Below are 230,686 nucleotides of genomic sequence, written 5' to 3'. Positions count from 1 at the left end.
GATATATTCTTGGGGGAAGAAATACATACAATTATTTCCTGGGTGATTTTCCGGGACATAAGAACTATGACAGAGACGTGTTAGTGGTTTGCGATGAACCTGAGAAAGAAAATTCAGTTAACCAGTTGTCAGAGTATTTTGAAACCATATGGAATCAGGAAGACAGTGGTTATTTTCATAACAATAAAAAACTGGCAAATAGAAAATCTGTAAAGAACGCAGTTTTAGAGCTGCAGAACAGCTATCAGAAATATTTTGAAGAGAATAAGGAAAGAATCTGCGAGACCGATTACACGAACGAAACTTTTGAGACAGAAAAGATTGCATTAGTGTCAAATCCTATCCACACAGGTCCCAAGGAACCAGTAGTCTGGTATTATCTGGGAGAACTAATGAAAAATGCAAAAGAGCGCGTGAAAATTCATACACCATATATTATCTGCAATGATATGATGTATAATACATGGAAAGAGATTGCGGAGAGAGTTCCGGATTTTTCTATCATGACCAATTCGGTTGCCAACAATGGAAATCCGTTTGGTTCTGCTGATTATGCGAGAAACAGAAACAGAATTTTAAATACAGGAATTGATATCTGGGAGTATGAAGGCGGTTATTCTTACCACGGAAAAAGCATCCTGATTGATGATGATCTATCCGTAATCGGTTCCTTTAACATGGATATGAGAAGCACGTATTTGGATACGGAACTGATGCTTGTAATACGTAGCAAAGAGATTAATAAACAGTTGGAAGAGGGCATGATGGAATATGAAAAAGTGTCCCGCCAGATATTAGAAGGCGGAACTTATAATGATCCATATCATGTAGAGCCAATCGAATTAACAAAGAAACGTCAGAGAAAAATATTTTTGGTACAGCATCTGCTTGGATGGGCAAGGTATTTGTTTTAATAAGGAGGAAGGAAAACGTGTTTCAAATATTGATTGTAGAAGATGATAAAGAATTAAGCCAGCTATTCCAAAAAGTGCTTGAGAAGAATGGATATCAAGTCAAAAGTGCATCGGATGGAGCACAGGCATTAGAAGTATTGGATAAGGAATATATTGATCTGATCATTTCCGATATTATGATGCCGGTTATGGATGGTTATGAACTGGTGTCGGAACTCCGTTCAGCAGGATATCAGATACCGGTACTTATGATTACTGCGAAAGGTTCCTTTGATGATATGCGCCAGGGATTTCTTTCGGGAAGTGACGATTATATGGTAAAACCGGTAAATGTGAATGAAATGGTTTTAAGAGTCGGAGCACTGCTTCGCCGTGCACAGATACTGAATGAACACAAAATTGTGATCGGTTCAACAGAGTTTGATTATGATGCAATGACGGTTACAACTGATAAGGAAAGTCTTGTTTTGCCTAAAAAAGAATTCCTGCTTTTATATAAGCTTGCAGCTTCGCCAGGCAGAACATTTACAAAACAACAGTTGATGGATGAAGTATGGGGATACGAGACGGAGGCAGACCCACATACGATAGAGGTACATATAGGAAGAATCAGAGAGCGTTTTAAAGATAACCCTGATTTTGAAATCGTAACAATGCGTGGAATTGGATACAAGGTGGTGAAAAAATAATGGAACAAAAGAAAGAAAAAGGATTGCGGATCCGATCCTGTCTGACTGGTGCAATCTGTCTGGCACTTGTATTTTCAACAGTCATATCTGCTTTATTATTTGCTTTTTTGAATCATTTTTTTAATCTGCCGGGCAGCATACCTGTGCTTGGCTGGCTTTTGATTTTCAATACATTGATTGCAGGGCTGATCACTTCCTTTATTAATGCAAAGTTACTGGAACCAATCACCAGACTTAGTAAAGCAATGAAGGAAGTTTCTCAGGGAGATTTTGAACAGCATTTGGAAACGAACAGCCGTATAGCAGAAGTTGGAGAATCTTATCAAAGTTTTAACGTTATGACAAAAGAACTTCGTGCAACAGAGGTGCTGCAGATGGATTTTGTATCTGATGTTTCTCATGAGTTTAAGACCCCGATTAATGCCATTGAAGGATATACAATGCTGCTTCAGGGAGAAGAACTGTCTCCGGATCAAGAGGAATATGTAGAAAAAATCTTATTTAACACCCAAAGACTTTCTGGATTGGTTGGTAATATTTTGCTTTTATCCAAGTTAGAGAATCAGAATATACCAATGAAAAAAACAGAATATCGTCTGGATGAACAGATCCGCCAGGCATTTCTTTCATTGGAAACAAAATGGACAGAAAAAGAAATTGGTTTTCAGGTAGAATTGGAGGAAGTTAAATATACTGGGAATGAAGGACTTTTTATGCATATCTGGATAAATCTTTTGGATAATGCGATTAAGTTCAGCCCTTCAAAGGGGACAATTACGATGTTTCTGAAACAAGAACAGGATTCTGTTAAGTTCATTCTGGAAGATGAAGGACCAGGAATAGAGGATGATGTAAAATCCAGAATATTTGACAAGTTCTATCAGGTAGATGGATCTCATAAAGCAGAAGGAAATGGCCTAGGTCTTGCACTTGTAAAACGGATTGTAGATAGTGCCGGAGGAACAATCAAAGCAGAAAACCGTGAATATGGTGGATGCAGATTTGTTATAGAGCTGCCAAAGCAGAAAGATGAGATTATATAGTTTTAAGATAAATTAGAAGATGGGAGGATTTATATGACATTTTATCAGGAGTTGCAGTTAAATCAGGCAGGTTCTAAAAACCTGTTGAAAAAGAGTGAAACACTAAAAGAAAAATTATATCATATGTGGGTATATCTGGTGAAGATAGCTGCTACAATGGCATTTTGTTTTTTCTTTGTTAGTATTTTCAGCATTCTATTTGGAAATGAGAACAGCATTGTAGGTGTAGTAGTCTTATTATGTCTCATGGTGTTTAGAAATGCGGATCTGGGGATCCACACCGGACAATCTACGATGCTTTTGACTTTGTTCTTTGTAATTATGACTGTATGTCCGCATTTAGCAAATCAGTTTTCACCGGTATTGGGAATGCTGTTAAATATTGCGGCACTGGCTGTGTTGATTCTGTTTGGATGCCATAATCCATTCATGTTTAATCAATCTACATTGGTTCTTGGGTATCTGCTGCTATATGGTTATGATGTTACGGGAAAAAGCTATCAGATGCGATTAGTCGGAATGGCTTTAGGTGCAGCACTTACCTGCTTCGTATTTTATCGAAATCATAAAAACAGAACTTATAAAAGAAATCTGAAAGATCTGATGCAAGAATTTGATATCACTTCTTCCAGAACAAAATGGCAGATATGTCAGATTTTATGCGTACCGATTGTCCTTTGCATTGCAGAACTTTGTAATATGCCACGTGCAATGTGGGCTGGTATTGCGGCCATGTCCGCGATTTTGCCGTTTATGGAAGATATGCACTACAGAGTCCGTAAAAGGATTGTCGGAAATATTGCAGGTGTTATATGTTTTACAGTATTATATTTTCTGCTTCCTTCGTCAATCTATGCATATATAGGAATTCTTGGTGGAATCGGTGTAGGATTTTCAGCACAATATGGCTGGCAGGCAGTATTTAACACATTTGGTGCTTTAGCCATTGCTGCAGAGACTTATGGACTACAAGGAGCGGTTAGCCTTAGAGTGATTCAAAATGTTTTTGGTGTTGTGTTTGCTTTAGCATTTTGTGTTATATTTTATTGGTTTATGTCTAAAAAAAGGAAAGTGAGGTGACCGTACATGCAGAGTGAAGTGAATCAGGAAGAAAATTTGAATAGAATTATTACGGTTCCTAATCTTCTTTCTTTTTTTCGGCTTTGTCTGATTCCGGTAATTATATGGAGTTATTGTGTAAAGAATAATCCTCTGTTAGCTGGTGAAATCTTATTGCTGTCTGGTCTTACGGATCTTGCTGATGGATATATCGCAAGAAGATTCCATAGGATTAGTAATTTAGGAAAAATACTTGATCCGGTGGCTGATAAGCTGACACAGGCAGCGATGTTAATCTGTCTGTTTACTCGTTTTCCGCATGTGCTTCTTTTAATCGTAATAATGGCAGGTAAGGAGCTGTATATGGTAGTCAGTGGATGTCTTGTGATACGAAAGACAGGAAAAGTACATGGTGCAGACTGGCATGGAAAGATAGTAACCTTTTTATTATATGGAACTGCAGCGGTGCATATTATATGGTTCCACATTACACCGATGGTATCAGATCTGTTGATTGGTTTGTGCGCTATAATGATGGTCATATCGGTCGCTCTGTATATTATCCAGAATACCAGGACTCTTAAGGGAGAGACTGTATAAGCAATTTTATATTGCAATGACTAGAAAAAAATTTAGGAGAAGATAGATATAAACAGTAAGTCAAACACACAAACTATGGAGTCTTTAGTCGGTTTAATAAAATTTTAGATAGAAAATAAATCATTCAATGCCATTTAGATAAGGTTTTTTATGATGAAAACAGTATATCATATGCGTTCATGCATTGAAAATACTGTTCAGTTAAGAAATGCTGTATTTTTTAGGTGCACTAATGCGTAGAAAGCAGGTGTATGATGAGTTCAAATCATTTTAGGTTTAAGAAAATAATTTATGATCGTGTAGATGATGCTGATGTAAAAGTGACATCAACAAGTGCGATTGCGCAGATGTATATACGTAAGCAGAATATTTTCACAGAGAAGAAGATATTTCCTTATGCAAAAATGGAAGACTTGAGATTAGACTTGTTGCCTAAAATCAGGGTTATGGCTCAAAATCATGCTGGTGGACAACATCCATGGACCGCAATGGATGATCAGGAACTATTGAAAAGTGCAGGGCTGTAAGGAACAATAAGAGGAAATTTAGAGAGAATTGGAAAGCGGCCTCCTTTCCATGGTTGTTTTGTTATTAAAAATTAGTAATCAGTAGTAATCAGCAAACGAATGCCGTATAGCCCCATAAATCGGGGATTACAGCACCCTGGGGAAAGAGTTCGATTCTCTTATCCCCTGTTGACTGAAGAGTCAGAAACCTTGAATTTTCAAGGCTTCTGGCTCTTTTCATTTTCTGGATAATTCCAATGTAGTCAAACAGGAATCGTTCTTAAAATGAAAAATCAATTAATATTTATATAGAAGAATGACAACGGTCTACAAGAACAGGCAAATCAGTTTGCAAGACAAGCCTATTTTCTTAAAATCTCATGTGGTGCTTCTATTTCATTTGCCAGGGTATGCTCTGTTAATTCTGACATCAATTTCAACTTTTTATTGATCAGCGGCCGCATACAGTTAGGAACATGTTCCTGATGCGCTCTGTGGATTGCTACACATTCCTTACAATTTCCATGGTAGCGACAGGCTTTCAAGCAAGGACAGTGATCTTTATCTTTGTATTCCTTGCGAAATTCTGCTGCAAATTCTTCTTGCAGTCTCAGCCCTTCGGCACGGTTTCCTTTATGAAATTCTGCCATTGCATCCAGTTCTTTTTGGTTTTCTTCAATCTTCATATTACTAAAATTCCTTTCCTTTTTCATGATTAATTTCTGTAATCATTTTTATCTGGAAGCATATTTTCCATTTCCAATTTTTTTACCATGAATGTCTATTTCAGGCATTTGATATTTTACCTTACGCTGCGTCCGTTTCGGATTTCTTTTGGTATCTTTTACAACAGCTTTAACAGCAGGACTGAATTTCAAACTGAAGAGCAAAAACTCTGTCAATATATTGTACCAAATCGCTGGCGCGATGGCTAGCGTTACGTACAATAAGGTCGCCACTTTTTCTCAAAAATAAAAGTAGCAGTTTTTTTGTATATGTTATATTGTTAAGTTACCACACTCAAACAATTANATCTGTGATATATTGTACCAAATCGCTGGCGCGATGGCTAGCGTTACGTACAATAAGGTCGCCACTTTTTCTCAAAAATAAAAGTAGCAGTTTTTTTGTATATGTTATATTGTTAAGTTACCACACTCAAACAATTACACACAAAAGAACTGCTATGCTTATGTTATCATGTTTTTTTATTCTTAACAATTACATATCTGATTTTTTTATTCGTCCGCCTCCCTTTAGGTGTTTGTTTTTACTTTTTTATTACAAACATCATTTATTTTAGGAGGTTCATTATGGACAAATATTTTAATTCTTACAGAGAGATGATTTCTCTCCGTGGTCTTACCGACCATACAATCAAAAGTTACTCTACATATATCAAGGCTTACTTTGATTTTTTGACTGACGTGATTCACAAATCCCCGGAAGATGTTTCTTGGGATGAGATGCGTCAGTTTATCGGCTGGGTTCAAAATACCCGCTCCCTGTCAGACCGTACCATCAATGCGGTTATCTCTCAGTTACGTTTCTTTACCATTTACGTACTTCATAAACCTTGGGATGATACGCAACTCCCATTCCGAAAATTCGATAAATACCTGCCTTATGTGCCTTCCCAGCAGGAAGTAAAAACCTTCATCTCCACCATTCCGGATTTAAAGCAAAAAGCCATGATTGCTCTCATGTATTCTTCAGGTCTTAGAATTGGCGAAGTCTGTCATCTGAAATATCAAGATATAGAACGTTCTAACATGAGAATACATATTAATCATAACAAGAAGCGCTCGAACCGCTATGCTGTACTTTCAAAAACAGCATTGGAAAGCCTTAACCAAAAATAGTTTTCTTATCATAAACCTGTGGACTGGCTTTACCCAAAACAACATAATAAATCGAAACCAAGTGACACGTTTTATCTATCTAGACATATCCATGAACACGAGCAGCGACTCGGATGGCCTAAACGCATTACCTGCCATTCTTTTCGCCATGCTTTTGGTACCCACCTTTATGAAAACGGGGCAGACCTTCTGACTATTCAGGCATATCTCGGACATAGGTCTTTGGAATCAACAACCATCTATGTTCATCTTGCCACCAGCAGTATGCGTAAAGCCATTAGTCCTTTTGACATGATGGGAGGTGATTTCCTTGCATAAGCCTCCCAAAATCCAGCAGATTTTTCTAAACTCCTATGAGGATTTTCGTTCTTCGGTTTCTCATATGTCAGGAGTACAGGAAAAAGCAGCAACGGCCATACTGAACTGTAAATCAGGCAGTCTCGGTTGTAACATCAGCCAGTGTACCGACTGCGGCCACATGGAGTTTCACAACAATTCCTGCCGTAACCGAAACTGTCCCAACTGTCAGGCAATCCTGAAAGAAATCTGGATTGACAAGCGACGTGCGGAAGTCATTGATTCACCGTATTTTCATGTAGTGTTTACCGTTCCTCATGAACTGAATCCTTTGATTTATGGTAATCAGGAACTTCTGTATTCTCTGTTACACAGATGCTCCTCTGAAACACTTCTTGAACTTTCAAGAGATAAGAAGTATCTCGGAGCAACACCCGGCATCATTCAGGTTCTGCACACTTGGGGACAGACACTAAATTTTCATCCGCACATCCATTGTATTGTTTCCGGCGGTGGTCTGTCTGCCGACCAAAAACTTCGCAAGTGTGGTGAAAAGTTTTTTATTCCGGTTCACGTGATGGCAAAAGTATTCCGTGGAAAGTTTCTTTTCTATCTGCAAAAGCACTATGCCTTTGGAAAACTTGTTTTCTTATCTTCCTGTGCAGAACTTCGGAATTCTTACTCTTGGAATGAGTTCCGTGATTCTCTTTACAAGATGGATTGGTGCCCGTACATCAAAGAGACCTTTAACGGTTTCGGTAATGCCATTGAATATCTCGGTCGTTATACTCATCGGATTGCCATTACGAACACACGCATTCAATCTGTAACAGAAACGCAAGTTTCTTTTTCGGCTCGTGATTACAAATCCGGCGAGGCCAAAACGGTTATACTTGAAAATAAGGAATTCATCCGTCGCTTCCTTATGCATGTGTTACCATCAGGTTTTCAGAAAATCCGCTACTATGGTTTTCTGAATAACCGTACCAAAACGAAGAATCTGAAAATCATCTTCAAACTGCAGGGGTATCAGAAATTCAAACAGCGTTATGCCGGACTTTCGATTGCAGAACTTCTGAAAGAAGTCTGGAACTATGATATCCATGTTTGCCCGGCTTGTGGCTGCAGTAGTATGACACACCTTGGAAAGTCGTATGCTTATCGTAGTTAACCTTGTTTTTGTTCCATATGTTTCATCAGGCCTCCCTATGGAAGGTCTTGTCGGCATGCCTTGAAACAAAAAGTGTTTATTTAACACACTTGTTTTCAATTACAAAACACTTGTTTTCATTGCTTTTTGAGAAGATTTGAAAGATACAATTCCCATATACTTCTCAGAAAAACGTCCGCGAATTGGTACAATTATGAAGAATCACATTTAGAGCAGTTCCACATTTTTGAAAACTGCTCTTTTTATGTCTGCTAAAAATGTGATACTTCGCTTAAGAATTATAGCACAAAATGAAAGTGGCATGAAGAACTGATTGAAATGTTTCTGGTTTTTCTAACTTTATAAAAATAGTTGACAAATAATAAATATCACTCCATAATTGTTCTAAAAAGAACGATAAGGAGGAGGGAATGTATTTTTGGGATAAGCATAAAACAATAATAAGTTATTACGAGTTGCTTTCAGGTGCGGTATGTGACCGGTATGAGTTAACACAGATGGAATATGACATACTTATGTTTTTGCATAATAATCCGCAGAATAATACTGCAGCAGAAATTGTAAAGATTAGAAAATCAACAAAATCGCATGTGTCCACTTCGTTGAAAACATTGGAAAACAAAGGGCTTGTTGAAAGGAAACAAAGGAAAGAGAATAAAAAGCATATTGAGATTTTTTTGCTGGATAAGGCAGAGCTAATTGTGGAAGCAGGATTAAATGCACAAAAAGAGTTTGCGAAAAATGTTTTAAGTGGAATGACAGATGAAGAGAAGCATATGTGTATGAAGGTATTTGATAAAATCTGTAATAATGCAGAAAAATGTTTAAGGGAGCATAAGGAGAAGGCAAATGAAAACTAAGTTTTGTGTAAAGAAAAAACAATTACTGTTGATTGCCGGTCATTTTGGCATTTCTTTGATTGGAAAGCATATTTAATTATGGCATGTATGATGAGTGGCGGGATCGGATTCCGGGCAGCTGGTATATTTATCGCATTTTTTTATTCCGGTCTGGGCTTAGCTTTGGCACTGGCAGGAGTTATTTTTACAAAAAAATTATATGTTTTACAATCAATTAATTGAAAAGGAGCAGGATTTATAATGAAAGAGAACGGTTGCAAACCACAGATGCCAGATGTGATGGAAGCAATATTTGATGCAGCGTATTTGCTTTTTGATCTGGTTGCAGCTATCATTATTTCTTTTGGCTGTTATCTTCCGGTAACTTTATTTTGTAAAACAAAACCAAAGGTTGGATTATTAATGATTCCAAAGACTTGTGCATATATGTGGATTATTGCAATGGGACTTCAGCTTTTATTTTAACAAAATATAGCAAGAATGCCTCTTCCTCTACAGGTGGGAGCAAGTTACTTGATTGTGGATTTAGGAGAGCCGGGAAACCGACTCTCTTTTTGGGAGTATAGTTGCACTGGTGTGGAAAAAAATGTATACTTGTAACAGAAGCGGGAAAGCAATAATTGAGATAATATGGAAGGACAACAATTTTATGAATGACGATAGATATCTGGAATTATTAGCGGAGAAATATCCGACAGAACAGGCTGTCAGCAGGGAAATTATCAACCTGACGGCAATATTAAGCCTGCCAAAAGGAACAGAACATTTTATGAGCGATCTTCATGGCGAATATGAAGCGTTCTGCCATATTTTAAATAACTGTTCCGGTGTTATCCGAGAAAAAGTAGACCTGCTGTTCGGTGAGACACTTTCTGATTTTGACCGCGAGGAAATCTGTACATTGATCTATTATCCGGTGGAGAAGCTGGAACTTGTGCGCAAAGAAGAAAAGAATAATGAGGAGTGGTATCGTGCAACACTTGGAAAACTGATTGATATCGCGCGGCTTCTTTCTTCAAAATACACACGTTCTAAAGTTCGTAAGGCAATGCCGAAAGAGTATGCATATATTTTAGATGAGCTGATTCATGTACAGAAAGATGAAGATGATAATCAGGTAGTTTATCACAGAAATATTCTAGATACGCTTCTGGAACTTGACAATGCAGATGAATTTATTGAAGTGCTGGCAGGACTGATCAAACGTCTTGCAGTGGATCATTTACATATTGTGGGAGATATATTTGATCGTGGTGCATGCGCAGACCGGATCATGGATCTTTTGATGCAATATCACTCCCTGGATATTGAGTGGGGGAACCATGATATTCTCTGGATGGGAGCGGCAGCGGGAAGCAAGGCATGCATTGCAACGGTTGTCCGAAATAACCTGAAATATAATAATACGAAGATTCTTGAGAATAGTTATGGAATCAGTCTGCGGAATCTGGCTCTTTTTGCAGAAAAGATATATCCGAGCGAGGAACCAATGAAAGCTGCACTAAAAGCGATTTCTGTCATGCTTTTTAAGTTGGAAGGACAGGTAATCTTAAGAAATCCGGATTACAATATGACAGACAAACTGCTTCTTCACAAAGTAAATGTGGAAAAGCAGACAGTAGAAATTGATGGAACTGAACATGCAATTAAAGAAGAGGCATTTCCGACAGTGAATTTTGATTCGGGCGATATAGAAGATGTTTATCAGTTGTCTGAGGAAGAAGAACAGGTGATGGAAGGGCTTCGTATGGCATTTGTGAACAGTATACGTCTCAGACAGCATATTGAATTTCTGTATCAGAGGGGAAGTATGTATCGCATTTTTAATGGGAATCTGCTCTATCATGGCTGTGTGCCATTAGATGAAAGTGGTAATCTGGAAGGCGTTGCATTTGGCAAGAAGAGATATCATGGAAGAGAGTATCTGGATTACGCGGAGAGAATTGCCAGACGGGCGTGGTCAAAAGATGCCAGACAAAAAGACCGTGATTTTATGTGGTATCTCTGGTGTGGAAGAAAATCCCCTCTTTCCGGAAGAAATATTAAGACATTTGAGCGGACTTATGTACTGGATGAAAATACGTGGGTTGAACAATCAAATCCATATTATAAATTCTATCATGAGGAGAAAGTCTGTAATATGATTCTTCATGAATTTGGATTGTATTCCGAGAGCTCTCATATTATCAATGGACATACGCCAGTCAGAACATCAAAGGGAGAACATCCGGTACGGGCCAATGGGAAACTGCTTGTCATTGATGGAGGTTTCTGTAAGAGTTATCATAAGACGACTGGAATAGCAGGGTATACATTGATATTTAATTCTCATGGAATCCGAATCAAATCACATCAGCCATTTCAGAGTGTCTATGCGGCTTTGACAGAGAATAAGGATATCGAATCCAAATCAGAATTGGTGGAGACAGAGAGTGAACGACTGATGGTGCGCAATACGGACAATGGTAAGAAAATCAAAGAAGATATTGAAGGATTAAAGATGTTACTGCGTGCTTACCGAAGTGGAGATTTTGATGTATAGAAAGTTGAAACACAGATTGGAAATATAGATTAAAAATATAGAGGACAGTATCTTATTGTAAGTCATGATTTGACAAAAGTAGTTGGCGTGAGATAGAATAAGAAACAGAATGTAGAGGTATTCTTGAATTCGCCAGAACGGTGAAATATAACAGCAGAGTCCCATGAAGATTTGAGAATGGAGGCGGAGTGGAGTAATGAAAGAAAAGATTATACAGGGCGGTATTGTGAACGGCGTTAAGATGCTGGTATGTCCGACTTGGGAAGAGGATTTTCAGACTGAGATCCATAAGACCGGAGGCTGTCTTAGAATCAGCATGAATTATTCGGCTGTAGATGTTTCTTATTGGAAAGAATTGGAAGAGATAGCTGAGAGATACGGATATGATCTGGATGAGGAAGCCAAAGAGATTATAAATGAATATGTAAAAAAATATGAACAGTTCGATGATATGATCTGGATGAGTGGAGAGACTGAAATTGGGTTCGAGACTTTTTGCCGGACACTTGCAAAAAAAGCAGGGATATCACCGCGTCAGGCAAAAGAATATGTTGTGTCAAATCTGCATAATCTGGAGCATGAAGAAGCAGTAGATGCATTGCTTCTGGCTTTGCAGATCATAAAATCAGAAAATGGACTGGAAGGAACACAGTGGAACAAACCGACCTGTGATTTTCTGAAGAAGGAATTTGAAAAGATGCTCGGACTAAACGACGGGCAGGCAAACGCATGATACATCAGATAGCAGCAACGCTGCTACTTATGATAGTATTTGGAACTTTATATGGTGCCCTTCGGGATCGCTGCCCGAAGGGTTCTTTAGGATTTAAAGCGTCAGCAACCTGTATGGCGGTCTGGAATTGTGGAAGCGGTCTGGCAGCGGGAAAACAGGGATTTTCAGACTGGATGATATTTGTCGGCCTTTTGTTCTGCGTGCTTGCAGATGTGCTTTTAGAATTGGAATTTTTATGGGGAGTCGTTACATTTGGTATTGCACATTTTTGTTTTATTGCAGGAATTTACAGGATAGAAGGGATTCAAATTGGCAGTATTCTGGGAATACTTGGAATCTACGGCGTGTTTCTTATGATTTTTCATAAAGGATTGCCGAAACTTGGGAAATTAAAGATTCCTGTACTTCTCTATGCAGCGGTCTTAAGTTCTATGGTATCTATGGCAGTTAGTGCAGCGGTTATTGTACCAGGAAGAAGCAGATATTTTCTGGCAGCAGGCGCCTGTGCATTTCTTATATCAGATAGCCTGATTGCAGTAAGAACTATTGAGAAAAAGCAGAGTCTTCTGATGGGTGCTGTGTTACTCACATTGTATTATGGTGCAGTTTATATGATGGGGATGTCAGTCTATATGCACTAATCCTTGCAGTAACAATGTTGGAGAATTTTTGAATAATTAGGATGATATAAATTATTAAGAGCGCTTCATCAATTTTTTTGTTTTGATGAAGCGCTCTTAATTTATCTCTTCTGAGTACATTGGACTATACCTTTCGGTTGATAACCTGTCCTTTCTTTTTATTATGGGGTGTTTCTTTTATGTTCCTGGTGGTTTATCCTCCTTTCGGATTTCTAGTTTTTTTATTTTTAATTTCTTCTTTTGTTTGACTATAATATATCACTCAATAATGAAAATGTCAATATAAAAATTGAAAATAATAAAAATAAAATCACAATGTCAGATAATAGGAAAATTCAGATTGAAAAAATAGATTTTATCTCAGTCGAAAAGACTTCCACCTCTTCAGGTGGTGAGTAATAGCAAATTTGTCTCAGTGGGAGTTAGGTCTCCGACTGAGATAAACGCTCCGCGAGGATGCGCAGTGATTCTGATAGGAATATGTCAGCTTCTCTGACCAGAATCACGCGCCAAGTCTCACGGACGTTCGACTTGAATAATGGGAATAAGACATTGAAACAAGAATGTCGAGGTTATTATTGAAGAGATAAATAAAATACGAAAAGGTCAATAGAAGAATTTATGCAATATTTATAGAAAATATGCTATAATAATTTGAATTGCGCAAGGAGGAAGAGAGATGAAACCAAAGAATGCAGTTATGTTGTTACTGACTTCTCTGATTTGGGGAACCGCATTTGTTGCACAAAGCGTAGGAATGGACTTTCTTGAACCATTTACATTTAACGGAGTGCGAAGCTTTATTGGAGGAGTGACGCTTTTGCCGTGTATCTGGTTGTTGGAAAAGATGAATGGGAAGCCGGAAGTGGACGGAACAAGAAAAGATCTGATTCAGGGAGGAATTGCCTGTGGTCTGCTTTTATTTGCAGCAAGCAGCCTCCAACAGATGGGGATTCAGTACACAACAGCAGGAAAGGCGGGATTTATTACCGCATTTTATATTGTGTTTGTTCCGGTTCTTGGGATATTTCTAAAGAAAGCAGCAGGTTGGAAAGTGTGGATGTCAGTATTTCTGGCACTGATAGGGCTGTATTTCTTATGTATTAAAGAAGGATTTTCAATTGGCAAGGGCGACATTATGATTTTTGCCTGTGCATTGGTTTTTGCAGTACATATTCTGGTGATTGATTATTATTCACCAAAAGTAGATGGTGTGAAAATGTCATGTATCCAGTTCTTTGTGTGTGGAATTGCATCACTGCCGTTTATGTTCCTGACAGAAACGCCGCAAATTGGAAATATATTAGATGCCCGGATGCCGATTTTATATGCGGGAGTCATGTCCTGTGGGGTGGCATATACATTACAAATCCTCGGACAGAAGCATGCGAATCCGGCAATCGCATCGCTGCTTTTAAGTATGGAATCTTGTTTTTCTGTACTTTCCGGCTGGATAATATTAGGAGAAACACTGTCAGCGAGAGAAGGAATAGGCTGTGTGTTGATGTTTGTGGCAATTATACTTGCACAGCTTCCGGACAAGAGAGAAAAATTAAAAAATGGGCAGGCATAAAAGGATTATGTAAATACAAAAGACAGGAGAGAAAAAATGAGATTTGTAATTCAGAGAGTGTTAGAAAGTGAAGTAAAGGTAGATGGAGAGAGCCTTGGGAAAATCGGGAAAGGATTTATGGTTTTGATCGGAGTCAGCAATGATGATACAAAAGAAGTGGCTGACAAGATGGTAAAGAAGATGTTAGGACTTCGTATTTTTGAAGATGAACAGGGAAAAACCAATCTGTCACTGGATGCAGTAGGAGGAGAACTTCTTCTCATCTCTCAGTTTACATTATATGCAAACTGCAAGAGAGGAAACCGGCCAAGCTTCATCGAAGCCGGAGCACCGGATATGGCCTCGGAAATGTATGAATACATTATTGAAAAATGCAAGGAACAGGTAGAGGTTGTAGAAAGAGGAAGATTCGGAGCGGATATGAAAGTCAGTCTTATTAATGACGGACCATTTACAATCGTGTTAGATTCTGAAACTTTATAAGATTTAATCCTTGAATGGCAACAGGGCCGGGACGCAGTACATTTGTAATTATGTATTGTGTTCCGGTCCTGTTATTGCATATATAGATGAATCCTGGATAAGATTCCATCATGGATAATTATAAAAAAATAATAAACCCTATTGACATTTACATTCAAAGTGATTATTCTAACCGTTAGGCATTTAATAATTAGCCGTCTAATTATTAAATGATGAATTGATTTTACAAAATAAGTTCAAAACAATTCAAGTCGAACGTCCGTGAGACTTGGTGCGTGATTCTGGTCAGAGATAAAAAGAACTTTGAATTGGGAGGTGAGAAAACTGTGAATGATAAATGGATGGAAGCTGGATTTATGCTGATTCAGCAGGTGGCGCATCTTGCTAAATATCAGACTTTGAAAGAGATGGAATCCTGCGGATTAAAACCAAATCAGGCAGGAATATTGGTTGTGTTGCGAAGTGAAGGCGGATTATCCCAAAAAGAGCTTGCTAAGCGCATGGGAGTGACGCCACCGTCTATGACAGCGGCGCTGAAAAAAATGGAAAAACAAGGGTATGTTCTGCGAGAGCAGGATGAGAAAGACCAGCGGATTACGAGGATTCGAATATCTGATCAGGGAATTGAGTGTCTGAATGGACTTCAGCATATGATGCGAAATCTGGAGAAAAGGCTGTATGAAGGTATTTCTGCAGAAGAACGGCAGGAAATGAAGGAGACGCTTTTAAAAATGAGAGAAAATGTGCTCAGGTACAAAGAGTTTCAAGGAATGGATATGTGTGAGATCATGGAGAAGACCAGACCGCCGAAAATGCCGGAAAAATCGATTTAATAGAAAAGAAAAATTTCATTTATTATAGTAATAACGAGAAAGGATAAGACAGCTTATGAGAAAATTATTTCAGTTTTTAAAGCCATATGCACCACGGGTACTTCTGATATTATGTGTCCTTGTCGTGCAGGCTTACTGTGATCTGTCTCTGCCGACCTATACTTCGAATATTGTAAATGTAGGAATTCAGCAGAGCGGTATCGATGAGGAAATTCCGGAGAATATTTCTGAAGAAGAAATGAACCGGCTGCTATTGTTTGTGTCGGAGGACGACAGGCAGGATATTCAGGATGCATATGAAAAAAGTAGTGAAAGCTTTGATTACGATGGAGAAGTGCTGACACTGAAAGATTCAGTGAAATCAGATAATGAAAAGCTTGATGCACTTACAGAAGAGATGAAACTTCCGATGATGCTGACTGCCGGATTTGAGAATGGCAGTGATACAACAAAGCAGATGGAAGGGCAGTTAAAAGAGCAGATGAGCCAGGTGCCGGGAATCGAGAAGATGTCTGTGTTTGACATATTTGGCATGATGGATGATACGCAGAGAGCAGCAATTGTTGATAAGATTACGGAGCAGATGGATAAGATGCCGGATTCGATTCTGGATCAGGCAGCAATTTCTTATGTGAAATCCACGTACGAACAGATTGGTCTGGATACCGGACATATGAGTACGGTGTATATTTTAAAAACAGGTGCAAAGATGCTGGGACTTGCAGCACTTGGCATGGCAGCAAGTATTCTGGCCTGTCTTATGGCGTCAAGAGTTGGAGCTAAGGTCGGACGTGGACTCAGACGTGATACCTTCCGCAAAGTCATTGGATTTTCTAACGCAGAGTTTGACAAATTCTCGACCGCATCATTAATTACAAGAAGTACCAATGATATTCAGCAGATTCAGCTACTGACAGTCATGATTCTTCGTATGGTGCTGTATGCGCCGATCATGGCAATCGGAGGAATTTTGAAAGTATCTAAGACAAATGTGAATATGTTCTGGATCATAGGCCTGGCAGTGCTGCTTATTGTTATGGTTGTGGCAGTGCTTTTCATTGTAGTTATGCCGAAATTCAAAATCGTACAGAACATGGTAGATAAACTGAATCTGGTCAGCCGAGAGATTCTGACCGGACTTCCGGTTATCCGTGCGTTCCATACAGAGAAACATGAGGAAGAACGTTTTGACAAGGCAAATAAAGATCTGACAAAACTGAACTTATTTGTCAACCGTGCCATGACATTTATGATGCCGACTATGATGCTTGTGATGAATGGGATTACCGTTCTGATTGTGTGGGCCGGTGGACACAGTATTAATGACGGAGCAATGCAGGTCGGAGATATGATGGCATTTATCCAGTATGCAATGCAAATTATTATGTCATTCCTTATGATTTGTATGATTTCGGTTATGCTTCCAAGAGCAGCAGTTTCAGCAGAGCGTGTGGATAAAGTCTTGAAGAGCGAGACAAAAATCCATGATCCAAAGGAGCCAAAGACACTTCCTAAAAACGGCAAAGGAGAAGTTGCATTTGAACATGTATCCTTCCACTATCCGGGAGCAGAAGAAGATGTACTGCATGACATTACATTTACCGCAAAACCGGGAGAAACGACAGCATTTATCGGAAGTACCGGATGTGGTAAATCTACACTGGTCAACCTGATTCCGCGATTCTATGATGTGACAGAAGGAAGGATTACGATTGACGGACAGGATGTAAGAGATCTGACACAGCATGAACTTCGTGATAAACTGGGATATGTTCCACAGAAAGGAGTGCTGTTCTCAGGAAATATTGCTTCTAATATTATGTTCGGTAATCCGGCTGGAAGTGAGCAGGAGATGACAGAGGCGGCTCAGATTGCACAGGCTGTCGAATTTATCGACACGAAGCCGGAACGCTACAAGAGCCCGATCTCACAGGGAGGTGCCAATGTTTCCGGTGGACAAAAGCAGAGACTTTCCATCGCGAGAGCCATAGCAAAACACCCGGATGTATACATTTTTGATGACAGCTTTTCTGCACTGGATTACAAGACAGATACCGTTCTAAGAAGCGCATTAAAAGAAAAGACAACAGACAGTGTCGTTCTGATCGTGGCCCAAAGAATCAGTACAATTCTTCATGCAGAGCAGATCATTGTTTTGGATGACGGTAAGATCGTTGGAAAAGGAACGCATGAAGAGCTTCTGAAAACTTGTGATGCCTACTATCAGATTGCAGCGTCCCAGTTGTCGGAGAGTGAATTAAAAGAAGCAATGAAGGAGGAAGACTAATATGCCAAGAGGACGTATGGGTGGCAGACACGGTATGAGCACCGAAAAAGCCAAAGATTTTAAAGGTACCATGAAGAAGCTTATGGGATATCTTACACAGTATAAGATAGGTCTTCTCCTTGTAGTGATATTTGCAATAGGAAGTACTATATTTAATATTGCAGGACCGAAGATCCTTGGAAAAGCAACAACAGAACTATTTCATGGACTGATAAGTAAAGTTTCCGGTGGAAGTGGAATTGATTTTGATAAGATCGAAAAGATTCTCATCGGACTGATGTGCCTGTATGTGTGCAGTGCATTGTTCTCATTTATCCAGGGATACATTATGACAGGAGTTTCCCAGAAACTGACTTACAGAATGAGAAAAGAGATTTCGGAAAAGATTGACAGACTTCCGATGGGATATTTTGACAAGATGACACATGGTGAGATTCTTTCACGGATTACAAATGATGTGGATACTTTAAGTCAGAGTCTGAACCAAAGTGCGACACAGGTCATTACTTCTGTTGCGACAATCATTGGAGTACTGGTCATGATGCTCAGCATCAGTCCGCTTATGACAGTGATCGCAATTTTAATCCTTCCACTTTCCATGGAGCTGATCGGAATGATTGTGAAGCGTTCCCAGAGATATTTCAAGGAACAGCAGGAGTATCTTGGATATGTTAATGGACAGGTAGAAGAGGTCTATGGCGGACATAATATTGTAAAGGCATTTAATAAAGAAGACGATGTCATAGATGAATTTGACAGAGATAATGACAGACTGTATCGTTCTGCATGGAAATCACAGTTCTTATCCGGAATGATGATGCCGATCATGCAGTTCGTTGGAAACCTGGGCTATGTTGCAGTTGTAATTCTTGGTGGTTATCTGGCAATTAAGAAGACGATTGAAGTCGGAGATATCCAGTCATTTATCCAGTATGTGAGAAATTTTACACAGCCGATCCAGCAGGTGGCACAGGTGGCAAATATGCTCCAGTCTACAGCAGCCGCTTCTGAGAGAGTGTTTGAGTTCTTAGAAGAGCCGGAAGAAGAGGCAGCACCAGAAAATCCGGTTGTATTAAAGAATCCAGAAGGAGCTGTAGAATTTGAGCATGTTCATTTTGGCTACAATCCGGAGCATACAATTATTCATGATTTCAGTGTAAAAGTAGAACCTGGACAGAAAATTGCAATTGTAGGACCGACCGGAGCCGGCAAGACAACGATGGTAAAATTACTGATGCGTTTTTATGATGTGTCAGGTGGTTCCATCAAGGTAGATGGACATGATATCCGCGAGTTTGACAGAGGAGAACTGCGTCGTATGTTTGGTATGGTACTTCAGGATACATGGCTGTTCAAAGGAAGTATTGAAGACAATATCCGTTATGGCAAACTGGATGCTACACATGAAGATGTGGTGAAAGCAGCGGATGCAGCTTATGCACACCGGTTTATCCAGACTCTGCCAGGTGGATATGGTATGGAACTGAATGAAGAGGCAAGCAACGTATCCCAGGGACAGAAACAGCTTCTGACGATTGCAAGAGCGATTCTTGCAGATCCGAAGATTTTGATCTTAGATGAGGCTACAAGTTCGGTCGATACACGTACTGAGGTGCGTATTCAGAAAGCAATGGATAACCTGATGAAAGGGCGCACAAGCTTTATTATCGCGCACCGTCTGTCTACGATTCGTGACGCAGATCTGATCCTGGTCATGAAAGAGGGAGATATCGTGGAGATGGGCAGACATGAAGAACTACTTGCGAAAAATGGATTCTATGCGGATCTGTATAATTCACAGTTTGAACAGACTGCTTAAAAAGGAATTTTGAAACATGAATGTGGAGCCGGGAAGGCTGTCAGATTAAGGGCAGTTTCCTGGCTTCATTTAAAGATGTTGGGGTCAAAAGCCCCCAACTATGATACCTACGGATTGTTCCGTGCTTTGCACTCCCACAATCCTCCCAATTATTCGCATATCGTGGGATTGTCATCCCACTTTTAGGCTCATATTGGGACGGATCCCAAGGTCTTTCATCCACTTATGAGCAAGCTCATGTGGATGAAAGACCTTTTGACCCTGGCATCATTTAAATTAAGTATTTTATAAGATTTCTATGGTTGTGCGAAGGACGGATTCTATAGTATAATGTAAATTCGTAAGGAGCTAAAGAGAAATGTTAGAAGAAAAACCAGAATATAAAAAACGAAAAAAATATACGAAAAGACGTCAGCAAGTTATCAGACAGTTATTCTTTACAGGAGTGGCAGTCGTTGTTGTTATCATCGGTTGTGCAACATGGACATTAAAGTCTGATAATATGGCAAGAAAGGCTGATATACAGGCAAAGACGTCTCAGACCGGCAGAAAAGCGGATGCAGCAAAGACATCGGTTGAGAATGGGGTACAGGCGAACAGTGAAGCTGTGAAAGAGAAGACAGATGATAAGGATACATCAGATACGACTAAGAAGACAGAGACGACAGAGGAGCGAATTGCAAGGGTAAGACAGGAAGCAGTTACGGCAGGATATCCGGAGAAGGTCATTGAACTTCTGGATAAGAATCCGGAGACGGTACAGTTTGTGGAAGATTATGGAAAGAAGAAAGATCAGGCACCGGCTGCAACTGTGGAAGCAGAAGATGGCTATTCCGGTATGTTTCCGGAGATCCTCCAATGGGATGAAAGATGGGGATATTCTCCATACGGAACGAGTATTATTGCAGTAAGCGGCTGCGGTCCAACTTGTGTTTCTATGCTGGTCGTAGGGCTTACCGGAGATAAGACAGTGACTCCTTCAGTAGTTGCTGATTACGCAACACAGAACCATTATGTAGATGAGAATAATGATACGACCTGGGCATTTATGACATCAGGCGTGGAACATTGGGGACTGACGTGCCGTGAGAGTAATGGGAATGAGAGCGAGATTGCAAAAGAACTGGAGGCAGGGCACCCGGTCATCTGCAGTATGCGTCCGGGAGACTTTACAGATATCGGACATTTTATCATATTGACATCTTATAATAATGGAAATGTCACGATTTGTGATCCATTCAGCCTTGAAAATTCCAAGAAAAGCTGGAATTATTCCCAGATCAGTTCTCAGATCAAAGCAGTTTGGGTATATTCAAAATAATTCATAAAAATTCATAAAAATACAGCCTCTAAATAAAAGTAGAGGTTGTATTTTTTTAGAAAATGGGTTACAATTGTTTAAATGTATACAATAACACAATATAAAAAGACATCCCAAAGATACGGGAGGGCGCAAGGAGGGACCCTGGAATGAGTAATAATGAGGTCATGAAATTAGAAGAAGATAAAGATTTAAAAGGAGAATTTAAGGAGCTTTGCAAAGCCCTTCGTAATAACCATAGAATTGATCCCAATCTTTATGTAGAATATGATGTAAAGCGTGGACTGCGTGATTCAGCTGGAAAAGGAGTCCTGACAGGACTGACTGAAGTTTCAGATGTAACAGGATATAATCTGATCAACGGACGTAATATTCCGGCAGAGGGACGTCTTTATTATCAGGGAATTAATGTTAATGATATTGTAGACAGTCTGAAAGACAGAAAATTTGGATTTGAGGAGACTGTATATCTGTTGATGTTCGGACATTTACCAAATAAGACAGAACTGGAACATTTCCTGGATGTAATGTTTGAATTACAGGAGTTGTCCGGACGATTTGTCCGTGATGTTGTCATGAAAGCTTCTAATGAGAATATTATGAATGCGATGCAGCGTTGTGTATTGACACTGTATTCTTATGATGAGAATCCGGACGATATTTCTCCGGAAAATGTACTTCGTCAGGCACTTGAGCTGATTGCAAAAATGCCACTTATTGCCGTATATTCTTATCATTCATATAGACATTTTCGTAAAGATGAGATGCTCTTTATCCGTAACCCGGAGAAGGGATTATCACTGGCAGAGAATATCCTTCTGATGCTCAGACCAAAGGGAGAATATACAGAACTTGAGGCAAAGGTACTGGATATTGCGCTTGTACTTCACGCAGAGCATGGCGGTGGTAACAATTCCACGTTTACAACGCATGTAGTAACATCTTCAGGAACAGATACTTACTCTTCAGTAGCAGCTTCTATCGGTTCTCTGAAAGGACCTAGACATGGTGGTGCGAATCTGAAAGTTCAGAATATGTTTGATGATATTAAAGCTCATGTGAAAAACTGGGGAAATGAAGAAGAAGTGGGTGCTTATTTACACAAGATTTTGAATAAAGAAGCATTTGACCATTCTGGATTGATCTATGGTATGGGACATGCGGTTTATACATTGTCTGATCCAAGAGAGGTAATCTTGAAGAGATTTGCCAAAGCTCTTGCAGAAGAAAAAGGACGGATGAAAGAGTTTGCTCTCTATGAGCTGGTAGAGAGTCTTGCAGGTAAGATGATCAAAGAGCAGAGAAATCTTCAGAAAAATGTCTGTGCAAATGTAGACTTTTACAGTGGATTTGTGTATTCTATGCTTGGTATTCCACAAGAACTCTTTACGCCAATCTTTGCAATTGCCAGAATGCCGGGATGGAGCGCACACCGACTGGAAGAGTTGACAAATGCGAACAAAATTATCCGTCCGGCTTACAAATATGTGGGACATCATACAGAATTTGAGACAATGGAAGAGCGCAGCGCAGAGAAGATTACAGATGAAGATGTAAAAGAAGAGCCGGAAAAGTGTAAGAAAGAAGAAAAAGGGAAAAAATAAAAAACATATAGATACAGGAGCATGGAATATGGAAGAGAAGCAGGAAAAGAGCAGAATAGACAGACAGTTTGATTTTATCCGGGAGATTGATAAGGAAAAGTTTATTACAAGACAGACTTTTTTATCAGATGCAAAGCGGCGTGAAAACGATGCGGAGCATGCATGGCATATGGCGATCATGACGCTGCTTTTAAGTGAGTATGCCAATGAGGAGATTGATGTTCTTCGGGTTCTCAGTATGCTTCTTATCCATGATCTTGTAGAGATTGATGCCGGAGATACTTATGCATATGATGAGGAAGGAAAGCAAACACAGAGAGTACGGGAAGTAAAGGCAGCAGACCGGATCTACGGAATCCTGCCGGAAGATCAGGGGGAAAAGCTTCGTGAACTTTGGGAAGAATTCGAGGAGGCTCAAACGCCGGAAGCTAAGTTCGCGCACGTGATGGATAATGTTCAGCCGGCGATGCTGAATGATTATACAGAAGGAAAAGACTGGATTGCCAAGGGTGTGCGGTTAAGCCAGATACTGGAACGCAATGCACATACAGCAGAAGGTTCACAAAAACTGTGGGATTATGCATATACAAACTTTATTGAGCCAAATGTAAAAACCGGTAAGATTAAAGATGATACAAAGTAGATAGATTAGAATATAAACAATCATAAATGCCATACAGACTGACAGATATCCGAAATCAGGATATTTATAGTCTATATGGCATTCTTGTTTATCATTTTGAAAGCCGCTGATAGAACTGCTCATAAAAATCCACATCTTCTATGTAGGGGAGAAGATAAAAAGTCTGAAGTATCTGAATACTGAGTGCCTTTATCTTTTCACTGTCTTCGGATGTCATAGCATAGTTCTGTAACGGTTTGAGATAGTAGTGCCAATCAGATACGAATTTTTCGTGCCTTGAAAAATCCGGCTCATCAATCCATTTACGGACTTTGATCTTTGCCTTTCCGGGTTTTGGACATTCGTGAGTCTGGAGAAAATATGAAAAAGAATCATTTTCATAGTAACGCCCCAGTGGAAAGAGCCGGCAGAATCCCGGACGGAAAGGGTGTATGCTGCAGCGGCTATCTTTATTCAAATACATGCAGGAATCGGTATTTCCATTCATTTTAAGGTGAGGCAGGATCAGTCCGTCTACGACACCAAGTTCCAGGGAAGAAGCAAGAAGAGCCACAGGCGTGGTCTTAAGCCCCATGCATAACCGATACATATCATACGGGTCCAGAACAATGGAATCTCCCATGCCCTGACAGCAGGAAGCACACCCCTGACAGCCCATACAATCAGCTTTTACCATATCGTTGGCAGTATATAGTCTACCGTCTGAAATTTCATTTAAATCAATATCTCTTAACATATTTAAGTCCTCGTTATTTTATTATCACAGGCATTCATGAAATTAAAACTGCCTGGATTTATTATAATAAAAATATTGAGATAATGTAAAGGAAAAACAGTGTTTTTGTACCTTTCGAAAGGAAATGTATGGACTTTAAAAATTTACTGTGTTAAAATGTAACAGTGATGAGATATGAAAACAAAGGAGTGTAAATATATATGAGTAAGAAGATCAGAACGGAGGCGGTTGACTATCTTTTTAGCGCCATCTTAAGTCTGGAGAATAAGGAAGAATGTTATACATTTTTTGAAGATATCTGTACGATTAATGAGCTGTTATCGTTGTCTCAGAGATTTGAAGTTGCAAAGATGTTAAGAGAGCACAAGACTTATCTGGAGATTGCAGATAAGACAGGAGCTTCCACAGCAACGATCAGCCGTGTGAACCGTTCATTAAACTATGGCAATGATGGATATGATATGGTATTCGAACGAATTGGCATGGGAAGTGAAGAAGAAAATAAATAAGAAGAAAAAATTCAGATAGAATAATGAGAATGATATCAGGGACTGTTTCAGAAAAGAAACAGTCCCTTTGTTTAAGTGAGAATTATTTCTCTACATATTTTCTGGAAAGAGCGTAGGATCCGATCCATCCAACTAATGTTACGATAGTCAGGATAAACAGAAGAATCCAGGCACTTGTGTATGCTCCTGTTCCGTCATAAATCGCAGCAACCATAAGAGAACCGCATGTCAGACCAACCTGAGTAAAGCTGTTTGCAATACCATAAGCCTGTCCATATTTCTTTGTACCAAATACAGCAGCTGTTACAAGTGGTGGAGTTACAGTTCCTATGGCATCTCCAAGTCCGAAGAGGACTGCCATAATATAAAGCATTGTTACGTTGCTTCCCATTAACATGAAGATGAAAGATACTGCGAATGCAACACATCCACATACAGTACTGACAACAACACCGAAACGGTCATTTAACCATCCAAGTACGATCTTGCCAAAGATACCAACCATTGAGTAGATGGAAATAATTGCAGCCTGAATTGCCGGTCCGTGCATTTCTTCAATTGCCGGTGGGAATTGTCCCAGAGAACCGGAGTTAATAAGACCGTTGCAAAGCATACCAATCAGCATTAACCAGAAGAAGAATTTTGGCCAGCACTGCTGAACTTCTAAAGAAAGATCGGACTCTTTTTTATCAGAAGATTTATCAGCAGTTTTTGTATCGACTTCGTCACTTCCGTATGGTTTCAGTCCCATATCCTCAGGACGTTTACGAAGGATGAAGAAGGCAGCTGGAAGAGCGATTACAAGTACGATCAGAGCCATGATCTGGTATGTATGTCTCCAGCCATATTTTCCAAGTAACATAGTTACGATTGGACTGAAGATTGTACCGCCAACTCCGATACCAGCCATTGCAATACTCATTGCAAGACCACGTTTTTTAGCAAACCAGTTTGTGATCATCATACTTACTGGAATCAGTGCAGAATTTAACCAGAATACTCCAATGAATACAGAGGAGATATACAGGTGAATTGCATTCTGAGCCAATGAGTAAGAAGCGTAAGAGAGTGCGAATCCGATAATGCTGACGCACTGGATTTTACGCATATCGCCTTTTGCAAGTCTGGAAGAAACCATAGGGGAAATAAAAATTCCCAGTCCTTGAAGGATTGTATTTGCAAGAGTAAATCCGCTTCTTGAAAGACCAAGTTCTTCTGTTACCTGAATGAGGAATTTGTTACTAAGTGCCATGATCGGAGGTACCATTGTACATGTGATGAGAAGACATCCGATTACAATATACCAGCCATAGTGTATTTTTTTCTTTTCCATAGTCTTATTCTCCTTGTTTGTTTAACCAGTTGAATGCACAGGTTGCGTGTACAGCAGCTCCGTACGGAAGAGCATCTTCATTGAAGAGGACTCCTGGGTTGTGATGCTGTACCGGACATCCGTCTACCTTTGCTTCTATCATGAAGTAAGTTGTTGGCACATGCTCAGAAATAAAAGCAAAGTCATCGGAAGGTGTTACCATATAATTAGTTTTTCCGATGATTCCCGGTTCAATTTCAGAAGCATAACCGGCTAATTCCTTTGTCATCTCAGGATCGGAGTATGTAGAAGGAACATCGGAAAGTACTTCATAGTCAACGGTTGCTCCGAAAGATTTTCCTTCATATTCGCAGATTTCATGCATTCTCCTTACAAGTTTTTTACGAAGTTCTTTATTGTATGTACGAAGAGTTCCCATCAGAACAGCCTCGCCTGGGACAATATTCGGTGTTGCTCCCGCATTAAATGCGCCAAATGTCAGAATCGCACGCTCAGCAGATGGTGTCTCACGTGCGATCAGGTTCTGAAATGCACTGTAAATGTGAAGACCAACGTTAATTGGATCGATACCAAGTTCCGGCATTGCTCCATGACAGCCATTTCCATGAACGGTAATCTTGAATCCGTCACAGGAAGAGGTCATATAACCAAGTCCGTAATTCAGGGCTGGTTTGGAAGAATCCAGCATAACATGCATGCCGACAGCAGCATCAACTTTTGGATTTTCCAGGATTCCGGCAGCAATCAGCTTTTTGGATCCTGTAAATGTCTCCTCAGCCGGCTGGAACATGAGTTTTACACTTCCGCACAATTCATTGCGGTGTTCATACAGCATCTGAGCTGCACATAACAGCATTGCTGTATGAAAATCATGTCCACAGTTGTGAGCTGCATCAGTTTCAGTTTTAAATGGAAGATCGTTGTTCTCCGGCATAGGAAGAGCATCCATATCTGCACGAAGCAGAAGAACCTTTCCTGGCTTTGCGCCTTCAATCAGAGCAGTCACACCGGAAGGACAGATCTCAGTTGGAGTCAGTCCGATTTCACGGAGACGCTCCATGACGTATTTAGTTGTGTTTGGCAGATCCTCGCCAGCTTCTGCGTGCTGATGAAGATAACGTCTGTCTGCCTGCAATTGAGACTCAAGCTCTTTTGCACGCTTTAAAAATTGATTCATAGTAATTCCTCCTTATAGAAATAAAGACAATATAAAGACCTGTCTTTATTATAGGCAGATGTTATATTAAAGTCAATAAATATAGATGAAATATATGTATTGCACAAAATACAATTGCCTATATTGCACAAAAAGCAGTGATTTTAATTAGGAATAATTAATAAGAAATGTACGAATATAAGAAGTGTGAAAAGGGCAGTTAGCCATATCAGAAAAAGTGTGGTATCATATTATGGAACAAAGCAGAAGGGGGTCGGAATGTGGGGAAAAAGATAGCAATTATCGCGACCGATTTTTTGGAACAATTCATAAAGGATATGATTACTGAGTTGGGTATGGGGTTTCAGTATCACATCTTTACATATGAAAAATTCGAAGATATTAAGGATATTTATAAAAAAATCGGACCGGAATATGATGGGATTTTAGCAAGCGGAAGTTTTCCGGCACATATGATTCATCTTTACTATCCGGAAGAGAAGCGTCCGATTGGATGTTTTAACACCGATGACACAGCCATGTATCGTCTGCTGCTGAAGCTTTTGCAGCAGAATCGAAAGCTTGATTTTAGAAGAGTATATGCAGATATCATGGAATTGTTTGGTGGTAATCTGACGGCATTTGTAGAAGGACGGGAAGCCATGCCGGATCTTACCATTCTTTCTAATGAGACATTTACATTGGAAAGGATGCAGAAACTGGAAGAAGAACAGTATGAGAAACATCTGAATCTGTGGAAGGAAGGAAAGACAGATCTTTCAATTACACGTTTTTCAAGCATTGTAAAGAGATTAAAAGAGCAAGGAGTCAATGTATATTTTCCTTATCCGGGACAACAGTATGTACAAAATGTCTGTGAGAGACTGCTCAGTGATATTGAAAAACGGGAACTGGAAGAACGCCAGCCATGTGTCATTGTAGTTCGTCTGTTAGGACAGGAGAATTCAGTTAGTTATTTGCGAGAGCTGGATTCTAATTACATTCGGTTGGAAAGCATGATGATGGAAATGTTTGGAAATGGTATCACAGAATTTTCACTTCACAGATATCATTATGGAATGGAGATTCTTGCAACCAAAAAAGATGTTCTTAAAATAACGGAGGATCTGTCAAGAGATGGATTGTTCGCAGAACTTAAGAAACGAAAGACCGGCTGGAACTTTTGTATTGGCTATGGTTTTGGAGCAGGAATCGCCCAGGCAAGATTGAATGCGTTGAATGCATGCCATGAGGCAGAACTAAAAAAGAATACGAGCTATGTAGTAACAGAAAAGGAAGAACTGATCGGCCCTCTTGGAGTGGAGGCAACTGAGACATTTATGGTTGATAATCAGTCTTACCGGGATATTAAGTCAAAACTATCACCGATCACGGTCAGCAAAGTTATGTCTGCCTTGGAGGCATCTGCAGAAAAAGAGATTACAGCACAGGAACTTGCGTTCAGGCTAGGAGTTACAAAAAGAAGTGCGAACCGTTTTCTGTCAACATTAGAGCGTGAAGAAATATTGAAAGTTGCATACAAAAAGAGAACTACTTCCAGAGGAAGACCGGAGAGTGTATTTGTGCGAAAAGAAAAGTAGCCGATGAAGGCTACTTTTTTTTGTGTACTGGTTCTGGTAATTCATCAATAATCCTTTCAATCAGAGCCTTCTTTGCATATACATCAAAGCTAAGAGAAGAAATTAGAGAAAATAACTGCAGATATTCCCGGTCACTGTCAGAGAGACCTTCCATATCTTTGAAAGTATTCTGAGAAGTCTCGTATGCTTCGCGGACTTCATCTTTTAAGTTCTGAATCTGGCTCTTTGCCGTGTCGCAGACTTCTTCGTAGATAGATGCAACATCGACAGCACTGTCTGTATCAAAATACTTTTCCGTAATTGGAGTAAGAATCGTCTCAATATCCTTGATGGACAGGATCGTTTTAAAATAATAGATAAAAATCATGACAACCACATGTTCTTTGGAATACTTCTTCTTAACCGGTGGTGGGAGAAGGTTGTTCTTTGCATAATTATTGATCATTGTCTTTGTCAGAATCTTATCCTTATCGTACCGCTTACTGGAGCTTAACTGTTCGTCCATAAAGCTAGTCACCTGATCCATATATAATTCAATATTCGGTATATCCTCAGAGCGTACATAATCCATATTGGAAATACCTTCTAACATGCTGTTCAGTAGTTCATCCATATTAATCTTCATAATTGCCACCTCAATATAGATATTATATAGTAATAAAAACTATATGACAAGCAAAAAATAAAATGTTCACATATTGTTAAGAAAATAACATAACGAGCTAATGAGCAGTTAAAAATAGGTTAGATTAGTGGAGAAGAGTACGTGTGTGTGGTAAGGTGAATGCAAGAAAATTACGAGGAGGCAACGAAGATGATCAATGCAATTTTAGTAGTCTTGTTAGTTTTGATTGGAGGAGTACCATCGATACTTTTGACATTAAGTGTACCGGTGATGTTGGTATGGAAGATTTACCGGAAAGTCAGATATGGGTATAGCTTATATCAGTAAGTGAAGATATAAAAAATCAAAAGGGACAGCATCTGAAAAAGGTGCTGTCCTTTTGATTTTAGCAAAATCTTAACATATGTATGTGATATAATAGGAGCACCTAAAGAGATGTATTGTGCGATCAATTTGGCGGTGGAATGGAGAACATCTATATGAAAATTTTGAAAAATATAATTATTACGGCTGCAATGCTGGCAGCAGCGACAGCTATATGTTTTATTTTGAGGCCGCTTGTTCCGACAGACACGCATGTGCCGCTTATTTATGTGTTGTCAGTACTTTGTGTATCCAGACTTACAGAAGGATATTTTTATGGGGTGCTGGCATCTATGGTGGCAGTTGTGGGAGTCAATTATATATTTACCTATCCATATTTCCAAGTGGATTTTACTGTGACCGGCTATCCGCTTACATTTATTGTAATGTTGACAGTATCTATTTCAGTAAGTGCATTGATGACTCAGATCAAGATGCAGGAGCATGTGCGGTTAAAGGCAGAAAAAGAGAGAATGAGAGCCAATCTTCTAAGAGCAGTGTCTCACGATATCCGGACGCCTCTTACTTCTATAGAAGGAGCAGCGGCTGGAATTATAGATAATAAAGATGTTTTGACAGAGGAGCAGAAAGAAGAGCTGCTTTTGAATATCAAAGAAGAGGCACAGTGGATGGTACGGATGGTGGAGAACCTGTTATCCATTACCCGGATGAATGATGAAGGAACAAGACTTACGACACACGAAGAACTGGCAGAAGAGATTGTCAGCAGTGCAGTTGTAAAGTTTTCAAAGCGTTTTCCGGACATAAAAGTCGAGGTGGATATTCCAGAAGAAGTTGTTATTGTTCCGATGGATCCAATCCTGATCCGGCAAGTCATTGTGAATATTATGGAAAATGCTGTGATACATGGAGGATCGACGACGCAGGTGAAGGTAACCGTATCTGCGAATGAAACAGAAGCTATATTTTCTATTGAAGATAATGGGAAAGGAATTGATGGAAAGATTTTGCCCATGTTATTTACAGGTCAGATCAGTCACCGGGAAGGTGAGACGTACGATAATAAACGGAGTATGGGAATCGGACTTTCGGTATGTAAAAGTATTATAGATGCGCACAGGGGAAAAGTCTGGGCAGAGAATAAGATAGATGGCGGAGCAAAGATTTCATTTACATTACCGCTTGAGGAGGAAGAACAGAATGGAGATTAAAGACCGTGTATTAATAGTAGAAGATGATAAAAATATTCGAAAGTTTATACAGACGATCCTGGAGGCCAATGATTATGATGTAATCGCGACTGAGACAGGAAAGGAAGCATATAGTCTAATCACTTCCAGATGTCCAGATGTGGTGATCTTGGATCTGGGACTTCCAGATATGGACGGAATGAAGATTTTAAAAGAAGTCCGTGCGTGGTCCAATATGCCGATTATTGTAGTTTCTGCCAGAGATCATGAAAAAGATAAGGTAGAAGCGCTCGATATGGGAGCTGATGATTACATAACAAAACCATTTGGGACATCAGAACTTCTTGCAAGGATTCGGGCTGCAATCCGACATTTCCGGGGAACAAGCAAGAATCAAGGAGAGAGGCAGAAAGTCACATTTTTAAATGGAAAATTGGTGATAGATTATGATAAACACCGAGTCTATGTGGAGGAACAAGACGCAGGACTGACCCAGAATGAGTTCCGGTTATTAAGTCTCCTTGGAAAATATGCAGGCAAGGTTCTGACATATGATTACATGATGAAAGAAATCTGGGGACCAAACATGAAGGGGGATAACCGTATCCTGCGTGTGAATATGGCGAATATCCGTAGAAAAATCGAAAAAAATCCCGGTCAGCCACAGTTTATATTTACAGAAGTCGGAGTGGGATACCGTATTATAGAAACAGATTCTTAATCAGTGATAGCGCTTGTTTAACACAGGAACAATAGCTTTTCAGCTTCATAGGTCATTGCGCTTCTTTTTTATCTTTGTTATAATATGAAAATATGCTTTGGAATATTCTTGGTTATTGGAAGACAGGAGGATTAAGGTGCGGGCAACAGTACTTTGTTATAATTTAAAAGGGACGACCAAAGGTCGGAAGATTGGATTGATTTTTGGATTTTTAGGCTACAGAGTCCGTCATGTGGAGGAAGAAGAATACTTGCTTCCGGTTGGTGAAGTTGCAGAAGGCAGAACAACGGAATCAATAAATGAAGAAGCTGGGGTTAAAAAGAAAGAAATAGAAGCTGTATTTCAAGAGGAGATGCTCTTAATGTGTCCGGAAAATGAGCATATGCTGGATCAGGCACTTTTTCGTATGCGAAAAGAAAAAGTTCAGGTCCCGTTAAAAGCCGTTTTGACAGAGATGAATAAGAACTGGACATCGGTGGCACTTCATGATGAGATCATGCGAGAGCATGAGAAGATGACAGGTGGAAAATAATAGAAAGGAAACGAAAAGAACTTGAATATATATGATACGTTAAATGATAAACAGAAGGAAGCAGTCTTTCACACGGAAGGACCGCTTCTTATTTTAGCAGGAGCGGGATCAGGTAAGACAAGAGTCCTGACCCACAGGATTGCGTACCTGATTGAAGAAAAAGGTGTCAATCCATGGAATATTTTGGCAATTACATTCACGAACAAAGCGGCAGCAGAGATGCGGGAACGTGTGGATAATCTGGTTGGGTTCGGCTCAGAAAGTATTTGGGTGAGTACATTCCATTCTATGTGTGTGCGGATACTAAGACGCCACATTGCATTGCTTGGATATGACACGAATTTTACAATTTATGATACAGATGATCAGAAGACACTGATGAGGGATGTGTGCAAGTTGTTGCAGATTGACACAAAAATCTACAAAGAGCGTATGCTGATCGGAACCATTTCTCATGCAAAAAATGAGATGTTGACTCCGGAAGAATTTCGGCTTCAGTCGGGCGGAGATTTTCATCAGAAAAAGATTGCGGATGTGTATGAAGAGTATGAAAAGCAGCTCCGGGCTAACAATGCACTGGATTTTGATGATCTGCTTTTAAAGACAGTTCAGCTATTCCAGACACAGCACGATGTGTTGGAATATTATCAGGAGAGATTCCGCTATATTATGGTAGATGAGTACCAGGATACGAATGGGGTGCAGTTTGAGTTGGTACGTCTGCTTGCTTCCAGGTATCAGAATCTGTGTGTAGTCGGAGATGATGATCAGTCTATTTATAAATTCCGTGGGGCAGATATCCGTAATATTCTGGATTTTGAGAAAGTATTTACAAAGGCAGCAGTCATTAAATTGGAGCAGAATTATCGCTCCACAGCAAATATCCTGAATGCAGCAAATGCTGTGATCAGCCACAATCACGGAAGAAAGGACAAGACGCTGTGGACAGACAATGAAGATGGTGATAAGATTGCATTTCGTCAGTTTGATACTGCATTCGATGAGGCAGAATATATAGTATCCGATATAAAAGAACACGTGGAAAAAGGCGAGTGCGACTATCAGGACAACGCCATTTTATATCGTACGAATGCACAGTCCCGTATGTTTGAGGAAAAATTCGTAACAGCAAATATTCCATATAAGATTATTGGCGGCATTAATTTCTATGCAAGACGGGAAATTAAAGATATTCTTGCATATTTAAAAACCGTAGATAATGGTCAGGATGACCTGGCGGTGCGAAGAATTATCAATGTACCAAAAAGAGGAATCGGTCTTACCAGCATTAATCGTGTGCAGGAGTATGCTGCGATGCATGAAAAAGGATTTTATGAATGTCTTAAGGGAGCTGACCTTATCCCGGATATCGGAAGAGGCGTGTCAAAGCTTGAGTCATTTGTAGCATTGATCGAGCACTTTAAAGTAGATGCAAAGGAATTGACACTTCATGAACTGATGCAGGAAATTATTGACGAAACCGGATATATCGAGAACATTCAGGCAGAGAGTGAGATAGAGGCTCAGGCGAGAATTGAAAATATCGATGAGCTTTTAAATAAAGTCGTTGCTTATGAAGAAGTATGCGAAGAGCATGATGAACCGGTAACACTGAGTGGATTTCTTGAGGAAGTCGCTCTGGTGGCAGATATTGACAATCTGGATGAGAACAGTGATTATGTGGTGCTCATGACTTTACACAGTGCGAAAGGACTGGAATTTCCACGCGTTTATCTTGCCGGAATGGAAGACGGACTGTTTCCAAGCTATATGACCGTGACGGCCGATGATCCGGACGAATTGGAGGAAGAGCGAAGACTTTGTTATGTAGGTATCACAAGAGCCCAGAATGAACTGACTATGACTTGTGCAAGAAAACGTATGGTCCGCGGTGAGACGCAGTATAATAAAATGTCACGTTTCTTAAAGGAAGTTCCGCTGGAACTGATATCTACGGGAAATAAATTTTCAGGAAATGGAAAAAGTCTTACAGACCACGCGGATTATGAAGAACCGGAAAGAAAAACGGACTATCAGATGGCGAGACAGGCATTTAAGACGAAAGCATTTGCAGCAGTACAGCAGGGAAAATCCTTTGGAAAGCCTGCAGGGGGAAAGCTGGAGTATGGAGCCGGTGACCGTGTACGCCATATAAAATTCGGTGAAGGTACAGTTTTGTCGATAGTCGAAGGTGGACGTGACTACGAAGTGACGGTGAATTTTGACGGGCCTGGGACGAAGAAGATGTTTGCAGCATTCGCAAAATTACAGAAGATATAAGAAATATGCAGAAGCAGAGAATTTTGAAAAGGTAATTTTACACTGACAAACTTTGCAACTTTCAAATTATACTTTAAAATTTTATAAAATAAATGTGTAGTAATATTTTAAGACCAGTGTTATAATAATATACAATAATGTAACTTGCAAAGGGCAAGGGAAAGGACGAGGGATATGAGTAAAATTGATGAGCTTATTGCAACAACAAAGCTGAACGATCTGATTAACAAAAAGGAAGAAGAGAAAGCTTCCAAGACAGTTCTTTGGATACTGGCAGTGATCGGTGCTGTGGCAGCAGTTGCAGCAATCGCATATGCAGTATATTGCTTCTTTACCTCGGATTATCTGGAAGACTTTGAGGATGATTTTGACGATGATTTCGATGATGACTTCTTCAATGACGAAGATCAGATATAGGTTCAGAACAACAAAACAAGTAAGTAAAAAGCAGGCTGAGATGCCTGCTTTTTTACAGGACGAGGTGGATGATGGATGGACAGTGCTTTGCTCTGTTGATTGATGCAGATAATGTATCTGCAAGGTATATAAAGCCGATTTTAACAGAGCTTTCAAAATATGGAAATATCACGTACAAAAGAATTTATGGAGACTGGACGAATACGCAACATTCAAGCTGGAAGGATGAGCTGCTTAAGAACTCGATCACACCAATCCAGCAGTTCTCTTATACGCAGGGAAAGAATTCCACAGATTCTGCGATGATTATAGATGCGATGGATATTCTTTACGCAAAGGATGTGGATGGATTCTGCATTGTATCCAGTGACAGTGATTTTACGAGACTGGTGAGCCGATTAAGAGAGAGTGGTAAGATGGTTATTGGAATGGGCGAAAATAAGACGCCGGAGCCATTTCGAAAAGCATGCGACAAATTCACAATTCTGGAAAATCTTCTGTCAGAGAAAGGCTTGGAAGATGGAGAGGAAGAATCTCATGAAGTGCTGGGGCGTGAGAAGGTCGAAGATGCAGTTATTAAGATGATCATGGAGAATCAGGATAATAATAAGCAGACCGGACTTGGCGAAGTAGGAAGCCGACTGGTCAGCCTTTATCCGGATTTTGACGTGCGAAGTTACGGATATAGCAGCCTTTCCAAGTTTTTTGAGGAATTTGACAGAATACAGCTTGTGAAACATGGTCATGTAGCTTGGGTTACATTAAAAGAGAACCGTGCGAGAAAAGAAGACGTAGACCAGTTTGTGCGTAATTTGGTGAAAGGTGCCGGAGAAGCAGGTATGGATCTTGGTGCCATCGGAAATCGTGTGTATGATAAATACAAAGATTTCAAACTAAATGATTATGGATATTCCCAGTTCAAAAAATATGTTAAGAGCATTTCTCATATGAAGCTGGAACAGGATGGTAAACGCTGGAAAGCTCATTATAAAAAATAGATAGTCTGTAAAGGAGGACGAGAACGCTATGAAGAAGGGACAGGTATACGAAGGAGTCATCGAATCCGTAGAGTTCCCGAATAAAGGAATTGTAAATGTACCACAGGAGGACAGACGCGTTATTGTAAAAAATGGTGTGCCTGGTCAGAAGGTACGTTTTTCAGTAAATAAAGTGAAAAAAGGAAAAGCAGAAGGAAAACTCCTGGAGGTAATCGAGAAAGCGTCTCAGGAGATAGAACCTGCCTGTCCGCATTTCGGACAGTGCGGTGGTTGCACTTATCAGAATCTGCCGTATGAAGAACAGGTAAAATTAAAGGAGTCACAAGTCAAGGCAATGATGGATGAGGCAGTTGACGGAGACTATATCTGGGAAGGTGTACTGGAAAGTCCATTCAAAAGTGAGTACCGTAATAAGATGGAGTTCTCTTTTGGTGACGAATACAAAGACGGACCGCTGGCACTTGGTATGCACAAACGAGGCAGTTTCCACGATATAGTCAATGTATGTGATTGTCAGATTGTAGACAGTGATTACAGAAAGATATTGGCCTGTACACTGGAATGTGCGAGAAAATCAGGCCTGCCATATTATCACCGCATGAGACATGATGGGTATTTCAGGCATTTACTCGTGAGAAAAGCAGTGAAGACGGAAGAAATCCTCATTGATATTGTAACAGCATCAGAAGAAGGCTTTGACAGTAAACCAAAGGAATTTCTGGATAAATGGGCAGCAGCGCTTCAGGCACTTGAGCTCACCGGAAAGATTGTCGGAATTCTCCATACGAAGAATGACAGTCTCGCAGATATTGTAAAAGACGAAGGAACAGAAGTACTTTTTGGTCAGGATTATTTCTATGAGGAATTACTTGGACTGAAGTTCAAAATCACACCATTTTCTTTCTTCCAGACTAATTCGCTGGGAGCGGAAGTGCTTTATGAAAAAGCGAGAGAATATATCGGGGATACGAATGAAAAAGTAGTTTTTGACCTTTACAGTGGAACCGGAACAATTGCACAGATTCTGGCACCGGTAGCGAAGAAAGTAGTCGGTGTTGAAATTGTTGAAGAAGCAGTTGAGGCAGCTAAGGTCAATGCAAAATTAAATGGACTGGACAACTGTACTTTCTGGGCAGGAGATGTCTTAAAAGTCATCGATGAACTTGGAGAAGTACCAGATCTTATCATGCTGGATCCGCCGAGAGACGGTGTGAATCCGAAGGCACTTATGAAGATCTTGAATTTCGGAGTGGAGCGTCTGGTGTATATCGCATGCAAACCGACCAGTCTGGCAAGAGATCTGGAGATGATTCAGGGAAGAGGATATAAGGTAGAGAAGATTGCATGTGTGGATTTATTCCCGAACACGGTTCATATAGAGACTTGTGTGTTGCTACAAAGACGAACTATGTAGAAATCCTTAATTTTAGGCACTTTTTCAAGCATATCGTCTTTACAAGCGAGGGCGATAAAATCAGAAATAAAGAGATAAAAAACTATATCAATGTTTCGATAGTTGTTGATATAGAGTGTGGGAACACAATAAATTAAATGTTGAATTTGAGGGGTACTTGTAAAAAAGTATCCCTTTTCAATGTAAGACGTTCAGAAATGAGCGTCTATTTTATTACCCAAAATGAAAGGAGCATTAGATTTATGAAAAAGACATGGAAACGATTGTGTACGGGCTTCTTAGCTCTTGCGACTGTCGTTACTGCTTTACCGACGACACCCGTCCATGCAGAAAGCAAGCAATACTGGACGGAAAGTGCGGAGCGTGTCGGTATCATTGAAAAAGTAATGAATGACGGTTCTATCGGTTCGACATTCAATGAGGGCTATATGAAAGTCGAGGGCGAAACTGCCTATTGTATTGACATCAATACAGATTTTAAGAACGGCTACAAGATCAGAGCTGACGCAAGCTCACGCATGAGTGCTGACCAAATTTCAGATGTGGCGTTATCCTTAGAGTATGTCAAACAGTATGGTGAAGCTCACAAGGAACTGAACTACAAACAAGTCTATCTGTTGGAACAATGTGTAGTCTGGCAGAGATTGAGCGTACATCTTGGCTGGCAATGCAACAACGTGCGAGCTTCTTATGATGAAATTCCAAAGGCAACGCAGGACGAAGTTTTCACTGGTGCAAGAACTTTTGTCAAAGAGAATAAAGGACGCTATGAATGTGGCGGTTATATCTACTCTGGCGAGGGACAGGAATTAGGGCAATTCTGGGCGAAGCTGAATGTCGGAAATGCTACACTTCAAAAGACTTCCAGTAATACCGGCATTACAGACGGTAACGAAAATTACTCTATTGCTGGTGCAACATACGGTGTCTTTGCTGATAAGGACTGCACAAAACAGCTTGCCACCCTTACGACTGATAAAAACGGAAATACAGATGTTGTAGAGGTAAAAGCAGGCACAATCTATATCAAGGAATTATCCGCACCAGCAGGATATAAGGTAGATAAAACTGTATATTCCTTAAAGGTTGAAGCTGGAAAGACAGCGACTTTGAAAGTATCTGATACGCCAAAAGTAACGGACACTTTGATTGAGCTTTTCAAGATTGACATGGAAACACAGAAAAACAATCCGCAGGGAAACGCTTCTCTAGCAGGCGCGGAATTTACATGGAAGTATTATGCTGGCTTCTATAATAAAGACAATCTCCCTGCCGAAGCTACTCGTACATGGGTTACAAAGACAATCGCTGAAACAGACAGCGACGGGACAGCCCACTACATTACAAAATCAGCGGACGCATACAAGGTATCTGGCGACAGCTTCTATATGCAGGACAGCAAAGCGGTTCTTCCACTTGGGACGCTAACCGTAGAAGAAACAAAAGCTCCAAACGGCTACTTGTTAGAGGGTGCATATATGCAGGCTGGCGATAAGTCCGAACAGATAAAAGGCTTATATGTAACACAGATTACAGAGGACGGCGACCTTGCCGTATTAACTGGAAGTAACCAGTTTTCCGTATCAGACAAGGTTATCCGTGGCGGTGTCAAAATTCAGAAACGAGATTTAGAAACGGGCGATACCAAACCACAAGGAAGTGCCACTTTGAAAGATACTGCCTTTGACATCATTTCCTTAAATGATAATGCGGTATTGGTTGAGGGCAAGCTCTACAAGAAAAATGAAGTCGTAAAGACTATTCATACAAACCTTGAGGGTGTCGCTTCCACTTCTGCTGACCTTTTACCTTATGGAAATTTCAGTATCGCTGAAAGTGAAGCTCCAAACGGATATTTGACAGACGGTGCAAAACCGATTGATTTTGCAATCACAGAAAACGGAAAAATCGTGGACTTAATCGACGAAGCCCATTCTATCTATAATCAGATTAAGCGTGGCGATATTGAGGGCGTAAAAATCGGTGCAGGCACACACAAGCGTCTTGCTGATGTTCCCTTTAGGATCACAAGCAAGACGACGGGCGAAAATCATGTGGTGGTAACTGATGATAACGGGCAATTCTCCACTTCTGCTGAATGGGCTTCTCATAAGCACAATACAAACGCAGGAAAGACCAGTGAGGACGGTGTGTGGTTTGGGACTTCTGAACCAGACGACAGCAAGGGTGCATTACTTTATGATACCTACATCATTGAAGAAATGCGTTGCAACAGTAACAAAGGCTTTGAACTTATCCCACCTTTTGAAATCGTGGTATCAAGAAATAATCTTGTGATTGATTTAGGAACGCTGACTGATGAATACGAAAAAGAAATCTCTATCCATACCACAGCGACCAGCAAAGACGGCGAAAAAAATATCCTTGCAGGAAAAGACGTTACAATCATTGATACCGTAACCTTAGAGGGCTTAGAAGTCGGTACACAGTACAAACTTGTGGGCTGGCAGATGTTGAAAGAAGAAAATGCAGAGCTTCTTATCAATGGAAAGCGTGTGGAAAGTGATTATACGTTTACTGCTGACAGCGAAACTATGAAAGTGGAAGTTGCCTTTACCTTTGACGCTACTTCTCTTGACGGCAAACAGCTTGTAACTTTTGAGGAATTGTACGATTTGAGCAATCCAGACGAACCGAAGAAAGTTACCGAACATAAGGATATTGAGGATAAGGGACAGACAATTACCTTTAAGGAAAAGCCAGAAGAACCAGAGAAACCCGAAACACCACCGACACCAGAAAAGCCTAACAGACCTAGCGACAGTCCCAAAACGGGCGACAGTACAAATGTAATGGCATTTGTTGTGATGTTGCTTGCGTCTGCTGGTGGATTGGCTGGAACATATCTTTACAAACGCCGTAAAATGAAAAAATCATAAGGCGGTAACGGTATGATGAAAGAAAAATCACGTTCTCCGCCGAAGCGGTCAAACGGCAGACTTTTGCTTATTCTGGCTTGTCTGCCTACAATCTGCAAGAACACGGATAGTCAAGGGTGCGTAAGCATTGATTTTACCCTTTACTATCGGTGGGATTGCTGGTACTTCCCCAACCGCCAGAATAAGAAATCACAATCAATTAACTTATCAAAAATAGAAAGAAACGAGGTAAAACAATATGGAAATGAAATATGTCGTGCCAGATATGGCACAGTCTTTTGGAACTCTTGAATTTGCAGGCGAAAGCGAGCCAGTCTTTGAAAGAGATAAAAATAACCGCAGGGTCTTAGCCAGACGAAGCTATAACCTTTATTCCGACGTACAGAAAGGCGAAAATGTTGTGGTAGAAATTCCCGTGCAGGCTGGCGAAAAGAAGTTCAAGTATGAGCAGAAAGTAAAACTTGTCAATCCGAAGTTATACGGCAGAGGTTACGCAATCGGGGATATGGGACATACCGATTATGTGTTGCTTGCTGATGACATTGTAGCAGTTGAAGAAAAGTAAAGGAGTGAAGAACTTATGAGATTATCAAACGGTTTTGTTATTGACAAAGAGAAAACATTTGGAGAATTAAAATTTACAGCGGTGCGAGATGTATTCTTGCAGAATGAGGACGGGACACCGAGTACCCAGCTAAAAAAACGTATCTATGATTTGAAATGTAGTCTGCATGGTGGAATTATCCCCGTGTCTGTACCGCCAGAAGTACCGTTAAGGGAATTTCCGTACAATGCAGTCGTGGAGCTTGCCAATCCAGTAGCCGATACGGTATCACGAAAGACCTATACGGGTGCAGATGTGGACTGGTATGTAAAGGCAGAGGATATTGTGTTGAAGAATAAAGGCAATCAAAACGCAGGCAATCCACAGAACCATGTACCGCAAGGACAGATGAAAAAATAAATGTGAGCCCATATTTTTCTTGTAACTTATATATAGAACCGATATAATTAGTTGAAAAGTTCTGTTTTAAGCCATGTAAAACTATTTTGACAAGGGAAAATGGCAATGTCAAAGGCTTTTGACAGACAAAATAGCTATATTCATATACAATAAAGGAGAAGATTCAAGATGGATATTGGATTACAAATCAAAAAATTTAGGGAACAACAAAAAATTTCTCAAGAAGAACTGGCTCTTAAAATATTTGTTTCAAGACAAACAATTTCTAACTGGGAAACAAATAAAAGTTGTCCAGATGTTAAAAGTTTAATTACTTTATCTAATATCTTCAATGTGTCTTTAGATAATTTTATAAAAGAAGATATAAAGGAGATGAGGGAGATTGTAGAAAAAGCAACTATTAAAAAGTTTAATGTGATAAGTGTAGTTTTCCTAATTGAATTGATAGTCGTAGCCATAAGTGCCTATCCTTTATTTAGTATTAAGGGAAATATAGGAATTATTATTTGGTTATGCTTGTTTGCAATAACGCTCTATACGGCAAGTAAGATTGAAAAATTCAAAAAGAGCCATGACATTCAAACCTATAAAGAAATTTTGGCATTTATTGACGGAAAGCAATTAACGCATGATGAAACACAACAAGAAATAGGAAAAAGAAATTATCAAAAAATCATATTTGCATTCATTGCAGGTGTAATCGCACTTATTATATGTTTTGTTGTAATTTTAATTTGTCAGCACTTAATTTAAAAGGGAGGAAAAATCATGGAATTTTGGCTTATTATGATTGCCTTTATAGTTATGGGTGGAAGTTGCTCATTAGCAGGTACTTGGTGGGATAGAAAAAATAAAAAAGATAAAAAAGAAGAAAAGAAACAATAAAATTTACACTTTATTGTTGATTAAGCAGTTAGTCTTAGGATTGACTGCTTTTTTCATACCTAGAAAGGATTGATTTATGCGTATGATTTGGAACAAAGGACACCGTATCAGAGCCAGCGACAAGCACCTTGTCTACCACTTTTCCATAGGGACGCTTCTGTTTGTATTCATGGCGGTTCTTCTGCTACTGAACATCAAACAGCTCATGCGTACCGACTGGGAACATTTCAGCTTGTTAGAAAACGGCTTGACGCTTTCCCCTTACAACTTCATAACTGTGCTGATAGCGACTGGTGTTTGTGCATTGGTCGCTTTTCTGTATTACCGCTTCTGTTACGACAGTTTCAAGAAGCTATTGCACCGTCAAAAGCTGGCACGAATGATACTGGAAAATAAGTGGTATGAAGCCGATACCGTACAAGACAGCGGTTTTTTTACTGACCTGCAAAGCAGATCAAGGGAAAAAATCGTCTGGTTTCCAAAGATTTATTATCAAATGGAAAAGGGATTGCTCCATATCCGCTGTGAAATCACGTTAGGAAAATATCAAGACCAGCTTTTACGGTTAGAGGATAAATTGGAAAGTGGCTTGTATTGCGAGCTGACCGACAAGACCTTACATGACGGCTATATTGAATACACCCTGCTTTATGACATGATAGCAAACCGCATTACCATTGATGAAGTATGGGCAGAAAACGGCTGTCTTAGGCTGATGAAAAATCTTGTGTGGGAATATGACGCACTCCCTCACGCTTTGATTGCTGGTGGGACTGGTGGCGGTAAAACTTATTTTCTGCTGACGCTCATTGAAGCCTTACTGCATACCAACGCTGTCCTTTACATTTTAGACCCAAAGAACAGCGACCTTGCAGACTTGGGAACAGTCATGCCTAATGTCTATCACACCAAAGAAGAAATGATTGAATGCGTCAATGCCTTTTATGAGGGCATGGTACGGCGAAGTGAGGAAATGAAGCAACACCCGAACTATAAGACGGGCGAAAACTACGCCTATCTGGGACTTCCACCCTGCTTTCTTATCTTTGATGAATATGTGGCGTTTTTTGAAATGTTGGGGACAAAAGAAAGCGTGAGCTTACTTAGCCAGTTAAAGAAAATCGTTATGTTAGGGCGACAAGCAGGTTATTTCCTTATTGTTGCCTGCCAGCGTCCAGACGCAAAGTATTTTTCAGATGGTATCAGAGATAACTTCAATTTCCGTGTGGGACTTGGGCGTATCAGCGAATTAGGTTACGGTATGCTGTTTGGTTCAGATGTGAAAAAGCAGTTTTTCCAGAAGCGTATCAAGGGGCGTGGCTATTGTGATGTGGGAACAAGCGTCATAAGTGAGTTTTACACGCCTTTAGTCCCAAAAGGACATGATTTTTTACAGACTATCAGCTCTCTTGCACAAGCAAGGCAGGACGGGACGGCGACGTGCGAAGCGAAAGGCGACGGCACGGACTAGCCGTTGCTGGTGTGGCGTCAGCCACGCCAGCAGGTAAAACCCCTCGGTATCTAACAGAGGGGTACGTTTGCAAATAGACAATAGACAAAAAACATAGGAAACATAAGGCTTCTGGCATGGTTTTCTAGCAAAAATCGGCTGTGAAGTCGCCTTAAAAAACTTCACACTTTACAGATTGGGGGTATGGTTCTGAATGAAGAACAACGGATAAAAGAATTACGGGAGAAACGGATTGCTTACGGTATCTCACAAGGCAGGCTGGCGGTGGCTTCTGGTATCACAAGGGAATATTTCAACAAGATAGAAAGTGGAAAAATGAAGCCGTCAAAGGAACTTCTGGAAACTCTGCATAAGGAACTGGCAAGGTTCAATCCAGAAGTACCGATTACCATGCTGTTTGATTATGTGAAAATTCGTTTTCCCACGCTGGATATACAGCACATCATCAAAGATATATTAAAACTGAATATCAATTATATGCTCCATGAAGATTACGGACATTACAGTTATACGGAGCATTATTCTTTAGGGGACATCTTTATCTATACGTCGGCTGACGAAGAAAAAGGTGTCCTTTTAGAGTTAAAGGGGCGTGGTTGCAGGCAGTTTGAAAGTTACCTGCTGGCACAACAAAGAAGCTGGTATGACTTTCTCATGGACGCACTCATAGACGGTGGCGTGATGAAGCGTATCGACCTTGCTATCAACGACCATACGGGTATTTTGGATATTCCAGAGCTTGCGGAAAAATGCAGGAAACGGGAATATATCGGAAAGTCCAGAAGTTATAAGTTTTATCAGTCGGGCGAGCTTATCAAGCATAGAGAGGACGACAGAGAATATATGGGACGCACCCTTTATCTTGGTTCGCTAAAATCAGATGTGTATTTCTGTATCTATGAAAAGGACTATGAGCAGTACGTCAAGTTAGGGACACCGCTGGAAGAAGCCGACATTATCAACCGTTTTGAGATACGGCTTCGTAATGAACGTGCCTATTATGCAGTACGGGATTTGCTGACCTATTATGACGCAGAGCAGACTGCCTTTTCTATCATCAACCAGTATGTGCGGTTTGTTGATGAAGAAGCAGACAAGCGAAAAAATGACTGGAAACTCAATGACCGCTGGGCGTGGTTTATCGGCGATAATAGACAGAGCTTGAAGCTGACGACAAAGCCAGAGCCTTACACCTTAGACCGTACATTGCGGTGGGTACAACGGCAGGTAGCACCGACCTTGAAAATGCTGAAAAAGATTGATAAAGGAAACGGTACAGACTACATGGAAACAATCGAACAGCAGGCAAAACTCACAGAAAAGCATGAAATGATAATCAAACAGCAGACGACCCCTGCAAAAGATTTAGTAGAAAGTTAGGAGTGATAAAAAATGTGGGTATTATTAAAAGACTTCCTGCTGGTATCTATGGGAATGGGTATCGGCGTAGTTCTGATGTGCATTATGAGTGTCGGCAAAGAAGCTGACAGATACATGGAAGAAATCAAAGAAAGAGAGGACAAATAATATGAATTTCGGACAAAATTTATGTGCGACTCGTTCCTTAGTGAAAAGCTAAGGCACTAATAAAAGAACGAAAAAGTTTGGTTATTAGGAGAACTGATAATCTGACAGGTGGAATGATGAAGTAACGCTCTGAAACGCCTGCCCTGAGCCTCCGACAAGCATTGTATGAGGAAACTCAGAATGTTTGAAGCTCGGTAAAGGCGGCTGAAAGATACCGTAATAGTTGATGAACATATATCTTCTATCGAAAACTATCCAGAGGCGGGTAGCGTATCCAACAGGTCGGGGGTCTATAAAATATCTATGGTTAGAATGTTCTATAAGGAACTGACGAAACAGCGAATGTACGGGTCTAAATTTGAACTTTGTAGAAATGCAAAGGTACGAGAAATCGTAGCTGGTGTGGCAAAGTAAGAATATAGGTTATGAAATGCCATATAACGTTACAGGCGGTATCAAGCCAGCAGGCTTATAGCTAGTGACCTAAGGATATATATGTATAGATAAGATTATCGGAACGAGGAAAGGTATTGGGTTCTCATCAAGAGAATAAACTGACGAAGAACAATAAGCAGTTGAACTAATGCTGAAAAGCAGAGGGCGAACCTAAGAAATTCTTGTAATGAGAATGGAGGAATGCCCTCAAGTCGTGTATATATTAGAAAAGTATTATGTTGTTTCAATAAGGATTACGAGTAAGATAAAAAAGCTCACTCAATTTCAAGCAAAGGAGTGAAGCCTTATGCCTAAAAATAAAAATGAAACATTGTGTGTAGAAGATTTAAGACACGCCGAATATTACGAAATGCAAAACACCTTTGATGATTTATATGCCAAAAGTAAGAATGGAGATATTTTCACTCATCTTATGGATATTATCCTATCGAGAGAAAATATATTACTGGCATATCGAAATATCAAAGCAAATGCAGGCAGTAAAACAGCAGGAACAGACGGTACAATAATTAAAGATATTGGCAAATTGCCAGCAGAAACAGTTGTCAAAAAAGTAAGATACATTGTTGCAGGCAGTCCACATGGGTATCGATCTAAGCCAGTGAGGCGAAAAGAAATACCAAAACCAAATGGGAAAACCAGACCTCTAGGTATTCCTTGTATGTGGGACAGGCTTATACAACAATGTATAAAACAAGTATTAGAACCAATCTGCGAAGCTAAATTTAGTGAAAACAGCTATGGTTTCAGACCTAATAGGTCAGTTGAAAATGCAATAAAAGCAACCTATAACCGCCTACAAATCAGCCAGCTACATTATGTGATTGAATTTGATATTAAGGGTTTCTTTGACAACGTGAACCATTCCAAGCTGATAAAACAGATATGGGCTATGGGAATACGGGACAAGCACTTGATATTCATTTTAAAAAGGATATTAAAAGCTCCAATCAAAATGACTAACGGTACAATAACATATCCAGAGAAAGGAACTCCGCAAGGGGGAATAATATCCCCACTACTAGCAAACATTGTTCTTAATGAGTTAGACCATTGGGTAGAAAGCCAATGGCAGGAAAATCCTGTTACAAAAAACTATGTGGTTCATATCAATAAAAGCGGTAGCCCATGTAAAAGCAACGCTTACAAAGAAATGAAGAAAACAAAGTTAAAGGAAATGTATATGGTTCGTTATGCAGATGATTTTAGAGTTTTCTGCCGCTACAAGGAAAGTGCTGAAAAAGCCAAAATAGCAATCACTCAATGGATTGAACAACGATTAAAATTGGAAGTATCACAAGAAAAAACAAGAATTGTAAATGTTAGAAAAAGATACTCCGACTTTCTTGGTTTCAAGATTAAAATGATACCGAGAAGAAAGAAGTTAGTTGTTAAATCACATATAAGTGATAAACAATTCAAAAACCAAAAAGACAAGCTGGTATCACAGGCAAAGAAAATTGCTTCTCCCTCAAAAGGGAAAACGGAATTAGAAGAAACAAGACTTTATAATTCAATGGTATTAGGTATGCAAAATTATTATCAGATTGCAACGAATGTAAATCTGGATTGTATGAAACTGAATAGAGCTGTAATGGCTATCTTCACTAACAGATTAGGTACAAACAAAAGGGGCAGATTGAGAAAAACAGGCAGACAACTTACGACAAAGGAGGCAACAAGATATGGTAAATCTAAAATGCTCCGGTATGTTGCTGGCGAGGGCGAACCTATTTTCCCTGTTGGATATATCCAACACAGAAAACCAATGGCAAAGGTGTATTTAGCGAATTGCTACACTCTAGAGGGAAGAAAATTTATCCACACCAATCTAAGTGTTGATAAATTACTGATGTACCAGTTAATGAAATTATCTTTGGAAAATCGCACAATAGAATACGCAGACAATCGAATTTCGCTATTTTCTGCTCAACATGGAAAATGTGCTATAACTCTGGAAGAATTTCAACAAGCTAATGAAATACACTGTCATCATATTGTACCAACTGGAGCTGGTGGAAATGACGATTATAAAAATCTTATTTTGGTAAAAGAGGCGGTACACCGTCTAATACACGCTAAAACAGAAGAAACAATACAAAAATATATAGCTCTATTGAAGCTAAATAAAGTCCAGCTCATAAGACTAAATAAATATAGAGTATTAGCTGGCAATCAAGAATTAAACTTGATATAGGTCTACTACATAAATACTTTTCAATATAAACACGATGGAACGCGGAGTGCGGTGAAAGTCGCACGCTCCGTGTGAATGGGGGGAAAAGTTTGAGATATTTATAATATCAGGAACTTACCTATCCATATACACATGGTTTTTAAGCAACGCACAGAGCTTAGTGCTTATGGCGATTGTGGTTATCGGTATCTATTTAGGGTTCAAGCGTGAGTTTTCAAAGCTCATTGGCTTCTTGGTAGTTGCCCTTGTTGCTGTCGGCTTGGTGTTCAATGCTGGCGGTGTGAAAGATGTGTTGCTGGAACTGTTCAATAAGATTATCGGGGCATAATAATTTACATTGTGGTGCAGATATGCGAGTGATATAATATGGATATGAAGAAAGTGACAGATAAGAAGTTGTAGAGGTATAAAGCATTATGAAAAGTTTGATTATATATGGTAGTCAATATGGAACAGCAAAAGCATACGCCACAAAACTTTCAGAGATAACGGAAATTCCTTGCATAAGTTATGAAAACATAAAAGATATAAGGAACTATGAGCAGATAATATATTTGGGCGGTTTATATGCAGGTGGTGTAAAAGGATTAAAGAATACATTTAGACTATTGAAAAATAGCAATATCAAAACGATTGTGGTTACTGTAGGGCTTGCAGATGTAAAAAACCAAGAAAATACTAATAATATTAAAGCATCTGTTGCGAAACAAATTGAAAAAGATATTTTAGAAAACTCTTTGATTTTTCATTTAAGAGGTGGTATAGATTACAGTAAATTGAATTTCAAGCATAAGACTATGATGAAAATGTTATACCATTCTCTTAAAAATAAGCCAGTTGAAAGCCTTACACAAGAAGATAAGGCGCTGATAGAAACCTATAACAAAAAAGTGGATTTTGTTGATTATGATGCACTAAAACAAATTGTAGAGGTAATTCAATAAATTCCAGTTTTGATTTGACTTAATTCATAACATTTATTAACTGTTATATCTTATCCTCGTGAAGTCCGCAACCCCTTGAAAATGCTAAATTTGTAGCGAGTGAGTTTGCCCTTATGCTTTCCCTTGTGTTATATCCTTTTCCCTCATGTTACGAATGCTCACAAGGGCAAAATTAAGGGAAAGAAAATCCAGTAACAAATTATAACATGAAATGAAAATGGCAGGAAGAACGGATTGAAATGCTTTCAAAACTTTTAGAAAATTAAGGAAAGGACAGATAAGATATGAGATTGATTTATGCAAGATATAATCCGCAATGTAATAGCATAGATGTAACCACGTTTGAAAATGTAGTGCTTAGAATTGATTGCAATAAGGCAGAGGAAGGATTGAGAACTACTCCCGGCTCCCAGTGTTCGTTGAATGCTTTGGCTATTGATAATCCATTAGAATATGCAAGATTATACTTGGATGGAGAAATGCAAGTATGGGTTGATGCAGAGGATCGTTTAGATACGTGGTGATTTTGCTAATATAATATCATGATAGAGGTCTAGTACTAAAAATTCCAGAAAAATATATAGAACGTACGGTTATTCCATAATAAGAGGCAGGAATCTTAAGTTTCTAGATGTTTGAATTTTGCCTTAAGGTAAATAGAGAGGACACATTGATTTTTCAGTGTATCCCCTCTATTTAAAATTATTTTTAAATAGTTCTTGCACAAAAACAAATAGCATGCTAAAATCTATTTAAAGAAAGTTTTAAATAGGTAAAAGATATGGGAGAAACTAACATTTTTAAAGTATTGGCAGATAGCCAGCGAAGAGACATTCTTATTATGTTGAGAAATGAACGATTAAATGCCGGAGAGATTGCTGAAAAATTACAGATTACACCGGCTGCTCTTTCTTATCATTTAAAATTACTTAAAAACGCAGACTTGATATCTGAATATAAAGAGAAAAACTTTGTTTATTATGAAATCAACACTACGGTTTTCGATGAATTAATTATATGGGTTAACCAGTTTGGAGGAAAAAAAGTATGAAAAAAATAATGTGGATAGTAGCAATGATACCAGTTGTAGTTACAAGTGTTGTACTACAGTTTATGCCTGATATTATACCTATGCATCATGACTTGGAGGGAAACACTGACAGATGGGGAAGTAAAACAGAAAGCTTTATTTTTCCGGTAATTATTTTGTTTATTACACTGTTTTGGCACTTGCTAATCTATGTGTTTGAGAAAAAATCAAAAAATGCAAATACAGAAAAGGAACAGATGGAAACAAAATCTTCTGCAAAGGTATTATGTGTTGTAGGAATTTCGCAAGCAATCATGTTCGGGATTATGCATTATTTTATTCTTTATTCTTCTTGGATACAGGCAAATGCAGGTGGTGAACATGCGGTTATTGACATTGCAAAAGTTTCATGTATTTTGTGTGGTATTATATTTATTGTATTAGGAAATTTTATGACAAAGGCAAAACGAAATGCAGTAGTGGGAGTTCGAACCGTTTGGAGTATGCACAATGATAATACATGGAGAAAGAGTAACCGCTTTGGTGCAATATGTATTATTATTACGGGGTTATTGACTATCATTACAACCGTATTTACAAGTGGGATGACTGGCACAATCTTTATGTTGATTTATTTATTATTAGCAACAATTGTAACTGTGGTATACTCAAAAAAGATATATGATAAGGAAATAAAAAAATAATTTGTATCTTTATGCGAGAGGGTGAAATTCCAGTCTTTTACGGAGAGATAACAAACGAAGGGAGGCAATTGCCTCCCTTCGTTTGTTATCTACTCCTTCCACGGTTTGGTGGAGAATATGGTCTTGTTAACTCTCGCTCCTTTATGTCCTGTTTCTTAGATATAAGCCTATCGTGTAGAGACTGCGGCTTTTCTCCATACCGTTGTTTCCAATTCTTAAGGCTGTCCTGATAATCCCCATAAGCTGTCTCTGACTTATGAAATGCTTTGTAGAAGGCTTCCGCATTCTGATACCCGTATTCCTTTACGATATGGGATAATCGGGCTTTCATTCGGGAAATACGTTCCTCCAATCCGGCTATCTCTGTTGAAAGTTCGGAACGCCTTTTTGCTTTGAAGATACCTTTGCTGTCGGACAGTTCAATTTCAAGGTCACTTCGCTGTTTCTCGAGTGCAAAAATTGCTTTATTCTGTTCTTGCAGCTTTTGATAAATTTCGCATAAGTGCTTGTAAGAAACTGCTTCCGGTGATGGCTGTGGTCTTGGCGGTATGGCAGGCTTTGGTGTATCTGTCTGCTTTCTGCTTTCTTCTGGTACAGCTTTCTGCTCTTTGAAATCTGTGTTCTCCGGTCTTGCTTCAAGCTCTTTGGAAATTACTTTATCTGCAAGCTCCAGAGTTTTGAGAAATACTTTGGAGATTAACAGTTCTAATACTGCAATGGCAGTACCGATAATGGAAGATAACAGATTCGGTCTGTTTCCGTAAAGCCATACGGATTCCACAATCTTGTCCGTTATCCGTTCCTTTTTTATCTGCATGATTTCTGACTTGGAAACACCCGTTACAATCGCTCTGTCAACAGTCTGATTCCACAAGGTGCGTTTACTGTTGTCTGCCTCAATCTCGGTGGCTTTCGGATTGTTCTTACCAATCTTTTTGGTGGCAAGATACATACCGCCACGCTCAAAAACTTCTAACCGCTGGCTTTTATCCCACACATACTGATTGATAAGATTGGTATAATCCTGCTTGACGGTATCAAGGAAATTTTCAGCCTTGAAGTGTTTATCCTTAATGGAGAAAATCTGTCTTTCGTATACCTCACCTTTGTGAATCACCTTACATCTTTTACGGATATTTCCTTCTTCATCAAGTATCTCTTTCTTGGTGCGTACATGATTTCCCTTTTCGTCATAGAACATATTGCGGGTGGCAACCTTTTCTATGGGCTGTTCCAAGAGTGTACGCTCCGAAAAAATGAGATGGATGTGATAGTTGGTTTTCCGCTTATTGTGATGCAGGGCTGCGATACAGTCCGTTCCGTAAGTCTGTCTGAAATGGTCTGTAAATATCTGCAACAGTCTGTCTGGAGGATACTCCGTAAAAGATTCCGGCAGGGCTATGATCAATTCCCTTGCCTCAATACATTTCCCCTCCGTACCGCTTTTTTTAAATTCTGCCTGATTATATTTTGCAAGGTCAGTCCAAAAATTACGGTCTGTGGTTTCATATACCGCATACAGATTTTCCTGCTTCTTTGGGCTTGAAATATAATAAATTCTTCCCCGGACATTGTGGAGCTTCGTCATCTGAATAAATGAATTTCTTGGCATGTGCTTCCTCCTTTCCGTATCTGCCAAGTACGAAGCTGCAAGAAATGAGGATGGGAAACTTTCTAATGTGAAAGTGAGTAGGCTACATAGGTAGCCTGTCTACGAACATATCCGCCTGTCGGCGAAAGCTCCCAGCAGGGCGAAATACACAGAGTACAAATCGTAAGATTTGTGCGAGGGGTGTATTTCGCTCTCAAACGCTGAGGGCTTGTATAAAAAAGTTTCTTCCCCACTTCTTAAATTTCCGGTTGTATCTTAGAGGAAGCACATGGTATAATCTATTTGCGTGTAGGTATATCATGGCTTCGGTCAGATACATACCTTAGGGATGGTCTTAGGACTGTCCCTATTTAATTTGTCACATTTCTTGTGACAGCTCTGACATTTCCTTTGTCCCTTAAGTCCCTGCCTTCATTGGCGGTCATGAACTTTTCAAGCATATCCGTTTTGATAAGGACTTTCCGTCCTACCTTCAATACCGGAAGCTTTTTCCATTCTACCAGTTTCCGCAGGGTATTTCTGCCGATACCCGTATAGTCGGCAGCTTCCTCAATGGACAGTGCAATCTTCACTTCTGTCATTAAAACACCTCCTCTTGAATTGCATAATGCAATTTTGTGACTATGCCTACTATATAACTTTTACATCTTCTTGTCAAGCGTTACGAAATTTTAAAAGCAATTATTAACTTGCATATTGCAATGCTACTTTTACTGTGTTATACTTTAGCCATACCGAAAAAGGAGGCGTATCAGAATGAAAGATAAAGAATTACGCAAGTTAATCGGTAGCAGGGCAAAACAACGCAGACTGGAATTAGGTGTCAACCAGCCTTATATAGCAGAAAAGATGGGAGTTACCGCTTCCACCATACAGCGGTATGAGGCAGGAACGATTGACAACACCAAGAAGCTTGTTCTGGATGGTCTGTCGGAAGCACTTCATGTATCAGTGGAGTGGCTGAAGGGCGAGACGGAAGAAATGACAAGTGATGTTACGGATAAAAGGGAATTACAGATTCGTGATACCATGACTTCCATTCTCTCCAAACTGCCTTATGATATGAAGGCAGACGAAGCGGATTTTTCCAAAGATTTACTGCTGCTGATGTTGAAGGAATACGAATTATTCGTTGATTCCTTTCAATATGCCTGTAAGAATTTTAAAGGGAATACGGAAGATGCCACAATTGCAAAAGTAATGGGGTTTGAATCCAATCAGGAATATAATGAGATTATGTTCCTTAGGGAAATCACCCATACGGTAAACGCACTGAACGACATGGGCGACATTGTAAGGCTCTATTCCAAGAATCCCGAAACGGCAGCCGTAAGGCTTGCAAATCTTCTTTCAGAGAAAGACTCCGAACCGGTATAGATTAGACAACCGGAGTTATGATATACTTACACGCAGAAAGCATTTCATCAGTTCCGATTGTCGATATCGAAAGGAGTAACGATTATGGCAAAAGGTTCTGTAAGAAAGAAAGGCAAGAAATGGTACTACCGCTTCTATGTGGAAGATGCAAGCGGTAATCTGGTGCAGAAGGAATTTGCAGGTACGGAAAACAAAAGCGAAACGGAAAAGCTGTTGAGGCAGGCAATGGAGGATTATGAAGCCAAGCGGTTTGTTGCAAAGGCTGAAAACATCACACTCGGAGAGTTGCTTGACCTGTGGGCTGAGGAAGAATTAAAGACAGGCACATTGAGTAATGGAACGGTTGGCAATTATCTTCAGACAATTGGGAGAATCAAACAACACCCTATCAGCAAAAGGAAACTGAAAACGGTGACTTCGGTACACCTGCAGGAGTTTATGGATTTGCTCTCATTTGGAGGCACTGTGGGAGATTTTATATCAAAAGGATATTCCATTGATTATGTAAGGTCATTTTCAGCAGTATTGCAACAGTCATTCCGGTTTGCGGTATTTCCGAAACAGTTTATTACCTTCAATCCAATGCAGTATGTGGTGATGAGGCATAAAAAGGAAGAAACGGATTTGTTTGCGGATGAAACAGCCACAGACAGAGACAAGGTTAAACCGCTTTCCTTTGAAATGTACCGGAAACTGATTGAACAGCTTGGAAAACGAAGTGGGGATGCGATTCTTCCGGTTCAGACAGCATACTTTACAGGTCTCAGACTTGGAGAGGTAGCAGGTCTGACATGGCAGGATATCAACCTTGAAGAACAGTATCTCACTGTACGCAGGAGCATCCGCTACAATGGTGCTACCCATAAGCACGAAATCGGTCCGACAAAGTGGAAAAAGATCAGGGTTGTTGACTTTGGCGATACCCTCGCAGATATTTTGAGGAATGCAAAAAAGGAACAGCACAAAAACCGTTTTCAGTATGGGGAACTCTACCAGCGGAATTTTTACAGAGAAGTAATGGAAAAGAATCGGGTGCATTACGAGTATTATCATTTGGGAATGACAGAGAATGTGCCGGAAGATTACACCGAAATCTTCTTTGTATGCTTAAGGGAGGATGGTTGTCTGGAACTTCCGGCAACCATAGAAACAGCCTGCCGGACAGCAGGAAGAAAAGTACCGGAGCTTGAAGGTTTCCATTTCCACACACTGAGGCATACCTACACGACAAACCTCTTATCCAACGGGGCTCAGCCTAAGGATGTGCAGGAACTGTTAGGACACTCAGACGTGAGTACCACCATGAATGTCTACGCCCATGCTACAAGGGAAGCAAAGCGGACTTCCGCAAGACTTCTTGATAAAGTGGCAGGCAACGATTAAACAACTGAATAATGAATTTTCCCTTGTAATTATCCCATAAGGGCAAAAACAAGGGAAAAGGATACATATATAGAATTTTCAATGGCGGGAAGCCTTGAAAATAGGGGAAAGTTAAGAGAGTTAATAGATAAATCCCAGTTTGACAATTTCATATCCATACACACAAAGCAGTTGGTCTTAGGATTGACTGCTTTTTTCTTACCTAAAATCAGATTGGAGTGATGAAATGAACGATATTTTTAAGGACATGCAGGCAAAAGTCGGCTGTGAATATCTTTCCGACCTGCCCTTTTACAAGCGTGAAGTATGGCAGGAAATGAAACGGCTGAGCCCTGCCGATTATCCGAAAAAGCAACTGGAAGATTTTTCTGTCTATGTGTTTGGTATGTCCTACCAGATATTGCAGGCGATTATGAAACAACAGAGAGGAAGTGAAAAACAATGCAGGAATTAAGAGTACAGATTGAAGCCGTCCCAACTGCCGAGGGCAATATACTATCCGCATGGTTTACACTGCCGATTGACGAGGAAACATTTTCTGAAAGGCTGGGCGTGGACGCAGAAAGCAACGATTACCGTATCACAGAAAAGGAACTGCCCTTTGCCGAGGAAGTGGACGAAGATACCACAGTGGATAGGCTCAATGATTTTTACTACACTTATGAAAGTCTGCCAGCCGATTTGAAAGAGGACTATGAGGAGCTGATGTGCCACTTTACCAGCCTTGATGAACTACACCAGCACCGACACGACATTATCCATTATTCATGGTGTAAGAACATGGCTGATGTGGCGAAACATCTGCTAGACAACGACCCTGCCTTTGCAGAGATTGACGAACGCCTAGTCCGATACTTCAATTTTGAAGCCTACGGACAGTATCTTGACGACAATGGAAAATTCATAGAAACGGAACACGGTATCTACGAACTTCCATAGAAATGAGGTGGTCTAATGAGCGTTGATGATATGGCAGTCTATATCGCAAATTTAGGGGATTATGTTGAGGGCGGTGTCAAAGGGGCGTGGTTTCATTTTCCACTCGACGAGGAAGAAATCGCAGAGCGTATCGGGCTGAATGGACGTTATGAAGAATACGCTGTCCATGACAGCGAAAACTTCCCCTGCGAGCTGGAAGAATATACGTCCATAGAAGAACTGAACCGTATCTATGAGATGATACAAGACTTTCCAGAGGAAGTGTTAGATAATCTTGATGACTTTATTTCCTACTATGGCGACCTTGAAGAACTGGCAGACCATATCGGCGATATTATCTGCTATTCGGGGTGTGAAACAATGGAAGATGTAGCGTACCACAAGATTTATGAAGAAAATGTACTTGGGGAAATACCGCCTGCCTTTTTCCATTACATAGACTGTGAAGCCTACGGCAGAGATATTGAAATTCAAGACTATTTTGTAAAAACAAGGTACGGTATGTGTGAAATCAAACGATAAGCTGGAAGATCAGCAACAAGCATGGTTGCTACTGACAGCGATTTTATTTAGGGACAGTCTGAAAATGGCTGTCCTTTTTCATTTAGAAACTTACGAAAGGAGCTGAAAGAACTTGAAAAAGATTAAAAGCTACACGGGTATCTGGAACGTAGAAAAAGTCTTATATGCAATCAATGACTTTAACTTGCCCTTTCCCGTTACTTTTACACAGATTACATGGTTTGTGATTACGGAATTTATCATCATTCTGTTTGGGGATATTCCCCCACTTTCCATGATAGAGGGAGCGTTTCTCAAATACTTCGGTATTCCCGTTGCTCTCACTTGGTTTATGTCGCAGAAAACCTTTGACGGAAAGAAGCCGTACAGCTTTTTGAAATCACAGATAACCTATGCCCTGCGACCAAAAATCACTTATGCAGGAAAAGCCGTAAAACTGCATAAGCAGACCTTGAATGAAACAATCACGGCAGTAAGGAGTGTGAACTATGTTCCCGATAAAATATATTGACAATAACCTTGTCTGGAACAAGGACAATGAAGTGTTTGCCTATTATGAGCTGATACCGTACAACTATTCTTTTCTATCCGCAGAGCAGAAATTTATCGTGCATGACAGCTTTCGACAGCTCATTGCACAGTCCCGTGAGGGTAAAATTCATGCGTTGCAGATTGCCACAGAAAGCTCAATACGAAGTATGCAGGAGCAGTCAAAGAAACTGGTAACGGGAAAATTAAAGGAAGTTGCCTACCAGAAGATAGACGAACAGACCGAAGCGTTAGTATCTATGATTGGGGACAATCAAGTGGACTACCGCTTTTTTCTTGGCTTTAAGCTCATGGTTACGGAAGAACAGTTCAATCTGAAGAACATCAAAAAATCGGCGTGGCTGACGTTCACGGAATTTCTCCATGAAGTGAACCACACGCTGATGAATGACTTTGTTTCCATGCCAAATGATGAAATCAACCGTTACATGAAAATGGAAAAGTTACTGGAAAATAAAATCTCCCGTCGTTTCAAGGTGCGTCGCTTGGAAATCAATGATTTTGGCTATCTCATGGAACATCTTTACGGCAGGGACGGTATCGCCTATGAAGATTATGAGTACCAGCTACCAAAGAAAAAATTGAACAAAGAAACGCTGATAAAATACTACGACCTTATCCGTCTGACAAGGTGTGTGATTGAAGAAAGCCAGCGATATTTACGCTTGGAACATGAGGACAAGGAAAGTTATGTGTCCTATTTTACCGTCAATGCGATAGTCGGCGAGCTTGATTTTCCGTCGTCTGAAATTTTCTATTTCCAGCAACAGCAATTCACATTCCCCGTTGATACTTCTATGAATGTAGAAATCGTGGAAAATCGAAAAGCATTAACAACTGTCCGCAACAAGAAAAAGGAATTGAAAGACCTTGACAATCACGCCTATCAAGCAGGAAGTGAAACCAGCTCAAATGTGGTGGACGCATTAGACAGCGTGGACGAGCTGGAAACAGACTTAGACCAGACTAAAGAAAGTATGTATAAGCTCTCTTATGTGGTGCGTGTCTGTGCTGATGATTTGGACGAATTAAAACGCCGTTGTGATGAAGTCAAGGACTTTTACGACGACCTCAATGTAAAACTGGTGCGTCCTGCTGGCGATATGCTGGGGCTTCATTCTGAATTTTTACCAGCCAGCAAGCGATATATCAATGATTATGTGCAGTATGTAAAATCAGATTTTCTAGCAGGGCTTGGTTTTGGTGCTACACAGCAGTTAGGGGAAAACACGGGTATCTATATGGGATATTCCGTTGATACGGGAAGAAATGTGTACCTGCAACCGTCCCTTGCCAGTCAAGGCGTGAAAGGCACAGTTACCAACGCTTTAGCTTCTGCTTTTGTCGGTTCGCTTGGCGGTGGGAAGTCGTTCTGCAACAATCTACTTGTATATTATGCGGTGCTGTTTGGCGGTCAAGCACTTCTGTTAGACCCTAAAAGTGAGCGTGGCAACTGGAAAGAAACACTTCCAGAAATCGCCCATGAAATCAATATCGTAAACTTAACAAGCGATAAAGGCAATGCAGGACTTCTTGACCCGTTTGTGATTATGAAGAATGTAAAAGACGCTGAAAGTCTGGCAATCGACATCTTGACATTCCTTACGGGTATTTCCTCTAGGGACGGCGAAAAATTTCCCGTGTTACGAAAAGCGGTTCGTTCCGTTACCCAGAGCGACAATCGGGGCTTACTCCATGTGATAGACGAGCTACGTCGTGAAGATACGCCCATAGCAAGAAATATCGCAGACCATATTGACAGCTTCACGGACTATGATTTTGCACACCTGCTGTTTTCAGACGGAACAGTGGAAAATGCTATCAGTCTGGATAACCAGCTCAATATCATTCAAGTAGCAGACCTTGTACTGCCAGATAAAGATACCACTTTTGAGGAATACACGACCATTGAATTATTGTCGGTGTCTATGCTGATTGTGATTAGTACCTTTGCCCTTGATTTTATCCATTCCGACAGAAGCATTTTTAAGATTGTCGATTTGGACGAAGCGTGGGCGTTCTTAAATGTGGCACAAGGAGAAACCTTATCAAATAAGCTGGTGCGTGCTGGACGAGCTATGCAGGCAGGCGTTTATTTCGTTACACAATCATCTGGCGACGTATCAAAAGAAAGTCTGAAAAACAATATCGGCTTGAAGTTTGCATTTCGTAGTACCGACATCAACGAGATAAAGCAGACCTTAGAGTTTTTCGGTATCGACAAGGACGACGAGAACAACCAGAAACGCTTGCGTGATTTAGAGAACGGACAATGTTTATTGCAGGACTTATACGGGCGTGTCGGTGTGGTGCAGATACACCCAGTCTTTGAAGAACTGCTACACGCTTTTGATACCAGACCGCCCGTACAGAGAAATGAGGTGGAGTGATGAAAGAAAGGATAAAAGGTGCGTTCACAAAAAAGAAGATTTTCAACTTTCTCAAAATGGCTCTGTTTGTCGTGGCACTTTCCCTTATCCTGCTTTCACTCTTGGGGACGGTGGCTCATGCGATGGGACTTGTGGACGATACCATAAACGCAGAAAATCTTTACTCAAAATATCCGCTTTCCAACTACCAGCTTGATTTTTATGTAGATAATAGCTGGTCGTGGTTGCCGTGGAACTGGCTGGACGGGATTGGAAAATCGGTGCAGTACGGGCTTTACTGCATTACCAACTTTGTCTGGACGATAAGCCTTTATTTAAGCAATGCCACGGGTTATGTGGTGCAGGAAGCCTATAAGCTGGACTTCATCAACGATATGGCAGACAGTATCGGGAAAAGCATACAGACCCTTGCAGGTGTTACCGAGAACGGCTTTTCTTCTACAGGCTTCTATGTTGGTTTCCTGCTTCTCATTATCTTAGTCGTGGGAATGTATGTTGCTTACACGGGACTGATAAAACGGGAAACCAGTAAGGCACTACACGCCGTTATCAACTTTGTTGTGGTGTTTATTCTGTCCGCTTCTTTTATTGCCTATGCTCCCGATTACATCAAGAAGATAAATGAATTTTCATCAGACATCAGTACCGCTTCTTTGGACTTGGGAACAAAAATCATGCTCCCCAACTCTGACAGCGAGGGCAAGGACAGCGTGGACTTGATACGGGACAGCTTATTTTCTATTCAAGTGGAACAGCCGTGGTTACTCTTACAATTCGGGAACAGCAACGCAGAAGAAATCGGGGCAGACCGTGTGGAAGCTCTGGTATCGGCAAGCCCAGAGGACGAGGACGGAAAGACCAGAGAGGAAGTCGTGAAAACAGAAATTGAGGACAACGACAACAACAATCTGACGATACCGCAGGTGGTAAATCGTTTGGGTATGGTGTTCTTCCTCTTGTTCTTCAACTTGGGTATCACGATATTTGTATTCTTACTTACGGGTATGATGTTGTTCAGCCAGATACTTTTTATCATCTTTGCAATGTTTCTGCCTATCAGTTTTCTACTTTCCATGATACCGAGCTATGAAAGCATGGCAAAGCAGGCAATCGTGAGGGTATTTAATACCATTATGACAAGGGCAGGAATTACGCTCATTGTAACGGTGGCATTTAGTATTTCCAGTATGTTTTACAACATTTCCACAGACTACCCATTCTTTATGGTGGCGTTCTTGCAGATAGTATGTTTCGCTGGTATCTATATGAAGTTAGGCGACTTGATGAGTATGTTCTCACTTAATGCTGGCGACAGTCAAAGCATGGGACGAAGAATTTTCCGCAGACCGTATCTGTTTATGCGACATCGGGCTAGGCGTATGGAACACCGTATTGCAAGGGCGGTAAGTGCTGGCGGTATTTCGGGCGGTGTCGCTGGTGCGGTAGCTGGAAGTGCCGTTGCTGGAAAGAGAGCCGAAAGAAAAAATACGGCTTCTAAAGAAAATCGGGGCAATACCACTTCCAGCATGGGACAGCGTGCAGGCTCAAAGGTGGGTGCTGTCTTAGATACGAAAAATAAAGTGAAAGACAAGGCAAATGCTGCCAAAGAGAATATCAAGGATATGCCGACACAGACCGCTTATGCGGTATATTCCGCAAAGGAAAAAGCAAAGTCCAGCGTGTCCGACTTCAAGCGTGGCATGGTGCAGGAACAGCAGTCCAGACAGACGGGACGCTTGGAAAAGCAGGCACGGCATAGACAGAATATCGCTGACAAACGTATGGAGCTTCAAAAGGCACAAGAAGCAAGGCAGACACAGCGAAAGGCTGACGGATCAGCGACAATGGGAGCTACCCGTCCCCATGAGCGACCAGCCACAGCTTCAAGCGTTTCAAAGACGGGTGCTGAAAAAATGCAGGAAGTCAAACGTCCTGCCACAGCGACCACTTCAAAGATAAGTGAGCCAGTCAAAGCAAATGTTATCAAAGAGCGTCCGCTATCTTATGGTGCTTCTGATAGAAAAGCGACCCAACCTGCACAGCCAGTACATAGGCAGAATGTAGAAAAAGTGGTATCGCAGGAAACACGCCAGAATGACACGAAAGACCGCAGGACAAAGGTTCAGCAGACGCAAACCGTCCAAAAGAACCAGCAGACCAAAGAGAAAAACCGAAGCCTTGTAACAAAGAAAGGACAGAAGAAAAAATGAAACTGAAACATATCGCTCTCATTGGCAGTCTGTTTCCTATCCTATTTTCTCTGGTGCTTTTCTTTGGGGTGTTGATTAGTGCGGACAGCGACGACGAGAACAGCAACTTTTCTTCTGGCATTACGGGTATGAATTTATCCGCAGAAGTTTTGAAACATCAGCCTATGGTGGAAAAGTACGCCAGAGAAAACGGTATCTCCGAGTATGTCAATGTGCTATTGGCTATCATTCAAGTAGAAAGTGGTGGTACAGCAGAAGATGTTATGCAGAGTTCAGAAAGTCTTGGCTTACCGCCCAATTCTTTAGATACGGAAAGCTCAATCAAGCAGGGGTGTAAATATTTTGCGTCCCTGCTTTCTTCCTGCCAAAATCAAGGTATCGACGATTTGAATGTAGCGATACAGTCTTATAACTATGGCGGTGGTTATGTGGGATATGTGGCAGGAAAAGGAAAGAAACACACTTTTAATCTTGCGGAAAATTTTGCCCGTGAGAAATCGGGTGGAAAGAAAGTAACCTATACCAACCCGATAGCTGTTGCGAAGAACGGGGGCTGGCGGTATGGCTATGGAAATATGTTCTATGTGGAATTAGTCAATCAGTATTTAACTGTTTCGCAGGTATCGGGAGAGCTGGCACAAAAGGTAATGAATGAAGCGTTGAAATATCAAGGCTGGAAGTATGTATATGGCGGTAGCAATCCCAACACTTCTTTTGACTGTTCGGGATTGACGCAATGGTGTTATGGAAAAGCTGGTATCTCCTTACCGAGAACCGCACAAGCACAGTATGACGCAACCCAACATCTTCCACTCTCGCAGGCAAAGGCTGGGGACTTGGTATTTTTCCATTCCACCTATAATGCTGGTTCGTATGTAACCCACGTTGGTATTCTCGTTTCGCCGACACAGATGTACCATGCAGGCAACCCGATAGGATATGCAGACCTAAGTAGTAGTTACTGGCAACAGCACTTAATCGGTGCAGGACGAGTAAAACAATAGAAAGGACTTGAAAATATGTTTAAGAAGAATAAGAAACAGACAGAAACTATCAAAGAACCAAAAGAAAAAAAGGTGCGTACTGTTAAGGTAGGCACACATAAGAAAGCCGTGATTGCGTTGTGGGTGGTACTTATTGCAAGCGTGAGCTTTGGGGTGTATAAGAATTTTACTGCTATCGACCAGCACACGACCCACGAAAAAGAAATCATTGAACTTCGCTTGCAGGACACCAACGGGATAGAAAATTTCGTGAAGAATTTTGCAAAGTCCTACTACACATGGAGTAACAGCAAAGAAGCGATTGAAGCAAGGACGCAGGCAATCAACGGCTATCTGACAAAAGAATTGCAGGACTTGAATATAGATACCATTAGAACGGATATACCGACCAGCTCCACGGTTATAGATGTGATTGTATGGAGTATCGAACAGTCGGGAATGGACACTTTTTCTGCTACCTACGAAGTAGATCAGCAGATAAAAGAGGGAGAACAGACAAGCAATGTGAAAGCAACCTATACCGTAAAAGTCCATGTGGACGCTGACGGGGATATGGTAATCGTTCAGAACCCTACCCTTGCACCAGCAATCGAAAAATCAGACTATGAGCCTAAGACACCAGAAGCAGACGCAAGCGTAGACGCTGATACTGTCAATGACGCTACCGCATTTCTGGAAACATTCTTTAAGCTCTACCCGACAGCGACAGAAAAAGAGCTTGCCTACTATGTATCGGGAAATGTGATTGAGCCTATCGGCAGGGACTACCTTTATTCTGAACTGGTAAACCCTATCTTTACAAAGGACGGGGACAATGTGAAAGTCAAAGTTGCTGTGAAATTCCTTGATAATCAAACAAAGGCAACGCAGGTATCACAGTATGAGCTTGTGCTACATAAGGATAGTAACTGGAAGATTGTAGGATAAATCAAAAAAAGTAGTTTGCAAATCATATTTCTATGACATGCAAACTACTTTTTCATCGAATTATGTTCACAAATAGTTCTGAATACACTAAAATAGTGATTCATGCAAAAACCGCAATATATATTAAAACTTGAAGAAAACAAGATATTATAATCTAAGCTGAAAGGAGGGTGCTGTAATGGTCAATAAGGTTGAAAACATTATAACGGTGATCAATTACATAGAAAACAATCTCACAGAAAAGTTGAACTTATCCTCTATTGCAATGGGTGTTGGTTATTCAAAATATCATTTGCATAGAATGTTTGTCGAAACTGTTGGATTGTCTATACATGACTATGTACAACGCAGACAATTAACAGAGTCTGCAAAACTTTTAGTGTTTTCTGATAAATCCATTCTTGAAATCTCGCTTATTGCTGGTTATGAAAGTCAGCAGGCATTTACAAATATTTTTAAGCAGATGTATAAGAAGACGCCTAACGAATATCGAATGAACGAAGAATTTTATCCGTTACAGCTTAGATTTGATTTGATACAGACAGTTAAACAAAAATTATCACAACAAGAAATGGAAGAAAATATCAGATTTGCTACAACAACAGATATACCTGCCTGTCTAGAACTAGCTTATTTAGTAATAGACGGTTTTCCAAATTTGAACGAGAATGAGTTCTTAACAGAATTAAAAAAAGGTATTTTAGAGCAAAGAGTTTTGATTTTAACTGATAATGATATTGCCATTGCTTTGATGTCTATTAACTATCATACGGGAAGCATTGATTTCTTTGGAGTACACCCGTTATATCGTAAATGTGGTATTGCAAATCTATTTTTGGATAAGGTTATGAATGAACTTTTAGTTGATAAAGACATTTCTGTAACAACATTCCGTGAGGGCGACAAAGCTGATACGGGGTATCGTAAGGCTTACAAAGAATTAGGCTTTGCAGAAGCAGAGTTATTAGTTGAATTTGGCTATCCTACACAAAAATTGGTATTATTCTCAAAAAATGGGGGTAGTACAAATGAATAGTAATCCTCTTGCAAAAGATTTTAATACTGGGTCTTTATTAAAATTTGCTTTCCCGACCATATCCATGATGTTATTTATGGGTCTTTACACAATTGTAGATACCATATTTGTATCACGATTTGTCAATACAAATGCTTTATCAGCAATCAATATTGTTTGTCCCGTTATCAATTTAATAGTAGGATTGGGAACAATGCTAGCTACGGGTGGTAGTGCCATAGTTGCAAGAAAAATGGGAGCAGGAGAACCCAAACGAGCAAAGCAAGATTTTACACTACTTATTTTATTTGGTTTTATTTTGGGAGTAGTAATTTTCGTTCTAGGAATTATCTTTATTGATGAAATTATATATGCTCTTGGAGCTGATAAGGTTTTATTTCCATATTGTAAAGACTATTTAACTATTATTTTACTTTTTACACCTGCAAGTATGTTGCAGGTACTATTTCAAAATTTATTTGTAACAGCAGGAAAACCAACTTTAGGACTGGTTCTTTCTGTATGTGCTGGTGCAATGAATATCGTATTTGATTATCTTTTTATGGTTATATTTGACATGGGGATTGCTGGTGCAGGATTTGGAACTGGAATTGGTTATTTGATACCAGCCATTACGGGAATAATTGTCTTTAGTAAAAAATCGGGAACATTGTCTTTTGTAAAACCTATTATAGATATTAAAGTACTTGGAGAAAGTTGTATAAATGGTTCATCAGAAATGGTTAGTCAGCTTTCAACGGCAATTACTACATTCTTTTTCAATCGTACAATGATGAATTTATTAGGTGTAAATGGTGTGGCTTCTATTACCATAATTATATATACACAATTTTTGCTTACAACATTATTTATTGGTTTTTCAATGGGTGTTGCCCCAGTTATTAGCTATAATTTTGGAGCAAACAATTATTACGGATTAAAGAAAATATATAAAATCTGTATTTCTTTCATTTTTGTAGGTTCATTATTTATTTTTGCGTTATCCTTTATAAATGGAAATAGTTTGGTACGTTTATTTACTGGGACAAATGAAGCGGTATATAAAATTGCAATAAACGGATTTATGATATTTGTATTTAGTTTTCTTTTTTCGGGTTTCAATATATTTTCATCAGCAATTTTTACTGCATTATCTAATGGTAAGCTATCTGCTTTGATTTCTTTTTTAAGAACATTCGGCTTTATAATGATAGGCTTGTTACTAATGCCTCAGTTCATTGAGATAACAGGTGTATGGTTGGCTGTTCCCGTTGCTGAAATATTAACACTATGTATTTCATTATATTTGAATTTTCGTCTTTGGCGTTCGTGGAACAATCAGAATAACAGTTATGAAAAAATACAGAACTGGAAGATTGTAGGGTAAATGATAATAGGCTTACATTTTACTTTTTGTAAAAGTGTAAGCCTTTTTCAAAAAAATCAAAAAAACTCTTGCTTATGACGTAACGTCGTGAATTATAATATAAGCAGGAGGAATGGAACATGAATAAAAAGAAAGCTATACCAGAAAATTTTATGACTGTTGGAGAACTTGCAAAGAAAATGGGGACAACAGTACGAACACTTCAATATTATGACAAAGAGGGCTTGCTTTCCCCTACTACTGAAAGTGAGGGGGGACGCAGATTATATACGCATAAGGATATGATAAAACTTCATCAAATCTTATCATTAAAGTCTTTGGGCTTTTCTCTTGCTGATATAAAAAACAAACTGATTTCTCTTGATACACCAGAAGAAGTAGCAACCGTTCTTAATGAGCAGTCGCTGGCTATTCAACAGAAAATAGAACAATTAACAGAAGCAGTAACAGCGATTGAAACATTAAAAAATGAAGTCTTGCAAATGCAAGTTGTAGATTTCAAAAAATATGCTGACATTATCGTTAATCTACAAATGAACAATGAGTATTACTGGTTAATAAAACATTTTGATGATACAACATTAGAACATATCCGTAACCGATTTGATAAAGAAAGCGGAATGGACTTTATGCACCGTTTCAATCAACTAAACGATAAAGTTATAAGGTTAAAAGAGAAGAATATAGCACCAGAGGATAAGCAGGCACAAGCATTAGCACAAGAATTTTGGAATATGGTTATGGAATTTACAAATGGGGATATGAGTATGCTTCCTACATTGATGAAATTTGATAATCTCATAGGCGATAATAACGAGTGGTTAGAAAAGCAAAAACAAGTAAATGAATATCTGCAACCTGCATTAGAGTTATATTTTCAAAATGCTGGTATAAATGCTTTCGAGGGGGTATAGGAATGTCTTATGCAATAGAAATTACCGATTTGAAGAAAAAGTATGGAAACCATGAAGTATTGAAAGGTATTAACTTTTGTGTTGAGCATGGAGAAGTATTCGGTATTTTGGGTATCAATGGAGCAGGTAAAACAACTATTCTTGAATGTATCGAAGGCTTTCGTAAATATCATTCTGGTAATATAAAAATATCGGGAAATATTGGTATTCAATTACAATCAGCTTCGTTACCTGCTTATATGAAAGTAAGTGAAGTAATTCAGTTGTTCTCGAAATGGAAACGTGCAGAGATTGATAATTCCTTACTAATGGCGTTGGGAGTAACAGATTTGCAAAAGAAGTTATACACAGAATTGTCGGCAGGACAAAAAAGAAGATTACATTTAGCTCTTGCTCTTATTGGAAAGCCAGACATCTTATTTCTCGACGAACCGACAACGGAACTTGATGTAGAGGGACGTATATCTCTGCATAATGAAATTCGGAAGTTAAATCAAAATGGTACAACAATAATTTTGTCTAGTCATGATATGGCAGAGGTTGAAGCTCTTTGTACCCGTATCGCTATTCTAAATAATGGGGTAATTAGTTTCATAGGTACAACTGACGAATTAGCGTCAAAAGTAGGCAAGAAATACAACATAAAAATAGTAAGTGAATTGGGCGAAAACGAATACTCTGCTGTCAATGTTGCAGATACCTTGTTAAGTATTTTAGAAGAATACAAGCAGAAAAATATTGATATTTTCGATATAAAGGTAAATCGAGGTACATTAGAACAGCACTTTATCAATCTTTCAAGGGGGTGTAAACAATGAAAGCTATGTTGTATGGAATAAAGGTACAATTAAAAATAGATATTCGCAGTAAAACACTATTAGTAACCTGCTATGTCGTCCCACTACTATTTTTTGCGATTATGGGCGGTATTTTTACTTCTTTAATGCCAGAAGCGAAGAATACATTGATACAATCTATGACAGTTATGGGGGTTTCAATGGGAGCTTTCATAGGTGTACCACCATCAATGGTTGAAGTATATGGTACGGACATAAAGAAAATGTATATAGCAAATGGGATACCTTTATGTTTTGGTGTAATTGCCTTAGTTGTATCTGCATTTATCCATTTAATGATAATGAGCATGATTATTTTTACACTTGCACCGATTGTATTTCACTCTACTATCCCGTCAAATATTCCGTTATATTTTATAACACTTGCCTTATTTGTTATTGTATCGCTTGCTATTTCATGTGTGCTGGGGTTAGCTGTTAAAAATCAAGCAAAACTGACAATGTATAGTCAAGTTGTCTTTTTACCCTCTATTATGTTGTCTGGTATCATGTTTTCGGCAGAATTACTTCCAAACTTTCTTGAAAGTATGGGAAAACTGTTTCCTGCAACATGGGGATATACTTTGTTGATACAAAAGAATATTGACGTAAGTACATTTATTCCTATAGTAATTATTTTGATTATTTCTGTTTTTATAAGTGTGCAATTATTGAAAAAGATACGTTCTGAATGATACGAAGAAAGAGATTGAATTATGATAGGGCTAAAAAAACGTGATATAAAAAAAGCATTGAAAGCTGGTGCAAAAGCTGGCAGTGTATCATTTGCTGATGTTCGGGCTGATATTGAAGCAACGATTGACGAAGCTATGAACAGTACCGATCCAGAAGTGCAGGCAAATTTCAAAAAGTATTTTGGAAATAAACGTCCTACGCCAGAAGAATATATTTATAAGCTTACCAAAAAGACAAAGGTTTAAATGTTTATCCCGCTTCCTGCGAAGCGGATTTGCAGTATAAACTATGTGATAGAACATTAAGTTTAAAAAATTACCCCACGTAACGTATTGCTTGTAACGCTACGTAATGACATAAAATGAAAACAGAAGGAGGAAAAAGCTATGTTAAAATATACGACAGGAGAAATAGCAAAGCTTTGTGGAGTATCTGTTAGAACAGTGCAGTATTATGATGAACGTGGTATCTTAATACCTAGTGAACTTTCTGAAGGTGGCAGACGACTTTATTCAGAAGATGATTATAAAAAACTGAAAATCATTTGCTTTCTCCGTGATGCAGGTATTTCAATTAAAAGCATAGGAGAATTGTTATCTGAAAGTAATCCTAGCAAGGTTATTTCTGTTTTGCTTGAAAAGCAAGAGCAACTTCTTCAAAATGAAGTAAAAGAAAGACAAGAACAACTTGCTATGCTAGAGGGTATAAAGAAAGCACTGAAAGGAATAGAAAATTTCTCTATTGAATCAATCGGAGATATAGCTTATGCAATGGAAAACAAAAAGAAAATGAAGCAGTTACACGCAGTTCTGTTGATAACAGGTATTCCCCTAAATATAATTCAGTGGGTTAGTATTATTTTATGGATTACTACTGGAATACAGTGGTTATTTTGGGGATATATCTTGGTAGCGATTCCATATGCAATTTTTATAATACGATTTTTATCAAAAAGGATAGTATATATCTGTCCACAGTGTCATGAGATATTTAAACCTCATCTGAAAGAGTTTATTTTTTCAAATCATTCCATGACGCTCAGAAAACTGACGTGTACCAGTTGTGGATATCATGGTTTTTGTGTTGAAACCTATCGAGAGGAGGAAAAAAATAATGAATAATGTTACTGAATTTTTACCGTTTTTAGTACCGTTAGTAATCTCAGAATTAGCCCTGCTGGCGTATACACTTTATCATATTCTAACTCATAAGAGCTATAAAAGAGGTAATCGTACTTTATGGCTTATTGTTGTGATTGTTGGTATGCAATTTATTGGACCTATCCTTTATTTCTTGCTTGGGAAGGAGGATTCTTAACGTGGATATGCTTCGTATCACAAACTTAAAGAAACATTTTGGGGATAAAGAAGTTTTGACAGGGTTAAATTTATCTGTACCCGAACATAGTGTTTTTGGTTTTGTAGGGGAAAATGGTGCTGGCAAGACAACAACAATGAAAATAATCTTAGGGCTTCTAAAGTCGGACAGGGGTGAAGTATTTGTATCTGGTGAAAGGGTAAAATACGGACAAACTGCAACTAATCGTTATATTGGGTATCTTCCTGATGTTCCAGAGTTTTACTCCTTTATGACAGCAAGAGAATATCTTAGATTATGTGGAGAAAGTTTGGAAATGGGAAAAAACGACATTGAAAAAAGAAGTGATGAACTTTTAACTCTTGTTGGTCTTTCCAAAGAAAATCATCGTATTAGAGGGTTTTCAAGGGGAATGAAGCAACGACTTGGGATTGCACAAGCACTTCTTGGACGCCCCAAAATTTTGATTTGTGATGAACCGACTTCTGCACTCGACCCGATTGGAAGAAAGGAGATACTTGATATTCTACTTTCTTCCAAAAAACAGACAACGGTATTGTTTTCAACACATATTTTATCTGATGTTGAACGAATCTGCACAGATGTTGCTTTTTTAAATAATGGAAAAATAGCTATGCAAGGAGCAGTTGCCGATTTAAAAAATGTGTGTTCTTCACACGAATTTATTGTGGAAACAATAAAAGCAGACGACGCTGAATATCTTTCTAGTGTATTCACAGACGCTCAATTAACCGCAAAAGATACTCTTTTATTCTTGGGCGAACAATTTAAAATGTTTGAAGTGCTTGAATTTATTACAGAACATAAAATATTAATTTCTAAAATCGAGCGTGTTGAACCCTCACTAGAATCTCTATTTATGGAGGTGGTGTCAAAGTGAAATCGTTTATTGCTTTTTTAAAAAAAGAAATTTTTGAATGTATCAGAAGTGGAGAACTTACATTTTTCTGTATTCTGTTTTTGATTTTTGGCATTATGAATCCAGCAATTGCAAAACTGACGCCGTGGATGTTAGAAACGCTTTCTGATTCTTTGGCAGAACAGGGAATGATGGTTACAGAAGTTACAGTGAATGCTCTTACGTCGTGGACACAGTTTTTCAAAAACATTCCTATTGCGTTAATTGTATTTGTGTTTCTGTATAGCGGAATATTTACAAAGGAATATGAAACAAATACTCTTATACTTATTTTAACTAAAGGACTATCTCGCTATAAAGTAGTATTTGCAAAATTTTTTGTGATGTTTACAATGTGGACGATTGGGTATTTGTTATGCTTTGCTGTAACTTATGGATATAACGCCTTTTTTTGGGATAACAGTATTGCTGTTGGACTACTGCCTGCTATGGTACATTGGTGGTTGTTTGGGATATGGATAATAGGTCTTATTGTTTTATTTTCCGTTCTTGTTAAAAGTTATACGGGAGTGCTTTTAGGGACTGGTGGCAGTGTTCTAGGTGTGTATCTTATTAGCTTTTTTCCTAAAGCTTGGAAATACACTCCGACTACTCTAATGGAAAGTGCTTCTTTGCTGATTGGTACTAAATCTATTGAAGATTATGGAATTGCAGTCCTTATAACTATTTTATTGGTCGTTATTTGTTTGATTGTAAGTATTACTGTAATGAATAGAAAACAGTTATAATGCTTAGACTTTCAAGTTATATTATTATATTACTTTTTGATGATTATTTATTTTAATTGGCATAGGTGGAAAAAATATGTGATTTGATTTTTATAACAGTTTCCTTTCAAAACTACACTAACATTTAGGCGTTTGCGAAACGCCACAAGCCGCATGAATACGGCATTTTTCTGTTATGAAAAACAAATAACCCCTCACTGGATATGGTATAATAGAGTTGACTAAAAACTAAAAACCATCACCCAAGAAAGNACACTAACAATTAGGCGTTTGCGAAACGCCACAAGCCGCATGAATACGGCATTTTTCTGTTATGAAAAACAAATAACCCCTCACTGGATATGGTATAATAGAGTTGACTAAAAACTAAAAACCATCACCCAAGAAAGGAGTTATTCTGATACCTATGATACCATATAAACAGCTTTCTTTGGCAGAAATTTTTACAGATTGCCAAGAAAAACTTGATAATGACAAACCTGCGTTTCTCTCTCTATTAGAAACTCATATCGACATTGATGAAATTATTCCGATTTCCTTTAGAAACCATTTTTATGCATCAACGGGCAGAACCCGTAAATACTCTTTGCAAGCCTTTTTATGGGCTTTGATTATTCAACGTATTTTTTCTATTCCTACTGACCAACTCTTGTTGGTCTTCCTTGCATACTCCAAACCGCTTCGTGATTTCTGCGGTTTTGATAAAGTTCCTGATGCCTCTAAAATCACTCGATTTAAACAGGATTTCTTAGATGATCTACAGTCCGTGTTCGAGCATCTTGTGGATCTTACGGAACCAATCTGTCAGGCTATTGATTCCGCCAAAGCTGATATGACCATTTTTGATTCTTCTGGAATTGAAGCTTTTGTCACTGAAAATAATCCGAAATACGCAAACCGGATTATCAAGCAGCTTAAGGCTTATGCCAAATCCAAGGGCTATGATAAATCATATGATCCTTATAAAGCTGCGTATGGTGCTATGCCTTCTCATGCTTCTGCTAATCCTGAAATCAAACAGCTTTACATCAATGGACATTTTTGTTATGTTTTCAAGTTTGGCATTGTCACCAACGGACTTGGAATTATTCGCCATATTTCCTTTTACAACAAGGATTTCATAGTATCGCATCCTGATATTGTCGTAGAAAAGAAAAAGGATTCTCCCGATGAAGATAAATCTGTCCATGACTCAAAACTTCTTGTTCCAACCTTGAAAGATTTTTTTGCAAAGCACCCACTGATCAATCCCAAAGTTTTTCTGGGCGATGCCGCTTTCGACTCTGTTCAGTTATACAAAGAATTACTTTCTGGTGATACCTTTGGTATTGATAAGTATTTTTCAAAAGCATATATCCCACTTAATTCACGCTCTCATTTAGAGAACATAGACTACACGATCAATGACAATGGCATCCCTTGCTGTCCACATGATCCCTCACTTCCAATGAAACCTGAAGGAAATACTTCTCATCTTCGCTGTGGACTTCCAACTTTCAAGTTTGTCTGCCCGAAAATGAAATATATAAAATGTGAAGATGGAAAATATCACCGCCGTTGCCAATGTGACAACCCTTGTACCACATCCCCTTGTGGAAGAATGATTTACATTTATCCAGAAAAGGATCTGCGTGCATTTCCTGGCACTATCCGTGGCACTAAAGAATGGGATAGCACCTATAAAATTCGAACTGTCGTAGAGCGGGACATCAATCATATCAAAGCAAACCTCTGCCTGGCAGGTCGTCGTACACAAAACGAAAACACGTTGCACGCCGATTTAATACTTGCAGGCATTACGCAACTGATAACCGTAGTGCTTGCAGATAAAATTAAACATCATGAATATATTCGCAGTCTGAAACCTCTTATTGCATAGGACTTACCAACTTCATAGCTAGATGAGGCTTATTTGTTGTGCCCAAAATCAAGTGTTTTTTATTTTCTGCATTAAAATATCTGTAAGATAGAACGTTTATCTCTTTTACGCAAGTTTTAGGAATGTGTTTCGCAATTACCTATTGATAAATAAAACTGAAAGGAGGTCAAAGATGCAGAAAACAAATTATTCAATGAAAGGAGGTCGTGAACAGTGTCAGATAACTGGGTCGTACAAAATTTGGAGAACGCCTTAAACACTTGGAATGAGAAATTAGCCGAGATATGGCAGCTCATTACCCAATCCCCAGAGAACTTTAAGGGCGGCACGATATGGAATGTCATCGTGGATATTCACGGTGCGGTGCAGGCTATCGGACTTGCCCTGCTCGTGCTGTTCTTTGTTGTGGGTGTGATGCGTACCTGCGGAAATTTTGCAGAAGTCAAGCGACCAGAGCAGGCTTTGAAGCTGTTTATCCGCTTTGCCATTGCCAAAGGTGCAGTGACCTACGGATTGGAACTGATGATGGCACTGTTTAAGATTGTGCAGGGTATGATTTCCACGATTATGAATGCCGCAGGATTTGGCTCGGCACAGCAGACGGTGTTGCCGCAGGAAATCGTGACAGCCGTTGAAGACTGCGGATTTTTTGAGAGTATCCCGCTATGGGCGGTCACGCTGATAGGCGGACTGTTTATTACGGTGCTGTCATTCATAATGATTATGTCGGTATACGGCAGGTTTTTCAAGCTGTATATCTATACTGCCATAGCACCCGTACCCCTTTCCGCTTTTGCGGGAGAGCCGAGCCAAAGCGTTGGCAAGAGTTTCATTAAGAGCTATGCCGCTGTATGCCTTGAAGGTGCGGTTATCGTGCTTGCCTGCATTATCTTTTCCCTGTTTGCTTCTTCTCCGCCCGTAGTCAATCCCGATGCGGCGGCGGTATCTATGGTGTGGAGCTATATCGGGGAGCTTGTGTTCAATATGCTCGTCCTTGTCGGTGCGGTCAAAATGGCAGACCGTGTTGTAAGAGAAATGATGGGCTTGTAAGGGAGGTGCTATGATTGGAAGTCAAGATAAATAAGGAAATCCGTAATTATACGGAGAGTATGTTTTTTGGACTGTCCCTCAGACAGTTCATTTTTTCTGTCCTTGCCTGCGGCGTGGCGGTGGGTTTGTATTTTCTTCTCCGTCCACGGTTTGGTACGGAAACCCTCAGTTGGGTTTGTATCTTAGGTGCGTTCCCCTTTGCGGCAATGGGATTTATTAAATATAACGGTATGACCGCAGAGCAGTTTGTCTGGGCGTGGATTAAATCGGAATTTCTGATGCCGAAAAAGCTGATGTTCCTGCCAGATAATCTCTATTACGAAACGATGAAGCCGACCATTGAAGCCCACGAAAAAGGGTTGCCGACAGTATGGAAAAAGCAGAAAGGCAGGACACCGAAATCAAAGAAAACTAAAAAGAAAAAAGCGAAACGCAGCAAGGAGGTAAACAATGCTGAGAACTCTTAAAAATCTGTTCAAGCAGGACAGGGAAAAGTTTGTTGTGCCGAAGTCGGTACAGAATGTTATCCCGATTAAGACAATCTGGGAGGACGGCATATTCCTTGTAGGCAGGAACAAGTACGCAAAGACCTTTAAATTTGAGGATATAAACTATGCCGTGGCAAGCCGTGAGGATAAGGAAGCAATGTTCCTTGAGTACTCGGAGCTTCTTAATTCCCTTGACAGCGGTGCGACCACGAAAATCACTATCAACAACCGTCGCTTGAACAAAGCTGATTTTGAACAGACCATTTTAATCCCAATGGCTGATGACGGTCTGGATAAGTACCGCAAGGAATACAACAAAATGCTTCTGGATAAGGCGACAGGGGCTAATTCCATCGTACAGGATAAGTATGTAACCGTATCTGTCTGCAAGAAGAATATCGAGGAAGCCCGAAACTACTTTGCCCGTGTGGGTGCTGACCTTATCGCCCACTTTAACCGTCTGGGGTCGAAGTGTGTGGAACTGGACGCAGGCGACAAGCTGCGTATCTTCCACGACTTCTACCGTACAGGAGAAGAAACAGTGTTCCACTTCGATATTACCCAGATGATGCGGAAAGGTCACGATTTCAAGGATTTTATCTGCCCTGATACCTTTGAATTTGAGAGCGACTGCTTCAGAATGGGTGACAGATATGGGCGTGTGATTTTTCTCAGAGAGTATGCGGCATATATCAAGGACAGTATGGTGGCGGAGCTTTGTGAGTTGAACAGGAATATGATGCTGTCCGTTGACATTATCCCCGTTCCCACAGATGAAGCCGTGCGGGAGGTGGAAAACCGTCTGCTTGGTGTGGAAACCAATATCACGAATTGGCAGAGGAAGCAGAACCAGAACAACAATTTTTCTGCCGTTATCCCCTATGATTTGGAACAGCAGCGAAAAGAAAGCAAGGAATTTCTGGACGATTTGACAACCCGTGACCAGAGAATGATGTTTGCCGTGCTTACGATGGTGCATACGGCAGATTCCAAAGAGCAGCTCGACAATGATACAGAAGCTCTCTTGACTACCGCAAGAAAGCATTTGTGCCAGTTTGCGGTGCTGAAATATCAGCAGATGGACGGATTGAATACAGCCCTGCCATTTGGTGTACGGAAGATAGATGCCCTGCGTACCCTCACAACAGAGAGCCTTGCAGTGTTTATCCCGTTCCGTGTGCAGGAAATCTACCACGAAAACGGTGTGTATTACGGTCAGAATGTCATCAGCAAAAATATGATTATCGCCAACCGTAGGCAGCTCCTTAACGGCAATTCCTTTATTCTCGGTGTGTCGGGTGCAGGAAAATCCTTTACCGCAAAGGAAGAAATGACAAATATCATTCTGACCGACCCCAACGCTGATATTATCATCATTGACCCAGAGCGTGAGTATTCCCCGCTTGTTAAGGCAATGCAGGGAGAAGTCATTCATATCTCTGCGACAAGTGAAAATCACATCAATGCTATGGATATGAACTCCGATTACGGTGACGGTGCAAACCCTGTCATTCTGAAATCGGAGTTTATTTTATCCCTTTGCGAACAGCTCATCGGCGGCACGAACTTGGGAGCAAAGCAGAAATCCATCATTGACCGCTGTACGGCAAGCGTGTACCGCTATTATCAGCAGGGCAACTATATGGGAACGCCGCCCACCTTGCAGGACTTCCGTGAGGAGCTGTTAAAACAGAATGAGCCAGAAGCACAGGAAATCGCCCTTGCGATTGAGCTGTTTACGGACGGATCGCTCAACACCTTTGCAAAGCACACGAATGTTGATACCCACAGCCGTCTTATCTGCTATGACATTCTGGATTTGGGCAAGCAGTTACAGCCTATCGGTATGCTTGTCGTGCTTGACAGTATCTTAAACCGTATCACTCAGAACAGAGCCAAAGGTAGAAATACCTTTATTTTCATTGATGAAATCTATCTGCTTTTTCAGCACGAATACTCGGCTAACTTCCTCTTTACCCTCTGGAAGCGTGTGCGTAAATATGGTGCGTACTGTACAGGTATTACGCAGAATGTGGACGACCTTTTGCAGAGCCATACCGCAAGGACGATGCTTGCCAACAGCGAATTTATCATTATGCTTAACCAAGCATCTACAGACAGACTTGAGCTTGCCAAGCTCCTTAATATCTCCGACCTTCAGATGAGTTATATCACGAATGTTGGTGCAGGACAGGGATTACTCAAAGTTGGCAGCTCTCTTGTACCATTTGTAAACAAATTCCCACGCAATACCGAGCTTTACAAGTTGATGACGACCAAGTTCGGTGAGGTCTAAGAAAGGAGGTCTTTTATGGCTGATATTAAATTCCGTGATACGGCTCATCGTGATTTCTTTCTGGAAAACATGATGAAATGCAGAGTGAACGACTGTTATCACAGGGCGTTTTTCTATGTGATGGGTATCGCTTCGGAAACGAGGGCGAATATCAACCAGATGTTCAATTTCAAGGAGGACTGCATCGAGCCAGAGGGTATGCACGGCGGCTGGCAGACAAGCGGAACAGTCAAGGTCTGCCATCTTGCTTTTAACCTTTGGAACGGGTATGCAGAGGAAGGGCGGGAATGGTATTTCACGCCAGAGGAGTTGTTCTGCTGTGAGTTTGCTCCCTACTTTATGGAGGGTATCAAGGTCAGATACCCCGAATATTGCAGGGAGCTTCCTGCTCCCAGAAAACAGACGGAAATTTCAAGATAAGAAAGGAAAAGCCTATGAAGAATTATAAATCTATTATTTGTGTTGCCGCTGCCGTGTGCCTGTTAGGTACGGCGGCTTTTTGCGGCTTCCGTATTTATCATCATTATGCACAGGTGGATGAACAGACGGAAGCCTTTGAGGAGATTGCCGAAATGGTAGAGCAGGCTCCCACGGAGGAAACCGTGCCAGACGATGCCCCTGTCAGCGAGGGAGAAGATGTGCTTGCCAAGTATCAGGAATTGTATTTACAGAATGAGGATATGGTGGGGTGGATTTCCATTGCCGGCACGACAATCAATTATCCTGTGATGCAGAGCAGGAACAATCCGAATTTTTATCTGAAGCACAATTTTGAAAAGGAGTACAGCGATTTAGGAACGCCTTATGTGCAGGAGAATTGTGATATTGCCGAAAGTGACAATCTGGTTATCTACGGTCATCACATCAAGGGTGGCAAGATGTTTGGAGCGTTGGAGGATTACAAGTCCAAGAGCTTTTATGAGGAACACAAGACTATTCAGTTTGATACCCTCACAGAGCAGACAGAGTATGAAATCGTCGCTGTATTTAAGACTGTGGCGTATAGCTCCGAGGGCTTCCGATACTACGACTTTGTTGATGCGGAGAATGAGGAAGAATTTAATTCCTATGTCGGGAAGTGCAAGGAGCTTGCTTTGTATGATACAGGTGTGACCGCTGAATACGGCGACAGGCTCATTACCCTTTCCACCTGCGAATACTCCGCACAGAACGGCAGACTCGTTGTAGTGGCAAAAAAGGTCGGCTGATTTGAACGCAAATCCTCTGGGAAAGGAGGTTTTCTATGGCTGATATTAAAACCAGAGATGCGGTCAAAGGCACGATAAAGACCATAGATAAAGCCGCCATAGCCAGTGAGCGTATGAAGTCTGCCTATGTGGGGATAAAGGAAAAAGCGGAACAGGGATATTACGCTGATGAAAACTCTGCCACAGAATATGCTGCGGATAGGATTTCTTATGCGGCAGACCGTGTAAAAGACGAAGGTATCCACCAGTTCAATAAGCAGGGGCAAAAGGCAGTCAAGACAACGCAGGAGAATATCAGTAAGGCAAAAGATAAAATAATCGATTTCAAGCAAAGTCGGGCTGTCAAAGCAGCAGAACAGAAAGCAGCACAGAATATGTCAGAACAACACGGCTTGCAGATCCGTTATGGGGCTGCAAGCCGTTCCGCTGCCCCCGATGTTTCCCAGACAGCAAAATCGCAGTTGATAAAGACCCGACAGCAGGGGCAAAAAATGATTAAGACCACAGCCCGAAATACAGAAAAAGCGGTGAAAGCAACTGCTAAGGGAACGGTCAAGACAACCGAAAAGGGAATTAAAACCGCACAGGCAACTTCTAAGGCGGCAATCAAAACGACGGAAACCTCAGTAAAAACAGCACAGGTAGCGGCAAAGGCTTCTGCGAAAACTGCCCAAAAGGCGGCACAGGCGGCAAAAGTCACCGCAAAGGCAACCGCCGAAGCAACGAAAGCGACGGTCAGAGCCACCATAGCTGCGGTCAAGGCGATTATTGCAGGAACAAAAGCTCTGATTTCCGCTTTAATTGCAGGTGGTTGGATTGCAGTTGTGATTATTCTCATTGTTGTCCTGCTCGGCTGTGCCGTTTCCCTGTTTGGCGGCGGAAGCGGAAGTAACGCCTATACCCCTGTCAGTGCGGAGGTGGAAGCCTATGAGCCTTTGATACAGAAATATGCCAAACAATACGGCATTCCCGAATATGTGGAGCTTATCAAGGCGGTTATGATGCAGGAGTCTGGCGGGCGTGGACTTGACCCGATGCAGGCGGCGGAAGGCAGCTTTAACACAAGGTATCCACACGAGCCGAATGGGATTAAAGACCCAGAATATTCGATTGAGTGCGGGGTACAGGAATTAAAGGCAGCCCTTATCTCTGCTGAGGTAGAAAACCCGATTGATATGGAGCATATCAAACTTGCCTTACAAGGTTACAATTTCGGTAATGGCTATATCTCGTGGGCTAAGACCAACTATGGCGGCTATTCCTATGCCAATGCGGTAGAGTTCTCCACCATGCAGGCGGCACGGTTAGGTTGGGACAGCTATGGAGACACGCAGTATCCCGCCCATGTGCTACGGTATTATCCATACGGAAGAGCGTTCACAAGCGGCGGTAACCAGGCGATTGTGGAGGTCGCTTCACAGCTCGGCAATGAGGGCGGTCAGCCTTATTGGAGTTGGTATGGCTTTGATGGGCGTGTGGAATGGTGTGCCTGCTTTGTGTCATGGTGTGCCGACCAATGCGGATATATTGAGAGCGGGATTATCCTGAAATTCGCAGGCTGCGTGGACGGCTCAAATTGGTTTAAGGGTAACGGGCAATGGCAAGACCGAAGCTATGAGCCGCAGGCAGGCGATATTATTTTCTTTGATTGGGAAGGCGACGGAGAAACCGACCATGTAGGCATTGTGGAGAAATGCGAAAACGGTGTTATTTACACCGTGGAGGGTAATTCTGGCGACGCCTGTAAACAGAATCAGTATTCTGTCGGCAGCAGTTCTATTTATGGTTATGGTGTATCTGCCTACTAAAAAAGAACAGCTCATTACGGGCTGTTCTATACATATCATTTTCGGAGTATGGATTTTGTTGATTTTACCATTTCAATAATGGCTTTTAATTCCTTATCGTTGCAATCGGAAAGAATATGATTAAGCTCTTTGTTGGAAATATGCTGTGTCTTTTTCAAGCTGTCGTACACCAAATCATCTAAGGAAACCTCTAAAGAATTTGCAATTTTGAACAGAGTCGGCAGGCTGACCTTTGTTGCTCCCCGTTCAATATGGGAGATATTAGACGGTTCAACACTCGATTTTTCAGCGAGCTGTGCCTGCGTTATATTTCTCTGATTTCGATAATATTTAATTCTGGCACCAATCGCCTTATAATCTATTTCTTTCATCCGTCATCACCGCCCTTTGTAGTATTGTATATCCCATTAGGATATGTTAAAATAACGCAAATATCCGAAAAGGATATATAAAACATATCTGAAAAATTGATGTACTTTCCAGATACCACAAAAGAAAGAGAGGTTTATATGATGGATAAGTTAAAGGTCATAAGGGCATTTGAGAAAATAGCAAAGAAAGAGGGCATATCCGTAGACGAGGTAAGGTGTGAAATCCAGAAAGCGATTGATGATGCCATGCAGTCGGACGACCCTGCGGTACAGGCGTATTGGAAGAAGATAAAATATAAAGGCGAAAAGCCGACCCCAGAGGAAGTTGTGCTGTATATAGCAAAGCAGGTCAAAGCATATTGAAACAGACAGAGAATGTCACTTCTCTGCCTGCTCTTTGGCTTTATAAAGGCTGTATGCAGTCGCTTCTATAATGGACAAGTCCTTATCATCTAATGTGTCAAGTAGCGAATCAAGTCGCCTGCGGGCGGAGATTTTCTCTGCTTCTTTGTCGGGGAATATGTATTGGTCAACAGATACGTCAAACATTGTAATGAGCTTGATAAACAGTTTGAAGCTCGGAAACTGACCCTCGTTTTCCACAGATTGAAGATGTCTGGTTGAGATGCCAAGATTTTCGACCAACTGTTCTCTGGTTATCTTCTTTACTTCACGGGCTTTCTTAATAGCCAAGCCTATCGGTGTGAAGTCAAAATCCAGTTCAATGTCAATATCGTTATCATCTATATTTTTGTTCATTTTCTCACCACCTGTACTTGCGATTTTTACGCTTATATTGTACAGAAATAGGAGTTCCAGTTAAACGATGTGTAATCTCTACATATAGGAGATATACTTTCTTGTTTATAGAAATTGAAATTCGTATTTTAAAAGGACGGTGCTGCTTGAACACTTGATTTGTGTATATTCCCATGCTATAATCACAGGCAGAAAACAGAAACATTGGTGGTGAGATTATGTGCCAGAACAAAAAACGGAGCAACGATGCACAGCTCCATGCAAAGCCAGTATAATGAGCGACATTTGCATGGAGTAATTATAAGTCGCTAAAAGAATATTGCTGGCTTTGCTACTTGACTTTATCAATCAAGGAGGAAGCCCGCATGAAATATATAAATGCAAGCGAAATTCTCCCTGATATGTTGGTCGAGGAACTGCAACAATACGTTCAAGCAGGCTATATCTATATCCCTGCTAAAGACGAACAGCATAAATCATGGGGCGAATTGTCTGGCTACCGAAAGGAACTCAACAAACGGAATGAAGCCATTATTGACAAATACCAGAATGGTGCTTCGATTGAAGAACTTGCTGACGAATACTATCTTTCGGTTTATGCCATAAGAAAAATAATATATCAAAAATGATTACGGAGGGCTGTCTGAAAGGCAGCTCTCTTTTTCTACTGATTGCATCTGTATTGTTTGGTGTATTGAGAATATTTCTTGAGCAGGTACAATTTGATATATAGCTTTAGATGGCAGGAGGAAGATAAAATATGGCAAATTCAAAGAGTATTTATCCAAGAACGGGAGATACGCAAACGGTTTATTTAAAAAATGTGATTACCCGACCAAATATCGAGGTTGGCGATTATACGATGTATAACGATTTTGTCAATGCCCCTAAGAAGTTTGAGCAAAATAATGTGTTATATCAATATCCTATCAACCATGACAGGCTCATTATAGGGAAGTTTTGTTCTATCGCCTGCGGTGCAAAATTTCTTTTTAATAGCGCAAATCATACGATGGCATCTCTATCTACTTATCCGTTTCCTTTGTTTTTTGAGGAATGGGAGCTTGAGAAAAAGAATGTTACCGAGGCATGGAATAATAAGGGAGATATTATTATCGGCAATGATGTCTGGATTGGTTATGAAGCGGTTATTTTGGCAGGTGTTACGATTGGAGATGGAGCAATTATCGGTACTCGTGCTGTTGTCACCAAAGATGTGCCGCCATATAGCATTGTGGGCGGTGTACCTGCAAAATCTATTAGAAAACGATTTGATGATGAAACAATCGTAGAGCTACTTAGATTAAAATGGTGGGATTGGTCAGAAGAAAAAATTGCTCAGAATATCCAAGCAATTAAATCTGGACAAGTAGAGCAATTAAGATATTGAGGTATCTGGAAATGACTATTACAGAGAAAGAAATCAAAATCAATAATATCCCTGCAATCATTTTGGGGAATCCATCTCGTAATGTGTATTTATATATTCATGGTCAAGGGGGAAATAAGGAGGAAGCGTATAATATTGCCGAGTTTGTTTGTGGACATGGTTATCAAATACTAAGCATTGATTTACCAGAACACGGAAATAGGAAAGGCGAAGTAAATTCTTTTGACCCGTGGCATATTGTACCAGAACTGACCGAGGTTATGAAATTTGCAAAGGAGCATTGGGAACGAATTTCTTTATTTGCAAACAGCATTGGGGCATGGTTCAGTATGTTAAGTTTCGGCAACGAAAGGTTGAGAAATTGTCTTTTTGTTTCGCCTGTCCTCGATATGAAGCGTCTCATATTAAAAATGATGAGTTGGGCAAATATTTCAGAGGAACAATTAAAGAAAGAGCTTATTATATCAACCACATTTGGTCAAACGCTCTCGTGGGAGTATTGGGAATATGCGTCATCACATCCCATTACAAAATGGGAAGCTCCTACTAAAATACTATATGGTGAGAATGACAATTTGATTGACCGTGATGAGGTGGAATATTTTTCTCAAAAAATTCACTGTGGCTTAGAAGTAATGGGAAATGGAGAGCATTGGTTTCATACAGGGAAACAGATAGAAGTTATGCAAAGATGGCTTAATAAAAATGTTAGTGGTAAAGAAATGGCGAGAGATGAAAGGTAAACCAGATGCACAGCCGATTATCGGCTCCAAAATATTTTATGGATTTAAGGTTGTTCGTAGTTGCTTTTTCGGTGTAAAGGTGAATATCGGTATTAAAGAATTAACTGCATAGAGGAAATTGAGAACTTTATGCACTCATTTTAAAAAAGTTCTAAGCTATTTTAAAAAATGTCTTGAAAATCATTTTAATTGCATTTACGATTTGTTTGTCAAGCTTGATAACAATAAAGATTGGAGGTCATAACTTGATTATTGAAGAATTTAGAAATATTAAAATAGCTTATGTGCGTAGAACAGGCGCATATGGTTCAGAGAATCAAAAATTGATGGAGAATTTTAAAGCATACCTAAAGGAAAATGGTTTGCTCAACGATGCTGCAATCATTTTAGGAATATCTTTAGATAATCCTATATATACACCCGCCGAAAAGCAAAGATATGATATTGGTCTTATTATTGACGAACACAAAGTTGTAGAGTTAGATACCCGTAAAATTGATGATGGGAAATATGCTATATTTGAAGTTCCCCATAGAAAAAACGATATAATAGCATTTTGGAACAACATTCCCAAATTAACCATTGGCTTATCAGTAGATAAGGAAAAGCCAATTATTGAACGGTACTCAACGAAAAAAATTGCTTTACATCTATGTGAATTTTGTATTCCATTGAAATAAGAGGTAGGTGAGTTTCTCTAATGGAAAAACAATTATGGGTAATATGTCCTGTTTGTAACAACAAAACAAGAACAAAAATTAGGAAAGACACCGAGTTGATAAATTTTCCATTATTTTGTCCGAAGTGCAAACATGAGAGTTTAATTAAAGTAAAGAATTTACAAGTAACTGATATTAAAGAGCCAGACGCACAGACGCAGAGCCGATGAACTTGTGAGAGATAAACTCACAGCTCATCGGCTCAAATATATTTACTCATCCTATTGACTTTTACGTTACGTCATAGTGTATGATGTAGAAAAAAGAAAGGATGAAGTAATATGAATGTAAATTTTATTCGTTCAGATGGTATTTATGCCAAGATTATGAAAGCACCATTAGATAAGAAAGAGGACATTTATCGTTATGAATTGATGATGCCTTTTGAGAAAAAATGGGCTTGCTATAGTGTGCCGATGAAAGCAGCTACACCAAATGGGTATGATGTGATAATGGCGAGTGGGATGCTTGGTCATATTGCGCCAACAAAAGTGGATGAAACTCAACGAGATAATATTGAACGTATATCTTCAGATAGGCTTTGGTCTGAATGTAAACAATCAGTCGAAAAATCGTTGAAGTGTTTTTCAGACGCAGGGATTGAGTTACCTGTTCAAGAATATTTGTTTACTATTCTGCTGGCAAATGCAGAAAGTCCCTATATTTCAATGAATGAGGGCTATTGTGGGGATGGAGGTATTCCGGGATATATTTTTTCTTGGCTTCTTCCTAATGATTACACATTAGAGCATCTTCCAGTTGCGCTTGCACATGAAACAAATCATAATGTGCGTTTCCAGTTTATTAAATGGAGAAATGATATTACGCTCGGAGAAATGATGGTCAGTGAGGGGCTGGCAGAAAATTTTGCCACATATTTGTATGGAGAAGATAAGGCGGGACCGTGGGTTAAGAAAACTGATATGAAAACGCTAAATGAATATATCAAGCCAATTATTTATGATGGACTGGACGTACAGGGACTTGAAAATCTTAATGCTTATTTGTATGGCGATGAAATGGCTGCTTTACAAAATTATCCCCCTGTTGGATTGCCATATTGTGCGGGATATGCTTGTGGCTATCATTTAGTAAAATATTATTTGCAAAAAACAGGAAAAAGTATAGTAGAAGCAACTTTGTTATCTGCAAATGAAATATTAAGTGCAGTGGAGGATTTTTGGAATGAATGAGAAACCATTGACGGTTCACGAGGTAGTAAATTTAACAGGTATAACAGCAAGGACGCTTCACTATTATGATGAGATTGGACTTTTGAAACCTTCGATTGTAACAGAAGCAAAGTATCGCTTATATACTGATACGGATTTGTGCCGGTTGCAGGAAGTTTTGTTTTTTCGTGAGGTTGGTTTTGCATTGAAAGAGATTAAAAAATTGATCAATGCCCCTCATTATAATCGGACAGAAGCATTAGAAAAGCATTTAAGTATTTTAGAAGCTCAGAGAGAACGCATAGACGGTCTAATATCTCTTGTAAAGGCTGAAATCAGTGGGGGGAAAACAATCTCCTTTTCAGAATTTTCTAACTCAAAAGTAATGGAACTGCAATCTCAATTCCAAAAAGAGGTTTTGGAAAAGTGGGGAGATACTGAAAGTTTTAAAGAGTATGAGGCAATCTTTTCCTCAAAAGCTCAAGAAATTCAAAATGAGCAAATGCAAGCATTTTTCTCTATGGCACAGAATATTTTTGAAAGGTTAGCGACATATGAAAACAAATCGCCAGACTGTCCAGAGGTTCAAAATATAGTACGGGAATGGCAGCTTTATATTACAGAACATTTTTATCAATGTGATAAACAAATACTTTCTTCTTTGGGGAAAATGTATGTTACGGATTTGAGATTTTCTGATTTTATAAATCAGTTTGGAAATGGAGATTTAGCTGCCTTTTTCAGTAAAGCTATCGAAATTTTTTGTTCCCGACAAAGAGAGGAAAGAAATGAACGCTAATTGGATAGTTTGTCCTGTTTGCGGTAATAAAACTCGTGACAGAATAAGAGAAGATACAATTTTGAAAAATTATCCTCTCTACTGCCCGAAATGTAAACAGCAGACATTGATTGAAGTACAAAATTTACAAGTAACAGTCATCAAAGAGCCAGACGCACAGACGCAGAGCCGATGAACTTGTGAGAGATAAACTCACAGCTCATCGGCTCTGCCTATTTAGAAAAGTATCTTATGGGGGACTGTAATTATTCATATTTTAGTTTTAATTCTTCAATCCATGTTTCAATGGATTGTGCAAGAACGAATTGTTGATGCAAAACGGATAAACCTGTTTGTGGGATTTCGGGTACATTTTCTTTCGCTTTTAAATTTTCTTCCAGATATGATTTTAGTGTTTTTACATTGGCTTCAATATCTGTTAGGCATTTCATTTGGTTTTCTGGCGAAAGGGCATCCAAGTTGACAATGACTGCATTAAAATCCAAGAAGATTTGAATGGGTTTTGCGGATATTTCAAACATAAGATTTTCAAGCTGTTTTTCACCCGCTTCTGTTAAGGAGTAGATTGCCTTTTCTGGCATTTTTCCCTCTTTGACTATGTTGCTTGAAATGTATCCCTTTTCCTCTAACTGGATAACTTTTTTATAGATTGACGGAGTGCTGATTTTTACCCATTTTGATATGTTGCGGTATTCAACCAATTTTTGGATGTCGTAAGCACTTAGGGCTTCCTTTTTCAGCATTCCTAATACGATTAAATCTATTGTTGCCATGATATTCTCCTTTCTCTATTGACAACTACTATAATTTATAGTAGTATATACAACACAGCTTTGATTACTGTAATTTATACTACTATATTTTATACTCAAAGTCAAGAAAAGGAGTGTTAATTATGAGTCAACAAAACAAGAAAATGCAGCTATTAGGTAACGCACCTATCCCTCAAGCCCTATTAGCAATGGGTATCCCGACAATGATTGGAATGTTGGTAAACGCATTATACAATCTGGTGGATGCCTATTTTGTTGGAGGATTGGGAGAGAGCCAGATGGGAGCAATTTCAGTTGTGTACCCATTAGGACAGGTTGTGGTTGGTTTAGGGTTGCTATTTGGAAATGGGGCAGCATCCTACATTTCCAGATTGTTAGGACGCAATGATAAGGAAAAGGCAAACCAAGTTGTCAGCACAGCCTTATACAGCAGCGTTTTTGTCGGGGCAGTTATGATTATCCTGTCTGTCATTTTTCTAAAGCCGATACTAAGTATTTTGGGAGCGACAGAGAGTATTTTGCCCTATGCGGTCACATATGGAAGTATTTATATTATTTCCTGCATCTTCAATGTCTTTAATGTCACAATGAATAATATCGTGACAAGCGAGGGAGCAGCAAAGACGACCATGTGCGCTCTGCTGATTGGAGCCGTACTGAATATTGCATTAGACCCTATATTTATTTATGTACTGGATTTGGGAGTGGCAGGAGCCGCCATTGCTACTGCAATTTCACAGGTAGTATCTACTCTGGTGTATCTATTTTATATTTTTGGAATGAAGAGTGTATTTGATTTTAAAATAAAGAATTACTGCCTTTCAAAAGAGGTTGCATCGGAAATTTTTAAGATTGGTATTCCAACGCTTGTGTTCCAGATATTAACAAGCCTTTCCATTTCTCTCATCAATAATGCGGCGGCTGATTATGGAGATGCTGCAATCGCAGGAATGGGAGTTGTGACACGCCTTGTTTCAATGGGAAGTCTAACAATATTTGGTTTTATTAAAGGCTTTCAGCCAATCGCAGGGTACAGCTATGGGGCGAAAAAATTCAACCGCCTGCATGAAGCTATTAAAACCTCTATTATCTGGTCAACCATATTTTGTGTTGTTTATGGATTGATACTGGCTTTATTTTCAACGTCCATCGTGTCACAATTCGCAAGTGGCAATCTGGAGATGATTAAAGTAGGGGCAAGCTCATTAAGGGTAAATGGAATTTCTCTCATGCTGTTTGGCTTCTATACCGTATATTCCTCATTATTCCTTGCTTTAGGAAAAGGGAAAGAAGGCTTTATTCTCGGAGCTTGCAGGCAGGGAATTTGCTTTGTGCCAGTTATTCTCGTTCTGCCTATGATATGGGGATTGAATGGTATTCTGTATGCTCAGCCAGTTGCAGATGTGCTTTCTGCTATTATTACGGTATTTATGGCTATCCATCTTCACAGAGAATTAAATGAAGCAGAAAAGCAAGCGGCTATTGCAGGAACTAATGAAGTACATTAAGTCCAGCTAATAAATGTCAATAGTTAAATGAGAAAAAAATTATTTTGTTTTCTGACTAAAAAAGGGCAAACTTTCCCCTTGGTGAAAATATCATTTTTTGAAAGATATTGAATCATTGGGTTCATAGTATTTTATGCAGCTATGTCGCATTTAGCAGCATTGTATTGTTTGATATGCTCCTGAGGAGCAATGATTTTAAATNGGCAAACTTCCCCCTTGGTGAAAATATCATTTTTTGAAAGATATTGAATCATTGGGTTCATAGTATTTTATGCAGCTATGTCGCATTTAGCAGCATTGTATTGTTTGATATGCTCCTGAGGAGCAATGATTTTAAATGGTTTGTTGTCTCTGAGTATTGCAAATATCATATTGCATACCTTATGTGAAACAGCTCCCATTGCTACGAGCTTTGGTTTTGAGTCACATTTCTTGAGGTAGTACTCACGAAGAACTGGATTTTTAGCTTCTCCATTACGGGAGATACTGATGCTTTGTAAGGTTAACGTGTGAATCACACGTCTAGCTATGGCAGAACCACGCTTAGACATTTGAACCTTGGTACCTTCAAATTTTCCGGATTGTTTTACTGCCGGATCAAGACCGAAATAAGCGAAAAGTTGTTTTGGTTTTGAAAATGCTGAAAAGTCACCAATCTCACCCATGATGGATACAGCAGACAAGAAACCGGCACCTTTAAATGTTTCAATCAAATGAATCTGCTTGACAAAGTCGGCATCTTCATTAGCATCAACAAGCTCATGGAGCGATTCAAGAATGTTGTTGATTTCTTCATCATATTTACGTATGAAGCTGATATAAAGGCGAATACGCTTGATGTTGCTGTCTATGATGTAACCAAACTGATTTGCATCAGTTGCCGCCTGAATTATGGCATTATACTTATTTTGAGCATATGTAAGTCCAAAGCGAGCTGTTGATTTGATGATATCAATAATCTCTTGCTTGTCTGCTTTAAGAAAAGCTGATGGAGAGGTATAAGTCTCCAATAATGTAAGAGAAGTGTTGATAGTAACCTTGGAAAAGATGTCAAGATACTGTGGAAACACCATGCGTAATTCACCCTGAAGCTTATTCACATAGGCACTGCGATTATCCATTAAATCGTAGTATTCACGGCATAGGTTACGGCAGTTTAGAGCAAGATCTGAAGGCATAAGTGAAACCTTTAAATCAGGTTTCAAACCAACCAAAGCAGCTTTTTTAGAATCAAAACGATCATTATGTACTTTTCGTATGTTGATGTTTGTGCTATTCTTAGTGATGATAGGATTAATAACCGAGCAGTTAAAACCCTTATCACGAAGATAGCAGAAGAGTGGGTAATGATAAATTCCCGTGGATTCGAGGAAAATGTGACTTTCCAAAGAATACAACTCTTCTGCTTCTTTTATTTTAGAAACAGCGGTTGTAAGGGAATCAATACTGTTATGTAGGATTTTGTAAGGTTTTCCTACGAATTGTTGGTTTGGAAGTGCTATAGACATCCATGAGAAATCAGCACCGATATCAATACCAACAGAGATGAATAAATCATCGAGATTAAAGAAAACTTTGTTTGACATGAGCAATAGCTCCTTTCTGATAGGAATCCATTTCCAATCTGGCAGGTACACAACCTAGCGCGTTATTCGGGTATGGCCTTCCGGCTCCCAACCAGCTAAAACATAAAACCCTGTCGAATGGACTAATTGACTTAATTACAGGTATCCACTGATAATCAGTGTCCCAAGGAGAAATACATTCTTTGTCCTATCCTAAGAGATGATACCTTATGTTTTATCTAGTGTCTATCAGGAACCGTCAGACATGATCATTATTATGGATAACATCTGATGAAGGAAGAATCCCTTCTTCTGTTATCTGATTTATAGAAACTTATTAACCAAGTAGTCTTGATTGACTACATCATTATTATACTAGGGAGATGTTTTATGCAAAATGAAAAATGGGTGCTTTGCCCCGTTTGTGGAAACAAAACACGGATAAAAATAAGAGAAAATACGGTACTTCTTAATTTTCCGCTTTTTTGTCCTAAGTGTAGGCAGGAACAGCTTATAAATGTTCAACAATTAAAAGTAACTATCATCAAAGAGCCAGACGCACAGACGCAGAGCCGATGAATTTGCGAGGTAACTTGCAGTTCATTGGCTTTTTCTTTATACAGAATAGGTTGGATAAGCCCACCGAATAAAAAAAAACGGTGCTTTTGGTGGGCGGATTTATCATGCCCTAATAAAAACTTATCTTCCCTCTAAACCCGTTTTGAGTTTGGAGGGATTTTTATGTGTTGGGCAAATCCAACCACGCTGCTTATCAGAAGCAGCAGCTATTTACATAGTGTCACGCACAAGTGAGGATAACTTGTTAAAAAAAGCCTTGCTTGCTCGTGGCACTTTTCTACTTTCCAAGTAGAAATCACATATCTATATTATAGAGATAATTATGCGTATTGCCGTAGAGGTCTTAGTACCTTTGCGGCTTTTTGTTTATCGCTTTTTATCAGAACGCAGGAGAAGCCTGCTTTTAGCGCTGGCTGTCGTAGCCCACCTCAATCTGAAATTTTTCAAAAAAATTCAGATTGGAGGTACACATTATGGCTTACAACAAAGCCAGAGAAGAAAAGAAATGGCGGCTCTGGAAAGAAGCCGAGGAAAAGCAGTTACGGAGCTTGGGGGTTAATGAGGACGATATAGAAAAGCTCCGTGTTCACGATTGGGCGATTTTTAATTCAGACAGACGGTATTATCAGCGAGTGCAGGAAACAGGTACATATCTTGACGAGCTTGCTGAAGATACTACACAACCCGAAGTCAAAACGGTTGAGGATTTTCTGGACAGTATCGAAAATCAGCACCTCTATCAAGTTTTGATTAAGGTGGACAGGCTTACATTGCAGATTGCTTTGATGAAGATACAAGGATATTCAACCCGTGAAATTGCGGTGTATCTGGATATTACTGAAAAAGCTATTTACAGAAGAATGGATAGGCTCAAAGAAAAATTAAAAAAGTTTTTTGAGTAGAGGGGAAAATTGAATATTCCCACGGGCTACAGGGTGAGAGGACAAAAAAACTCTTACCCTGTTTCCCTTTGTGTGGCGAAAACGGGATAGCTCCTTGACAACCGAATACCCATTCGCCAAATACTTTCTCTTTGTGATTGTGATGAGCATAAGCGTGTGCAGCGGTACGCCACGACCTGCCAAGCGGCAGCGAGCGATTGAAAGGTGGTGAGCCTATCTTTACCGACTCAAAATATCGGGCAGCTCTCGATTTCGCCATAACCCACAAAGAGGATAATGATACTCCCGTCCAGTCACAGTCCGAGCGTGAAAAAACCGTCGCAGGCAATGAGGGCGGCTCTGTCAGACCGACAGTTGGGGTGGAACTCCCGTGGCGTCAGTTCGCTGCTGACCGTTTGGCGACTTCCCATAGCATTTCGGGGCGTCGAGGACAAATTGAAATGCTTTTATCATAATGCCAGATGCAGGGCGGTCTATGGAAATAGAGATTTGTTTATGCTCTCCCGACCTTAATTACTTTCTTGTATCTGGCTGTTACATAGGCAGGATGTACTTGCCTAATTCCAGATGGGAGGTCAAACACAATGGAAAGAATAATTAAGCGTGGAGATATTTTTTACGCAGAACTTAATCCTGTTATCGGCTCGGAGCAGGGCGGCATAAGACCTGTTCTTATTATTTCAAATAATACAGGAAACAGGCACAGCCCGACAGTTATCATTGCTCCTATAACAAGCCGTACACACACGAAAGCAAAACTTCCAACACATACCGAGGTACAAGATTTTGATAAACTCGACAAAGATTCCATTATTCTGCTTGAGCAGATACGGACGATTGATAAACAGCGGTTAAAACAGTATATGGGAATGATACCCGATAACATAATGGCAAGAGTTGATAAAGCTCTTGCCATTAGTATTTCACTCAATAACAGACTCGACAGAAAATGTGCAAATTAGTGAAAAAGGAGAGATTTGCACATTGGTCAAATGGCGGCTGTATCTCTATAATCAAGAGCATATAGCTGCTTTGTTTTGCGGAGGTAGTCAGATGGAAAATGTTAAAGCGTCCATAAATGCAGAACAGCAGCACGAAAATATAGACAGCGAAGCGGAAAATTTTGATGTCTTTATTAAGGCTATGGTGCAGATAGTTGAAAAATACGGAAGATTTGTTTTGCAGGAATTGGATTGTGTTGCGTAGGTTTACGCAACCTTACATATCACATTTTCCCCAATTATCGGAGGTGGTAGAATGAACAGAGAAGGAAAAAAATGTGTGCTGTATCCCAGAGTAAGTACCGAGATGCAGGTTGACGGATACAGTCTTGAAGGACAGAAAAACAGTTTGAAGCGGTTTGCAGACCGTGAGGAAATGGAGGTTGTTGGCATTTATGAGGATGCAGGAAAGTCAGGCAAATCAATCGAGGGGCGACCTGCCTTTAAGAAGATGCTTTCCGACATAAAAAACGGATTGGAGATAGATTATATTCTGGTTTATAAACTGTCCCGTTTTGGCAGAAACGCAGCCGATATTCTAAATTCTTTAGAGTTTGTGCAGTCCTATGGGATAAATCTTATCTGTATTGAGGAAGGCATAGACTCATCCCAGACAAGCGGAAAGCTCTTAATATCCGTTCTCTCTGCGGTTGCGGAAATTGAGAGGGAAAACATCATTGAGCAGACCATGAATGGGCGCAGGGAAAAAGCAAGACAGGGAGGTTGGAATGGTGGATTTGCACCATACGGATATTATCTGAAAGACAATCAGCTCTTGATAGAAGAAACGGAAGCTGAAGCAATCAGAATTATATTTGATAAATTTGCTAATTCTGACATAGGACTTGGCGGAGTAGCAAAATATCTTAATCTTCAAGGTATAAAGAAGATACCACGTCAGAATGGCACATTGGAAACTTGGAGCAGTCATTTTATACGGTTGATATTAGACAATCCTGTTTATTGTGGAAAGATTGCTTATGGCAGAAGAACACGAGAAAAGGTAAAAGGTACAAAAAATGAATATAAGCAGGTTCATGCAGAGGATTACATTCTGGAAGATGGACAACATGAAGGAATTATCAGCGAGGAATTGTGGCAAAAGGTTCACGCAAAGCGTATGGCAACAGGAATTAAACAGCCATCCAAAATCGGTAAGGATAGGTCACACCTTTTGACGGGGATATTAAAGTGTCCCCTTTGTGGAAGTTCAATGTATACGAACAAACACGCTTGGACAAATAAAGACGGCACATACAAAGAGGTTTACTATTATATTTGTGGTAGAAATAAGCAGGAGCGAGGACATCATTGTGATTATAAAGCATCGCTAAGAAAAACAGATATTGAGCCACTTGTAATTGAAGCTGTTAAGGAATTGGTAAGCGATAAGTATTTTGCAAAAGAGATTGAAAAGCGTATTGGCGTACAGACCGATACAACAGCTATTGATAAGGAACTTGCCAATTACGAGAGTAAGCTGAAAGAAGTAGATTTGAATAAAGCCCGTCTGGAACGAGAGATTGATAATCTGCCTATTGATGCTCGTTTCAGAGAAAGGAAAATCCACGACATGACTTTAAGACTTGATGCCTTGTATGATACGATTGTAGAGTTGGAAGAACGGATTGAAGATGCAAAGCTGAGAAAAAGTTCTATCGAAATGGAAACAATCACTCTGGACAATATTTACAAGCTTATGCTGAATTTCGGAAAGCTCTATGATATAATAAGTGACGAGGAAAAGAAAAGCCTTATTACTTATCTTATAAAAGAAATTCAGATATATCCAAATGGGGAGTCAGAGCAGCCTTTGAAGTCGATAGAGTTTAATTTCCCAATATATCGGGATGGTCAAGAGGTAAGGCGGCTCTTGTGGGAAAAAGGTAATACCGTTGAGACGGTATGCCTTTTGTCCAAACTTCATGAAGCGAAGCATCATGTGAATGTGACACTTGATATGGACGAGATGGATTTAACGGCGGCTGAGAGGCGCTAAAGGTCCAGGGGACCTTTGCCCAGCGCGGACCGAAGCGGAGCGTAGACAGGCTACTTATGAGGAGATAAAGAAGTATGTGGCAAAGCATAATGATGGGATGAAGGTATCTAATCTGTATATTGCACAGATAAAGCAGAAGCATGGAATTATAGAAAGAGAGAACTATAATAAGCCAAAATCTGAGAAGGGCGGACAGCCGGAATGCACAAAAGAAAAAGAAATAGCGATTGAAGAGGCGTTGAAGTATTTTCAGATGATTCCAAGTGAATCATAGGCTAACTTGGCTTATCGGATGGAGAAAATTCAACTAATGTTATTGAGCCTTCGGACATTGGGAATAAAATCTGATGTTCGTAGGCTTTTTGTTCATGACAATAGAATGTTTGCGGAGCGTGCATTCTATTGTATACAGAAAAATTTTTCGCAGATATAATAAACATGACATATAGCTGTCGTGTTGAATCAGGTATAATATGTATGGAGTGTAAGAAACGATGAAAATAGATAGACTTATCGGTATATTGTCAATCTTACTGCAGGAAGAAAAGACAACGGCTCCTGAACTGGCAGAAAGATTTGAGGTATCTCGAAGGACAATAAATCGGGATATTGAAGACCTTTGTAAAGCAGGTATTCCTATAAAAACTGCACAGGGTACCGGTGGTGGTATCAGTATTATGGATGGATATCGTATGGACAGGACGATTTTGAGCTCCAAAGATATGCAGATGATTCTTGCGGGTTTGCGGAGTCTTGACAGTGTGAGCGGAAGCAGGTACTACAGTCAACTGATGGAGAAAATCCAGACCGGATCATCAGAGTTCATCAGTGGAAGAGACTCTATGCTGATTGACTTATCTTCATGGTATAAGGGTTCTCTTGCTCCAAAGATCGAGGTAATACAGAGTGCAATAGAAAACAGGCGCATCATGCGATTTAAGTATTATGCTCCGTCCGGAGAGAGCAACCGAAGGGTAGAACCATATTATCTGGTTTTCCGGTGGTCGAGCTGGTATGTATGGGGGTGGTGTTTAGAACGTAAAGATTACAGACTGTTCAAACTGAACCGTATGGATTGTGTTGTTGAAACAGACCGTGGATTCCTGCGTAGAGATGTACCAATGCCGGATTTGTCAAATGAGAAGATATTTTCGGGTGGGATAAAGGTAAAAGCTCTTTTCACACTGAATATGAAGTGGCGGCTGGTTGAAGAATTTGGACCGAACTGCTTTACAGAAACAGACGATGGAAGGCTGCTCTTTTCAGCAGACTATACGGATATGGAAAACCTTGTGACATGGCTTATGACATTTGGAGCAAAAGTAGAGGTGCTTGAGCCGGAAGAAGTGCGGGACATTATTTGCAGGAATGCAGAGGAAATAATAAAAATCTATGGAGGATTAGGAAAATGAGATTAGACGGTTTTGGGTTGTTTGTTGATGATATGGCAAAGATGATTCGTTTTTACAAGGATGTTCTCGGATTTGAAATTAAGGAAGAAGAGAATACTTCCAATGTTTATCTTGTGAAAGACGGAACACTTTTTTTACTGTATGGACGGAATGATTTTGAGAAAATGACAAACCGGCGATATGAGTATATCAAGGGTCTGAATGGTCATTCTGAAATAGCTCTATATGTTGATACTTTTGAAGAGGTGGACGAGGCATACAAGAAGGCTGTGGAAAATGGGGCAACATCTGTGCTTGAACCAGAACTTGAACCTTGGGGACAGAGAACCTGCTATATTGCTGATCCGGAAGGGAATCTGATAGAGATTGGTTCCTGGAATAAGCCTTATGAAGAGAAGGACTTAGAGGGGGTGTAAAGGATATGGCTTTTGACTACAAGAAGGAATATAAAGAATTTTATATGCCGAAAGGCACACCGTCTATCGTAACTGTTCCGAAAATGAACTATATAGCGGTAAGGGGAAGCGGCAATCCAAATGATGCAGACGGAGAATACAAGCAGGCTATCGGACTTCTGTATGGAATTGCATTTACGATTAAAATGAGCAAAAAGGAAGATCATCAGATTGATGGATATTTCGATTATGTCGTGCCGCCATTAGAGGGATTCTGGTGGCAGGATGGAGTATCCGGAATTGATTATGCTCGTAAGGAAGATTTTAAGTGGATCTCTGTTATTCGACTGCCGGATTTTGTTACTAGGGAAGATTTCGACTGGGCTGTCAGGAAAGCTACGGCAAAGAAAAAGCAGGATTTTTCTAAGGCTGAGTTTTTTTCCTATGAGGAAGGTCTTTGTGTACAGTGTATGCATATCGGAGCGTATGACGATGAGCCTGTTACGGTAGATGCAATGCACAGGTTTATGGAAGAACAGGGATATACACTTGATATAACGGATCAGAGGATGCACCACGAGATTTATCTGAGTGATGCGCGGAGAGTGGCACCTGAGAAATTGAAGACTGTGGTCAGGCATCCAATAAAGACTATGGGGGAATAAAAGGAAAAAGACATGGCATCTACAAAGGCATATTTGGATTTTGTTTTGGAACAATTATCAGGACTGGATGAAATCAGCAGTCGGGCAATGATGGGAGAATTCATTCTTTATTACCGTGGAAAGGTTTTTGGTGGAATATATGATGATAGACTTTTGGTGAAGCCGGTTCCGATGGCATTGAGGTTGATGCCGGATGCCGAGATGGAACAGCCGTATCATGGCGCTAAGGAAATGATTTTGGTTGATAATGTAGATGATCGGCAGTTTTTGTGTGAACTGGTTGAGAGTATGTGGGAAGAATTGCCGGAAAAGAAAAAGAAGAATATACATTAAGAACTAAGACTTGACAAAATCAAACCAATACTCTATATTTAGCAGTGGAGATTCTATACCCAAAAACAGAAAACGTGAATGTGCAAATGAAGCTCAAACCCTTGTGGTTTGGGCTTTTTCTAATTTTGATAGAAACTTGAGAACAATAATTTTCAAAAAGTCAATTATCAATTTGTAATGTTTTTTGAAGGAAAAAGTTCACAAAAGCATTTAGGCAATATTTACAAATTTTTTAAAAAAGGAATAGTTTCGCAAGAGTAACAGAGTGGCAATCGAGTAATATCGGTTGCTTTTTTGTTGCCCAGTTTTAGAAATTGTCGATTGCCCCCGAAAGAATGATTTCTAAAAATTACAAATTTGAAAAGAAATGGAGGAAAAGAAAAGTGAAAGAGTATTCAAAAGGAATTTATGTAAAATTCAAACCGGAAGAGGTGGAGATACTGCATAATCGAATGAAGGAAGCTGGAGTTCAAAACATGAGTGCATATATCAGAAAGATGGCATTGAACGGATATGTGATTATTCCTAAGTGGCCAGATCTGGATCAGGTAATATCCTTGCATTCAAGGATTAGTAATAATCTCAATCAGTATGCAAGGAAAGCAAATGAAACCGGAAAATTGTACGAAGAAGATATTACAGAAATAAAAAAGATGCATAATGAACAAACAAAGTTTATGAAAAAAATACTTGAGGCAGTAATGTATCTTTATGAGGAAGATTCAAAGAAGAAAAAGTGGTTTTATGGTAAAGCGTCAGCTTGGCTCTGCGGCTTATCCGCAGTTCAAGGGGATTGGGGCATTCCCCAACAAGCAAAAATGCGCCGGGTATATACCGGAGCACTGCCTGCCAATTTGTAAAAAGCGAAAAGAAAGGATTAAGTTTATGAGAGATTTAGAAAAGGTATGTATTCAACCGAAGTATAACTATTGCACCGGTGAGGAGCGTTTTACTTTCATCAAGCTGCCAAAATGTCTGGTAGAGGATGAAGGCTTTGTTGAACTGTCAATGGATGCAAAGCTTTTATACGCATTCTTTTTAGATCGAGTTTCATTGTCAATAAAAAATGGATGGATTGACAACCAAGGGAGGGTGTTTATCTATTATTCAATAAAAAATATTTGCGAGGATTTGAATTGTGGAACTCAAAAGGCATGCAAGTTATTGGATGAATTGGAAAAGGTGGGAGCACTTGAACGGAAGAGACAGGGATTGGGAAGACCTAACAAGCTGTACCTTAAGAAAATGTTTTGAGAAATAGCCATACCGTAAAAATCAAAATACAAAAGATGGAGAAATCACAATTAAGAATTTTGATTTTGACGCATACAGACTTTTGGTATTTACAGGTTTTGAACAGTAAAAATCAAAATCTAATAAGACTAATAATAACAATACTAATTTTAATAATATCTATCTTATCCTATCAGGAAGAGAAGAAACATCACTATGGATGGGATACGATGGATTTCAATGACAATGTCAGAAAGGATTTTAATTATGGTCAAGAATAAAGTGGTTTTAAAAGAAAGAGATGTATGGAGAAATTTAGCAAATTTTATTGGAGAAATGGTAGCAAAGTATGCGGAAGCAATGGACTTGGATAATTTGCCTGATCCGGATTTTTATCTTCGTAGGGAAAGAATAAGACAGTTGTACACGGAGCTATATAAAGAGAAGAATATAACAAAGTTCAGAAATACAAAAATCTCTATTGAAAGAAAAGTTGCAGCATGATACTATAACCGTATAGACGGATGAATAAATTTATAAATACGGATATTTACGGAATGTTGATGGAGGAAAAATCATGATTATCAGTGAAAGAATTTTTTGTGTGATGGAGCAGAAGAACATAACGCAGTTGGAACTCTCAAGAAGGACCGGGATTGCAACAAGTAACATCAGTGACTGGAAGAAGAAAAAGACGAATCCCAAAGCGGACTGTCTGTTGTCTATATGTGATGCATTGGAGATTACTCCCGAACAGCTTTTGACTGGAAAAGGAATTGATCCGGAATATAAAGATGCAGATATGGATTATGAAGTTACCAGGTCGGATATTAAGATTTTAAAGCAGATTCACAGTCTTGAAGATGCGCAGTATAAAAGATTGATGGCGTATATGAAAGCCTTGCAGAAGTTGGAACAGATGGAGAACATGGTGGAGGAATAGAGATGGCAAATAAAATAGTTAGAGAAATTATTCACGCAAAAGGAATTGATATTGGGATTTACACGAAAGATTTTGAAAATGAATATATTTCGTTGACAGATATTGCAAAATATAGAAATGATAATGATCCCAGATTTGTCATTCAGAACTGGATGCGAAACAGAAATACAGTTGAGTTTTTGGCTGTTTGGGAAGAACTTCATAATCCAGATTTTAACCGTGTGCAATTCGAGGCGGTTAGAAGTGAGGCAGGATTAAACAGGTTTGTTATGACGCCAACCAAATGGATTGAACAGACCAATGCTATAGGAATAGTGTCAAAAGCAGGCAGATATGGAGGAGGAACTTATGCACATAGCGATATTGCAATGGCATTTGCTACATGGATTTCTCCGGAATTTCAACTGTATATTATGAAAGATTACCGCAGGTTAAAACAAGATGAAAATAGTCGATTTTCATTGGACTGGAACTTGAACAGGGCTTTATCAAAGGTGAACTACCGTATTCACACAGATGCGGTGAAGGATAATTTGATTCCACCAGAGCTAACACCAGAACAGATTGTTTATACATATGCCAGTGAAGCAGATCTTTTAAATGTTGCTTTATTTGGTCAGACTGCAAAGCAATGGAAAAATAATAATCCGGGTAAAAAGGGGAATGTGCGTGATGATGCAAATTTAAATCAGTTGTTGGTGTTGGCAAATATGGAAAGTTATAATGCTATTTTAATTGAGCAGGGGAAATCTCAATCAGAAAGACTTATATTGCTTAGAAATTTGGCAATCAGGCAGATGGATACATTAGTCAGTATCAATCTGTCGGCAGTTTCGGCACTTCCTGGAGGTGATATGTAAATTGAAGAAAGAGAAAATCAAAGTATATTTATACACCCGTGTCTCGACAACCATGCAGATAGATGGCTATTCTCTGGATGCACAGAAAACAAAAATGAAAGCGTTCTGCGACTATAATGAATATGAAATTGCCGGTGAATATGAGGATGCAGGAAAATCCGGCAAATCAATAGAGGGAAGAGTTTCATTTAATCAGATGATGGAGGATATTAAGTCAGGAAAAGATGAAGTATCTTATGTTCTTGTATTTAAACTTTCCAGATTTGGAAGAAATGCGGCAGATGTACTTGCAACATTACAAGTAATGCAGGATTTTGGAGTGAATCTGATTTGTGTGGAGGACGGAATAGATTCATCCAAAGATGCCGGGAAGCTTATGATATCTGTTCTGTCAGCAGTGGCAGAGATTGAACGTGAGAACATTCGTGTTCAGACCATGGAAGGCAGGATGCAGAAAGCCAGGGAAGGCAAATGGAATGGCGGTTTTGCACCGTATGGGTATTCTCTCATTGATGGAAAATTGGAAGTAAATGAAGAAGAGGCAGTGGCTATCAGAATGATATTTGACCAATATGTAAATACGGATTTGGGTGCAAATGGAATTGCAAAGTATCTTGAAAATCATGGAACCCATAAGATAGCCAGACAGAATGGTAAAAATCCGTTATTTGATGCTGCTCTTATCAGAAGGATTATACAGAATCCGGTTTATAGTGGCAAAATCTCTTATGGAAGAAGACGGACAGAAAAGGTTCATGGTACAAGAAATGAGTATAGGCAGGTTAAGAAAGACGATTACCTGTTAGTAGATGGTCTGCACGAAGCTCTTGTATCAGAAGAAGTATGGGAGCAGGCGCAGGTCAAGGTGGCGGCACAGGCTAAAAAGTATGAAAAGGTCAATCGTGACAAGATTCATCTATTATCAGGAATTTTGAAATGTCCTGTCTGCGGTGCAGGAATGTATGGCAACAAGTCTATTAAGAAACGCAAGGATGGAAGTAACTATAAGGATTTTTATTATTATGGCTGTAAACACAGAAATATGACTAGAGGTCATAAGTGTGATTACAAAAAACAGGTGCATGAAGAAATGCTGGATGCTTCTGTTGCAGAGGTGATTAGTAAACTGGTTAGTAATCCTAAATTTTCGGATTTAATCCGCAACAAAATAAATATGGAAGTAGATACTAGTGCATTAGATTAGGAAATAGAAAATTATAAAATACAATTAAGAAAGCTATATCATAATAAAGATACTATTTTATCAGATATGGATTCTCTTGATTATGAGGATAAGCATTATCAGCGAAGAAAAACAGATTTAGAGAACCATTTGTACAAGACTTATGATAAAATAGATGATGCAGAGGAACTGCTGGTATCTGCAAAGGCTAAGAAACGCTCTCTGCTGGCAGATAAGATTACAGGTGATAACATTTACAAGGCACTCGTGTTCTTTGATAAATTGTATGCTCAAATGAACGAAGCAGAGAAACGGGAGTTCCTGTCGCAGTTAGTGGATAATGTGCAGATTTACGAAGAACGCAAAGAGAATGGTCAGTGGCTGAAATCTATAGAATTTAAGTTGCCAATTATAGAAAAAGAGTTTACACTAAGTTTGGACAATGATACACAAAATGAGACGGTCTGTCTCCTCTCTAAGAAATGCCTAGTTTAAGCGGGGTTGAGGGGTATATCTGCTAGAACATATTATGAAAATAAGCCTATAAAATATGTGCATGAAATGAAAAAATAGAATACGGGTGTAGTGAAAATCAACCTTTTGGCGTAGTTAGTATAGAGTACGCTGAAAGGTTATTTTTATGGGATTTTGTATGCGGAGAAGTAATAGACTGTACGCCGAAAGTTATGTAGGTTTAGATTGATTTTCGGCGTCTTGGCGCTTATAATAAAAATTAGGATAAAATGTCGCATTTTATAACTTTATTGAGGTAAGAAAATATGGAGTTTATGACTATTAAAGAAGCAGCAGAAAAGTGGAACCTATCAGTTAGAAGAGTGCAGACAATCTGCAATGAAGGAATGATAGAAGGGGCTATGAAGTTTGGTAATACTTGGGCCATTCCAAAGAATGCTGTAAAACCAGCGGATAAAAGAATTAAGTCCGGGAAGTATATCAAGTCCTGATTTTGGGACAACAGATATGGGAGAATGGATTAGAAAGGAAGAGTATGCCTATGTTACCGGAAGAAAAAGCTCGTGTAAAAATTGATAAGCAATTAAGAAATGCCGGCTGGGATATAGTGGCTCGAAATGAATATCTGCTTAATAGTATTGATGGAACTGCTATAAGAATTCAATTTAAGATAAGTGGCTTAAGTAAAATTAAAGATATATTAACAGAAATAAACGAAGAAGGAAAGCATGATAGAAATGATGGGTTCAAAACTGCATCAAAAGCATCTCAGTTTGATTTTTTAGATTAAGGCGACTTACTTATAGCTTAAAAAGTTTTTCTTGTTCAGGGCGGAAAAATATTTTTATTAAAGGAGATAAATTATGCCTAAATACACAGATGAAGATATTAGAAATATGAGTAAAATAACATGTAAGATAGCGGCAGATTACCTAGGCATATCCCCTATGGCGGTTAGTATCGGCATGAGAAATGATCTTTTACCGATCGGTTTTGCAATTCACAATGAAGAAAGAGATAGAACATATTCTGAGAGTTGGTCCTATCACATAATTGGTGAGAGATTGATTGCATATAAGTATGGGAAAACATCAGAAGTACAAGTTCAAAATATAGAAAAGAGTCTAAATACTATAATAGAACAGTTTGAAGAAATGAAAAAAGATTTGGTTTTTCTATTAAGCGAAAACGAGGATCAGCAGAATTAGAGCTTTATGAATATGCGTTTTCGCTGGGAAAATACAAAGATGTTAACAAAATCACAAAGTAATTTTTGATTATCTTTTCAAAAGTTCTTATATGCCGGTATAGCCTATTGTTACAGGCTTTTCCGGCATTTTTTGTTATGGAAGATACTCTCAAATCTTCTTATATCCCCGTATGTTTTGATGTTCAAAAGTAGTATGTGGAGTAGTAAATTCTCCGTTTACTACTTATGCAATTAGCCGCTTCATTTCTGTTATCGACGTTTCGGAAGTCGTATGCGCGTAATAGTTCAGCGTCATATTGATGTTGGAATGTCCCATGATGTACTGCAATGCTTTGGGGTTCATTCCCGCATTTGCTAACGTGGTGCAGAATGTGTGGCGTAAGGTGTGCGGTGTCATTACTTTTGGCAATGCTACCTTTTGCGTTTTGTTGTATTTCCTCACAAGTCCTCGGAACATACTTTCATAGTTGACCGCCACTTTTGGCAAGCCGTTCCGGTTAAGGAACAGAAATTTTGTGTAGCCCTCTAAAATAATAGGCTGTGCATATTTCCGTTTGTTCAGCACCCGCTGAAATGCTTCCAACACTTTTTCACTCATAGGAATAACCCGGTTGCCGCTTTTCGTCTTAGGTGTTTCCACATAGTAGCCCACGTCTGCAATTTTCAAAAGTTGGTGGTCTACATTGATAAGCTGTTTGTCTAAGTCAATGTCAGCTTCCGTCAGTCCGCAGAGTTCCGAAATGCGAAGCCCTGTCCCTAACAGTATGATAATCTCGTCGTAGTATTTCTGATAGACTTTATCATGCTGCACAAAGGACAGAAAAGCCGCTTCCTGCGTAGGGGATAGAGGTTCCTTTGGTTCCGTATCATCTTCAAGGACGGTGTTCAACTGGAAGTCAAATGGATTTTTACGAATACAATCGTCCTGTATGGCTGTGTAAAAGGCAGCCTTTAAGGAACGCTTGTGGTTGTTAATAGTCTTGAAGCCGTAACCTTTTTCTTTCATGCGTAACGCCCATTCCTTTGCGTCGGAGAGCTTCACATTTTCAATCCGACAGGCTCCAAGTTTATCCTCCTGCAAAATCCGCATGAGCTGTTTTCGCCCCTGCTTTGTACCATGCCGCACATTTGCCCGGTGGCGTATCTGCTTTGCGTAGAGTTGGCAGACCGTCATTTTCTTTCCGATATGGTCGATACCGTCGTCAAGGTCTTTTTGGATTTCTTTCTCTTTTTCCCTCAACGCTATATCGTCGCGCTTTCCTGCCGGGGTTTTGTCCGTAGGCACTAACTTCCAAGAATAAACAAACTGCGGTTTCCCAAAGGTATCTATATATTTGTAGGCATATCTTCCGTCTTTTCTCTGGCTCTCTCCGGTTCGGAGAATACGATTTTTATTATCCCGTCTTTTTTCCGACATCGTTATGCTCCTTTCCATAATGGAAAGAGCCTTGATATGCTTGACTACATTGTACCACATTCAAGGCTCGATTTCACTATCAGATTGCGTCCACCGTATCAATCATTTTTTCAAACTGCTTACGCTTAATCTGAATACGGTTTCCGTTCATCATTACCCAGTCCGGGACGGGATTTTCTTCTGCCAGTTTCCGCAGCTTGCTTTCTCCGATACGGAAATATTTTGCTGCTTCTTCTATGGTAAGCGTGTACTTTTCCCAAATCGGCACGTCGTTATTGTTCAATTTGTCGTCCCCCTTTCTTAACGGGTCAAAAATCAATCTGTGACATAGGCTTTAATCGGACGGCTATTAGCGTAACCTCATGGGAGTTGCACCCCTCCGGCGGTCTGCCGAAGCCCTACCCATTGCCTGCGACGCTTCTAACGCTCGGACTATGGCTGTAAGGAAGTATCATTATATATTCTGTGCGTTATCGCCCGCAGGGTGCTATCCCTACTTTACGGTGTGGTATTTCTCGCTCGCTTTTCGGTTAAGAAAAAGGTCATGGCGTACCCACCGCATGGCTCGGCACAAAAGGAACGTATCCGATTTGCCTTATGCTGCGTCGCCGTTCTCTTGCGTCGCTTTCTTTGTCAAGGTTCAAAATGGCTGTGCTGCCGCGTCAGCAGCGGAACGGAAAAGGGGGAGTAAAGACGTTCCACCGCCGATTGCGGTTATTTCTCTGTTCTAAAATTGAGGACAGCCATCATCAGTTTGGCTTGCAGCCGTTCCCGAATGTCGTTGTCTATACCAAAATAAACATTTCCACGCTCGTCATATAACTTTCGCATGGATAAACGGGCTATATAACCGCTGAAATGCTGCAAGACCATTTTCATAGCGTCCGGGTCGCCCTTTGTCGCTGCCACAATGACAGGATAAGGAACAAGGGCATTTTCAGGGTAGCCGGGTTGATTACCATTCGTCCCATTCATCAGCATTTTCCTCCAAATATTTTCTTAATTGTTCAAAAGAGCTTGTCCGTCTGTACTGTATTGTACTTCTCGGTGTATTGAGCAACTCTGCAATTTCTGTATCGCTCATTCCCTCGAAATAATACAGCAATATGGCTTTGCGCTTTTCTTCCGGCAAAGTACGGATTGCTTCAAGAAGCAACTTCGGCGTGATTTTCTTTCCGGCTTTTTCAAAGACGGTTTCAGCAGTTTCCCGTTTGAAATATTCATCAAAGGTATGTAGCTGTCGCGCTTCATCTAAGGTCATGTCGGAAAAGGTTACTTCCTTTGCCTTATGTGTACGAAGCTCTCTATGAGCGTCGCACGCTTCATTGTGCAATACCGCATTGCAATACTTCTGAAAAGAACATTGCTTATAAAACTCCCTGCTATTAGGTTCCACATTCTCACCTCCTTTCTCGTTGAAAGTTGGTGGTGCTTCCCCCTTTTCGCGGGGTAATACGGAGCTTTGAAAAAATGCCAAATATTTTCGGAAATTTTTTCAAAAATTTTTTTAAGCATACAAAATGCGCCCGTCCGCAAAAAAACGCGGACAGGCGCATAGGAATAATAAAAAGTATTTAGATGATTTAATAGTTCATATCTAAGGGTAGGAATATCCCCGGTGGCGGTCGGGCTTTTTTTGATAAATCAAAGAATGTAAGAATTTGTTGTTGTGGTTTATAACTCATGGCGGCTACCTCCTAAAGCCGCCATGTCTACATGGTTAAGGGTCGTCGTACAGACAAAAAGAAACGGCGGCTCTGAAAATCAAAGCCGCCGAAATAGAATAGGCGCGTGAAAATATGGCTGCTCTGCGACGGCTTTTTTTCTTTGCCGTCGTCCGGCAGATGTTGGTTGTATCATTACTTATTTTTGATTGTTTTTTTAGATATTAAAATCAAGACAGAAAACAATCCACAAAAGAACAAACTCATAAGGCTAATAATGATTTCTCCAAAGGTGGCAGAATAATAGCCGGAAATATTGAATGTAGCAGTAATAGGATAGCAAGCCGAAAGAACATCGGATATACTTGTGAATAATCCTGCAAAAGAATAAATTACTGTAAAAATCAAAGCAAGCCAATAGCCTTTCTTTATTCTTGATACAACCGCAATAACAGGTGCAATAGCAAAGAAAATCCCAATGCCGTCAAGTAAATAGATTTTGAAAAAACTTAAAATCATTTTGATAGACAAGCCCCTAAAATGTAAAATAACTTCAACTAAAAATGTAATGCCGAAAAGCAGCAAATAAAAGAGTACGCTAAATGCAAAAGTAATAAGTAATTTTGCAATCGTCATTTTAGCTTCACTTATAGGAATTAAACGTAATGATTTAATAGTATCTTCTTGTTCCTCACGACAAATCATATAGCTCCCCAAAAGTGCAATAACCGCAGGAAGAACAAAAAAAGTTGCTAAAGACTGTGCTGCGTTCATAAACCACCCTGCGTCATCTATATAGCGTTTTTCCCCAAAAGAAAACTGCCCTTGAGTAAAAACAATAATTGCAACCATAATAACTGCGAATATGGCGACCAACACAATTTTTGAACGTCGGAGTTTTTGATGTTCTGCCCAAATCAATTCTTTCATCATTCAATCACTCACTTTCTATGCTTTAAGGAAATGTACGCAAATACGATAGAAACAATAGTCCATATACCGATACAAAAAAGTGCAGCCGGAATATTGACTTCCTGTGCCAAAATAACACCGGGAATATCTCGCATGATAATTGCTGTTGCACTGGATAGAGGGTGTAGGTACATATTAACCATAAGCAAAATAAAGCTAAGAAAGGTGTAAACCAGTGTCACACATACAGGGAGTATATAGTTCTTCCCGGCAGCTGCAACCGCTAAAAGTGGTAATATGGAAAATGCGGTAAGTATGGCGATTTCAATACATTTCTTAAATAGATAACTGATACTATTCCATTCAAAGGTTATATAACCGGGAAGCATACCGAAAAATACAGACGCTATGGCTGTAAGCAACATAAAACAAACGGAATAAGACAGTACAACAATAAATTTGCTAAAAAAATATCCTGTCTTGCTAATCGGTATAATCCACAACTGTTTGAGCATATCGTTTTGATTTTCGTCATACATGAGCATAGTAGAAACCAAACCCAATACAACAGGAAGTATAATCCAAGCTGTATAGCTGAATGTAGTCCACTTATAAAATTGTAATGGTTCAATAACTGTTTTATCAGCACTTCTGAAATAAAAAACTGCAAGAAGTGGCATGAAAAGAGCGGATAACAGCATTAACACAATAAATTTTTTTCGACGCAGTTTAAGAAACTCTGCCTGTATCAGCCTAAGCAATTCCTTCTCCTCCTGTGATTTTTTTGAAATAGTCCTCTAATGTATCATTGCATAGCTGAGAACTGATAACAGCTATATCCTGTACCACAAGAGCTTTATTGACAGCAGCCATATCCAACGAAGTGTCATAAATCCGCAGGGTGTGTTCGTCCTGTACGGAATATTCGGTAACCCCAAACTGCCTTTCCAAAACAAGAGAAGTTTTCGGTATATCAGAAACTTGCAGAAGTATATACTTACTGTTTTTCTTTTGTAGCTCATTCATGCTGTTTTCTTCCAGTAGTACACCATGGTCAATAATGCCGATGTCATCAGCCAGTAGTGCAATTTCGGACAGAATATGACTGGAAATAAGAATTGTTTTTCCGCGCTCGATACTTAAAGTCTTAATAAAGTCCCTTACTTCTGCAATGCCTATCGGGTCAAGACCGTTTGTGGGTTCATCTAAGATTAGCAGTTCAGGGTCATGTAAAATAGCATTTGCTATTCCAAGACGCTGCTTCATTCCAAGAGAATACTTGCTAAACAATTTTTTGTCCCGATAAGGCAGACCGACAATCTCCAAGGCGTTTTTTACTGCATTTGGCGCAGCAGTACCGCGCAGTTTTGCAAATATCTCCAAGTTTTCCGTACCTGTTAAATTCGGATAAAAGCCGGGTGTTTCAATAATAGCACCAATCCGGGGATATACTCTTTTTTCCCTCCCTTTGATATTTTGACCGAATACGTCTACTTCGCCGGAAGTAATATCGGTCAACCCCAAAATCATTTTCATAATTGTGGTTTTACCCGCCCCATTACGCCCCAACAGCCCATATATCTGTCCTTGTTTCACATGGATATTAACAGAATTGACTACCGTTTGCTCTCCATAAGTTTTTGTCAGTTGTTTTGTTTCAATTACATATTTATTCATCATATATCCTCACTTTCAATAGGTCTGTTTCCGCAATGCAAGTACGGAAACAATGGCTGAAATACTTCCAATTACCAAAAGAGAAATTAAACAGATATTCGGAGATATAGTTATTTCTATTCCTCCCGCCCATTTCTTAACCATTTCTGCTGCGTCAGATGAAATATAGGGATAAATTCCCATAACACTCGCCAGTGGGTGCAGTCCCATAATCCCCGACGGAATAAGCACGACAGGCACAAGATAAAGTAATGCAGCCCCAATCGGTAGAACATATCCCTTTGCCAATGTTGCTAAAAAAATAACGGGGAGCATTGCAAGTGGAACTAACACGCCACCGGCTAAAAATAATAATCCCGCCTGTAAAATTGTTTCCGTATTCAAATCTGTAAAGCCGCCTGCAAGAAAGCCGCCAAGAATACAGATTGCAAAAGTAAGCAGACATAGTGCTAATGACATAAAAATTACCACTGCTATCTTTGAAAAATAAAGTTGCGTTTTGGAAATCGGAATAATCAGAAGTCCTTTTAAGGTATCATTTTTCTGTTCATCAAAGAACAATGTGGTTGCAAACATACTCAACACAATAGGCAGAAACAAACTTGTAAGGTTCTTAAATGCCAATGTGTATAAATCACTAAAACTATTCATTAGTGAGCTACTTCTTGATATACTGAAAGCACGTTCAACTGCGAATATTCCTAAAATTGCAGTTAGAATAAAGATACCTAAGACTGTCTTATTGCGTTTCCATTTCAGCATTTCAGTAGAAATGATAGTCATTGTCTTTTCCTCCTTTCTACCTCCCATTATATAGTATCAACCTTGCCATAACCTTGCCGAAACCTTGCTTTTTTCTTGTTTTATAGCAGGAAAGCCCCGCATTATTTACAGGGCTTTGGGAAGCAATATAGTAAATACAGTCCCTTTATCAGAGCTGTTTTCAGCGGTAATGGTTCCTTTGTGAACACTGATAAGCTCTTTAGCAATCGCCAGTCCTAAACCATTTCCCTTTGCAGACCGCGACTGGTCGCACTGGTACATTCTTTCAAAAATATGTGGCAGCTTATCGGGAGCTATTCCTTTTCCATTATCTGAAATTATAATTTTAGCTTGTTGTATATCTTCACAAATATGCAGTGCCATTTTATCTCCCGCACTATGGATAATAATATTTTGAAAAAGATTGTTAAGTACGCGGGTATATGCGTTTACATCTATGTGAATAAAATACTCTGTTTCGGGTATGACAAACTCATATTCAAAATGATTGCTTTCTAAGACGGGAATCCAATCCGCTATAATGTTGCGGGATAACTCGTTAAGGTCAAATTTTTCAAAATGAAAAATCTGCTCTCCGGAATCCAGTTTTACCCATTCAAACAAATTTTCCACAAAGGATTTCATATAGTGGGCTTTTTCATGTGCGACATGGATATATTCGTCCTTTTCCTCTCCAATAACAATTTTGTTTTCAACCGCTTCCAGATAACCTACAAGAGAAGCAAGCGGGGTCTTTACATCATGTGAAAGACTTGTCATCAGCCGTTTATATGCCTGTTCAGATTGTCTTTGCCGTATAAGCTGCGCCTGACTGTTTACTGCTATTTTGTTAATGTCATAGCAAATTGTTTTTGTCATATCGTTTTCGCCTGCTAAAATACGTCGGTTCAAATTCCCGCCCTTTATATCCTCTAAGGCGTCTTTTATCAGCGCAAGCTGTGTCCGCACACGCCGTAAGACAAAAAGGAGATACATAATAATAAGCAGCATAAGGGCTATCACTATGAAAAGATAAACATTTATATCCATGTTACGCCTCCTTGTTAAAACGGTAGCCGACACCCCGGACAGTTAAAATGTAAAAGGGGTGGTCGGGGTCTGGCTCAATCTTTTTCCTTAATTTGCTAATAAAAGACATAATATTGCTATCATCAAAAGCGTATTCTTCCTCCCATACCTGTGAATAAATTTGTTTTTTGGTAAATACTCGTCCTTTGTTGGAAGCAAGAAAGAGAAGTAAATCAAATTCTTTTCCTGTAAGCAAAACGGGAATATCTTTGACCGTAACTGTACGATTTAATTTGTCAATTACCATATCTTTCAACGATATGCTGTCTATGTCTGCCGTAAAGGGGTTTAAGGTGGTATATCGCCGGATAAGGGAATTGACACGCGCCAAAAGCTCGTTAATACCAAATGGCTTTGTCAAGTAGTCGTCTGCTCCCAGTCGCAGACCGAAAACCTTATCTTCTTCGCTGCTTTTTGCAGTAAGCATAAGCACCGGGATATTGCTTGTATCTCTAATTTTTTGGAGAATCTGAAACCCGTCTATATCCGGCAGCATTACGTCCAAAATAATAAGGGAATAGCTATCTTTATTTTCATCAATTAGACGAACCCCCTCAATACCGTTATATACAGTTACGGCTGATAATTTTTCCTGCTCTATGCACTTTTTCATAAGAGCGCAAAGCTCTTTATCATCATCTATAATCAAAACTTTATTCATGGTGCAGCTCCTTTCCTCGTTTTGTTCTCCCGTCAATCGGTTTTTCAGCGTCCTTTGGTATCAGCCACATATATCCAAGTTTTGAAACACCCGGTATGCGGTTTTCTCTGCAAAGTACCTGTACCCGCCTTTCAGAAATTCCCCATTTCTTCGCTGCTTCGGGGCAAGACATATATTCCATAACACCCAAGTCCTTTCTACAAATCATATCAGTATAATTATAGTCGGACATACGAATAATAGCAAGTATATAAATATGAATTATTATGGCTAATTAGTGGAACTGTATAGACATATCCAAGAAGAAAGGGGAACAGTAAAATGTAACTGGGTGAATAAATATGGCAAAAAGACCAGTAGAAAAATATGACTTCAAAGCCTTTGGAGAAGCGATAAAAGCTGCGCGGACAGGACGCAAGGAAAGCCGCAAACAGGTAAGTGATGAAATGTATATTTCCCCTCGCTACCTTGCGAATATTGAGAATAAAGGACAGCACCCCAGTCTGCAAATCTTTTTTGAGCTTATGCTCCGTTACAATATATCCGTAGACCAGTTTCTTTTAGATACGCCCGTCGGAAAAGATACAAAGCGGCGGCAGCTCGACGCTCTGCTTGATGATATGAGCGATAACGGCATACGGATTGTAACAGCAACCGCAAAGGAAATTTCAGAAGTCGAAAAAGAGGACAAATAGAAACGTCCGGCAAAATTGAATATGGATTTTCGGAAGCGTTGTAATCTTTTTTGAGATTGCAGCGTTTTTCTTTTGCATAAGTTCGGCAAAATGGTTTTTTCTCCGTAGAGGGAAATAAGGACATAAAAGATAAAAAACTTTCTTAGCAAGCATAGGAAAAGAGTACCCTTTTCCGTATTTTCGCCCTCCCGCCCTGCGGTGCGTCGGTTAAAAATTGCTTGTTGGGAAGTGTCCCAAACCCTCGGAATGGAAAGGAACGATTGCATGAACGGACGCAAAAGAAAAGTACAAATCAAATTCTATGTAACAGAGGAAGAACGGGCATTGATTAAGCAGAAAATGAAGCTCGTCCCTACCCAAAACATGGCGGCGTATCTTCGCAAGATTGCCATTGACGGCTATATCATTCAGACAGACCATAGCGATATAAAAGCCATGACAGCGGAGATACAGAAAATCGGGGTCAACATCAATCAGATTGCAAAGCGTGTCAATGCGACAGGCAGCGTCTACCAAGAGGACATAGAGGAAATAAAGGGGGTGCTTGCGGAGATATGGCGGTTACAAAGATTAAGCCTATTAAAAGCACGTTGAGCAAAGCCCTTGATTATATCCAAAACCCGGATAAGACAGACGGGAAAACACTTGTGTCCTCCTTTGGGTGCAGCTATGAAACGGCAGATATTGAGTTTGAATATACTTTGTCGCAGGCTCGGCAGAAAGGGAACAACTTAGCCTTTCATCTGATACAATCGTTTGAACCGGGAGAGGTGGACTGTGAGAAAGCCCATGCAATCGGAAAGCAGCTTGCCGACGCAGCAACAAAGGGACAGCACGAATACGTCCTAACTACCCACATAGACAAGGGGCATATCCATAACCACATCATTTTTTGCGCGGTCAACTTTGTTGACTACCATAAGTACAATTCCAATAAGCGCAGCTACTACGGCATACGGAATATGAGCGATAAGCTGTGTCGGGAAAACGGGCTGTCCGTCGTCGTTCCGGGCAAAGGCAGCAAGGGAAAAAGCTATGCAGAATATCAAGCGGAAAAGGTCGGTACAAGTTGGAAAGGCAAGCTAAAAATTGCCGTTGATACGCTTATCCCCCAAGTGGCAAGTTTTGAAGAATTGTTGCAGCGGTTACAAGCTGCGGGCTATGAGATAAAGCCGGGAAAATATATCTCCTGCCGCGCTCCCGGACAGGAACGCTTTACCCGTCTGAAAACTCTCGGTGCAGATTATACAGAGGAAGCAATCAGAGAACGGATAGAGGGCAAACGCACAAAGGCGGCGAAAGCTCCCAAAGAGCAGCGCGGCGTATCGCTGCTTATCGACATTGAAAATAGTATCAAGGCACAAGAGAGCCGGGGGTATGAACAGTGGGCGAAAATCCATAATCTGAAACTGGCGGCAAAGACCATGAATTTCTTGACGGAACATCAGATTGAGCAGTACGCGGATTTAGTCAGCCGGATTGAGGAAATAAATGCGGAAAATGAAAAGAAAGCAGACGCATTAAAGAATGTGGAAAAGCGTCTTGCTGATATGACGGTGCTGATGAAGCACGTTGCCACCTATCAAAAGACAAAACCAGTCTATGAAGCATACCGCAAGGCAAAGGATAAGGACGCATACCGGGCAAAGCAGGAAAGCGGTCTGATACTCCATGAAGCAGCGGCAAAGGCACTGAAAGCGGCGGGCATTACCAAACTCCCCAATCTCGCTGCCATGCAGGAAGAATACGGGAAGCTCCAAGCGCAGAAAGAAGCCCTTTACGTTGATTATGATAAGCTGAAAAAACAGGTCAAGGAATACGACATTATCAAACAGAACATAGACAGTATTTTAAGACTGGAAAAAGAACCGGAACGGGGCAGGGAAGCCGAACACTTACAGTAGAAATATCTATAAAAGCGTGGTAGGATAAAGGTATTCCAATACAGACAGGAGCGTGAAAACATGGCAGACCAAACAATACCCGATTATGAAACCATACGCGCCGCCGTTGCCGGAGAAACATGGGCGGTGGAAAAGGTGCTTATGTGCTACAAGGACGAAATCGACAGGCAGGCAACTGTAAAGAAACGTCAGCCGGACGGAACATTCAAACTGGAAATTGATGAAGATATGCGCCAGTATATCACAATGAAGCTGATAGAAGCCCTCCCCCAATTTCCCCTTGAAGAAATGGAAAGAGAGGAACAAAGAAATCGGGACAAAAAATCATAAAAAGGTAGACGGGAAGCTGCTGCGGACAGATAAGCAGTTCCGACATTTGAAGCAACGGCAAAAAGAAACTATCAGTACATGGCTTTATGAAGAATACCGCCGCCTTTGGATAGAAAAGGGACAGGAGCCGCATAAACGCAACAACCGGGAAATCGTTGCCGCTGTTATGGAACGGATAGAAGCAGCGGGGATATGGCTGCCGGAACAGGAAGTAACAAAATATTTTTACCGCAGGAAAACCCATTACCGGAACCGGATAGAAAAAGAATTACAGCCGAAGCCGGAAATGCAGGATAAAGACAGTCAGACACAAAAAGAACAGGGCGCAGGAAGCCAGTAATGACCTCCCGCACCCTGTTCTTTTATAGATACTGATTTTAAAATGTTACGCAGTAGAACCCTAATTTTAATGGAAAAGGTATTCTGTATCGCCTATGCCAGTTTCACGTCATTTATGCCCTGTAAATCAAGGCTTTTTTTGCCCTTATTGCGTAACCGCCGCACGCCGTTTCCTCATGCGCTCGGCTGCCTGTCTGCGGGTAATCCGCTTCCGGCAATCCGGGCAGTATTTGACGCTGTTTGATTTTGATACAAAGAACGTGCCGCACTCACTACAACGCTTTTTATCCTCGGTCTTGAAAAGCTCTGCATACAGCAGCTTATCAAGGGGAAGTACGGCGGTCTGAAACCACTTGCATAGAAGTGAATAGGAAATAAGCTGCGGGCAGACACATTCCTCCCCGTCGTCCAGTAAGATACAGTGTCCGCGCTCGCAGTTGCAGCACTCCTTTTTTACAAGGCTGTTGACTTTCCGGCTCTGTGGCGGCGTGAGCCGCTTACCCCCGGTCATACCTCATCAGCGGCGAAAATGGCAAGCTCCGCATACTCGTTTTCTGTTAGCGGGGAGATTTTTTGTAAGGTGCGCTCTGCAAAGGGGCGCATATCCTCGTCCATGAACGGCAGCGCAGCCGTCATATTTTCCATAAGCTGTGCCTTGCTTCCCTCATGGTAAATACTCAACAGGTTCATTTCTTCAACGGTCAGTCTAATCATGCTCATACCTCCAATTCGTGATGTTTTGATTTTGCTGTCTTTTTCGGGACTTTTGGGGATTTTTCTGTTTGTAACTGCGCCCGGACAGAGGGACGGGACTGTTTCATCTCTTTCTTCCTCTCGCTTTTATCTATCAGCGCATAAATGCCATGCCTGCCCTCCAACGTGGAAAAAGAAAGGTTTTTGTAAGGGAGCATGGAAAACAGGCGTTCCATGTCCTTATCCGTTGCCAGTGGAACAAAATAGGGAGAAAGCTCTACTGCACAATGGGTCTTTTCGGGGCTGTCCGGTTCTCCAAGTCCTTTTACATTTTCTATAATCCGGCGGGCTTCCGTTTCAATCCGTCTGTCGTGCAGGGCGGCGATATGTAACTGAAAATCCCCCTGCGTATGCGGTGTTCGTTTTTTCTGCTGTTCCCTCAAAAGGCTTTTTAAGGCTTCCGGGTCGTTTGGCTGTGCTTTAAAACGTATAAACTTTCCAAGTTGCGGGTCAGTGTCCCCGTCAAAATATTGTCCGGCAGGCTTTGTCAGCTCCCCATGCTCATAAATCAGCGTGTAGTTGTCGGCAGGGATTGATTTTTCGATTACTTCCCGGAAATGCTGCAAATAATCCAGTTCATAAAGATTGCCCTTGATTTTTTCCTGCTCTGTGCCTGTCAGTTCCACCGCATAGGCAAGGATAGTATCGCGGGTCTGTTCCCCGTAAAACCGCCATGTATTATGCTGCCTTGTGTCCTTTAGAAAAACGTCCCGTTCCCGGAAGCAGCACGTCCCGGACGGGCGGGAAAACCACAAAAGCCGTTTGTCCTCCGGGATAGGGCTTACCGCCGCTTTCTGCAAAATCTGTTTGTCTATGTCAAAATCGCTCTGATAAAAAGCGGTGTTCTGTTTCATTATGGCTTCAAGGGAAGCGATAACGTCCACATTTTCAAATTTTTGTAACTTCATAGGTCAGCTCCTTTCCAAATCCTGTGTTTTCTGTTTTGCCTGTTTCTTCGGTGTCTGTTCTTTCGCTGCTTTAAGCTGCGCCCGGATAGAGGGCTTTTCCTGTTTAGCAGGCTTGCCGCGTCCTTTATCGGTTTTCAATGCTTCGGCGTATTCTGCAAGGGAAATCTGTTCCCCGGCTTTTGCTTTTTCTTCCAGTTCCGCAGCGGTCGGGGTGTTGTTTATCTGTCTGTCAATCATGTTGTAGTTTTGCTCGGTGGTCTGTTCGGCAGCTTTCAGATAGTTTTCCGGCTGCAAAAACTCCGGCACTTCCTTATAACCGAAGCTGTCTACATAGTGGGCGGTGTCCTGTCCGTTCTGATGAAGCACCACCACGTCGGAAACGGAAAGGCTGTGTCCCTTAAAATCTTTCGGGTGGTCAATATTAAAGCGGGTGTAAATATCTTCAAGAGAAGTCCCCGGCGTAAGAGGTGCGGAATAGACAAGTGTATAGTTTTTCGCGTCTACCCGGTGTCCGGCGGCAGTCAGACGGTCGTAAGGTTCAAAGTGCAAATCCCTTGTTTCGTCCCCGCCCTTAATCTGATAAATGGAAAAGGTGTCTTTGTCCTGTGGGGCTTCCTGTTCCGGCTGCTCCTGTACGGGTTGTTCTTGTGCAGCTATCTTTTGCGCCCGGATATGCGCCCGTTGTAACTCGGTAGGCTTTTCCCCGGTAAGGGGTGCAATCGCTTTGATATAATCAGCCGCATAGTAGGCATTACTGGTAAGCTGCCGCTGCCATACCCCGGCTTTTGGCGACCAACGGAAGCCGTTGCTTTTTAAGGCTTCCCGCGTAGCTTCGTCCGGCTTATCCTCAAAGAAGATTTGCAGACGGTTCGCTTCGGTGTTTGCTTCCACCTTGCCGCCGTCGAATTCCCAACCCACAAAACCGATTTCTTTTTGCTGTGAAAGGGATTTGATACGGTCTTTCACGCGCCGGATTTCCGCGCTGTTGTTGGATAACGCCCAAGTCGCAAAGGGCTTGTCCCCCAAATGCCAACTGCTCGCCATGTCCGCTTTTAATTTTTCAAGCTGTTCCGGCAACAAATGCGGGCAGCCGTCAAGGGTCTTGTGCTTACGGTAATAGGCGTTTACGGCTTTCATGGTTTCCTGTGATTTTTCAAGGCTTTCCAGTTTCTTTTCTAACTTCTGTACTGCCTGCGGGTCGTCTGCACTGATACCGCCCATGCCGGTACTGCGGATTTTATCAAGAAGTCCTTGTATGTCCTGCCATTCCCGGTAATTGCTGTCGCGGGCTGCGTTCTGCTTTTCTTTCTTCCTTGTGGGGAAGTTAGAGCCGCCCGCAATGAGGATAGAGGGAACACGCGCGTCAATCTCATAGCCTTTGTTCATGTTCGCCGCCAGTTTCCGGGCGTAGGTGTCAAGCAGGCTGTCGATTTTCTCATGGTACATCGGGTCTACCCGCTGTTTCTGCCTTTCTGCAAGCTGTACGGCTTCATCTACATAGTGCCTGTATTCAGCCGTCGCGCTGCCTTGCTTATAATCGGAAAAACTGTTTGCGTCCTTTGCACGTTTGGCGGCAGCTTCGTTGATTGTGTAATAAGGTGCGGCGGGTGCAGCTTGTTCCGGCTGTGGTGCTTCGCTGCTTGCGCCTGTATCAGCTTCCGGCTCGGTCTGTGCTTCTTTTTCCTGTACCGGGGCTGTTTCTTCGGGAAGCTCCGGCGCGGCTGCTTCTGCTTCGGGCTGTATGGTAGCTTCCTGTGGGGTCTGTGCCTGTTCGGTGGTCTGTTCCTTATCCTGTGCCTTTTGGATTTCTGCAAAATGTCCGTCTATGGTATCAATCAGACTTGCGGCGGTGCTGCGGATTGTTTCAAGAGAGCCTTTCAGTTCTGCAAGTTCTTTTCCGCTGCTCCACCCGGCGATATATCCAAAGGAATAGTCCGACGTATCAAGCCCGTAGTGTTGGCAAACGACATAGGCGACGCTTTCTGCCTGTACCTCGCGGGTGCGGCGGTCGGGACGTTCCGGCGCGTCTTTGTCTATGTCATGGAGTGTCGCATGGGCAATTTCATGGATAGCGGTCTTGATATTCTGCAATTCGTCCATGCCCTCGTTGATGAGAATACACTTTTCCTCATAATTGCAGCGTCCTTTTATACTGCCGCTTAGTGCTTCAAATCCCATAGCAAAGGGGGAAGTTTTTTCAAGGGCAGCGAAAAAATCCTGATACTGTTCCACGTCGCCCGTAAGCTCCTTTATCCCAAGGTCGGGCAACTCCTTACCCTCGGTCTGCGACACGTCAAAAACAGATACCACACGAAAGGCGGGGATTTGGATTTCCTTTTCCTCGGTAACGGCTTTCCCGTTCTTATCGAAAACAGGCTTTTGCGTGTCCGGGTCGATTTTTTCCACCTGTTTCTTAACGGTAAAGGGCGCGGGCGCAATTATCTTGATAGCTTTTTCCCCCGGCTTTACATGGCGGTCAAATTCCTTTTCCCATTGTTTATAGCCTTTTACAAGGTTGCCGCCCTGCATGGCGATAAGGATTGTATTGTTTAGGCTGTAATCATGGAATTTAGACATAGTACGCAGATAGTCGGCGTAACGGTCGCTTTCATAAATCCCCAAAATGCCCTGTTCCAGTCGGTCGGTAATCTCTTTCATTTTGTTGGCGGGCTTTTCGGAAGATAGGATAATCGGGAGAACCGGGGGCTGCTCTGTGGCAGTGGTCGGTATGGCTGCGGCAGCGTCAAGGTCTGCCTGTTCCTTTTCCTGTACTGGCGGCTGCGGTGTTACCCGATATTCCTCCGGCACGTCCCGTCCGTCATACCACTGTGTAAAGGTGTTGCGGTTGTTGTAGATATATCCCTGCTCGGTAAATCTGCCCCCGTCATTGATAGCAGCGTCCCGCCCGTATTCCTCATAGAGAAAATAGTTTTTTGCTTCTTCCGGCAGCTCCAACTCGTCCAGTTCTTCAATCAGATAATGCCCGTAATCTTCCTCGGTTTTTACGGACGGATAAATCCAGTAACAGTCAAGATTTTGTGCAAGGTTTATAATGTCCTGCAAGTCCCTTGTATGGTCGCCGTATGTGATAGCCGCAGCAAATTTTTCCCGGTCGTCGTCAAACTGCATTTTCAAAAGCTCGCCCAAATAGTTCAGTTCGTCAAGGCTTTCAAGCTCGGTCAATTTCCCTGCCAGTCCCGGAATAGAGGACTGATATTCTGTGATGTGCAGCTCCCCGTAGTTTTTGCCGTCTATCCCGATACGGTCAAAGACTTCTTTCAAATGTTCAGCAGTCGTGGGGAATGATACCCATTCGCCCGCAGGTCTGCCCTCGGTGTACTTTCCAAGATTAGAAAGATACCCGCTTAAAATCGTTTCTTCCATGCGCTCACTCCTTTCTTTCTCAATCATGCGGTGCATAAGCTCGTAGTCCTCCATGCTCATGCTCCCGTCAAATAGATAGGGGTCGGGTTCTTCGCCGCCCCGGTAGGCTTTTTCAGAAAAAGGCAGCCCCGCAGCGTGGGCGGCGGCTCTTGCTTCCTCGATAAGCTCCGGCGGCAGCCTGTCGTCGTGGGCTTCGATAAATTCCCCGATATTGCTATATCCGTTTTCGTAGTGGCGGCGCACCCCGGCGGTCAGTTCGTCAAGGTTCCTGTCCTCGCCAAGATAGCCGGAATAATAGCCGTTTACCACAACGGCGGCAGGGTCAGCCTGTTTGATTTCTTCCATGCGGCTTCTGTCCTCCGGGTAGAGAATATCGCCCATTTCAAGGTGGAAATATTCCGCGTTCCAAGAACGTCCCGTTTTCCAAAACGCCACCCAAGCGATACCGTCCCTTAATTCTTCTTGATAGTCTTTTACGGTGTCCCGTAAATTTGCCATGTGTAACCTCCTTTCCCAAAGGCAGCGCGGACGCTGCGCTTTCCAGTTTCATCATTCAGTACCCCGCGCCCGCGTTTTTGCCAAAGAGTTTAGATATTTTTTCAAGATTTCAGAGGGTTTGGGAAACTTCCCAACAAGCAAAAATCCCCGCCGTTCTCGGTAGAGAAAGCAGGAATTTTACGGAAAAGGGTACTCTTTTCCTATGCTTGCTATTCAGTTATTTTTTCTTCGGAAGCTCCACCCGGTAGTTGACATATTTCCCGCCCGTATCAGCCAATACGATAGTTCCGTCGTAGGTCTTGCCCGTCTTTGGGGAATAGAGCTTTTTCACATTTACCTTGCCGGATTGTAAGAGCGCGGCGGCAATCTTCGGGGTAAAGGTTACTTTTCGTTCTTCAAAGAAACGGTCATTTTTCCACATGGTAAAGATACATTCCTTATTGCTGCAATAGTAATTCTTCTTGCCCTCATAGACAGGAGAACCGCAGCGGGGGCAGCTTCCCAACGCTTCCCGTTCCGGCTTGAACATCTGCGCTTTATCATCAGAAAGAAACGGGTACGTCTTTACCAGTTCCCGCGCCATATTCTCAATACCCTCCATAAATGCGGCGGGGTCTGCCTTGCCTTTTGCAATCTGTGTCAGATTGTTTTCCCATTCTGCGGTAAGCTGCGGGCTTGTCAAGGTGTCCGGCAGGACGCACACAAGGTTGATACCGTCCTTTGTGGGAAGTAGCTGCTTGCCTTTTCGCTCCACAAAACCGCCCTTTACCAGTTTTTCAATGACGGCGGCGCGGGTGGCGGGAGTTCCAAGCCCTTTGCGTTCTGCGTCCGGGTCGGTGTCCTCGCTTCCGGCGTGCTCCATAGCAGAGAGCAGCGACGCTTCGTTGTGAGGTTTTGGCGGTGTTGTGTCATGTTCCGTTACCGTTGCCGCCGGATTTTCAAAGGTCTGTCCCTCGGTAAATGGCGGCAGGGTCTTTTCTGTGTCGCTGTCTGCGTCGTCCGTTTCGGGCTTGTTCTTTAAGGCTGCCCGGTAACGGCGGTCAATCTCTTTCCACCCGTCGTACAGCACTGTTTTTCCCTTTGCGGTAAAGGACTGTCCGGCACATTCAAATGTAGCCGTAACCGCTTCAAAGGTATGTACTGCGGCGGTCGCCATGAGCAGACGCGCCCCGGCAAGGGTAAGGATATTCCTTTCGCTTTCCGGCAGCGCGGCAAGGTCGGTCTTTGCAAGCTCCATAGTCGGGATAATGGCATGGTGGTCTGATACCTTTTTACTGTTCAGCACTTTTGCAAGCTCCGGCGCAAAGTCCATGCCCGCCATAAAAGAAAATTTCCCACAAAGCAGCTTGATAATGCCCGCCGCTGTGTCGCCCATGTCGTCGGTCAGAAATGCGCTGTCGGTTCTCGGATAAGTAAGCAAACGCTTTTCATACAGGGCTTGTGCAAGGTCAAGGGTCTGCTTTGCGGTATATCCGAACAGGCGGTTTGCTTCCCTCTGCAAAGAAGTAAGGTCAAAGAGCTTCGGCGGGGCTGCGGTCTTTTTCTCTTTCACAAGGGAAGTACAGACTGCTTTTGACGCTTCACAAGCAGCTTTCAGCCTGTCAGCTTCGGAACGGTCAGACAGTTTTTCGCTTGCAGCTTCCGCGCCGGATAAGGACAGGCGCACATGATAGTATTTTTCTTTCTTGAACGTGGTAATCGCCGCGTCCCGGTCAACAAGCATTTTTAAGGTCGGGGTCTGTACGCGTCCCACATTCAAGGTATGGTTGTAAAGGACAGAAAAAAGACGGGTGGCGTTGATACCGATTAGCCAGTCAGCCTTTGCCCTGCATAATGCGGAAGCAAAGAGCGCGTCGTATGCTTCGCCGTTCTTCAGATGAGAAAAGCCCTCTTTGATAGCAGCTTCTTCCATTGAGGAAATCCACAAGCGGCGCGTGGGCTTCCTGCACCCGGCAACTTCGTAGACAAAACGGAAAATGAGTTCTCCCTCGCGCCCCGCGTCGCAGGCATTGACGACTTCGGAAACGTCTGCCCGGTGCATAAGTTCCTTTAAGGTCTTGAATTGCTTTTCCTTGTCAGAAGCAACGGTGTACTTCCATTCCTGCGGCAAAATCGGTAAGCTGTCATAGCTCCACTTTTTATACTGCTCCCCGTAGGCGGCAGCTTCGGAAAGCCCTACCAAATGTCCCACGCACCAAGAAACGATATAGCCGCTTCCTGTGAGAAATCCGTCTTTCTTTTCCTTTGCCCCAAGTACGGCAGCGATTGTCTGTGCCACACTGGGCTTTTCTGCGATAACTAAAATCAATGATAATTCCTCCTTTTATCGTTCGGTCTGTCGTTTGTTTTCCAGTTTTCTCATACAGTACCCCACACAAGGGGACTGCCCCTTGTAAGGGCAGCCCGCGCAGCGTGGGGAAGAAAGCTCCGGCGGGGATTTTTCCCGTTTGCCATAGTCCGGCTTCTGTATCATCATCTTTTCAAAGGGATTGTCGGTAAACAGGGTCATACTTCCTTGTCCTCCGTTTCTTCCTCTTTGGAAACTTCCCCGGTATCTGCTTCCGGCTCGTCCTCGTCGTAATCCTCAAAGTCAAAATCTTCAAGGTCGGTGCTTCCTTTCACGTTATGCTTCGGTTTTACAAACTTAAAGTAGTAGAACGCCGCGCCGCCACCAAGCAGCACAAAGAGGACTAAGGCAAGCACCGCGCCGGGATTGCCGTCTTTTTCTTTGGGTTCTTCCGGCTGCTCGGTGGGTGTTGGCGTGGGTTCCTTGCCTGTGCAGCCTGTCAGAGTAGTTGCACATACCGGGCAGGACGTATTTACTTTTCCGGCTTCGCATTTCTCCGTACAGTTGCAGACTTCCGGTTTTTTCGTGGCTTCCCCAGTTTCGGTCAGTGCCATAAGGTCGGCTTCGTCCACTTGATTAAGGAAATGTACGGTCTGTTCCCCCTCGGCTGCCCGGTCAATGAGGATATAAAAGTAGTTGCCGCCTTTGGTGGTAACAGTGATAAGCTGCTTATTGCCGCCGAAATCGTCCACCAGTGTTGCGTTGCCCTTTGGGGTAAGGGGCGGCGTTTCCGGTTCTTCCACCACTACATTGCTGTCGTTGGTCGCGTCCTCTGTGGGTGGCTCTGCGGCTGCTCCCTGTGCATAGGCAGGGACAGAAAAACCGCCCATAAGGATAAGGGCGGCACAAAGGGCAGTCATGGTCTGTTTGAGTTTATTTTTCATCTGCATTTTCCTCCTGTTCTTCGTAGTCTGCCGCTTCGGTAGCGGGTGCGGCGTTCATGCCGGGAATACCGCCGCCGGACAGCATAGCATTTAATTCCTGCGGGGTAAGTCGCATAGCGCGTACAAGCTGCACGATTTCAAGGTTTTCCGCTTCGGTTTTCTGCGCTTCCAGTCCTTTTAACTTGTTCTGATACTCTGTGATTTTCTCGCGGGTCTTTGCGATTTCCTTATTGATACGGTCGATTTTGTTGTTTGCCATAAAATAAATTCTCCTTTCTTTTCGGGGCTGCTTACCAGTTCATCAGCCCGTAGCCTTTGATACATTGATAGTTGAGGTCATAGCTTTTAATCTTGCAGGCGTCGCCGGAATTGCCCTCAACGGTATAGACGCGGCTTCCGTCCCTGCCAAGCACAAGCCCCACATGGTCGGCAACGCCGTCTAAATCCCAGTCGAAAAAGATAGCGTCGCCCGGTGCGATATTCTCATAGCCGCGTGCGCCCCATTGTCCCCTTGACTGGAACCAAGGAACGCCCTGCCATTCGCAGCCCGCAAAGCGGGGTTCGCTTTTTCCGGCTTGATTGTAGCACCATGACACAAAGCAGGCGCACCATTCCACGCGGCTGTTAAAGCCGTACCAAGACCAGTAAGGGTAGCCGCCCACGTTTCCGACCTGCTGTTTTGCAAGCTCCATAAGCTCCGGGTTTCCGGGACGTGTGCCGTTTACAAACTCCACGCCGCTTAAATCCTCGGACGGGCTTCCGTCGGGAGAGCCGCCGCCAAAAATCAACGGTTTGTTGCCCTGTGTCTGTAAGTACACCTTGAACATTTCAAACTGCTGTGGGTTCAGCAGTTCTTCCGCAAGGGAAGCAATCGGCTTGTTTGTCAGTTTCACATTTAAGATACGGTATTCGTATTCTTCCTCGTTGCCCTCCTCGTCGGTGGTGGTGCGTATCTCGATTTCTTCCGTCAGCGTCAAGGTGTACTGTAAGCCGAACAGCCGTTTTAGCTCTGCCTGTGCGCTCTGCGGGGTGTAACTCTGCAAAAGGGCAGTCAAGTACGACGCTAATTCGTGGGGGTTATGCCCGATAGTATCAAGGTCATAGCGGTATTCATCATAGCCGCTGTGGGTGCTTTCGATATTGTCAATTTCCTGTTGCAGCTCATTTTCCATTGCAGCATAGCTCTGTTCCGTTGCCACAAGGTCGCTGTCCTCGGACGTGTAGGAAGTCCCTAACACGCTGTTCATGCTGCCGGAAAACATTGCCCCACAAGAGGAAAGCCCTACGGATACCATGATGAACAGAAGCAGCGCGGCGATAGCGATTATCACGCCTGCCGGGTGTCGTCCTGCAAAGGCAGCCGCTTTCTTTGCTGCTGTTTGGGACGCTCCGGCGGCAGCTTTGGCGGTGGCTGAGCCGCTTTTCTTTACGGTTTTTGCATACTGGCGTTTGATTTTCTGTTTCTGCATGAACCGGGAAAAGGGATTGCTTGTAAGCTGCGGGTTCTCCTGCAAGGCTTTGTGATACTGAAAATTGACGTTTGCCTTAAACGCTGCCTGTTCTGCCTTTGCCGCTTCCCGGTAGGGTTTCAGCTTATGGCTGCGGTAGCCCTGTTTTAATTTTCTTGTCCCGTACCTTGCGCCGCGCTCGGCAAGTTCCTCCGATTTGTGCGCGCCCTCCACACCGGAATTATCTTTCTCGACGCTATGGATTTTGTTGTGAACAAAAATACCCGCTTCCTGCGCGGGGTGGGATAACGGGTTACTGTGGGCTTTGCCGCCGGGTATCGGCTTTTCCTGTTCTTCAAAGCGTAAACGGGTCTTTGCCTTTCCGGTGGTTTCCTCAAAGGTGCGCTCTTTTACAAGTTTCTTCTGCTTCGGGAGAGCTGCCTTTGCTGCGTCCAGTTTGTCGGCTGCTTTTTCCGATTTTTTGATGTAGGGTTGCAGTTTTGGCGTTTCCCGTTCCTCGTCGGTAAACTGCAAGCGTGAAGTGGAAGTACGCAAAACAGCCGCTTCCTGTGCTTTCTTGACTGCCTTTTTGCTTGCCTTTCGGGTATGGGCTGCGTCAAGGTGTTCCATGACACGCTCTGCGGTAGCGGTGTCCGGCTGTGAAAAGTCGCTGTCTGCTTCCCGGCTGCTGATACGCTCGGCAGTCTGCTGTGTTTCATTGATTTCCACCGCACCGTCGCGGGTCATTTTCTGCGTGATTTTATCGCGTGGTTTTAACTGTTTCATAGGCTGCTCACTTCCTCCGGCTTCGTCGTCATAATGCGGTAAAGCTCGGTATCTTTCGGGAAATGGTCTACAAAGGGAAGCACCACATTCCCATAAAAGATAAGTCCCTCGCCTGCTTCGGTGTGGGTTACATACTTCATCTGCTGTGGGCTGATATTTAACTGCTTTGCAAGGATAGCCCGGTCGCCCTGTGCCTGATTGAGCATGAGGACAAAATCAGAGTTTTCAAAGATATTTTCCACCTCGCGGGAAGCAAGCAAGTCCTTAATGTTCTGCGTGATAGCTGTGGGTATGCCTCCCCATTTTCTAAAACGCTTCCAAATCTCCACACTGTAAGCGGCGGTCTGTTCCTCTTTTAAGAGCAAGTGAAATTCGTCCATATAGTAGCGGGTAGATTTCTTTTCTGCCCGGTTAATGGTAACGCGGTTCCATATCTGGTCTTGCACAATGAGCATACCTAACTTTTTGAGCTGCTTCCCAAGCTGCTTAATGTCAAAGCAGACAAGGCGGTTAGAAAGCTCCACATTCGTTCTGTGGTTGAATACGTTAAGACTGCCGGAAACATACAGCTCCAATGCCGCTGCAATGCGGGCAGCTTCCGGCTCCGGCTGTTTTAACAGCTCGTCGTAAAGGTCGCCCAAGATAGGCATTTTTGCCGGGTCGGGGTCAGCAAGGTAGTCCCGGTACACATTCCTTACGGCGCGGTCAATGACGGTCTTATCAACGGGCTGCAAGCCCTCCTTGCCGCCAATGACAAGCTCGCAGAGGGACAGGATAAAATCACTTTTCAGTGCAAGGGGGCTGTCGTCCTCGCTGTAATTAAGGTTCATATCCATAGGGTTCACATACTGGGGCTTGCCGTCCATGCCTTTCCCGGTCGGGGATAAGCGTATCACTTGCCCGCCAAGCCGCTTGACAAGGGCAAAATACTCGGCTTCCGGGTCGCAGATAAAAATATCATCGTCAGTAATGAGAAAGGCGTTTGTGATTTCCCGCTTTGCCGCAAAGGATTTTCCGCTGCCCGGTGTTCCCAAGATAAGCCCATTCGGGTTTTTAAGCTGCTTGCGGTCGCAGAGTATCATGTTGTTGCTTAAAGCGTTCAGCCCATAATACAGGGCAGACCCGGTCTGAAATAGCTCCTGCGTGATGAACGGGATAAAAATAGCGGTGCTTGATGTGGTAAGTCCCCGTTGTATCGGGATAAGGTTCTCCCCCAAAGGGATAGAGGACATCAGCCCCGCTTCCTGCTGATAGTCAAGACGGGTCAGGGCGCAGTTGTATTTCTGTGCAATGCCTGCCGCCGCGAAAATGTCATTTTCCAGTTTCCGCTTCGTGTCTGCCATGTTTACCACAAGGAACGTGAGAAGAAACATTCGCTCGTTGCGGCTCTGTAAATCCTGCAACAGGTTCTTTGCTTCATTTCCAAAGGTGGCAAGGTCGGACGGGATTATATCCATATCGTAACCGCTTCTAACCGCTTTTTTCTGTTCCTCAATCTTCATCTTGTCAAGGTCAGTGATTTTGCGCTTAATGGTCTTGATTGCTTCCGACTGGTCGATACTTTTAATGTGGAGATTGACAATAACGCCTGTTTCCAAGTCCAACATATCCGCTAAGATACGGTCGTTTAACTCCGGGGCAAGGATTTCAAGGAACGATACCGCCCCCGTCTTTTTCCCCATAGCAAAGTAGCGTCCCTCCCCGAACTTGAAAGAGGACGGGGCGATAAAGTCCTTTGTGGTAAGCCCCGTCGGGGTCAGCCAGTCATAAGAGAATGAGAACGGCTCGCCTGCCGGGTGGAATACCCCATGCAGCACCTTTAGGCGTTCATAGCCGGATAAGGGGTGCGCCGATACCCCAAGCACCTTAAAATTATTGAGTACGTCTGTTTCAATACGGGAAAGCCGCGCCCTTGCTGCCGCCGGATTGTCCGCTTCAATGGAAAATGTGATGTACTTATGCTTGACAAGCCCGTTGTTCCCTTTGGCAAGCTGCGATTTCAGCATATCGGAATACTCAGTGCGGATAGAGTTAAAATCGTCATTTTGCAGCGGGATATGGATTGCCAGCGCTGCCTGTTCCTGCTGTGAGCCTTGATTGATGAAAGAAAGCTGCACGTTCACGCTTGCGTCAAAGTAGTTGAGAAAATCGCACCAGTTTTCAAAAATGGCGGTCTTATCGTCTGCCTGTGCAAGCTGATAGTTGATGTCCTCAAAGGCAATGCTCTTTGAATATTTCCGCTGTGCCACTTTGCAGATACCGTCCGGGTACATGGCAAGGTAGGGAATGGTCTGCTGTGCGGTGTGGGCTTTGCCGTCCCCCTTTGCCTGCCGGATAACCGCCGCTATCTGTTTCTTTTCCGCGCGGGTCAGCTTACGCCTGTTTCCTGCGGCTTCCCGCGTCTTTTTTGTCTGTCCTTTTGACAATCGCTGATACCTCCTTTTCTAATGCCCGCTGTTTCTCCAAGAGTGCATACAGGTTTTTCGTCTGATACGGTCGCACTTTGGGGCGGGTCAATTTTGTCTGAATGATGTTCTTTACAACCACTTCAAGGGGCTGCCCATGCTTTTCATACATGGCAACCAAGAAGCAGGGAAGCATGACGACAATCATTGCCATTGCCGCAAGGCTCGTCCCTGCGCTGTCTTTGAACAAAAAGAAAAGTGGCAGTCCCATAAGAAGTGCCACTGAAAAACAAAGGATTTGCCGCTTTGTCAGATTGAAAGCGACTTTTGTTTTGACTTTGGATAAGTCTTTGGGTACAGGTACATACGCCAAGAAAAAACCTCCTTTCTGCCCTTAGTGGGCGTTGAATATAGATTTTGCCAGTGCGCCGGATTTGAACAGGGAGAAACAGAGGATAACGGTATAGGCTGCAAGGGAAAAAATCGCGCTGTGCAGGTTGTCCGCTAAGACCATTTCGCCTACCAAAACCGCATAAATGCCGACGCATATCATAATGAGGAAGCCTTGAAAACCAAGTGCAAACAGCCCCTTTAGGTAGTTGTTCCCAATCTGTCCCCATTCCCGGTTTGTCATGGTGGCAAAAGGGATAGGGGAAACGGAACAGTAGGCGTATATCTCAATCATTCTGCCGTAGAGGATAACGGTTATCAGTACGGACATGATTTTCATACAAAGGCTTACAAGGCTCGTTTCCATGACAAGTAACAGTAGTTCGGGGATTTCCATATCTTTTAGTCCCTCCTGCATGGCGGCAAGGGCTTCGGTTACGTCGATATTCGTATCGCCGCCGATTACCCCCGCCGCGCCGGACACAATATGCTGCGCCATATCAAACACCGCCATAGTAATATCAAAGGTATGTGTTACCAAGAAAACGGCAACAAAGGCTTTGAAAAACCACTTAAAGAACATGAATGTGTCAACGTCGTGCATATTGTTTTTTTCCGTTACCATGCTGATAAGCTCATAACAGAGGACATAGGTAATGACAAGCCCCGCAATGGGTACAATCACATTTTCGGACAGATTTTGTATCATGTTGAAAATGTTCGCGTTCCACCCCTGCGGGGTCTTGCCTACCTCCGCTGCAATGGTGCCTACTTTTTCGTTTACGTCCCCGAACATCGTTGACAGATTACCGTTTATCGCGCCGATAAGGATTTCCTTTATCCATTCGTTAATCGCGTCAAGTATGCTCTCCATAGGCTACCCTCCGTAAACTTATCCGAACAGACCGGAAAGAAGCGGTACAAGGATAGTGCCAATAAGGGCAACGCCGCCGCCCGCCATAAGCTGCTTAATGCCCTGTGATTTTGCACCTGGGCTGTCGTTTCCATATCCCTCTAAGAGGTTGATAACGCCCCAAATGCCTAAGCCTGCGCCCAGTGCGATAACAAGGGTCTGTAATACGTCGATAGCAGAGTTAAAAAATTCCATAAAGCTCCTTTCTGCCGCAAATGCGGCTTGCCCCATAAAAGGGCATAAAAAACGGCGGTCAGTTTTGTAACTGCCGCGGTCATAAGTCCCCGCGCTGCCTATGTGTCTGCCGCGCGGCGGTATTCAGTTGTTAGCGATAGGAATTTTTGTAGGGGCGCGTATTCTGTAAGTTATCTGTTTCTTTGTTCCTGCGTCAATTCCTCCTTTCGCTGCTGCTCATACAGGGTTTCACACCGTTTTACAAACTGCCGGATAGCTGCCTGTCGCTGTTGCTCCCGTCGCTCGGCAATGAAAATAAGCCCGTTTATGGCTTCTGTGATTTTCTTATCCTGTTTCTTTCGGATACGTCTATTCATGGGCGGTGTCCTCCTGCAAATCTGCTTCGCTGATTTCGTAATAGTCAAAGGGTTCGTCCGGCTTCACAAGGGCGGGTCTGCGTCTTAAATGCTTTTCCATATCAAAAGTATTTTTCTTGTCATAGTCGGACAGGTATTTATAGTTGGGGTGTTTTGTAATGTCGTACTTATCAGAGAAGAACGGGCGCACCCCTCGTAGCTGCAAGATACATTTCCCGCCGTCCATGACTGCTATTTCATCTTCCGTCATAAGCTGCTTGCCTAACTTCTGATAGTTCAGTCCATGTGATACCTCCCGCCCCCGGTTCTCGGAAGTGTTGAAGCTGTCAATGGTTTCTTTCCCCAAGATTTCCGACATTTCTTTGAGGGTGGTTTTCTCCTTGCCGCCCAAGAACAGGGTGGTGTCGCAGTTGCCGGCTATGGTATCGGCGTTGTCCTTGTAAATGGCTTTTAGCTGCGACTGGCTCTGCAAAATGATTGAAGCGGAGATTTCCCGGCTTCGTATGGTGGCTATGAGCTTTTCAAACTTCGGTATCTGCCCGAATAGCGATAGGTAAGCCTCTGGCGTTTCCACCTCGGGCTTTTCCCCCGCTCCACACCGTGCGTGATAGTTTCCCATCACACGGCGTTCCACCGACTAAGATTACTTTTTAGTGCCTATATAGTCCTCGAATTGTATTTCCTCCAACTCTCTGTGTTTTCGGAGTTTATTGATTTTATCTTTCATTTCTTCGGTCAACTGTAAGTCTTTAAGCAACTTTCCAATTTTTACAGGATTCGTTGCTCCAACCAGTTCTGACACCTCTTTTGACAGGATAATCAAATTCCTGTAAGTGTCGTTTCGCTCTCCCTTACATGGTTTGATATGCACACATACCATATCTGATATTGACAGGGCATTGTGCGTTACCGCACATTTGCCTTTTTGTGCGATATATCTCGAAAGAGCGTTGTCTGCCATCTCCAACGTAGGGTAGAGATGTGCATTTTCCATCATGTATTTCATAACATCGTAACTGATACAGTTTTCGATGTCTGAATACTTCCTCACATATTTATTGACTTCACGCCTTTTATATTTGGGGTATTCATAAGCCACATATCCAACAGGGATAATCATTCTTCCCTTTATCCATCGGAACTGCTTAGACTTTCCATACTTTTCCTGAATAAACTTGCTGGTTATCTCGCCTTGACGTTCTATGGGGTAACAGCGGTTATTATGATTCATGCCGTTACTTTTTCCCGTTACTTTAAAGGCGATTTCCGCAAAGTCTGCTGATACCATAGTTGCCATACAGTAATAGTTGTGCATTCCCATAACCTTTGCATTATAAAGACTTATATTTCGGTCTATCTCGCTTTGTTTGCTCGGATCCTTTATGTCTTTCCAAACGTCACTTAGCTTTTTAATGACCTTTGCTTTACTCTTGTCTGCCATGTGGGAACGTATTACCCACTTACTGCCTTTTGGTACAACCTTAAATTTGATACCGAGGAAAGTAGTGTAATTCTTCCGCAAGTTTGTGATACCCGACTTTTCTCCACTGGTCTGTAAATGCAGATTTTCTGCCAACCAGAGTTTTGTGGCACACATTACCTTTTTCGCCGTTGCATAATCCCGACAGAATAGCTTAAAATCATCTGCATACCTTACGATATACATTTCTTTCAAATCGGTTTTTGCTCTCAGCTTATTCCATTTCTGCGTTCTGTCTACTGTGAGGACGTTTCCCTCTTTATCAGTCTTGTTAAACTCTAAACCTGTTTTACCCTCTTTGATTTTGAACATTTCCCACTGACTGGCAATCCACCAATCCAGTTCATTCAATACAACATTTGCAAGAAGTGGGGATAGAATCCCCCCTGTGGTGTACCCGTTTCGGGAGTGATTATAATGTCATTGAACAGGATTTCCGCTTTCAGCATCTGCTTGATTATCATAATCAGCTTTCTGTCCTGTATGCCGATTCCCCACAACTGCCGAATCAACTTACTGTGGTCGATATTATCAAAGAAGCCAACAATGTCTACATCTACTACAAAGTGCAGATTCTGCAACTGTGCCATTTTATAGCATTGTGCGATTGCATTCTGCGTTGACCGATATGGTCTGAAACCATTGTTCCGCTCATGAAATTTCGCTTCACAAATCGGCTCCAGTATCTGTAAGATACACTGTTGTATCAGTCTGTCCCAAATACTCGGAATCCCTAATGGGCGGGTTTTTCCGTTGTCTTTCGGGATTTCAACTCGTCTAACCTTTTTTGGCTGATAATAGTTCAACTTATTTCTGACGGTTTTAATGACCGATTCGATGGGCAGTGACTGTATCGCTACAATCGTTTTCCCATCTGTGCCGGGAGTTTTGCTCCCACTGTTTTTACAGATATTTCGATATGCAAGTATGATATTCTGCTCTGACACAATCAACGGCATGAGCCTGTCAAATGTCTTTCCATTCTGGCTGTCCTCAAATAATCGGTAGCCTGTTTCTTTAGCGTCATACCTTTCTGCATTTCGCTCTGCTTTGTTTACAATTCGTTTTGCCATAGTAACCAGCTCCTTATCAGAGAATGATTTTTTCTTAGTCGCACCACGACAGCTATGAAAATCTCCATTTTGGTGATTACTATATAGGCATGAAAGAAAATCTTAGTATCGGCTTGAGGCTATCCCTCCACCGCTTATTGTTACGGCTTCACAGGTACTGTACCTCTACTCTCACAGCCACTAATGCACTTATTATAGAAAGGCTCTTTCAATCCCTTTCCTTTTCGATACAACTACGGTACTTTTTCCGCTGATACAGTCAGCTCCCGTATTGGCTGCTTTCCACGTTCCGCATAACTTAGGATTGTTGCCACTTAGGTCGTTCCTTTAGCCCTGCAAGCATTATCTTCGAGCGAATCCCTCAAGATACCTGTGTCCTGTAAACACAGAGGGCATTTCATACTAACAACTTTTACTTTGCCCCGCTTGCGTACCCATTGGTACACTTGCATTTCTGCAAGCCATTCGTTTAGAGCCGTACATTCGGAATCTTTGTCAGACCGCCTTTTTGGTCATTCTAACCATATGGCAACCCCACCCGCACTGTCACACACAACCCGTACCTCTACGAATCTTTCCTCGCCATTAAGCGTTAGGGTGTGCTTCGCACGACTTCCCCGAGCTTATAACCCCAACCGTCTGTATTCGGCTGACGCTATTCGGAGTATTAGTGAATCCCCTTCAGGGCGTTACCCCGTCATTTGAGATTTCAGTTATGCAGTTCTCTAAAACCACATTTATTTAATTGTTTGTGACTTTAGGCTACGCTTTTGTCGGTTATTCCCACCGTTTTAGGCGTAGAACGTGTCACACTATTTGCAAACTCGTCTAACAGACAGCGCACATGGACTGGCAGCCTGCCGCCGTATTCATCATCTGCCTTGTCGCAAAGCAGATTGAAAAGCTGCGTGTAAAGAATACTCACAACAAAGTTAAATGTATCGTCGGTGTCGGAAATGATAACAAACAGGGCGGTCTTGCGGTCGCCTATGGTGTCAAGCTCCATTTCGTCGGTTTCCATAAGGTCGCGCAGCTCTTTAATGTCAAAGGGGGCAAGCCGCGCACCGCAGGAAATGAGGATAGAGCTTCTTGTCTTTCCCGCAGATAACAAAAATTTCTTATACTGCCGGACGGCAAAGTGTTCCGGGTCTTTTCCCTCCAACCGTTCAAACATAAGGTCAACGGGGGACTGAAATTCCGGGTCGTCCTCGCGGGCTTCCGACGCATTTATCATTTCAAGCAGCGTCGTGAAGTTCTTTTCTTCCTCCGGGGCTTCGTACCAAATGTAGCCGATAAGGGCGCAGTAAAAGAGCCGTTCCGATTTTACCCAAAAATCCTCCCCGGCTTTTTCCCCGTCCCCTTTGGTGTTGGCAATCAAAGTGTTTACCAGTTTCAAAATGTCTTTCTCGCTGCGGAGATAGGCAAAGGGATTGTATTTCATGCTTTTTTTGAAGTTAATCGTGTTCAGCACTTTTATCCGGTAGCCGCCCCGATGCAAGAGCCTCCCGCACTCGACTAAAACCGTACCTTTCGGGTCAGTTACAACGTAGCTTGAGTGCATTTGCATTAAGTTGGGCTTCACGAAAAATCTCGTCTTGCCGCTGCCGCTTCCCCCGATAACAAGGATATTTTTATTCCTTGCATACTTCGGCTGCTTTGGGCGGCTGTTCATGGTAAGCCGTTCCGTCTGTGTCAGCAGCACATTATTTTGAAATACCGGGTCGGTGTAGGGCTTAATATCTTCGGCAGTCCCCCAACGGGCAGAGCCGTATTCGATACCTTTGCGGTATTTCTTCGCGTTCTTGCCTTTTACATAGACAATCAGCCGGATAAGGACAGCCCCCACAATACCGATAAGCAAATCCATACGGGCAAGGCTCGGAAGCGGATTTGTAAAGGCAGCGGAAAAGCCGTCTGCAAGGGAAAGCACCTTGCCGGACAGGTCAGCCCCCGGCGCAAGGCGTACCACCTGCCCGACTTTATCAAAGAGATACACAAAGAGCAGATAGGGAATGTTGGGAAGCAGCAGCTTTTTCCAGTTGATAGCGTTCATCTTGCAATCCCCCTGTCTTTGTTTTTTACTTTGTCCCGCTGCGCGTTCAGAGCCGCCGCCTTTTCTTTGAGGGAAACAATCAGCTTGCGGATAGAGGGCTTTTGTTCCTGCGTCAGCTTCTTTGCGGAAAACTCCTTAAAGGCTGCGGTCAGTGCGTCCGCGTCCCGTCCCTTGAAAAACACAAGATAACGGGGCGGGGTTTCGGTGCTGTCTTTCTTTAGGGCAAAGTCAATCCCGTATTTTTTCGCCGTACTCTCAAAGGCTTTGATATTGTCCTTTGTGATTTCAATGTTGGAAACGCCCGCGTTCTGCTTCATAAGCTGCTTTAGGGTCTGCTTTCCATGCGGGATTTTCTGTCTGTCATGCTGCTTTTTCATCTGTGCAAGCAGGGCTTTCATAGCCTTTTGGAGCTGCTGTGCCGTCAGCTTCCCGGTCTTGATGTAAAGGGCTATGGTCTTTTCGTTAGTTTCCTCCTGCAATGGGTGTCCTCCTTTCGTGTTCTATGGTGGTATGTCCGCCGCCGGGAAGCGGGGCGGGCATGAAAAAAGAGCGTCCGCTTTCACGCCGCCCTGTTAAATCCGTACCCGCAGCCCGGAAAGGTCTGCCGCCCGAATACCCACAAGATACCAGTTGTCCCCGTACTCCATACGGGTCGGCTTCCATTTGCCCCGCACAAAGACCTCCATGCAGTCGCCGCAATGCAAGCCCCCGTAATAGTCGTTTACGTCAAAGCGAATGTCGTAGCGGTCAGCGGTTTCATCAAAAATCAAAGCTCCTGTTTTCTGTGTCATCATAAAATCCTCCTTTGGGTTGGTTTACAGGCTTTCGCCCTCGTTGCAGGTGTAATCGGGTATGCCCTTGCTTCTTGCCGACTGGATAGTACGCCCGCCGTACATATCGTGAGATACAAGGGACGTGTAATAGTTGCCAATCGTAGACGGGGCATTGAAAAGGGCAGCTTTCATGTACTGCTTGATGTTGCGGATTTTGGTGGTGTTTTCCTGCATACAGTCCAGTACAAAGCGGATATGTTCGCTGTTCAGTTTCATAAATTTTGCTTTTACAAGCTCTGCCGGGTGGTCGTCCCCGGCGATACGGATTGTTCTTCGTTTGGTGCAGACAGTTTCAAGAATAAGGGCAAGGATTTCCTCTATCCTGTCCCGGTCAAGGTATCTATCCTGTATCAGATAGTCGTACTCGATATTGTCCTTGATGATTTCCTCATACACGCTATATGCGTCTGTCGTTTCCTTTCGCTTCCGTTCCGGCGGCTGTGCCGCGTCCTCTAAGGGAGAGGGATTTAGGGAATGGAAAGGAATGGAATGGGTACTTGATATATCTGTATTTAATTTTTCTTTTGTTGGTAAGTTAATCTTTAATAGTTCTTTATTTAATTGCGTTGGATTTTCCAACGTAGGTTTTTCCAACATAGGCTTTTCCAATGTTGGATTATCCAATGTTGGTTTTTCCAATGTAGGTAAATCCAACTTAGGCGGCTGCTCATAGATAACATACGTTGTACCGCGTAAGCATCCTTTCTCATCACGTTCCCTTGAACGCTGTATATATCCGGCATTTTCCAGTTCCCGTACTGCTTCCCGGATAGCGTCAATCTTTTCCCGGTTGATAAGGGACAGTCCTGCAAGGGTGTAGTCCCAATCTTCGGGAAGTGAGAGCATTTGCGACAACAAGCCCTTTGCCTTTAAGGAAAGCTCCTTGTTGCGTAAATGGTGGTTGCTCATAACGGTATAACCTTTGTTCTTTTCCACGCGGAAAACTGCCATAGCTTCGTCATTCCTTTTCGTTGGATTTGTTACGCAGTAGAAACGCGGTTTTGAGGGAAAAGGTATCAACCCTTGTCTTTCTCATTTCCACGCTCTAAGAGCCGCATAAATCAAGGCTTTGTTTGCCCTTACTGCATAACACGAGGGCATAAAAAAAGCAGCGTTCCTGTTCTCCTGTGTAGGAGTGAGAAACGCCGCCTTATAGGTGGTGCTTATTTTATTTTTTCTTTTCGACGTGCCGCGTAAGGTGGTGCAGCGGTCTATCCGGCAGTCCGCAGGTGCTTTTTGCATATCAAGGCTCAATTCATTAAAAGTAGTAAATGAGTAGTAAAATCAATCTGCAAACCTGCGAATATGCCTGCAAATCAAGCATTTTTCAAGACAATCAACTAATTTAATTCAAAAAATATGCAGGAAAGGAGCTGCCAGGATGGAGAATGAAAAAGGAATAGTTAAATTGACTCGTAAGCAGCTCTATGATGAAATATGGGCTCTTTCAGTTGCAGGGGTAGCCAGAAAATATAACTTGAATTATGGTAAACTGATAGCAACTTGTAAAGTAGAAAATATATCTTTTCCTTCTTCTGGTTATTGGACTAAGAAGAATATGGGAAAAGATGTATCGAATGAGATTGTAGAATTTTCTGGATTGGAAGATACAGAAATTTCATTGATAACGAAAGACGCGGTTGTTAAGCGTATTCGGAAAGCTAAGGCAGAAGTAGTAGAGAAAGTGCATACTGACGTAACAGAAGAATTGGACGTAGTAACCGAGGAGGATTTACCGCAGAAAAAAACGGACAACATACCTGAGTGGCCGGATGAAATTCTTGATTATTTGGATGAGACGGAAAGAAATAAAGTATTAGAATATGCATGCAATCTGCAGATAAGTCAAAGTACACGATTGCATAAAATGTTGGTCCAATACAAGAAGGATATTGCAGATTATAAGTCAAAACTGAAAGAAGTACAGAGTAGACCATACTATAATTCAAGACATAACAAACCAGAAAACGAGCCTGAATTCTTTAAGGAAATGTCTGATGAGTGTATGTCACGTGCAATTGCAATATTAGATACCGTATTCAAAACAATTGAATCTTTAGGTGGAAGTATTAATAGTGATTTGTCTGTAAAAATTAGAGGAGATATTGTTAGATTTTGTATGGTTGAGAGTCAAGACCAAGTGAAGCATGAAATGACTAAGCAAGAGGCACAGGCGCTCGTAAAATATAATGATGATATCAAAAATCATAGATGGGCTTCAAAACCGCAAATTAGAAAGTATGACAAGGTATATAATGGTAAACTTCGTATTGTGTTTGGGGCGCGAAGCTACATAAGAGATAACGATTCTGAAAAATTAGAAGATAGACTGGGTGATATTTTGGTTACCCTGTATGAGAAGGCAGAAGAGAATAGAATTGTACGAGAAGCACGTGAAGAGGCAGAACGTAAGAGAGTTGAAGAAGAGAGACGCAGAGAAGAAAATAGACAAAGAAAAGAACAAGAAATTCGTCTTGTAAAAGAACTTGTAAACAAAGCTGAAGACTATAGAATTGCAAAGGAAATAAGAGAATATATTCAGGCTATGATAGATAGTGAAAATGAAGATATTACTCCAGAATGGATTGAATGGGCTCTGAAGAAAGCTGACTGGTATGATCCGTCTATAGCGACTGAGGATGAATATCTGGGAAAACGTCAGCATGAAAAAAGTGCTGAAGAAAAGGAAAAATCTTTACAAGACAGTATCAGAAAGAGCTGGTATTGGTAAAAATGAATGCTTTATGGAAGTGCATCAGAACTTCGTGCAACCCTGGACTATGATTTTGCAGAGGGAAAAGAAGTTTAGTTATAAAAACTTGAGCATGGAAGAAATTATTCACCACCTGGCGTTTTTTGTATCAAGATTATGGCAGATACATGTATTCGGAGAAGGAAATACACGAACTACGGCAGTATTTTTTATTAAATATCTTAGAACACTTGGATTTGATGCAACTAACGACATTTTTGCGAAGAATGCATGGTATTTTAGAAATGCACTTGTTAGGGCCAATTATAACGATTTGAAAAATGGTGTTCATGAAACAACCGAGTATTTGGAATTGTTTTTAAGAAATTTATTGTTGGATGAGAAGAATGAACTTCATAATCGTACGATGCACATTAGTGGAAGGTCTGCAGAAGTGGACATTGAAAGAGTAAAAGTGGACATTGAGAGTGGAGAAGTGGACATTCGAAATAAATTACTTTCTTTCTCAGATACGATTTCATAAAAAACAATAAATCATACAGTAGAAATATTTTCAAAATGTGGAAAAGAAAATTGTTTCGGAAGAACGATAGTTGAAGAAATTACTGGATTAAAGCCATCAGGAGCTTCCAAGTTAATAAAACTGTTGGTTGATAGTGAGGTAATCGTACCTGTAACAGGACATGGAAAAGGAAAATATCGCTTTCAATAAAAGTGAACATTGAAAGGGTGTTAATGCCATTCGCAAAAATGTCCAAAACAAATCGGCGTACTGATATATTACCAAATTTGGTAGCAGTAAAAAAGAAGATGGGACGCCTAATGGAAGAAGTTCCCGCGTAGAAAGCTCCTTCGGGAGCTTTTGGCTGTTTATAAGATAAATTCTGTCGGAGGTTTTGATTTAATGATTTGATTTATAAAACTGACAATGATACAATTAGCGTAATTTGTAAGAAAGCAGAGAAAATATGAGTGAAAAGTTACTGATTGTTGAAGATGACAAAAAATTAAATGATGGAATCCGTCTGGCTTTAAAGAATGATGCTTATTTCTTTTATCAGTGCAGAACTTTGCAGGAAGCTAGAGAAATCTTGAAAAAGGAAGATATCACATTGGCTTTATTAGATGTGAATTTGCCGGATGGGAATGGGATTGATTTTGTAAGAGAAATAAGGAAAAATAGTCAGGTGCCGATTATTCTGCTTACAGTAAATAACATGGAAGTAGATATTGTAACAGGATTGGAAGCTGGGGCAAATGATTATATTACGAAACCGTTTAGCTTGATGGTTTTGCGTGCAAGAGTGTCTGTGCAGCTTAGAAATAAAGAGGCAGCAGCTAAAAATTCTATGGAGCTTGATGGCTTTGAGTTCTATTTCGATAAAATGGAATTTTTCAAAGATGGAGAACCTATTGAACTTAGTAAGACAGAACAAAAGCTCCTTAGAGTGCTGTGTGAAAACAGAGGAAAAGTATTGAAACGGGAATATCTGATTGACGAGGTATGGCAGGGAGATACAGAGTTTGTGGATGCTCATGCTCTGACTGTTGCAGTCAAACGCCTCAGAGACAAATTAGAAGATGATACGCAGAAGCCTGAATATGTCAAGACGGTTTATGGAATTGGTTATACATGGGCGGTGAATGGATGATAGAAACAATTATGTTGATTGTAGTTATATTTGTCCTGAGCGGAGTTTTTTGGTACAGCTTTTTTTATCAGAAAGAAAAAAAGCTTTTTAACCGGTTGCAGCAAATGCTGGATTGTGCAATAGATGGAGAACTGGAACGGACAGAAATATCAGAAGAAAAGTATTCTGCTCTTGAAAACAGCATGAAACAATATATAGACAGTAGCTTTCTGGCAGGAAAAAATCAACAGGAACAGAAAGAAGTGATACAAAAACTTATTTCAGATATTGCGCATCAGACACTGACTCCTATTTCAAATCTGAAAATCTATGGAGAAATACTCTCTGAAGTGAGTAATGAAAATCAGGAGGAGATATCTACCATTTTGGAGCAAACAGAGAAATTAGATTTTTTGATACAATCATTGGTCAAATTATCACGGATGGAGAGTGGAATTATCGCAGTACATTCGGAGGATACTACTATTAAGCAGATGCTTGAATCTATACAGCAGCAGTTTAACGTAAAAGTAAGGGAAAAGAATATTACTCTGAGCCTATGTGACACGGATTTGCATGTTCGATGTGATTCAAAATGGACCGTGGAGGCACTCGGAAATATTGTAGACAATGCGATTAAATACACAGCATGTGGGGGAAATGTTCAGATAAAAGTCGAGCAGTATTCTTTTTTCGTAAAGATTGATATCATTGATGATGGCATTGGAATAGAAAAAGAAGAAATACCAAAGATATTTGGAAGGTTTTATCGGAGTCTGTCAGTGGCAGACCAGCCAGGAGTAGGAATTGGCTTATTCCTTGCAAGAGAGATCATTCAGGCACAAAAGGGGTATATAAAAGTGACATCAAAGAGAGGAAAGGGTTCTACATTTTCTGTGTTTCTTCCGATAGCAAAGAAGGAATAGTATCAAAACTGTGACATTTCAGAAACCAGATGGAGACATTGTTATGATAAAGTCTGTATTGTAAAGATCAATACAGGCTTTTTTGATGGGAGGATGGCATGAATATATTAAAAGCAGTAAATTTACGAAAAATATATGGGCAGGGAGAAACAGAAGTCAGGGCTCTTGATGGTATAAATCTGGAAGTAGAAAAAGGGGAGTTTGTAGCGATTGTTGGAACCTCTGGAAGTGGAAAGTCTACATTGCTTCATATCATTGGTGGTTTGGATAATCCAACATCCGGTCAGGTCATTGTTGACGGACAGAATTTAAGCCATATGCCAGATGAAGAGCTTACTATTTTTAGGCGTAGAAATATTGGATTTGTATTTCAACAGTATAATCTGGTTCCGATGCTGAATGTATGGGAAAATATTGTTCTTCCTGTAAAACTGGATGGAAAAAAGATTGAAAAAGGTTATGTAAATGAAATCATAGATACACTGGGCATTCGGACAAAACTGGAAAATCTTCCAAGTGCACTGTCAGGGGGTCAGCAGCAAAGAGTGGCAATCGCAAGAGCATTAGCGGCAAAACCTGCTATTTTGCTGGCAGATGAACCGACAGGCAATCTGGACTCCAAAACGAGTCAGGATGTATTGGGACTTTTAAAAGTCACCAGTAAGCGTTTTCATCAAACGATTGTGATGATTACTCACAATGAGGAGATTGCCCAGATGGCTGACAGGATTTTACAGATTGAAGACGGAAAAATTGTTTCGGACAGTGGTTTGGTATAGTGAGGGCGATTATATGGTAAAAGTAGAGAATAAAGAAACGTTACGATTATTGACGAAACGTTTTATGAAAATGAACCGAGCAAGAAATATTATTGCTGTTATTGCAATCATGTTGACATCACTGTTATTTACAAGCCTCTTTGTGGGGAGCGTATCCATGATACTTTCCAAAAGAGCAACGGAAATTAAGCAATTTATGGATTCATCCCATGCTATTGCGCAGAATTTGTCAGAAGAAGATGCGGAGAGATTGCAAAAAACAATAGAACAAAGTGATGAGGTGGAACGATATGGAACAGGCATTTTTCTGGGAGCAGGAAGAGATAAACATTTTGGCTTTTCAGTAGAAGTTAGATATGCAGATAAAAATATGGCAGAAAGCTTTAATTGTCTGCCAACTACAGGAAGACTGCCGGAGAAAGAAAATGAAGTAGCACTTAGCAGCACGATATTGGAATCTCTGGGTGTTACACCAAAGATTGGGGAAGAAGTCACGCTGACCTGGGAAGTAAATCCCATGCTGAAACAATATAAGACAGATACGTTTCAGATATGTGGATTCTGGCAGGGGGATAAAGCTGTTTTAGGTCAGATGGTCTGGGTATCCGAAGCCTATGCAAAGGAGAATCGTTATCCCGTTACGCAGGAAGAATTAGAAAAAGGCATCTACAATGGAGGGAAAGAGTATTCTGTCTGGTACAAGAACCTTTGGAATCTGGAAAAGAAAACGGAAAAGATATCCAAAGCAGCGGGATTTACGAAAGCTGGGACAGGAATGGAAGTCAATCCGGCATATAATCTCTTTGAAGAGGATTCATTTTCATTTTCTTCTTTAATTATAATGATTCTATTTGTCATATTAGCTGGATACCTGATTATTTATAATATTTTTAACATTTCTGTGAAAACGGATATCCGGGCTTACGGATTGTTAAAGAATGTGGGGACAACGGGAAAGCAGTTGAAGAAAATTGTACGTATGCAGGCGTGGAGATTATCAGCTATTGGCATTCCAATCGGATTGCTTTGTGGTTATCTTGCAGGTCTTTGTATGGCTCCGTCCTTGACTGCAGATGCCCAAATTAGTGCGCAGGCAGGAAAAACGGCTCAGACAGTAGTGTCAGCAAATCCTTTGATTTTCCTTGCAGCGATACTTTTAACGCTTTTAACGGTGTATCTCTCCAGTCTGCAGGCTTGTAAAATGGTGGAAAGAGTTTCGCCTGTGGAAGCTCTGCGTTTGGCAGAAGGAGAGCAGTCACATAGGAAAATAAAAAAGAATACTTCTGTAACCTGGTGGGGGATGGCAGTTCAAAATGTGTTACGAAATTGGAAAAAGGGATTGATTGTTATGCTTTCTATCGCTCTTTCTATGGTGGTTGTCAACTGTATCGTGATGTTGGTGCAGGGATATGATTTTGATTCTTACCGAAAAGTGTTTTTAGCTTCCGATTTTCAACTGGATCAGATGACGGGAAGTTTGTCAAATACGAATTTCAACGGTATTACACCTGAAATCAAAGAGATTTTGGACGAATGTCCTGATAGTGCTAAGACAGGATATGTGTATTATTCTGAGGAAACCCACAAGATGGAGCCGGAACTTCTGAAAACATGGGAAGCATTCGCAGATAAATATGAAAAAAACTGGACCGATTATGAAGAACAGGTTTGGGAAGATGCAAAGGCTTCCAATACAGTAAGTGTTCATTTTCTCGGAATCAGCGAGTCGGTGTTTGACAAATTAGAATGGAGAGGGGAAAAATGCTCTTGGGATACATTTAAAAGCGGAAATTATGTGCTTGTAGATTATGGTGATAAATATGCAGAGCATCCGGTTTCTTATTATCAGACTGGGGATGTTTTTCAGATGGAGTACAAAAATGGAAACCAAAAAGATTACGAAGTCATTGGAGAAGCACTGATGCCATATGCATTGGATTATCCGTATGCAGACCTTATCTATATTACGGTATTAGTTCCAGAAGATGAGTATATTACCCAGACGGGAAATGAATCAGCCATGTATGCTGCCATCGATGCAAAGAAGGGCGAGGACAAGCAGATAAAAGAATACATTGATGAAAATATTTTGAAAGAAAATGATATGATCAATGTTTTTTCTGTATTGGACATGAAAGAGAGTTTTCAGCGGTATGTCAGTAAATATTATATGATCGGTAGTTTTCTTGTCGTTATTTTAGCCTTTATTGGTATTATGAATTTCTTTAATACAACAGCAACTTCTGTAATTAGCAGAAAAAAAGAACTGGCACTTTTGGAAGTTGTTGGAATGACGAAAAAACAGATAGCGAAAATGCTAGTGGCTGAGGGATTCCTATATTTGGGAGGCGCATTTATGATTGCAGTATTGTTAGTTGTGGTTGGAGCAAAGCAGATTTTAATAAATACGCTCGGTACGGCATTTTTCTTCCGGCTGCATCTTACGATAGTGCCATGTGTGCTTATGATTCCAATTTTGGTTGGGATTGCGTATGTGATACCAAAGTATCAGTTTGAAAAAATGAGTCGGGAAAGTGTTGTTGAAAGAATTCGCAAGGAATAGAAACAAGGTATCAATTAGGCGTATGGATTTGCTGATCCATGCGCCTCTTTTTAAAGGAAATTATAATTCCATATCATGTGACATTGTTGTATTTATTCAGTATTGGATTAAAATGATTCATCCAGTCATATTGTGCGTACGTTCTTCATGTACTCTTGTTGTGATTTCATTGTTTTTTATCGTATAATATGGATACTGGAGGTGGTTTGGATGAAATACAAGATTTTAGTTGTTGATGATGATAAAGAATTGGTGAAAATGCTTTGTAGTTATTTTAATATGAAACAATATGAAACCATTACGGCTACAGATGGAATGGAAGCATTAAATAAAATAAAAATGAAACCGGATATTATTTTATTGGATATCAACATGCCACGTATGGATGGGATTGAAGTATGTCGTCTGATACGCAGTAAAGTGTTATGCCCGATTTTGTTTCTAACAGCAAGAGTTGATGAAGATGATAAAATTAATGGGTTGCTTTCGGGTGGGGATGACTATATTACGAAACCATTTAGTCTTCGGGAGTTGGAAGCAAGGATTGTCACAAACATAAAGAGAGAAGAAAGGCATCAACAAAAAACGGAATACCGTTTCATGGATGAAATGCTGATTGATTATTCTGAAAAAATAGTAACTATAGCTGGACACAGGATGGAGTTCACAAAAATTGAATATCAGATTATTGAATTCTTATCCATGCATCCAGGGCAGGTGTTTGATAAAGAACGTATATATGCACAAGTCTGTGGATATGATGCGGAAGGGGACAGTAGAACGATAACGGAATTAGTACGGCGTATAAGGAAAAAAATAGCGGATTATTCAGAAAAAGAATACATAGAAACTGTATGGGGGATTGGATACCGATGGAAAAAATAAGAAACTTGTCACTGAAAAAAACAATTCTGCTTTATTTTGTGATCAGCTTAACGGCAGCATTTCTGTTATCTGGATTTACAGTTCATTTTGCAAGAAATATGCAGAATAAAATATGGGAAAAATATATTGATTATGCAGATTATACGGACGTGTTTCAGCAATATGGAAAGAAATACGAGATTGAGATATCAAGACCTAATCAATCGCAGATGAATCGTTTGGACTATCATCTTTCGGAAATGTGTGACTTTATGGAAACATATTCGGTACTGATTTTTTCGATTGTTGGGAGTGTTGCTGCGGTATTCTTTTTTTATAAAAATAAGTTAAAGACACCTCTACAGGAACTAAAAGATGCCTCACAAATGATTGCAGATAATGAACTGAATTTTCATGTGTCCTATGAAAATAAAGATGAGATGGGAACTTTGTGTAAAGAATTTGAAATGATGCGAAGTGATTTAGCAGATAACAACAGAAAGATGTGGCGAATGATTGATGACGAGAAGGCTTTGCGGAATGCAATTGCACATGATATACGTTCTCCACTTTCCATATTGCGTGGGTATCAGGAAATGCTCTTAGAGTTTGTTTCTGCTGAGCGTATAAAAACAGAGGATGTTATTGATATCTTACAAACAGGCATGTATCAGATTGACCGCATAGAGCATTTCACGGAAAACATGAGAAAAATGTCCCATTTAGAACAGAGGGAACTGCAATGCTCAGAGATAGAGTTATCGGAACTGGCAAAAAAGATTGAGGCAGAAGCTGCCATGCTGTCCAAGAAGGAAAGTAAATTATGTAAGGTAGAAAGAGTGCAGGAACAAAACATTGTGAAAGTGGATGAGGAACTTGTCATGGAAGTGACAGACAACTTACTGGAAAATGCGGTTCGATATGCACAAAAAAGTATTGCTTTGCAGATAAAGAAAAAGGATGGTTTTCTTATAATTTCTGTTGAAGATGATGGAATAGGATTTGTGGATACTGAGGAAAAAGTAACAGAACCATTTTATCATAAGAATCCACAAGATGATTTAAAGCATTTTGGCCTTGGTATGTATATTTCTCGTATTTTCTGTGAAAAGCATGGAGGAAATTTGAAAATATATAATGCCAGACAAGGCGGTGCTCATGTAGAAGCTCTTTTCAAAGCTGAATAAAAATACTTTATAAGGCTGAAATCACAAATAAAGTGGTTTTAGTCTTTTTTGTTGTGAATTTATTGAGAATTGATTTGTATGATGTTGTTAAAGAAATAAAGAAAGGAAGAGATACAATGAAAACAATCATAAAAAGAAGTATACTTGATTATTTAAAGAACCCTGTTTTGTGGATTGGCTTGATTATTATAGTTGCCAGTATGTATCAATGTCTGTCATCGTATTTGCAAATTCATTATATCAAACAGAATGAACAGATCACACAAAATGACGTAGCGTTGGAAGATGCTGATGTCATGGATGGGTACATTCCCACATCTGATGATAAAGAAAGAAGAAGGGAGTGGGAAGATACGATCAAAGAGACGTTAATGGACACCTCCAAAAATGGTTTTGGATTTAGCAGGCAGGAAGCAGATCATGTAATGAAAGAAATTCAGAATATGGATGTAAAGACTGCTTCTGAGTTTTTGGAATCCCAATATGGCTATAATGCAATATATGCTTATGAGGACCTTGAAATTCATAAGGGGACAGCAGAAGAAATCAATCATTATATCGAACAGAAATTATCCGAACATTCTTTTTCCTGGTACTTTGCCAAAAAATTTACGGATTTTGCAGGATTGCATATGGCCTTTTTTGCAACAGTCTTGCTATCATTTTTATTTATTCAGGATACACGAAAAAGTACCTATGAATTATTACATACAAAGCCTGTTACGGCAATCCAATATATATGTGGGAAAGTAATAAGCGGATTCATTAGTATGCTGGGAGTATTAGTGATTTTGAATGTTATATTCTTTATGCTGTGTTTGAAAACGTCTTTAGAATCGGGCTTTCCAGTAACACCAATTGATTTTTGCGTGAATTCTCTGATCTATATTGTTCCGAATCTTTTGATGATATGTTGTGTCTATACAATTACAGCAGTAATATTTAAAAATCCGCTTCCGGCAGCACCAATCTTGTTTTTACACATTATATATTCAAATATGCTGACCATGAAGAATGATATTTATTATATGAGACCGTTCTCTATTATGGTGCGATTCCCTGGCAGATTTTTTGAAACACATGCAGCCAAAATGTCAAATATAAATCAGATTATGCTTGTGATCTCATCTGTTATATTAGTATGTATTTCTGTTACAATCTGGAAAAGGAGGAGGGTTCATTGAAAACGGAACTAAAAAACTGCCTGTCGTTATATAAGATTTTTTATTCATGTGCATTTATACTGATATTGTGTGTTATTCATCCGATTATATACTATGAAGAAATCGGTTCAGCAATTCAGTCTCCAATAGCATTTTTAACAATTATTTTTTGTAGTGACACATATTTGATGGAAGTAAAAAGTAAGCGTGCCGATGTATTTCATTTGTATGATCAAAAAAAGCAGTTAAAAGTAATATCGCAGAGAGTGGGCGTTCAAATATTATATTTATTAATACTTTCTTGTGTTGGATATGTTTTGTTTTTCTGGCAAAAACCGGGCAGTGTAAACGAAGGCATTTCGGGTATTCAGATATTTCTTTTATATTTCATTGCAATGTTTGGAACTATCTGGCTTTGGAGTATATGCTCTGTGATTTTGTGTACATTGCTTCGAAATATGTGGGCAGGTATTGGATGTTTATTTGGAATTGTCATTGGACTTATATCAAAAGCGGGAAGTTCATTTTTCGGAAATCTGGGATTGTTTTCTTTCAGCTTTTGTGAACCTACTCAATTAATGTCCGAGAGTTGGATTTATGGAACGCTTGTGTCTTTTATAGCGGGGCTGTTTTTATTTGCAGTATTACCAATGGCTTTAAAGAAAAGAGGATAGATTATGAGTATTAGAATAAATGATTTAACAGTTAGATTTAAAAATGGTGTAGTTGCAGTAAATAAGGCATCTCTTGAAATACCTAAGGGAATTTATGGACTTTTGGGTGAGAATGGTGCTGGAAAAACCACTTTGATGAGGGTTCTTACAACTGTTTTAAAACAAACGGAAGGAATGGTTTCCCTTGATGGAATTCTGTATAACGAGGGAAATTATGAGAAAATACAGAAAAAGATTGGTTATCTTCCACAGGAAATCGACTTATACCCGAATCTTACGGTGAAAGAATGTCTTGTATATATGGGGGGACTGTCAGGAGTAGCCAGAAATGACCTCGAACAAAGAATTACCTATTATCTGGAAAAGACTTCTCTTACAGAACATCAGAATAAAAAAATGCGGCAATTATCTGGTGGTATGAAGAGACGTGTCGGACTCATACAGGCACTTCTTAATAATCCGGATTTTTTGATTATTGATGAACCTACCACCGGGTTAGATCCGGAAGAAAGAATCAGGATCCGCAATCTTTTGGTTGATTTTTCAAAGGATAGAACTGTGCTGTTTTCCACTCATGTAGTAGAAGATTTAGCAGCAACCTGTACACAGCTTGCCATTATGAAAAAGGGAAGTTTTTTATATTCTGGAAGCGTGAGTGGGTTGCTGGAAAATGCAAAGGGCTGTGTTTGGAATTGTACGGTACAAAATGCAGAAGAAGCCCGTTTGTTAGAAGCCAATTATTCTATTTCATCTAAGCAGTATGTAGAAAATGGAATTCATATGAAAATATTAAGCAAAGGAAAGCCAAATGAGAAGTGTGTCCCGGATAATGATATCACTTTGGAAGATGCGTATATTTATTTGACGAATAGTTGAATATAACGGCGGGCAAGTTGCCCGCCGTAAATTATGCTTATTTTGTTAAAAGACCGGATAGATTTTTTCCAATGCAAAATCCAATCTGTGGATATAACTCCTGAATTTCCTGATATTTTGCTTCAATCATTTCTGGTTCATCAGCCCAGATCTTTTCATATATTTTGAAAGCTCTTTTAAAATGTGTTTTGGCTTGCGGAAGATTGGCAGTCATCAGATAAATGGTTCCAAGGGTTTCCTGTACTTTGGCATAATCCAGACAGTCATCGGAATGGTATTCCTTGATGATGCCGGATAATTTTTGCAATTCGGAGATGCCTCTTTCGGGTTCCTGCTGTTCTGTCAGGAACATTGCATAATTGGCAATCTGAGGTATGCTGTCATTTATATGAAGCAGGTTAAATTGGTCAAGCAGTGAGATACTTTTTTCCATGTGTTCTCTTGCAAGATCGGGATGACCGTTCATGCGGTAAAGTCCACCGAGATTGGCATGAAGGTTGGAAACAAGGCGAGCATTGTCGGCAGTGATATTTTCTATCTGGGCAAGTGCATCCTTTTCCAGTTTTATTGCTTTTTCAGGTTTGGTTTCAAGAGTTGCCTGAAAATCTAGTAATAATGCCCGGTCAGAGTCGGTTCCAATGTTTTTTGTCTTTAACAGCCCCGTCAGTTCCTGAATGATTCCATTCATACCTTTGTGGTAGTTATAGTTATCCATGTATGGAAATGCATTTTCCAGAAAAAGTAGATACTTTGGTATATCATCCTTTTCAATCAATACTATGATATTTCCGATTGTTTGAAATAGCTTTTTGTAATAATCTACTTCCATTCCATGCATTAAACATATTTTCTGTAAAGAATCCAGTAATATGTGGCAGCGAGTTACAGATGGTTTTGTCTCTGAAAGGGTGATTTCCTGAATCATCGGATGCAGAGAGATAGTGCGACGTGTTGTTGTCTGAACGAAACCAGTCTCAATTAAATCGTTGATTTCATTTAGTGTGGGCAGTTCCAGCCATTTGGCAAATATACGGGCAGAAATACCGGTGGAAGGAAGAAAGCACATATTACACATGATATCCTGCTGTTCAAGAGATAAAGTGTATAAAGAAAACAGCGTATGGATATGACTGTAATAGGTGGCTTTGCTGCTTTGTCCATCTTTGATTATTTTAATTTTATCTTCGTTATGGAAAGATGCTTTTTCCACCTGAAGTCTTGTTAATAACTGGTCTGGAGTTGAGATTCCATTTTCCAGAAGTTTTGCTGCCAGTTCCACGGCAAAAGTATGAGAGTGAACAGTTTCGATGATCTTTTCAACTGTTGCCCGGTACGTGTCTGCCTCTGAATAAAATACTGATGCCAGCTGGAAGAGAGCGTTCATACCCTCTATTTCTTTTAATGGCAGAGTACAGTATTCATCCAGTTTGCTTCTGGTTGTAAACAAAATCTGGCAGCGATATTTTAATACTACTGACAGAAAGCTGTCCTGTGTCGCAGTGACATTAAAATTATCTATGATAAGCAGAGTATCGGATTTCAGGGAACGCAGGAAACGGTTATGTCTTTGAAACCGTTCCTGTTCAGTGCTTTCCGGCAGATCGTCAATAAAATCCATGTCAGTAATATCCTGATGAGGATTGCCGGTATATTCTACATAAAGTATATTGGTGTATTGTTTTATGTACCGCTTTGCGTAGGCTTTGGCAAGTTCACTTTTTCCGATTCCGGCGATTCCGCAAAGAAAAACATGACGGTTTTCCTCAAGCATGGTATATAATTCTTCCAGTTATTTATCTCTTCCGAGAAAATGACGGCATGGTTTCGGAACCTCACTGTCCATAATGTAATCCAGCACAATGGGGGATAAAGCCCCTCCGGCGAGCAGCTTCTGATTTTAGCCTGACCAGTCATCCAGCGGCAAACCAGACCGTTATCCATTGAAAAATCCTGATTTGCCGGATCATCCATAAAATCTTCAAATAATTCGTATAAAAAATCAGGCGGACTCATTTGATTACTTTCGCTGATATGATTTTTTAAGCAAGTGCTAATAGAAGAAAAATCGCATCGATTCAATAGAAATTCCCCTTTCGTAGTTAAGATTGAGTATATCTATCATAACGCGAACATACATTCGATTCAAGAAAATACGGATATTTTTAAAGTGATTGTGTCAATTTACAATCAATTTCTATTCAATGTGGTTTTCAGGCAGGTTCTGTAAAATAAGCTCAGAACAAACAATAACGGGAGGAGCTTATGCAACAGAATATTGAATTTGAGCGGTGCATTGATTTTCTGGTACGGATGATTGATAAGTACGGCGAAGAAGTCCTCCGGGAGTTGGAGGAAGAAAAACAGAATAAGGAAGAAAAAGAAGCGGCAGTTTCCTGAAATACAAAATGTAAATCAGACTGTCGCTTTTTTCATGTATTTTTAAATCAAATAAATTTTAAAAGCTGATGCAGAGTGTGTGACTCATTATTCTGGGAAGCGGTAATACGAGTATCAAATGGCTTGAAATGATTCTGTGTATAAAAGCTCAGAAGAAATTCATTATCTTCGCATTCAAGAAACTCCATAACGCCGCCTACGGAATATTTGAGACTGGATATGGTTTCCAGTGCAAATCCCAGTAGAATATTTCCAGGGATTCGTTTATTCTTTGGAAGAGAATAGTTCTTTCCCAACTGGGCAATCAGGTAAGCTGCGGTAGTATAGGATTGTGTTTCTTCATCCAAAATACTGACACGGGACAGCTTTTTTGCCATTGTCTTGCTGATATTTGAAGCACGGACAGAGATTGGTTTTACTGTAAGTGAAAAATAACCAACCAGTGAAGCATCTTCAGCATCAAATACCAGATAAGTGATAGATTGATCTTTTTTGGTAAACTCAATCGCATTATGTAATAAAAAGTATTCCACATCGGGATTTTTGGGACAAGAAAAATCGGAGAGTAAGTCGTAAAGACTTTCCTCTCCGATATATGTCGGTTCGTCTTTATCCAAATATGCCCGAATATTAACGGTAAAATATTTATCAGACATGTTTTTTCTTCCTTTTTGACATTAAAGCTAAGATTTCCTGTGGGTTCGTTAACTGACGTCCGGGAAGTGTCTGCTTTGGTGTGCGGTCACGGTCGGCTTCGTCAATTGCTGCGACAAAACGCTTTATGCTATTTGGATTGGATACGACAAAATTATGAGTAATACTTGAAGTAGCCATACTAACACCTCCTCTTTTTTGGCTTTTTTGTGTATTTATAGTATATGCAATGTGTGATAAAAACACAATATCAAAAACAGAAATTATTTCTAAATAATTTTCAAGCCGGACATTTATTAGACGCTTCCGGTAAGCGAACAATATTTTCGAGCCAATCATTTATAAGTCGCCAATGGTGGGCGGGCAATATTTTGATAACAGAAATGCTCTGTATCTAACTTAATTATACGATTGGCGAAGAAATGCGTCAATACAGAAAATAAGTATTGAAAATAGTTGGAACAAGTACTAAAATTAAGTTGGGACATTAAATGGAAGTTATGTTACGAGATAATAAGAATTGTAGGTGGAAGGTTTGAACATAGAAGCATATGATGCGGATTCATTGAGAAAGATGGTTAGGCTGCTTGAATATGAGAACAAGATATTAAAAGATAAATTGAAGAAAGCAGGCATTTCCTATGAAGAGGTGAATCCTTTTGAAGAAAAAATAGAAAGTGCAGAAGAATATGACCTGGATCAAGGGAATCGTATTGTAAATCCACCGTATATTACAGAGAAAATGGCAATACGTTTCTTTTCGATGTTTTGGGGAAGAGAAGATGTATATGCCAGAAGAGGAAAGAACGGGGGCTATTTTCCACAATGTGCGAATCGTTGGAATGACCGGCTTTGCCCTAAACAACGTAAAGAGAAGGTATTGTGTGATGAATGTGAAAATACCAAATGGATTAGTTTGGATGTTAAAAAAATAATTGATCATTTGTTAGGCACAAAAGAAGATGGATCAGATGTAATAGGTGTATATCCTTTACTGCCAAATGGTACATGCAGATTTATTGTATTTGATTTTGATAATCACGAAAAAGGAGCAGAGGTTACGGACTTTGCAAATACGGATAATGAGTGGCATAAAGAAGTGGATGCGCTTAGAAAAATGTGTGAGCTTAATGGTATCAGACCTTTAGTTGAGAGATCTCGATCTGGAAAAGGTGCCCATGTATGGATTTTCTTTAAAAAGGCAATACCTGCGGAAACAGCAAGGAATTTTGGATTTCTCTTATTAGACAAGGGTTCAACTTCCATCAATCTGAAATCGTTTCATTATTATGATAGAATGTATCCTTCGCAGGATGTGGCAAGCAGCATAGGTAATTTGATTGCATTGCCATTACAGGGGCAGGCACTTAAAAATGGAAATAGTGCTTTTGTAGATGAAAATTGGAATGCATATCCTGATCAATGGGATGCTCTTTTTAATAAAACAAGAAAGCTGGGAATAGAAGATGTTGAACAATGCATGGCAAAATGGCAAGGAGAATTAGCAGAAGTCAGAGGAATGCTTGCTAATGTTGAGAAGAATGTCAGACCGAAACCATGGAAGAAGAAATGTGAGTTTTGTAATTCAGATGTTGTGGGCAAGCTTCACATGGTATTGGGCAATGGAGTTTATATAGATACTCTGAATCTTATGCCAAGAATACAAAATCAGATTCGTAGTTTGGCGGCATTTGATAATCCGGAATTTTACAAAAATAAAAGGCTGGGATATTCTAATTATTATAATTTCAGTGCCGTATATTTAGGCAGGGATATAGATGGATATATACAGATTCCGAGAGGACTGCGTGAAAATGTTATACAGGAATGTGAAAAAGCAGGCATTTCAGTTGATGTTTCAGATCAAAGAGAAACAGGACAACCTATCAGAGTATCTTTTAAAGGTGATCTGCGAATGCAACAGGAATTAGCAGCAGAAAAATTATTATCACATTCAGATGGGGTTTTGAGTGCGGCAACTGCATTTGGAAAGACTGTAGTATGTAGTTATCTTATTGCAGAGCGAAAAGTAAATACGCTCATTTTGCTGCAAAGTAAAGATTTGCTTAATCAGTGGATTGATGAATTGAATCATTTCTTAGAGATAAGAGAAGAACCACCGGAATATGAAACAAAAACAGGAAGAAAGAAAAAAAGGAATAGTGTGATAGGCGTTTTGCACGGAAATAAAAATACATTGACAGGGATCATAGATGTTGCAATGGTTGGTTCAATGTACAGCAGAGGAAAATTTAATGAACGGATTAATTCTTACGGAATGGTAATTATGGATGAATGTCATCACGCAGCTTCTAACACATCTATGGAATTATTGCAGAAAATAAATGCAAAATACGTATATGGTGTTTCTGCTACACCTAAACGTGGTGACAGTCTTGATCGGATTATCTATATGCTGCTGGGACCTTTGAGACATAGATTTACTGCGTTGGAGAGGGCTAAGGAGCAAGGGATTGGACATTATTTTGTCCCAAGATACACAAGAGTAGTTGATACTGCAGAAAGCAAGGATAATATTAATAAAGCATATAATTTGATTAGCACCAGTAAGGTGCGCAATGAAATGATTATAGATGATGTTATAACTTGTGTTGCAAGAAAACAAACTCCTGTAATTTTAACAAGATTTAAAGAACATGCAAAATTTTTACATGATGCCTTAAAGGAAAAAGCAGATCATGTATTCCTTCTATATGGGGATAATTCGGATAAGGAAAATACTGAAATAAGAGTAAAATTAAAGCAGATACCTGAAAATGAATCGCTTATTTTGGTGGCAACTGGTCAGAAAATAGGAGAAGGGTTTGATTTTCCAAGACTGGATGTATTAATGCTTGCAGCACCTGTATCTTTTGAAGGACGCCTGGAACAGTATGTAGGTAGATTAAACAGAGATTATGTCGGAAAAGAAGCCGTTTATGTGTATGATTATATTGATTCTCATGTGCGTTATTTTGATAAAATGTATGCAAAAAGATTGAGAACGTACAGGAAGATGGGATTTTCAATCTGGACGCAAGAGTTGCAAACTAAACAAATAATAAATGCAATATTTGATTCTGTAAATTATACCGAAAAATTTGAGCAAGATATTGTAGAGTCAGAAAAAATGGTGGTAATTTCCAGTCCGGATATCAGACAGGATAAAATTGACAGATTTCTATTACTAATAAAGAAGAGACAGGAAGTAGGGGTAAAGGTTACAGTTATTACAACAGATCCGGAAGATATTACTTATGGAAAATCGGATGTATGTTATGAATTAATCAGAACAATGCAATTGGTAGGAATAAATGTGATAACAAGAACAGAAGTAGAAGAATGTTTTGCTATTATTGATGATGAAATAGTATGGCATGGCGGGATGAATCTACTTGGAAAAGCTGATGTCTGGGATAACTTAATGCGTATCAGAAATTCACAAGTTGCAACGGAATTGTTGGAAATTGCTTTGGGATATTCTGAGGAGAGGAGGAAAAGTGAATAAAAAGATAAAATGTGATACCTATACCAGAGTATCCACAACCATGCAGGTAGATGGCTACAGTCTGGATGCTCAGAAAGAAAAACTCAAGAGATATGCGGAATTTCAGAACATGGAAATCGTAAATGAGTATTCCGATGAAGGTAAATCTGGAAAGAGCGTAGAGGGCAGACCGGAATTTCAGAGAATGTTGGATAATATTGAGAATGGCACAGATGAGGTGCAGTTTGTACTGGTGTTCAAGCTTTCCAGATTTGGTCGTAATGTGGCAGATGTTTTAAATTCTTTTCAGCGGATGCAGGATTTTGGAGTGAATCTGATCTGTGTTGAAGATGGAATTGACAGCTCAAAAGATAGTGGAAAGCTGATGATTTCTGTTCTGTCTGCGGTGGCAGAGATTGAACGAGAGAATATCCTTGTTCAGACAATGGAGGGACGTAAGCAGAAAGCCAGGGAAGGAAAATGGAACGGTGGATTTGCTCCATATGGCTATGAATTGGTAAATGGAGAATTGCAGATCGCAGAGGACGAAGCAGAGATTATTCGTCTGATCTATGATAAATTTATTCATACCAATATGGGAATCTCTGCGATTGCTGCATGGCTGAACCAGCATGGATATAAAAAGAAAAAACGACAGAATAATACACTGGACGCATTTGCCGCATCATTTATAAAAGGCGTTCTGGATAATCCGGTATACTGTGGAAAGCTGGTTTATGGACGAAGGAAAAACGAGAAAGTTTCTGGTACAAGAAATGAATATCGCATTGTAAAGCAGGAAAATTATATGCTGCACGATGGTATCCATGAAGGGATTATTTCGGAAACAGACTGGGAGCTGGCTCATCAAAAACGGGAAAAAACAGGTGTGAAATATGAAAAGACACATAGTCTCGATCATGAGCATATCTTATCTGGAATATTGAGATGCCCGTTATGTGGAAGCGGTATGTATGGGAACGTGAATCGAAAGAAAAAGAAAGACGGAACCTTATATAAGGATTATTTCTATTATGCGTGCAAACACCGTCGCCTGGTAGATGGTCATAAATGTGGATATCGTAAACAATGGAGTGAGGAGAAGATTAACAATGCAGTGGAAGAAGTTATTCGGAAGCTGGTGAAGAATCCGAAATTTGAAGAAGCAATTCTGAATAAAATCGGTTCAAGAATAGATACAGAAGAAATAGAAAAAGAAATTGAAGGACTGGAAAAACAGCACAGGCAGCTGACCGGAGCAAAAGGAAGACTTGGACAGCAGATGGACAGCCTAGATATTATGGATAAATTTTATGAAAAGAAATATCAGGATATGGAGACACGCTTATATCGTCTGTATGATGAAATTGAAGGCGTGGAGAACAGTATAGAGGAAGTCAAGAACCGCCTGTTGAATATCCGGCAACAGAAAATATCAGAAGAAAACGTCTATCAATTTCTTTTGTATTTTGATAAACTATATGATAAGTTCACCGACCTGGAGAAGAAAGAATTTCTTAACAGCTTTGTGGAACAGGTGGACATTTACGAGCAGGAGCAGCCAGATGGCAGATTCCTGAAGCACATAAAGTTCCGTTTTCCGGTGTATTTTGGAGACAGAGAGACACAGGAACTTTGTTGGGACAATGAAAGTACCGTTGAGACAGTCTGCCTTCTGTCGAGAAAAGCCCAATAAATCAAAGGATTTCGCTATTTTGGAAATAAAATAGATGTGTGTTTCTGTTTCCGTAGAGTGATGATATAACCGGAGATTTACCCCAGGGGATAGGCTTTTTGGAACAGGAGATATACATTTTGGCGAAAGGATATTTTTTAGCAAAAGTTGTTTTGCATCATGGGGTATGAGGAGTTGAATAAAAAAAGAAGAACAAGTAGGGAGGCGATAGATTTCAATGGGTACTACATTTCCTAAAGATATAATGGATTGCATGAAAGGATGCATTTTGTCTATTTTTTGGCCGAAAAAAGATATAGTCGATTTTATGAAAAAAGTTGGTTGTACCTCAAGGGAATTGATGCCGGAAAGTGAATATAAAGAATTGCATAGGGCTGAAATTGTAGATAAAATTTTTACTAATTTAGAAAAAAGAAGTGATTCGGGAATAGGACAATTTAGGTGTATGTTAAAGGAACTAACGGAATGGAATTATTTCGATCCTTATTATTTTCAGAAATTGAACAAACTGAGTGAGAGCGAAGCAAAAAGAAATATCAGCCATTTAAAACAACTTCAAGAAATTCGGGATTACAAAATAAAGCAGGAAAGACAAAGACAAGAAGAACAGGAAAGAAAGCGGAAAGATATCAGCATTAGTATAAATGAATTAAAAGAGATCTTCTTAAATTTATTTAGTGGAAAAGATCAGAACGGAAAAGAAATAAATGCACAGAGAAGAGGATATTTGTTTGAGAAATTCCTAAAAAAATTATTTTTAAATGAGGGTATAGAAGTTACAGAACCGTTTAAAATTGTAGGAGAACAGATTGATGGCTCAATAAAGTATGATGGAGAGCATTACATAATAGAAGCTAAGTGGCATGATAAATGGAGTGCATCTGATAGCTTGTATCAGTTTGCAGCAAAAGTAGAAGGGAAGATGTATGGAAGAGGAGTATTTATTTCTGTAAATGGTTTTTCGCCTGATTCCGTACAAGCTCTGACAACAGGAAAGGCACTTAGGACTATTTTGGTAGACGGTGGGGATTTAGTTCCAATTACAGAAGGAATGTACACCCTGAGAGAAATGCTTGATAACAAAATTAAGGCGGCTCAAACAATGGGGAGAATATATGTTGATTCTACAAATTTGGCTGATAAAGTTATCCGGCAGTAAGGAGATGGGAGTTTGATGAAGTTAGAAGAAGAATTGCTTGAACAATATTTTGATGTTATAGAGAAGAACGGTAATACAGAAAATCAGATACAGGAATTTCTTGAGGAAAATACTATATTCATACCAATGCCTTTTTTGCTAAATCATTATTTGCATATGAATTGTGTGATTTCCAAATTTAAGTTGGGTAATGAATTTGTGACGGATTTTGCATATTTAACTAAGAGTTCTGATTATTGGGAATTTGTATTAGTTGAATTGGAAGATGCAAAAAAGAAGATTTTTACAAATGATAAGGAAAATATTTATTTTCACTCAGAGTTTAATCATGCATATGATCAGATTACATCTTGGAAGGCATATGTCAATAAAAATAGAGAAGCAATTCTTCATCAAATAGATAAATTAAGAGTTCCTCTAAACGAGAATTCTGTAAGGTTTAAATATGTATTAGTTATTGGAAGAAATGCTGAAAAAGATAATTCAGAAAAGCGAAGAGCAATGTTTGCGGAAAAGTCTGATAATGATATTCGTGTGATGACATATGATAGTCTTGTTTCACAATGTGAATCAGTACCTTATAATGGAGAAAAGATAATATTATCTACTTGGAAAGAACAAGGATTCAAAATAAAGAAATTACCAAAGCAAGAAATTTCCACTAGTCTGTTTGCGTATTTGAAACCAGAATATTTGCAAATTTCAGAAAGAGATATTGAAATTTTAAAAGAACAGGATTATCAAATAGATATTTGGTTAAGTGGAAGGGCGTTAAGTTATAATGACAAGTATGATGTGGCATCTTTGGCTGAAAGGACAACTAATCCATTGACAAAAGCTGTTTTACTTGCCGAAGCAAAAAATAACAAATAATCAAGGGAAGATGGGGGAAATTTCTTACCCCACTTGGAAAAGTCAATAGAAAATTAGAAAATTAATGCAAAAATGCACAAAAACTAAATGTCAGGAAGAAATATAAATTGTGCATTTTGACCATGCTAGCGCACGGAAAGCAAGCACGAGGAAAGTTTTGGCTTTCCCGTGCTTTTTCTGCGAACAAAGTTCACACGTATGAACTTTTATAAAGTTAATTCTGCTCGATATTGATTACTTGATAACCCGTTAAATAACTTTCGAGGATAGTTGTTTATCCATTCTTGTACATGCTTAATATAATCATCTGTATAGATTGAAATATTTGCCCCTTTTGGAATCCAACGCCTTATAAGCTTGTTGGCGTTTTCGTTGCTACCTCTTTCGCAACTTCTATAAGGGTGGCAATAATAAAGTTCTGTTCTTTTTGCATCTTCATGAACAGATGAAACAATACCGTCTGCATCAAGAAACTCAACGCCATTATCGCAAGTAATTGTCTTATACCGTTGTCTGAATTTTTTTAAACCAATAGCCTGTTCAATCTGATTAATGCAATTAGTTACATCATGCATAGATTTAGAGTTAATCTTATATATCTCTTCTTCCCGTGTCATACGTTCAGTAAATACTAATAACACTCCTTTGCCACCACGTCCCGAAACAACCGTGTCCATTTCCCAATGCCCATAGTTATCACGGTCAAGAATAGCCTTATCTCTATCTTCAATTGACTGACAGACACTATTGTTTAATGATACTTTTCTACGCGCTATTTTTTCGCGTTTTTGCGTTTTCTGTGGACAAGGTAAAGACTACTGTTAGAGCCCGGAGGAATCGACCACTCAGAGTCCAGTAGAAACAACCAATCCGAGCTCATTAGAAATAGCCAATGAACCTGCTTGTCTAATTAATTATCGACAATTATTCGGTAGGATCACTGATTTCTATCGAATAAGTTTTCAGGTTACGACCTCGATAGCTTTCACCTTTCATGAGATAAACGGTGGCAGCATCAAAAGTCCTATCTAACGCACAGAGTAATGAATCCTCTTCTCGAAAGAAGTCCCTCCACTTATTTGGTGTTAGGTTACTGGTGAAAATCATGCAGTTTGGGCCTTCCTTACTGCATCTTCGGTCAATCATATCGAAAAACAGACGGGTGTTTTCCATGTCGAAGATGCTTCTGCCGATTTCATCGATAATCAGACATGATGGTCTGACAAGCCCGGATATTGCACTGCTTTCAGTGCCTGTTCTTCGGGCCTTTGTGAATTTTTCATTCCGTTCTGTGGCTTTTATGAAATAAGCTTTTAATCCTTTTTGGCAACAGGCATTACCATATGCCATTGATAAATGCGTTTTTCCAACACCCGGAGGACCGATAAAAGCTATATTCTGTCTTGAGTATAGCGCTGTCAGATTCGGAAGATTTCTTATCTGCGCTGCATGCTCGCCAGTCACTCTGCTGAAATCATCGAATGTACTTGGCTCTTTCTGTGGAATACGGCTGTGCTGCAATAGTGCGCTTATTGCTTTATCTCGCTGATTTTTTCTGAGAAAAGCTATGAATCTTTTTATGGCCTCTAGGTGCTCCGGTGGAACTTTCTTGTCAGAAAGATATAAAGCAATCTCCTGTGCTGTTATTTTTATATCCAGAGCAGCAGCATCTGCCTGAATCCGTTCAATCAGTGTATCATTCATTTCTGTCACTCTGAAAATGTTACTCTTATATTTTACAGAGATGTAGCTTCCAATTAAACGATGTAAAATCTCTTATAATGAGATATATAATCTCTTGTTATTAGAGGTATGGTTTCGTGTAACTAAATAGAGCCGATGACCTTGTAAACTGTTTCACAAGCTCATCGGCTCTTAATTAACATATTGGCGGGATGTATCCGAGTTGAATAGCTTTTGTCACGGCTTCAACCGCTGATGCAACATCAAGTTTTTCAAATATATGCTGCAAATGATTTGATAAGGTACGTTCACTAATATAAAGTGTGCTTGATATGTCTTTTCGCTTTTGTCCCTCTGCTATAAGCTGTATAATTTGTTTCTCACTATCGGTCAATCCTTCTATGAATGGAATTTCTCTGTCAAAATAAAGTATCCCCTGCATTATTTTAGAAAGAATAGATATGAGCTTTTCAGGTTCAATATTTTTATTAACAAATCCTTTTGCGCCTATTTTTCTTGCTTCACTTCGATATACAGGCAAATTATAACCAGACAGAATTACAACCCTTTGTTCTGGATAGCAACTTAGTATTTGTTTGGCTAATTCCAGACCATCCTCAGAAGATATATTCTTCAAGTTTATATCCATAAGGATGATGTCTGGTTTCTTAGATACAATAAAATTGTCTAATTGAGAAACATCATTGATACTATCAAAGGCGTCAATTTCTGAATAATCTGACAATGCAATCTCTAAACTTTTAGAAAATAAAGCATGGTCATCTACTAACAAAATGTTGATAAGAAACATCTCCTTTCATCGGCAATATCGTTTGTACGCAAATCCCATGTGGATGGTTATTCGATATAGTTACAGAGCCATCCATGTCATTCACTCGTTCCGTAATCATTGCAAGTCCTCGATGTTTTAACCTGTCAGCAGATGAGAGAACATCTGCATCAACAGTTCCATTGTCACTCACACTCAGTATTATAATCCCATTATCCTGCGTAAGGGTTATCCATGCTTTTTCCCCTGTCGAATGTTTGTAAACATTCGTGACAAGTTCCTTCAGCAGGCGGTACACAAAGATATTGTATGGCTCAACCAGAAATAAGGAGTCTGAACAATCAAAGGAGACACAGATATTACGATTCGGAAAAGATTGCGAAATACCATCAAGCAAGTTTTGGTAGTTTTCCTTTATAGTAAGTTTTGGAAGCAACGTAGGATGGTAATCCTGCATTTGCTCACGAATATAAGTATTCATATTATTGAGAGTTTCCGTGATAATTTTCTGTACTTCAGGGCGGTCTGCTTTTTTCATCATATTTTTTACAGAAAGCAGGTCTTGAAGAATATCATCGTGGAGAAAGTTTGCAAATTCAAGATTTAATTGTTCTTCCCGTTGTAATTGTTGTAGTGCAACATGGTATTTGCTTTCCCTGATTATCTTATTTTGCCCTTTCTTAAAATTGAAATCCAAAGCAATATTACAAACATATAAAAACGCAAACAGGGCATCCAGCATAATAAAAAGCAAAGAATATCCACCATTTAAGATTATTGCTATTAAACTAAAAATAATTACTCCTGAAAAAATAAGTAATATTAATTGGCGATTACTGAATACGGCAGATAATGGAAGGCTGTTTTGTTCTTTCAGTATGATACCGTGGATGCTTACCCAAAACAATAGTATAGGAATATATACACCAAAATTTGAAAGATGTTCGGGAACTCTCATTGTTGAAAAATAATAAGTAAGGAATAAAACTATAACTGCTATAAGGGAGAAAATGATATGCCTCCATTCTGACTTAAAAACAAAAGCAACTCTTTTTCTATGATATATCACTGTAAAAATAAAACACAGCCAGCTTGCCATAAATTGTATGAAATAGAGAAGGAAAAATATTTTACTTGACACCAATACGCCAATAAGAGCAAAAATACAAGTTCCCGTCAGGCAGAGATTAATTAATTTCTGATATTTGTATCCGCTGTTTTGGAACAAAAACATTAGTATGAATTTAATGGAAACACACCATATTACCGGGCTTAAAGCGAAAAAAATAGTGTTTGTGATGGAGTTGCCCGAAGCAGCTAAGAGTATATACCAACTTTCTAATGCTAATAAACCACAAAATAGGGAAATAGTTTTATTTTCCCTAATGTTGCAGGAACTTACATAAGTAACATCTATTAGCAGCAAAGACGATAAAAATAAGGGAATGACACCTCTGGTGTTTAAATGAAAATCTGCATGAGCGGTCAACCCCATATATGCAATGAGTAAAATAGAATTTATAAAAAGCAGTAGCTTTAAAATTGTTTGATTCATGTTTTGCCTCCTTCCTACTACTATTTTCTCATTAAATTATACTATCTCTCTGTGAACAAATAAAGTGTACGAAATCGCCGAGCTATAAAACTCGATGATTTCATATAGCTTTTTATTTCTTTAGAACTGTTTTACAGCAAGTATGGACAGTCATACAGTAATATATCATATAAATTATAAATGTAAGCAGAATAGCGATAAACGTAGGAATATACAGAATAAGGCTTTCTTTCAGAATGTTCTGCATAAGGGCTGTCCTGTATACTAATGTTGCAAAGACACAGTCTACCAACCCGAATAAAAACGGAATACTAAAAAAAGATATTGTCTGCTTCTTTATTATTTTTTTCACCGTTCTGTCTGTGTATCCCATTTTTCTTAAGATTTCATAATCAGCCTTCGAATCGCTTATGGCAGAAAGATTATTAAAATATAATATGCTTCCAGTTGCGATAAAAAACAAGATTACAAGAAATCCAAGCAGTAAGAAGGTTGAACTGCTTAGGGAAAATATCTCATGTATCCTATGCGAGTTTCCCTGTAAATAAGGACTATCATTTAAATATTCGGATAAATCAAGAAACAGAGCTTCATTATCTTTGATTGACTGCCCATTTATACTTAGGACTTCCGTTTCGGGGCTAATTTCTTCTGCTATTACATCATATAAGTCGTCACTTACAATCAAAGTACCAATGCTATTTGCAAATGAAATGGGATTATCTAAAGTAGTTGCGATGACTGTTACAGAAATTTCTTCATTACCTATAAGCAAAGGATAAACATTACCCGTTTCGTCATTGTCTGAAGCTGGTTGGTATTTTACTAAAATACACTCACTATCGTGTAGCTCGCCAATTTGTTCTAAAGCCCTTTTTTTTCCTTGCGCTTCTAAGAGAGCTATATAGTTTGAATAAGAGATACATTCAAACCCTGCATTTCGCAGAATTTTTTCGTTATCTGAATCACCTTTAGAGCTTCCTGCACTATATTCCAAAGGAACTTGTTCGGAAGTAGATGTAACTTTATAAATATTCGTTTGCAGGAATGAAACATCATTTTTGGACGAATGCTCATTTACAATTTGTTTGATTGCATCTATTTCGCTTTCATTTTCAATTCTACATTCAATTTCTGACGGTGCCATACGTGACACAGCAGCTATTGGATAGTATAAAGATAAAGCCATAACGCTGGAGACGGTAAGCGTTGCTGCGGATAACAGTGTAAGCATGATTAAAGTCTTAGAGTTTGAACGCATACGGTATATGAAATTTGGGGAAGTAATTATTTTTGTTTCTGTATAAAACTTCCGTTTGTTGTTTTTGCTTATATGTACTACAAAAGGAAGAAAGGATGAAATAAAAAGTATTGTTCCCACAACTACGAGTACAAGTGTCAGCATGGCAATGGGGGCATAACCAATCGAAAACCAAACAGATTTATCTCCTCTGAGGATATCCAATGCAAGAACATACCCCAAAATAATGCAGCAAAAGCCAATGATGGCGGGAACAGCATGGAATTCCATTTTTTGTTCAGCACTTTTTTCAAATCTAACTAATCCCATAAGCGATGTCTTGAAAAGAAACCTGCTGTTAGACAGCATCAATACAATCACGATAGCAAAAATAAAGCAAGCTGTTTTTGCAATGGCATTGACATTGAAAAAGGGTATTTTTGAATTATTGATAGATAAATCCAGTAACTTGGTTATGCCAAAAACAATGCCTTTATGAAAAAAACTACCGAGAAGTATTCCTACTATAAACGCTCCAAAACAAACCAGTAAATTCTCTGTTGTCAGCAATGACAACACTGTGGTTTTTCTATATCCTAATAATGCGTAAACACCAAGTTCTTTTGTTCGACGACGTAAAAAGAAACGGTTGGAATATGACATATAAAAAACAACAAAAGCCATTAGGAATACAGAAATTACGTTACACATCATTTCAACCCGCCCGTTACCAGATATCTTTTCAAGCATAACTGTATTCATTGAGAATGAAGTAAATGCAAAAAAGACAGTAATTACAAATGATACAGAAAGCAGGTAAAGGGCGTAAAATGAAAAATTTTTTTTAAGATTTTTAAGTGCCATTGATAAATTATTCATAAATTTTGCCCCCTTATCTTTCCGTATCTAATTTGGCTACTTCCTGTGCAATGGTTTCATAGAATGTTCGTCTATTGGCATCCTGTTTAAGAAGTTCGCGTATAATGCTTCCGTCTTTGAAAATCAGAATACGGTTAGCAAAACTTGCAGCGTATGCATCATGTGTGACCATTAGTATAGTGGTATGCAATTCTTCATTTGCTTCTTTCAAAGTTTTTAATAACTCGGTAGCAGAGTTTGAGTCCAATGCTCCTGTCGGTTCATCAGCAAATAAAATACTTGGCTGTTTTACAATGGCTCTTGCCGCCGATGCCCGTTGCCTCTGCCCGCCAGACAGCTCGTTTGGATATTTGTCTAACTGAGATGCAATGCCAAAACGTTCTGCTAAACTCCGCACCATTTTTTCGATTTTTTTATGCGGAAGCTTTTGTAAAGTGAGTGGAACAGAGATGTTTTCTCGGATGGTAAGGCTGTCAAGTAAAAAGTATTCCTGAAAAATAAATCCAAGATTATCCCTGCGGAAATCCGCTGCACCTGTGTCGCTCAGTTGTTTTAAATTAACACCATTAATTACAATGCTGCCACTTGTAGGGATATCAATAGTGGAAAGAACATTAAGCAATGTAGTCTTTCCAGAGCCAGAAGCACCCATAATAGCGATAAATTCACTTTCTGCTACATTGAAAGATACTTTATTTAGGCTTGGACGTTGCCCTTTGACATAAATTTTTGTTACCTCATTTGCTTTTAATAATGTTGCCATATTTTAATCCCCTTTTCGTTTGATGGTTTCATTGTACTTTTTCTGGTCAAAAAGCGAATGAGTAAATCAGGCAATTTTTTTGCGTGATTTACTCATTCAAAATCAAGGGCATTGTGGTAAGGTAATAAATATTGGAACGCAATTTTTTTAATCGTATTGTCTGTTGGTGTGATAAAGGAGATAAAATCTATGATTTATGATGAACGGGTGTTTCACGATGTGGAACATATTTATTTGCAACTTATAAAAAATAAGGTGTGCGATTTATAGTGGACAACTTTCAGCAGGCGAAAAAATCCCATCTGTTCGAGAAATGGCAAAGATACTGCATATCAATCCGAATACTGTTATGAGGGCTTATAAGATTGTGAGTAATGATAAATTGATTGTGTCATACCGAAACGGTCAATATTCTGTTACCACAGATGAACAGTACATAGCAAAGAAGCGAGAGGATACTGCAAAGGTACTTTGTTGTTCTTACTTCGATAATATGTTTGCATTAGGATTTTCCAAAGATGAAGCAATAAGATTTATTCAAGACTATTCTAAGAGATTGAAACTACGGACTAATTTACAGTAGTAGAATGAAAAGGACAGAGAACACCATGAAAAAACGATTATCTAAAAAAACTTTGATTTCTGTATGCACACTAATTGCTGTTTTGCTTGTTTTGATTATTTGGACTATCTGGGGTAATACAGCTTTGATGGTGAGTACGGTGACTGTTTCAAGTAATCGCATCCCCGCTGCATTTAATGGTTTTCGAATAGCTCAAGTATCCGACTTGCACAATGCGGTATTCGGAGAAAATAATGCAGAACTGTTACAAATACTGTCAGAATGTAAGCCAAACATCATAGTAGTAACGGGTGATTTAGTTGATGCTGAACACACGGACATTGATGTTGCCCTTGATTTTGCAAAAGAAGCTGCTCAAATTGCAGGCACATATTATGTAACAGGCAATCACGAAGCCAGTTTGTCACAGTATGATGAGCTTAAAGCAGAACTTGAAAATACTGGTGTAGTTGTCCTTGAAGATAAAGCAATGCAGTTAGAATATAATGGAGATGACATTACGCTTATCGGACTTTCCGACCCAAGTTTTACGCTTAAAGGGAATATGTTTGGAGAAGTTCCTGCTATGGTTGATACGAAATTACGGGGATTAATCGGAGATAAAGACAATTACACTATTTTGCTTTCACATCGCCCAGAATTGTTTGAAGCCTATGTAATTTGTGGTGTCGATTTAGTTTTAAGCGGTCACGCACATGGTGGTCAGTTTCGTTTACCATTTATTGGTGGTTTGGTTGCTCCAAATCAAGGCTTGTTTCCCCAATATGATGCAGGCTTATATACGAAAGGTGACACAAATATGATTGTTTGCAGAGGACTTGGCAATAGTATTATCCCTATTCGATTTAATAACCGTCCAGAAATCGTGTTATTGGAGCTTATAGCAGAATGATAGTAAGTAAATGTATTTAATAGTGAAAGATTTCGTCAGCATTCAAGGCTTATCAGGGATTTGATGCTTTATTCCACTCTACAGAAGGATATATTTCCGCAAATAGAAATGAATTCAGCAAAATGGTTGCAGCAGAGGCAATTAAGAATGTAAGCCGTAATCTTGTTACATCAATCCGTGAACCTGAAAATATTGAGGCAATGAGTAATGTAGCATTTGGAAGCTATCTGTCAGGTATTCAGATGACAGTTGGAACATGTGTCAGCGCACATCCTCTTGAGCATGCGCTTTCTGCGTATCATGAGAAACTTCCGCATGGTGCCGGTCTGATTATGATCTCAAAAGCATTTTACAGCTTTTTTATCAATAAACATGTCTGCGATGATCGTTTCATTGAAATGGCAAAACTAATGGGAATGGAAGATGCAAGTAAGCCAGAAGACTTTATTACTATGCTTGTAAAATTACAGGAAGATTATAATGTGGCAGAACTGACAATGTCTGATTACAGAATCACACCGGAAGAATTTCCTAAAATGGCAGAGAATGCAAGAGTTACACTTGGTATCAATTTTGAAAACGATATGTACAAGCTTACGAATGAAGATTGCGTTACAATTTATCAGGAATCTTATAAGTAAGACATGGATTGTTTTATTCCATTAATGAACAAGTTTTATACTACATATGGCTTCTATCCGAAGTACCCAGTAGCAGATGCCGGATATGGTTCTTACAACAATTACATCTTCTGTGAGCAGCAAAGGAAGTATAATAGTGGGAAATCTTATGGATAATGCCATTCGTGGGGCAGTAGCTTCAGATGAAAGGAGATTATCGTTTCAGATGTATTATGGAAAAGGAATCATGAATATCCAGATTGAGAATAGCATAAAAGATACATCAAAAGTGCGGAATGGAATTTATCTGACAACGAAAAGCAGGAAAGAAGGACATGGAATAGGATTACAAAATGTGAAACTCGTAGTAGAAAAGTATCATGGTCAGATGGAGATCTGCCATGCGGAGAAATCCTTTCAAGTGAAAATATTATTATATATGAAACTAGATGAAAAATAGTAAGGCGATGGTGTCTTACTATTTTTTTCGACCGATTTCGTCTATTTTTGCCACCTCAAGGGGCATTTTTACCATTTATGAAAATTTTGTAATTTTTTAGATTATAGTAGTGCCAAAGTCAGAAAAAAGGAGGGTTATCTTTTAGTTGGAAATTACAATAAGGATCCAAGAGATAAAACAAAATAAGTCTTGAAAGACCGAACTTTATTGTCGGTGATGAAGTTAAATACAAGGACAAAAACCATACCATAACACGCTTTGATATGGTAAATGATAATCACAAGGACTTTGTTAAGGCGGTTATCAGCATGGAAAGACTTGTAAATCCCGGAAAGGCTCTAAATCTACCTGATAAATCTCCTTTTCCAAAACGCATTTGCGAATAAAATGGCTCATATTTCTACACTTTGAAAGTTTTCTTTTCTCTTCAAAAAGAGCCTTTTCTTCTTCAGTTAGTTTAATTTCAAGTCTTTCGTTTCGTGTTTTATTTGCCATAGGTATTTCCTCCTTTAGGTGTATTTCGGGGTCTTAGGGTTCTCCCTAACAAGCTAAAAATTGATAAAAAAAGAAGTAGATCCCAAAGGGGTGATTCATCAATTTTTCCGTAAGTGTCCGTACACTTACTGTGCTTGCTCATATACTAATCGATCATATACTAATCGTGTAAGAACAACTTTAAGCATAATATTTATATTATTATACAATAGTTTGGAAAAATAAAAAATTATATTTCATCAACGTTTCATAAAAGGTGTGTAGAATGTTATTGAAAGTAGATATAAAATGCTATTGTGTAAAAAATAAAGGAGGAATAATTTATGAAAAAAATAGTATCAAGAGGAGCATGCCTATTACTTGCATCATGTTTGAGCTTAAACGCAGTTGGGTGTCAAAAAAGTAATGAAAACAATAAAATTAAAGAAGGACAATCCATAAGTTCTGAAGAGGCAGGCATGTCAATTAATGAAAATGGCAAAAATGAAACTTTTAAGCCATCAGATTATACATTGGAGGCAAAGAAAGAATATGTTTATGAATATTTAGGACTTAAATTTAAACTCTCAGACAAATTTAGAAATTATATAGCTGATAAAAAGATAGCGATGTTAGATGATCAAAGTCCTATAGATAAAGAACTAAAGTATGCTATTTTGACATTTGACAAAATGACAGAAGAACAAAAGAATGCAGTTATAGAAAAGATGGGCGATGGATATAAAAATTGGCAAAATGAGCTTGAAAGAATTGGGACTATTGGTATATTCGAAAAAAATACATCAGAAGAAAAAATATCTAAAATTACAAAATGTGATACTCATACTAAAATAGGAGTTTCAAGTGATGGAAAATACGATTGCTATTTAAGCACAAATAGCGGAGCTGAAAGTAATCTTCTGGATGAATTGAAAAGAACTGAGATTCAAATTATAGATAAAAAAGAACGTCCTGAAAATGGTTTTGTGCTATCAGAAAAAACTGATTTAGAAAATACAGAAGCATTTAACAAAGAATCGGTTAAAGATTTACGTAAACTATCAACAAAGGACATAAATGGCAAGGATTTTACAAGTAAAGATTTTGAGAAGTATGATCTTACTATGGTAAATGTATTTGCAACTTGGTGTACAGCTTGTGTAAATGAAATTCCTGATTTGGTGGAGGTTCAGAATGAAATGAAAAGCAAGGGTGTAAATATCGTTGGAGTTGTTACAGATACTGTTGATGATACCGGTGAAAACAAGGAAGCAATTGAAAAGTCAAAGTTAATACATGAAAAGACAAAGGCTTCATATCCTTTCTTAATGCCAGATAAGACAAACTTTAATGGTAGATTGAATGGTATACAGGCTATGCCAGAGACTTTCTTTGTTGATAGTAATGGAAATATTGTAGGTGATACTTATTCTGGGGCAAAGAGTGCAAAGGAATGGAAGCAGGTAATTGAAAAAGAATTGGAAAAAATAAAAAATAAATAAAAGTAAAGCGGTGATTGGTATATGGTTAATAAGTTTTTAAAAAGCCGTGCCTTGTCTTTATTAATTATCTTTATTAGTATGGCGATGATTTACTATGGTCATAGTAATGGAGAAACTAAAGTTGTCTTGGATAAGGCGATAAGAATTTGCATGGAGTGTATTGGAATTGGATAGAATTAAAAATATTATAAATGGTAGTACAAAAAAAGATAAATATAAAATAAGAGATCGTTTTAGGCATTTATTTCAATTCGTTTGGTTTTTAATTACTAATTCTTACTTTGAAGGGTTTAAGACTGGTAAAATCTACGGTGGGAATTTAAAGAAAATTTGTGTTCCAGGTATGAATTGTTATTCATGCCCGGGAGCAAAAGGTTCTTGTCCAATAGGATCACTACAGGCAGTAATTGGAAATTCAAAATATAAGATTAGTTATTATATAGTTGGGATTTTGTTTTTTATAGGAGCATTGGTGGGAAGATTTGTTTGTGGATGGCTGTGTCCATTTGGATTGATTCAAGATTTGCTACACAAGATTCCCTTTTTTAAAAAAGTTGAAACATTTAAGTTTGATAAACATTTGAGAAAATTGAAATACATAATATTACTTGTATTTGTAATAATATTACCTTTATTTTTGGTTGATATTTTAGGTCAGGGTTCTCCGTATTTTTGTAAACTTATTTGTCCGATTGGTATGCTGGAAGGAGGATTACCACTTGTTTTATTAAATAAAAGTATGAGAAGTGCGATAGGTTTCTTGTATTATTGGAAAGGAATCATTCTAATAGTTACTTTGTTACTTTCTATAATTATATATAGACCTTTTTGTAAATATATATGTCCACTTGGAGCTATTTACTCAATTTTTAACCCTATTTCAATATTTAGATATAGATTGGATAAGGATAAGTGTATTAATTGTGGAAAATGTAAAAAAGTTTGCCAAATGAATATAGATCCAGTTGAGAATTGCAATCATCTGGAGTGTATCAGATGTGGACGATGTAAAAATGCTTGTCCAGTGGATGCAATTAGTTATGGAATAAAAAAAGAGAGAGGAGCTTATTAGAAAAGTGATAAAAAACGCAATAGCATACATTACAAGAAAAACAAATAGAACATTTATTATTTTTGTTATTTTAACAATTGTTCTTTCTTGTTTGTATTCTTGTTTAACAATAATGAAATCAAGCAATGAAATAGAAAAGGCTTTATATGAAAGTTCTAATTCTTCAATATCAATAACAAAAAAAGATGGTAAATATTTTAATGTTAATCAATTTAAAGATATTGAGAAATTAAAAGAAATTGAAGAAAAAATAATTCAATATGATGGATTAGCAAAACTAAAAGATGCTAAAGTAGTTAGCGGAGAACAAAGAATAAATAGAGAAGATTTATCTGACGAATTTAAGAATGTTGTTTCACTCGAAGCTACAAATAATACTAAAAGAAATATTTTATTTAGTAGTGGAGTATTTACAATGAAAGAAGGTAAAAATATAGGAGAAAATGATAAGAATTCAATTATTGTTCATGAAGAATTTGCTAAACAAAACAATCTAAAATTAGGTGATGAAGTCGATCTTGAATTACTAGATATTGAAAAAAGTGGAAAAATAAAAAGTCATAAATTTAAAATTATAGGGATCTTTTCTGGTAAAAAACAGGAAACATATACAGGATTATCTTCTGATTTTAGTGAAAATATGGTGTTTGTAGATTATTCAACAAGCCAAGAGATATTAAATAAATCAGAAAATAATAAAATCGCAAATAAAATTTTAATGTATTCTGGTAGTGCAGAATCTACAGACTTAGCCTTAAACAAATTGAAAGAGCTTAAAATTGATGAGTCAAAGTATTTTGTTGAAAAAGATTCGAATGCGTTTGAAGAGTCTTTAGAGTCAGTGAGTGGAATAAAACATATAATAAAAATAATGACTTATTCTATTATGTTAGGTGGGATGGTTGTTCTTTCATTAATCTTGATTCTATGGTTAAGAGAAAGAATTTATGAAATAGGTATATTTTTATCTATTGGAACATCTAAGATACAAATTATAATGCAATTTATATTCGAGTTAATATTCATATCGATACCAAGTATAATATCTTCCTTATTTTTAGGAAATGTATTACTAAAAGTAATTGTAGATGGATTCGTTAACTCAGAGGATTCAATGATTTCCGGTGGAAGTTTAATAAATAATAGTAGTTTTACGTTAAATATAACAACACTTGGACAAAGTTATTTAATATTAATAAGTATTATTGTTTTATCAGTTGTATTTGCTTCTTCATTAATATTAATCAAGAAGCCTAAAGAAATATTATCAAAAATAAGTTAGGAGAAAATAATGGATATATTAGAAATAAAGAATGTAGCATATAGTTATGCAAACTCTAAAGAAAAAGTTTTGTCAGGAGTAAATCAAAAATTTGAACTTGGGAAGTTTTATGCGATAGTAGGAAAGTCAGGAGCAGGAAAATCTACACTTCTTGCCTTACTTGCTGGACTTGATAAACCTCAAACAGGAAAAATATTGTTTAAGAATGAAGATATACAAAAGAAAGGATATAGTAATCATAGAAAAAATAATATATCTTTAGTATTTCAAAACTATAATTTAATAGATTATTTATCACCAATTGAAAATATTCGATTAGTAAATAAATCAGCAGATGAAAGTATCTTGTTTGAATTAGGTTTAGATAAAAAACAAATAAAAAGAAATGTTATGAAATTATCTGGTGGACAGCAACAAAGAGTAGCTATTGCTAGAGCATTGGTATCAGATGCTCCAATAATACTAGCTGATGAGCCTACTGGTAATCTAGACAGTGTTACTGCTGGAGAAATAATTAATATATTAAAGACATTAGCTAAAGATAGAAATAAATGTATAATAGTTGTAACACATAGTAAGGAAGTAGCAGATTCTGCGGATATCATTTTAGAACTAAGTGGTAAAAAGTTGAAAAAAGTAAATAAAATGAATTTGGAGGTTGAATAATGATAAAAAATGCATTTGCTTATGTAACTAGAAAAAGCTTAAAATCATTAATTATTATATTAGTTATTTTATCTATGTCAACTTTAAGTCTCATTAGTTTATCTATTAAAGATGCTACGGACAGAGCTTCAAAAGAAACTTTTGCTAATATAACAAATAGTTTTTCTATGGAGATAAATAGACAAGTAAATCCAGGAACACCAAGAGGTGGGGGAAATGTAAAAGGTGAAGATATTAAAAAGATATCTCAAACAGATAGTATAGACTCCTATGTAAAAAGAATAAACAGTGTTGCAGATTTAGTTGATTATGATATTATTGAAACTCAAGAGACTCTTGCGAATCAATCACCTGAAAGAGCGAAGAATTTTAAAAGAACAGTTATGTTAACTGGGGTTAACGACTCATCAAAAGAAACAAAATTTGTATCAGGAGCATATAAATTAGTAGAAGGAAAGCATTTAGAAAATGAAGATAAAAATAAAATCTTAATGCATAAAGATTTAGCTGAAAAAAATAATCTTAAAGTTGGAGATAAGATAAAAATAAAATCTAATTTATTTGATGCTGATAATGAGAAAGGTGCAGATGAAACAGTAGAAGTAGAAATTAAAGGTCTATTCGATGGGCATAATAGCGGTGGAGTAAGTGCAGCACAAGAACTATACGAAAATACATTAATCACTGATGTTCATACAGCTGCTAAAGTTTATGGTAATACAGAAGATACAGCTGTATACCAAGATGCAACATTCTTTGTAAAAGGTGATAAGAATCTTGATAGTGTAATAAAAGATCTTGGGAAATTAGATATAAATTGGAGAGAATATAATTTGATTAAAAGTTCATCAAATTACCCTGCATTACAACAATCTATATCAGGTATCTACTCAATTTCAAATAAATTATTTGTTGGCTCATTAATATTTGCAGGAGTTGTAGTTTCATTATTATTATTCTTATGGATGAATGCTAGAAAGAAAGAAATAGCAGTATTACTATCATTAGGTATATCAAAATTAGAAATTTTTGGTCAATTCCTAATTGAGATGGTATTTATATCAATCCCCGCATTCGTTGGTTCTTATTTCTTAGCCCAATATACAGCTGATAAGCTTGGAAATCATATATTGAATAAGGTTACTGGCGATATAGCTAAACAAATAGCTAGACAATCTGCATCTAGCCAATTAGGGGGTGGGGCAGAAGCTGAGGGATTTAACAAGACATTATCAAGTTTAGATATAAATGTATTGCCTAAATTCATAATTTATGTAGTTATATTTATGAGTTTAGTACTTCTTGTATCATTGATTATTTCTTCATTCAATATATTAAGAAGGAATCCAAAAGAATTATTAATTGACAATAATTAAAATTTTTGGTGCTTTTTAGCACCAAAAATTTTTTGGATTTTAAATATTAAATAATATGCTGTATAATATAAGTATATAGGCTTAAGTGGAGGATATATGAAAATATTAACTGTTGAAGATGATAATATGATAAGAGAGGGAATAAGTGAATATCTTTCAGAATTTGGATATACTGTTATTCAAGCTAAAGATGGAAGAGAAGCCTTGTCAAAATTTAATAGCGATATAAATTTGGTTATCTTAGACATTCAGATACCTTTTATAAATGGTTTAGAAGTGTTGAAAGAAATTAGAAAGAAAAGCAATTTACCAATTCTTATCTTGACTGCATTTAGTGATGAAGAATATAAAATTGATGCATTTACTAATTTGGTAGACGGATATGTAGAAAAGCCATTTTCATTGCCGGTCTTAAAGGCTAGAATAGATTCTTTAATTAAGAAGAATTATGGACATATAGAGAAGTTTGAATATAAGGATCTATCGGTTAATTTTAATAGCTATACAGCTAAAATAAATGGTGAAGAAATAGATGTAAATGCAAAAGAACTAGAAGTATTAAAATGTTTATTGGATAATAACGGACAAGTGTTAACAAGAATGCAAATTATTGATTATGTATGGAAAGATAGCGAAGAACCTCCTTATGATCGAGTAATAGATGTATATATAAAAGAACTCAGAAAAAAATTACGATTAGACTGTATAACTACTATAAGAAATGTAGGATATAAATTGGAGAGAAAATGAAAAAATTAAAGATATTTCCAAAAATGTTCATACAAATATTTTCTGTTCTTGGAATAATAATTATATTAGTTCATTCATTAGTTTTTTTTATCTTTCCTAAAACATATTTGGAGACGAGAAAAGAAAAGATTCATAATATGGCAAATGAAATTTCTAGTAATATGAATGGAAAAGAAATAAAATATATAGAACAAACTTTGGAGCTTTATTCTAAGAGTGGTGAAATAAAAGCATTTATAAAAGAAAAAAATAATAAGAATGAAATACAAATCAAAGATAATATAAATGTTAATTTAGAAAGTGATAGTAATTCTTTGATAATTGAAGAAAGAGAAATAAAGCTTAATGATGGTAAAAAAACAAATCTACAATTTGTTTCTACAGCTGATATGCAAAAAGATGCGAAAGATTTAAGCCTTAAATTTTTACCCTATTCTTTATTAATATCAATTTTATTTTCTGCTATTATTTCTTTAATTTATGCAAAATCAATAAAAAATAATATACAAGAAATAAAAATTGTTACTGATAAAATGATGAAACTTGATAAGAAAACGCGTTTAAAAGTTAGCTCTAATGATGAAGTTGGAGAATTAAAACAACAAATTAATGATTTGTATTCTACTTTATTAAGAACAATTGACGATTTGGAATTTAAAAATAAAGAAATTTTAAAATTAGAAAAGATAAAATATGACTTTTTTAAAGGTGCATCCCATGAACTTAAAACTCCTCTTGCTAGTCTTAAAATAATACTGGAAAACATGAAATACAATATTGGAAAATATAAAGAAAGAGATATTTATATTAATGAATGTATTGAACTCGTTGATAGTTTAACAAAAAATATTTCTCAAATATTATCAGTTCATTCTATAGAAAATTTGAATAATGATGAAGAATATTTGAAAATAAATGATGCATTAGAAGACATATTAAAAAGGTATGAAATATTAGCAAATCAAAAGAAAATAACTGTCAATAATTATATATTAGATGAGAATATTTATATAGGAAAAACAGCTTTAAAGATTATTCTATCTAATTTGATTAGTAACGCGGTAAAATATACTGATGTAAATGGGGTAATTAATATTGGGATAGTTAATGATTGGTTATATATAGAGAATTCATACGGTAACAATAAAATTTCGAATATGGATAAAATATTTGATGTTAAATTTGATTTAAATAAGGAAAATAGTAATGGATTAGGTTTATATATTGTAAGTAATATTCTGAATAATTACAATATAGAATATACAGCATTGCAGGATGAAGAATTTTTTATCTTTAAAATTAAAATATTTTCTTAAACAAGATATAATTTTGCAATAGTTATTGAAATATAGAGATTTATTATTAGCCATGGAAGTTGAGCTGACCCCAAAAAGTTAGACTTTCATTGCGTAACAGATTTTGTCTGTTACGCATTTTTATGCAGCCAAGAGGCTAAGCCTGTATAAGTTATAATAAATGATAATGGATGGCAGAGGTCATCCATTCATTATGAGAAAAAGAAGGGATCCCACATGAACCAACAAGAAATATTCACATACATCCAAAAGCAATACGCCAGAAGAAAAAGATTGACAATTCCAAGCACACATTCCATAATGACGATAGTGGTTCGAGAGAACTAACAGGAAAAATGGGAGAGACAACATGAAGAAAAAAACTTCATACCGATGGCTGATATGGATCATTATGGCAGTGGTTTTGATCGGGGTAGCACTTATGCATATCCTGCCCCCATACATCGACCGATGGAAATCCGCCAGAGATTATGACAAACTTGCCGAGGAGTATGTAAATGATGAGTCCGAACCAGATGATGGAAAGCAGAAGAAAAAAGACTGGTGGGCTACAGATGTAAAAGTAGAATTTGACAAGCTGAAAGCCGAGAATCCAGATGTCATCGGATGGATACGGTTTGATAATCAGGACGAACTTGGCATCAATTATCCGATTCTGTATTCAGGTGACAATCAGAAATATCTGAGAACCGACCTGCATGGCAACAGCCACATCGCAGGGTGTATCTTTTTGGAAGGTCTTAACAAATCTGATTTTTCGGATTATTACAACATTATTTACGGTCACAATATGAGAGACGGAAGTATGTTCGGAAGCCTGAAAAAATATAAGGATGACGGTTTCTGGAAAGAAAATCAATACTTCACTGTATATTCTGAGACAACCGCCTACCGTTATCGAATCTTCTCCTATGAAAATGCAGTCAATGGCGGTGATGTATACAAAGTAGGATACCAGCCGGGCGAAGAGTATCAGAAATTTATCGACCAGATGATAAAAGATTCCGATGTTGATACAGGAATAAAGCCGCAGATCAGTAACAAGATACTGACACTTTCTACCTGTACAGGGAACGGATACAGCAAGCGACTTGCCATCCATGCAGTCTGCGTTGACGCACAGACTACGGATGAATCAAAATTAAAGGAAAAAGGAAATTAACTATGAAAATATCCAAAAGTATGTGAAAAAAGAAATAAAAAGATATTTTGCGGACGATTTTTCAGATGTGGTATTCCTTTTACACCACAGAGATCGGAAAAGAGAGAAAGGCAGCTATCGAAGATATGCGGTTTGAAAGAGATGGCTGGCTGTACATAGAGCCTTGGGAGATTTGGTTGGAACTAACGGAGCATCCGGAAAATGAGGATGACAGAATAATCTGGTATCAGAACATGCGTGGAATCTGGAAGAAGGCAGAAGTAAATGATCACAGCATCAAAATTCCTGCCACAGCATTTCACATAGAGTACGAACAGCAGTGGTTGAGTGAAATACACTTCACCTGTAATCTGGGGTTTGTCGCAGAGAAAAAGAAAGGCTCTAAGAAAAAAACGATATGCTTACTGGATGGAAGGCTTTTGCAGAAAATACCGGATATCGTGTAGCGGATGAATATTAAAAAAGACAGGTAGGAAAGGTAACATGGGAAGAAAGACTGAAAACAGAAATATTGATGTGACAAAAGCCAGAGGCGAACTGGAAGAAGATCTTCTGGAATATGTCTATCGGACATGGAGGCAGGGCAGACAGATCACATCGAAAGAGTATGCCAGAGAAGTGAACATAACCGGATATGAAGCGGCAGGCCTGGTGCGGAGTCTGGTGAAAAAAGGATTTTTGTGTGAGCCGGAAAACGGACATCTGGAACTGACCGATAAGGGAAAACTGGAAGGGATGGAGTGCCTTGCACGCCATGAGAAACTGACACAGTTCTTCCAGATGGTAAGCGGAATGGATCAGCAGAGGGCGCAGGAAGATGCCTGTAGAGTGGAACATTATATCAGTCCGGAAGGATTAAAAGGAATTGAAAACTTTCTGCAGTACGGTGACGTATACGATCGAATTTATGACGATATGGACTTGTATACCTTTTATGAGGATGGCGATTTCCCGATGGCATTCGGACTGTATGAACCGGAGCGACGCAATCCGAGATTCCTTGCAACAGAGTATGAGAAACTGGAACAATCCGTCATATTGAGAGTGAAAAAGTCCCAGAACTGCTTCCGGCTCAAGACAAAAAAAGATGAATCTATCGGATGTGTATGGTACAGAAGAGACGAAGAATGGATACAGGCGAAAGAAGAAAAAGGTGTTTATCAGTTGCCGACAGACATCTTTACCTATACTGCGAATACAGGAATTCCGGTCACAGAAGCAGTGGCAATTATTGCGATTACCCGTTTTGAACAGAAGCCATTGCCAATCGATTATCGGGAATTGAATATTCATGTATGGTGACGAAGAGAGGACAAAGAAAATGGAAAAAGGTGAACATCTAAAGAGACAGAACAGACCTACAATGCTGCAACTGCAATATTTACAAGGCCTGTCAAAAGTAGAAAAGAAACGTGGAGCTCAGGGAAGTATCGCAGAATATTATGGCGTGAACCGTTCAACGGTGAACCGCTATTTTAAGAACTGCATAGAAAGAGGAATTCTGACAGAGTCACTGGAATTTACTCCTGCAGGAGAAGAATGGCTGGAACGATATTCCAACCTGTATGAGAATCTTGAAAAATATCTGGAAGAAATCGGTGCAAAACCGGAAGAAATCGAGGAATCACTGGATGTTATGGTGGAGAATATCGACATCCACATGCTGGAACTGATGATTAACGCCTATGCAGAGAAAAAATCCGTATACAAGAAAAAAGAGAATGAACTGGATCAGGAGATACAGCACAATCTGCAGAAATGTGAAAGGCATCCGGTAGTGTTCCGGCTTTACCGGATGAATAAAAAGCAGGGGCAGGGAAGAGACTCTATGGCGATGAGAGGATTTGAAGAAATAGCCGAAATTGTTCAGGAGAATGGAGAAAGCTATCTGGAATTAAAGCTGAAAGAGATGGTAGCACACTCCAGAGTGAGTGGTGAAATGATGGCTGGAAAACTGAAAACATTGAAGTATGAGCATAATGAAGTCCTTGAAGAAGCAGATATAGAAGATAACATCGTGAAAATCCCGATGGAAGCGTGCAGAATCCACCGATGGACGGGAATCGGCACAATGGGAATTGTACCAGTTACCGTAACCTGTAGTGTAGGACCGGTTCACATGCCGGAAAGCACTGCATTATTATGTTTTTGGGTATAAATGAGAAATGAGAAAAATTATCATTTACACACAACATGTAACAAAATAGTAAATAATTTCAATAAAACGCCGTTATTGATAAAACACTATCAATAACGGCGCTTTTACGTCTATTGTTGCCTGAATAACAACAAAAACGAAAAGAAAAACGGTGATTTTGTTGCAATTCAGACAACAAAAACATGAGAAAATAGCGTTGACATTGAATGGCAAATTATGGTATCTTTTGGACAAGAAGTTAGACGTGGGTAACCGGAATGATTCTCACGGAACTCTAAGTATCATAACTAAAAATTTATTAGCAAAAAAGCTAATGCCAAAAAACGAAAAGGAGGATTACAGTTATGAGAAAGATCAAGAAATTAGTTGCTGTGCTTTTAGCGGCAACAATGATGCTGGCAATGGGAGTTACAGCATTTGCGGCAGGTGGTACATCTGATACAAAAACAGTTTCGGCAAAATATGAAGCAAATGTAACTTTGTATAAAGATGCGGCGTGCTCATCTACATCTATGGGAAATAAAGGAATTGATAATCCTGCTAAAGTGGTAGTTTATACAGATGGAACTGCTGATTTGACATTATATACACATCAGTTTACCTATATTGGAATTAAAGGTGCTTTGACTGGTATGACTTTAGACGGAATTGCAGGAAAAGAAGTTAAGGAAGGCTCTTATGATTATATAGTTTCTGGATTAGATGCGTCTAAGATTTCAGTAGGAAATGCAATCGAAGGAACATTTACAGTATCTGTTCTTGGTTCACATAGTGCAAAGACAGGATATCTTAAAATCAACTCTTTAACAGCAGCAGAATAAAGTAGGAGGTAAAAGTGAGGCGAGGCATCGTGTCTCACCTCACTTTTTTGGATTTATGAAAAAGCTAAAAAAAATAATATTAAGCATGTTGACACTTCTATGTGTTGTGAGCGCAGGAGCAGGAATAGCCTATGCACAACGAAGCGAAACGTATGACATGAAAACAGGTCATAGTTATGTAGTACCTATCAAAAATTATAGTGAAGATGGTACTGAAACGAAGGCAAATTTACAGACGGCATTACATTATGGTAGTAACTGTGCGATTGTCACACCTGAAGAATCTGGAAAATATAAGGTGATGATTCAGGCAAATAATTATGATAAAATGGTTACATTTCAAATATATAAGCAAGGAACATTCAAAGATGATACAGCTCTTGCGGATATTAAATGTGCATCTTATGGATTGGATAAGTATCCTTATCGTGATAAGATGATTGAAACTGGCTGGCTGGATACAGCAAATGATGAAAAATGTTATTCGCCAGATGAAATTACTGTTAGTGGAAATGATTATTCTGATAATAAGTATCTGACGTTTGAAGTTGATAATTTGAAAGATTTTTTATATACGGCTCAAATAGAGTATACAGAAGGTTCGTTTGCAAGTGATTGGAGAACGGATCGTTCTTCATCTGATCTGATTAGCAGTAAGCTGGGTTTCGATACGTCTGATATAATTGAATTACCAGAAAGTATTGAAAACTATAAAGATGGTGGGGTGAAATTTGATTTTGTTTCGCATAGAAAATATGACAACTATAATTTTGAAGGTGATGGACAAAAATTAAGTGGTCTTTTAGATGGAGAAGTAACAGCAAGCGACGGAACAGCTACTGTTAAATTGAAAACAAATGGCGATGTTAATATTCAGAAAATCTATATTAATGGGATTTCTGAAATAAAAGGCGCTGGTGGCTTCTGCGAAAGATACCGGGGAATTTCAAAGTGGAATGAACTTGAAGTAAAAGATGGTACAGTTGAAATTCCTTATAATAGTGTAAAAGAAGCAGTATTTGGTAGAGAAATACATATAGTATTTTCTGATGACTCAGAATATTATGCTACTCTGAGATTAGATACAAATCAAAAGGAAACAGTTACCCTTTCAAGTAATGGAGTAACACTGACTTCTGATTCTTATAATTTAAAAAAAGCAACAAAGTTTGAAGCAACACCTGTTACAAAAGGAACTGATTACGATAATGCGATGTCAACAGTAGGCGGTGTAAGTTCAGCAGCAAAATTATATAGTTTATCGTTTAAAGCAAATGATACAGCGTATACACCAAATAACAGAGTGACACTTTCTTTTGATATTCCGGATGAATGGGATGCGGACAAAACTCAACTATATGTATTTTTTGCTGACGAAAAATCATCAATGAATATTAATTCGGAATATGGTGAAGTTGATGTTGAAAATGGAAAACTAAATTATACAACGACAAAACTGGATGGATATCAGTATATTTTATTCCAGAAAAGTGATGTGACAGATGTAAGCACATTATCGGATGGTGTGTATTCTGTAGGAGTTAATATCTGGAACTATGAACAGCCAGAATCCCCTTCGATGGCTAATAATGCTGTAAAGGGTGGAAAAGCAACTCTCCATGTTTACAATAATGGAGCTAATAAGGATCTCTATTTTGACATGCAGGGAATCACAATTCCGCTTGGTGGAGAAGATTATTTTGGATATATGTATCGTATGTTCTATTATCCGACTAAGGATAGTGCTGAAACGGATAAGCAAGAAGTAAATATTACTAAATATATGGTTGACGAAAATAACAGCCCTGATATTGACGATTATCATCTTAATTATCCAGAGAGCGTTGCAATACCGGTTCCGGAAACTTATGATTTTACTAGAAATAATATTACTTTAAAAAATGTATTCAAAATCAATGTAATTGTTCCGATTATGGATGGGTTGGCAGGTGGAGAACCAGGAGAAGGAGCTTCAGCCAGAGATGCACTTGTTCAGCTTTTTGATGCAAAAAAAATTGATGGTGAAGAACCGCACACATTGACACCAAGCCTGAAAAATGTCAATAAAGATGAATTGAAAAAATATATTGATCAGGCTGAAAAATATGATAGTAGTGATTATAATCAAGATGCTTTTTCGGAATTCACAAAAACTCTGAAAAAGTCGAAAGAAGTTTATAATGACATTAATTCAACACAGTCAACAGTGGATACGCAAACTGATAAGTTAATTAATGCGATTGAAGAATTGACAGGCGAAGCAATTAAGACTTATGGCGAGGGCGTATATACTGCTGATAGTCGTATTTTAGAGACGGATGGAACCCTTGGATATCATCGGGGAATTGCAGGAGAGACACGAATTGCGGTAGACGAAAAAGGAAATGCAACAGTCTACATGAATCTGGAAAAGGCAAAAACAGTGATGGATGGACAAGAACTGGCTTCTTATTACATTGACGGTTTCCTTTATAAAGACGGTGACAAATATAAAGAAGCTACCGTTTTAGAAACTAAAGAAGAAGATGGAACAACATATCCGACCAAAATTAGTTTCCCAGTATCCAGACTGAAAAAGAACATTGCTGTAGGATTTTATTCAGACGGAGATACAGATTGGGTAAATGAAATTTCTCTTGAGTTGACAAATATTACTGCACAGAAGGCTGATAAGAAGGAATTAAATTCTTTGGTAAAAGAGTTAAGTGAACTGAAGAATAATGATGGAGCTTATACAGCAGATAGTTTTGCGGCAGTAACAGAAGCACTGAAAAATGCTAAAGCAGTAACAGAAAATCCAGTTGCAATCCAGAGCGAGATTGATGAGAAGGTAACAGCTTTGAAAGCAGCGAAAGAAGGATTAAAAGAAACAAATCCATCACTGAATCTGGAAGAAGGCGTTTATACAGTAGACAGCCGGATTGTAGAGACAGACGGAACCCTTGGATATCATCAGGGACTTGCAGGAGAAACACGAATTGCAGTAGACGAAAAAGGAAATGCAACAGTCTACATGAATCTTGAGAAAGCAAAAACGGTTTTTGATGGACAGGAAGTAGGTTCATATTATATTGACGGATTCCTCTACAAAGATGGAAAAGAGTTCAAAGCCGCAACAGTTCTTGAAACAATTGAAGAGGATGGAACTACATATCCAACAAAAGTATCCTTCCCGATTGGAGATGCGAAACAGCTGACACAGGTGGGTTATTATTCAGATGGAGATACAAGCTGGGTAAATGAAGTCGGCTTAGAATTGACAAATGCTCAGAAACAAAATGCTGATAAAAAAGAATTGAATTCTTTGGTAAAAGAATTAAGTGAACTGAAGAATGATGATGGAGCTTACACATCAGATAGTTTTGCAGCAGTAACAGAAGCACTGAAAAATGCTAAAGTAGTAAAAGAAAATCCAGTTGCAATCCAGAGCGAGATTGATGAGCAGGTAACAGCTTTGAAAGCAGCGAAAGAAGGATTAAAAGAAACAAATCCATCACTGAATCTGGAAGAAGGTATTTATACAGTAGACAGCCGGATTGTGGAGACAGATGGAACACTTGGATATCATCAAGGACTTGCAGGAGAGACCAGACTTGTAGTGGATATGAATGGAAATGCAACAGCCTACATGAATCTGGAAAAGGCAAAAACAGTGATGGATGGACAAGAACTGGCTTCTTATTATATTGATGGATTCCTCTATAAAGATGGAAAAGAATTTAAAGATGCAACAGTTCTTGAAACAATCGAAGAGGATGGAACTACATATCCAACAAAAGTATCCTTCCCGATTGGAGATGCGAAACAGCTGACACAGGTGGGTTATTATTCAGATGGAGATACAAGCTGGGTAAATGAAGTTGGTCTTGAATTGTCAAATGCACAAAAAGTTGAAGTGACCAAAGATACATTAAAAGAGACTTTAAAGAAAGCCGAAAGTGAATTATCAGGAAGTTATACAACGGAATCACTTGCAAATTTACATAAAGCAATTGCAAAAGCTAGTGAAGTGTTGAATAATCCGGTCGCAATTCAAAGTGAAGTAGATGAGCAGGTTACAGCTCTTAAAAATGCAATTAATGGATTAGAGGGAAAAATTGATTATGAAGAATTAAATAAAGCGATCCAGAATGCAGAGACAAAGAAAGAAGATGACTATACACCAAATTCTTATAAAGAATTTAAGACAGCACTTGAGGCAGCAAAGAAATTAGTTGCAGATGAAACGGCAACTCAGGAACAGGTTGATCAAGCAGTTCTGGAACTTAATTCCAAGATGGAGGGATTGATTGAAAGAGCTGACAAAACAAAGTTACAGGCTCTTTATGAAGAAGCTTGCAAGATAGAAAATCTAAATTATCCAAATTGGGAAGCGTTTGTAACTGTAAGAGATAAGGCAAAAGAAGCTATTGAGGACGCTAACATTTCACAAGCAGAAGTAGATGCAAGAACATCTGCACTTCAGTTAGCAATGGAGGCCCTTAATGCGAATGCAGACAAGAGTGCTTTGCAGAATCTTGTTAATAGAGCCGAGAAAATCGATACAACAAATTGCCTGCCAAAAGGAGCAGAAGCGTTTGGAAAAGCAATTGAATCAGCTAAAGCGGTATTAGCAAATGCAAATGCAACACAGCAGGAAGTTGATAAACAAATTCAACTTTTGGAGAAAACTTCAGCTATGCTGATACAGAAGCCGGATGATAATGTTGTATTTAATGGAACATATACAATGAATGGAATCATGAAAATGGCATCTTCTGACAGAGATTCTATGGGAAATCCAGCAGTTGTAAAACCAATGACATTAATTGTTGATGGTGATAATGTTACATTAAAAATGGAATTTGTTCCTTTAACAACCAAATTAGGAAGTAAAGATTTAACAGGATATTTGGCAAAATTAAATTATTTCCCAGAGTGGACTGGTGGAGAATCAGGTGTAGATGCACCAACAGGAATCGAGCCAGTACCGGCCAATGTTGATTCTTATTATGAGGATGTGTATGATGCTTATAATAATCCAGACAGCGGATTGGATGCAAATGTAAAAGGAAAATTATATCCTCATTATATGAGTATGCCGATTAGTTTAGGAGAAGAGACGGTTTGGATTCAGGTATATGTACCGGTTATGGAATCTATTCAGAGCGGAAATGGATTACAGTATGCAAGATTGAATCTTGATTGGTCTACGCTTAAACAGGTAACTGGAACAGACTCAGATAAAACAAAACTGAATGCAGCGATTAAGAAAGCAAATAGTTTATTGGAAACATTGCAAGAAGAGGATTACGGATATAGTTCTGAAAATATCGAAATGTTGAAAGCTGTAATTGCGGCGGGAGAAGAGATATCCGATAATCTGAATGTGGATCAGACAGCAGTTGATTCAGCTACAGATTCACTGAATGCTGCAATGAGTGTATTTAATAAAGAAGCAGTCAAAGTTGATAAGAGCGAATTGAAAAAGGCAATCGAAGCAGCAGATAGCTATTTGAACAATGGGGATGTAACATATACACAGACAACGAAAGAATCTTTGAAAAAAGCAAGAGATAATGCTAAGAAAGTGTATGAATCAGATGATGTTACACAGACTCAAGTAAATAGTGCGGTAGATGCAATCAATAAAGCGATTGATGCACTTCAGATAGAAGGTGCAGATAAATCAGAATTGAAGAAAGCACTGTCTACTACAAAAGAATATCTGTCAGATACGGAAAATTATACAGCCGCTTCACTGGAAGCATTAAAATCTCTTTATGACACAGCAAAAGAAGTGTATGCAGATAAAAACGCAACACAGGAAGAGGTCGATGCACAGGTAAGAATTCTGAATTATGCAGTGAAAAATCTTAAAAAAGTAGAAGAAGTAACTGTTGATAAGAGTGGATTACATACAATGCTTCTGACAGCTTCTAACATGGCTGGAAGAGGGAACTTATATACTGTAGAATCAATCAAGAACCTGAAAGCGGCAATCAAAACAGCCGAAGCGGTATATGAGGATAAGAACGCAACACAGGATGAAGTGAATGAACAGGCATCGAAACTTGCACTTGCTATGGTGAATTTGGAAGAAAAATCTTCTTCTGACAAGGGCAACAACAATAATAATGGCAACAACAATAACGGAAACAATAATAACAATGGTAACAATAGCGGATTGAATATCAACAATCTCGCAGATGGAGTTTACTCTATCACAGGCAACATGGTAAAGGTTGACAAGACAACTGCATCCATGTCTGATGGAGCAATCGGTCATACAGTAAAACTGACTGTTAAGAATGGCAAGTATTACATCACGCTTGACTTTAATGGTCTGACTGTAGGACAGAAGCTTGGATATTTAAGCCAGTTGAAATACTTCACAACAGGTTATACGCTTGATAAGTATGGCAATCCGCAGGGAACACTTGCAGATGTAACAGTAGACAGCTACCAGAAAAATGCAGATGGATCTTTGGTATCTGATACATACGGAACAAACTATCCGGATCAGGTAACATTCGAACTGATTCCAGAAGCATTAAAAGATGGTTATGTACCGCTTCAGGTATTCGTACCGATTATGGACGCTATTTCTACAGGAACAGGCACACAGCCAGTATTCTTAAAACTTGACTGGAGTACGATCAAAGCTACCACAGCTGATGATCCGTCATTTGATAACAACAATAATAATAACAATGGCAACAACGGAAACAATGGCAACGGTGGAAATAGTAGCACTAACGGAAACGGACTGATCGGTAATGGTGGTCTTGGGAACAATAAACTTGGAACAAATTCCCTTACAGGTGGTTCTTCACTGAAAAGTGGATCTTCTCTTTCAAGTGGAAACAGCTTAAAGAGTGGAACATCAGGACTTAGCAGTTCAGGTTCTAGCCTCAAGGGTGGTTCCAGCCTTAAGGGCGCATCCAGCGTTAAGACAGATGATGTCGTAGCAAACAATACTCTTTGGGCAACACTCCTTCTGCTCGGTGGAGTAGCACTTCTTGCCGGACTGATGGAGTACAAGAGAAGAAAAGTTACAAAGTAAGCGTTATTATAAAGAAAAAGCTTAAGAATGGCTTCCTGATCTGACAGGCAGTTCGTAAGCAGACAGGTAACTGTTCAGAGCCGGGCAGACGGAATCTTAACAGTTACGCAGAAAGAAAATGGAAGTCTCTGCTACATAAGTGGCAGGGACTTCTCTAGTATAACAGGAGAAAAAAGATGAAATTAGCAAAGATAAAGAACAGAATCAAGTCTGTGGTGATGGCTTCGGCACTTAGCCTTGCCCTGCTGGCTGGTTTTCCGGCAGTGGAGGCACAGGCGGCTACAGGAAGTGTCTATACCTGTACCATCAACCGGTGCTATGCACATCCGGTAACTGGAGTAGTGGAAGATTCCGGCGGGGCAGGCTCTTACGCTACAGGACAGGGAATGGTAGAAGGATGCGTGTATCCGACTGGTATTTTAGAGGTGGCAGATGACGGGAATTATTATCTGACGATCCGTATGAGTCTGATGGATTATACCAGTGGACATGATTTTCAGGTACAGAGTGTCGGTGACTCCGGCTGGTCAGGTACAGGGTATGCACAGACAGGTACAGGTTCTGACAGTAACGGAACGACAGCCGATGTTGTAATTCAGGTGCCAAGTGAAAATTGTATCGTGCGTGGAACGATGTATGTAGAACCAATGGGAAGAAATGTTGTATTCTATCTCTACCCAAGTGATTACAAGGAAGGTAATAACACTGATATGAATGCAACGATGGTAACTGGAAGTGCAGCAAGTAACGGAACAGCAGCAGAGAGTTCTTCCGATGGAGGGTCGGCAGTATCTGGTTCTTCAGGCAGCTTAAGCTCTGGAAATTCTTCTCTTCAGAGTTCAGGAAGTACTTCATCCGACAGTTCCACAGGCAGTGCGTCATCCGGTAAGAAATTACAGAGCAGTATATCAGAAGCAGCAAAGCCAAGCAGTGAATCGAAAACTCCGAGTACGGACAGCAGTACACTGGACAGTGCAGAAGGATTAAGTCTTTCTACCGCAAAGGATGCAGATGCATCAGACAGTGACAGTACTTCCACATCGACTTCAGGAAACAAGGTATTTCAGATCGCACTTGCGGTTCTGGTGGTAGGTCTGATCCTGATCGGTGTTGTGGCTGCTGTGGTATTCTATTTCCGTAAGAACTGGAGACGCTGGGGAGGTGGACAGGACGATGATGAATAGAAGATTAAAGAAAGCATCCGCAGTCCTGCTTGCGATGACCATGCTCTTTTCCCTTGCAGGATGTGTCAATCAGAGTCAGGGAAAGAAAAGCAGTGACCCCGGGATAAAGACCGAGAGTAGTGCGGATACTTCTTCGGAATCCGCAGAGTCGTTATTGAAGATCACCGATCCGAAGGAAAAGGCTGCGGTGGAAGCAGCGAAGAAGAAGGTGCAGGAGCTGGACGGAGAGCCGAGGATCATTGCGACCTCTCCGGCAACCGCAGATATCTGTGACAAGCTGGAACTGGATTTGGTGGGTGTATGCAGCAGTACCGTATCCACCATCCCAGACAGATACAAGGATGTAGAGACGGTCGGAACAGCCATGAGTCCTGACACCGAGATTTTATCCTCTTTAAAACCGGACTGGATCTTAAGCCCGGTATCCTTACAGAGTGACCTGCAGCCGAAGTATGAAGCCATCGGTTCTGACTGGGCATTCTTAAACCTCAGAAGTGTACCGGGTATGTACCGTTCCATCCAGGAGCTGGGCGAGATCTTCGACCGGCAGGATCAGGCAGATAAGCTGGTGAAGGAATTTACCGAGTTTTATGATGATTATAAGAAGAAAAACGAAGGCAAGGACCATCCGAAGGTGATGATCCTGATGGGACTTCCGGGAAGTTATATCATTGCCACACCGAACTCCTATGTGGGAAGTCTGGTGGAACTGGCAGGCGGTGAGAATGTGTATTCTGACACCGATCAGGAATTTTTGACCGTCAACACGGAAGATATGAAGACCAAAGAGCCGGACATCATTCTGCGTGCAGCCCATGCACTGCCGGATCAGGTGGTCGAGATGTTCAATAAGGACTTTGCCGAAAATGACATCTGGCAGCATTTTGATGCAGTGAAGAATGGCAGAGTCTATGACCTGACGTATGAATACTTTGGCATGAGTGCAACGTTTAAATATCCACAGGCACTGGAAGAGTTACAGCCGATCCTGTACCCGGAGAGTGATGAAGATACACAGAAAGCAAAAGAAGCCAGTGACAATGCACAGAAGAAAGCCAAGGATTCTGACGCAACTGAGAAATACAACGAACAGCAGAGCAAGTAGAAAGGAGAGGACAGATGAAAGAGACAGAATTGCAGAATACTTCTGAGACTTCTAAAACCGAAGTCCAGAACCTCTCCGCACAGGATAAAGCAAGGAAACATCGAAAAACAGCAAAAGCAGCCATTTCTTTTATCGTGATGATCTTGCTGCTTGTGGCATTATTCTTTGCGGCAGTGAACATCGGAAGCCTGAAGGTCAGCTTCCCGGAACTGCTGAAAGGATTGTTTGTAGAATACAATGAAGATGTGGCAACGATCTATGACCTGCGGTTCCCACGAATTGTAATCTCTATGTTAGCAGGAGCAGCGATAGCGGTATCGGGTGTGTTATTTCAGGCGGTACTTAAGAACCCTCTTGCTGATCCGGGAATCATTGGTATTTCCAGTGGAGCAAGTTTTGCGGCAGTATTGATTACCGCATTTGCACCGACTTTATTTTTCTTCACTCCATTATTTGCATTTCTTGGCGGTGTGATCGCCTTTGTGCTGGTCTACAGCCTGTCATGGAAAGGGGGATTAAGCCCTCTTAGAATCATCCTTGTCGGTGTGGCGGTGGATGCGATGTTTACGGGACTTTCCAGTGCATTAAACTCCATGAACGGTGGGAATATGTCCGGTGTGGCAGCCATCGTCAATGGAAATATCACCATGAAGACATGGGATGACGTGAAGACCTTAGTACCATATGTTGTGATCGGACTGGTGCTGGCACTTGTTATGACAAAGATGTGCAACCTCCTGGCACTGGAAGATAAGACAGCCCGAAGCCTTGGCATCAATGTCAATGCCATGCGTATCGTGATTTCCCTGATCGCTGTACTGCTTGCAAGTATTTCCACAGCAGTGGCCGGAGTGATCAGTTTCTTAGGACTGATCGTACCGCATATCGGAAGAATCCTGGTAGGAAGTGACCATAAGGCATTAGTTCCATTTTCTGCCTTGTTTGGGGCATTTACATTTTTACTTGCTGATACCATCGGAAGAACCATTGCTGCTCCGTATGAAGTGTCCGCATCGATCATCATGAGTGTGGTCGGAGGACCATTCTTCGTTATTCTGTTAAGGAGGTCGAAAAAGTATGCAAAATAAAGAGAACAAAAACAAGCTGACCTCGGAAGATATGGAACTGATCAGGAATGATTCCACTTTTGAGCAAAAGAAAAAAGAGAAAAAAGCGGATAAATGGGCAGACAAGCCGGCGATGGAAGTCAGAGACCTACATTTTGCGTATGGTAAAAATAAAGTGTTAAAAGGCGTATCTTTAAAGATTGAGGAAGGTAAGATCACGACTATCATGGGGGCGAACGGATGTGGAAAATCCACTCTGTTCTCCCTGATGACGAAGAACTTATATCCGGGGAAAGGAAATATCTTCCTCAAGGGAAAGAATATCCAGAACCTGAACTTAAAAGAATTTGCCCGAAAGGTAGCCATCGTCCAGCAGTATAACAGTGCATCGGACGATATCACTGTTGAGAATCTGGTAGCATTCGGACGTACCCCACATAAAAAGATGATGCAGGGGGACAGTGCCGAGGATGAGCGTATGATCGAATGGGCACTGGAAGTCACGAACCTGATGGAGTACCGGGACAGAGAAGTATCAAGACTTTCCGGAGGACAGCGCCAGAGAGTATGGATCGCAATGGCACTTTGTCAGGGGACAAAGACGCTGTTCCTTGATGAGCCGACCACCTATCTGGATATCCGGTATCAGATTGAGATCCTGCAGCTTGTAAAAAAACTCAATCAGGAATTTGGCATTACCATTATTATGGTACTGCATGACATCAATCAGGCAATCACTTATTCAGACAACATCATCGGAATGAAAGACGGAGTGGTACTGGTGGAAGGTGATCCGGAGGAAGTAATCACCGAAGAAAGCATCCGGGAACTGTATGGTATCGAGCTTGGTGTGACGAGAGTAGACGGACGGAAGTTTGTGCTGGCGGTGTAGGAAAATAGAATCAGAATCACAAATAAAAAAGGGAGAGAACTCCCACAGGAGAAAAGAAAGAAGATGAAAAATCCATTAAAAATAGTCTGGATTGTGTTTGGATTTCTTTGTCTGGGACTTGGTACGATAGGAATTGTACTTCCTATCCTGCCAACTGTTCCGTTTTACATGGCAACGCTGTTCTGCTTTGCCAAGAGTTCAAAGAAACTGCATGATTGGTTCATAGGAACGAATTTATATAAGAAACACCTGGACAGTTTTGTCCAGAAAAGAGCCATGACGATGGGAACAAAGTGCAAGATCGTAGGAACTGTGACCGTAGTTATGGCGATCGGATTTATCTGCATGAAGAATGTGCCGGTTGGAAGAATCTGTCTGGCAGTGGTGTGGGTGTGCCACATCCTGTATTTCTTCTTAAGGGTAAAGACAGTAAAAACGGGAGAAATGGAAGCGGAATAAACAGCTTTGATATGAATAAAAAGAATAAAGTAGAAAAAAAGCGGCAGAAGGAACAGCATGTCGTGGAAGAGATGATCCGGCTGTACTGCCGGAAGAATCATAAGGAATATGACAAAGAGACAGGAAGGATGTGTCCTTCCTGTCAGGAACTTTCAGATTATGCCAGACTCAGAAGCCAGAAATGTCCCTTTATGGAAGAGAAAACATTCTGTGCGAACTGTAAGGTGCATTGCTATAAGCCTAAGATGAGGGAGAAGATCCGGGAGGTGATGCGGTTTTCCGGACCGAGGATGCTTCTGTATCATCCGGTGCTAGCAGTGTGGCATCTGGTGTGCAGTGTGAAAGAAAAATAGTGTAAAAATAATGAAAAAAACGAAACCCATATAAAATAAAGTGAGTTGGTAAAAGCAAATGATTAAAACAAGACTGGTGGGACTTTTATCCCACGCCAAAAAGTACATTGTCTACACCATCCTGTGGCAGTGGGCGGCATTGCTCTCGCAGGTACTGGCAGTATTTACGATTGCTGAACTGTTGGAGCGCGTGGTCTATCGTGCGGTGACAGTGCCGGTGATTGAGAGGACAATCCTGATCCTCGTTCTGGTGGTGATCATACGATTTGTATGTGAACGGATGGGGGCAAGGTCTTCGTATCTTGCATGTGTAGACGTCAAGAGAATTTTAAGAGAAAAGATTTATGACAAGATGTTGAAGCTGGGGGCATCCTACAGTGAGCAGGTGTCTTCTTCTGAGGTGGTACAGGTTTCGACAGAGGGTGTTGAGCAGTTGGAAACGTATTTTGGAAAATACCTTCCGCAGTTGTTCTACAGCCTGATCGCACCACTGACCTTATTTCTCATTCTTTGCAGAGTGAGTGTAAAGGCAAGTGTGATCCTGTTGATCTGTGTGCCACTAATCCCGATCTCGATCGTTGTGGTACAGAAGATTGCAAAGAGATTATTAAATAACTATTGGAGCATCTATACCGGACTGGGAGATTCGTTCCTTGAGAATCTGCAGGGACTTACCACATTGAAGATTTATCAGGCAGACCAGCAGAAAGCAGACGAGATGGATGTGGAATCCCAGAACTTCCGCAGGATCACCATGAAGGTACTGACCATGCAGCTCAATTCCACAAGTGTGATGGACATTGTGGCGTATGGTGGTGCGGCGATTGGTATGGCAGTAGCGGTATCCGAGTTTTTAAAAGGAAATATTTCAGTAAGCGGAACGCTTTGCATCGTCCTGCTTGCCAGCGAGTTTTTCCTGCCGCTTCGTCTGCTCGGTTCCTTTTTCCATATCGCAATGAATGGAATGGCAGCAAGTGACAAGATCTTTAAGATCTTGGATCTGCCGGAACCACAGGACGGAGAAAAAACACTGCCGGAGGTCGCGTTAGATGTTACATTAAAAGATGTGCACTTTTCTTATGAAGAGGACAGAGAGATTTTAAAAGGAATCAACTTAAATCTTCCGGCAGGAAGTTTTGTATCACTGGTTGGTGAATCCGGATGTGGTAAGAGTACGATTGCCGGAATCCTTGCAGCAAAGGACCGGGGATATACTGGAGAAATCACCATCGGCGGTGAATCACTTTCTGAGATCAATGAAGCTGACCTAATGAAACATGTGGTTCTGGTGCGCCATAACAGTTATCTGTTCAAAGGTACGGTAGAAGAAAACCTGAAGATGGCAAAACCGGATGCAACGAAAGAAGAGATGGAAGCTGTCCTTCAGAAAGTCAATCTCTTAGGGTTCTTACAGACACAGGATGGCTTACAGACACAGTTGCTGGAAAAAGCAAGCAACCTGTCCGGCGGTCAGTGCCAGAGACTGGTGATTGCCAGAGCATTGCTTCGGACAGACAGTGCAGTTTATATTTTCGATGAAGCGGCATCTAATATTGATGTGGAAAGTGAAGAACTGATCATGAACGTGATTCATGAACTGGCAAAAACAAAGACGGTGCTTCTGATCTCCCACAGACTGGCAAATGTCGTGAAGTCCGACCAGATTTATTTCTTAAAAGACGGGGAAATCAAGGAAAGTGGAAAACATGACGAACTGATGAGCCAGAATGGTGCATACAGACATCTATATGAAAGCCAGATGGCTCTGGAAAACTATGGAAAAGGGGGAGTGGCATAATGAGTGAACATACAAATACAACAAAACGTAGAAGTGCCATTCAGATCATGGGAAGCCTGATCGGGTTAGTAAAACCCCTGCTCCATATCATGCTGGCAGCAATTATCCTTGGAACATTGGGTTACTTGTGTGCGATCTTCCTGACAATACTGGCAGGACAGGTCATCGTGCATGGACTTCTGACAGGGGTAGCCGGAATGATCGTTCCGGTAGAGAAGATGTGGTTAGTATTTACCCCGGTAAAGACGATTATCACAGTCATGATCGTGATCGCAGTTCTCCGGGGAATCCTGCATTATGTGGAACAGTATTGTAACCATTTTATCGCTTTTAAACTGTTGGCAATCATCCGCCATAAGGTATTTGCGGCATTGCGGAAGCTCTGCCCGGCGAAACTGGAAGGCAGAGACAAGGGAAATCTGATCTCGATCATCACAACAGATATCGAGCTTCTGGAAGTGTTCTATGCACATACCATTTCCCCGATTGCGATTGCAACACTGACCTCGATGATTATGGTAATCTTTATCGGAAGGTATCACTGGTTAGCAGGACTGCTTGCACTGGCAGCTTATCTGATTGTCGGTGTAGCCATCCCGATGTGGAATGGAAAACGTGGCAGCCAGAAGGGAATGGAGTTTCGAACAAGCTTCGGAGAACTGAACAGTTTTGTTCTGGATTCCTTACGTGGATTAGATGAAACCATCCAGTACGGACAGGGTGAAAAGAGAAAAGAGCAGATGAGCAAGCGATCCAAAAACCTTGCCGAAATGCAGGAGTCATTAAGCAAAATGGAAGGCTCACAGCGTTCCTTTACGAACATGGTTATCCTGCTTGCATCCTTTGGAATGCTGGCACTGACGATCTGGCTCTATGCAAAGGGCGAGATGGGATTTGAAGGAATCTTAACCTGTACGATCGCAATGATGGGTTCTTTCGGCCCGGTAGTAGCATTATCAAGCCTTTCCAACAACCTGAACCAGACACTGGCAAGTGGTGAGCGTGTTCTTTCTCTTCTGGAAGAGACACCGCTTGTGGAAGAAATTCCGGGTGACGTGGAAACTTCCGGTGCAGAGAGCATGGAACATGGATTTACAGGAGCAGAGGCAGAGAACGTAACATTTGCTTACGGTGAGGAAGTTATTTTAGATAACTATTCACTGAAATTACAACCGGGTAAAATCACAGGGATTCATGGTGCGAGCGGTTCCGGAAAATCTACACTCTTAAAACTGTTGATGCGGTTCTGGGATGTGCAGGATGGAAGTGTATCGGTAGACAGTACAGATGTCCGCAAGATTCCAACCAAGCATTTAAGAGATATGGAAAGTTATGTTACGCAGGAAACACACCTGTTCCATGATTCCATTGCAAACAACATTGCCATTGCAAAGCCGGGAGCATCCAGAGAAGAGATTATGGAAGCCGCAAAGAAAGCATCTATCCATGATTTCATTATGACACTTCCAAAAGGATATGACACAGAAGTCGGAGAACTGGGTGATACGCTGTCCGGCGGTGAGAAACAGAGAATCGGAATTGCAAGAGCATTTCTCCATGAATGCCCTCTAATCCTCCTCGATGAGCCTACATCGAACCTCGACTCTTTAAATGAGGGAATTATCTTAAAATCATTGAAAGAATCGGCTGAGAAGAAAACAGTTGTCCTGGTATCCCACAGAGTATCCACAATGAATGTGGCAGATGTGGTATATGAAATGGAGAATGGCAGAATTTCTTAACAGCAGGAATGCAGAAGAAATACTTTCCAAAAGGGGATAAAGTAGTATATGAAAATTGGAGAATCCAAAGAAGATTATCTGGAAGCGGCGTATGTATTGAAACGTCAGAAAGGATATGTCCGTAATTTTCTGCTTTGTAATTATCTGAACTATTCCAAAGCGAGTGTTTCAGTTGCAGTACGTGGACTGCTGGCAGATTCCTCCAGACAGGTAGTTACCCATGAGATTATCTTTGAAAAGTTATGGAAAGAACCGTATGGAGATGACTCTGCCAACATGATCTGGTGTTTTGTACGCAGACTCCGCAAAAAACTGGAAAAGACAGAACCGGAGGCTGCAAAGATTATTCAGAGTATACGAAAGGTGGGATATTATTTAGATATAGGCATACATTAAGCAAAATGTAGAAAAATGTCGAATTATGCGAAAAGTGACTGGCAGATGACTGTTACATTACACAGTTCTGACAGTCTTTTTCTATATACTTCTTTTTGTGGTGTTTTAGTAAGGCATGACAAGGAGAAGAGTTATATTTGCATCAATGGAGGTCCTTAAAAAACAAAAGAGTAAGAGGAAAAGAAGTGCTGTAATCGATGAGGTTGCAGCACTTTTTTCTTCGACATTTTTCGAACATTATAACGTACCTATCCGGTCACCGCCATGCTCCGATTTGATTTCTATATCAAAAATCAGATCGGAGGAAAGATAAATGGCTTATAACAAGACAAGTGAAGAACGAAAGTGGAATTATTGGAAAGAACAGGAAGAAAAGAAATTGCGTGAACTGGGAATGGAAGAAGAGAAGATCCAAAAGCTGCGCCAGATGGACAGGGAAGACTTTCTGGAAGAGCGCAGATACCGGGAACATCTGGATGAAATGATGCAGGATATGGATTCCATAAAACAAAGGGACAGAGGACGGTTTGCACAGGATATCCGAGAACTTTTAGACAACATTGGAGACCGACGGATCTATGAATTATTAAAGGGCACAGAACATCAGACATTAGAGATATTTTTGCTTAGTACATGGGGATATTCAGGAAGAGAAATCGCTAAGATCATGGGACTTGCAGAGCAGACTGTTTACACAAAGAGAAACCGTTTGAGAAATAAATTAAAAAATTTGTTGAAAATTGAATAATTATGGCGGTTTTTGCCGGCTATTTAATAAGGAGGTAAATTTTTCCGATGTACTTTTACAAATGCATACCAACATTACAAGGAAGTTTCCGTAAGTAGAAGCGTGTCAGGAAGGCGCGAGGGCAGATGAAAATGGCAGGAAAGAATAAAAAAAATCTTTGCTGGTGTTTTTGTTTCGAGCGAATCCACTTTAACTGAAACAGGACCGTGGCGGTCTTTTGCGAGGATCACTTACGAGGGGATAATGATACATAGGAACTGCCAGTGAGCAGAAGATGGACTTTGGGTTGTAATCAGCAAGACCTATAGAAAATCCATGAGCGGTGCGATGCCAAGCATCCGCCTGTAATGTTCCCGTAAGGCAAAGGGGGAGTCGAGGACAAATACAACGCCAAAAAACAAAAGTATAAGAAATCAAGGAAGAATGTGTCGTTGATATCAGATACATGCGGCTGTAGGGAGAAATCCTTTACAGCCGTATTGATGTGGTATCAGCACGCATATCAGGTAACAAATTATGTATTACACAAGAGAATATCTCAATAGAGCGCATCGAGAAATTGATACTATTTTCCGAGTGCTGTTCCCGGAACATGGAATGGCAGTAAAGGAAGAACAGATTATGTTATGCCACGAAATGCTGGATAACCTGCTGGGAAGAAACATAGCACTGTGTGACGCGGGGGTCGGTATCGGCAAGACGTATGCTTATCTGGTGGCCTGTGTTCTGATGAGAAAATATTCCCTCCTTACAGAAGGATGTTCCCCTTATGAGCAGCGTCCGGTCGCGATATCCACTTCCAGCATTGCACTCCAGAAAGCAATTCTTACAGAATATATCCCTTTTCTCTCCCGGGTTCTTCAGGAGAACGGGACGATTCAGGCCCCCATTAAAGCTGTGATACGAAAAGGAAAAGAACATTTTGTCTGCGATGAGAGGTTGGAGCAACGAATCGTTGCAATCGAAGAGAAAAACAAAAATGCGTTGCAGAAAGAAGCTTTGCAGTCGTTGAAAGAACATTATGATATGGACGAAGTGTCCAACTTAAGTGGGTTTGACAGAAGGATGGTGAGTGTACCGAAGTTCTGTTCGGGAGACTGCCCGAAAAGAGGTTCGTGCAGGTATCAGCAGTATCTGGAGCGTTCCAGAGATAATGAAATGTTCATTCAGATTTGCAATCACAATTATCTGCTGGCTGATGGTTATCACAGACTGCAGGATTACCGTCCGTTACTAAAAGACTACCGGGCATTGATCGTAGATGAAGCACACAAACTGCCGGATGCGGCAAAGCAGATGTTCGGGAAGAGCCTCTGTTATGACGATATCCGGGAGATCTGCTTTTATCTTGGAAAAGAATATCAGGGACCGGAGATAAGAAAACTGTCCGGGACGATCCGGATGGTGCTGGATGTGATAGGAGAAAACCACAGAACCAGATACGGGTTAAAAGAAGAATTTCACATGACAGAAGAGTGTGCCATGTATTTATATGAAGGGATACAGACCATGAATAAGATCATAGAAAAAATAGAAAAGAAGATCCCGAAGTGGATCAGAAATAAGCTGGAAGAAACCAGAAGTGTGTTGGAATGCTTTTTCCATCAGGATAAGAAGTATGTGCTGCATCTAAAACAGGATCAGAAACATCGGATCATATTGTGTGCCTCCAGCAGACGGATTCCGCAGTATCTGGACCAGATGTTGTGGAGCAGAGGAATGGGAGCAATCCTGACAAGTGGAACATTAAAGACCGGACAGGGATTTGCCCATATTCGGAAGATGATAGGATTACAGAAAGTGCAGAGGGTACGTGAATATGTAGCAGACTCTCCATTTGAATATCAGAGGAACTGTCTGTTATATCTGCCAAAAGATCTGAAAAAGTGCAGAAGAGGAAGTCAGGAAGAAACCGAGATGATAGCTGACCATATCCATTCGTTAATCTGTTCGACTTACGGACATACACTGGTGCTGTTCACATCGTATCAATTGATGGGAAATGTATATCAGATGTTGAGGGATGAGATTCCTTTCCCGATGATCGGAGTGTGGAGACATTCCCCGGAAGAAATCACAAGATTTAAACAGACAGACAATGCTGTTCTTTTTGCAGCCGGTTCCTGCTGGGAAGGAGTCGACTTTCCCGGAGATATGGTATCCTCGTTAATTATTGTAAAATTACCATTCGCTGTTCCAGATCCCATCAGTGAGGCACAGAAGAAAGAATATGATTGTCTGAAAGACTACATTCAGGCAGTGGTCGTTCCGGATATGCAGAAAAAACTAAGGCAGGGGTTCGGACGTGCGCTCCGCACAGAGAGAGACACCTGTGTCGTGTCCATCTTAGATGAGCGAGCAGGAGAAGAAGGAAGATATCATGAGGAAGTGATGTGCGCACTTCAAAAGTGTAAGATGGCAAAAGACATCAAAGATGTCCAGCGTTTTATCAGGAACCGGAAGAGTGTGGAATATTACCTGTAAATGCTTGTGGATCTGTTACAATCACAGCAAATTTACGGCGAAATGTTTGGTGGTATTTCTTGGGCGTTTTCGGTGGAATTGGTGGTATTGATGAATAGCTATTTGGACATGAAGTGGGTATACTGTGTATAGCGTTAGGAGGTGAGCAGCATGAAACGATATGAGATGAATAGACAGAAAGAGGGATCTATAACCTATTTCTTTATAAGGGATATAGAAACTTGGGATATCGTTCTACTGCCAACAAAATATCTGATGCATATGACAAAAGCTAAGTGTTCACCAAATACGGTACGCAGATCCGGGTGCTCCATTTTATATTATCTTGAATATATAGAGGAAAAAGAAAAGAAGCTTACAGATGTATATGAAATGTCTTTTGATGAACAGACAAAATATTTTGTAGAGTTTCTATATTGGTTGAAAGCCGGGAATCATACTTCGGATAAAATGAATATCTTACCGAATAACGGAACCTGTAACGCATATTTAAAAGATGTGTTCAGGTTCTATGTTTTTATAGAAGAGGAATTTAGCCAATTTGGTGGATTAAAAGTATTATCATATAGCCAGTTTACAGCAGTAGATTCAGTTGGTCTAAAGAAAACGATACGTTCAAGAAGTTTTAAAGGCTATTTGAAAGAAGAAGAACACAAAGCGAGGACAGCAAAAAAGGATGAGATTATAGAAATATTAAAAGCATGTACAAGTATTAGAGACAGACTGCTAATCCTTTTACTGGCAGAAACAGGATATCGAATTGGAGAAATCCTTGGAATCAACTATATGAATGACATTGATTATAGTAATCAAGTGATTCGGGTATATTTTCGAGAGGATAATGAAAATGGTGCGAGAGCTAAAAATGCAGAATACAGAAGTGCGAAAATCAGTGCAGACACATTTCAGTTTTTAAATTGTTACATTGCAGAATATAGAAAAATACTTCAACATCAATCGTATCTTTTTGTAAATATTTCGGGAAGAACTGTCGGCAATCCATTAACAGTAGATGCCGTCTATGCGATGTTGAAGAGAATGGAAAAGAAAACAGGGATTAAAATTACACCACACATGCTGAGACATTATTTTGGAAACGAAAGAAGAAAAGCAGGATGGGCGCTGGAATTGATACAGATTGCTTATGGACATCGTCATATTCAGACAACAATTAACTATTTGGATATAGTAGATGATGAATTACTGGAAGCAAGTCAGGAGTTTTATAAGAAGAACACTGCATTGTACGGGATTGACGAACTACTATAGGAGGTGATTGGAATGCCTGCAGTTCTACAACAATGGATAGAAAAATCAGAGGAACGAAACAGGCGAATACAGCAGCTACGGAACGAAGTGACTGAAATAATGGAACTTAATGTTATGGATGTCACATATAGAATGTTGGTAGAATTTCTGGCAGATGAAGGAATTGAACATATTTCTGAGATGGATTATATCTTAAGAAAAAGATATGAAGTTTATATGTCTGAACTGATAAAAGAAAAAAGTGTTTCAAGATATCTAAGAATATTTGATAAAGTCAAACAAGAGTATATTCGAAAACGGATCGAAACTCCGATGGGAAGGCTGGAATGTCAGTGGACGTATAAGAATACTATTTTATTTATTCCTTATCATTCGGATCAAAAGATTGTTCTGTCAGTGGAGCGGGTCAAAAATCGCAGTAATATGGTATGGGATTTTCAGATATTTCTGGAACGGAAAATTGAAAATGAACAGAGAAGAAATAGGCTGCGGAGTATTGTTGGCCTTGCCTGTAGGATCACATTTTTACAAACAAAAGAAATTCGCTGGGATGCAACGATATGGTATTTAGAAAAGTTTAAAATTCCGAAAGAAAGATTAAATCCGAGTGATCCGGTGGAAAGAATATCATTTAGAGAAGTGCTACATCCGGAAAATCGAAAACTACTTCAGGAATATATGAAGTATGAAATAGGAATTGGTGAGATGGCAATAAGTACTGTCTATGAAAAATTCCGGATCATTCGTAATTTTTTAAAAGAGATAAGCGATGAGCAACAGAAAGTAACTACCTGTGACGCAGAAAGAATTGACCAATATTTAAAAAAGCGGCAGGAAGATGCTAATGAGGCGAAAACTTTTAATACTCAAGTAACGAGTATACAATACTTTTTCAAATTTCTTGAGGTAAGAGGATATGTAGATAAAGTACCATTTCGTGCAGAATACTATTGGGAAAAACAGATGCTGGTACATCATGACAGATGCGTAGAAGAAGATGTATATATGGAGATTATCCAAAAATTATCTAATTTTCCAGAACATCTGAGAATGATGTTTTTACATTTATGGTGTATTGGTCTGAGAATCAGCGAAGTGTGTACGCTGAAAGGAGATGCATACTATCATCAAAATGGTGATTATTGGATGAAAATATATCAGGTCAAAATGAAGAATTATAAAAGAGTTCCAATACCGGAAGCGTTATATGATCTTATGCAGGTATACCTTAATAAGAATAGAATCGCAAAAGAAGATTATATTTTCCAGAATCGAAAGGGTGGAGCGTTTTCAAAATCTACCTTTAATGAACAAATGAAAAAGTATTGTGCAGCGTGCGACATACAAAATGGTGAATACCTGTTTAAGTCGCATGATTATCGACATACGGTAGCGACCAATCTTTATGATCATGGAGTGTCACGACAGGGAATCCGGGATTATCTGGGGCATAATTATGAAGAAATGACAATGCAGTATATTGATTATATGCCAAAAAAAATAGCAAGAAGGAATGAGGAATATTTTTCAGATGAGAAGAATAGCTTACTGTCCTATGTGCAGAAAGGAGAGAAGGATGAACGAAAGAGTTGAATATTCACAATTAGATTGTTATAAGCGTGCTACAGATGAACAGAAGAGAAAATTAAATCAAGAACAATATTTTGATTTAGGATAACTTCCAGAGGAAACATTGAGAAAAGAATTTGAAAACTACATCCGATATAGGGGAACAAAAGTATCTATTTTAACAATTAAGACAGAACGAAATTATTTTAATAGTTTATGCGAGTTCCTGCAAAAGCCATCAAATCAGGTAAAGAGCCTGATGGAAAGAGACGAGAATGTTTGGATTAAACAGTTAAAAGCATGGATGTTACAGAAAGGCAGAGCATTAACCAAAGCGAAAAAAGAGTATATCAGAATGAATCTGTGGAAAAAGTAGCTTTAATAAGATATTTTGAAAATATTATACAATTTACAGTTGATTTGTCGGAAACAAATGAACTGATAAAAGATATTTGGTATTTGGAGAGGCTTCCGATTATAATCAGGTCTAATCCGATTGTAAATCATAAAACAATCAATTTTAGAAAAATTGAACAGCCAGACATTCGGGAAGAAATGAAGAAGGCAATTTACTATCATTTACAATATGAAGCAATTGCGACTGTTACGCGAGAAGTATCAGTAATGAATAAGTTTTCAAAGTATCTAAAAGAGAAATATCCTCAAGTGGATTCCTGCGAAGAAATTGATAGAAATATCATAGAAAAATTTTTGATTTATTTGAAAATAGAAGTGGAAAGCGGAAACGGAAAAAGGGATGATTTAATCAAATTAAGGGATGTGCTGGAGACAGTTGGAAAGATATATGGATGGGAGCAATTAGGAAGATTATTTATAAAATCAGATTTTCCACCGGAACGGCGGGGTGAATTTAAATATTATTCTGATAGTGAATTGAAAAGATTAAATGCACATATTGTAAAGCTGGAAGAACAAATAGCCAGAGCGTTGATTATACATCAATTATTAGGAAACCGAATATCAGATACATTAACTATGAGGAAAGACTGCCTTTATAGAAGGGATAATCAGGATATGGTGATTATTTATCAGCCTAAAAGCAGAAGATTTGAGAAGCCTGTCAGTGCAGAAGTTGCTCAGTTAATAAAAAAAGCAATTGTCTATGCAGAGCAGAATTATAAAGAAAGCATATACATATTTGCAAATAAAGATAATCCACAAAAACCATTAAATTATCAGACATTACGGGAAAAGGTCATCCGTATGATTTACGAAAATGATTTGCGAGATGATCAGGGAGAATTATTTGGATTTGGATCACATTTATTCCGACATACCTATGGGGTGAAATTAACAGAATTACATGTTGATGACTGGACGATATCAAAGCTTATCGGGCATAAAAATGTAAAAACTGTCAAGTATTACCGTAAGATGAGCAATCAAAGTATGGCGGATGAAACAAGAGAAGCACGAAATTATATGTCAAATGTTATTTTAGCAAATTTAGACGGATGGGGAGAGGAATATGAACAAATACGACAAAATGCTAGAATTAAATAAGAAGAAAAGCGAAGAAAAAGTAACAAGTGCGGTAAATACCATAAGAGAGATGGTAGTAGAAAAAGAAAAGGTTTCGATTCCAAAACTGATGAAAAAAACTGGGTTGTCCAGAGGATTCTTTTATAAAAATCCGATTGTCAGAAGTGAAATTGATCGTGCATTAGAACAACAGGCAGGAATGATAGATCCAAGGAGAATGATTATTGATCAGGCAATGGAAAGAGAGATGGAACTACTGCAACAACAGGTTCGAAAACTGAAATATGAGAATGAAAATTTGAAAAAAGAGAATGAGAAATTGAAAAAGGCATTAGCAAGAAAAGAATTGAATCTTATAAAACAGCTTTAAAAGTCTATACTATAAGCCAAAGCAGGTCTGCAAAGAAGTAGACCTGTTTTGGCTTGTGATATAGGCTATGATAATTTTAATATATTGCTGAATTATGCTTGAAAGGCATAATAAAAGATAAATGATAGGCATTGGACATAAAAGATAAATGTGGGGTAAGATAAATATAGTTAAAAAATTCTACAGTATTCAGAGTGAATAGGAAAAAACTATTGACCTGGAGTTTACTTTAAGTTGTAGGATATAGATAGTGAAATGAAGGAGGTAAATCTTATGGATATGGAAAAAATGAAAAAAGATCTTGGCGGTGGAGCAGTATTTGAACTTGGAGAAGAAAATGTTGCATTTGCAAAATATTTTACAGGTGAATGTTATCTGAATATGCTTACTACTGAGAGAGTTCCGGTAGGATTAGTAACATTTGCACCAAAGACTATAAATGCATTCCACGTACATCATAAGGGTGGACAGATTCTGTTAGTTACAGGTGGAAGAGGATGGTATCAGGAAGAAGGAAAGTCGGCTCGTGAGTTAAAAGCAGGAGATGTTGTGAATATTCCACCAGAAGTAAAACATTGGCATGGTGCAGCAAAGGATAGTTGGTTCCAGCATATTGCTGTTGAAGTTCCGGCAGAGGGTGCTTCAAATGAGTGGTTAGAGTTTTTACCGGAAGAAGAGTATAACAAATTAAAATAAAAGAATTTATTAATTGAAGAAAGTAGAGGATGAGAATAATGGCAAAAATTGTTCAGACAGCAGGAAGAAATGCTCTTGGAGAATTCGCTCCTGAGTTTGCGCATTTTAATGATGATGTTCTTTTTGGAGAAAACTGGAATAATGAAGATATTGATATTAAGACAAGAAGTATTATTACAGTTGTAGCATTAATGGCACAGGGAATTACAGATTCTTCTTTAAAGTTCCATCTTCAGAATGCAAAAGATCATGGAGTAACACAGAAAGAGATTGCTGCGATTATTACTCATGTAGCATTTTATGCAGGCTGGCCAAATGGATGGGCTGTATTTAATCTGGCTAAAGAAGTATGGGATGTTGAAGAAACGGAAAAAGTAGCAGAACTTCATCGAAAAGGGTACAGAAAACACAGTTTTGTATTGTGTTCAAGCCAGTAAATCCGGGGGATTGCGAGGGTGTAGTCCAGTTTAATGCAGGAATAACTGGCATATTCATCATGCAAAAAGCGGAGGCGGACAGATTCTTATCTGCATTGCAGGACGTGGATACTATCAGGAAGAAGGAAAAGAAGCAGTAGAAATGAAACCTGGAGATTGTGTCAATATTCCGGCAGAAGTAAAACACTGGCATGGAGCAGCACCAGATGAATGGTTTTCACATCTGGCAATTGAAGTACCGGTAGAAAAAACATCATCCGAATGGTGTGAAACAGTAACTGATGAGATATATGAAAAACTGAAATAACTACTTAAGTCCAATGTGAAATTTACTTTTTTATTTAACGAAAATAATTCAAACCAAGTCTTTTATTTTTTAAAAGTGTGATATATATTAAGTGTATACAAAAACATGCGCATTCTTTTAAAGTCGTCTATAAATCTTAAATTCTTCAAGAAAGGAGGAAAATCGTGAAAAAAGAGTATTGGGCGTTATTAGTTTTTGTGTTAATAATAGTATTGCAGTGGATTGGATTAGGATTTCATGGTCAAATAAGGTTTATTTTTTTGATAATTATATTAGTTCTAATTGTTTTATTTGCAATATTATTGCGAAAATAGCAAAAGTGATTTGTGAATAGTGAGGTAAAGGAACAAGGTGAAGCCGATACACTTAGGGCAGTCCTTTACGGAACGGACACAGCCAGTACCGCAATGATACATAAGAGGGCTTGAAAGAAGGTCACAAACCTTGCAAGTCCTCTTGTTTATTCTATGTGTCAGATTGCATTTTCTGATAATGAATCTTCGGCATTTACCCACATTTGCAATTTCCCTCAAGATATAATCGCGCATATTCAAGTGGTTCATCGACTGCAAGTGAAGTCAATGCACAGTCTGATCCGGGTGTGGTTTTTAAATCCTTTTCGGCGTCCCAGCAGTCAATCCTATCTCCTTATTGTTCAATCAATTATTTGCGACAAAAATTAGAAGCATTTCAATCAGTTCACCATGTCACTTTTATTTTGTGTTATACTGTTTTATATGTTTTCCTTGGTCTCCGCTGCCACTTCGGTCGGCACAGAGCAGAGGTCCACCGGACCTCTTGTGTCCTTGTATTTGCCCTTATCAGAGTTCGTAAACACTGACAGAACGATATAACACAAGGGAAACAATAAGGGAAAGCTCACCTGCGATAAATCCAGTGTTTTCAGAGAATTTAATAACAAAATATAACAGTTATTAAATCTCTTAAAACAGGTGAAATCTCAATCGGGATTGACAGAGGTAATGAAATGTTTGAAGAATTAGGAATTATGTAATGAACTAGGTCTTGGCGAAGAGGAGAAATAGTTAACAAAGAGAGGTGCATATGCTATGCCAAGTATACTCGTGGTTGAAGACGATGAAAATTTAAATCGTGGAATTACATTCTCACTGAAAAAATCCGGATATGAGGTTTTTTCAGCAGAATCAGTGAAAAAAGCGAAAAGAATTGCAAGTGATAATAATGTGGATGTTACCATTTGTGATGTGAATCTTCCGGATGGGAATGGACTGGAATTTGTAAGGTGGATGAGATGCAGTCAAAATACATACATTATCTGCCTTACAGCACTAGATCAGGAGATGGATCAGGTCATGGGATATGAAGCAGGGGCAGATGATTATATTACAAAGCCGTTTAGTCTTTCGGTACTTCTTTTGAAAATAGAAGCACATTTCCGCCGCAGACAGGAGAAAACGGAAGCCGGAAAGATGATTTCGGGAGATATCGTATTTATCGCAGGAGAAATGAAAGTCCTGATAAAGAGTCGTGAAATCAGTCTGACAAAAACGGAGTTGAAAATGCTGACTTTTTTTCTTCAGAATCCGAAACAGATTCTTTCAAAAACACAAATATTGGAAAATGTGTTTGATCTGGAAGGGGATTTTGTGGATGAAAATACAATCGCTGTCAATATCAGAAGACTCCGTGAGAAAATCGAAGACAATCCGGCTGCACCGGTCTATATAAAGAATATCAGAGGTCTTGGGTATATATGGAATCAGGAGGTAAGGCAGTGACAAAGAGATATCGCAAGAAGATTACAGTAGTGCTCTCCTTGGTATTACCTGTCATATTATTGTTTGCAATATTAAATTGCTTTACCACGTATGTGTTTTATGAAGATTATAAATATAAAATGAATCTTATGACAGAGATTGCTGCAAAGGAAGAATTTTCCGGGCTGGATGTTGTTTCGGAATTGCTTAAGGATAAGGATATTGAAACGAACGAACAGGGAAGGCAATTATTGGAGCAATATGGATACTGGGGAAATAAAGGGAATGCATTTTATATGCAATTTCGGCATCAGGTTATGGTGACCGGTGCTGTAAGCACTGTGATATGCGTGCTTTTTTTGAATTTTTTATTTTATTGGAAGAAAAAAGAAGATGCGTGTCATCAGAAAATTTTAGACCAGTTGGAAGAAATTCTGATCAGATTTCGTGAAAATAAATTTGATGATTTACTGAAAACGGAAAATGATGCAGAACTGGAAAAATTGAATAACCAGCTTGAAGCAATCGGACATCATATTCAGTTGCTAAAGGAAGAAGCACGGGCAGAAAAGGAGAACACGAAAGAAATGGTTTCTGATATTTCTCACCAGTTAAAGACACCGGTTGCAGCTTTGGATACATGTTTTAGTGTGCTGATGCAGAATGACTTAAGCGCCACAGAACAGGAGGAGTTTCGTATCCGTTGTCGGAGTGCTCTGGATGGACTGGAGACATTATTGCAGTCGCTTCTTGAAATATCCAAGATGGAAACTGGACTGATTCAGATTAATAAGAAAAAACTTCCGCTTATGGATACTGTCATATCTGCTGTGAACCGTACTTATCCCAAAGCGGATGAGAAAGAAATTGAATTCGTTTTTGACTATGAAAAAGAGCTGGAAACATGCACGATTATGCAGGATAAAAGGTGGCTTGGTGAAGCTGTGATCAACGTTTTAGATAATGCGGTCAAGTACAGTCCGTGTGGTTCAAAAATATTTATCCGGTTACAAAAAAGAAACGATCTTGTAAGAATGGAAATTGAGGATCAGGGAATTGGTATTCCGCAGAATGAGTATCACAAAATTTTTCAACGATTTTACAGAGGAAGTTCCAGGAAGGTCATGGAAAAGAGTGGTACAGGAATCGGACTTTTTCTATCGAGAGAAATTATCGAAAAACACGGAGGTACAATCATGGTAACCTCCGGCAAAAAGAAAAAAGGAAGCACGTTTGTGATTCAATTACCATATGTTGGTTAAATTTTAAGTGGGCAGAAATCTTACAATTCTGTAAGATTTCTGCTCGTTTTTGAAAGTGAAATGAAAGATTATCCTGATACAATTTGGATGTAAGATGAAAAGGAGGCAACACATGAGTGTGATATTAGAAACCAAGCAGCTTTGTAAGTTTTATGGCGCAGGTGAGAATCAGGTCAAAGCGGTCAATCAGGTGGACATTCAGATTGAGCGGGGAGAATTTGTCGCAATTGTTGGAAAGTCAGGTTCCGGTAAAAGTACATTACTTCATATGCTTGGAGGGCTAGACACCCCGACAAAAGGCAGTGTTACTTTAGCAGGGAAAGATTTATACAGGATGAAGGAAGATGCCCTTGCTGTTTTCCGCAGAAGAAAAATCGGATTTGTTTTTCAGGCATTTAATCTGGTTTCATCTGTTAATGTCTGGGAAAATATTGTACTGCCACTGGGACTGGATGGAAGAAAAGTGGATGAAGCGTATGTAAATGATATTATTGCAACTCTGGGGATTGAAAACCGGATTTATAATCTGCCAAATCAGTTATCCGGAGGACAGCAGCAGAGAGTAGCGATTGCAAGAGCACTGGTGAATCGTCCGGAAATTATATTTGCGGATGAGCCGACAGGAAATCTTGATTCTAAGACCAGTGATGAGGTAATCGCTCTGCTTAAGATGACAGCAAAAAAATATGGACAGACAATTGTAATGATTACCCATGATGACGAAATTGCACAGGTCGCTGACCGTATTCTGGTGATTGAGGACGGACAGGTGGTGGATTTCAGATGAAGACAATAAGCAGGATTGCATATAGCAATGACAAAAGGAACAGGACAAGAAGTATACTGATCATGATGGCAATCTGTCTGACCACGATGCTGCTTGTTATCATCAGTACTGTGGGAAATGGGGTAATTCATTTACAGAAAAGTCAGGCGGCAGGATCATATGGAAGCAATTATGGTCTGTTTGTTTCCGCAGACGGATCACAGTTAAAAGAAGTAAACCGCCGTGCGGAAATAGATGCTACAGGCACTATGTGCACCGAAGGTATCATAAAAGGCAATGAAAAAGGTGGGTTTGTCTGCATGGATGAGACTGCAAGAAAAATGCTTCCTTATAATAAAGAATATGAGTTGAAGGAAGGAAAGTATCCGGAAAAAATGCAGGAAATTGCCGCAGGAAGAGCATTTTTTCGTGCAATGGGGTATGGTGATGTAAAGATCGGAGATACGGTTACACTGGATTACCGCGCAGGGATGCAGTCAGAATATAAGCCGGAAGAATTTGTTGTCAGCGGAATCCTATATGATCGGGATGAGTATACCATCGAGGCATCTTATGTTGCTTTCGGGTCACAGGAGTTTTATGATGAGCACGTCGCAGAGAATGACAGACAGTATAATATTTATTTTACTTTAAATGATTCTGCAAATGTATCTATGAATAATATTGATTCGGTTATAAAGCAGATTGCAGCAGCTTGTGGGATCGAAGAAAAAAACGTTATAGTCAATGATCTCTATTTGCAATGGGTCTTGCAGCCGAGTTATGAAACGATTGCGGTATGCGGGGGTTTGATTCTTGCAATTGTACTTTTCTCTGTTGTGGTCATTTATAATATTTTTCAGGTCGGTATTGCCAACAAGATACAGGAGTATGGAAAAATCAAGGCTCTGGGAGCAACAAAAAAGCAGATGAAACAACTGATCTTCAGAGAGGGTATGTTTTTGACGATTTCTTCAATACCAGTTGGATTGCTTCTTGGTTTTCTGATTGCAAAATGCGGTTTTAACTGGCTGGTAGAACAGGGGAATCTTGTATCAACCGGAACTGGCTCTATGGGAGTTCAAAATCAGCAGGTGCCTCTGTTTTCCCTGCCCGTTATGCTTCTATGTATTTTCGTATCATTTCTTACCGTTGCTTTGGCACTGCGTAAACCAATGAAAATTGTTTCACGGATTTCACCTATCGAAGCAACACGGTATTTAGAAAATGCAGAAACACAAAAAAAAGGAAAACGAAATGGCAGAAAAAATGTCACCGTGTTTTCTATGGCAATGGCAAATGTAACGGGTAATCCAAAAAGAACCATTGGTACTATCCTCACACTAGGGCTTTCCTGCGCATTGTTTGTGATTATCTCTAATTATGTGGGAAATATTGACACGGAGCATGAAGCACGTCTTTCCGTTAATCATGGACAATTTGAACTGCAGCTTGACTATTCTTCTGAGTATGATGAAAGATATCCGGAGAATAATCTGGATACGATTCTGACGGATAATCCATTGAATGATTCGTTGGTTGAAGAAATCAAAAGCATTCCGGGAGTGACAGATGTCATGACGAGAGAGATTGTCTCTGTAAATCTGAACGGAACAAGATTTCCGGCTGCTGTTGTGAGTAAAAAGGATTTTGATTTTATGCGCCAGGACGGGGATATTGGCTCTATGGACTATGATCAGGCGGTAAAGAATGGTGATATTTTCTTTGGCTGGTCGACGTGGATGGAACAAGATGGATATGCTCCGGGAGAATCCATTGCATTTGACTTTGAGAATGGAAGTGGAACCTATACCTATCAGGGAAAGATTGCAGGATCTTTTGTAAGTGCGGACACTTATCTTGTCATTCCGGAAGGTGTATACCGTTCCATGAATCCGAGAGGAACAGCCTATGGCTATCTGTGGGTGGACTGTGATAAAAAAGATGTGGCATCTGTGGAACAGAGTCTGAATACTTTGATTTCGAATACTTCGCATATAAAAATGGATACCTATCATGCACAGTTACAATCTGCAGAATTCGCAGCCCGCACGATGAAGCTTGGCTGTTATCTGTTTATGGCGGTTGTAGGATTCATCGGTTTTATGAATATGGCAAACACCATGATCATGAATATTACGACAAAAAAGCAGGAATATGGTGTATTACAGGCTGTGGGTATGACAAATAAACAATTAAATTTATGTCTGCAGTTACAGGGACTGATTTTTACGGTTGGCACCATATGCGTAGCTTTGATCATTGGTCTGCCGCTCGGCTATACACTTTTTTCCTATGCAAAACATAATGGAATATTTGGAATGAATATCTATCATGTTCCAATCGTACCAATTTTAATTATGATTTTTTTGGTCGGTCTGTTGCAGATTGTACTTTCCTGCGTTTTAAGCAGTAATCTGAAAAAGGAAACGCTGGTAGAAAGAATAAGGTATCAGGGATAGCAAGTAATATGTAATGAACTAGTACATCGAATAATAAGTTTCTGATACATTGACGCCGGATGATTGTTTCATATGCAAGGCGGAGGAATGAGGCGTAGCGGTGGCTACGTCGATTGACGACAACGCAGCAGATGAAAAATCAGCCAAGTCAAGGTGTCAGTTATTTATTATTCGGTGTACTAGGTCTTAACGAAGAGGAGAAATAGATAACTTCCATTTTGTATGTATGATAAATCTAAACAGTATTTTAGCAACATTTCCTGCTGGTTAATTAAATTGAATAAAAATTAAACGCTGTTCAATTGTGCAATCTATATGAATCTGATATGCTGAGTATACAAAAGATTTTGAATTTTTTTAGGAGATGAAGCAAATGGATATAGGCGTTGTTATAAAAAAATATAGAAAAGAAGCTGGTATGACGCAGGAGGAGATGGCAAACAGATTAGGCGTGACGACACCGGCTGTAAACAAATGGGAGAATAGTAATTCCAAGCCGGATATTGAACTGCTGGCACCAATTGCAAGACTGCTTGATATTTCACTTGATACATTACTTTCTTTTCATGAAAAACTTTCAGATACTGAAATCGAAGAAATTATCAGGAAGATGGACAGGATGTTTTCAGAAGAAGGCTATGAAAAGACTTATGAATGGGCATTGAGACTTATAAAGGAATATCCGAATTGTAACATGCTTATCTGGCAGACTGCGGTAATGCTTGATGCAAGAAGAATAACGGATAAATGCACGAATCAGGAAAAATATGATAAGCAGATTAACGCATGGTATGAGCTGGCACTACATGATGAGAATGAAGAGATACAGCATCATGCAGCAGATTCCTTATTTGGATTTTATTTACGTAAGAAGGATTACACCAAGGCAGAAAAATATCTGGACTATTTTTCAGAACACGATCCTATGAAAAGTTGTTATCAGGGAAGATTACTCCAGGAGCAGGGAAAAATCAAAGATGCATATGAGAAATATGAAAATATTATTCTTTCCGGATTTAGTACACTTAATTTTGTGCTTTCCACAATGGCGGGACTGGCATTGCGGGAAAATGATATCGGTTATGCGAGATTTTTGTCAGGGAAGGTACAGGCAGTTGCACATACATTGGAAATGGGAAAATATAATGAGTATTCGCCAATGCTTGATATTGTATGTGCAGGGAAAGATGTAGAGGGAACATATAAGGTGGTAAAACATCTTCTTGATAATGTGGGTACGATGTATGATTTTAGAAAGTCCGGTTTATATAAGCATATGAAGTTCAGGGATATTGATGAAGCTATATTAGATGGTGTAAAAGAAAAACTTCTTGAAGGATTCAGAAACGAGGAAGAATTCGGCTACATGGCAGGATATGAACCGTGGGAGAAATTAATTTTTGACAGATAAGTTTTTTTGAAAACTGCCGTTTGGTAAAATCTATTCCATTTTTAAAAGCCTTGCGATAAAATATGTTCTGTGAATCGTTCACAGGATTATATTTTAAGGAGGCTTGGCAATGAACAAGGATTTTGAACGCTGCTGTAGCTTTCTTGCAGACATGATTATAAAATACGCACCACAGATAAGAGATGAAGTGGAGATGTGCATGATGATCAAGGATTCCATTGATGACGAGAAAGTAAGCAGGCAGAAACAATTTGACAGATTCTGTTATTACTTAGGTGGAGTAAAACAGCTTCTGGACAAAAAGGCTGCGTAGGCAGCCGGCATCCTGCAGATAATATGCTGTAGGATGTATACATATATCAGGAGGCTTCATTCATGGCGAGTGGAGTCTCTTTTATTTTGCACTGTATAATGGAAAAAGTTCTGGTTGAACAGAGGTTGGAATGATGATAAAATTTTGTTGGGACAATAGTGAACACATGTGTTCATATTTCATAACTAAGAAGTAATGGATTGGAGAGGTGCTTATGGCAGATAAAATTGGAACCGATGAACATGGGGAAATACTTATATATCAGACTGATGATGGGCAGACAAATATAGAAGTTAAAATAGAAGATGATACAGTGTGGCTGACACAACAGCAGCTTACTGAATTATATCAATGCAGTAAATCAAATATAAGTGAACATATAAAGCATATATTCGAAGAAGGGGAATTGGATAAGGATTCAGTTGTTCGGAAATTCCGAACAACTGCAGATGATGGAAAAACATATAATGTTACTTATTACAATTTAGATATGATTATATCTCTTGGATACCGTATTAGATCAGTGATTGCAACAAGATTCAGACAGTGGGCAACAAAGCGGTTAAAAGAATATATGATTAAGGGATTTACGATAGATGATGAGCGACTGAAAGGCAATGGTGGAGGAAATTACTGGAAAGAATTACTGGATAGAATCAGAGATATCCGATCATCAGAAAAGGTCTTGTATCGTCAGGTTCTTGATTTGTATGCTACGAGTGTAGATTACAATCCTCATAGCGAAGAGTCTGTTAGATTCTTTAAAATTGTTCAGAATAAACTTCACTATGCAGCACATGGTCATACTGCGGCAGAGGTTATATATCAGCGGGCAGATGAAGAAAAGCCATTTATGGGACTTACTTCATTTTCAGGTGAATTACCAGCATTAAAGGATATAGGAATTGCAAAGAATTATCTTGAAGAAAATGAACTCAAAGTATTAAACAATCTTGTTTCTGGTTATTTTGATCTTGCTGAAATTAATGCAATTGAGCATAAGCCAATGTATATGGATGATTATGTAAAGCAGCTGGATAGTGTGTTGTCATCAGGAAATAGAAAACTTTTAACTGGAGCTGGTTCTGTAAGTCATAAACAGGCGTTGGAGAAAGCAAAGTCAGAATACAGAAAATATCAGGAGATTACTTTGACGCCAGTCGAAAAAGCATATCTTGAAAGCATTAAAGAGGTTTCCAAGGAAGTAAAAAGGAGATAACATCTGATGAAAAAACAGAAGAAATGTTACATATACACAAGAGTTTCCACTTCCATGCAGGTAGAAGGCTACAGTCTTGATGCACAGAAGGACAAGCTTAGAAAATACGCAGATTATCAGGAAATGTCTATCGTCGGTGAATATTCTGATGATGGTAAATCTGGCAAAAGCGTGGAAGGCAGACCACAGTTTAAGCAGATGCTTGCGGATATAGAAAGTGGCAAAGACAATGTTGATTATGTGCTGGTATTTAAGCTGTCACGATTTGGAAGAAACGCTGCAGATGTTTTATCGTCATTGCAGAAAATGCAGGATTATGGGGTTAATCTTATCTGTGTAGAGGATGGGATTGACAGCTCTAAGGATGCCGGGAAACTGATGATATCTGTGTTATCTGCAGTAGCAGAGATAGAGCGTGAGAATATACTTGTCCAGACAATGGAAGGCCGCAGACAGAAAGCGAGAGAAGGCAGATGGAATGGAGGCTTTGCTCCATATGGCTATCAGCTGGTAAATGGTGAGCTTATCATTGCAGAGGATGAGGCAGAGATTATCCGTATTATATATGATAAATTCGTCAATACAACGATGGGAATGGTTGCGATAGCTGCATTTTTAAATAACAGTGGTTATAAGAAAAAGCTTCGCCAGAATAACACAATCGAAGGTTTCTCGACATCATTTGTCAAAGGGGTGCTGGACAATCCGATATATTGCGGTAAGCTTGCATTTGGAAGAAGAAAAAATGAGAAGATTCCGGGAACAAGGAATGAATATCATATCGTAAAACAAAAGGAATACATGTTAAATGATGGAATCCATGAGGCAATCATATCAGAAGAAATGTGGAATCAGGCATACAGAAAGCGTCAGGAGACAGGTGTTTTACAGGTAAAAACGCACAGCCTTGAACATGAGCATATTTTATCTGGAATTATCAAATGTCCTGTCTGTGGAAGTGGTATGTATGGTAATGTAAACCGCAAGAAGCATCCGGATGGAGGCCATTACAAGGATTATTTCTATTATGCGTGCAAACACAGGAAGCTTGTGGACGGACACCGCTGTACTTATAAAAGACAGTGGAATGAGGAAAGGATTAATGCGGCAGTTGAGGAAATTATCCGTAAATTTGTAAAGAACCCAAAGTTTGAGCAGGAAATCCGTAAGCAGATAGGAAGCAGCATTGATACAACGGAGCTTGACAGGGAATATGATGGATTAAAAGACAGACTGAACCAGACAACCGGGGCGAAGAACAGGCTTGCTGACCAGATGGATCATTTATCTGTATCCGATAAGAATTATGACAAAAAATATAATGACATGCAGGAACGGCTAGATAAATTATATGATGAAATCACTGATATTGAGAATGCCATGGAAGAAGTCGAAACAAGACTATATAATATCAGGCAGGACAAAATCTCAGAAGATAATGTTTACCAGTTCCTTTTATTCTTTGATAAGCTGTATGATAAATTTACAGATCTGGAAAAGAAGACATTTTTGAAGAGCTTCCTGTCGGATGTGTTTATCTATGAGGAAGAACAAAAGGATGGCAGAATATTAAGAGGTCTCCGGTTTAAATTTCCGCTATATATGAATGGCAGAAATGTATTGGGTGTGGATTGGGACAACGGAAGTACAGATGAAGTCGTGTGTTGTCTACATCGGGTGAATTCGTAGAAGTCCTTAATTTCCGCGAAGACAATGAGGAGAGTTCCGAAGAAACAACTGGCTGTAAAGCCAATGTTTATGCGGAATTTGACGAATGTACGCGATCTGAGAATTTCATAGAAATTCTCAGATTCAGGCACTTTGCGAGGTATATGAGTTTCACACCAACAGGCAAACAGGGAACATTTTTTATTTAATAGCATAGAGAAAAGCCAAAAGGACGCTTGTTTTCAGAACTTCTGGAAGATGAGTGTCCTTTTCGTTTATCCCAAGGCAAAGGAGAAGATAAAAAATGGCAAGGAAGAAGGAAATGTGTTCATCAGAGAATCACGAGTCGGGTGCAGGTATTGTACTGATGAAACTGAAAGAGCTGCGAAGAGCTGCATAGCTTTGAAGGACACCCGTTTAAGGTAGAGAGAAATCAGGAACTGTTTGAACTGCGATGCAGTATTGAGAAGGAAGGCGTATTAGTTCCGATTCTGGTGAGAAAAAATCCATATGGTGATGGATATGAAATCATATCCGGGCACAGACGGAAAGAAGCAGCACTATGGGCAGGGCTTACAAAAGTGCCGGTTATTATTCGGGAACTGGATGATGACCAGTCGGTTATAGCGATGATAGATAGCAATCTCCAAAGAGAGAAGATACTGCCAAGCGAAAAAGCGTTTGCCTATAAAATGCGTCTGGAAGCAATGAAGCACCAGGGCAGAGCAGAAGCGGATACTTCGGACCCACTGGAACCGAAGTGCAAGACAGAACTGGTGAATGTATCAGAACTGAAAGCAGAATTACAGGAATTTGGAAAAGTAAAAATCCAGAAAAAAGGCGGAGCAGGAGGCAAGCGAAGCAATGAACAGCTCGCCAGTATGGTTGGCGAAAGTGTGACACAGATTAAGCGATATATCCGGTTAACCTATCTGATTCCGAAGATACTGGATATGGTTGATAAAGAAATACTTGCGATCCGGTCAGCAGTGGAGATACCGTTTCTGAGCGAAGAAGAACAGTATGAACTCCATGCAGTCATGGAACTGGAACAGAGCATTCCTAACATTTCTCAAGCAAATCGGTTAAAGCGTATGAGCCAACAGAAATGCCTTGATATGGATAAGATTTATGAGATTCTGCAGGAAATCAAACCGAATCAGAAAGAACAGATTAAATTGCCATTGGAAAGAATTGGTAAATATTTTCCAACAGCGTATACTCCAAAGCAGCAGGTTGATTTGATTGAAAAATTATTAAAGAATTGGGCAAAACAAAATGTAAAATAAAAAGAGTGCCTAACACAATTTCGGCAGTAACGCCAACATCAGGTCGTACGAATGGAAGCCAAATCACGCTACCTGTATCTGAAAAGTAACAGCTAACAAAGAATTACCAAAAAAACAGAAAGTGTTGAAGGTGCGGTTATCGTGCTTGTCTGCATTATCTTTTCCCTGTTTGCTTCTTCTCCGCCTGTGGTCAATCCTGATGCTGCGGCGGTTACAATGGTATGGAGCTATATAGGGGAGCTTGTTTTTAATATGCTCGTTCTGGTGGGTGCAGTAAAAATGGCAGACCGTGTTGTAAGAAAAATGATGTGTAAATGTAAATTTTTCTATATCTGTTGACTTTGTTGTATGAAATGAGTATAATATGGTTAGAATATTACTATCGCAACTGTTTTAAGGAGGTGCAAATATGAATATTCGTCCATCAGCAGCAATCCGCCAGAACTACAACGAGATTGCAGATATGTGTCGTAAAACGGCAGAGCCAATATTCCTTACAAAGAATGGTGAAGGAGATTTGGTTGTTATGGATATTGAAACTTATAACCGTCGGGAAAAAATGCTGAAGCTAAGAGAAGAACTGCTTGCTGTCGAAGAAGACAGAATAGCAGGAAGAAACGGTTGCACTCTTGATGAGCTCGATGCTTACCTTGACGACGTAATCGCAGAGGTATAAGCTTATGTCAGATAAAAAGTATAAAGTCATTGTTTCCGACAGAGCAAAGCGTATGTTGGGAACACATATTCGTTTTATGGCACAAGTTAATAAAGATGCTGCCAAAACGAAAAAGCAAGAGCTTATGGAAGCAATGCGTTCTTTAGAACGTATGTCGCAGCGTTTTCCGTTTTTTGAAGAAGCGTATATACCGACGAATAAATATCATAAGATGTTTGTTGCAAAGTGGGATCTTGTTCTTTACCAAATCCAAGATGATACGGTTTATGTGGATGATATCCTTGACTGCCGTAAAGATTACAGTTGGCTTATCCGTTAAAACAGAATATCAAATACACAAATCGTCACTTCACAGCAGGTGGCGATTTTTTTGTACTCAAAAAGGAGGTGCTATGATTGGAAGTAAAGATAAATAAGGAAATCCGTAATTATACGGAGAGTATGTTTTTTGGACTGTCTCTCAGACGGTTCATTTTTTCTGTCCTTGCCTGCGGTGTGGCGGTGGGTTTGTATTTCCTGCTCCGACCACGGTTCGGAACGGAAACCCTCAGTTGGGTTTGTATCTTAGGTGCATTCCCCTTTGCGGCTATGGGCTTTATCAAATACAACGGTATGACCGCAGAGCAGTTTTTCTGGTTGAACAAAGCGCGTCAACTCTATATGGACTTTTATATAAGCGGACAAACTGTGTATGTCTGATTGGAATTGGAACTGCATTGATGATTACCAGAAATCTGTTGCAGGAATTGTGCTGCTTACATTGGGAACATTTCTGATGACAATGATATAGGACGATGTGTACCGCCCTCTTTGTTCTGCATGAAGTTGGAATCCTGTACTATATCAAAGTATTCATCTTTGATATAGTAAACGTATCTTTCTTGATATATCATGTTCATCACCCATAAAATAAGCCCTGCCATGCGCTCTTCCTTTCCGTAAAATGAGCATAAGAAAAGCACCTGCCATTTTGATAGGTGCTCTAATCTCTTTTTATATCTTTATCTGTATGCTTTTATAAAATCATCTGGTGTAATTATTGCTGTGCTACAGCTCCAAGTCTTTTGCGAACCATCGGTCCGATAATCATTGCGATGACCATTTTGCACAGATCCGCAGGAATGAAAGGAATGACACAGACTGCAAGTGCTGCGCCTACCGTATATCCGGCCTGGAGGCAGAACCATGCTGTTCCAAATGCGTAGCAGATTGCAGTTCCGACGATCATTCCGAGAATCTGGATTCCACGGTTGGTGAATTTGTCGATGACAATACCTGCGATGATTGCCATTGGAATAAATCCGATGATGTATCCGCCGGTCGGACCTGCCAGTTTTGCCAGTCCACCTGTGAATCCGGAGAATACCGGAAGCCCTACCAATCCGAGCAACAGGTAGATCAGGTAACTTAAAGTTCCCTTTTTCCAGTCTAACAGATAGAGAGACAGGTAGATCGCAAAGTTAGTAAGTGAAATTGGCACCGGACCAATTGGAACAGATAATGGTGCGAGAATGCAGGTCACAGCTGCCATAAGTGCGGTTACGACCATAGCGTAAGTACTTGTTTTTCGAAATGTCTGTGTATTTGTATTGTCATGTGTCATAGTAAAACTCTCCTTATTATTTAATGATGTGCAAAGACGTTAAACTTATTAAGCGGACTCAATCTCATAAGTGAATCCGGCGTCTTCAATTGCCTGGATTGTATCTTTGATTCCCTGTCCGCCAGCGGTAAGATATCCTGAGGCAAATATGGAATCAACGACGCGGAGCAGATTTTTTACTTCTCCTTTAAAATAAATCTCACGTCCTGCGGCACAGCGGATATCGGACTGCGGAACTAAAAGTCTTGCAAGACAGAGGACTTTCATACAGTAAGCTGTTGTGAGAGCGGACATATCGGCGTGCTCTAAAGGCGTTCCCGGAATTGGAAGAAGGAAGTTGATTGGAAGTGCCTCCGGTCGGATCTCGCGAAGCTCCAGTAACATATCTACCACGTCTTCTTTGCTTTCGCCCATACCAATAATGCCGCCGCTGCAGATTTCAAAACCAAGCCCTTGAAGCATTTTTATATTAGCAACACGTTGTTCAAATGTGTGAGTGGAACAGATGTTGTGATAATAAGCACGGCTGCTGTTCAAGTTATGGTTGATGCGGTCAAGTCCGGCTTCCTTTAACATCAATGCCTGCTTTTCTGTCAGAAAACCGATAGAACAACACAGGTGTGTTCCCTGTTCTTTCATTTTTCGAATTTTTTCAGCCAATTCTTCAATCTCTGCATCGGTAAATTTCATCCCACTAAGTCCGATACAGTGGCGTGATAAATGATGCTCGTTGACAAAGTCATTGTCTGCATATAATTTCTCATCTGCGACCCATTTGTACTTATCAATGTCAGCTTTTGAACGGCAGGACTGAGCACAATAAGCGCAATCCTGAGAACAGTTTCCACTTCTGGCATTAGTAAGAATGTGGATACTTACATGATTTCCTTTGTATTTTCGACGCAGTTTTTCAGCCCGGGCAATCAGCTCATCCAGATTTTCATCCGGCGTGTTGAGTATTTCAATTGCTTCTTCACGTGAAAGCTGTGGATCCGTAGATGTATTTTGATTTGAAATCATTAGAAGTCCTCTCTTTCCTTGAGTAATTCATTTTTCTGAAATTTTATACAAGACATACTTTAACATGCAAAAAAACAAATGTCAACCATGTGCAACACAATGGTTGACAAATAATGCTAGTATGAAGCAATCAGCTGGTATTATGAAATCGTGATAATTTCTTCTACACGATTCAGTGCTGCTGAGATATTCGGGCGGAAGTCCAGAGCCGGAACACTTCGCATACGGATGACAAGATATTTTGTAAAGTCTTTTACAACGATATGTTCAATGGCGTCAGCGGCACCGGGATCAGCCCGGCATATGGCATCAGAACCACAAGAACGATGACCAGTTCCATATCGGAGCGGTGCTTTCCGTTAATCATACCGTCGGCAACGACACAGGAGAGCAGTGATTCAATGGAAGCTAGTATCGCAATAGTGAATGCATCGGAAGCAGACTGTCCGATGATTTCTAAGTTTACTTTCGGCAGATGGAAAGCTGGGAGTGAATTACTGATTGTATATAAATCTCCGATGGTATTTGCCTTTCATGGAAGAAATTTTACCATAACAATTCCAGCGATAACAGCAATCAGAGATCCTGGAATCTTCTTGAAAATGTAAATAAAAGCGGCATATACAGTAGAAGTAATTGTCGAAAAAATGAAAGTTATTGCTGAAAAGTGATAGCCTTTGTTTTATAATGAGGCTAAGTTAGATGATAAAAGAAGGTGGGATAAGCTATGACATTGGAAGAATTGAAAGCATTGCCGAAAATAGAACTGCACTGTCACCTGGACGGTTCACTGAGTCGGGAATTTCTGGAAAGCCGTCTTGGAAGAAAAGTAGAGCCTTCTGAAATTCATGTATCTGATGACTGCCAGAGCCTTCAGGAATATCTGGAGAAATTCGATCTTCCGGGACAGTGTCTGCAGGACGAGGAAGGACTGGAGCTGGCAGGGTATGACGTATTAAAAAGTATGAGTCAGGAAAATGTCCGGTACGCGGAAGTGCGGTTTGCCCCGCTTTTATCAGAAAATGAAAACTTAAGCTGCGGTCAGGTGATAGAAGCAGTCATTCGGGGGATGAATCGTGGAAAAAATGAGTTCGATGTGGATTATGGCATTATTACCTGTGCCATGCGCCATCACAGCTATGAGGAGAATCTCCGTATGATCTGGACAGCAAGAGAATACCTTGGAAATGGTGTGTGCGCGGCAGACCTTGCAGGAGCTGAGGCCATCTATCCGATGTCAGAATTCATGAAGTTATTTGGACAAGCAAAAAAGCTTGGAATGCCATTTACCATTCACGCCGGGGAGTGTGGAAACGTGCAGAACATTCTGGATTCCGTAGAGGCAGGAGCACTTCGAATCGGACATGGAATCGCCATGCGAGGTAATTCAGAAGTCCAGAAAATGATCCGGGAAAAAGGAATTGGTGTCGAGATGTGCCCGATTAGCAATCTTCAGACGAAAGCTGTAGAAAGCGAAAGTCAATATCCGCTTCGGGAGTTCCTGGACAACGGGATTAAGGTGACGATCAACACAGATAACCGGACCGTCAGCAACACAACCATGACAAAAGAATTGCAATTTATTCAGGAGCATTATAGAATTACCGATGAAGAGATTCGGTTGATGATGAGAAATTCAGTAGATACAGCATTTATTCATTGAATCCAGACGAGTAAAGGAGACTGACAGATGGTTACATTAAACGATTATTTATATTCCGGGGATACGATCTTTAAAATTATACAAAATTATAGGACAGATTTGAGAAAAGAAGCAAAGCGGACACATAATGAAATCGACCTTGTGCATAGCAATTGTCTCCTTCAAGTACAGGAAATGCTGGAGCACAACGATTTCCTGACTTCCCAGTCACAGAAAATCCGGGAATTTTACAAGTACATGGCAAAAGAATTTCCATTTTTCGCCTTTACATTTCGTGGAAGAATCAAATCTTTGATACGTACAGAAGAAAAATTCAACGGCTACATTGTGGAATACATTTATAATTATTATGAGGAACATGGAACATATCCGGCTGTGGCAGATTTAAAAGAAAAACTGAGCTGTTTTCGGGATATTATCGCATATCGGATTGTAATTGCATTGCCGAAATGTCATCTGAAGCCGGGACAGAATCTTGAAGAGGAAGAGATGAAATATCTTTATCAGATAGCCAATGCGCTGCCGGGATTTCTGGAAGAACGCGGCTTTACAGCCGAGCCGGCAAAAGGAGTCCGGGAGAGTAAATCAGACTTGCTGGACGGCGAAGTAAAGCCATATTACAGAGATTTCATATCCAACCCGACCATGTACGGTTATCAGTCTTTACATATCACATTTTATGATAATACGTCCAGAAGCTATATGGAAGTGCAGCTTCGAACAAAGAAAATGGACGACATCGCGGAAATCGGACCGGCGAATCACTTGGGGTATGAGAAGCGTCAGGAGCATGAACGAGCAAGAAGAGATGCAGTTCCAAAAGGGGAATGCATATACTTCGATGAGGCATACGAGCGCGGAATGAAACTTTTTAATTTAGATTTAAAAGACCTTGATGTTAATATGTTCGCAGCAATGAATAACAGCCTGATCAACGACGGCTGCGGACTGTATCGTGGGCGCCTCATTCTGCCATATGAACATTTGTCCAGATTTCAGAACGATTTGATCGATTAAGGTGGAAGAAAATAGCAATTTTATAGAAAAACTTTTGCAGAGAGACAGTTTCTGACATTTGCAAAACGTATAATGGCATAAGAAATGAGCCGATACGGAGGAGCAATATGGAAGAATACAAGAATGGAAAAATCGAGCGTGTTCTCGGAATTTATACGAAACTACTGAACGGGTACATTGTAAATACAGCAGCCGAAGCCAATGAATATGGAGTAAATGAACGAAGTATACAAAGAGATGTTGATGATATCCGAAATTATCTGGAATTAGAAGCAGTCAACAGTGTGTATAATTGTTTGATTTTATTGACACTACTTAGCTATTATACTATAATTGTCCGCGGACAAAATAATGATTTTAAAGAATAGCGAGGACATTATAGATGAAGACGAAGATGACTTTACGGGAGTGGCTCCCGTTGATCGGTATGACGATTTCAGCGTTTTTGGTAAATACTTCGGAATTTATGCCGATTGGGCTTTTAACAGATATTTCTAATGAGTTTCATATGACGGAGGCTCAGGCGGGCGTGATGATTACAGCCTATTCCTGGACTGTGACGTTATTATCGCTGCCGCTGATGTTGTTAGTGTGCAGGATACAGCCGAAGAAATTGCTGCTTGGAACGTTAAGTGTGTTTGCGGTATGCCAGGTGTTGTCGGTAATTTCAAGCGGCTTTACATTTCTTGTATTGTCACGTATTGGTGTGGCGTGTGCACATTCCATTTTCTGGGCGATCGCATCACCGGTTGCAGTTCGGGTTGTGGCGAAAGAGCATCAGTCAAAGGCTCTTAGCGCAATTATTACCGGAACATCAATTGCCATGGTACTTGGAATGCCGCTTGGGCGAATGATCGGACTTCAGATCGGCTGGCGAATGACATTTTTATGTGTGGCGATAGTTTCATTTCTGGTACTTGGCTATCTGGCATTTGTATTTCCGAAGCTGGAAGGAACAGAATCATTTTCCGTGGGACAGCTTCCGGAGCTTTTCAAAAATGCAAGATTGATGAGCATTTATGTAATTACTTTTCTTGTGGCGACCGGATATTATACAAGCTACAGTTATATCGAGCCGTTTTTGCAGAAGGTAGCAGGGCTTCCGAGTAACTGGGTAACTATGGCACTGATGTTATTCGGAGTAGCGGGGCTTGGAGGAAGCTATTTGTTCTCAAGATATTATGATGATCATCGGTATGCTTTTGTTCAGACTGTTATGATTGGTGTTGTGGCAGCTCTGCTGCTCTTATATCCAGCTTCTGTCAATATGTATACCGTGATTTTGGTATGTGCCGGATGGGGACTGGCGATTATGGCATTTCAGGTAAGTTTTCAGGCAGAGTTGATTGGTTGTGTCTCTGTAGCTGCATCATCTGTTGCTATGGCGATCTTCTCGGGAATTTTCAATCTGGGAATTGGCTGCGGAACCTGGTTTGGCGGAACAGTGTATACAAAGATTTCGCTGAAAGATATAGGATTTGCAGGTGGAGTGATTGTGGCAGTGGCGACTTTGATCTGCATGGCAAGATTTCGAGTTGGAGATAAAACAGAAAGCGCATCATAGAATTTGATATGTAAAAAAAAGAATCGGGATATCCTTTAATGAGGATAACCAGATTCTTTTTTATTATCCAATCCCGCCAAGTGCGATTCCAAGAATCAGTACGATAAAGCAGATTGGTACATAGATGTATCTGCAGACAGGAATGAAGTATTTGGTGAATTTCCGTTCCCGGCCTTTATTGACTTGTTCTTCGACGTAGCTTTTCTTACATACCCAAAAGAACATGATTCCGGCGAGTCCCGCGCCCAGTGGACAAATGTATATAGAAAGAATATCCATCCATGTGGAGACGATGCCTTGAATCAGAAGTGAAACGATGATTCCGATTGCTGCAATGACACCGCATGCAGGTACGCGGGATAAATGTAGTTTTTCCTGTACCGTTGCAATTGGTGCTTCGTATAAGTTGATTAGTGATGTCATCCCAGCAAGGAATACGGCTGCAAAGAAAATGATTGCAATGATCCGGCCTCCCGGCATGGAACGAATCAGATTCGGCAGGAAGATGAATAATAGTCCCGGTCCTCCCTGATTTAACTGTGCTCCGGTGGTTGCCATAGCTGGAATGATGACCAGGGCTGCAAGGACTGCGGCGATGGTGTCAAAAAGTGCTACTTTTGCGGCAGAAGCGGGTATATTTTCCTTATCTGACAGGTAGGAACCATAAATCAGAGTTCCATTTCCCGCAACAGACAGGGAGAAAAATGCCTGCCCAAGAGCAAAAATCCATGTAGACGGGGATGCCAGCATTTCCGGATCCACCCGGAAAATGTAGCGGTATCCGTCAATGGCTCCCGGTTGGAATGCAACGTAAACTGCCAGAATAACAAACAGGCAGAAGAAAAGCGGCATCATGATTTTACCGGCACGTTCGATTCCGCCCCCGACACCGAGCATGAGGATTAACATGCAGATAATCAAAGCGCCAATCTGCCATCCATTATTTCCAAATGCAGAAGCCATACTGCCAAAAGCATTTCCATATTCTTCTACATTATCTGGGGCAAGAGTCGAACCGGTCAGGGTACCGATTGCATATTTGAAAATCCAGCCCATAACGACGGTGTATCCGATTGCCATTGCAAGGGAACCGAGAACTGGAATCATGCCAAGGGCTTCTCCGAGTTTTCGTTTGCCGCTTGCCTCGCAGGCGCAGCCAAATGCGTCGACCGGACCAGATCTGGTAGCACGGCCAAAGCTCATTTCTGCAATGACTCCAGTGAAGCCGATGAGGGCAACAAAAAATATATAAGGAATCAGGAAAGAGCCGCCTCCGTAAAGGGACACTCTGGTTGGAAACATCCAGATATTTCCCATGCCGACGGCGGAGCCGATGCAGGCGAGGATAAAGCCCCAACGACTGCCAAAAGATTCGCGATTGTGTTGATTAGTACTCATTTGATCTCTCCTTTAAATAACAACATGATTTGATTATAAAAGGTTGCAGGGAAAATGTCCACAATTTATAATAGAAGGTAACTATTCAGAACCTCTTGAAATAAGAAAAATTGATGCGTCATGCTTGCATGTAAGTAGCGGTTTTTCTTATTTCAAGGTGACTCGAATAGAGTTACCACCCCACATATGAGCAAAATTAGCTGCGTAGCAGTGGGAAAGCACGAGTATCGTGCGGTTTTGCGAATTTGTGTGGTGGGGGTTCTGAACAGTTATAGATGAAAGAGGAGTGTTACTGTCTGAACAGTGTATGAACGGTAACAGGTGAGTTGGAAATTATGAAATGTAATATATCGAAGAAATGTGGTGGCTGCCAGTTTCAGGGTATTCCTTATAAAGAGCAGCTTAAGAAAAAGCAGAAAAAAGAACAGAGTCTTCTTGGAGCATACGGGAAGGTCTGTTCAATCATCGGAATGGAGAATCCATATTATTACAGGAATAAAGTGCATGCGGTATTTGACCGTGACCGGAAAGGAAATATTATTTCCGGTATTTACGAAGAAGGCACACACAGAGTAGTGCCTGTGGAGAATTGTCTGATTGAAGACGAGAAGAGTCAGGAGATTATCCGGACGATTCGTGGAATGTTGAAATCATTTAAAATCCGGACATATGATGAGGACACAGGTTATGGACTTCTGCGTCATGTGCTGATCCGCCGAGGCTTTTCTACAGGAGAGATTATGGTCATCCTTGTCACAGGTTCACCGATTTTTCCGTCGAAAAATAATTTTGTGAAAGCGCTTAGAAAAGCGCATCCGGAGATTACGACCGTTGTGTTAAATGTAAATGACAGACAGACAAGCATGGTTCTGGGAGACCGGGAAAAGCCGATTTTTGGTCCGGGGTTTATTAAAGACAGATTATGTGGCTGTATGTTTCGTATTTCACCGAAGTCCTTTTATCAGGTCAATCCGGTGCAGACAGAGATTTTATATCAGACTGCCATCGATTACGCCAGTCTGACAGGAAAAGAGGCGGTGATTGATGCGTATTGCGGAATTGGAACAATTGGGCTGATTGCTGCGAAGAAAGCCGGTAAGGTGATTGGCGTGGAGCTAAACAAAGATGCAGTAAAAGATGCCAGAATCAATGCGAAAGAGAATAAGATCACGAATGCTGCATTTTATCAGGGAGATGCCGGAAGATTTATGGTTGAGATGGCAGCGAAAGGTGAAAAAGCCGATGTGGTATTTATGGATCCGCCGAGAGCCGGAAGTGATGAGAGATTCTTATCTTCTGTTGTAAAGTTATCTCCGAAGAAAGTCATCTACATTTCCTGTAATCCGGAGACGTTGGCAAGAGATTTGAAATATCTGACAAAGCATCATTATAAGGTGGAAAAGATTCAGCCGGTTGATATGTTCCCGTTCTGCGATCACTGCGAAACTGTTTGCTCACTATCGCGTAAATAGGCGTTTTCTCGATTGTGTTCAGTGCGATTCAGTGAATTTGCCACCCACAAAAATAAAATTAAGAAAAAATAGACGTTCACTCTACCAAAGTCAAGGCGTCTATTTTTTATGCGCAAAATTCAGAATGGCTACAATCAAACTAGCAGTTGTCAATATAAACATAGCTGAATAAGTAGGACAAAGTTTTGACAATCTTTCTGGCTAAACAACTTGTAGATTTTATTTATATTTGGTAAAATAAATATGTTTACCAGAACGATAAAGCGCGGATTTTTGAATCGTGCAGGAGGGTTAAAATCATGTCTTCAGATTATATTATGACAATGCAGCAGGCTCAGATGGAGATGGAATTGTATAAAAAGGTCTTTACGGTTGTAAGACTGTTGGATAAGCGGGAGTTCCGGCTGGAAGAGAACGACAATCCAGGCGGAGACATGGAATTATGCCATTGTTATGATTTCTGGAAGAAGGAAAAGCCATGTACGCATTGTATTGCTGCCCGGGCATTCGAGGAGAAGTCAGTGCGGACAAAGCTGGAATACCTGGATTCAGATATTTATCAAGTGACAGCGCGTTATGTGGAGATTGACGGACAGCCATACGTTATGGAGCTGCTCAGGAAGATGGATGAGGAATTCCTGGTTGATTTGGAGAACCGTGATCGTTTAATGGAGAAGTTGAGCAGATATAATGAAAAGCTGTATCAAGATGCGCTGACCGGTGTATATAATCGCCGCTATTACGAGGATCGGATCAAGAAGATGACAGCATCTGTCGGGGTCGCCATGATTGATATGGATGATTTTAAAATCTATAATGATACATATGGACACAATGCCGGTGATCTGGCACTTATCACCACAGTGGAAGCAATTCGTCATTGTATCCGAAAGAACGATACTCTGATCCGTTATGGAGGGGACGAGTTTCTCCTTGTATTGCAGGGAATCAGCGAGACGATGTTCAGAGAAAAGCTTAAGCAGATCCGGACAGAAATTTATAATGCAAATGTTCCGACATATTCAAGGCTTCAGTTATCAGCAAGTATCGGTGGAGTCATGTCTGCAGGAAGGACTGTCGAGGAGACGGTAATGGAAGCGGATAAGTTTATGTATCTTGCGAAGAATCGAAAGAACACAGTCGTTACAGAGAAAGATTTTGCGAATGAGGAGGGTGAGGATGGAACTGCACTTGAAGCATTAAAAGTTAAGCAGCAGATTTTAATCGTGGATGATTCGGAGATGAACCGGGAAATCCTTACAGAGATGCTTCAGGACGATTTCAGAATTTTGGAAGCTGAGAATGGAGAAGAGGCATTGAAGATGCTTAAGCAGTATGGTACGGGCATATCACTGATGTTGCTGGATATTGTGATGCCGGTCATGAATGGCTTCGAGGTCCTTGCGGCTATGGCAAGAGAGCACTGGATGGATGATATCCCGGTCATTATGATTTCCAGTGAAGAATCTGAGGATTATATACGCCGGGCATATGAGATGGGGATCGCAGATTATATCAGACGTCCATTTGACGCGAAAATCGTATATCAAAGAGTGTTTAATACCATTAAGCTTTATGCAAAACAGAGGAGATTGATTTCTCTTGTTGCTGACCAGATTTATGAGAAAGAGAAGAATAACCGGATGATGGTCGGAATCTTAAGCCAGATTGTGGAATTTCGTAATGGAGAGAGTGGACCTCATGTATTACACATTCAGACTTTGACGAGATTACTTTTGGAGCGTCTCGTCCAAAAGACGGGGCAGTACGGACTGTCATGGTCTGAGCAGTATATGATCTCTATGGCATCTGCACTTCATGATATTGGTAAGATAGGAATTGATGAGAAGATTCTGAATAAGCCGGGTAAGCTTACAAAAGAAGAATTTGATATTATGAAGACACATACGTTGATTGGAGCCGCCATGCTTGAGAACCTCAAGATGTATCAAGGAGAGATACTGTTGGAAGTCGCTTATCAGATTTGCCGCTGGCACCATGAACGTTATGATGGAAAAGGA

Annotated in this window: 222 protein-coding genes and 15 pseudogenes (2 of these 237 cut by a window edge); 179 read left to right on the top strand and 58 right to left on the bottom strand. The window is 39.9% G+C overall.

Annotated features, from left to right (window positions below; translation table 11 throughout):
• The 6 genes from C7E02_RS09115 to C7E02_RS09090 form a co-directional block, all read left to right on the top strand.
• On the top strand, nucleotides 1-914 hold the 3' portion of the coding sequence (locus C7E02_RS09115; RefSeq protein WP_005340775.1) for a phospholipase D family protein. The gene continues 520 nt to the left of window position 1, outside the view; 914 of the gene's 1,434 nt are visible here — the last part of the coding sequence; its start codon lies beyond the left edge, outside the window; the stop codon is at nucleotides 912-914.
• Entirely contained in the window at nucleotides 893-1,603 is a 711-nt protein-coding gene (locus C7E02_RS09110; RefSeq protein WP_105309387.1) for a response regulator transcription factor, read from the top strand. Before C7E02_RS09115 ends, C7E02_RS09110 begins: the two co-directional genes overlap by 22 nt.
• Entirely contained in the window at nucleotides 1,603-2,646 is a 1,044-nt protein-coding gene (locus C7E02_RS09105) for a HAMP domain-containing sensor histidine kinase (RefSeq protein ID WP_029732529.1), read from the top strand. Before C7E02_RS09110 ends, C7E02_RS09105 begins: the two co-directional genes overlap by 1 nt.
• A 33-nt stretch (nucleotides 2,647-2,679) precedes the next feature.
• Nucleotides 2,680-3,726, top strand: coding sequence for an FUSC family protein (locus C7E02_RS09100; RefSeq protein WP_105309386.1), 1,047 nt, complete (start codon nucleotides 2,680-2,682; stop codon nucleotides 3,724-3,726).
• 6 nt (nucleotides 3,727-3,732) lie between these two features.
• A complete protein-coding gene (locus C7E02_RS09095; RefSeq protein WP_005340764.1) occupies nucleotides 3,733-4,305 on the top strand; it encodes a CDP-alcohol phosphatidyltransferase family protein in 573 nt (190 codons plus the stop codon).
• A 251-nt stretch (nucleotides 4,306-4,556) separates the two neighbouring features.
• Nucleotides 4,557-4,832 (top strand): hypothetical protein, encoded by a 276-nt coding sequence (locus tag C7E02_RS09090; protein WP_242978782.1) that lies wholly within the window; start codon nucleotides 4,557-4,559, stop codon nucleotides 4,830-4,832.
• Nucleotides 4,833-5,173: 341 nt separating this feature from the next.
• On the opposite strand, the gene C7E02_RS09085 is transcribed toward C7E02_RS09090, so the two are convergent.
• Nucleotides 5,174-5,497, bottom strand: coding sequence for a hypothetical protein (locus tag C7E02_RS09085; protein WP_005340760.1), 324 nt, complete (start codon nucleotides 5,495-5,497; stop codon nucleotides 5,174-5,176).
• Between the two features lie 627 nt (nucleotides 5,498-6,124).
• Between C7E02_RS09085 and C7E02_RS09075 the strand changes: the two are divergent.
• The 15 genes and pseudogenes from C7E02_RS09075 to C7E02_RS09000 all read left to right on the top strand — a co-directional run bounded on the left by C7E02_RS09075 (nucleotide 6,125) and on the right by C7E02_RS09000 (nucleotide 23,480).
• Nucleotides 6,125-6,991, top strand: a pseudogene (locus tag C7E02_RS09075) (tyrosine-type recombinase/integrase).
• On the top strand, nucleotides 6,984-8,141 hold the full coding sequence (locus C7E02_RS09070; protein WP_105309385.1) for an IS91 family transposase: 1,158 nt from the start codon (nucleotides 6,984-6,986) through the stop codon (nucleotides 8,139-8,141). The pseudogene C7E02_RS09075 and the gene C7E02_RS09070 overlap by 8 nt, the downstream one beginning before the upstream one ends.
• A 410-nt stretch (nucleotides 8,142-8,551) precedes the next feature.
• Nucleotides 8,552-9,001, top strand: coding sequence for a MarR family winged helix-turn-helix transcriptional regulator (locus C7E02_RS09065; RefSeq protein ID WP_022278646.1), 450 nt, complete (start codon nucleotides 8,552-8,554; stop codon nucleotides 8,999-9,001).
• A 240-nt stretch (nucleotides 9,002-9,241) separates the two neighbouring features.
• On the top strand, nucleotides 9,242-9,466 hold the full coding sequence (locus C7E02_RS09055; RefSeq protein WP_022278645.1) for a hypothetical protein: 225 nt from the start codon (nucleotides 9,242-9,244) through the stop codon (nucleotides 9,464-9,466).
• 184 nt (nucleotides 9,467-9,650) lie between these two features.
• Nucleotides 9,651-11,543: a fructose-1,6-bisphosphatase gene (locus C7E02_RS09050; protein WP_105309829.1), complete on the top strand. Its 1,893-nt coding sequence runs from the start codon at nucleotides 9,651-9,653 to the stop codon at nucleotides 11,541-11,543.
• Nucleotides 11,544-11,739: 196 nt separating this feature from the next.
• Nucleotides 11,740-12,276, top strand: coding sequence for a hypothetical protein (locus C7E02_RS09045; protein WP_105309383.1), 537 nt, complete (start codon nucleotides 11,740-11,742; stop codon nucleotides 12,274-12,276).
• Nucleotides 12,273-12,917 carry a lysoplasmalogenase gene (locus tag C7E02_RS09040; RefSeq protein ID WP_022278643.1) on the top strand — a complete coding sequence of 215 codons (645 nt, stop codon included), beginning with the start codon at nucleotides 12,273-12,275 and terminating at the stop codon, nucleotides 12,915-12,917. The genes C7E02_RS09045 and C7E02_RS09040 overlap by 4 nt, the downstream gene beginning before the upstream one ends.
• A gap of 679 nt (nucleotides 12,918-13,596) precedes the next feature.
• The gene (locus C7E02_RS09035) at nucleotides 13,597-14,490 is read left to right on the top strand and encodes a DMT family transporter (protein WP_029732125.1); all 894 of its coding nucleotides are present in this window, start codon (nucleotides 13,597-13,599) and stop codon (nucleotides 14,488-14,490) included.
• A 36-nt stretch (nucleotides 14,491-14,526) separates the two neighbouring features.
• Nucleotides 14,527-14,973, top strand: a complete 447-nt coding sequence (gene dtd / locus C7E02_RS09030) for a D-aminoacyl-tRNA deacylase (RefSeq protein ID WP_005340750.1) — start codon at nucleotides 14,527-14,529, stop codon at nucleotides 14,971-14,973.
• 326 nt (nucleotides 14,974-15,299) lie between these two features.
• A complete protein-coding gene (locus C7E02_RS09025; protein WP_022278641.1) occupies nucleotides 15,300-15,806 on the top strand; it encodes a MarR family winged helix-turn-helix transcriptional regulator in 507 nt (168 codons plus the stop codon).
• A gap of 55 nt (nucleotides 15,807-15,861) precedes the next feature.
• A complete protein-coding gene (locus tag C7E02_RS09020; protein ID WP_105309382.1) occupies nucleotides 15,862-18,093 on the top strand; it encodes an ABC transporter ATP-binding protein in 2,232 nt (743 codons plus the stop codon).
• 1 nt (nucleotide 18,094) lies between these two features.
• Nucleotides 18,095-19,912, top strand: coding sequence for an ABC transporter ATP-binding protein (locus C7E02_RS09015; protein ID WP_105309381.1), 1,818 nt, complete (start codon nucleotides 18,095-18,097; stop codon nucleotides 19,910-19,912).
• Between the two features lie 358 nt (nucleotides 19,913-20,270).
• Nucleotides 20,271-21,233: a C39 family peptidase gene (locus tag C7E02_RS09010; RefSeq protein WP_022278638.1), complete on the top strand. Its 963-nt coding sequence runs from the start codon at nucleotides 20,271-20,273 to the stop codon at nucleotides 21,231-21,233.
• Nucleotides 21,234-21,382: 149 nt separating this feature from the next.
• Entirely contained in the window at nucleotides 21,383-22,837 is a 1,455-nt protein-coding gene (locus C7E02_RS09005; protein ID WP_022278637.1) for a citrate/2-methylcitrate synthase, read from the top strand.
• Between the two features lie 28 nt (nucleotides 22,838-22,865).
• A complete protein-coding gene (locus tag C7E02_RS09000) occupies nucleotides 22,866-23,480 on the top strand; it encodes an HD domain-containing protein (RefSeq protein ID WP_005340739.1) in 615 nt (204 codons plus the stop codon).
• A 91-nt stretch (nucleotides 23,481-23,571) separates the two neighbouring features.
• Here the strand turns inward: C7E02_RS09000 and C7E02_RS08995 are convergent, their stop codons facing one another.
• Nucleotides 23,572-24,216: a YkgJ family cysteine cluster protein gene (locus C7E02_RS08995; RefSeq protein ID WP_022278636.1), complete on the bottom strand. Its 645-nt coding sequence runs from the start codon at nucleotides 24,214-24,216 to the stop codon at nucleotides 23,572-23,574.
• 200 nt (nucleotides 24,217-24,416) lie between these two features.
• Between C7E02_RS08995 and C7E02_RS08990 the strand changes: the two genes are divergently transcribed.
• Complete coding sequence (locus tag C7E02_RS08990) at nucleotides 24,417-24,725, top strand: YerC/YecD family TrpR-related protein (RefSeq protein WP_005335489.1); 309 nt, start codon at nucleotides 24,417-24,419, stop codon at nucleotides 24,723-24,725.
• Between the two features lie 82 nt (nucleotides 24,726-24,807).
• On the opposite strand, the gene C7E02_RS08985 is transcribed toward C7E02_RS08990, so the two are convergent.
• Both C7E02_RS08985 and C7E02_RS08980 read right to left on the bottom strand, forming a co-directional pair.
• Nucleotides 24,808-26,058, bottom strand: coding sequence for an MFS transporter (locus tag C7E02_RS08985; RefSeq protein ID WP_005340737.1), 1,251 nt, complete (start codon nucleotides 26,056-26,058; stop codon nucleotides 24,808-24,810).
• Nucleotides 26,059-26,062: 4 nt separating this feature from the next.
• Nucleotides 26,063-27,235, bottom strand: a complete 1,173-nt coding sequence (locus C7E02_RS08980) for a M20 metallopeptidase family protein (RefSeq protein WP_105309380.1) — start codon at nucleotides 27,233-27,235, stop codon at nucleotides 26,063-26,065.
• A 260-nt stretch (nucleotides 27,236-27,495) separates the two neighbouring features.
• Here C7E02_RS08980 and C7E02_RS08975 point away from each other — a divergent pair, with 260 nt between their 5' ends.
• A complete protein-coding gene (locus tag C7E02_RS08975; protein ID WP_105309379.1) occupies nucleotides 27,496-28,815 on the top strand; it encodes a hypothetical protein in 1,320 nt (439 codons plus the stop codon).
• 10 nt (nucleotides 28,816-28,825) lie between these two features.
• Here C7E02_RS08975 and C7E02_RS08970 read toward each other — a convergent pair whose 3' ends face one another.
• On the bottom strand, nucleotides 28,826-29,440 hold the full coding sequence (locus C7E02_RS08970) for a DUF1836 domain-containing protein (RefSeq protein WP_005340732.1): 615 nt from the start codon (nucleotides 29,438-29,440) through the stop codon (nucleotides 28,826-28,828).
• Nucleotides 29,441-29,629: 189 nt separating this feature from the next.
• Here C7E02_RS08970 and C7E02_RS19415 point away from each other — a divergent pair, with 189 nt between their 5' ends.
• The 21 genes from C7E02_RS19415 to C7E02_RS08855 all read left to right on the top strand — a co-directional run bounded on the left by C7E02_RS19415 (nucleotide 29,630) and on the right by C7E02_RS08855 (nucleotide 50,394).
• The gene (locus C7E02_RS19415) at nucleotides 29,630-29,767 is read left to right on the top strand and encodes a hypothetical protein (RefSeq protein ID WP_022278633.1); all 138 of its coding nucleotides are present in this window, start codon (nucleotides 29,630-29,632) and stop codon (nucleotides 29,765-29,767) included.
• A gap of 152 nt (nucleotides 29,768-29,919) precedes the next feature.
• Complete coding sequence (locus C7E02_RS08965) at nucleotides 29,920-30,975, top strand: sensor histidine kinase (protein WP_005340728.1); 1,056 nt, start codon at nucleotides 29,920-29,922, stop codon at nucleotides 30,973-30,975.
• Nucleotides 30,965-31,675, top strand: coding sequence for a response regulator (locus tag C7E02_RS08960; protein ID WP_005335503.1), 711 nt, complete (start codon nucleotides 30,965-30,967; stop codon nucleotides 31,673-31,675). The genes C7E02_RS08965 and C7E02_RS08960 overlap by 11 nt, the downstream gene beginning before the upstream one ends.
• Nucleotides 31,676-31,811: 136 nt before the next feature.
• On the top strand, nucleotides 31,812-32,207 hold the full coding sequence (locus tag C7E02_RS08955) for a DUF3783 domain-containing protein (protein ID WP_203226956.1): 396 nt from the start codon (nucleotides 31,812-31,814) through the stop codon (nucleotides 32,205-32,207).
• A gap of 21 nt (nucleotides 32,208-32,228) precedes the next feature.
• The gene (gene pcrA, locus C7E02_RS08950) at nucleotides 32,229-34,487 is read left to right on the top strand and encodes a DNA helicase PcrA (protein ID WP_105309378.1); all 2,259 of its coding nucleotides are present in this window, start codon (nucleotides 32,229-32,231) and stop codon (nucleotides 34,485-34,487) included.
• A 174-nt stretch (nucleotides 34,488-34,661) separates the two neighbouring features.
• On the top strand, nucleotides 34,662-34,904 hold the full coding sequence (locus C7E02_RS08945) for a hypothetical protein (protein ID WP_005340723.1): 243 nt from the start codon (nucleotides 34,662-34,664) through the stop codon (nucleotides 34,902-34,904).
• A 71-nt stretch (nucleotides 34,905-34,975) separates the two neighbouring features.
• Nucleotides 34,976-35,902 (top strand): NYN domain-containing protein, encoded by a 927-nt coding sequence (locus C7E02_RS08940; protein ID WP_005340721.1) that lies wholly within the window; start codon nucleotides 34,976-34,978, stop codon nucleotides 35,900-35,902.
• Between the two features lie 28 nt (nucleotides 35,903-35,930).
• Nucleotides 35,931-37,316 (top strand): 23S rRNA (uracil(1939)-C(5))-methyltransferase RlmD, encoded by a 1,386-nt coding sequence (gene rlmD, locus C7E02_RS08935; RefSeq protein ID WP_105309377.1) that lies wholly within the window; start codon nucleotides 35,931-35,933, stop codon nucleotides 37,314-37,316.
• A 242-nt stretch (nucleotides 37,317-37,558) separates the two neighbouring features.
• Nucleotides 37,559-40,216, top strand: a complete 2,658-nt coding sequence (locus C7E02_RS08930) for a SpaA isopeptide-forming pilin-related protein (protein WP_105309376.1) — start codon at nucleotides 37,559-37,561, stop codon at nucleotides 40,214-40,216.
• A 238-nt stretch (nucleotides 40,217-40,454) separates the two neighbouring features.
• Nucleotides 40,455-40,781 (top strand): YdcP family protein, encoded by a 327-nt coding sequence (locus C7E02_RS08920; protein WP_059086436.1) that lies wholly within the window; start codon nucleotides 40,455-40,457, stop codon nucleotides 40,779-40,781.
• A gap of 15 nt (nucleotides 40,782-40,796) precedes the next feature.
• Nucleotides 40,797-41,180 (top strand): YdcP family protein, encoded by a 384-nt coding sequence (locus C7E02_RS08915; protein WP_105309374.1) that lies wholly within the window; start codon nucleotides 40,797-40,799, stop codon nucleotides 41,178-41,180.
• 168 nt (nucleotides 41,181-41,348) lie between these two features.
• Entirely contained in the window at nucleotides 41,349-41,933 is a 585-nt protein-coding gene (locus C7E02_RS08910; RefSeq protein WP_004612086.1) for a helix-turn-helix domain-containing protein, read from the top strand.
• A 208-nt stretch (nucleotides 41,934-42,141) separates the two neighbouring features.
• Entirely contained in the window at nucleotides 42,142-43,536 is a 1,395-nt protein-coding gene (locus C7E02_RS08905; protein WP_105309373.1) for an FtsK/SpoIIIE domain-containing protein, read from the top strand.
• Between the two features lie 183 nt (nucleotides 43,537-43,719).
• Nucleotides 43,720-44,916 carry a MobT family relaxase gene (gene mobT / locus C7E02_RS08895; protein ID WP_105309372.1) on the top strand — a complete coding sequence of 399 codons (1,197 nt, stop codon included), beginning with the start codon at nucleotides 43,720-43,722 and terminating at the stop codon, nucleotides 44,914-44,916.
• 12 nt (nucleotides 44,917-44,928) lie between these two features.
• Nucleotides 44,929-45,063: a DUF3789 domain-containing protein gene (locus C7E02_RS08890; RefSeq protein WP_105309371.1), complete on the top strand. Its 135-nt coding sequence runs from the start codon at nucleotides 44,929-44,931 to the stop codon at nucleotides 45,061-45,063.
• A 742-nt stretch (nucleotides 45,064-45,805) separates the two neighbouring features.
• Complete coding sequence (ltrA, locus tag C7E02_RS08885; protein WP_105309108.1) at nucleotides 45,806-47,716, top strand: group II intron reverse transcriptase/maturase; 1,911 nt, start codon at nucleotides 45,806-45,808, stop codon at nucleotides 47,714-47,716.
• A gap of 103 nt (nucleotides 47,717-47,819) precedes the next feature.
• Nucleotides 47,820-48,044: a hypothetical protein gene (locus tag C7E02_RS08880; protein ID WP_032508757.1), complete on the top strand. Its 225-nt coding sequence runs from the start codon at nucleotides 47,820-47,822 to the stop codon at nucleotides 48,042-48,044.
• 88 nt (nucleotides 48,045-48,132) lie between these two features.
• Nucleotides 48,133-48,660, top strand: a complete 528-nt coding sequence (locus C7E02_RS08875; protein ID WP_105309370.1) for a flavodoxin domain-containing protein — start codon at nucleotides 48,133-48,135, stop codon at nucleotides 48,658-48,660.
• Nucleotides 48,661-48,944: 284 nt separating this feature from the next.
• Nucleotides 48,945-49,184, top strand: coding sequence for a DUF6061 family protein (locus C7E02_RS08865; protein ID WP_005604353.1), 240 nt, complete (start codon nucleotides 48,945-48,947; stop codon nucleotides 49,182-49,184).
• A gap of 257 nt (nucleotides 49,185-49,441) precedes the next feature.
• Entirely contained in the window at nucleotides 49,442-49,711 is a 270-nt protein-coding gene (locus C7E02_RS08860; RefSeq protein WP_005604351.1) for an autorepressor SdpR family transcription factor, read from the top strand.
• Nucleotides 49,708-50,394, top strand: coding sequence for an SdpI family protein (locus C7E02_RS08855; RefSeq protein ID WP_105309369.1), 687 nt, complete (start codon nucleotides 49,708-49,710; stop codon nucleotides 50,392-50,394). The genes C7E02_RS08860 and C7E02_RS08855 overlap by 4 nt, the downstream gene beginning before the upstream one ends.
• A gap of 85 nt (nucleotides 50,395-50,479) precedes the next feature.
• Here the strand turns inward: C7E02_RS08855 and C7E02_RS08850 are convergent, their stop codons facing one another.
• The gene (locus C7E02_RS08850; protein ID WP_105309368.1) at nucleotides 50,480-52,006 is read right to left on the bottom strand and encodes a MobA/MobL family protein; all 1,527 of its coding nucleotides are present in this window, start codon (nucleotides 52,004-52,006) and stop codon (nucleotides 50,480-50,482) included.
• A 350-nt stretch (nucleotides 52,007-52,356) separates the two neighbouring features.
• Nucleotides 52,357-52,587, bottom strand: coding sequence for a helix-turn-helix domain-containing protein (locus C7E02_RS08845; RefSeq protein ID WP_005604346.1), 231 nt, complete (start codon nucleotides 52,585-52,587; stop codon nucleotides 52,357-52,359).
• 175 nt (nucleotides 52,588-52,762) lie between these two features.
• Here C7E02_RS08845 and C7E02_RS08840 point away from each other — a divergent pair, with 175 nt between their 5' ends.
• From C7E02_RS08840 to C7E02_RS08710, 27 genes are all read left to right on the top strand, one after another.
• Nucleotides 52,763-53,383: a helix-turn-helix domain-containing protein gene (locus C7E02_RS08840; protein ID WP_005604344.1), complete on the top strand. Its 621-nt coding sequence runs from the start codon at nucleotides 52,763-52,765 to the stop codon at nucleotides 53,381-53,383.
• Nucleotides 53,384-53,467: 84 nt separating this feature from the next.
• On the top strand, nucleotides 53,468-54,766 hold the full coding sequence (locus tag C7E02_RS08835; RefSeq protein ID WP_105309367.1) for a tyrosine-type recombinase/integrase: 1,299 nt from the start codon (nucleotides 53,468-53,470) through the stop codon (nucleotides 54,764-54,766).
• 226 nt (nucleotides 54,767-54,992) lie between these two features.
• A complete protein-coding gene (locus tag C7E02_RS08830; protein WP_105309366.1) occupies nucleotides 54,993-55,220 on the top strand; it encodes a hypothetical protein in 228 nt (75 codons plus the stop codon).
• A complete protein-coding gene (locus C7E02_RS08825; RefSeq protein ID WP_105309365.1) occupies nucleotides 55,208-55,705 on the top strand; it encodes an antirestriction protein ArdA in 498 nt (165 codons plus the stop codon). The genes C7E02_RS08830 and C7E02_RS08825 overlap by 13 nt, the downstream gene beginning before the upstream one ends.
• A gap of 15 nt (nucleotides 55,706-55,720) precedes the next feature.
• Nucleotides 55,721-56,227, top strand: a complete 507-nt coding sequence (locus C7E02_RS08820) for an antirestriction protein ArdA (RefSeq protein WP_105309364.1) — start codon at nucleotides 55,721-55,723, stop codon at nucleotides 56,225-56,227.
• A gap of 112 nt (nucleotides 56,228-56,339) precedes the next feature.
• Nucleotides 56,340-56,738 carry a conjugal transfer protein gene (locus C7E02_RS08815; protein WP_004843362.1) on the top strand — a complete coding sequence of 133 codons (399 nt, stop codon included), beginning with the start codon at nucleotides 56,340-56,342 and terminating at the stop codon, nucleotides 56,736-56,738.
• Nucleotides 56,716-59,166, top strand: coding sequence for an ATP-binding protein (locus C7E02_RS08810; protein WP_105309363.1), 2,451 nt, complete (start codon nucleotides 56,716-56,718; stop codon nucleotides 59,164-59,166). The genes C7E02_RS08815 and C7E02_RS08810 overlap by 23 nt, the downstream gene beginning before the upstream one ends.
• Nucleotides 59,166-61,376 (top strand): CD3337/EF1877 family mobilome membrane protein, encoded by a 2,211-nt coding sequence (locus C7E02_RS08805; RefSeq protein ID WP_105309362.1) that lies wholly within the window; start codon nucleotides 59,166-59,168, stop codon nucleotides 61,374-61,376. The genes C7E02_RS08810 and C7E02_RS08805 overlap by 1 nt, the downstream gene beginning before the upstream one ends.
• Nucleotides 61,373-62,380, top strand: a complete 1,008-nt coding sequence (locus tag C7E02_RS08800; RefSeq protein ID WP_006857102.1) for a C40 family peptidase — start codon at nucleotides 61,373-61,375, stop codon at nucleotides 62,378-62,380. The genes C7E02_RS08805 and C7E02_RS08800 overlap by 4 nt, the downstream gene beginning before the upstream one ends.
• Nucleotides 62,381-62,395: 15 nt before the next feature.
• The gene (locus C7E02_RS08795) at nucleotides 62,396-63,307 is read left to right on the top strand and encodes a conjugal transfer protein (protein ID WP_105309361.1); all 912 of its coding nucleotides are present in this window, start codon (nucleotides 62,396-62,398) and stop codon (nucleotides 63,305-63,307) included.
• A gap of 178 nt (nucleotides 63,308-63,485) precedes the next feature.
• On the top strand, nucleotides 63,486-64,343 hold the full coding sequence (locus tag C7E02_RS08790; RefSeq protein ID WP_105309360.1) for a helix-turn-helix domain-containing protein: 858 nt from the start codon (nucleotides 63,486-63,488) through the stop codon (nucleotides 64,341-64,343).
• Nucleotides 64,336-65,709 (top strand): MATE family efflux transporter, encoded by a 1,374-nt coding sequence (locus tag C7E02_RS08785; RefSeq protein WP_105309359.1) that lies wholly within the window; start codon nucleotides 64,336-64,338, stop codon nucleotides 65,707-65,709. The genes C7E02_RS08790 and C7E02_RS08785 overlap by 8 nt, the downstream gene beginning before the upstream one ends.
• A gap of 119 nt (nucleotides 65,710-65,828) precedes the next feature.
• Nucleotides 65,829-66,623, top strand: coding sequence for a MerR family transcriptional regulator (locus tag C7E02_RS08780; RefSeq protein ID WP_105309358.1), 795 nt, complete (start codon nucleotides 65,829-65,831; stop codon nucleotides 66,621-66,623).
• Between the two features lie 2 nt (nucleotides 66,624-66,625).
• Nucleotides 66,626-67,441: an ABC transporter ATP-binding protein gene (locus C7E02_RS08775; RefSeq protein WP_004612106.1), complete on the top strand. Its 816-nt coding sequence runs from the start codon at nucleotides 66,626-66,628 to the stop codon at nucleotides 67,439-67,441.
• The gene (locus C7E02_RS08770) at nucleotides 67,438-68,154 is read left to right on the top strand and encodes an ABC transporter permease (RefSeq protein WP_105309357.1); all 717 of its coding nucleotides are present in this window, start codon (nucleotides 67,438-67,440) and stop codon (nucleotides 68,152-68,154) included. The genes C7E02_RS08775 and C7E02_RS08770 overlap by 4 nt, the downstream gene beginning before the upstream one ends.
• Nucleotides 68,155-68,175: 21 nt before the next feature.
• Complete coding sequence (locus C7E02_RS08765) at nucleotides 68,176-68,400, top strand: hypothetical protein (protein ID WP_055201493.1); 225 nt, start codon at nucleotides 68,176-68,178, stop codon at nucleotides 68,398-68,400.
• Nucleotides 68,401-68,541: 141 nt separating this feature from the next.
• A complete protein-coding gene (locus C7E02_RS08760) occupies nucleotides 68,542-69,276 on the top strand; it encodes a MerR family transcriptional regulator (RefSeq protein WP_105309356.1) in 735 nt (244 codons plus the stop codon).
• Nucleotides 69,269-69,472 (top strand): PLDc N-terminal domain-containing protein, encoded by a 204-nt coding sequence (locus C7E02_RS08755; protein WP_008393108.1) that lies wholly within the window; start codon nucleotides 69,269-69,271, stop codon nucleotides 69,470-69,472. Before C7E02_RS08760 ends, C7E02_RS08755 begins: the two co-directional genes overlap by 8 nt.
• A 1-nt stretch (nucleotide 69,473) precedes the next feature.
• On the top strand, nucleotides 69,474-70,373 hold the full coding sequence (locus C7E02_RS08750; RefSeq protein WP_044929915.1) for an ABC transporter ATP-binding protein: 900 nt from the start codon (nucleotides 69,474-69,476) through the stop codon (nucleotides 70,371-70,373).
• A complete protein-coding gene (locus C7E02_RS08745) occupies nucleotides 70,370-71,140 on the top strand; it encodes an ABC transporter permease (protein WP_105309355.1) in 771 nt (256 codons plus the stop codon). Before C7E02_RS08750 ends, C7E02_RS08745 begins: the two co-directional genes overlap by 4 nt.
• A 406-nt stretch (nucleotides 71,141-71,546) precedes the next feature.
• Entirely contained in the window at nucleotides 71,547-73,019 is a 1,473-nt protein-coding gene (locus C7E02_RS08740; RefSeq protein ID WP_105309354.1) for a transposase, read from the top strand.
• Nucleotides 73,020-73,232: 213 nt separating this feature from the next.
• Complete coding sequence (locus C7E02_RS08735) at nucleotides 73,233-74,069, top strand: hypothetical protein (RefSeq protein ID WP_105309353.1); 837 nt, start codon at nucleotides 73,233-73,235, stop codon at nucleotides 74,067-74,069.
• 14 nt (nucleotides 74,070-74,083) lie between these two features.
• Complete coding sequence (locus C7E02_RS08730; protein ID WP_105309352.1) at nucleotides 74,084-74,536, top strand: PrgI family protein; 453 nt, start codon at nucleotides 74,084-74,086, stop codon at nucleotides 74,534-74,536.
• On the top strand, nucleotides 74,520-76,853 hold the full coding sequence (locus tag C7E02_RS08725) for a VirB4-like conjugal transfer ATPase, CD1110 family (protein ID WP_105309351.1): 2,334 nt from the start codon (nucleotides 74,520-74,522) through the stop codon (nucleotides 76,851-76,853). The genes C7E02_RS08730 and C7E02_RS08725 overlap by 17 nt, the downstream gene beginning before the upstream one ends.
• 15 nt (nucleotides 76,854-76,868) lie before the next feature.
• Nucleotides 76,869-77,273 carry a DUF6075 family protein gene (locus tag C7E02_RS08720; RefSeq protein ID WP_105309350.1) on the top strand — a complete coding sequence of 135 codons (405 nt, stop codon included), beginning with the start codon at nucleotides 76,869-76,871 and terminating at the stop codon, nucleotides 77,271-77,273.
• A gap of 14 nt (nucleotides 77,274-77,287) precedes the next feature.
• Nucleotides 77,288-78,061, top strand: coding sequence for a class B sortase (gene srtB, locus C7E02_RS08715; RefSeq protein WP_105309349.1), 774 nt, complete (start codon nucleotides 77,288-77,290; stop codon nucleotides 78,059-78,061).
• A 35-nt stretch (nucleotides 78,062-78,096) separates the two neighbouring features.
• The gene (locus tag C7E02_RS08710) at nucleotides 78,097-79,869 is read left to right on the top strand and encodes a lysozyme family protein (protein ID WP_105309348.1); all 1,773 of its coding nucleotides are present in this window, start codon (nucleotides 78,097-78,099) and stop codon (nucleotides 79,867-79,869) included.
• A 35-nt stretch (nucleotides 79,870-79,904) separates the two neighbouring features.
• On the opposite strand, the gene C7E02_RS08705 is transcribed toward C7E02_RS08710, so the two are convergent.
• Nucleotides 79,905-80,240: a helix-turn-helix domain-containing protein gene (locus tag C7E02_RS08705; protein ID WP_055244699.1), complete on the bottom strand. Its 336-nt coding sequence runs from the start codon at nucleotides 80,238-80,240 to the stop codon at nucleotides 79,905-79,907.
• A gap of 138 nt (nucleotides 80,241-80,378) precedes the next feature.
• Here C7E02_RS08705 and C7E02_RS08700 point away from each other — a divergent pair, with 138 nt between their 5' ends.
• A complete protein-coding gene (locus C7E02_RS08700) occupies nucleotides 80,379-80,603 on the top strand; it encodes a hypothetical protein (protein WP_242857753.1) in 225 nt (74 codons plus the stop codon).
• Nucleotides 80,604-80,618: 15 nt separating this feature from the next.
• Here the strand turns inward: C7E02_RS08700 and C7E02_RS08695 are convergent, their stop codons facing one another.
• Entirely contained in the window at nucleotides 80,619-80,999 is a 381-nt protein-coding gene (locus tag C7E02_RS08695; protein WP_105309347.1) for a helix-turn-helix domain-containing protein, read from the bottom strand.
• 365 nt (nucleotides 81,000-81,364) lie between these two features.
• On the opposite strand from C7E02_RS08695, the gene C7E02_RS08690 reads away from it, so the two are divergent.
• The 9 genes from C7E02_RS08690 (at nucleotide 81,365) to C7E02_RS08655 (ending at nucleotide 85,997) form a co-directional block, all read left to right on the top strand.
• Complete coding sequence (locus C7E02_RS08690) at nucleotides 81,365-81,628, top strand: CD3324 family protein (RefSeq protein ID WP_055244696.1); 264 nt, start codon at nucleotides 81,365-81,367, stop codon at nucleotides 81,626-81,628.
• A 131-nt stretch (nucleotides 81,629-81,759) separates the two neighbouring features.
• Nucleotides 81,760-82,389, top strand: a complete 630-nt coding sequence (locus C7E02_RS08685) for a CatB-related O-acetyltransferase (protein WP_105309346.1) — start codon at nucleotides 81,760-81,762, stop codon at nucleotides 82,387-82,389.
• An 11-nt stretch (nucleotides 82,390-82,400) separates the two neighbouring features.
• Nucleotides 82,401-83,132 carry an alpha/beta hydrolase gene (locus C7E02_RS08680; protein WP_242978781.1) on the top strand — a complete coding sequence of 244 codons (732 nt, stop codon included), beginning with the start codon at nucleotides 82,401-82,403 and terminating at the stop codon, nucleotides 83,130-83,132.
• Nucleotides 83,122-83,244 carry a hypothetical protein gene (locus C7E02_RS20085; protein WP_278336550.1) on the top strand — a complete coding sequence of 41 codons (123 nt, stop codon included), beginning with the start codon at nucleotides 83,122-83,124 and terminating at the stop codon, nucleotides 83,242-83,244. Before C7E02_RS08680 ends, C7E02_RS20085 begins: the two co-directional genes overlap by 11 nt.
• A gap of 133 nt (nucleotides 83,245-83,377) precedes the next feature.
• Nucleotides 83,378-83,812 (top strand): AraC family transcriptional regulator, encoded by a 435-nt coding sequence (locus C7E02_RS08675; protein ID WP_055244692.1) that lies wholly within the window; start codon nucleotides 83,378-83,380, stop codon nucleotides 83,810-83,812.
• A gap of 20 nt (nucleotides 83,813-83,832) precedes the next feature.
• Nucleotides 83,833-84,021 (top strand): cysteine-rich KTR domain-containing protein, encoded by a 189-nt coding sequence (locus C7E02_RS08670; protein WP_105309345.1) that lies wholly within the window; start codon nucleotides 83,833-83,835, stop codon nucleotides 84,019-84,021.
• 111 nt (nucleotides 84,022-84,132) lie between these two features.
• On the top strand, nucleotides 84,133-85,044 hold the full coding sequence (locus C7E02_RS08665) for a DUF2268 domain-containing protein (protein ID WP_105309344.1): 912 nt from the start codon (nucleotides 84,133-84,135) through the stop codon (nucleotides 85,042-85,044).
• Nucleotides 85,037-85,822, top strand: coding sequence for a MerR family transcriptional regulator (locus tag C7E02_RS08660; protein ID WP_105309343.1), 786 nt, complete (start codon nucleotides 85,037-85,039; stop codon nucleotides 85,820-85,822). The genes C7E02_RS08665 and C7E02_RS08660 overlap by 8 nt, the downstream gene beginning before the upstream one ends.
• Nucleotides 85,812-85,997, top strand: coding sequence for a cysteine-rich KTR domain-containing protein (locus C7E02_RS08655; protein WP_105309342.1), 186 nt, complete (start codon nucleotides 85,812-85,814; stop codon nucleotides 85,995-85,997). The genes C7E02_RS08660 and C7E02_RS08655 overlap by 11 nt, the downstream gene beginning before the upstream one ends.
• 70 nt (nucleotides 85,998-86,067) lie before the next feature.
• On the opposite strand, the gene C7E02_RS08650 is transcribed toward C7E02_RS08655, so the two are convergent.
• Nucleotides 86,068-86,595, bottom strand: coding sequence for a PadR family transcriptional regulator (locus C7E02_RS08650; protein ID WP_105309341.1), 528 nt, complete (start codon nucleotides 86,593-86,595; stop codon nucleotides 86,068-86,070).
• A gap of 122 nt (nucleotides 86,596-86,717) precedes the next feature.
• Here C7E02_RS08650 and C7E02_RS08645 point away from each other — a divergent pair, with 122 nt between their 5' ends.
• The gene (locus C7E02_RS08645) at nucleotides 86,718-88,103 is read left to right on the top strand and encodes an MATE family efflux transporter (protein ID WP_105309340.1); all 1,386 of its coding nucleotides are present in this window, start codon (nucleotides 86,718-86,720) and stop codon (nucleotides 88,101-88,103) included.
• Between the two features lie 269 nt (nucleotides 88,104-88,372).
• Here the strand turns inward: C7E02_RS08645 and C7E02_RS08640 are convergent, their stop codons facing one another.
• Complete coding sequence (locus C7E02_RS08640) at nucleotides 88,373-89,689, bottom strand: IS110 family transposase (RefSeq protein ID WP_055304676.1); 1,317 nt, start codon at nucleotides 89,687-89,689, stop codon at nucleotides 88,373-88,375.
• Nucleotides 89,690-90,058: 369 nt separating this feature from the next.
• Between C7E02_RS08640 and C7E02_RS08635 the strand changes: the two genes are divergently transcribed.
• The 19 genes and pseudogenes from C7E02_RS08635 to C7E02_RS08535 all read left to right on the top strand — a co-directional run bounded on the left by C7E02_RS08635 (nucleotide 90,059) and on the right by C7E02_RS08535 (nucleotide 102,855).
• Nucleotides 90,059-90,247 (top strand): cysteine-rich KTR domain-containing protein, encoded by a 189-nt coding sequence (locus C7E02_RS08635; RefSeq protein ID WP_006863419.1) that lies wholly within the window; start codon nucleotides 90,059-90,061, stop codon nucleotides 90,245-90,247.
• A gap of 473 nt (nucleotides 90,248-90,720) precedes the next feature.
• On the top strand, nucleotides 90,721-91,149 hold the full coding sequence (locus C7E02_RS08630; protein ID WP_055244683.1) for an RNA polymerase sigma factor: 429 nt from the start codon (nucleotides 90,721-90,723) through the stop codon (nucleotides 91,147-91,149).
• A 584-nt stretch (nucleotides 91,150-91,733) separates the two neighbouring features.
• Nucleotides 91,734-92,111: a type II toxin-antitoxin system PemK/MazF family toxin gene (locus C7E02_RS08615; RefSeq protein WP_105309338.1), complete on the top strand. Its 378-nt coding sequence runs from the start codon at nucleotides 91,734-91,736 to the stop codon at nucleotides 92,109-92,111.
• A 91-nt stretch (nucleotides 92,112-92,202) separates the two neighbouring features.
• Nucleotides 92,203-92,355, top strand: a complete 153-nt coding sequence (locus tag C7E02_RS19410; protein WP_186279134.1) for a hypothetical protein — start codon at nucleotides 92,203-92,205, stop codon at nucleotides 92,353-92,355.
• A 51-nt stretch (nucleotides 92,356-92,406) separates the two neighbouring features.
• The gene (locus C7E02_RS08610) at nucleotides 92,407-94,149 is read left to right on the top strand and encodes a recombinase family protein (protein ID WP_105309337.1); all 1,743 of its coding nucleotides are present in this window, start codon (nucleotides 92,407-92,409) and stop codon (nucleotides 94,147-94,149) included.
• Nucleotides 94,150-94,225: 76 nt separating this feature from the next.
• Nucleotides 94,226-94,423 carry an RNA methyltransferase gene (locus C7E02_RS19735; protein WP_105309336.1) on the top strand — a complete coding sequence of 66 codons (198 nt, stop codon included), beginning with the start codon at nucleotides 94,226-94,228 and terminating at the stop codon, nucleotides 94,421-94,423.
• Between the two features lie 220 nt (nucleotides 94,424-94,643).
• Entirely contained in the window at nucleotides 94,644-95,561 is a 918-nt protein-coding gene (locus C7E02_RS08600; protein WP_105309335.1) for a helix-turn-helix transcriptional regulator, read from the top strand.
• On the top strand, nucleotides 95,558-95,977 hold the full coding sequence (locus C7E02_RS08595) for a VOC family protein (protein WP_005339665.1): 420 nt from the start codon (nucleotides 95,558-95,560) through the stop codon (nucleotides 95,975-95,977). The genes C7E02_RS08600 and C7E02_RS08595 overlap by 4 nt, the downstream gene beginning before the upstream one ends.
• A gap of 5 nt (nucleotides 95,978-95,982) precedes the next feature.
• On the top strand, nucleotides 95,983-96,621 hold the full coding sequence (locus C7E02_RS08590; protein ID WP_105309334.1) for a GyrI-like domain-containing protein: 639 nt from the start codon (nucleotides 95,983-95,985) through the stop codon (nucleotides 96,619-96,621).
• A gap of 12 nt (nucleotides 96,622-96,633) precedes the next feature.
• The gene (locus C7E02_RS08585) at nucleotides 96,634-96,954 is read left to right on the top strand and encodes a TfoX/Sxy family protein (protein ID WP_105309333.1); all 321 of its coding nucleotides are present in this window, start codon (nucleotides 96,634-96,636) and stop codon (nucleotides 96,952-96,954) included.
• A gap of 383 nt (nucleotides 96,955-97,337) precedes the next feature.
• Complete coding sequence (locus C7E02_RS08580; RefSeq protein ID WP_242978780.1) at nucleotides 97,338-97,814, top strand: plasmid mobilization protein; 477 nt, start codon at nucleotides 97,338-97,340, stop codon at nucleotides 97,812-97,814.
• 25 nt (nucleotides 97,815-97,839) lie between these two features.
• On the top strand, nucleotides 97,840-98,208 hold the full coding sequence (locus C7E02_RS08575; protein ID WP_203226955.1) for a replication initiator protein A: 369 nt from the start codon (nucleotides 97,840-97,842) through the stop codon (nucleotides 98,206-98,208).
• A 195-nt stretch (nucleotides 98,209-98,403) separates the two neighbouring features.
• Nucleotides 98,404-98,691, top strand: a complete 288-nt coding sequence (locus tag C7E02_RS08565) for a hypothetical protein (protein ID WP_158683003.1) — start codon at nucleotides 98,404-98,406, stop codon at nucleotides 98,689-98,691.
• Between the two features lie 73 nt (nucleotides 98,692-98,764).
• On the top strand, nucleotides 98,765-99,130 hold the full coding sequence (locus C7E02_RS08560; RefSeq protein WP_105309330.1) for a helix-turn-helix domain-containing protein: 366 nt from the start codon (nucleotides 98,765-98,767) through the stop codon (nucleotides 99,128-99,130).
• 2 nt (nucleotides 99,131-99,132) lie between these two features.
• Nucleotides 99,133-99,990, top strand: a complete 858-nt coding sequence (locus C7E02_RS08555; protein ID WP_105309329.1) for a KilA-N domain-containing protein — start codon at nucleotides 99,133-99,135, stop codon at nucleotides 99,988-99,990.
• 1 nt (nucleotide 99,991) lies between these two features.
• Nucleotides 99,992-101,668 (top strand): annotated as a pseudogene (locus C7E02_RS08550) (recombinase family protein).
• 284 nt (nucleotides 101,669-101,952) lie between these two features.
• Nucleotides 101,953-102,138 carry a helix-turn-helix domain-containing protein gene (locus C7E02_RS08545; protein ID WP_005339647.1) on the top strand — a complete coding sequence of 62 codons (186 nt, stop codon included), beginning with the start codon at nucleotides 101,953-101,955 and terminating at the stop codon, nucleotides 102,136-102,138.
• 50 nt (nucleotides 102,139-102,188) lie between these two features.
• Nucleotides 102,189-102,437 carry a hypothetical protein gene (locus tag C7E02_RS08540; protein WP_242978779.1) on the top strand — a complete coding sequence of 83 codons (249 nt, stop codon included), beginning with the start codon at nucleotides 102,189-102,191 and terminating at the stop codon, nucleotides 102,435-102,437.
• Between the two features lie 73 nt (nucleotides 102,438-102,510).
• Nucleotides 102,511-102,855: a hypothetical protein gene (locus C7E02_RS08535; protein ID WP_005339644.1), complete on the top strand. Its 345-nt coding sequence runs from the start codon at nucleotides 102,511-102,513 to the stop codon at nucleotides 102,853-102,855.
• A 225-nt stretch (nucleotides 102,856-103,080) separates the two neighbouring features.
• Here C7E02_RS08535 and C7E02_RS08530 read toward each other — a convergent pair whose 3' ends face one another.
• The 11 genes from C7E02_RS08530 to C7E02_RS08475 all read right to left on the bottom strand — a co-directional run bounded on the left by C7E02_RS08530 (nucleotide 103,081) and on the right by C7E02_RS08475 (nucleotide 111,220).
• Nucleotides 103,081-104,274, bottom strand: a complete 1,194-nt coding sequence (locus C7E02_RS08530; protein WP_055152828.1) for a site-specific integrase — start codon at nucleotides 104,272-104,274, stop codon at nucleotides 103,081-103,083.
• 79 nt (nucleotides 104,275-104,353) lie between these two features.
• On the bottom strand, nucleotides 104,354-104,557 hold the full coding sequence (locus tag C7E02_RS08525; RefSeq protein ID WP_009905235.1) for an excisionase: 204 nt from the start codon (nucleotides 104,555-104,557) through the stop codon (nucleotides 104,354-104,356).
• 431 nt (nucleotides 104,558-104,988) lie between these two features.
• Nucleotides 104,989-105,249, bottom strand: coding sequence for a helix-turn-helix domain-containing protein (locus C7E02_RS08515; RefSeq protein WP_005933821.1), 261 nt, complete (start codon nucleotides 105,247-105,249; stop codon nucleotides 104,989-104,991).
• Nucleotides 105,230-105,670 carry an RNA polymerase sigma factor gene (locus C7E02_RS08510; RefSeq protein WP_021421424.1) on the bottom strand — a complete coding sequence of 147 codons (441 nt, stop codon included), beginning with the start codon at nucleotides 105,668-105,670 and terminating at the stop codon, nucleotides 105,230-105,232. The genes C7E02_RS08515 and C7E02_RS08510 overlap by 20 nt, the downstream gene beginning before the upstream one ends.
• A gap of 463 nt (nucleotides 105,671-106,133) precedes the next feature.
• Nucleotides 106,134-106,871 carry an ABC transporter permease gene (locus tag C7E02_RS08505; protein WP_005933814.1) on the bottom strand — a complete coding sequence of 246 codons (738 nt, stop codon included), beginning with the start codon at nucleotides 106,869-106,871 and terminating at the stop codon, nucleotides 106,134-106,136.
• 8 nt (nucleotides 106,872-106,879) lie between these two features.
• Nucleotides 106,880-107,611 carry an ABC transporter permease gene (locus C7E02_RS08500; protein ID WP_021421426.1) on the bottom strand — a complete coding sequence of 244 codons (732 nt, stop codon included), beginning with the start codon at nucleotides 107,609-107,611 and terminating at the stop codon, nucleotides 106,880-106,882.
• Entirely contained in the window at nucleotides 107,604-108,527 is a 924-nt protein-coding gene (locus tag C7E02_RS08495) for an ABC transporter ATP-binding protein (RefSeq protein WP_021421427.1), read from the bottom strand. Before C7E02_RS08495 ends, C7E02_RS08500 begins: the two co-directional genes overlap by 8 nt.
• A 15-nt stretch (nucleotides 108,528-108,542) precedes the next feature.
• Nucleotides 108,543-109,310: an ABC transporter permease gene (locus C7E02_RS08490; protein ID WP_021421428.1), complete on the bottom strand. Its 768-nt coding sequence runs from the start codon at nucleotides 109,308-109,310 to the stop codon at nucleotides 108,543-108,545.
• Between the two features lie 105 nt (nucleotides 109,311-109,415).
• Nucleotides 109,416-110,339: a sensor histidine kinase gene (locus C7E02_RS08485; protein ID WP_005933807.1), complete on the bottom strand. Its 924-nt coding sequence runs from the start codon at nucleotides 110,337-110,339 to the stop codon at nucleotides 109,416-109,418.
• Between the two features lies 1 nt (nucleotide 110,340).
• Nucleotides 110,341-111,039 (bottom strand): response regulator transcription factor, encoded by a 699-nt coding sequence (locus C7E02_RS08480; RefSeq protein ID WP_005933804.1) that lies wholly within the window; start codon nucleotides 111,037-111,039, stop codon nucleotides 110,341-110,343.
• On the bottom strand, nucleotides 111,032-111,220 hold the full coding sequence (locus C7E02_RS08475) for a helix-turn-helix domain-containing protein (protein ID WP_025578756.1): 189 nt from the start codon (nucleotides 111,218-111,220) through the stop codon (nucleotides 111,032-111,034). Before C7E02_RS08475 ends, C7E02_RS08480 begins: the two co-directional genes overlap by 8 nt.
• A 160-nt stretch (nucleotides 111,221-111,380) precedes the next feature.
• Here C7E02_RS08475 and C7E02_RS08470 point away from each other — a divergent pair, with 160 nt between their 5' ends.
• The 5 genes from C7E02_RS08470 (at nucleotide 111,381) to C7E02_RS08450 (ending at nucleotide 114,308) form a co-directional block, all read left to right on the top strand.
• The gene (locus C7E02_RS08470; RefSeq protein WP_005933802.1) at nucleotides 111,381-111,734 is read left to right on the top strand and encodes a helix-turn-helix domain-containing protein; all 354 of its coding nucleotides are present in this window, start codon (nucleotides 111,381-111,383) and stop codon (nucleotides 111,732-111,734) included.
• 264 nt (nucleotides 111,735-111,998) lie between these two features.
• Nucleotides 111,999-112,328 carry a plasmid mobilization protein gene (locus C7E02_RS08465; protein ID WP_105309328.1) on the top strand — a complete coding sequence of 110 codons (330 nt, stop codon included), beginning with the start codon at nucleotides 111,999-112,001 and terminating at the stop codon, nucleotides 112,326-112,328.
• Nucleotides 112,289-113,638 (top strand): relaxase/mobilization nuclease domain-containing protein, encoded by a 1,350-nt coding sequence (locus C7E02_RS08460; protein ID WP_105309327.1) that lies wholly within the window; start codon nucleotides 112,289-112,291, stop codon nucleotides 113,636-113,638. The genes C7E02_RS08465 and C7E02_RS08460 overlap by 40 nt, the downstream gene beginning before the upstream one ends.
• Nucleotides 113,639-113,698: 60 nt before the next feature.
• Nucleotides 113,699-113,968, top strand: coding sequence for a helix-turn-helix domain-containing protein (locus tag C7E02_RS08455; RefSeq protein WP_105309326.1), 270 nt, complete (start codon nucleotides 113,699-113,701; stop codon nucleotides 113,966-113,968).
• A 46-nt stretch (nucleotides 113,969-114,014) separates the two neighbouring features.
• Nucleotides 114,015-114,308 (top strand): hypothetical protein, encoded by a 294-nt coding sequence (locus C7E02_RS08450; RefSeq protein ID WP_021423282.1) that lies wholly within the window; start codon nucleotides 114,015-114,017, stop codon nucleotides 114,306-114,308.
• Between the two features lie 144 nt (nucleotides 114,309-114,452).
• On the opposite strand, the gene C7E02_RS08445 is transcribed toward C7E02_RS08450, so the two are convergent.
• The 21 genes and pseudogenes from C7E02_RS08445 to C7E02_RS08350 form a co-directional block, all read right to left on the bottom strand.
• Nucleotides 114,453-114,818 carry a cysteine-rich VLP domain-containing protein gene (locus C7E02_RS08445; protein WP_105309325.1) on the bottom strand — a complete coding sequence of 122 codons (366 nt, stop codon included), beginning with the start codon at nucleotides 114,816-114,818 and terminating at the stop codon, nucleotides 114,453-114,455.
• Nucleotides 114,815-115,027, bottom strand: coding sequence for a transposon-transfer assisting family protein (locus C7E02_RS08440; protein ID WP_005933795.1), 213 nt, complete (start codon nucleotides 115,025-115,027; stop codon nucleotides 114,815-114,817). The genes C7E02_RS08445 and C7E02_RS08440 overlap by 4 nt, the downstream gene beginning before the upstream one ends.
• Nucleotides 115,024-115,968 carry a hypothetical protein gene (locus tag C7E02_RS08435; RefSeq protein ID WP_105309324.1) on the bottom strand — a complete coding sequence of 315 codons (945 nt, stop codon included), beginning with the start codon at nucleotides 115,966-115,968 and terminating at the stop codon, nucleotides 115,024-115,026. The genes C7E02_RS08440 and C7E02_RS08435 overlap by 4 nt, the downstream gene beginning before the upstream one ends.
• 3 nt (nucleotides 115,969-115,971) lie before the next feature.
• Nucleotides 115,972-119,850: an antirestriction protein ArdA gene (locus C7E02_RS08430; protein ID WP_105309323.1), complete on the bottom strand. Its 3,879-nt coding sequence runs from the start codon at nucleotides 119,848-119,850 to the stop codon at nucleotides 115,972-115,974.
• 217 nt (nucleotides 119,851-120,067) lie between these two features.
• A complete protein-coding gene (locus C7E02_RS08425) occupies nucleotides 120,068-122,158 on the bottom strand; it encodes a DNA topoisomerase 3 (RefSeq protein ID WP_054344402.1) in 2,091 nt (696 codons plus the stop codon).
• Nucleotides 122,159-122,173: 15 nt separating this feature from the next.
• Nucleotides 122,174-122,359: a hypothetical protein gene (locus C7E02_RS08420; RefSeq protein ID WP_015529206.1), complete on the bottom strand. Its 186-nt coding sequence runs from the start codon at nucleotides 122,357-122,359 to the stop codon at nucleotides 122,174-122,176.
• Complete coding sequence (locus tag C7E02_RS08415; protein WP_162496218.1) at nucleotides 122,356-123,081, bottom strand: DUF4366 domain-containing protein; 726 nt, start codon at nucleotides 123,079-123,081, stop codon at nucleotides 122,356-122,358. Before C7E02_RS08415 ends, C7E02_RS08420 begins: the two co-directional genes overlap by 4 nt.
• On the bottom strand, nucleotides 123,071-123,340 hold the full coding sequence (locus C7E02_RS08410; RefSeq protein ID WP_105309321.1) for a DUF4315 family protein: 270 nt from the start codon (nucleotides 123,338-123,340) through the stop codon (nucleotides 123,071-123,073). The genes C7E02_RS08415 and C7E02_RS08410 overlap by 11 nt, the downstream gene beginning before the upstream one ends.
• A gap of 31 nt (nucleotides 123,341-123,371) precedes the next feature.
• Nucleotides 123,372-125,159, bottom strand: coding sequence for a CHAP domain-containing protein (locus tag C7E02_RS08405; RefSeq protein ID WP_439362997.1), 1,788 nt, complete (start codon nucleotides 125,157-125,159; stop codon nucleotides 123,372-123,374).
• Nucleotides 125,160-125,311: 152 nt separating this feature from the next.
• A complete protein-coding gene (locus C7E02_RS08400; RefSeq protein WP_035394372.1) occupies nucleotides 125,312-127,741 on the bottom strand; it encodes a VirB4-like conjugal transfer ATPase, CD1110 family in 2,430 nt (809 codons plus the stop codon).
• Nucleotides 127,689-128,093, bottom strand: a complete 405-nt coding sequence (locus tag C7E02_RS08395; protein WP_105309320.1) for a PrgI family protein — start codon at nucleotides 128,091-128,093, stop codon at nucleotides 127,689-127,691. The genes C7E02_RS08400 and C7E02_RS08395 overlap by 53 nt, the downstream gene beginning before the upstream one ends.
• 21 nt (nucleotides 128,094-128,114) lie before the next feature.
• A complete protein-coding gene (locus tag C7E02_RS08390; protein ID WP_015529210.1) occupies nucleotides 128,115-128,984 on the bottom strand; it encodes a VirB6/TrbL-like conjugal transfer protein, CD1112 family in 870 nt (289 codons plus the stop codon).
• Between the two features lie 18 nt (nucleotides 128,985-129,002).
• The gene (locus tag C7E02_RS08385) at nucleotides 129,003-129,218 is read right to left on the bottom strand and encodes a Maff2 family mobile element protein (RefSeq protein WP_105309319.1); all 216 of its coding nucleotides are present in this window, start codon (nucleotides 129,216-129,218) and stop codon (nucleotides 129,003-129,005) included.
• Nucleotides 129,219-129,388: 170 nt separating this feature from the next.
• On the bottom strand, nucleotides 129,389-129,574 hold the full coding sequence (locus C7E02_RS08380; protein ID WP_105309318.1) for a hypothetical protein: 186 nt from the start codon (nucleotides 129,572-129,574) through the stop codon (nucleotides 129,389-129,391).
• Nucleotides 129,567-130,115 (bottom strand): annotated as a pseudogene (locus C7E02_RS08375) (type IV secretory system conjugative DNA transfer family protein); the annotation flags it as partial. The pseudogene C7E02_RS08375 and the gene C7E02_RS08380, both read right to left, overlap by 8 nt.
• Before the next feature lie 102 nt (nucleotides 130,116-130,217).
• Nucleotides 130,218-131,405 (bottom strand): hypothetical protein, encoded by a 1,188-nt coding sequence (locus C7E02_RS19730; RefSeq protein ID WP_330406762.1) that lies wholly within the window; start codon nucleotides 131,403-131,405, stop codon nucleotides 130,218-130,220.
• Entirely contained in the window at nucleotides 131,402-132,127 is a 726-nt protein-coding gene (locus C7E02_RS20230) for a reverse transcriptase domain-containing protein (RefSeq protein ID WP_201885414.1), read from the bottom strand. The genes C7E02_RS19730 and C7E02_RS20230 overlap by 4 nt, the downstream gene beginning before the upstream one ends.
• An 814-nt stretch (nucleotides 132,128-132,941) precedes the next feature.
• Nucleotides 132,942-134,180 (bottom strand): annotated as a pseudogene (locus tag C7E02_RS08365) (VirD4-like conjugal transfer protein, CD1115 family); the annotation flags it as partial.
• The gene (locus C7E02_RS08360) at nucleotides 134,177-134,659 is read right to left on the bottom strand and encodes a PcfB family protein (RefSeq protein WP_074430170.1); all 483 of its coding nucleotides are present in this window, start codon (nucleotides 134,657-134,659) and stop codon (nucleotides 134,177-134,179) included. The gene C7E02_RS08360 and the pseudogene C7E02_RS08365, both read right to left, overlap by 4 nt.
• A gap of 93 nt (nucleotides 134,660-134,752) precedes the next feature.
• The gene (locus C7E02_RS08355; protein ID WP_004611927.1) at nucleotides 134,753-134,971 is read right to left on the bottom strand and encodes a DUF5348 domain-containing protein; all 219 of its coding nucleotides are present in this window, start codon (nucleotides 134,969-134,971) and stop codon (nucleotides 134,753-134,755) included.
• Between the two features lie 24 nt (nucleotides 134,972-134,995).
• Nucleotides 134,996-135,964, bottom strand: a complete 969-nt coding sequence (locus C7E02_RS08350; RefSeq protein WP_105309316.1) for a DUF6017 domain-containing protein — start codon at nucleotides 135,962-135,964, stop codon at nucleotides 134,996-134,998.
• Between the two features lie 430 nt (nucleotides 135,965-136,394).
• Between C7E02_RS08350 and C7E02_RS08345 the strand changes: the two genes are divergently transcribed.
• From C7E02_RS08345 to C7E02_RS08290, 11 genes and pseudogenes are all read left to right on the top strand, one after another.
• Entirely contained in the window at nucleotides 136,395-137,744 is a 1,350-nt protein-coding gene (locus C7E02_RS08345; protein WP_105309315.1) for a hypothetical protein, read from the top strand.
• Nucleotides 137,745-137,750: 6 nt separating this feature from the next.
• Nucleotides 137,751-138,438 (top strand): annotated as a pseudogene (locus tag C7E02_RS19390) (Fic family protein); the annotation flags it as partial.
• Nucleotides 138,439-138,694: 256 nt separating this feature from the next.
• Complete coding sequence (locus C7E02_RS08330; protein ID WP_105309314.1) at nucleotides 138,695-139,378, top strand: response regulator transcription factor; 684 nt, start codon at nucleotides 138,695-138,697, stop codon at nucleotides 139,376-139,378.
• Nucleotides 139,375-140,283 (top strand): sensor histidine kinase, encoded by a 909-nt coding sequence (locus tag C7E02_RS08325; protein ID WP_105309823.1) that lies wholly within the window; start codon nucleotides 139,375-139,377, stop codon nucleotides 140,281-140,283. The genes C7E02_RS08330 and C7E02_RS08325 overlap by 4 nt, the downstream gene beginning before the upstream one ends.
• A gap of 98 nt (nucleotides 140,284-140,381) precedes the next feature.
• Entirely contained in the window at nucleotides 140,382-141,062 is a 681-nt protein-coding gene (locus C7E02_RS08320) for an ABC transporter ATP-binding protein (RefSeq protein WP_005339636.1), read from the top strand.
• A gap of 13 nt (nucleotides 141,063-141,075) precedes the next feature.
• The gene (locus C7E02_RS08315; RefSeq protein ID WP_105309313.1) at nucleotides 141,076-143,625 is read left to right on the top strand and encodes an ABC transporter permease; all 2,550 of its coding nucleotides are present in this window, start codon (nucleotides 141,076-141,078) and stop codon (nucleotides 143,623-143,625) included.
• A 210-nt stretch (nucleotides 143,626-143,835) separates the two neighbouring features.
• Nucleotides 143,836-144,510 carry a response regulator transcription factor gene (locus C7E02_RS08310; protein ID WP_005339630.1) on the top strand — a complete coding sequence of 225 codons (675 nt, stop codon included), beginning with the start codon at nucleotides 143,836-143,838 and terminating at the stop codon, nucleotides 144,508-144,510.
• A complete protein-coding gene (locus C7E02_RS08305) occupies nucleotides 144,498-145,676 on the top strand; it encodes a sensor histidine kinase (RefSeq protein ID WP_105309312.1) in 1,179 nt (392 codons plus the stop codon). Before C7E02_RS08310 ends, C7E02_RS08305 begins: the two co-directional genes overlap by 13 nt.
• 116 nt (nucleotides 145,677-145,792) lie before the next feature.
• Nucleotides 145,793-146,860 (top strand): ABC transporter permease subunit, encoded by a 1,068-nt coding sequence (locus tag C7E02_RS08300; protein ID WP_105309311.1) that lies wholly within the window; start codon nucleotides 145,793-145,795, stop codon nucleotides 146,858-146,860.
• Nucleotides 146,861-147,027: 167 nt separating this feature from the next.
• A complete protein-coding gene (locus tag C7E02_RS08295) occupies nucleotides 147,028-147,513 on the top strand; it encodes a hypothetical protein (RefSeq protein WP_026076905.1) in 486 nt (161 codons plus the stop codon).
• Between the two features lie 3 nt (nucleotides 147,514-147,516).
• Nucleotides 147,517-148,389 (top strand): ATP-binding cassette domain-containing protein, encoded by an 873-nt coding sequence (locus C7E02_RS08290; RefSeq protein ID WP_105309310.1) that lies wholly within the window; start codon nucleotides 147,517-147,519, stop codon nucleotides 148,387-148,389.
• Nucleotides 148,390-148,426: 37 nt separating this feature from the next.
• On the opposite strand, the pseudogene C7E02_RS08285 reads toward C7E02_RS08290, so the two are convergent.
• A pseudogene (locus C7E02_RS08285) lies at nucleotides 148,427-150,402 on the bottom strand (tetratricopeptide repeat protein).
• 249 nt (nucleotides 150,403-150,651) lie between these two features.
• On the opposite strand from C7E02_RS08285, the gene C7E02_RS20080 reads away from it, so the two are divergent.
• Nucleotides 150,652-150,786: a hypothetical protein gene (locus C7E02_RS20080; protein WP_004844681.1), complete on the top strand. Its 135-nt coding sequence runs from the start codon at nucleotides 150,652-150,654 to the stop codon at nucleotides 150,784-150,786.
• 47 nt (nucleotides 150,787-150,833) lie between these two features.
• On the opposite strand, the gene C7E02_RS08280 is transcribed toward C7E02_RS20080, so the two are convergent.
• Both C7E02_RS08280 and C7E02_RS19720 read right to left on the bottom strand, forming a co-directional pair.
• Nucleotides 150,834-151,442 (bottom strand): hypothetical protein, encoded by a 609-nt coding sequence (locus C7E02_RS08280; protein ID WP_055195104.1) that lies wholly within the window; start codon nucleotides 151,440-151,442, stop codon nucleotides 150,834-150,836.
• Nucleotides 151,435-151,620: a hypothetical protein gene (locus C7E02_RS19720; protein WP_009245306.1), complete on the bottom strand. Its 186-nt coding sequence runs from the start codon at nucleotides 151,618-151,620 to the stop codon at nucleotides 151,435-151,437. Before C7E02_RS19720 ends, C7E02_RS08280 begins: the two co-directional genes overlap by 8 nt.
• A gap of 394 nt (nucleotides 151,621-152,014) precedes the next feature.
• Here C7E02_RS19720 and C7E02_RS08270 point away from each other — a divergent pair, with 394 nt between their 5' ends.
• The 4 genes from C7E02_RS08270 (at nucleotide 152,015) to C7E02_RS08255 (ending at nucleotide 158,655) form a co-directional block, all read left to right on the top strand.
• Complete coding sequence (locus C7E02_RS08270) at nucleotides 152,015-154,948, top strand: TOTE conflict system archaeo-eukaryotic primase domain-containing protein (protein WP_442873151.1); 2,934 nt, start codon at nucleotides 152,015-152,017, stop codon at nucleotides 154,946-154,948.
• A complete protein-coding gene (locus C7E02_RS08265; protein WP_278336549.1) occupies nucleotides 154,941-156,623 on the top strand; it encodes a recombinase family protein in 1,683 nt (560 codons plus the stop codon). Before C7E02_RS08270 ends, C7E02_RS08265 begins: the two co-directional genes overlap by 8 nt.
• A 217-nt stretch (nucleotides 156,624-156,840) precedes the next feature.
• Nucleotides 156,841-157,782 (top strand): restriction endonuclease, encoded by a 942-nt coding sequence (locus C7E02_RS08260; RefSeq protein ID WP_105309306.1) that lies wholly within the window; start codon nucleotides 156,841-156,843, stop codon nucleotides 157,780-157,782.
• Between the two features lie 15 nt (nucleotides 157,783-157,797).
• Nucleotides 157,798-158,655, top strand: a complete 858-nt coding sequence (locus tag C7E02_RS08255; RefSeq protein ID WP_105309305.1) for a Shedu immune nuclease family protein — start codon at nucleotides 157,798-157,800, stop codon at nucleotides 158,653-158,655.
• Nucleotides 158,656-158,861: 206 nt separating this feature from the next.
• Here C7E02_RS08255 and C7E02_RS08250 read toward each other — a convergent pair.
• From C7E02_RS08250 to C7E02_RS08225, 6 genes and pseudogenes are all read right to left on the bottom strand, one after another.
• Nucleotides 158,862-159,440, bottom strand: a pseudogene (locus tag C7E02_RS08250) (IS30 family transposase); the annotation flags it as partial.
• Between the two features lie 139 nt (nucleotides 159,441-159,579).
• The gene (locus C7E02_RS08245) at nucleotides 159,580-160,359 is read right to left on the bottom strand and encodes an ATP-binding protein (protein WP_105309822.1); all 780 of its coding nucleotides are present in this window, start codon (nucleotides 160,357-160,359) and stop codon (nucleotides 159,580-159,582) included.
• Between the two features lie 175 nt (nucleotides 160,360-160,534).
• Nucleotides 160,535-161,131 (bottom strand): response regulator transcription factor, encoded by a 597-nt coding sequence (locus C7E02_RS08240; RefSeq protein WP_330406758.1) that lies wholly within the window; start codon nucleotides 161,129-161,131, stop codon nucleotides 160,535-160,537.
• Nucleotides 161,118-162,683 carry a sensor histidine kinase gene (locus C7E02_RS08235; protein WP_105309302.1) on the bottom strand — a complete coding sequence of 522 codons (1,566 nt, stop codon included), beginning with the start codon at nucleotides 162,681-162,683 and terminating at the stop codon, nucleotides 161,118-161,120. Before C7E02_RS08235 ends, C7E02_RS08240 begins: the two co-directional genes overlap by 14 nt.
• 112 nt (nucleotides 162,684-162,795) lie before the next feature.
• On the bottom strand, nucleotides 162,796-164,802 hold the full coding sequence (locus C7E02_RS08230; protein ID WP_105309301.1) for an ABC transporter permease: 2,007 nt from the start codon (nucleotides 164,800-164,802) through the stop codon (nucleotides 162,796-162,798).
• 13 nt (nucleotides 164,803-164,815) lie between these two features.
• Nucleotides 164,816-165,565 (bottom strand): ABC transporter ATP-binding protein, encoded by a 750-nt coding sequence (locus C7E02_RS08225; RefSeq protein WP_105309300.1) that lies wholly within the window; start codon nucleotides 165,563-165,565, stop codon nucleotides 164,816-164,818.
• A gap of 250 nt (nucleotides 165,566-165,815) precedes the next feature.
• On the opposite strand from C7E02_RS08225, the gene C7E02_RS08220 reads away from it, so the two are divergent.
• From C7E02_RS08220 to C7E02_RS19715, 5 genes and pseudogenes are all read left to right on the top strand, one after another.
• Complete coding sequence (locus C7E02_RS08220; protein WP_081472156.1) at nucleotides 165,816-166,148, top strand: GntR family transcriptional regulator; 333 nt, start codon at nucleotides 165,816-165,818, stop codon at nucleotides 166,146-166,148.
• Between the two features lie 25 nt (nucleotides 166,149-166,173).
• Nucleotides 166,174-167,040, top strand: coding sequence for a metallophosphoesterase (locus C7E02_RS08215; protein ID WP_105309821.1), 867 nt, complete (start codon nucleotides 166,174-166,176; stop codon nucleotides 167,038-167,040).
• Between the two features lie 29 nt (nucleotides 167,041-167,069).
• Nucleotides 167,070-167,681, top strand: a complete 612-nt coding sequence (locus C7E02_RS08210; RefSeq protein WP_105309299.1) for an iron-containing alcohol dehydrogenase — start codon at nucleotides 167,070-167,072, stop codon at nucleotides 167,679-167,681.
• Between the two features lie 76 nt (nucleotides 167,682-167,757).
• Entirely contained in the window at nucleotides 167,758-168,120 is a 363-nt protein-coding gene (locus C7E02_RS08205) for a GHKL domain-containing protein (RefSeq protein WP_438368200.1), read from the top strand.
• 263 nt (nucleotides 168,121-168,383) lie between these two features.
• Nucleotides 168,384-168,464: pseudogene (locus tag C7E02_RS19715) on the top strand (DNA-binding protein); the annotation flags it as partial.
• On the opposite strand, the pseudogene C7E02_RS08200 reads toward C7E02_RS19715, so the two are convergent.
• Nucleotides 168,439-168,615 (bottom strand): annotated as a pseudogene (locus tag C7E02_RS08200) (plasmid mobilization protein); the annotation flags it as partial. The pseudogenes C7E02_RS19715 and C7E02_RS08200 sit on opposite strands and share 26 nt — an antisense overlap.
• A 323-nt stretch (nucleotides 168,616-168,938) precedes the next feature.
• On the opposite strand from C7E02_RS08200, the gene C7E02_RS08195 reads away from it, so the two are divergent.
• The 33 genes and pseudogenes from C7E02_RS08195 to C7E02_RS20665 all read left to right on the top strand — a co-directional run.
• A complete protein-coding gene (locus C7E02_RS08195) occupies nucleotides 168,939-170,096 on the top strand; it encodes a TlpA family protein disulfide reductase (RefSeq protein ID WP_105309297.1) in 1,158 nt (385 codons plus the stop codon).
• Between the two features lie 21 nt (nucleotides 170,097-170,117).
• Nucleotides 170,118-170,270, top strand: coding sequence for a CD1871A family CXXC motif-containing protein (locus C7E02_RS20075; RefSeq protein ID WP_003426158.1), 153 nt, complete (start codon nucleotides 170,118-170,120; stop codon nucleotides 170,268-170,270).
• Nucleotides 170,263-171,168, top strand: coding sequence for a 4Fe-4S binding protein (locus C7E02_RS08185; RefSeq protein ID WP_105309296.1), 906 nt, complete (start codon nucleotides 170,263-170,265; stop codon nucleotides 171,166-171,168). The genes C7E02_RS20075 and C7E02_RS08185 overlap by 8 nt, the downstream gene beginning before the upstream one ends.
• Before the next feature lie 4 nt (nucleotides 171,169-171,172).
• The gene (locus C7E02_RS08180; protein WP_105309295.1) at nucleotides 171,173-172,450 is read left to right on the top strand and encodes an ABC transporter permease; all 1,278 of its coding nucleotides are present in this window, start codon (nucleotides 171,173-171,175) and stop codon (nucleotides 172,448-172,450) included.
• A gap of 9 nt (nucleotides 172,451-172,459) precedes the next feature.
• Nucleotides 172,460-173,116 carry an ABC transporter ATP-binding protein gene (locus C7E02_RS08175; protein ID WP_105309294.1) on the top strand — a complete coding sequence of 219 codons (657 nt, stop codon included), beginning with the start codon at nucleotides 172,460-172,462 and terminating at the stop codon, nucleotides 173,114-173,116.
• Nucleotides 173,116-174,492 carry an ABC transporter permease gene (locus tag C7E02_RS08170; protein WP_005340229.1) on the top strand — a complete coding sequence of 459 codons (1,377 nt, stop codon included), beginning with the start codon at nucleotides 173,116-173,118 and terminating at the stop codon, nucleotides 174,490-174,492. Before C7E02_RS08175 ends, C7E02_RS08170 begins: the two co-directional genes overlap by 1 nt.
• 96 nt (nucleotides 174,493-174,588) lie before the next feature.
• The gene (locus C7E02_RS08165; RefSeq protein WP_005340226.1) at nucleotides 174,589-175,242 is read left to right on the top strand and encodes a response regulator transcription factor; all 654 of its coding nucleotides are present in this window, start codon (nucleotides 174,589-174,591) and stop codon (nucleotides 175,240-175,242) included.
• On the top strand, nucleotides 175,239-176,558 hold the full coding sequence (locus C7E02_RS08160; RefSeq protein WP_105309293.1) for a sensor histidine kinase: 1,320 nt from the start codon (nucleotides 175,239-175,241) through the stop codon (nucleotides 176,556-176,558). Before C7E02_RS08165 ends, C7E02_RS08160 begins: the two co-directional genes overlap by 4 nt.
• Nucleotides 176,559-176,907: 349 nt before the next feature.
• Nucleotides 176,908-177,720: a class B sortase gene (srtB, locus tag C7E02_RS08155; protein ID WP_105309292.1), complete on the top strand. Its 813-nt coding sequence runs from the start codon at nucleotides 176,908-176,910 to the stop codon at nucleotides 177,718-177,720.
• A gap of 65 nt (nucleotides 177,721-177,785) precedes the next feature.
• Complete coding sequence (locus C7E02_RS08150) at nucleotides 177,786-178,166, top strand: hypothetical protein (protein WP_105309291.1); 381 nt, start codon at nucleotides 177,786-177,788, stop codon at nucleotides 178,164-178,166.
• A 37-nt stretch (nucleotides 178,167-178,203) separates the two neighbouring features.
• On the top strand, nucleotides 178,204-179,022 hold the full coding sequence (locus C7E02_RS08145) for a metal-dependent transcriptional regulator (protein WP_105309290.1): 819 nt from the start codon (nucleotides 178,204-178,206) through the stop codon (nucleotides 179,020-179,022).
• Between the two features lie 19 nt (nucleotides 179,023-179,041).
• Entirely contained in the window at nucleotides 179,042-179,878 is an 837-nt protein-coding gene (locus C7E02_RS08140; protein WP_105309820.1) for a hypothetical protein, read from the top strand.
• 344 nt (nucleotides 179,879-180,222) lie between these two features.
• Entirely contained in the window at nucleotides 180,223-180,699 is a 477-nt protein-coding gene (locus C7E02_RS08135; protein WP_105309289.1) for a hypothetical protein, read from the top strand.
• Nucleotides 180,700-180,856: 157 nt separating this feature from the next.
• On the top strand, nucleotides 180,857-187,744 hold the full coding sequence (locus tag C7E02_RS08130; protein WP_158683001.1) for an NEAT domain-containing protein: 6,888 nt from the start codon (nucleotides 180,857-180,859) through the stop codon (nucleotides 187,742-187,744).
• A 176-nt stretch (nucleotides 187,745-187,920) separates the two neighbouring features.
• Entirely contained in the window at nucleotides 187,921-188,928 is a 1,008-nt protein-coding gene (locus tag C7E02_RS08125; protein ID WP_105309287.1) for a heme-binding Shp domain-containing protein, read from the top strand.
• Entirely contained in the window at nucleotides 188,918-190,033 is a 1,116-nt protein-coding gene (gene isdE / locus C7E02_RS08120; RefSeq protein WP_005340206.1) for a heme ABC transporter substrate-binding protein IsdE, read from the top strand. Before C7E02_RS08125 ends, isdE begins: the two co-directional genes overlap by 11 nt.
• A gap of 14 nt (nucleotides 190,034-190,047) precedes the next feature.
• Nucleotides 190,048-191,121: a FecCD family ABC transporter permease gene (locus C7E02_RS08115; protein WP_105309286.1), complete on the top strand. Its 1,074-nt coding sequence runs from the start codon at nucleotides 190,048-190,050 to the stop codon at nucleotides 191,119-191,121.
• Nucleotides 191,111-191,992 carry an ABC transporter ATP-binding protein gene (locus C7E02_RS08110; protein ID WP_005340204.1) on the top strand — a complete coding sequence of 294 codons (882 nt, stop codon included), beginning with the start codon at nucleotides 191,111-191,113 and terminating at the stop codon, nucleotides 191,990-191,992. The genes C7E02_RS08115 and C7E02_RS08110 overlap by 11 nt, the downstream gene beginning before the upstream one ends.
• A gap of 63 nt (nucleotides 191,993-192,055) precedes the next feature.
• Nucleotides 192,056-192,451, top strand: coding sequence for a YbaN family protein (locus C7E02_RS08105; protein ID WP_105309285.1), 396 nt, complete (start codon nucleotides 192,056-192,058; stop codon nucleotides 192,449-192,451).
• 11 nt (nucleotides 192,452-192,462) lie between these two features.
• On the top strand, nucleotides 192,463-192,804 hold the full coding sequence (locus C7E02_RS08100; RefSeq protein WP_105309284.1) for a nitrous oxide-stimulated promoter family protein: 342 nt from the start codon (nucleotides 192,463-192,465) through the stop codon (nucleotides 192,802-192,804).
• Between the two features lie 58 nt (nucleotides 192,805-192,862).
• Nucleotides 192,863-194,602 carry an ABC transporter ATP-binding protein/permease gene (locus tag C7E02_RS08095; RefSeq protein ID WP_105309283.1) on the top strand — a complete coding sequence of 580 codons (1,740 nt, stop codon included), beginning with the start codon at nucleotides 192,863-192,865 and terminating at the stop codon, nucleotides 194,600-194,602.
• Nucleotides 194,602-196,344, top strand: coding sequence for an amino acid ABC transporter ATP-binding/permease protein (locus tag C7E02_RS08090; RefSeq protein WP_105309282.1), 1,743 nt, complete (start codon nucleotides 194,602-194,604; stop codon nucleotides 196,342-196,344). Before C7E02_RS08095 ends, C7E02_RS08090 begins: the two co-directional genes overlap by 1 nt.
• A gap of 48 nt (nucleotides 196,345-196,392) precedes the next feature.
• Nucleotides 196,393-196,740, top strand: a complete 348-nt coding sequence (locus tag C7E02_RS08085; RefSeq protein ID WP_105309281.1) for a winged helix-turn-helix domain-containing protein — start codon at nucleotides 196,393-196,395, stop codon at nucleotides 196,738-196,740.
• A gap of 313 nt (nucleotides 196,741-197,053) precedes the next feature.
• Nucleotides 197,054-197,488, top strand: coding sequence for a LuxR C-terminal-related transcriptional regulator (locus tag C7E02_RS08080; protein WP_105309280.1), 435 nt, complete (start codon nucleotides 197,054-197,056; stop codon nucleotides 197,486-197,488).
• A gap of 516 nt (nucleotides 197,489-198,004) precedes the next feature.
• Nucleotides 198,005-199,972, top strand: coding sequence for an ATP-dependent DNA helicase (locus C7E02_RS08075; protein ID WP_105309279.1), 1,968 nt, complete (start codon nucleotides 198,005-198,007; stop codon nucleotides 199,970-199,972).
• A 150-nt stretch (nucleotides 199,973-200,122) separates the two neighbouring features.
• Complete coding sequence (locus tag C7E02_RS08070) at nucleotides 200,123-201,241, top strand: tyrosine-type recombinase/integrase (protein WP_105309278.1); 1,119 nt, start codon at nucleotides 200,123-200,125, stop codon at nucleotides 201,239-201,241.
• A 12-nt stretch (nucleotides 201,242-201,253) separates the two neighbouring features.
• A complete protein-coding gene (locus C7E02_RS08065) occupies nucleotides 201,254-202,834 on the top strand; it encodes a tyrosine-type recombinase/integrase (protein WP_105309277.1) in 1,581 nt (526 codons plus the stop codon).
• Nucleotides 202,835-202,934: 100 nt separating this feature from the next.
• A complete protein-coding gene (locus C7E02_RS19710) occupies nucleotides 202,935-203,186 on the top strand; it encodes a hypothetical protein (protein WP_242978776.1) in 252 nt (83 codons plus the stop codon).
• A complete protein-coding gene (locus C7E02_RS08060; protein WP_242978775.1) occupies nucleotides 203,174-204,334 on the top strand; it encodes a tyrosine-type recombinase/integrase in 1,161 nt (386 codons plus the stop codon). Before C7E02_RS19710 ends, C7E02_RS08060 begins: the two co-directional genes overlap by 13 nt.
• Complete coding sequence (locus C7E02_RS08055) at nucleotides 204,300-204,683, top strand: DUF6262 family protein (protein WP_105309276.1); 384 nt, start codon at nucleotides 204,300-204,302, stop codon at nucleotides 204,681-204,683. The genes C7E02_RS08060 and C7E02_RS08055 overlap by 35 nt, the downstream gene beginning before the upstream one ends.
• A 273-nt stretch (nucleotides 204,684-204,956) precedes the next feature.
• Complete coding sequence (locus tag C7E02_RS08050) at nucleotides 204,957-205,379, top strand: cupin domain-containing protein (protein WP_105309275.1); 423 nt, start codon at nucleotides 204,957-204,959, stop codon at nucleotides 205,377-205,379.
• Nucleotides 205,380-205,417: 38 nt separating this feature from the next.
• Nucleotides 205,418-205,744, top strand: a pseudogene (locus C7E02_RS20670) (carboxymuconolactone decarboxylase family protein); the annotation flags it as partial.
• A gap of 103 nt (nucleotides 205,745-205,847) precedes the next feature.
• Nucleotides 205,848-206,123, top strand: a pseudogene (locus tag C7E02_RS20665) (cupin domain-containing protein); the annotation flags it as partial.
• A 472-nt stretch (nucleotides 206,124-206,595) separates the two neighbouring features.
• Here C7E02_RS20665 and C7E02_RS08040 read toward each other — a convergent pair.
• Nucleotides 206,596-206,765 (bottom strand): annotated as a pseudogene (locus tag C7E02_RS08040) (DUF6061 family protein); the annotation flags it as partial.
• 428 nt (nucleotides 206,766-207,193) lie between these two features.
• Between C7E02_RS08040 and C7E02_RS08035 the strand changes: the two are divergent.
• The 13 genes and pseudogenes from C7E02_RS08035 to C7E02_RS07970 all read left to right on the top strand — a co-directional run.
• Nucleotides 207,194-207,883: a response regulator transcription factor gene (locus tag C7E02_RS08035; protein ID WP_105309274.1), complete on the top strand. Its 690-nt coding sequence runs from the start codon at nucleotides 207,194-207,196 to the stop codon at nucleotides 207,881-207,883.
• A complete protein-coding gene (locus C7E02_RS08030) occupies nucleotides 207,859-209,124 on the top strand; it encodes a sensor histidine kinase (RefSeq protein ID WP_105309273.1) in 1,266 nt (421 codons plus the stop codon). Before C7E02_RS08035 ends, C7E02_RS08030 begins: the two co-directional genes overlap by 25 nt.
• Nucleotides 209,125-209,236: 112 nt before the next feature.
• On the top strand, nucleotides 209,237-209,911 hold the full coding sequence (locus tag C7E02_RS08025) for an ABC transporter ATP-binding protein (RefSeq protein WP_005340169.1): 675 nt from the start codon (nucleotides 209,237-209,239) through the stop codon (nucleotides 209,909-209,911).
• Nucleotides 209,908-212,352 (top strand): ABC transporter permease, encoded by a 2,445-nt coding sequence (locus C7E02_RS08020; protein ID WP_105309272.1) that lies wholly within the window; start codon nucleotides 209,908-209,910, stop codon nucleotides 212,350-212,352. Before C7E02_RS08025 ends, C7E02_RS08020 begins: the two co-directional genes overlap by 4 nt.
• Before the next feature lie 373 nt (nucleotides 212,353-212,725).
• Complete coding sequence (locus C7E02_RS08015) at nucleotides 212,726-213,763, top strand: helix-turn-helix domain-containing protein (protein WP_105309271.1); 1,038 nt, start codon at nucleotides 212,726-212,728, stop codon at nucleotides 213,761-213,763.
• Between the two features lie 109 nt (nucleotides 213,764-213,872).
• Complete coding sequence (locus tag C7E02_RS08010; protein ID WP_005340162.1) at nucleotides 213,873-214,076, top strand: hypothetical protein; 204 nt, start codon at nucleotides 213,873-213,875, stop codon at nucleotides 214,074-214,076.
• A gap of 214 nt (nucleotides 214,077-214,290) precedes the next feature.
• On the top strand, nucleotides 214,291-215,295 hold the full coding sequence (locus C7E02_RS08005; RefSeq protein ID WP_105309270.1) for a virulence RhuM family protein: 1,005 nt from the start codon (nucleotides 214,291-214,293) through the stop codon (nucleotides 215,293-215,295).
• A 6-nt stretch (nucleotides 215,296-215,301) separates the two neighbouring features.
• Complete coding sequence (locus C7E02_RS08000) at nucleotides 215,302-216,984, top strand: recombinase family protein (protein WP_105309269.1); 1,683 nt, start codon at nucleotides 215,302-215,304, stop codon at nucleotides 216,982-216,984.
• A gap of 371 nt (nucleotides 216,985-217,355) precedes the next feature.
• Nucleotides 217,356-218,252 carry a ParB/RepB/Spo0J family partition protein gene (locus C7E02_RS07990; RefSeq protein WP_105309267.1) on the top strand — a complete coding sequence of 299 codons (897 nt, stop codon included), beginning with the start codon at nucleotides 217,356-217,358 and terminating at the stop codon, nucleotides 218,250-218,252.
• 123 nt (nucleotides 218,253-218,375) lie between these two features.
• Nucleotides 218,376-218,591, top strand: a pseudogene (locus C7E02_RS07985) (hypothetical protein); the annotation flags it as partial.
• 70 nt (nucleotides 218,592-218,661) lie between these two features.
• On the top strand, nucleotides 218,662-218,928 hold the full coding sequence (locus C7E02_RS07980) for a type II toxin-antitoxin system Phd/YefM family antitoxin (protein ID WP_105309266.1): 267 nt from the start codon (nucleotides 218,662-218,664) through the stop codon (nucleotides 218,926-218,928).
• 4 nt (nucleotides 218,929-218,932) lie between these two features.
• Nucleotides 218,933-219,247, top strand: a complete 315-nt coding sequence (locus C7E02_RS07975; protein ID WP_105309265.1) for a type II toxin-antitoxin system RelE/ParE family toxin — start codon at nucleotides 218,933-218,935, stop codon at nucleotides 219,245-219,247.
• A gap of 77 nt (nucleotides 219,248-219,324) precedes the next feature.
• Nucleotides 219,325-219,564, top strand: a pseudogene (locus C7E02_RS07970) (PrgI family protein); the annotation flags it as partial.
• Nucleotides 219,565-219,964: 400 nt separating this feature from the next.
• On the opposite strand, the gene C7E02_RS07965 reads toward C7E02_RS07970, so the two are convergent.
• The 3 genes and pseudogenes from C7E02_RS07965 to C7E02_RS20455 form a co-directional block, all read right to left on the bottom strand.
• Nucleotides 219,965-220,531 (bottom strand): biotin transporter BioY, encoded by a 567-nt coding sequence (locus tag C7E02_RS07965; RefSeq protein ID WP_105309264.1) that lies wholly within the window; start codon nucleotides 220,529-220,531, stop codon nucleotides 219,965-219,967.
• A 48-nt stretch (nucleotides 220,532-220,579) separates the two neighbouring features.
• Nucleotides 220,580-221,551 carry a biotin synthase BioB gene (gene bioB, locus C7E02_RS07960; protein ID WP_105309263.1) on the bottom strand — a complete coding sequence of 324 codons (972 nt, stop codon included), beginning with the start codon at nucleotides 221,549-221,551 and terminating at the stop codon, nucleotides 220,580-220,582.
• A gap of 280 nt (nucleotides 221,552-221,831) precedes the next feature.
• Nucleotides 221,832-222,152, bottom strand: a pseudogene (locus tag C7E02_RS20455) (SulP family inorganic anion transporter); the annotation flags it as partial.
• A 126-nt stretch (nucleotides 222,153-222,278) separates the two neighbouring features.
• On the opposite strand from C7E02_RS20455, the gene add reads away from it, so the two are divergent.
• The 4 genes from add (at nucleotide 222,279) to C7E02_RS07935 (ending at nucleotide 225,795) form a co-directional block, all read left to right on the top strand.
• A complete protein-coding gene (add, locus tag C7E02_RS07950) occupies nucleotides 222,279-223,214 on the top strand; it encodes an adenosine deaminase (protein WP_105309262.1) in 936 nt (311 codons plus the stop codon).
• Nucleotides 223,215-223,241: 27 nt separating this feature from the next.
• On the top strand, nucleotides 223,242-224,231 hold the full coding sequence (locus C7E02_RS07945) for a guanosine polyphosphate pyrophosphohydrolase (protein ID WP_105309261.1): 990 nt from the start codon (nucleotides 223,242-223,244) through the stop codon (nucleotides 224,229-224,231).
• Nucleotides 224,232-224,338: 107 nt separating this feature from the next.
• On the top strand, nucleotides 224,339-224,599 hold the full coding sequence (locus C7E02_RS19705) for a hypothetical protein (RefSeq protein WP_242978774.1): 261 nt from the start codon (nucleotides 224,339-224,341) through the stop codon (nucleotides 224,597-224,599).
• Nucleotides 224,600-224,613: 14 nt separating this feature from the next.
• Complete coding sequence (locus C7E02_RS07935; protein WP_105309260.1) at nucleotides 224,614-225,795, top strand: sugar transporter; 1,182 nt, start codon at nucleotides 224,614-224,616, stop codon at nucleotides 225,793-225,795.
• A 63-nt stretch (nucleotides 225,796-225,858) separates the two neighbouring features.
• Here C7E02_RS07935 and C7E02_RS07930 read toward each other — a convergent pair whose 3' ends face one another.
• Complete coding sequence (locus tag C7E02_RS07930; RefSeq protein ID WP_105309259.1) at nucleotides 225,859-227,193, bottom strand: sodium-dependent transporter; 1,335 nt, start codon at nucleotides 227,191-227,193, stop codon at nucleotides 225,859-225,861.
• Nucleotides 227,194-227,528: 335 nt separating this feature from the next.
• On the opposite strand from C7E02_RS07930, the gene rlmD (C7E02_RS07925) reads away from it, so the two are divergent.
• Together rlmD (C7E02_RS07925) and C7E02_RS07920 are read left to right on the top strand one after the other, a co-directional pair.
• The gene (gene rlmD, locus C7E02_RS07925) at nucleotides 227,529-228,665 is read left to right on the top strand and encodes a 23S rRNA (uracil(1939)-C(5))-methyltransferase RlmD (RefSeq protein WP_105309258.1); all 1,137 of its coding nucleotides are present in this window, start codon (nucleotides 227,529-227,531) and stop codon (nucleotides 228,663-228,665) included.
• A gap of 299 nt (nucleotides 228,666-228,964) precedes the next feature.
• On the top strand, nucleotides 228,965-230,686 hold the 5' portion of the coding sequence (locus C7E02_RS07920) for a diguanylate cyclase domain-containing protein (protein ID WP_105309257.1). 321 nt of this gene lie beyond the right edge of the window; the window shows 1,722 of its 2,043 coding nt (coding positions 1-1,722); its start codon is at nucleotides 228,965-228,967; the stop codon falls past the right edge of the window.

Source organism: Dorea sp. Marseille-P4042 (assembly GCF_900290215.1).
Classification (GTDB): domain Bacteria; phylum Bacillota; class Clostridia; order Lachnospirales; family Lachnospiraceae; genus Dorea; species Dorea formicigenerans.
This window is presented reverse-complemented; position numbering and strand designations above follow the sequence as displayed.

Excerpts from the sequence above, each read along its gene's own strand:
- C7E02_RS08175 (WP_105309294.1), top strand. The coding sequence starts at position 172,460 with ATGGATATATTAGAAATAAAGAATGTAGCATATAGTTATGCAAACTCT.
- C7E02_RS08800 (WP_006857102.1), top strand. The coding sequence starts at position 61,373 with ATGAAACTGAAACATATCGCTCTCATTGGCAGTCTGTTTCCTATCCTA.
- C7E02_RS08855 (WP_105309369.1), top strand. The coding sequence starts at position 49,708 with ATGAAAAAAATAATGTGGATAGTAGCAATGATACCAGTTGTAGTTACA.
- C7E02_RS08685 (WP_105309346.1), top strand. The coding sequence starts at position 81,760 with ATGGCAAATTCAAAGAGTATTTATCCAAGAACGGGAGATACGCAAACG.
- C7E02_RS08195 (WP_105309297.1), top strand. The coding sequence starts at position 168,939 with ATGAAAAAAATAGTATCAAGAGGAGCATGCCTATTACTTGCATCATGT.
- C7E02_RS08165 (WP_005340226.1), top strand. The coding sequence starts at position 174,589 with ATGAAAATATTAACTGTTGAAGATGATAATATGATAAGAGAGGGAATA.
- C7E02_RS08560 (WP_105309330.1), top strand. The coding sequence starts at position 98,765 with ATGATTATCAGTGAAAGAATTTTTTGTGTGATGGAGCAGAAGAACATA.
- C7E02_RS08840 (WP_005604344.1), top strand. The coding sequence starts at position 52,763 with ATGAAAGATAAAGAATTACGCAAGTTAATCGGTAGCAGGGCAAAACAA.
- C7E02_RS20080 (WP_004844681.1), top strand. The coding sequence starts at position 150,652 with ATGCAACAGAATATTGAATTTGAGCGGTGCATTGATTTTCTGGTACGG.
- C7E02_RS08705 (WP_055244699.1), bottom strand. The coding sequence starts at position 80,240 with ATGAAAGAAATAGATTATAAGGCGATTGGTGCCAGAATTAAATATTAT.
- C7E02_RS08915 (WP_105309374.1), top strand. The coding sequence starts at position 40,797 with ATGAGATTATCAAACGGTTTTGTTATTGACAAAGAGAAAACATTTGGA.
- C7E02_RS08725 (WP_105309351.1), top strand. The coding sequence starts at position 74,520 with ATGCTGAGAACTCTTAAAAATCTGTTCAAGCAGGACAGGGAAAAGTTT.
- C7E02_RS09015 (WP_105309381.1), top strand. The coding sequence starts at position 18,095 with ATGCCAAGAGGACGTATGGGTGGCAGACACGGTATGAGCACCGAAAAA.
- C7E02_RS08710 (WP_105309348.1), top strand. The coding sequence starts at position 78,097 with ATGGCTGATATTAAAACCAGAGATGCGGTCAAAGGCACGATAAAGACC.
- C7E02_RS08085 (WP_105309281.1), top strand. The coding sequence starts at position 196,393 with ATGAAAATTGGAGAATCCAAAGAAGATTATCTGGAAGCGGCGTATGTA.
- C7E02_RS19705 (WP_242978774.1), top strand. The coding sequence starts at position 224,339 with ATGGAAGAATACAAGAATGGAAAAATCGAGCGTGTTCTCGGAATTTAT.
- C7E02_RS08830 (WP_105309366.1), top strand. The coding sequence starts at position 54,993 with ATGAACGATATTTTTAAGGACATGCAGGCAAAAGTCGGCTGTGAATAT.
- C7E02_RS09035 (WP_029732125.1), top strand. The coding sequence starts at position 13,597 with ATGAAACCAAAGAATGCAGTTATGTTGTTACTGACTTCTCTGATTTGG.
- C7E02_RS08330 (WP_105309314.1), top strand. The coding sequence starts at position 138,695 with ATGAGTGAAAAGTTACTGATTGTTGAAGATGACAAAAAATTAAATGAT.
- C7E02_RS08135 (WP_105309289.1), top strand. The coding sequence starts at position 180,223 with ATGAGAAAGATCAAGAAATTAGTTGCTGTGCTTTTAGCGGCAACAATG.
- C7E02_RS08535 (WP_005339644.1), top strand. The coding sequence starts at position 102,511 with ATGCCTAAATACACAGATGAAGATATTAGAAATATGAGTAAAATAACA.
- C7E02_RS08215 (WP_105309821.1), top strand. The coding sequence starts at position 166,174 with ATGAAAAAACGATTATCTAAAAAAACTTTGATTTCTGTATGCACACTA.
- C7E02_RS08025 (WP_005340169.1), top strand. The coding sequence starts at position 209,237 with ATGAGTGTGATATTAGAAACCAAGCAGCTTTGTAAGTTTTATGGCGCA.
- C7E02_RS08655 (WP_105309342.1), top strand. The coding sequence starts at position 85,812 with ATGAACGCTAATTGGATAGTTTGTCCTGTTTGCGGTAATAAAACTCGT.
- C7E02_RS19415 (WP_022278633.1), top strand. The coding sequence starts at position 29,630 with ATGATCAATGCAATTTTAGTAGTCTTGTTAGTTTTGATTGGAGGAGTA.
- C7E02_RS08355 (WP_004611927.1), bottom strand. The coding sequence starts at position 134,971 with ATGACACAGAAAACAGGAGCTTTGATTTTTGATGAAACCGCTGACCGC.
- C7E02_RS08305 (WP_105309312.1), top strand. The coding sequence starts at position 144,498 with ATGGAAAAAATAAGAAACTTGTCACTGAAAAAAACAATTCTGCTTTAT.
- C7E02_RS08260 (WP_105309306.1), top strand. The coding sequence starts at position 156,841 with ATGGGTACTACATTTCCTAAAGATATAATGGATTGCATGAAAGGATGC.
- C7E02_RS08345 (WP_105309315.1), top strand. The coding sequence starts at position 136,395 with ATGGAGAATGAAAAAGGAATAGTTAAATTGACTCGTAAGCAGCTCTAT.
- C7E02_RS08160 (WP_105309293.1), top strand. The coding sequence starts at position 175,239 with ATGAAAAAATTAAAGATATTTCCAAAAATGTTCATACAAATATTTTCT.
- C7E02_RS09105 (WP_029732529.1), top strand. The coding sequence starts at position 1,603 with ATGGAACAAAAGAAAGAAAAAGGATTGCGGATCCGATCCTGTCTGACT.
- C7E02_RS08990 (WP_005335489.1), top strand. The coding sequence starts at position 24,417 with ATGAGTAAGAAGATCAGAACGGAGGCGGTTGACTATCTTTTTAGCGCC.
- C7E02_RS08835 (WP_105309367.1), top strand. The coding sequence starts at position 53,468 with ATGGCAAAAGGTTCTGTAAGAAAGAAAGGCAAGAAATGGTACTACCGC.
- C7E02_RS09085 (WP_005340760.1), bottom strand. The coding sequence starts at position 5,497 with ATGAAGATTGAAGAAAACCAAAAAGAACTGGATGCAATGGCAGAATTT.
- C7E02_RS08695 (WP_105309347.1), bottom strand. The coding sequence starts at position 80,999 with ATGAACAAAAATATAGATGATAACGATATTGACATTGAACTGGATTTT.
- C7E02_RS08985 (WP_005340737.1), bottom strand. The coding sequence starts at position 26,058 with ATGGAAAAGAAAAAAATACACTATGGCTGGTATATTGTAATCGGATGT.
- C7E02_RS08080 (WP_105309280.1), top strand. The coding sequence starts at position 197,054 with ATGGCTTATAACAAGACAAGTGAAGAACGAAAGTGGAATTATTGGAAA.
- C7E02_RS09090 (WP_242978782.1), top strand. The coding sequence starts at position 4,557 with ATGATGAGTTCAAATCATTTTAGGTTTAAGAAAATAATTTATGATCGT.
- C7E02_RS08910 (WP_004612086.1), top strand. The coding sequence starts at position 41,349 with ATGGATATTGGATTACAAATCAAAAAATTTAGGGAACAACAAAAAATT.
- C7E02_RS08875 (WP_105309370.1), top strand. The coding sequence starts at position 48,133 with ATGAAAAGTTTGATTATATATGGTAGTCAATATGGAACAGCAAAAGCA.
- C7E02_RS08565 (WP_158683003.1), top strand. The coding sequence starts at position 98,404 with ATGGATGGGATACGATGGATTTCAATGACAATGTCAGAAAGGATTTTA.
- C7E02_RS08845 (WP_005604346.1), bottom strand. The coding sequence starts at position 52,587 with ATGACAGAAGTGAAGATTGCACTGTCCATTGAGGAAGCTGCCGACTAT.
- C7E02_RS09005 (WP_022278637.1), top strand. The coding sequence starts at position 21,383 with ATGAGTAATAATGAGGTCATGAAATTAGAAGAAGATAAAGATTTAAAA.
- C7E02_RS07945 (WP_105309261.1), top strand. The coding sequence starts at position 223,242 with ATGGTTACATTAAACGATTATTTATATTCCGGGGATACGATCTTTAAA.
- srtB (WP_105309292.1), top strand. The coding sequence starts at position 176,908 with ATGAAGAAAAAAACTTCATACCGATGGCTGATATGGATCATTATGGCA.
- srtB (WP_105309349.1), top strand. The coding sequence starts at position 77,288 with ATGAAGAATTATAAATCTATTATTTGTGTTGCCGCTGCCGTGTGCCTG.
- C7E02_RS08785 (WP_105309359.1), top strand. The coding sequence starts at position 64,336 with ATGAATAGTAATCCTCTTGCAAAAGATTTTAATACTGGGTCTTTATTA.
- C7E02_RS09100 (WP_105309386.1), top strand. The coding sequence starts at position 2,680 with ATGACATTTTATCAGGAGTTGCAGTTAAATCAGGCAGGTTCTAAAAAC.
- C7E02_RS08805 (WP_105309362.1), top strand. The coding sequence starts at position 59,166 with ATGAAAGAAAGGATAAAAGGTGCGTTCACAAAAAAGAAGATTTTCAAC.
- C7E02_RS08980 (WP_105309380.1), bottom strand. The coding sequence starts at position 27,235 with ATGAATCAATTTTTAAAGCGTGCAAAAGAGCTTGAGTCTCAATTGCAG.
- C7E02_RS08325 (WP_105309823.1), top strand. The coding sequence starts at position 139,375 with ATGATAGAAACAATTATGTTGATTGTAGTTATATTTGTCCTGAGCGGA.
- C7E02_RS08595 (WP_005339665.1), top strand. The coding sequence starts at position 95,558 with ATGAGATTAGACGGTTTTGGGTTGTTTGTTGATGATATGGCAAAGATG.
- C7E02_RS08280 (WP_055195104.1), bottom strand. The coding sequence starts at position 151,442 with ATGTCTGATAAATATTTTACCGTTAATATTCGGGCATATTTGGATAAA.
- C7E02_RS08245 (WP_105309822.1), bottom strand. The coding sequence starts at position 160,359 with ATGAATGATACACTGATTGAACGGATTCAGGCAGATGCTGCTGCTCTG.
- C7E02_RS08070 (WP_105309278.1), top strand. The coding sequence starts at position 200,123 with ATGAAACGATATGAGATGAATAGACAGAAAGAGGGATCTATAACCTAT.
- C7E02_RS08435 (WP_105309324.1), bottom strand. The coding sequence starts at position 115,968 with ATGAAGTTACAAAAATTTGAAAATGTGGACGTTATCGCTTCCCTTGAA.
- C7E02_RS08495 (WP_021421427.1), bottom strand. The coding sequence starts at position 108,527 with ATGAATAAATATGTAATTGAAACAAAACAACTGACAAAAACTTATGGA.
- rlmD (WP_105309258.1), top strand. The coding sequence starts at position 227,529 with ATGAAATGTAATATATCGAAGAAATGTGGTGGCTGCCAGTTTCAGGGT.
- C7E02_RS08920 (WP_059086436.1), top strand. The coding sequence starts at position 40,455 with ATGGAAATGAAATATGTCGTGCCAGATATGGCACAGTCTTTTGGAACT.
- C7E02_RS08615 (WP_105309338.1), top strand. The coding sequence starts at position 91,734 with ATGGAAAGAATAATTAAGCGTGGAGATATTTTTTACGCAGAACTTAAT.
- C7E02_RS08050 (WP_105309275.1), top strand. The coding sequence starts at position 204,957 with ATGGATATGGAAAAAATGAAAAAAGATCTTGGCGGTGGAGCAGTATTT.
- C7E02_RS08415 (WP_162496218.1), bottom strand. The coding sequence starts at position 123,081 with ATGAAAAATAAACTCAAACAGACCATGACTGCCCTTTGTGCCGCCCTT.
- mobT (WP_105309372.1), top strand. The coding sequence starts at position 43,720 with ATGGTTCTGAATGAAGAACAACGGATAAAAGAATTACGGGAGAAACGG.
- C7E02_RS08110 (WP_005340204.1), top strand. The coding sequence starts at position 191,111 with ATGCAAAATAAAGAGAACAAAAACAAGCTGACCTCGGAAGATATGGAA.
- C7E02_RS08645 (WP_105309340.1), top strand. The coding sequence starts at position 86,718 with ATGAGTCAACAAAACAAGAAAATGCAGCTATTAGGTAACGCACCTATC.
- C7E02_RS09065 (WP_022278646.1), top strand. The coding sequence starts at position 8,552 with ATGTATTTTTGGGATAAGCATAAAACAATAATAAGTTATTACGAGTTG.
- C7E02_RS20230 (WP_201885414.1), bottom strand. The coding sequence starts at position 132,127 with ATGGCAAAACGAATTGTAAACAAAGCAGAGCGAAATGCAGAAAGGTAT.
- C7E02_RS07935 (WP_105309260.1), top strand. The coding sequence starts at position 224,614 with ATGAAGACGAAGATGACTTTACGGGAGTGGCTCCCGTTGATCGGTATG.
- C7E02_RS08405 (WP_439362997.1), bottom strand. The coding sequence starts at position 125,159 with ATGGAACACCTTGACGCAGCCCATACCCGAAAGGCAAGCAAAAAGGCA.
- C7E02_RS08105 (WP_105309285.1), top strand. The coding sequence starts at position 192,056 with ATGAAAAATCCATTAAAAATAGTCTGGATTGTGTTTGGATTTCTTTGT.
- C7E02_RS08475 (WP_025578756.1), bottom strand. The coding sequence starts at position 111,220 with ATGGAATATATGTCTTGCCCCGAAGCAGCGAAGAAATGGGGAATTTCT.
- C7E02_RS08140 (WP_105309820.1), top strand. The coding sequence starts at position 179,042 with ATGGAAAAAGGTGAACATCTAAAGAGACAGAACAGACCTACAATGCTG.
- C7E02_RS08030 (WP_105309273.1), top strand. The coding sequence starts at position 207,859 with ATGGAATCAGGAGGTAAGGCAGTGACAAAGAGATATCGCAAGAAGATT.
- add (WP_105309262.1), top strand. The coding sequence starts at position 222,279 with ATGACATTGGAAGAATTGAAAGCATTGCCGAAAATAGAACTGCACTGT.
- C7E02_RS08445 (WP_105309325.1), bottom strand. The coding sequence starts at position 114,818 with ATGACCGGGGGTAAGCGGCTCACGCCGCCACAGAGCCGGAAAGTCAAC.
- C7E02_RS08530 (WP_055152828.1), bottom strand. The coding sequence starts at position 104,274 with ATGTCGGAAAAAAGACGGGATAATAAAAATCGTATTCTCCGAACCGGA.
- ltrA (WP_105309108.1), top strand. The coding sequence starts at position 45,806 with ATGCCTAAAAATAAAAATGAAACATTGTGTGTAGAAGATTTAAGACAC.
- C7E02_RS09045 (WP_105309383.1), top strand. The coding sequence starts at position 11,740 with ATGAAAGAAAAGATTATACAGGGCGGTATTGTGAACGGCGTTAAGATG.
- C7E02_RS08055 (WP_105309276.1), top strand. The coding sequence starts at position 204,300 with ATGAACAAATACGACAAAATGCTAGAATTAAATAAGAAGAAAAGCGAA.
- C7E02_RS19410 (WP_186279134.1), top strand. The coding sequence starts at position 92,203 with ATGGAAAATGTTAAAGCGTCCATAAATGCAGAACAGCAGCACGAAAAT.
- C7E02_RS08065 (WP_105309277.1), top strand. The coding sequence starts at position 201,254 with ATGCCTGCAGTTCTACAACAATGGATAGAAAAATCAGAGGAACGAAAC.
- C7E02_RS08770 (WP_105309357.1), top strand. The coding sequence starts at position 67,438 with ATGAAAGCTATGTTGTATGGAATAAAGGTACAATTAAAAATAGATATT.
- C7E02_RS08795 (WP_105309361.1), top strand. The coding sequence starts at position 62,396 with ATGTTTAAGAAGAATAAGAAACAGACAGAAACTATCAAAGAACCAAAA.
- C7E02_RS19720 (WP_009245306.1), bottom strand. The coding sequence starts at position 151,620 with ATGGCTACTTCAAGTATTACTCATAATTTTGTCGTATCCAATCCAAAT.
- C7E02_RS08960 (WP_005335503.1), top strand. The coding sequence starts at position 30,965 with ATGGAGATTAAAGACCGTGTATTAATAGTAGAAGATGATAAAAATATT.
- C7E02_RS09040 (WP_022278643.1), top strand. The coding sequence starts at position 12,273 with ATGATACATCAGATAGCAGCAACGCTGCTACTTATGATAGTATTTGGA.
- C7E02_RS08095 (WP_105309283.1), top strand. The coding sequence starts at position 192,863 with ATGATTAAAACAAGACTGGTGGGACTTTTATCCCACGCCAAAAAGTAC.
- C7E02_RS08545 (WP_005339647.1), top strand. The coding sequence starts at position 101,953 with ATGGAGTTTATGACTATTAAAGAAGCAGCAGAAAAGTGGAACCTATCA.
- C7E02_RS08515 (WP_005933821.1), bottom strand. The coding sequence starts at position 105,249 with ATGAATGGGACGAATGGTAATCAACCCGGCTACCCTGAAAATGCCCTT.
- C7E02_RS08295 (WP_026076905.1), top strand. The coding sequence starts at position 147,028 with ATGGAAGTAAAAAGTAAGCGTGCCGATGTATTTCATTTGTATGATCAA.
- C7E02_RS08100 (WP_105309284.1), top strand. The coding sequence starts at position 192,463 with ATGAATAAAAAGAATAAAGTAGAAAAAAAGCGGCAGAAGGAACAGCAT.
- C7E02_RS07975 (WP_105309265.1), top strand. The coding sequence starts at position 218,933 with ATGTCAGATAAAAAGTATAAAGTCATTGTTTCCGACAGAGCAAAGCGT.
- C7E02_RS09020 (WP_105309382.1), top strand. The coding sequence starts at position 15,862 with ATGAGAAAATTATTTCAGTTTTTAAAGCCATATGCACCACGGGTACTT.
- C7E02_RS08390 (WP_015529210.1), bottom strand. The coding sequence starts at position 128,984 with ATGGAGAGCATACTTGACGCGATTAACGAATGGATAAAGGAAATCCTT.
- C7E02_RS08810 (WP_105309363.1), top strand. The coding sequence starts at position 56,716 with ATGTTCCCGATAAAATATATTGACAATAACCTTGTCTGGAACAAGGAC.
- C7E02_RS08765 (WP_055201493.1), top strand. The coding sequence starts at position 68,176 with ATGATAGGGCTAAAAAAACGTGATATAAAAAAAGCATTGAAAGCTGGT.
- C7E02_RS08075 (WP_105309279.1), top strand. The coding sequence starts at position 198,005 with ATGTATTACACAAGAGAATATCTCAATAGAGCGCATCGAGAAATTGAT.
- C7E02_RS08015 (WP_105309271.1), top strand. The coding sequence starts at position 212,726 with ATGGATATAGGCGTTGTTATAAAAAAATATAGAAAAGAAGCTGGTATG.
- bioB (WP_105309263.1), bottom strand. The coding sequence starts at position 221,551 with ATGATTTCAAATCAAAATACATCTACGGATCCACAGCTTTCACGTGAA.
- dtd (WP_005340750.1), top strand. The coding sequence starts at position 14,527 with ATGAGATTTGTAATTCAGAGAGTGTTAGAAAGTGAAGTAAAGGTAGAT.
- C7E02_RS08640 (WP_055304676.1), bottom strand. The coding sequence starts at position 89,689 with ATGTCAAACAAAGTTTTCTTTAATCTCGATGATTTATTCATCTCTGTT.
- C7E02_RS08700 (WP_242857753.1), top strand. The coding sequence starts at position 80,379 with ATGATGGATAAGTTAAAGGTCATAAGGGCATTTGAGAAAATAGCAAAG.
- C7E02_RS08255 (WP_105309305.1), top strand. The coding sequence starts at position 157,798 with ATGAAGTTAGAAGAAGAATTGCTTGAACAATATTTTGATGTTATAGAG.
- C7E02_RS08465 (WP_105309328.1), top strand. The coding sequence starts at position 111,999 with ATGAACGGACGCAAAAGAAAAGTACAAATCAAATTCTATGTAACAGAG.
- C7E02_RS08820 (WP_105309364.1), top strand. The coding sequence starts at position 55,721 with ATGAGCGTTGATGATATGGCAGTCTATATCGCAAATTTAGGGGATTAT.
- C7E02_RS08860 (WP_005604351.1), top strand. The coding sequence starts at position 49,442 with ATGGGAGAAACTAACATTTTTAAAGTATTGGCAGATAGCCAGCGAAGA.
- C7E02_RS08020 (WP_105309272.1), top strand. The coding sequence starts at position 209,908 with ATGAAGACAATAAGCAGGATTGCATATAGCAATGACAAAAGGAACAGG.
- C7E02_RS08225 (WP_105309300.1), bottom strand. The coding sequence starts at position 165,565 with ATGGCAACATTATTAAAAGCAAATGAGGTAACAAAAATTTATGTCAAA.
- C7E02_RS08850 (WP_105309368.1), bottom strand. The coding sequence starts at position 52,006 with ATGCCAAGAAATTCATTTATTCAGATGACGAAGCTCCACAATGTCCGG.
- C7E02_RS08790 (WP_105309360.1), top strand. The coding sequence starts at position 63,486 with ATGGTCAATAAGGTTGAAAACATTATAACGGTGATCAATTACATAGAA.
- C7E02_RS08585 (WP_105309333.1), top strand. The coding sequence starts at position 96,634 with ATGGCATCTACAAAGGCATATTTGGATTTTGTTTTGGAACAATTATCA.
- C7E02_RS08890 (WP_105309371.1), top strand. The coding sequence starts at position 44,929 with ATGTGGGTATTATTAAAAGACTTCCTGCTGGTATCTATGGGAATGGGT.
- C7E02_RS08115 (WP_105309286.1), top strand. The coding sequence starts at position 190,048 with ATGAAAGAGACAGAATTGCAGAATACTTCTGAGACTTCTAAAACCGAA.
- C7E02_RS08965 (WP_005340728.1), top strand. The coding sequence starts at position 29,920 with ATGAAAATTTTGAAAAATATAATTATTACGGCTGCAATGCTGGCAGCA.
- C7E02_RS08300 (WP_105309311.1), top strand. The coding sequence starts at position 145,793 with ATGAAAACAATCATAAAAAGAAGTATACTTGATTATTTAAAGAACCCT.
- C7E02_RS08505 (WP_005933814.1), bottom strand. The coding sequence starts at position 106,871 with ATGATGAAAGAATTGATTTGGGCAGAACATCAAAAACTCCGACGTTCA.
- C7E02_RS08310 (WP_005339630.1), top strand. The coding sequence starts at position 143,836 with ATGAAATACAAGATTTTAGTTGTTGATGATGATAAAGAATTGGTGAAA.
- C7E02_RS08660 (WP_105309343.1), top strand. The coding sequence starts at position 85,037 with ATGAATGAGAAACCATTGACGGTTCACGAGGTAGTAAATTTAACAGGT.
- C7E02_RS08680 (WP_242978781.1), top strand. The coding sequence starts at position 82,401 with ATGACTATTACAGAGAAAGAAATCAAAATCAATAATATCCCTGCAATC.
- C7E02_RS08555 (WP_105309329.1), top strand. The coding sequence starts at position 99,133 with ATGGCAAATAAAATAGTTAGAGAAATTATTCACGCAAAAGGAATTGAT.
- C7E02_RS08540 (WP_242978779.1), top strand. The coding sequence starts at position 102,189 with ATGTTACCGGAAGAAAAAGCTCGTGTAAAAATTGATAAGCAATTAAGA.
- C7E02_RS09000 (WP_005340739.1), top strand. The coding sequence starts at position 22,866 with ATGGAAGAGAAGCAGGAAAAGAGCAGAATAGACAGACAGTTTGATTTT.
- C7E02_RS09055 (WP_022278645.1), top strand. The coding sequence starts at position 9,242 with ATGAAAGAGAACGGTTGCAAACCACAGATGCCAGATGTGATGGAAGCA.
- C7E02_RS08420 (WP_015529206.1), bottom strand. The coding sequence starts at position 122,359 with ATGACCCTGTTTACCGACAATCCCTTTGAAAAGATGATGATACAGAAG.
- C7E02_RS08090 (WP_105309282.1), top strand. The coding sequence starts at position 194,602 with ATGAGTGAACATACAAATACAACAAAACGTAGAAGTGCCATTCAGATC.
- C7E02_RS08575 (WP_203226955.1), top strand. The coding sequence starts at position 97,840 with ATGAGAGATTTAGAAAAGGTATGTATTCAACCGAAGTATAACTATTGC.
- C7E02_RS09110 (WP_105309387.1), top strand. The coding sequence starts at position 893 with ATGGGCAAGGTATTTGTTTTAATAAGGAGGAAGGAAAACGTGTTTCAA.
- C7E02_RS08665 (WP_105309344.1), top strand. The coding sequence starts at position 84,133 with ATGAATGTAAATTTTATTCGTTCAGATGGTATTTATGCCAAGATTATG.
- C7E02_RS08600 (WP_105309335.1), top strand. The coding sequence starts at position 94,644 with ATGAAAATAGATAGACTTATCGGTATATTGTCAATCTTACTGCAGGAA.
- C7E02_RS08650 (WP_105309341.1), bottom strand. The coding sequence starts at position 86,595 with ATGGCAACAATAGATTTAATCGTATTAGGAATGCTGAAAAAGGAAGCC.
- C7E02_RS08930 (WP_105309376.1), top strand. The coding sequence starts at position 37,559 with ATGAAAAAGACATGGAAACGATTGTGTACGGGCTTCTTAGCTCTTGCG.
- C7E02_RS08005 (WP_105309270.1), top strand. The coding sequence starts at position 214,291 with ATGGCAGATAAAATTGGAACCGATGAACATGGGGAAATACTTATATAT.
- C7E02_RS08145 (WP_105309290.1), top strand. The coding sequence starts at position 178,204 with ATGGGAAGAAAGACTGAAAACAGAAATATTGATGTGACAAAAGCCAGA.
- rlmD (WP_105309377.1), top strand. The coding sequence starts at position 35,931 with ATGAAGAAGGGACAGGTATACGAAGGAGTCATCGAATCCGTAGAGTTC.
- C7E02_RS08940 (WP_005340721.1), top strand. The coding sequence starts at position 34,976 with ATGGATGGACAGTGCTTTGCTCTGTTGATTGATGCAGATAATGTATCT.
- C7E02_RS08485 (WP_005933807.1), bottom strand. The coding sequence starts at position 110,339 with ATGGATATAAATGTTTATCTTTTCATAGTGATAGCCCTTATGCTGCTT.
- C7E02_RS08945 (WP_005340723.1), top strand. The coding sequence starts at position 34,662 with ATGAGTAAAATTGATGAGCTTATTGCAACAACAAAGCTGAACGATCTG.
- C7E02_RS08350 (WP_105309316.1), bottom strand. The coding sequence starts at position 135,964 with ATGGCAGTTTTCCGCGTGGAAAAGAACAAAGGTTATACCGTTATGAGC.
- C7E02_RS08385 (WP_105309319.1), bottom strand. The coding sequence starts at position 129,218 with ATGGAATTTTTTAACTCTGCTATCGACGTATTACAGACCCTTGTTATC.
- C7E02_RS20085 (WP_278336550.1), top strand. The coding sequence starts at position 83,122 with ATGAAAGGTAAACCAGATGCACAGCCGATTATCGGCTCCAAAATATTT.
- C7E02_RS08590 (WP_105309334.1), top strand. The coding sequence starts at position 95,983 with ATGGCTTTTGACTACAAGAAGGAATATAAAGAATTTTATATGCCGAAA.
- C7E02_RS08000 (WP_105309269.1), top strand. The coding sequence starts at position 215,302 with ATGAAAAAACAGAAGAAATGTTACATATACACAAGAGTTTCCACTTCC.
- C7E02_RS08455 (WP_105309326.1), top strand. The coding sequence starts at position 113,699 with ATGGCAGACCAAACAATACCCGATTATGAAACCATACGCGCCGCCGTT.
- C7E02_RS08780 (WP_105309358.1), top strand. The coding sequence starts at position 65,829 with ATGAATAAAAAGAAAGCTATACCAGAAAATTTTATGACTGTTGGAGAA.
- C7E02_RS07930 (WP_105309259.1), bottom strand. The coding sequence starts at position 227,193 with ATGAGTACTAATCAACACAATCGCGAATCTTTTGGCAGTCGTTGGGGC.
- C7E02_RS08775 (WP_004612106.1), top strand. The coding sequence starts at position 66,626 with ATGTCTTATGCAATAGAAATTACCGATTTGAAGAAAAAGTATGGAAAC.
- C7E02_RS08630 (WP_055244683.1), top strand. The coding sequence starts at position 90,721 with ATGGCTTACAACAAAGCCAGAGAAGAAAAGAAATGGCGGCTCTGGAAA.
- C7E02_RS08755 (WP_008393108.1), top strand. The coding sequence starts at position 69,269 with ATGAATAATGTTACTGAATTTTTACCGTTTTTAGTACCGTTAGTAATC.
- C7E02_RS08480 (WP_005933804.1), bottom strand. The coding sequence starts at position 111,039 with ATGAATAAAGTTTTGATTATAGATGATGATAAAGAGCTTTGCGCTCTT.
- C7E02_RS08205 (WP_438368200.1), top strand. The coding sequence starts at position 167,758 with ATGCCGGATATGGTTCTTACAACAATTACATCTTCTGTGAGCAGCAAA.
- C7E02_RS08470 (WP_005933802.1), top strand. The coding sequence starts at position 111,381 with ATGGCAAAAAGACCAGTAGAAAAATATGACTTCAAAGCCTTTGGAGAA.
- C7E02_RS08170 (WP_005340229.1), top strand. The coding sequence starts at position 173,116 with ATGATAAAAAATGCATTTGCTTATGTAACTAGAAAAAGCTTAAAATCA.
- C7E02_RS08125 (WP_105309287.1), top strand. The coding sequence starts at position 187,921 with ATGAAATTAGCAAAGATAAAGAACAGAATCAAGTCTGTGGTGATGGCT.
- C7E02_RS07980 (WP_105309266.1), top strand. The coding sequence starts at position 218,662 with ATGAATATTCGTCCATCAGCAGCAATCCGCCAGAACTACAACGAGATT.
- C7E02_RS08865 (WP_005604353.1), top strand. The coding sequence starts at position 48,945 with ATGAGATTGATTTATGCAAGATATAATCCGCAATGTAATAGCATAGAT.
- C7E02_RS08995 (WP_022278636.1), bottom strand. The coding sequence starts at position 24,216 with ATGTTAAGAGATATTGATTTAAATGAAATTTCAGACGGTAGACTATAT.
- C7E02_RS08410 (WP_105309321.1), bottom strand. The coding sequence starts at position 123,340 with ATGGCAAACAACAAAATCGACCGTATCAATAAGGAAATCGCAAAGACC.
- C7E02_RS08270 (WP_442873151.1), top strand. The coding sequence starts at position 152,015 with ATGGTTAGGCTGCTTGAATATGAGAACAAGATATTAAAAGATAAATTG.
- C7E02_RS08380 (WP_105309318.1), bottom strand. The coding sequence starts at position 129,574 with ATGAATAGACGTATCCGAAAGAAACAGGATAAGAAAATCACAGAAGCC.
- C7E02_RS08130 (WP_158683001.1), top strand. The coding sequence starts at position 180,857 with ATGAAAACAGGTCATAGTTATGTAGTACCTATCAAAAATTATAGTGAA.
- C7E02_RS20075 (WP_003426158.1), top strand. The coding sequence starts at position 170,118 with ATGGTTAATAAGTTTTTAAAAAGCCGTGCCTTGTCTTTATTAATTATC.
- C7E02_RS08430 (WP_105309323.1), bottom strand. The coding sequence starts at position 119,850 with ATGGCAAATTTACGGGACACCGTAAAAGACTATCAAGAAGAATTAAGG.
- C7E02_RS08905 (WP_105309373.1), top strand. The coding sequence starts at position 42,142 with ATGCGTATGATTTGGAACAAAGGACACCGTATCAGAGCCAGCGACAAG.
- C7E02_RS08235 (WP_105309302.1), bottom strand. The coding sequence starts at position 162,683 with ATGAATCAAACAATTTTAAAGCTACTGCTTTTTATAAATTCTATTTTA.
- C7E02_RS08440 (WP_005933795.1), bottom strand. The coding sequence starts at position 115,027 with ATGAGCATGATTAGACTGACCGTTGAAGAAATGAACCTGTTGAGTATT.
- C7E02_RS08460 (WP_105309327.1), top strand. The coding sequence starts at position 112,289 with ATGGCGGTTACAAAGATTAAGCCTATTAAAAGCACGTTGAGCAAAGCC.
- C7E02_RS08740 (WP_105309354.1), top strand. The coding sequence starts at position 71,547 with ATGATACCATATAAACAGCTTTCTTTGGCAGAAATTTTTACAGATTGC.
- isdE (WP_005340206.1), top strand. The coding sequence starts at position 188,918 with ATGATGAATAGAAGATTAAAGAAAGCATCCGCAGTCCTGCTTGCGATG.
- C7E02_RS08150 (WP_105309291.1), top strand. The coding sequence starts at position 177,786 with ATGTGGTATTCCTTTTACACCACAGAGATCGGAAAAGAGAGAAAGGCA.
- C7E02_RS09010 (WP_022278638.1), top strand. The coding sequence starts at position 20,271 with ATGTTAGAAGAAAAACCAGAATATAAAAAACGAAAAAAATATACGAAA.
- C7E02_RS08635 (WP_006863419.1), top strand. The coding sequence starts at position 90,059 with ATGCAAAATGAAAAATGGGTGCTTTGCCCCGTTTGTGGAAACAAAACA.
- C7E02_RS08760 (WP_105309356.1), top strand. The coding sequence starts at position 68,542 with ATGTTAAAATATACGACAGGAGAAATAGCAAAGCTTTGTGGAGTATCT.
- C7E02_RS09095 (WP_005340764.1), top strand. The coding sequence starts at position 3,733 with ATGCAGAGTGAAGTGAATCAGGAAGAAAATTTGAATAGAATTATTACG.
- C7E02_RS07965 (WP_105309264.1), bottom strand. The coding sequence starts at position 220,531 with ATGACACATGACAATACAAATACACAGACATTTCGAAAAACAAGTACT.
- C7E02_RS08315 (WP_105309313.1), top strand. The coding sequence starts at position 141,076 with ATGGTAAAAGTAGAGAATAAAGAAACGTTACGATTATTGACGAAACGT.
- C7E02_RS08970 (WP_005340732.1), bottom strand. The coding sequence starts at position 29,440 with ATGAAGATTAATATGGATGAACTACTGAACAGCATGTTAGAAGGTATT.
- C7E02_RS08230 (WP_105309301.1), bottom strand. The coding sequence starts at position 164,802 with ATGAATAATTTATCAATGGCACTTAAAAATCTTAAAAAAAATTTTTCA.
- C7E02_RS08610 (WP_105309337.1), top strand. The coding sequence starts at position 92,407 with ATGAACAGAGAAGGAAAAAAATGTGTGCTGTATCCCAGAGTAAGTACC.
- C7E02_RS08035 (WP_105309274.1), top strand. The coding sequence starts at position 207,194 with ATGCCAAGTATACTCGTGGTTGAAGACGATGAAAATTTAAATCGTGGA.
- C7E02_RS08670 (WP_105309345.1), top strand. The coding sequence starts at position 83,833 with ATGGAAAAACAATTATGGGTAATATGTCCTGTTTGTAACAACAAAACA.
- C7E02_RS08825 (WP_105309365.1), top strand. The coding sequence starts at position 55,208 with ATGCAGGAATTAAGAGTACAGATTGAAGCCGTCCCAACTGCCGAGGGC.
- C7E02_RS08010 (WP_005340162.1), top strand. The coding sequence starts at position 213,873 with ATGAACAAGGATTTTGAACGCTGCTGTAGCTTTCTTGCAGACATGATT.
- C7E02_RS09050 (WP_105309829.1), top strand. The coding sequence starts at position 9,651 with ATGAATGACGATAGATATCTGGAATTATTAGCGGAGAAATATCCGACA.
- C7E02_RS08290 (WP_105309310.1), top strand. The coding sequence starts at position 147,517 with ATGAGTATTAGAATAAATGATTTAACAGTTAGATTTAAAAATGGTGTA.
- C7E02_RS08720 (WP_105309350.1), top strand. The coding sequence starts at position 76,869 with ATGGCTGATATTAAATTCCGTGATACGGCTCATCGTGATTTCTTTCTG.
- C7E02_RS08690 (WP_055244696.1), top strand. The coding sequence starts at position 81,365 with ATGAAATATATAAATGCAAGCGAAATTCTCCCTGATATGTTGGTCGAG.
- C7E02_RS08490 (WP_021421428.1), bottom strand. The coding sequence starts at position 109,310 with ATGACTATCATTTCTACTGAAATGCTGAAATGGAAACGCAATAAGACA.
- C7E02_RS08320 (WP_005339636.1), top strand. The coding sequence starts at position 140,382 with ATGAATATATTAAAAGCAGTAAATTTACGAAAAATATATGGGCAGGGA.